At 70.4% G+C, this 169,345-nt stretch carries 148 protein-coding genes, 1 tRNA gene, 3 pseudogenes and 1 riboswitch; of the genes and pseudogenes, 65 read left to right on the plus strand and 87 right to left on the minus strand.

Going from position 1 to position 169,345, the window contains the following annotated elements; genetic code table 11:
- Positions 1-38: 38 nt before the first annotated feature.
- The 9 genes from gatB to IE198_RS17145 form a co-directional block, all read right to left on the minus strand.
- A complete protein-coding gene (gene gatB, locus IE198_RS17105) occupies positions 39-1,547 on the minus strand; it encodes an Asp-tRNA(Asn)/Glu-tRNA(Gln) amidotransferase subunit GatB (protein ID WP_189887365.1) in 1,509 nt (502 codons plus the stop codon).
- Between the two features lie 16 nt (positions 1,548-1,563).
- Positions 1,564-1,797, minus strand: a complete 234-nt coding sequence (locus IE198_RS17110; protein ID WP_189887620.1) for a hypothetical protein — start codon at positions 1,795-1,797, stop codon at positions 1,564-1,566.
- A 127-nt stretch (positions 1,798-1,924) separates the two neighbouring features.
- The gene (gene gatA / locus IE198_RS17115) at positions 1,925-3,421 is read right to left on the minus strand and encodes an Asp-tRNA(Asn)/Glu-tRNA(Gln) amidotransferase subunit GatA (protein WP_189887367.1); all 1,497 of its coding nucleotides are present in this window, start codon (positions 3,419-3,421) and stop codon (positions 1,925-1,927) included.
- A gap of 5 nt (positions 3,422-3,426) precedes the next feature.
- On the minus strand, positions 3,427-3,723 hold the full coding sequence (gene gatC / locus IE198_RS17120) for an Asp-tRNA(Asn)/Glu-tRNA(Gln) amidotransferase subunit GatC (RefSeq protein WP_100109300.1): 297 nt from the start codon (positions 3,721-3,723) through the stop codon (positions 3,427-3,429).
- 539 nt (positions 3,724-4,262) lie between these two features.
- Entirely contained in the window at positions 4,263-6,392 is a 2,130-nt protein-coding gene (locus IE198_RS17125) for a putative bifunctional diguanylate cyclase/phosphodiesterase (RefSeq protein WP_189887368.1), read from the minus strand.
- A gap of 313 nt (positions 6,393-6,705) precedes the next feature.
- Positions 6,706-8,886, minus strand: a complete 2,181-nt coding sequence (gene ligA, locus IE198_RS17130) for an NAD-dependent DNA ligase LigA (RefSeq protein WP_189887370.1) — start codon at positions 8,884-8,886, stop codon at positions 6,706-6,708.
- Positions 8,887-8,916: 30 nt separating this feature from the next.
- Entirely contained in the window at positions 8,917-9,930 is a 1,014-nt protein-coding gene (locus tag IE198_RS17135) for a methionine synthase (protein WP_189887372.1), read from the minus strand.
- Between the two features lie 221 nt (positions 9,931-10,151).
- The gene (locus IE198_RS17140) at positions 10,152-10,850 is read right to left on the minus strand and encodes an SDR family oxidoreductase (protein ID WP_189887374.1); all 699 of its coding nucleotides are present in this window, start codon (positions 10,848-10,850) and stop codon (positions 10,152-10,154) included.
- A 7-nt stretch (positions 10,851-10,857) separates the two neighbouring features.
- Positions 10,858-11,397, minus strand: coding sequence for an LOG family protein (locus IE198_RS17145; protein ID WP_189887376.1), 540 nt, complete (start codon positions 11,395-11,397; stop codon positions 10,858-10,860).
- A 78-nt stretch (positions 11,398-11,475) separates the two neighbouring features.
- Here IE198_RS17145 and IE198_RS17150 point away from each other — a divergent pair, with 78 nt between their 5' ends.
- Together IE198_RS17150 and IE198_RS17155 are read left to right on the plus strand one after the other, a co-directional pair.
- Positions 11,476-12,297 carry an alpha/beta fold hydrolase gene (locus IE198_RS17150; protein ID WP_308426817.1) on the plus strand — a complete coding sequence of 274 codons (822 nt, stop codon included), beginning with the start codon at positions 11,476-11,478 and terminating at the stop codon, positions 12,295-12,297.
- Between the two features lie 126 nt (positions 12,298-12,423).
- Positions 12,424-14,238: a hypothetical protein gene (locus IE198_RS17155; RefSeq protein ID WP_189887378.1), complete on the plus strand. Its 1,815-nt coding sequence runs from the start codon at positions 12,424-12,426 to the stop codon at positions 14,236-14,238.
- A 170-nt stretch (positions 14,239-14,408) separates the two neighbouring features.
- Here the strand turns inward: IE198_RS17155 and IE198_RS17160 are convergent, their stop codons facing one another.
- Positions 14,409-14,930 (minus strand): hypothetical protein, encoded by a 522-nt coding sequence (locus IE198_RS17160; RefSeq protein WP_229834029.1) that lies wholly within the window; start codon positions 14,928-14,930, stop codon positions 14,409-14,411.
- A 62-nt stretch (positions 14,931-14,992) separates the two neighbouring features.
- Positions 14,993-16,120 carry a tRNA 2-thiouridine(34) synthase MnmA gene (gene mnmA, locus IE198_RS17165; protein WP_189887382.1) on the minus strand — a complete coding sequence of 376 codons (1,128 nt, stop codon included), beginning with the start codon at positions 16,118-16,120 and terminating at the stop codon, positions 14,993-14,995.
- 61 nt (positions 16,121-16,181) lie between these two features.
- On the opposite strand from mnmA, the gene IE198_RS17170 reads away from it, so the two are divergent.
- Together IE198_RS17170 and IE198_RS17175 are read left to right on the plus strand one after the other, a co-directional pair.
- Entirely contained in the window at positions 16,182-16,877 is a 696-nt protein-coding gene (locus tag IE198_RS17170; protein WP_189887384.1) for an N-acetylmuramoyl-L-alanine amidase, read from the plus strand.
- 9 nt (positions 16,878-16,886) lie between these two features.
- Entirely contained in the window at positions 16,887-17,405 is a 519-nt protein-coding gene (locus IE198_RS17175) for a hypothetical protein (RefSeq protein WP_189887385.1), read from the plus strand.
- Between the two features lie 27 nt (positions 17,406-17,432).
- On the opposite strand, the gene IE198_RS17180 is transcribed toward IE198_RS17175, so the two are convergent.
- The 3 genes from IE198_RS17180 to IE198_RS17190 all read right to left on the minus strand — a co-directional run bounded on the left by IE198_RS17180 (position 17,433) and on the right by IE198_RS17190 (position 19,276).
- On the minus strand, positions 17,433-18,596 hold the full coding sequence (locus tag IE198_RS17180; RefSeq protein ID WP_189887388.1) for a cysteine desulfurase family protein: 1,164 nt from the start codon (positions 18,594-18,596) through the stop codon (positions 17,433-17,435).
- 110 nt (positions 18,597-18,706) lie between these two features.
- Positions 18,707-19,075 (minus strand): hypothetical protein, encoded by a 369-nt coding sequence (locus IE198_RS17185; protein ID WP_189887389.1) that lies wholly within the window; start codon positions 19,073-19,075, stop codon positions 18,707-18,709.
- A gap of 45 nt (positions 19,076-19,120) precedes the next feature.
- The gene (locus IE198_RS17190) at positions 19,121-19,276 is read right to left on the minus strand and encodes a hypothetical protein (RefSeq protein ID WP_100109288.1); all 156 of its coding nucleotides are present in this window, start codon (positions 19,274-19,276) and stop codon (positions 19,121-19,123) included.
- A gap of 106 nt (positions 19,277-19,382) precedes the next feature.
- Here IE198_RS17190 and IE198_RS17195 point away from each other — a divergent pair, with 106 nt between their 5' ends.
- The gene (locus tag IE198_RS17195) at positions 19,383-19,997 is read left to right on the plus strand and encodes a TetR family transcriptional regulator (protein ID WP_189887391.1); all 615 of its coding nucleotides are present in this window, start codon (positions 19,383-19,385) and stop codon (positions 19,995-19,997) included.
- Here IE198_RS17195 and IE198_RS17200 read toward each other — a convergent pair.
- The gene (locus IE198_RS17200) at positions 19,966-20,991 is read right to left on the minus strand and encodes a helix-turn-helix transcriptional regulator (protein WP_189887392.1); all 1,026 of its coding nucleotides are present in this window, start codon (positions 20,989-20,991) and stop codon (positions 19,966-19,968) included. The genes IE198_RS17195 and IE198_RS17200 overlap by 32 nt on opposite strands.
- An 86-nt stretch (positions 20,992-21,077) precedes the next feature.
- Between IE198_RS17200 and IE198_RS17205 the strand changes: the two genes are divergently transcribed.
- Positions 21,078-21,650 carry a TIGR03086 family metal-binding protein gene (locus IE198_RS17205; RefSeq protein WP_189887394.1) on the plus strand — a complete coding sequence of 191 codons (573 nt, stop codon included), beginning with the start codon at positions 21,078-21,080 and terminating at the stop codon, positions 21,648-21,650.
- A 30-nt stretch (positions 21,651-21,680) separates the two neighbouring features.
- Here IE198_RS17205 and IE198_RS17210 read toward each other — a convergent pair whose 3' ends face one another.
- From IE198_RS17210 to IE198_RS17255, 10 genes are all read right to left on the minus strand, one after another.
- Entirely contained in the window at positions 21,681-22,529 is an 849-nt protein-coding gene (locus IE198_RS17210) for a thioesterase family protein (protein WP_189887396.1), read from the minus strand.
- A 25-nt stretch (positions 22,530-22,554) separates the two neighbouring features.
- On the minus strand, positions 22,555-23,229 hold the full coding sequence (locus tag IE198_RS17215) for a trimeric intracellular cation channel family protein (protein ID WP_189887398.1): 675 nt from the start codon (positions 23,227-23,229) through the stop codon (positions 22,555-22,557).
- Positions 23,230-23,275: 46 nt separating this feature from the next.
- Positions 23,276-24,577 carry an ABC transporter ATP-binding protein gene (locus tag IE198_RS17220; RefSeq protein WP_189887400.1) on the minus strand — a complete coding sequence of 434 codons (1,302 nt, stop codon included), beginning with the start codon at positions 24,575-24,577 and terminating at the stop codon, positions 23,276-23,278.
- Entirely contained in the window at positions 24,574-25,572 is a 999-nt protein-coding gene (locus IE198_RS17225) for an ABC transporter ATP-binding protein (RefSeq protein WP_189887402.1), read from the minus strand. Before IE198_RS17225 ends, IE198_RS17220 begins: the two co-directional genes overlap by 4 nt.
- A gap of 6 nt (positions 25,573-25,578) precedes the next feature.
- Positions 25,579-26,532 (minus strand): ABC transporter permease, encoded by a 954-nt coding sequence (locus tag IE198_RS17230; RefSeq protein ID WP_189887624.1) that lies wholly within the window; start codon positions 26,530-26,532, stop codon positions 25,579-25,581.
- Positions 26,533-26,542: 10 nt separating this feature from the next.
- The gene (locus tag IE198_RS17235) at positions 26,543-27,547 is read right to left on the minus strand and encodes an ABC transporter permease (RefSeq protein ID WP_189887404.1); all 1,005 of its coding nucleotides are present in this window, start codon (positions 27,545-27,547) and stop codon (positions 26,543-26,545) included.
- 85 nt (positions 27,548-27,632) lie between these two features.
- Entirely contained in the window at positions 27,633-29,303 is a 1,671-nt protein-coding gene (locus tag IE198_RS17240; RefSeq protein WP_189887406.1) for an ABC transporter substrate-binding protein, read from the minus strand.
- Between the two features lie 211 nt (positions 29,304-29,514).
- Positions 29,515-30,306, minus strand: coding sequence for an enhanced serine sensitivity protein SseB C-terminal domain-containing protein (locus IE198_RS17245; RefSeq protein WP_189887408.1), 792 nt, complete (start codon positions 30,304-30,306; stop codon positions 29,515-29,517).
- A gap of 132 nt (positions 30,307-30,438) precedes the next feature.
- The gene (locus IE198_RS17250; RefSeq protein WP_189887410.1) at positions 30,439-31,188 is read right to left on the minus strand and encodes an enhanced serine sensitivity protein SseB; all 750 of its coding nucleotides are present in this window, start codon (positions 31,186-31,188) and stop codon (positions 30,439-30,441) included.
- 386 nt (positions 31,189-31,574) lie between these two features.
- Positions 31,575-32,252 (minus strand): AAA family ATPase, encoded by a 678-nt coding sequence (locus IE198_RS17255; RefSeq protein WP_189887412.1) that lies wholly within the window; start codon positions 32,250-32,252, stop codon positions 31,575-31,577.
- 146 nt (positions 32,253-32,398) lie between these two features.
- A riboswitch (glycine riboswitch) is annotated at positions 32,399-32,495 on the plus strand.
- A 147-nt stretch (positions 32,496-32,642) separates the two neighbouring features.
- Here IE198_RS17255 and gcvT point away from each other — a divergent pair.
- The 4 genes from gcvT (at position 32,643) to IE198_RS17275 (ending at position 37,001) form a co-directional block, all read left to right on the plus strand.
- The gene (gcvT, locus tag IE198_RS17260; protein ID WP_189887414.1) at positions 32,643-33,758 is read left to right on the plus strand and encodes a glycine cleavage system aminomethyltransferase GcvT; all 1,116 of its coding nucleotides are present in this window, start codon (positions 32,643-32,645) and stop codon (positions 33,756-33,758) included.
- Positions 33,759-33,816: 58 nt separating this feature from the next.
- Positions 33,817-34,191: a glycine cleavage system protein GcvH gene (gcvH, locus tag IE198_RS17265; RefSeq protein WP_189887416.1), complete on the plus strand. Its 375-nt coding sequence runs from the start codon at positions 33,817-33,819 to the stop codon at positions 34,189-34,191.
- Between the two features lie 22 nt (positions 34,192-34,213).
- Positions 34,214-35,473: a serine hydroxymethyltransferase gene (gene glyA, locus IE198_RS17270; RefSeq protein ID WP_189887418.1), complete on the plus strand. Its 1,260-nt coding sequence runs from the start codon at positions 34,214-34,216 to the stop codon at positions 35,471-35,473.
- 157 nt (positions 35,474-35,630) lie between these two features.
- Entirely contained in the window at positions 35,631-37,001 is a 1,371-nt protein-coding gene (locus tag IE198_RS17275; protein WP_189887420.1) for an L-serine ammonia-lyase, read from the plus strand.
- 36 nt (positions 37,002-37,037) lie between these two features.
- Here IE198_RS17275 and IE198_RS17280 read toward each other — a convergent pair whose 3' ends face one another.
- Complete coding sequence (locus tag IE198_RS17280; protein ID WP_189887422.1) at positions 37,038-37,709, minus strand: type III effector protein; 672 nt, start codon at positions 37,707-37,709, stop codon at positions 37,038-37,040.
- Positions 37,710-37,862: 153 nt separating this feature from the next.
- On the opposite strand from IE198_RS17280, the gene IE198_RS17285 reads away from it, so the two are divergent.
- From IE198_RS17285 to IE198_RS17300, 4 genes are all read left to right on the plus strand, one after another.
- Positions 37,863-38,297 carry an Hsp20/alpha crystallin family protein gene (locus IE198_RS17285; protein ID WP_189887424.1) on the plus strand — a complete coding sequence of 145 codons (435 nt, stop codon included), beginning with the start codon at positions 37,863-37,865 and terminating at the stop codon, positions 38,295-38,297.
- A 111-nt stretch (positions 38,298-38,408) separates the two neighbouring features.
- Positions 38,409-38,798, plus strand: a complete 390-nt coding sequence (locus IE198_RS17290; protein ID WP_100109242.1) for a DUF2267 domain-containing protein — start codon at positions 38,409-38,411, stop codon at positions 38,796-38,798.
- A 51-nt stretch (positions 38,799-38,849) separates the two neighbouring features.
- The gene (locus IE198_RS17295; protein ID WP_189887426.1) at positions 38,850-39,254 is read left to right on the plus strand and encodes a DUF2267 domain-containing protein; all 405 of its coding nucleotides are present in this window, start codon (positions 38,850-38,852) and stop codon (positions 39,252-39,254) included.
- Positions 39,251-39,670: an STAS domain-containing protein gene (locus IE198_RS17300; protein ID WP_189887428.1), complete on the plus strand. Its 420-nt coding sequence runs from the start codon at positions 39,251-39,253 to the stop codon at positions 39,668-39,670. The genes IE198_RS17295 and IE198_RS17300 overlap by 4 nt, the downstream gene beginning before the upstream one ends.
- Positions 39,671-39,719: 49 nt before the next feature.
- On the opposite strand, the gene IE198_RS17305 is transcribed toward IE198_RS17300, so the two are convergent.
- Positions 39,720-39,935, minus strand: a complete 216-nt coding sequence (locus IE198_RS17305) for an EF-hand domain-containing protein (RefSeq protein WP_189887430.1) — start codon at positions 39,933-39,935, stop codon at positions 39,720-39,722.
- Positions 39,936-40,037: 102 nt separating this feature from the next.
- Here IE198_RS17305 and IE198_RS17310 point away from each other — a divergent pair, with 102 nt between their 5' ends.
- On the plus strand, positions 40,038-40,676 hold the full coding sequence (locus tag IE198_RS17310; protein WP_189887432.1) for a GNAT family N-acetyltransferase: 639 nt from the start codon (positions 40,038-40,040) through the stop codon (positions 40,674-40,676).
- A 503-nt stretch (positions 40,677-41,179) separates the two neighbouring features.
- Here IE198_RS17310 and IE198_RS17315 read toward each other — a convergent pair.
- From IE198_RS17315 to IE198_RS17330, 4 genes are all read right to left on the minus strand, one after another.
- A complete protein-coding gene (locus tag IE198_RS17315) occupies positions 41,180-41,683 on the minus strand; it encodes an ATP-binding protein (protein ID WP_189887434.1) in 504 nt (167 codons plus the stop codon).
- A gap of 274 nt (positions 41,684-41,957) precedes the next feature.
- Positions 41,958-42,725 (minus strand): enoyl-CoA hydratase/isomerase family protein, encoded by a 768-nt coding sequence (locus IE198_RS17320; RefSeq protein ID WP_189887436.1) that lies wholly within the window; start codon positions 42,723-42,725, stop codon positions 41,958-41,960.
- Positions 42,726-42,801: 76 nt separating this feature from the next.
- Positions 42,802-44,049: a L,D-transpeptidase gene (locus IE198_RS17325; RefSeq protein WP_189887438.1), complete on the minus strand. Its 1,248-nt coding sequence runs from the start codon at positions 44,047-44,049 to the stop codon at positions 42,802-42,804.
- A 165-nt stretch (positions 44,050-44,214) separates the two neighbouring features.
- Positions 44,215-45,438 carry a L,D-transpeptidase gene (locus tag IE198_RS17330; protein WP_229834030.1) on the minus strand — a complete coding sequence of 408 codons (1,224 nt, stop codon included), beginning with the start codon at positions 45,436-45,438 and terminating at the stop codon, positions 44,215-44,217.
- A gap of 194 nt (positions 45,439-45,632) precedes the next feature.
- Here IE198_RS17330 and glgX point away from each other — a divergent pair, with 194 nt between their 5' ends.
- The 8 genes from glgX to IE198_RS17370 all read left to right on the plus strand — a co-directional run bounded on the left by glgX (position 45,633) and on the right by IE198_RS17370 (position 59,079).
- On the plus strand, positions 45,633-47,939 hold the full coding sequence (gene glgX, locus IE198_RS17335; RefSeq protein ID WP_189887440.1) for a glycogen debranching protein GlgX: 2,307 nt from the start codon (positions 45,633-45,635) through the stop codon (positions 47,937-47,939).
- 204 nt (positions 47,940-48,143) lie between these two features.
- The gene (locus tag IE198_RS17340) at positions 48,144-50,024 is read left to right on the plus strand and encodes an ABC transporter ATP-binding protein (RefSeq protein WP_189887442.1); all 1,881 of its coding nucleotides are present in this window, start codon (positions 48,144-48,146) and stop codon (positions 50,022-50,024) included.
- A gap of 119 nt (positions 50,025-50,143) precedes the next feature.
- On the plus strand, positions 50,144-51,979 hold the full coding sequence (locus tag IE198_RS17345; protein WP_189887628.1) for an ABC transporter ATP-binding protein: 1,836 nt from the start codon (positions 50,144-50,146) through the stop codon (positions 51,977-51,979).
- Between the two features lie 350 nt (positions 51,980-52,329).
- On the plus strand, positions 52,330-54,351 hold the full coding sequence (locus IE198_RS17350) for a M4 family metallopeptidase (protein ID WP_189887444.1): 2,022 nt from the start codon (positions 52,330-52,332) through the stop codon (positions 54,349-54,351).
- A 264-nt stretch (positions 54,352-54,615) separates the two neighbouring features.
- Positions 54,616-55,026 carry a hypothetical protein gene (locus IE198_RS17355; protein ID WP_229834031.1) on the plus strand — a complete coding sequence of 137 codons (411 nt, stop codon included), beginning with the start codon at positions 54,616-54,618 and terminating at the stop codon, positions 55,024-55,026.
- 128 nt (positions 55,027-55,154) lie between these two features.
- A complete protein-coding gene (locus tag IE198_RS17360) occupies positions 55,155-55,772 on the plus strand; it encodes an ABC transporter ATP-binding protein (RefSeq protein ID WP_229834034.1) in 618 nt (205 codons plus the stop codon).
- On the plus strand, positions 55,769-58,069 hold the full coding sequence (locus IE198_RS17365) for an ABC transporter permease (RefSeq protein WP_189887446.1): 2,301 nt from the start codon (positions 55,769-55,771) through the stop codon (positions 58,067-58,069). The genes IE198_RS17360 and IE198_RS17365 overlap by 4 nt, the downstream gene beginning before the upstream one ends.
- 272 nt (positions 58,070-58,341) lie before the next feature.
- Entirely contained in the window at positions 58,342-59,079 is a 738-nt protein-coding gene (locus tag IE198_RS17370) for a Clp protease N-terminal domain-containing protein (RefSeq protein WP_189887448.1), read from the plus strand.
- Between the two features lie 446 nt (positions 59,080-59,525).
- On the opposite strand, the gene IE198_RS17375 is transcribed toward IE198_RS17370, so the two are convergent.
- Complete coding sequence (locus IE198_RS17375; RefSeq protein WP_189887450.1) at positions 59,526-60,971, minus strand: NCS2 family permease; 1,446 nt, start codon at positions 60,969-60,971, stop codon at positions 59,526-59,528.
- A gap of 278 nt (positions 60,972-61,249) precedes the next feature.
- Here IE198_RS17375 and IE198_RS17380 point away from each other — a divergent pair, with 278 nt between their 5' ends.
- Positions 61,250-61,921 (plus strand): helix-turn-helix domain-containing protein, encoded by a 672-nt coding sequence (locus IE198_RS17380; RefSeq protein ID WP_189887452.1) that lies wholly within the window; start codon positions 61,250-61,252, stop codon positions 61,919-61,921.
- A 93-nt stretch (positions 61,922-62,014) separates the two neighbouring features.
- Here IE198_RS17380 and glgP read toward each other — a convergent pair whose 3' ends face one another.
- On the minus strand, positions 62,015-64,693 hold the full coding sequence (gene glgP / locus IE198_RS17385; protein ID WP_189887453.1) for an alpha-glucan family phosphorylase: 2,679 nt from the start codon (positions 64,691-64,693) through the stop codon (positions 62,015-62,017).
- 477 nt (positions 64,694-65,170) lie between these two features.
- Between glgP and IE198_RS17390 the strand changes: the two genes are divergently transcribed.
- The 4 genes from IE198_RS17390 (at position 65,171) to glgB (ending at position 73,867) form a co-directional block, all read left to right on the plus strand.
- Entirely contained in the window at positions 65,171-67,168 is a 1,998-nt protein-coding gene (locus tag IE198_RS17390; protein WP_229834035.1) for an alpha-1,4-glucan--maltose-1-phosphate maltosyltransferase, read from the plus strand.
- Positions 67,165-68,901 carry a maltose alpha-D-glucosyltransferase gene (gene treS, locus IE198_RS17395; RefSeq protein WP_189887455.1) on the plus strand — a complete coding sequence of 579 codons (1,737 nt, stop codon included), beginning with the start codon at positions 67,165-67,167 and terminating at the stop codon, positions 68,899-68,901. Before IE198_RS17390 ends, treS begins: the two co-directional genes overlap by 4 nt.
- Positions 68,902-69,078: 177 nt before the next feature.
- Complete coding sequence (locus tag IE198_RS17400) at positions 69,079-70,455, plus strand: maltokinase N-terminal cap-like domain-containing protein (RefSeq protein ID WP_189887457.1); 1,377 nt, start codon at positions 69,079-69,081, stop codon at positions 70,453-70,455.
- A gap of 307 nt (positions 70,456-70,762) precedes the next feature.
- The gene (gene glgB / locus IE198_RS17405; RefSeq protein ID WP_373299883.1) at positions 70,763-73,867 is read left to right on the plus strand and encodes a 1,4-alpha-glucan branching enzyme; all 3,105 of its coding nucleotides are present in this window, start codon (positions 70,763-70,765) and stop codon (positions 73,865-73,867) included.
- A 44-nt stretch (positions 73,868-73,911) separates the two neighbouring features.
- Here the strand turns inward: glgB and IE198_RS17410 are convergent, their stop codons facing one another.
- The gene (locus IE198_RS17410) at positions 73,912-76,140 is read right to left on the minus strand and encodes a HelD family protein (RefSeq protein WP_189887459.1); all 2,229 of its coding nucleotides are present in this window, start codon (positions 76,138-76,140) and stop codon (positions 73,912-73,914) included.
- A 263-nt stretch (positions 76,141-76,403) separates the two neighbouring features.
- Here IE198_RS17410 and IE198_RS36355 point away from each other — a divergent pair, with 263 nt between their 5' ends.
- Positions 76,404-77,438, plus strand: a complete 1,035-nt coding sequence (locus IE198_RS36355; RefSeq protein ID WP_189887461.1) for a DUF6817 domain-containing protein — start codon at positions 76,404-76,406, stop codon at positions 77,436-77,438.
- A gap of 95 nt (positions 77,439-77,533) precedes the next feature.
- The gene (locus IE198_RS17420) at positions 77,534-78,973 is read left to right on the plus strand and encodes a WGR domain-containing protein (RefSeq protein ID WP_189887463.1); all 1,440 of its coding nucleotides are present in this window, start codon (positions 77,534-77,536) and stop codon (positions 78,971-78,973) included.
- A gap of 24 nt (positions 78,974-78,997) precedes the next feature.
- On the opposite strand, the gene trxA is transcribed toward IE198_RS17420, so the two are convergent.
- Genes trxA through IE198_RS17435 form a run of 3 tightly spaced genes read right to left on the minus strand, consistent with a single transcriptional unit; the run spans position 78,998 to position 80,299 of the window.
- Entirely contained in the window at positions 78,998-79,333 is a 336-nt protein-coding gene (trxA, locus tag IE198_RS17425) for a thioredoxin (RefSeq protein WP_189887465.1), read from the minus strand.
- 3 nt (positions 79,334-79,336) lie between these two features.
- Positions 79,337-79,729 carry a MerR family transcriptional regulator gene (locus tag IE198_RS17430; RefSeq protein ID WP_189887466.1) on the minus strand — a complete coding sequence of 131 codons (393 nt, stop codon included), beginning with the start codon at positions 79,727-79,729 and terminating at the stop codon, positions 79,337-79,339.
- Positions 79,730-79,777: 48 nt separating this feature from the next.
- Positions 79,778-80,299, minus strand: coding sequence for an Lrp/AsnC family transcriptional regulator (locus tag IE198_RS17435; protein ID WP_189887468.1), 522 nt, complete (start codon positions 80,297-80,299; stop codon positions 79,778-79,780).
- Positions 80,300-80,388: 89 nt separating this feature from the next.
- Between IE198_RS17435 and IE198_RS17440 the strand changes: the two genes are divergently transcribed.
- Positions 80,389-81,300 carry an NAD-dependent epimerase/dehydratase family protein gene (locus IE198_RS17440; RefSeq protein ID WP_189887470.1) on the plus strand — a complete coding sequence of 304 codons (912 nt, stop codon included), beginning with the start codon at positions 80,389-80,391 and terminating at the stop codon, positions 81,298-81,300.
- The gene (locus tag IE198_RS17445; protein WP_189887472.1) at positions 81,297-82,175 is read left to right on the plus strand and encodes an aldo/keto reductase; all 879 of its coding nucleotides are present in this window, start codon (positions 81,297-81,299) and stop codon (positions 82,173-82,175) included. The genes IE198_RS17440 and IE198_RS17445 overlap by 4 nt, the downstream gene beginning before the upstream one ends.
- Positions 82,176-82,274: 99 nt before the next feature.
- Here IE198_RS17445 and IE198_RS17450 read toward each other — a convergent pair whose 3' ends face one another.
- Positions 82,275-83,648, minus strand: a complete 1,374-nt coding sequence (locus IE198_RS17450) for a cation:dicarboxylate symporter family transporter (protein ID WP_194661005.1) — start codon at positions 83,646-83,648, stop codon at positions 82,275-82,277.
- Positions 83,649-83,774: 126 nt separating this feature from the next.
- Here IE198_RS17450 and IE198_RS17455 point away from each other — a divergent pair, with 126 nt between their 5' ends.
- The 5 genes and pseudogenes from IE198_RS17455 (at position 83,775) to IE198_RS17475 (ending at position 87,590) form a co-directional block, all read left to right on the plus strand.
- Positions 83,775-85,400: a sensor histidine kinase gene (locus IE198_RS17455; protein WP_189887476.1), complete on the plus strand. Its 1,626-nt coding sequence runs from the start codon at positions 83,775-83,777 to the stop codon at positions 85,398-85,400.
- Positions 85,397-86,077, plus strand: coding sequence for a response regulator (locus IE198_RS17460; protein ID WP_189887478.1), 681 nt, complete (start codon positions 85,397-85,399; stop codon positions 86,075-86,077). The genes IE198_RS17455 and IE198_RS17460 overlap by 4 nt, the downstream gene beginning before the upstream one ends.
- Before the next feature lie 15 nt (positions 86,078-86,092).
- Positions 86,093-86,428, plus strand: coding sequence for a hypothetical protein (locus tag IE198_RS17465; protein WP_308426821.1), 336 nt, complete (start codon positions 86,093-86,095; stop codon positions 86,426-86,428).
- A 172-nt stretch (positions 86,429-86,600) separates the two neighbouring features.
- Positions 86,601-86,756 (plus strand): annotated as a pseudogene (locus IE198_RS17470) (carbohydrate ABC transporter permease); the annotation flags it as partial.
- 201 nt (positions 86,757-86,957) lie between these two features.
- Positions 86,958-87,590: a helix-turn-helix domain-containing protein gene (locus tag IE198_RS17475; RefSeq protein WP_229834052.1), complete on the plus strand. Its 633-nt coding sequence runs from the start codon at positions 86,958-86,960 to the stop codon at positions 87,588-87,590.
- Here IE198_RS17475 and IE198_RS17480 read toward each other — a convergent pair.
- Together IE198_RS17480 and IE198_RS17485 are read right to left on the minus strand one after the other, a co-directional pair.
- Complete coding sequence (locus tag IE198_RS17480; RefSeq protein ID WP_189887482.1) at positions 87,584-88,540, minus strand: RICIN domain-containing protein; 957 nt, start codon at positions 88,538-88,540, stop codon at positions 87,584-87,586. The two genes, IE198_RS17475 and IE198_RS17480, sit on opposite strands and share 7 nt — an antisense overlap.
- Before the next feature lie 227 nt (positions 88,541-88,767).
- Positions 88,768-89,793 (minus strand): ATP-dependent 6-phosphofructokinase, encoded by a 1,026-nt coding sequence (locus IE198_RS17485; RefSeq protein WP_100109207.1) that lies wholly within the window; start codon positions 89,791-89,793, stop codon positions 88,768-88,770.
- A 291-nt stretch (positions 89,794-90,084) separates the two neighbouring features.
- Between IE198_RS17485 and pta the strand changes: the two genes are divergently transcribed.
- The 3 genes from pta (at position 90,085) to pyk (ending at position 94,955) form a co-directional block, all read left to right on the plus strand.
- Positions 90,085-92,220 carry a phosphate acetyltransferase gene (gene pta / locus IE198_RS17490; protein WP_189887484.1) on the plus strand — a complete coding sequence of 712 codons (2,136 nt, stop codon included), beginning with the start codon at positions 90,085-90,087 and terminating at the stop codon, positions 92,218-92,220.
- A complete protein-coding gene (locus IE198_RS17495; protein WP_189887486.1) occupies positions 92,217-93,422 on the plus strand; it encodes an acetate kinase in 1,206 nt (401 codons plus the stop codon). Before pta ends, IE198_RS17495 begins: the two co-directional genes overlap by 4 nt.
- Before the next feature lie 102 nt (positions 93,423-93,524).
- On the plus strand, positions 93,525-94,955 hold the full coding sequence (gene pyk, locus IE198_RS17500) for a pyruvate kinase (protein ID WP_189887488.1): 1,431 nt from the start codon (positions 93,525-93,527) through the stop codon (positions 94,953-94,955).
- 203 nt (positions 94,956-95,158) lie between these two features.
- Here the strand turns inward: pyk and IE198_RS17505 are convergent, their stop codons facing one another.
- The 4 genes from IE198_RS17505 to IE198_RS17520 all read right to left on the minus strand — a co-directional run bounded on the left by IE198_RS17505 (position 95,159) and on the right by IE198_RS17520 (position 99,504).
- Positions 95,159-96,496: a hypothetical protein gene (locus IE198_RS17505; RefSeq protein ID WP_189887490.1), complete on the minus strand. Its 1,338-nt coding sequence runs from the start codon at positions 96,494-96,496 to the stop codon at positions 95,159-95,161.
- Entirely contained in the window at positions 96,486-97,052 is a 567-nt protein-coding gene (locus tag IE198_RS17510) for a DUF6114 domain-containing protein (protein ID WP_189887492.1), read from the minus strand. The genes IE198_RS17505 and IE198_RS17510 overlap by 11 nt, the downstream gene beginning before the upstream one ends.
- A gap of 97 nt (positions 97,053-97,149) precedes the next feature.
- Positions 97,150-97,803 (minus strand): DUF6230 family protein, encoded by a 654-nt coding sequence (locus IE198_RS17515; protein WP_189887494.1) that lies wholly within the window; start codon positions 97,801-97,803, stop codon positions 97,150-97,152.
- A gap of 732 nt (positions 97,804-98,535) precedes the next feature.
- The gene (locus IE198_RS17520; protein WP_189887496.1) at positions 98,536-99,504 is read right to left on the minus strand and encodes a tetratricopeptide repeat protein; all 969 of its coding nucleotides are present in this window, start codon (positions 99,502-99,504) and stop codon (positions 98,536-98,538) included.
- A gap of 193 nt (positions 99,505-99,697) precedes the next feature.
- Here IE198_RS17520 and IE198_RS17525 point away from each other — a divergent pair, with 193 nt between their 5' ends.
- A complete protein-coding gene (locus IE198_RS17525) occupies positions 99,698-100,345 on the plus strand; it encodes a TetR/AcrR family transcriptional regulator (RefSeq protein ID WP_189887498.1) in 648 nt (215 codons plus the stop codon).
- Positions 100,346-100,357: 12 nt separating this feature from the next.
- Here the strand turns inward: IE198_RS17525 and icmA are convergent, their stop codons facing one another.
- The 5 genes from icmA to IE198_RS17550 form a co-directional block, all read right to left on the minus strand.
- Complete coding sequence (icmA, locus tag IE198_RS17530) at positions 100,358-102,058, minus strand: coenzyme B12-dependent isobutyryl-CoA mutase large subunit (RefSeq protein WP_189887500.1); 1,701 nt, start codon at positions 102,056-102,058, stop codon at positions 100,358-100,360.
- A 76-nt stretch (positions 102,059-102,134) separates the two neighbouring features.
- The gene (locus IE198_RS17535; RefSeq protein WP_189887502.1) at positions 102,135-102,464 is read right to left on the minus strand and encodes a DUF3817 domain-containing protein; all 330 of its coding nucleotides are present in this window, start codon (positions 102,462-102,464) and stop codon (positions 102,135-102,137) included.
- 53 nt (positions 102,465-102,517) lie between these two features.
- Positions 102,518-103,027, minus strand: coding sequence for a MarR family winged helix-turn-helix transcriptional regulator (locus IE198_RS17540; RefSeq protein ID WP_189887504.1), 510 nt, complete (start codon positions 103,025-103,027; stop codon positions 102,518-102,520).
- Positions 103,028-103,201: 174 nt separating this feature from the next.
- Positions 103,202-103,495: an MTH1187 family thiamine-binding protein gene (locus IE198_RS17545; RefSeq protein ID WP_189887506.1), complete on the minus strand. Its 294-nt coding sequence runs from the start codon at positions 103,493-103,495 to the stop codon at positions 103,202-103,204.
- Positions 103,492-103,836, minus strand: a complete 345-nt coding sequence (locus IE198_RS17550; protein WP_189887508.1) for a DUF3817 domain-containing protein — start codon at positions 103,834-103,836, stop codon at positions 103,492-103,494. The genes IE198_RS17545 and IE198_RS17550 overlap by 4 nt, the downstream gene beginning before the upstream one ends.
- Before the next feature lie 156 nt (positions 103,837-103,992).
- On the opposite strand from IE198_RS17550, the gene IE198_RS17555 reads away from it, so the two are divergent.
- The 4 genes from IE198_RS17555 (at position 103,993) to IE198_RS17570 (ending at position 106,659) form a co-directional block, all read left to right on the plus strand.
- Positions 103,993-104,631: an AIM24 family protein gene (locus IE198_RS17555; protein WP_189887510.1), complete on the plus strand. Its 639-nt coding sequence runs from the start codon at positions 103,993-103,995 to the stop codon at positions 104,629-104,631.
- A complete protein-coding gene (locus tag IE198_RS17560) occupies positions 104,631-105,281 on the plus strand; it encodes an AIM24 family protein (protein WP_189887512.1) in 651 nt (216 codons plus the stop codon). The genes IE198_RS17555 and IE198_RS17560 overlap by 1 nt, the downstream gene beginning before the upstream one ends.
- Positions 105,278-106,060, plus strand: coding sequence for an AIM24 family protein (locus IE198_RS17565; protein WP_189887514.1), 783 nt, complete (start codon positions 105,278-105,280; stop codon positions 106,058-106,060). The genes IE198_RS17560 and IE198_RS17565 overlap by 4 nt, the downstream gene beginning before the upstream one ends.
- A 122-nt stretch (positions 106,061-106,182) precedes the next feature.
- The gene (locus IE198_RS17570) at positions 106,183-106,659 is read left to right on the plus strand and encodes a MarR family winged helix-turn-helix transcriptional regulator (RefSeq protein ID WP_189887516.1); all 477 of its coding nucleotides are present in this window, start codon (positions 106,183-106,185) and stop codon (positions 106,657-106,659) included.
- Between the two features lie 19 nt (positions 106,660-106,678).
- Here the strand turns inward: IE198_RS17570 and IE198_RS36610 are convergent, their stop codons facing one another.
- Positions 106,679-106,888, minus strand: a complete 210-nt coding sequence (locus tag IE198_RS36610; protein WP_189887518.1) for an ATP-binding protein — start codon at positions 106,886-106,888, stop codon at positions 106,679-106,681.
- A gap of 36 nt (positions 106,889-106,924) precedes the next feature.
- Between IE198_RS36610 and IE198_RS17580 the strand changes: the two genes are divergently transcribed.
- Positions 106,925-107,263 (plus strand): hypothetical protein, encoded by a 339-nt coding sequence (locus IE198_RS17580; protein WP_189887520.1) that lies wholly within the window; start codon positions 106,925-106,927, stop codon positions 107,261-107,263.
- 302 nt (positions 107,264-107,565) lie between these two features.
- On the opposite strand, the gene meaB is transcribed toward IE198_RS17580, so the two are convergent.
- Complete coding sequence (meaB, locus tag IE198_RS17585; RefSeq protein ID WP_189887522.1) at positions 107,566-108,522, minus strand: methylmalonyl Co-A mutase-associated GTPase MeaB; 957 nt, start codon at positions 108,520-108,522, stop codon at positions 107,566-107,568.
- A 26-nt stretch (positions 108,523-108,548) separates the two neighbouring features.
- Positions 108,549-109,751: an acetyl-CoA C-acetyltransferase gene (locus IE198_RS17590; protein WP_189887524.1), complete on the minus strand. Its 1,203-nt coding sequence runs from the start codon at positions 109,749-109,751 to the stop codon at positions 108,549-108,551.
- Between the two features lie 144 nt (positions 109,752-109,895).
- On the opposite strand from IE198_RS17590, the gene mce reads away from it, so the two are divergent.
- The 7 genes from mce (at position 109,896) to IE198_RS17625 (ending at position 119,682) form a co-directional block, all read left to right on the plus strand.
- Positions 109,896-110,324 carry a methylmalonyl-CoA epimerase gene (gene mce, locus IE198_RS17595; protein ID WP_100109188.1) on the plus strand — a complete coding sequence of 143 codons (429 nt, stop codon included), beginning with the start codon at positions 109,896-109,898 and terminating at the stop codon, positions 110,322-110,324.
- Positions 110,325-110,490: 166 nt separating this feature from the next.
- Entirely contained in the window at positions 110,491-114,561 is a 4,071-nt protein-coding gene (gene scy / locus IE198_RS17600; protein WP_189887526.1) for a polarized growth protein Scy, read from the plus strand.
- A gap of 114 nt (positions 114,562-114,675) precedes the next feature.
- Positions 114,676-115,614, plus strand: coding sequence for a coiled-coil domain-containing protein (locus tag IE198_RS17605; RefSeq protein WP_189887528.1), 939 nt, complete (start codon positions 114,676-114,678; stop codon positions 115,612-115,614).
- 143 nt (positions 115,615-115,757) lie between these two features.
- Positions 115,758-116,747 carry an ABC transporter ATP-binding protein gene (locus tag IE198_RS17610; protein ID WP_189887530.1) on the plus strand — a complete coding sequence of 330 codons (990 nt, stop codon included), beginning with the start codon at positions 115,758-115,760 and terminating at the stop codon, positions 116,745-116,747.
- A gap of 3 nt (positions 116,748-116,750) precedes the next feature.
- Positions 116,751-117,530: an ABC transporter permease gene (locus tag IE198_RS17615; protein WP_189887532.1), complete on the plus strand. Its 780-nt coding sequence runs from the start codon at positions 116,751-116,753 to the stop codon at positions 117,528-117,530.
- 146 nt (positions 117,531-117,676) lie between these two features.
- Positions 117,677-118,858, plus strand: a complete 1,182-nt coding sequence (locus IE198_RS17620) for an ABC transporter ATP-binding protein (RefSeq protein WP_189887534.1) — start codon at positions 117,677-117,679, stop codon at positions 118,856-118,858.
- Complete coding sequence (locus IE198_RS17625; protein ID WP_189887536.1) at positions 118,855-119,682, plus strand: ABC transporter permease; 828 nt, start codon at positions 118,855-118,857, stop codon at positions 119,680-119,682. The genes IE198_RS17620 and IE198_RS17625 overlap by 4 nt, the downstream gene beginning before the upstream one ends.
- Positions 119,683-119,692: 10 nt before the next feature.
- Here IE198_RS17625 and IE198_RS17630 read toward each other — a convergent pair whose 3' ends face one another.
- Positions 119,693-120,022, minus strand: a complete 330-nt coding sequence (locus tag IE198_RS17630; protein WP_189887538.1) for an Rv1322 family protein — start codon at positions 120,020-120,022, stop codon at positions 119,693-119,695.
- Positions 120,023-120,237: 215 nt separating this feature from the next.
- Between IE198_RS17630 and IE198_RS17635 the strand changes: the two genes are divergently transcribed.
- Positions 120,238-121,269: an LLM class flavin-dependent oxidoreductase gene (locus tag IE198_RS17635; protein WP_189887540.1), complete on the plus strand. Its 1,032-nt coding sequence runs from the start codon at positions 120,238-120,240 to the stop codon at positions 121,267-121,269.
- 81 nt (positions 121,270-121,350) lie between these two features.
- On the opposite strand, the gene IE198_RS17640 is transcribed toward IE198_RS17635, so the two are convergent.
- The gene (locus tag IE198_RS17640; RefSeq protein WP_100109179.1) at positions 121,351-121,743 is read right to left on the minus strand and encodes an SCO5389 family protein; all 393 of its coding nucleotides are present in this window, start codon (positions 121,741-121,743) and stop codon (positions 121,351-121,353) included.
- Positions 121,744-121,987: 244 nt separating this feature from the next.
- Here IE198_RS17640 and nucS point away from each other — a divergent pair, with 244 nt between their 5' ends.
- Complete coding sequence (gene nucS, locus IE198_RS17645) at positions 121,988-122,650, plus strand: endonuclease NucS (protein WP_189887542.1); 663 nt, start codon at positions 121,988-121,990, stop codon at positions 122,648-122,650.
- Positions 122,651-123,331: 681 nt separating this feature from the next.
- Here the strand turns inward: nucS and IE198_RS17650 are convergent.
- From IE198_RS17650 to IE198_RS17665, 4 genes are all read right to left on the minus strand, one after another.
- Positions 123,332-125,731, minus strand: coding sequence for a P-loop NTPase family protein (locus tag IE198_RS17650; RefSeq protein ID WP_189887544.1), 2,400 nt, complete (start codon positions 125,729-125,731; stop codon positions 123,332-123,334).
- Between the two features lie 392 nt (positions 125,732-126,123).
- Positions 126,124-126,447, minus strand: a complete 324-nt coding sequence (locus IE198_RS17655; RefSeq protein ID WP_189887546.1) for an STAS domain-containing protein — start codon at positions 126,445-126,447, stop codon at positions 126,124-126,126.
- Positions 126,448-126,643: 196 nt separating this feature from the next.
- The gene (locus IE198_RS17660) at positions 126,644-127,492 is read right to left on the minus strand and encodes a 3-hydroxyacyl-CoA dehydrogenase family protein (protein ID WP_189887548.1); all 849 of its coding nucleotides are present in this window, start codon (positions 127,490-127,492) and stop codon (positions 126,644-126,646) included.
- Between the two features lie 148 nt (positions 127,493-127,640).
- On the minus strand, positions 127,641-128,279 hold the full coding sequence (locus IE198_RS17665) for a TetR/AcrR family transcriptional regulator (RefSeq protein ID WP_189887550.1): 639 nt from the start codon (positions 128,277-128,279) through the stop codon (positions 127,641-127,643).
- Positions 128,280-128,358: 79 nt separating this feature from the next.
- Here IE198_RS17665 and IE198_RS17670 point away from each other — a divergent pair, with 79 nt between their 5' ends.
- From IE198_RS17670 to IE198_RS17680, 3 genes are read left to right on the plus strand one after another with little or no spacing between them, the layout of a single operon-like run.
- Positions 128,359-129,141 carry an ABC transporter ATP-binding protein gene (locus IE198_RS17670; protein WP_189887552.1) on the plus strand — a complete coding sequence of 261 codons (783 nt, stop codon included), beginning with the start codon at positions 128,359-128,361 and terminating at the stop codon, positions 129,139-129,141.
- Between the two features lie 19 nt (positions 129,142-129,160).
- Positions 129,161-129,916 carry an ABC transporter permease gene (locus IE198_RS17675; RefSeq protein ID WP_189887554.1) on the plus strand — a complete coding sequence of 252 codons (756 nt, stop codon included), beginning with the start codon at positions 129,161-129,163 and terminating at the stop codon, positions 129,914-129,916.
- A gap of 13 nt (positions 129,917-129,929) precedes the next feature.
- Positions 129,930-130,502 carry a cob(I)yrinic acid a,c-diamide adenosyltransferase gene (locus IE198_RS17680; protein WP_100109171.1) on the plus strand — a complete coding sequence of 191 codons (573 nt, stop codon included), beginning with the start codon at positions 129,930-129,932 and terminating at the stop codon, positions 130,500-130,502.
- Here the strand turns inward: IE198_RS17680 and IE198_RS17685 are convergent, their stop codons facing one another.
- Complete coding sequence (locus tag IE198_RS17685; protein WP_189887556.1) at positions 130,503-131,075, minus strand: hypothetical protein; 573 nt, start codon at positions 131,073-131,075, stop codon at positions 130,503-130,505.
- A 152-nt stretch (positions 131,076-131,227) separates the two neighbouring features.
- Here IE198_RS17685 and IE198_RS17690 point away from each other — a divergent pair, with 152 nt between their 5' ends.
- The 3 genes from IE198_RS17690 (at position 131,228) to IE198_RS17700 (ending at position 135,156) form a co-directional block, all read left to right on the plus strand.
- The gene (locus IE198_RS17690; RefSeq protein WP_229834036.1) at positions 131,228-132,433 is read left to right on the plus strand and encodes a sensor histidine kinase; all 1,206 of its coding nucleotides are present in this window, start codon (positions 131,228-131,230) and stop codon (positions 132,431-132,433) included.
- Positions 132,430-133,137: a response regulator gene (locus tag IE198_RS17695; protein ID WP_229834037.1), complete on the plus strand. Its 708-nt coding sequence runs from the start codon at positions 132,430-132,432 to the stop codon at positions 133,135-133,137. The genes IE198_RS17690 and IE198_RS17695 overlap by 4 nt, the downstream gene beginning before the upstream one ends.
- Positions 133,138-133,389: 252 nt before the next feature.
- Positions 133,390-135,156, plus strand: a complete 1,767-nt coding sequence (locus IE198_RS17700; RefSeq protein ID WP_229834054.1) for a glycoside hydrolase family 18 chitinase — start codon at positions 133,390-133,392, stop codon at positions 135,154-135,156.
- A 131-nt stretch (positions 135,157-135,287) separates the two neighbouring features.
- Here IE198_RS17700 and IE198_RS17705 read toward each other — a convergent pair whose 3' ends face one another.
- The 25 genes from IE198_RS17705 to IE198_RS17825 all read right to left on the minus strand — a co-directional run bounded on the left by IE198_RS17705 (position 135,288) and on the right by IE198_RS17825 (position 161,905).
- Positions 135,288-135,734 (minus strand): DUF2550 domain-containing protein, encoded by a 447-nt coding sequence (locus IE198_RS17705; protein ID WP_100109167.1) that lies wholly within the window; start codon positions 135,732-135,734, stop codon positions 135,288-135,290.
- Between the two features lie 131 nt (positions 135,735-135,865).
- Entirely contained in the window at positions 135,866-136,240 is a 375-nt protein-coding gene (locus IE198_RS17710) for a F0F1 ATP synthase subunit epsilon (protein WP_100109166.1), read from the minus strand.
- A gap of 195 nt (positions 136,241-136,435) precedes the next feature.
- Entirely contained in the window at positions 136,436-137,878 is a 1,443-nt protein-coding gene (atpD, locus tag IE198_RS17715; protein ID WP_189887562.1) for a F0F1 ATP synthase subunit beta, read from the minus strand.
- Positions 137,878-138,795: a F0F1 ATP synthase subunit gamma gene (locus tag IE198_RS17720; RefSeq protein ID WP_100109164.1), complete on the minus strand. Its 918-nt coding sequence runs from the start codon at positions 138,793-138,795 to the stop codon at positions 137,878-137,880. The genes atpD and IE198_RS17720 overlap by 1 nt, the downstream gene beginning before the upstream one ends.
- Positions 138,796-138,816: 21 nt before the next feature.
- The gene (gene atpA, locus IE198_RS17725) at positions 138,817-140,409 is read right to left on the minus strand and encodes a F0F1 ATP synthase subunit alpha (protein WP_189887564.1); all 1,593 of its coding nucleotides are present in this window, start codon (positions 140,407-140,409) and stop codon (positions 138,817-138,819) included.
- Between the two features lie 136 nt (positions 140,410-140,545).
- Positions 140,546-141,361, minus strand: a complete 816-nt coding sequence (locus IE198_RS17730) for a F0F1 ATP synthase subunit delta (RefSeq protein WP_189887566.1) — start codon at positions 141,359-141,361, stop codon at positions 140,546-140,548.
- Positions 141,358-141,903: a F0F1 ATP synthase subunit B gene (locus IE198_RS17735; protein WP_189887568.1), complete on the minus strand. Its 546-nt coding sequence runs from the start codon at positions 141,901-141,903 to the stop codon at positions 141,358-141,360. The genes IE198_RS17730 and IE198_RS17735 overlap by 4 nt, the downstream gene beginning before the upstream one ends.
- 39 nt (positions 141,904-141,942) lie before the next feature.
- Positions 141,943-142,167: an ATP synthase F0 subunit C gene (atpE, locus tag IE198_RS17740; RefSeq protein WP_030545783.1), complete on the minus strand. Its 225-nt coding sequence runs from the start codon at positions 142,165-142,167 to the stop codon at positions 141,943-141,945.
- A 68-nt stretch (positions 142,168-142,235) separates the two neighbouring features.
- Positions 142,236-143,057 (minus strand): F0F1 ATP synthase subunit A, encoded by an 822-nt coding sequence (gene atpB / locus IE198_RS17745; protein ID WP_189887570.1) that lies wholly within the window; start codon positions 143,055-143,057, stop codon positions 142,236-142,238.
- 225 nt (positions 143,058-143,282) lie between these two features.
- Positions 143,283-143,720 (minus strand): Cg1360 family ATP-synthase-associated protein, encoded by a 438-nt coding sequence (locus IE198_RS17750; protein WP_189887571.1) that lies wholly within the window; start codon positions 143,718-143,720, stop codon positions 143,283-143,285.
- Between the two features lie 393 nt (positions 143,721-144,113).
- Positions 144,114-145,472: an MraY family glycosyltransferase gene (locus IE198_RS17755; RefSeq protein WP_189887573.1), complete on the minus strand. Its 1,359-nt coding sequence runs from the start codon at positions 145,470-145,472 to the stop codon at positions 144,114-144,116.
- Positions 145,473-145,589: 117 nt separating this feature from the next.
- Complete coding sequence (gene glyA, locus IE198_RS17760) at positions 145,590-146,852, minus strand: serine hydroxymethyltransferase (RefSeq protein WP_189887576.1); 1,263 nt, start codon at positions 146,850-146,852, stop codon at positions 145,590-145,592.
- Between the two features lie 517 nt (positions 146,853-147,369).
- On the minus strand, positions 147,370-148,050 hold the full coding sequence (locus IE198_RS17765; protein WP_189887578.1) for an arsenate reductase/protein-tyrosine-phosphatase family protein: 681 nt from the start codon (positions 148,048-148,050) through the stop codon (positions 147,370-147,372).
- Complete coding sequence (locus IE198_RS17770; RefSeq protein ID WP_100109157.1) at positions 148,047-148,694, minus strand: L-threonylcarbamoyladenylate synthase; 648 nt, start codon at positions 148,692-148,694, stop codon at positions 148,047-148,049. The genes IE198_RS17765 and IE198_RS17770 overlap by 4 nt, the downstream gene beginning before the upstream one ends.
- 109 nt (positions 148,695-148,803) lie before the next feature.
- Entirely contained in the window at positions 148,804-149,649 is an 846-nt protein-coding gene (prmC, locus tag IE198_RS17775) for a peptide chain release factor N(5)-glutamine methyltransferase (RefSeq protein ID WP_189887580.1), read from the minus strand.
- Positions 149,650-149,701: 52 nt separating this feature from the next.
- Positions 149,702-150,781 (minus strand): peptide chain release factor 1, encoded by a 1,080-nt coding sequence (prfA, locus tag IE198_RS17780; protein ID WP_189887582.1) that lies wholly within the window; start codon positions 150,779-150,781, stop codon positions 149,702-149,704.
- Between the two features lie 125 nt (positions 150,782-150,906).
- The gene (gene rpmE / locus IE198_RS17785) at positions 150,907-151,128 is read right to left on the minus strand and encodes a 50S ribosomal protein L31 (RefSeq protein ID WP_189887584.1); all 222 of its coding nucleotides are present in this window, start codon (positions 151,126-151,128) and stop codon (positions 150,907-150,909) included.
- Positions 151,129-151,276: 148 nt separating this feature from the next.
- The gene (locus tag IE198_RS17790; protein ID WP_189887586.1) at positions 151,277-152,452 is read right to left on the minus strand and encodes an LCP family protein; all 1,176 of its coding nucleotides are present in this window, start codon (positions 152,450-152,452) and stop codon (positions 151,277-151,279) included.
- Between the two features lie 281 nt (positions 152,453-152,733).
- Positions 152,734-154,755, minus strand: coding sequence for a transcription termination factor Rho (gene rho / locus IE198_RS17795; RefSeq protein WP_189887587.1), 2,022 nt, complete (start codon positions 154,753-154,755; stop codon positions 152,734-152,736).
- Between the two features lie 400 nt (positions 154,756-155,155).
- The gene (gene thrB / locus IE198_RS17800) at positions 155,156-156,073 is read right to left on the minus strand and encodes a homoserine kinase (RefSeq protein WP_189887590.1); all 918 of its coding nucleotides are present in this window, start codon (positions 156,071-156,073) and stop codon (positions 155,156-155,158) included.
- Positions 156,074-156,353: 280 nt separating this feature from the next.
- A complete protein-coding gene (gene thrC / locus IE198_RS17805) occupies positions 156,354-157,424 on the minus strand; it encodes a threonine synthase (protein ID WP_189887592.1) in 1,071 nt (356 codons plus the stop codon).
- Positions 157,425-157,431: 7 nt separating this feature from the next.
- Positions 157,432-158,721 carry a homoserine dehydrogenase gene (locus IE198_RS17810; RefSeq protein WP_189887640.1) on the minus strand — a complete coding sequence of 430 codons (1,290 nt, stop codon included), beginning with the start codon at positions 158,719-158,721 and terminating at the stop codon, positions 157,432-157,434.
- A gap of 100 nt (positions 158,722-158,821) precedes the next feature.
- Complete coding sequence (lysA, locus tag IE198_RS17815; RefSeq protein ID WP_189887594.1) at positions 158,822-160,213, minus strand: diaminopimelate decarboxylase; 1,392 nt, start codon at positions 160,211-160,213, stop codon at positions 158,822-158,824.
- 21 nt (positions 160,214-160,234) lie between these two features.
- Positions 160,235-161,299, minus strand: a complete 1,065-nt coding sequence (gene nrtL, locus IE198_RS17820; protein WP_189887596.1) for an ArgS-related anticodon-binding protein NrtL — start codon at positions 161,297-161,299, stop codon at positions 160,235-160,237.
- Positions 161,300-161,461: 162 nt separating this feature from the next.
- Positions 161,462-161,905: a response regulator gene (locus IE198_RS17825; RefSeq protein WP_229834038.1), complete on the minus strand. Its 444-nt coding sequence runs from the start codon at positions 161,903-161,905 to the stop codon at positions 161,462-161,464.
- Positions 161,906-162,199: 294 nt separating this feature from the next.
- Between IE198_RS17825 and IE198_RS17830 the strand changes: the two genes are divergently transcribed.
- A tRNA-Arg gene (locus IE198_RS17830) sits at positions 162,200-162,271 on the plus strand.
- 614 nt (positions 162,272-162,885) lie between these two features.
- Entirely contained in the window at positions 162,886-163,419 is a 534-nt protein-coding gene (locus IE198_RS35250) for a hypothetical protein (protein WP_229834040.1), read from the plus strand.
- A 121-nt stretch (positions 163,420-163,540) separates the two neighbouring features.
- Here IE198_RS35250 and IE198_RS17840 read toward each other — a convergent pair.
- From IE198_RS17840 to IE198_RS17850, 3 genes and pseudogenes are all read right to left on the minus strand, one after another.
- Positions 163,541-163,945 (minus strand): annotated as a pseudogene (locus IE198_RS17840) (IS5 family transposase); the annotation flags it as partial.
- A gap of 753 nt (positions 163,946-164,698) precedes the next feature.
- A pseudogene (locus IE198_RS17845) lies at positions 164,699-165,974 on the minus strand (IS701 family transposase).
- 106 nt (positions 165,975-166,080) lie between these two features.
- Positions 166,081-166,827, minus strand: a complete 747-nt coding sequence (locus tag IE198_RS17850; RefSeq protein ID WP_189887604.1) for a transposase — start codon at positions 166,825-166,827, stop codon at positions 166,081-166,083.
- Between the two features lie 532 nt (positions 166,828-167,359).
- Between IE198_RS17850 and IE198_RS17855 the strand changes: the two genes are divergently transcribed.
- Complete coding sequence (locus IE198_RS17855; protein ID WP_189887606.1) at positions 167,360-168,226, plus strand: hypothetical protein; 867 nt, start codon at positions 167,360-167,362, stop codon at positions 168,224-168,226.
- Entirely contained in the window at positions 168,217-169,149 is a 933-nt protein-coding gene (locus tag IE198_RS17860) for a hypothetical protein (protein WP_189887608.1), read from the plus strand. Before IE198_RS17855 ends, IE198_RS17860 begins: the two co-directional genes overlap by 10 nt.
- Positions 169,150-169,345 lie beyond the last annotated feature (196 nt).

The following is a 169,345-nucleotide window of genomic DNA, read 5'->3' on the forward strand; positions in this document are numbered from 1 at the left end:
CCTGTGGTGCGCGCCGCCCCTCGCGGAACCTAAGGGCGTCAGCCCTCGACGCCCAGCTTCTGCAGGATCAGTTCCTTCACCCGAGCCGCGTCCGCCTGGCCGCGCGTGGTCTTCATGACCGCGCCCACCAGTGCGCCGACCGCCGCGACCTTGCCGCCGCGGATCTTGTCCGCGATCGCCGCGTTGCCGGCGATGGCCTCGTCGACGGCCGCGCCCAGCGCACCCTCGTCGGAGACGACCTTCAGGCCGCGCTTCTCGACGACGGTGTCCGGGTCGCCCTCGCCGGCGAGCACGCCCTCGAGACACAAGCGGGCCAGCTTGTCGTTGAGCGAGCCCTCCTTCACCAGTGCGGTCACCCGGGCGACCTGCGCCGGGGTGATCGCCAGCTCGTCCAGCGCCTTGCCCGACTCGTTGGCGCTGCGGGCCAGCTCGCCCATCCACCACTTACGGGCGGCGGCCGCCTCCGCGCCGGCCTCGATGGTGGCGACGATCAGGTCGACCGCGCCCGCGTTGAGGATGGACTGCATGTCGTGCTCGGAGACGCCCCAGTCCTCACGGAGCCGGTTGCGCCGCACCCGCGGCAACTCCGGCAGCGTGGCGCGCAGCTCCTCGACCCACTCGCGCGAGGGCGCGACCGGGACCAGGTCGGGCTCGGGGAAGTAGCGGTAGTCCTCCGCCTCCTCCTTGACCCGGCCGGAGGTGGTGGAGCCGTCGTCCTCGTGGAAGTGACGGGTCTCCTGCACGATCGTGCCGCCGGACGAGAGCACCGCGGCGTGCCGCTGGATCTCGTACCGGGCCGCCCGCTCGACGCTGCGCAGCGAGTTGACGTTCTTCGTCTCGGAGCGGGTGCCGAACTTCTCCGTGCCGTTCGGCCGCAGCGAGAGGTTCACGTCACAGCGCATCTGGCCCATCTCCATGCGGGCCTCGGAGACTCCGAGGGCACGGATGAGCTCGCGCAGCTCGGCGACGTACGCCTTGGCGACCTCGGGGGCGCGCTCACCGGCGCCGACGATCGGCTTGGTGACGATCTCGATCAGCGGGATGCCGGCGCGGTTGTAGTCGAGCAGGGAGTGCGAGGCGCCGTGGATGCGGCCGGTGGCACCGCCGACGTGGGTCGACTTGCCGGTGTCCTCCTCCATGTGGGCGCGTTCGATCTCCACGCGGAAGACCTCGCCGTCCTCGAGCTGGACGTCCAAGTAGCCGTTGAAGGCGATCGGCTCGTCGTACTGCGAGGTCTGGAAGTTCTTCGGCATGTCCGGATAGAAGTAGTTCTTCCGGGCGAAGCGGCACCACTCGGCGATCTCGCAGTGCAGCGCGAGGCCGATCTTGATGGCGGACTCGACGCCGACCGCGTTGACGACCGGGAGCGAGCCGGGCATGCCGAGACAGGTGGGGCAGGTCTGCGAGTTGGGCTCGGCGCCCAGCTCGGTGGAGCACCCGCAGAACATCTTGGTCTTGGTGCCGAGCTCGACATGGACCTCGAGGCCCATGACGGGGTCGTAGGACGCCAGGGCGTCCTCGTACGACACCAGTTCAGTGACGGTCACGATGAAACTTTCCCTCTCAGCCCAGCAGGACGTCGTCGTCGCCGAGCCGCTTCAGCTCGCGGTAGAGGATGGCCAGGCCGGTGACGATCGCGGCAGCGGACACCACGGCGTCGGCCAGCCGGAGCATGTCACCGTCGGCGCGGGCCAGCCTGGCCTGTTTGGCGACGCTGATCGCGCCGAACGCGGTGCTGCCGAGCGACACGTACAGCCCGGTCTTGGACTTCTTGAAGTTCTTGGCCTTCTTCGCCATGGCACTCACAGCATTTCTCCGTTCTCCCCCAGCGCTGGCGCCTGGGAGGGGCCCCCATGTCCGCCCGCGCGGCGCAGAGGTGCGGGCATCGTCGCCTTTTGCGGCCCGGCGGCCGCGCGTGCGTCGCTCACAGTGAAGGAGCCTCCTCGAGCAGCGGGTGTCCCCAGCGTTCCACGAAAGCGGCCTCGACGGCGGCACCGACCTTGTAGAGCCGGTCGTCCTTCATGGCCGGGGCGATGATCTGCAGGCCGACGGGCAGGCCGTCCTCCGGTGCGAGACCGCAGGGCAACGACATGGCCGCGTTGCCGGCCAGGTTGGTCGGGATGGTGCACAGGTCCGCGAGGTACATCGCCATCGGGTCGTCGGCTCGCTCGCCGATGGGGAAGGCGGTGGTCGGCGTCGTCGGGGAGACGATGACGTCGACGCTCTCGAAGGCCTTCTCGAAGTCCCGGGTGATGAGGGTGCGTACCTTCTGGGCGGAGCCGTAGTAGGCGTCGTAGTAGCCGGAGCTGAGCGCGTACGTGCCCAGCATGATGCGGCGCTTGACCTCGGGGCCGAAGCCGGCCTCGCGGGTCAGCGCGGTGACGTCCTCGGCGGACCTCGTGCCGTCGTCGCCGACGCGCAGGCCGTAACGCATGGCGTCGAAGCGGGCGAGGTTCGAGGAGCACTCGGACGGCGCGATCAGGTAGTACGCGGCGAGCGCCAGGTCGAACGACGGGCAGTCCAGCTCGACGATCTCGGCGCCGAGCTCCTTCAGCAGCTCGACGGACTCGTCGAAGCGCTGCACGACACCGGCCTGGTAGCCCTCGCCGCGGAACTGCTTGACGACGCCGACGCGCATGCCGGCCACGGAGCCGTTGCGGGCGGCCTCGACGACCGGCGGGACCGGGGCGTCGATGGACGTCGAGTCGAGTGGGTCGTGCCCGGCGATGACCTCGTGCAGCAAGGCCGCGTCCAGGACCGTACGGGCGCAGGGCCCACCCTGGTCGAGGCTGCTGCTGAACGCCACCATGCCGTAGCGGGACACCCCGCCGTAGGTGGGCTTGACGCCGACCGTGGCGGTGACGGCGGCGGGCTGGCGGATCGAGCCGCCGGTGTCCGTGCCGATCGCGAGCGGCGCCTGGTAGGAGGCGAGGGCGGCGGAGGACCCGCCGCCGGAGCCGCCGGGGATACGGGTCAGGTCCCACGGGTTGCCCGTCGGGCCGTAGGCGCTGTTCTCCGTGGAGGACCCCATGGCGAACTCGTCCATGTTGGTCTTGCCGAGGATGACGACGTCGGCGGCCTTGAGCCGCTTGGTGAGCGTCGCGTCGTACGGCGGGAGCCAGCCCTCGAGGATCTTCGAACCGACGGTGGTCGGGATGCCCTCGGTGGTGAAGATGTCCTTCAGCGCGAGCGGTACGCCGGCGAGGGGGCCGAGCTTCTCGCCCTTCGCCCGCTTCTCGTCGACGGCGCGGGCCTGCGCGAGAGCGCCCTCACGGTCGACGTGCAGAAACGCGTGGACCTTCTCGTCGACGGCCTCGATCCGGGCCAGGTGGGCCTCGGTGACCTCGACGGCGGTGAGTTCGCCGGCGGCGATCTTCGCGGCGATCTCGGCGGCGGTGAGCTTGATGATGCTGTCCGTCATGACTGTTAGTCCTCCCCCAGGATCTGCGGCACCTTGAAACGCTGCTGCTCCTGGGCAGGGGCGCCGTTGAGCGCCTGCTCGGGGGTGAGCGACGGACGGACCTCGTCGGCACGCATGACGTTCGTCAGCGGCAGCGGGTGGGAGGTCGGGGGTACGTCTTGGTCGGCGACCTCGGAGACGCGGGCGACCGCGCCGATGATGTCGTCGAGCTGTCCGGCGAAGTGCTCGAGCTCTTCGTCCTTCAGCTCCAGACGCGCCAGCCGGGCGAGGTGGGCGACCTCCTCGCGCGTGATGCCAGGCATGCAGCGATCCTCTGGGGTGAGTGTGATGGTTTTGGCCCAATCCTATGGGGCGGGCCCGGGTGCCCGTGAAACGGTTTGCCTTCCCCTCACCCCGGCCTCCCCGGAACCGGGTCCCGCCCCGGTCCCCACCGAGGTCTGCGGCCGTACACCCACCCGGCCGCTGCCACCGCCCCCGCCGCCCAGGAACCAGCCGCCCGGCCCGCCGAGCCGAAAGGGGCGCGCGGGTGTCGAAAGGGAGTGGGGCACCTCCCGCCGAAGGCAGGGGGAGCGCGGAGATCCCGACGAACGAGGGATCGAGCACGATCGACCGTCGACAACACGCACAAAGCGCCCCGGAGGCGAACCGAGCCCCAGTGGGCCCGCCCCACCGGCGCCGACGGCATGGCACCGACCGGAAGGCCGCACCGTCGCACCCACCCCGCACGGGCGGTGTGGGCAGGAGCCGCAGCCCGGCCGAGGGCCGGGCCGCACGACCACCGGCCCGGCAGCCTCCGGCGCACCATGCCCGGCTCCGCCCGCCCGAGGCGCCGCAGCAGGGGCTACGTCACCGCGCGGCCCGACGCGCGGTCGGCGCGCGGCTGGGGCGAGGGAAGCTCGCCCGCCGGGAGCGCCGGGCGGTGCCAGCCTCGTTCGCCGCGCGCCAGCAGCCACGCCGTCGTCTCCTGCGGCGGCATCGCCGCCGCGACCAGCCATCCCTGCACCGCGTCGCAGCGCAGATCCCTCAGCCGCTCCCAGGTCTCGTCGTCCTCGACGCCTTCTGCGACCACCAGCAGGCCCAGCGAGTGGGCCAGATCGACGGTGCAGCGGACGATCTCCGCGTCCTGCGCGTCGACCGCGAGCCGGGCCACGAAGGAACGGTCGATCTTCAGCTCGCTGACCGGCAGCCGCCGCAGATGCACCAGCGACGAGTACCCCGTGCCGAAGTCGTCGAGCGACATCTTCACGCCGTGGTCGGAGAGCCCGGCCAGCGTGTCCGCGGCGCGCTGCGGGTCCTCCAGCAGCACATGCTCCGTGATCTCCAACTGCAGTGCGCCCGCCGGGACCCCGTGCCGGGCCAGCCTCGCCGCGACGGCCCCGGCGAATCCGGGGGTGTGGACGTCGCGCGGCGAGACGTTGACGGCCACGGGGACCTCGAGACCCTGGGCCCGCCACTTCGCGACCTGCCCGAGCGCCGTCTCGAGGACGTACTCGGTCAGGTGCGGCATCAGCCCGGAGGACTCGGCGATCGCGATGAACTCGTCCGGGGGGACCCTCCCCCGCTCCGGGTGGACCCAGCGGACGAGGGCCTCGAGCCCCGCGACGTGCCCGTCGAAACGGACCTTGGGCTGGTAGTGGAGTTCGACCTCGCCGGCGTCGAGCGCCCGCCGCAGGTCGCCCAGGAGCCCGAGCCGGTCGGGGGTGTTGCTGTCGCGCTTGGACTCGTAGACCTCGACGCCCGTACGGTCGCGCTTTGCCTGGTACATCGCCACGTCCGCGCGGCGCAGCAGCCCCTCGGCGTCGAGCGCGTGGTCGGGGAAGACGGCGAGTCCCGCGCTGGCCTCCAGGACGAGGGTGAGCCCGTCGAGGTCGAGGGGCGAGGACAGTTCGGCGACGAGGTGCCTCGCGACGCGCTGCGCGGAGGTCGTGGAGTCCGCCGTCGGCAGCAGTACGGCGAACTCGTCGCCGCCGAGCCGGGCGGCCTCCGCGCCGCGCGGCAGGGCTTGCCGCAGCCGCTCGGCGATCTGCAGCAGGAGCCGGTCGCCCGCGAGATGCCCGAGGGTGTCGTTGACGGACCGGAAGCGGTCGAGGTCGATCAGTACGAGTGCGGCCCGCGCCCCGCTGCCTTCGGCGTCCTCGAGCGCGGACCAGGTGCGCTCCAGCAGCCAGTGGCGGTTGGGCAGCCCGGTGAGCGGGTCGCGCAACTGCTCCTCCGCCCTGGCCCTGGCGATCCACAGCGTCGAGTCCAGCGCGATGAGCGGTACGGCGAACAGGGGCAGCAGCAGCGGCATGACGACGGCGACGACGCAGATCAGGGGGGCGATGCCGACGAGCGCGACGGCGACGAGTCCCTGCCTGAGCAGGGCGGTGCGTGCGACGGTCGGCAGTCCGCCGGCCTGCGGGGCCAGTACGTACCAGAGCAGCAGCCGGGTGACGCCGAGATATGCCGTGGCGGCGAGGATGACTTCGGGCGCGGCCTCGAGCTCCCAGCCGAGCGGGTCCCAGGGCCGCTCGACGGTGGGCACGACGCCGAAGAGGGCGAGCGCGAGCGCGGCAGCGCCGATGCCGAGGACGTCGACCGCACCGTGAAGCAGGCCCTGTCGCCGGCGGTTGCGGCAGGCCGCGCCGACGAGCGCGACGACGGCGAGGCTGACCAGACCGGCCGGGACCCAGCCGTACAGCAGCAGCGTGGCGAGCGTGAGTGCGGCCCCTGAACCGGTGCCGCCCCACCAGCGGTCGCGACCGAGGGCGACGAGGTGGCCGACGATGATCCCGGTGAGCAGCGCGAGCGACCAGCCGTCTGCCTGGTCGGGGAAGAGCGCGTGGCCGTCGCGGACGGTCCGTACGACTCCGGTGGCGAGCACGAGCGCCGCACCCCCGACGACGGCCGCGGAAAGGCCGGGTGCCCTGCCCGCCAGGGCCGCCAGTCCACGCGGCCGTGAGACCGGGGCGGCGCTCTCGGTCGGTTTCATTCCCGTCCCTCTCACAGCCGGCGGTGCCTGCCTCGCGATGGATGCCGTTGTCATGCCACCACGACTGAAATCCCACCACGCAGCCGTGCACGACAGGCGCGCATCTCAACAGTAGGCCGCAGGAGGCTCGGACGGGCAGCGCTCTACAGCTCTTGCCCGAATGCGACCCGGCCACCCTTCTCCATCTGGTATGCGCTTGACGGTGACCTGTACTGGGCGTTCATCCGGCGCTCGGCCCGTCCGGATCCCGCCCCTCGTGCTGCGGTGGTGCGCCTCACGCGCCCCCTTCGAGCGCCCGTCCGAGCCCCATTTGTCATGCCTCCTGAGCCACAGCCGCCTCACGAGCCGCGTCGGGCCCCTGTTCGAGGAGAACCGCGAAGCCCGTCTCGTCCAACACCGGCACCTTCAACTGCACAGCCTTGTCGTACTTGGAACCGGGGTTGTCGCCGACCACGACGAAGCTCGTCTTCTTCGATACGGAACCGGCCACTTTCGCTCCGAGGCTCTGGAGCGCTTCTTTTGCGCCATCCCTGGTGTGGTTCTCCAGCGTCCCCGTGACGACGACCGTGAGTCCTTCGAGCGGCCGGGGCCCTTCGTCCTGACCGGCCTCCTCCTCCATCCGGACACCGGCCGCACGCCATTTGCGCAGGATCTCCTGGTGCCAGTCCTCCGCGAACCACTGCTTGAGCGCGGCGGCGATGATCGGGCCCACGCCGTCGGTGGCCGCCAGTTCCTCTTCCGTCGCTTGCTCGATCCGCTCGATGGAGCGGAACTCGCGGGCGAGCGCCTGGGCGGCGACAGGCCCGACATGACGGATGGACAGGCCGTTGATGATCCGGGCCAGCGGTGCCTGTTTGGCCGCCTCGATGCCGGCGAGCATCGCCAGCGCGTTCTTCTTCGGCTCACCCTTCTGGTTGGCGAAGACCGTGGCGACCTTCTCCTCGCCGGTCTTCGGGTCGTGCTTGGGCAGCCCGCTGTCCTGGTCGAGGACGTACGCCTTGATGGGCAGCAGCCGGTCGATGGTCAGGTCGAACAGGTCGCCCTCGTCCGTCAGCGGCGGCTCGGCCGGCTCCAGCGGCCGGGTCAGTGCGGCGGCGACCACCTCGCCGAAGTGGTCGATGTCCAGGCACTCCCGGCCGGCAAGATAGGAGACCCGCTCCCGCAGCTGCGCCGGGCACGAACGGGCGTTGGGGCACCGCAGATCGATGTCCCCCTCCTTCATGGCGCGCAGCGCCGTCCCGCACTCCGGGCACTCGGCGGGCATGACGAACTCCCGCTCGCTGCCGTCCCGCAGGTCGACCACCGGGCCGAGGATCTCCGGAATGACGTCGCCGGCCTTGCGCAGCACCACGGTGTCGCCGATGAGGACGCCCTTGGTCCTGACCACGTCCTGGTTGTGCAGGGTGGCGAACTCCACCTCGGAGCCGGCCACCGTCACCGGCTCGACCTGCGCGTACGGCGTGACGCGGCCGGTGCGGCCGACGCCGACGCGGATGTTGATCAACTTGGTGTTGACCTCCTCCGGCGCGTACTTCCAGGCGATCGCCCAGCGCGGGGCCCGCGCGGTGGATCCGAGGCGGCCCTGCAGCGGGATCTCGTCGAGCTTGACGACGACGCCGTCGATCTCGTGCTCGACGGAGTGGCGGTGCTCACCGAAGTAGGTGATGAACTCGCGCACCTCGTCCAGCGATCCGACCACCTTGTTGTGCTGCGCGGTCGGCAGGCCCCATTCACGCAGCAGCTCGTACGCCTGCGAGAGGCGGTCGATGGTCAGGCCCTGGCGGGCGCCGATGCCGTGCACGACCATGTGCAGCGGCAGCCTGGCGGTGACCTTGGGATCCTTCTGGCGCAGCGAACCGGAGGCGGAGTTCCGCGGGTTGGCGTACGGCTGATCGCCGGCCGCCACACGGCGGGCGTTGAGCTCCTGGAACTGCTCCATGGGGAAGTAGACCTCGCCGCGGATCTCCACGAGGTCGGGGATACGGTCGCCCGCCAGCCGGTCGGGGATGCCGGCGATGGTACGCACGTTCGGAGTGATGTCCTCGCCGACCCGGCCGTCGCCGCGGGTGGCGGCGCGGGTCAGCCTGCCCTTCTCGTACGTCAGGTTGACCGCGAGACCGTCGACCTTGAGCTCGCACAGGAAGTGATACCCGGAGGCGCCGACCTCGCGGGCGACGCGATCCGCCCAGGCGGCGAGCTCGGCGTCGTCGAACGCGTTGTCGAGGGAGAGCATCCGCTCGCGGTGCTCGACCTTGGACAGCTCCGTCTCGTAGTTCCCGGCGACCTTCTGGGTCGGGGAGTCGGGTGTCCGCAACTCCGGATGGCGCTCCTCGAGCCCTTCCAGCTCGCGCAGCAGCTTGTCGAACTCCGCGTCGGAGATGACGGGGCTGTCCTTCACGTAGTACCGGAAGCGGTGCTCCTCGATCTGCTCGGCGAGGAGCGCGTGCTGCTCCCGTGCCTCCGCGGGCAGGGTCGTCTGCTGTTCGCCGGCCACCGTTTCGTCCTCCCGTTGTCCGTGCGCCCGTTACTCAGGGTTGTCCGCGAGCGATTTCGCGGCACGGACGCAGTGGGCGAGGGCCGCGCGCGCGTACGCGGGCGAGGCGCCCGCGAGCCCGCACTTCGGAGTGATCACCAGCGACTCGGCAAGAGTCGCCGGATCCAGCCCCAGCCTGCGCCACAGTGTCCGTACACCCTTGACGATATCGGCGCCCACCGACAATCCGGCCGACGAGGCGTCGGTGGAGGGGACGACGCCCGCGAAGAGCTCGGTCCCTGCCTCCACCGCCTCACCGATCGACTCCTCGTCACGCTCGGTGAGCAGGTCGAAATCGAACGAGACTCCCTGCACGCCGGCCCGGCGCAACAGCGCGAACGGCACGTCGGGAGCGCAGGAGTGCACGACCACCGGGCCCTCGGTGACCGCCATGACGTCCCGCAGCGCGCTCTCGACGACCTGCCGGTCCACGGCGCGGTGGGTGCGGTACCCGCTGGCGGTCCTGACCTGCCCGCGCAGTACGGCGGTGAGGGACGGCTCGTCGAGCTGGAGCACGAGGCGGGCGCCCGGCACCCGGCGGCGTACCTCGGCGAGATGGTCGCGGAGCCCTTCGGCGAGGGAGGCGGCGAGGTCGCGGCAGGCTCCGGGGTCGCCGAGGGCCGCCTCGCCGCTCCGGCGTTCCAGTGCGGCGGCGAGCGTCCACGGGCCGACCGCCTGCACCTTCAGCGGGCCCTCGTAGCCCTGGGTGAACTCCTCCAGCGCGTCGAGGTCCTCGCCCATCCAGGAGCGGGCCCGGCGGGTGTCGCGCCCGGGCCGGTCACTGATGCGCCAACCGCTCGGCTCCACATGCGCGTACATCTCGACGAGCAGCCCGAGGCTCCGGCCGATCATGTCGGCGCCGGGCCCGCGGGCGGGCAGCTCGGCCAGGTGCACAAACTCCTCGAACGTCCCGGTGACCGCCTTCACGGCCTCGCGCGCGTCGCCGCCGGGCATGGACCCCACGCCGGTGGCGGGGCCCCAGGGGAACTCGTTCTTCTCACTCACCCGGGAAGCGTACGTGGGCCGGGCTTCCCCGGCGTGACCGGTCGGGGCGCGGCGCTCGCGGGCGCTGCCGTCGCGGCCCGGCGCGGGCGCGGGCCGGAGCCCGGTGCGGCAGCCGGCGACAGGGCCCGACACGGAGGCCGGCGCGGGGCCCCGCTGCGACAGCCCGGGGCCGGGCCGACCGCCGGGCCGCGGCGAGGCGAAGCCCGGCCGGCCCGTAGCGGTCAGCGCCCGGGCCGCACCGTCAGGTCGTTGATCTCGGCGTCGCGCGGCAGATCGATCGCCGTGATGACGGCCGTGGCGACCGACTCCGGGTCGATCCAGCGGGAGGCGTCGTACTCCTTGCCCTCCTGCGAGTGCACCTTCACCTGCATCGGGCCGGCCGTGCGCCCCGGGTAGACGGAGGTCACCCGCACCCCGTGCGCGTGCTCCTCGTGCCGCAGTGAGTCGGCGAGCGCCTTGAGGCCGTGCTTGGAGGCCGCGTACGCGCCCCAGTCGGCGTGCGCGTTGAGCCCGGCTCCCGAGTTGACGAAGACCACATGCCCCTGGGCCGCCCGCAGTTGCGGAAGGAACAGCCGGGTCAGCTCGGCCGGGGCGATCAGGTTCACGTTGAGCTGCTGGTGCCAGGTCTTGGGGCGCAGTTCGGCGACCGGTCCGAGATCGACGATCCCTGCGATGTGCAGCAGCGAGTCGACGGTCTCCGGCATCGACTGCTGCCCGAGGGCCCAGGAGATCCGGTCGGGGTCCGCCAGGTCGGCGACGAGGCTGCCGGCCCCCGGGTACCGCGCCTCCAATTCCTTGGCCCGGCCCGCGTCGCGTGCCACAACGACGAGATCGTCGCCCCGCTCGTGCAGACGGCGCGCGACGGCCGCGCCGATGCCGGATCCTGCACCGGTGATCAGATGGGTGGTCATGCCCGCCATGCTCGCACTACCGGATGCCGGCGGACTCCTCGAGGTAGGCCATCGCGCCCGCGCCGTCCTCGGCGAAGAAGACCAGCTCGGTGAGCGGCAGCGGCAGGAATCCCTCGTCCTCCATCCGCTGGAACTGCTGCTTCAGGCCGTCGTAGAAGCCCGCCGCGTTGAGCAGGACGACGGGCTTGGTGTGATGGCCGTGCTTCTTCAGTTCCAGGATCTCCGTCGCCTCGTCGAGCGTGCCCGTGCCACCGACCATGATCACGACCGCGTCGGACTTGGCGAGCAGCAGCGCCTTGCGCTCGGCGAGGTCCTTGGCGATCACCATCTCGTCCGCGTCCTCCCGCGCCTTCGCCCGCAGGAATTCCACCGACACCCCGACCAGCCGGCCGCCCGCCTCCTGCACGCCGTCCGCCACGACCTTCATGAGCCCGCTCTCGGAGCCGCCCCACACCAGTGTGTGCCCACCCTTGCCGATGAGCCCGGCGAATTCGCGTGCGGGGCGGGTGTAGCGCTCGTCGAGGTCGGCGGCCGAGAGGAAGACACAGATGTTCATGGCCCCACCGTACGGGCGCCCCCGGGCATCCCCCGAATTCCTTCTCGGCACGTTTTCCGCCGCGCGCGATGAGTTCTCGTGACCGATCCGGTCACCCCTGCCATGGACACCACGAGCACGGCCGTGAAGACGGCCGAATCCGCGGACGGTACCCGCATCGCGTACGAACAGCGAGGCGACGGCGCCCCGTTGGTCCTGGTGTGCGGCGCGCTGTGCACATCGGCGTCGGAAGCGCTGCTGGCCGAGCAACTGGCGCCGCACTTCACCGCCTTCACGTACGACCGCCGGGGGCGCGGCGGGAGCGGCGACACCACGCCGTACGCGGTGGAGCGCGAGGTCGAGGACCTCGCCGCCGTCATCGCGGCGGCGGGCGGCAGCGTTTCCGTCCACGGCACGTCCTCCGGCGCGGCTCTCGCGCTGCGCGCGGCGGCGGCCGGGTTGCCGATCACCCGGCTGTCCCTCTACGAGCCGCCGTTCGAGACCGACCCGGCGGCCCGGGACCGGAACGCCGAGTACGTCGGCCGGATGACGGCGCTGCTGGCCCGGGGCCGGCGGGGCGACGCACTGGCCGAGTTCCTGCGAGGGATCGGTATGCCGTCACAGGCGCTGTCCGGGCTTCGGATGCTGCCCATGTGGACGGAGATGGAAGGGCTCGCGCACACCTTGGCGTACGACCACGAGGTGATGGGCGACGGCATGGTCCCGACGGATCTTCTCGGCACGATCGCCGTCCCGGTGATGGTCGTCGACGGCGGCGCGAGCCCGGCCGGGTTGCGGGAGGCGGCGCGACTGGTCTCCCAGGCCCTCCCCCGCGGCCGCCACCGCACCCTGACCGGCCGGACCCACGAGGCCGCCCGGCAGGTCCTGGCACCCACGCTGGTGCGGTTCTTCACCGCGTGAACGACGACGCGGTAGCGCCGGCTGCGCGCACACGCCGGCGAAAACCCTTTGGCCGCATCCGGATCGAGCATGTGATGATCCCCGCATGACCTACGGAATCGAGTCCCGCCTCACCTGGTGAGCGCCATGGACGAGCGCGACGCGCTCACCCCCCGCCTTTCCCTGTACGAACAGGCCTTGCGCCTGGAGAGCACCGACCTCGACAGACCGCCCCGTACGACCGCCGAAGTTCCGGCCGGCGACCGCGGGAAACGGCCCAGGCGCACCTGGCAGGAGTCCAGGGCAGCCGCGCGGGAGGTACTCGAAGCCCTGCTGACCGAGCCGGACACCGCACGGGCCGCCGAAGAGACCGAGCGGCGTCTGCGCGAGCTGAGAGTGAGGATCGGTCACATCTCGGCAGCGGCCCGGGAGATGGACGTTCCCGACGAGGCAAGGGCCAGGGCACTCGGCCGGCATCTCACCCGCACGGGCAGCACCGCGTACGCCGTCGGGACCGGCATCGCCCTGCTCACACGCCTCGGGGAGACGGAGGACGTGCCCTGCCTCAAGACCCTGGGCCTGCTGCCCGCCTTCACCGATGCCGCGATCGCTGCGCTCGACGCGATCGACTCCCGGGCCGCGGCCCTGCTGTGGCTCGACCGCCGCACGCGAAATGACGAACTGCGCCCGTTGATCGACGCCCTCACCGGCGGTGACGACGAGGCGGCACGGGCCCGGCTGATCACGGTGCCCATGGATCGGCGCACCGTGGGCTCCACGATCGCCAGGCGGATCGCCCAGAGCATCCGCCTCCCGGACCTCCTGCGCGAGGAACCGGTCGTCTCTGGGATCGTGGCGCAGGGCGCACGCCTGCTGGCCCGGATGGGGAGCCTGCGGCACTACGAACCGGAGATCCTCAACTACCCCGAAGCCGCCGACGCCTTCGAGGCCGTGATCGCGCACGCCCACCGGCTCGCCCCGTCCCTCGACCACTACGCCACGCTGCTGTCGCTGGCGCTCGACCTGCACAGCGGTCCGGCTGTCCAGTTGGACTGGCGGGCCGGAGGGCGTGAGGAACTGCTCGGCGCCCTTGGCTCACTGCTCACCGCACCGGACTGGGCCGCCGTTCTGGCCGCCCCGGAGCCGGCTCACGCCACAGAGCGCCGCCGGCTCCGCTGGCTGCGCCGCAACGCACCAAGGCCGTTCACCGCCGTGCCGGGCTCGTCCCGGCTGCGTATCGAGGTGGTCGAACGGGATCCGGCAGAACCGGACGTCGTGGAGACCCGGTTCCTCGTCGACGGACGCCCGCTGGTGCCGAGGGCGTTCGGCCGGGGGCCGGGCCACTCTCCCGAGTACCTGCTCGACAACGGTTCGCTGCGCGCCACGGCGGACGCCCAGGAGGTCCAACTCGCCGAGGCGTACTGCACCGAGGGCTGCTGCGGCGCGCTGTACGTGACCGTCCGCCGCGAGGGCGACGAGGTGGTCTGGGGCGGCTGGCGCGGCGCGGCCGCCGGCGTCGCGCTCACCGAGTACCGCTTCGACGCCGCCGCCTACGACGCCGAGATCGCCCGGGCCGAGACCGACCACTCCTGGTCCTGGCCGGCACGCGACACGGCCCGGCTGATCGCGGAGGGCGTGCGCGAGCGACCGGACCTGCTCACCGGCTGGGACGCCGCGAAGGGGTGGATCGGCACCGACTTCGACGACCCCGACATCACCGTGCTGTCCTTCGTCTTCCGGCCGGGGCTCGCCGCCGGACGCAAGGACAAGGACGAGCCGTGGCTCCAGTTCGTCTGGCGCCTTCCGGACGACGGAACGCCTCCGGGGGAACGTGCCGCCGCCGCGCTGCGGCGTCTCGCCGCGGAGGACCCGAAGGGGTACGCGGAGCTCATCGGCGGCTCCCGCGAGTACGCGGAGGCGCTCGGCTTCGTCTGGCCGGAGCGGAAGCGCCGCCGCACCTGACCGAAGAGTGATCACGTCCCGGATCGCGTTGCGGGCTCATTCGCGGCAATGAGGCCCGCGCCCGGGACCGGTGCCCGCTCCGCCCGGGTTCCCCGGACCACCTCGGCCGCAGGATCTCCCGCCGAGAGCCTGGGCGACCACAGCGGTCCGTACCGGCCGAGGGCAGAAGGTCAGTCGTCGGCGGCGACGATCAGAGTGAGTGCGGCTGCGGTTCGGTCGATGAGGACGAGTTCGTGGTAGTCGACGTGGACGGGGCCGTAGTCGTGGACCGCGTCCTCGGGGAGTCGTCCCAGCACATATCGGCCGGTCGCCGTACGGATCGGGGTGTGGATCTCCTGCCGCAGGCGCGATCGCAGCGCATCCGGGACTGCGCCGTACTGCTCGGCCCACGTCCGGATGACGTCGAACGCGGCTGCGTCGTCGACCGGTCGGTAGGTGCCGGGGGTGATCCGGTCGAGCCACCATCCGCCGTGCCGGGGCCAGTCCTGGACGCCGGCTCCGTCATAGGTGTCCCGGAACTGCGGGTGCGCGATCAAGGCCGCCAACAGGTCCCGGTCGCCCGGCGGATCGGCCGGCAGCCGGAAGCGCTTGGTGTCGATCCAGCGGCACCCGTGGGCGCCCTTGGTGAAGTCGAAGTCCCGGAAGTTGATGAAGGAGCTGTCCAGGTGGACGAGGGCCGACGCCGGTTCCATGCCGATCATCGTAGAAGGCGCTGTCCCATCCGCGGGGCTTCGGACGGCGACGACTGCGCGGCCTACGCGACGGCGGCCGCCCGACGGGTCGTCGTCGCGATCGTCGCGGAGCCGACCACGCGGGTGCCGTCGTAGAGCACGATCGCCTGGCCCGGGGCAACGCCGCGCACCGGTTCGGTGAAGGCGACCCGCAGCTGAGAGCCGTCGACCAGCTCCGCCGTGACCTCCGTCTCGCCGCCGTGGGCGCGGAGCTGCGCGGTGTACGTGCCGGTGCCCGCCGGGGCGGTGCCGCACCAGCGCGGCTTGATCGCGGTCAGGGCAGTGACGTCCAGCGCCTCGGCCGGGCCGACGGTCACCGTGTTGTTCACCGGGGAGATGTCGAGGACGTAGCGCGGCTTGCCGTCGGGGGCGGGGTGGCCGATGCGCAGGCCCTTGCGCTGGCCGATGGTGAAGCCGTACGCGCCGTCGTGGGTGCCGAGCTTCGCACCTGCCTCGTCGACGATGTCGCCCTCCGCCCTTCCGAGGCGGTTCGCCAGGAAGCCCTGGGTGTCGCCGTCGGCGATGAAGCAGATGTCGTGGCTGTCGGGCTTCTTCGCGACCGCCAGACCCCGGCGCTCGGCCTCTGCCCGGATCTCGTCCTTGGTGGTGAGGGTGTCCCCGAGCGGGAACATGGCGTGCGCGAGCTGCTTCTCGTCGAGCACACCCAGCACGTACGACTGGTCCTTGGCCATGTCGCTGGCGCGGTGCAGCTCCCGGCTGCCGTCCTCGCGCACGACCACCGTGGCGTAGTGGCCGGTGCACACGGCGTCGAAGCCGAGCGCGAGCGCCTTGTCGAGCAGCGCCGCGAACTTGATCTTCTCGTTGCAGCGCAGGCACGGGTTGGGCGTGCGGCCCGCCTCGTACTCGGCGACGAAGTCCTCGACCACGTCCTCGCGGAAGCGTTCGGCCAGGTCCCACACGTAGAAGGGGATGCCGATGACGTCCGCGGCGCGGCGCGCGTCGCGCGAGTCCTCGAGGGTGCAGCAGCCGCGCGCACCGGTCCGGAACGACTGCGGATTCGCGGAGAGCGCCAGGTGCACACCGGTGACATCGTGCCCGGCCTCGGCGGCGCGGGCGGCGGCGACGGCGGAGTCGACCCCGCCCGACATGGCGGCGAGGACACGGAGGGGGCGCTGGGAGATCTCAGTCATAGCGATACCAGGGTACGGGCCCCGGGGAACCGAAGGCTCGCGAGTATGCGTTGTCACCGGCATGGGGAGCGACAAGAAGCACGGCAGAGGCGGCCGCGGCGTGAACCGGCGGGCTGTGCTGATCGGCACCGGCGCGGTGCTCGTGGGCGGAGGTCTGCTGGCGCAGGACGAGCTGAGGCATGCCTGGTGGAGGCTGCCCGGCATGACCAAGCCACGCAAGGAGGGCGAGCTCGACCACGCGGGCGCCGAGTGGACGGCGGCGTCCCGTGAGAACTGGCGCCTCGCCGACCGCCCCGACGACTACGGCATCGACCGCGTGATCATCCATGTCGTGCAGGGCAGCTACCCCTCGGCCCTGAAGGTCTTCAAGGACCCGGACCACGGCGCCGCGACGCATTACGTGGTGCGCAAGGACGGTCATGTGGCGCAGATGATCCGTGAGCTGGACGTCGCCTTCCACGCGGGCAACCGCTCGTACAACGAGCGCAGCATCGGGATCGAGCACGAGGGGTGGGTGCACCGCCCACAGGACTTCACGGACGCGATGTACCGGTCGTCGGCGAAACTGACGGCCGGTATCTGCGTCCGCTACGACATACCCGTCGACCGCGACCACATCATCGGCCACGTCGAGGTCCCCGGCACGGACCACACCGACCCGGGCCCGCACTGGGACTGGCCGACGTACATGAAGCTGGTCACGGCGGCGATGCCGGAGGCGCGCAAAGCGGTCGAGGCGGCGGAGAGGAAGGCCTAGGCTCGCGGAATGACCGGGACGGAGACGGGCGGCGACGTCCGGGAAGCCGGGCGCTGCCGCGAATTCGTCATCCCGCCCGCCGCGCCGGTCGTCGCACCCGACGGGCGGTACGTGGTGAGCGTCATCGACACCCGGGACGCCCCGGACGACGTCGTACGGGCACGGGCCGTGTATCTGAGCCGGACCGCGGGCGAGACTGCCGCGCCGCCGCTGACGCAGGCCGAGCTGGACGGAGACCGCTGTTACTACTTCGACGACAACGACGCGCCCTGCGTGATGGTGCGCCGCCTGGACGGGACGCTCGCGGGCTTCGGCCTCGTCGATGATCCCTTCTACTCCTGCGGCGACCCGCTGGACGTGCTCGGCGGGCCGGTCGACCTGGCCGACCCGGACAGCGTCGGCATCACCGCCGCCCTGCTGCGGGGATGCCTGGACGCCGTGCCGTCCTACGAGCTGGTGCTCGAGCTGAACGGCCACAACGGCGCGATGGTCCCGCTGGTCGAGTCGCTCGCCCGCCGGGTCGAGTGACGAACTGCCTGCCGGTTCGGGAACGGCCTAGCTCAGGCCCGCCGTGCGGGCCCGTTCGACCGCCGGGCCGATGGCCCGGGCGACTGCGTCCACGTCGGCCTGCGTCGAGGTGTGGCCGAGGCTGAAGCGCAGGGTGCCGCGGGCGAGGTCGGGGGCGGTGCCGGTGGCGAGGACGACGTGGCTGGGCTGGGCAACGCCGGCCGTGCAGGCGGAGCCGGTGGAGCACTCGATGCCCTGGGCGTCGAGAAGCAGGAGCAGGGAGTCGCCCTCGCAGCCGGGAAAGGTGAAGTGCGCGTTGGCGGGCAGCCGGTCCGTGGGGTCGCCGCCGAGGATGGCGTCGGGGACGGATGCCCGCACGGCGCGTACGAGATCGTCCCGCAGGCCGCCGATGTCGCGGGCGAAGTCCTCGCGGCGCTCCGCGGCCAGCCGGCCGGCCACCGCGAAGGAGGCGACGGCCGGGGCGTCGAGGGTGCCGGAGCGTACGTGGCGTTCCTGGCCGCCGCCGTGCAGCACGGGGACGGGGCTGTACTCCCGGCCGAGCAGCAGGGCGCCGATGCCGTACGGGCCGCCGATCTTGTGGCCGGACACGGTCATCGCGGCGAGCCCGGACGCGGCGAAGTCGACGTCGAGCTGGCCGAAGGCCTGTACGGCGTCGGCGTGCAGCGGTACGCCGAACTCCGCCGCGACCTCTGCCAGTTCACGGACCGGCATGACCGTGCCGATCTCGTTGTTGGCCCACATGACGGTGGCGAAGGCCACGTCGTCCGGGTTCCGTTCGACGGCCTCGCGCAGCGCCTCGGGGTGGACCCTGCCGTAGGGGTCAACGGGCAGGTACTCGATGGTCGCGCCCTCGTGCTCGCCGAGCCAGTCGACGGCGTCCAGGACGGCGTGGTGCTCGACGGGGGAGGCCAGTACGCGGGTCCGGGCCGGATCGGCGTCGCGGCGGGCCCAGTACAGGCCCTTGACGGCGAGGTTGTCGGCCTCGGTACCGCCCGAGGTGAAGACGACCTCACTGGGCCTGGCGCCGAGGGCTTCTGCGAGGGTTTCGCGGGCCTCCTCGACGGTACGGCGCGCCCGGCGCCCGGCGGCGTGGAGCGCGGAGGCGTTGCCGGTGACGGCGAGCTGGGCGGTCATCGCCTCGATCGCCTCCGGCAGCATCGGAGTGGTCGCGGCGTGGTCGAGGTAAGCCATGATGGCCCCGATTCTACGAGGCCCGGTGGGGGCACGGACGCGGCGCAGGGGCGCACGGCGATCCGGCGTGCGCGCCGGGAGCGGCTCGGTCCCGGCGGACTGGCGGGACGTCAGGCGCCGAAGCTCCAGGCGACCGTCCCGTTCGCGGTCACGAGCACGGCGAGCACCACGAGGTCGGCGACGCCGAGGGCGAGGCCGAGCAGGGCGCGGCCACGGCGCGCGGTGCCGCGCCGCAGGGCGAGGGCCGCGAACACGACGGCGGTCGGACCGAGCAGCATGTTCATCACGAGAAGTCCGACGAGGCCGAGCACGAACGCGGCGACGGCCATGTCGTCGGCGTCCTTGCGGCGCTCCTCGACGGTGCCGTTCGCGCCGACCGGTGCCTGGCCTGGGTTCTCGGCAGGGCTTTCGGCGCTCGGCCCGGTGTCGGGCCGGGCACCCCTGCGGTGCTGCGGACGTACGAGTTCGGCGAGTTGCATGACGTCTCTCCTTCCGGTGCGGGGTACGAGGAGTCTGCGGGCGGTTCAGTCGCGGCGAGCGCGACCGCGCTCCCTCACGGCGAAGACGAGCAGCCAGCAGCCGATCACTGAGGCGGCCACCACTGAGACGGACACGGGGAGTTGGACCACGGCGCCCAGCACGATTCCCAGCAGGAGGAGTGCTGCTACGAGGGCGATCATCGTCATCCTTTCGGCGACTACTTGGTGAACACTTGTAGGTACGACTGTTCACTGACTGGCGAGTCTACTCTTCCCTTGGCCGGAGAACGGTTGTTAACTGAACGTTATGAGCCACACCGTGGGCATCCGCCAGGCCCAGAAGCAGAAGACCCGCCAGGCACTCCTCGACGCGGCGCTCCAGCTGCTGGAGGAGCAGAGCCTGAGCAGCCTCGGGCTTCGCGAGGTCACCCGCGCGGTGGGCGTCGCCCCGACCGCGTTCTACCGGCACTTCCGCGACATGGCCGATCTCGGTGTGGCACTGGTCGAGGAAGCGCTCGGCAGCCTGCACCTCATGATCGGTGAGGCCCTGCACGAGCCGCGCGACGATGCCCGTATCGAACGGACCGTCGCGCTCGTGGCCGAACTCGTCCGCACCTCCCCCGCCCATGTCCGGTTCATCGCCCGCGAACGGCACGGCGGCGTGGCGGCCGTCCGGGCGGCGATAGGCGAGCAGCTCGACCGGTTCGGCGACGAGGTGGCGGCCGCGTTCGCCCGTGAGGCGGAGTCGGCCGGCTGGAGCGGGGAGGACCTGCGGATGCTCGCGGGCGTGTACGTCGACCACATGGTGATGACGGCCTCGTCCCTTCTTGAGGCCGGGCCCGGAGGCGAGGAGCGGGCCGGTGCACTGGCGCGCCGCCAGCTCCGGCTGATCAGTCTGGGCCGCCGCCACTGGCTGGACTGACCGCCGCCCGGCCGGGGTCGCCGGCAGACGGGTCCGCCGGGCGCCGGTACAGGTCCACGACGGCGGCGGCAGCGGCCGCGAGGGTCTCGCGCGCCTCTGCCGGTTCCAGCACCTCGACGCTCTCGCCGAACGCGAGCAGTGTGCGCACCGCCCCCGGCGCGGGCAGCACCAGCGGCACCCGCGACCACCCGTCACCGCGCGACTCCGGCGCGCCCGTCACCTGGGCCGCCTGGACACGCAGGAACAGGTCCAGACGGTCGTCCTTCACCAGGGCGGTGACCCGGGTCCCGGCCGGACGCTCCTCCACCTGGCGGCGCAGCACCTCCCACACGTCGGCCAGGTCCTGCCCCGGCCGGCGCCGCACCGGTTCGTCGGTCGTCTGCGCAAAGTGCACCCGGTCCACGCGGTACAGCCGCGGGGCGGCCCGGTGGTCCGCCACCAGGTACCAGACACCCGCCTTCACCACGAGGCCGTACGGGTCGACGGTGTACCTGCGGGGCCGGGTCGTACCGCTGTGGCGGTACCGCAGGTGCAGCCGGCGGTCGGCGAAGACGGCGGAACTGAGCGTGTCCAGTTCGACGGCAGCCTTGGGGGCGACCATCCAGCGGTCGGGGTCGACGAGGATGCGGCGGCTGGTCAACTCGGCGGCGGGCCTGTGCGGTTCGGGAAGCGCCGCCATCACCTTGCGCAGCGCCGACCCCAGCGCCTCGTCGAGTCCCAGGGCACGGTGGGCACCCTGTGCGGCGAGGACGAACAGCGCCCGCGACTCGTCGGCCGTGAGTCCGGTGACATCGGTGCGGTAGCCGGGCAGCAGCGCGATGCCGCCGTGCCGGCCGCGCTCGGCGTACACCGGGACCCCGGCGGCCGACAGTGCCTCGACGTCCCGGTAGACGGTGCGCACGGAGACCTCGAGCCGCTCGGCGAGCTCGGATGCGGGGACGAGGCCGCGGGTCTGCAGGAGCAGCAGGATCGACAGCAGCCGGCCGGACTTCACGGGCCCTCCGAAAACATGACGGGGGATGTCAGGTTATCCGGGGATCGTGCTGCCCGTCACCGTCGCACGGACCCGAGGAGTCGGACATGACCAACGACCCGCGCCCCCTTTACGCCCGCACGGCCGCCCAGTTCACCGGGCTGCTGAGGACCGTCACGCCCGAGCAGCTCGACCGCTCCACCCCCTGCACGGACTACGACGTACGCAGGCTGCTCTCCCATGTCGTGGGTGTCACCCGCCGGTTCGCGGTGATCGGGCAGGGCGGCGACGGCATGGCCGTGCCGACCCACACGGACGGCGTGGCGGACGACGGCTGGAGCGCCGCCTTCGAGCACGCCCTGCGGCAGGCGACCGCGGCCTGGGCGGACGACACGAAACTCGCCGGCGAGTACACGGTCCCTTGGGGCCGGGTGCCGGGCGCGGCAGCGGTGGGCGGGTACGTGATGGAGACCCTGACCCACACCTGGGACCTGTCGCGGGCGCTCGGACACCCGATGCCGCTGGACGAGGACCTGGCCCTCGCCGTTCTGCCGCTGGCCCGGCAGGCACTGCCCGCGGACCGCCGCGGCGAGGAGGTGCCGTTCGCCGCGGTGCACGAGGCCCCCGCGGACGCGGACGCCTACGGCCGGCTGGCGGCGTGGCTGGGGCGCGAGGTGTGACCGGTCCCCGCGCCCCGGGCGCGGGCCTCGTCAGAGCCGCGGGGCCCTGGCCAACTGGCGGGACTGGGCGACCAGACGGTCCGCGGAGTCCCAGACGTCCGCGTCCTCCTCCAGGAAGCCGCCCGCCAGGTTGCGCGTCGTGATCGAGACGCGGAGGGGACCCGGTGCCGGGCGGCAGCGGATATGGGTGGTCAGTTCGACCGTCGGGGTCCAGCCGGTGAGGCCCAGCTCGAACGAGGTCGGCGGCAGAGCGTCCACGGTCAGCAGCAGGGACAGCGCATCCGCGTCCCGTCCGTCCGCCAGGCCGAACCAGCCGCGCATCTCGCCCTTGCCCGACGGCGCGCCGATCGCCCAGCCGGCGGTCGCCGGGTCGAGCCTGATGTCCAGCCGCTCGGTGATCGCCGAGCTGCCCGGGATGGGGGCCGGACCGTCGGACGGGCCGAGGCAGTGCTCGATCGGCGGGATCGCCGGCGGCTTGGCGGAGGTGCGGACGTCGTCCGGGAGGGCATCCAGGTCGCCGTACGTCGCCAGCACCCGGATGCGCTCCACCTCGGTGCCGTCCTCCGCGTATTGGAAGAGGGACGCCTGACCGGTGGAGAGCGTACGCCCGGTGCGTACCGTCTCTGTGCGGATCACCGCGGGCCCGGGCTGGGACGCCGTCAGATAGTGCGCGGACACGGAGAACGGGTCGGGGTGCGGCAGCGCGTCACCGAGCGCCCGGCCCATGAGTGCCAGCAGATAACCGCCGTTGACGGCGTGGATGATCGTCCAGCCCGCCGAGAGCTCCGCGTCGTAGACGCCCGTCCCGCGCAGGGTGATCGCGGTGTCGCGGTCGAACTCGCTGTTGCCGACCGTCGCCTGAGCCACTGCTTCTGCCATGGCGGTACCGTACAACAAGTAACTACTAAGCGGTAGCTTTGTGCTCCTGCTCGCTCATCTCGGAACGCCGGTTCCACGCCCTCGGGGCCCGCCAGTGGTACCGCATCGCCAACAGCCGCAGCACGAATGCGGTCACCACGGCCAGTCCGCTCGTGAAGGGACTCAGGACCTCCAACCGGATGCAGAGCACGACCATCGTCGCGCCCACCATGGCGGGCACCGCGTACAGATCACGGTCCCAGCGCAGCAGCGACGGCACCTCGTTGGCGAGCACGTCGCGCAGCACACCGCCCCCGACGGCCGTGGCGAGACCCAGGGTCGCCGATGCGGTGAGCCCGAGGCCGTACTCGTACGCCTTGGTCGTGCCGGTCACACAGAAGAGGCCGAGACCGGCCGCGTCGAAGACGTTGACGGCCACCTGGATCCGCTCGACGTGCGGGTGCAGGAAGAACACCAGCCCCGTCGCCACCAGCGGTGTGACGAAGTAACCGAGGTCGGTGAAGGCCGCGGGCGGTACGGCCCCGATGATCAGGTCACGCAGCAGACCACCGCCGAGAGCCGTGACCTCGGCGAGGACCGCCATGCCGAACACGTCGAAGTTCTTGCGCACGGCAAGCAGCGCCCCGGAGATCGCGAAGACGAAGATCCCGACGAGCTCGAGCGCATGCTGGACGGAGGGCGTGAACAGTTCTTGGAGCACCGGACAGTTCTACATCGCCCGGTGCTCCAAGATGTGCGCGCGTCCGTCAGGCGGTCCTGCCCGCCTTCTTGGCGGAGGCGTCCGGCTCCGGAGCATCCGCGTCGGCGCCGGACTCCGAAGGGTCCCCGTCGGCGTCGGCGTCGGCGGACTCGGCCGCGGCCGCGTCCCCGTCCGTGGCAGGGGCGCCGTCCTCGTCGGCCGGGGCCTCATGCTCTGCGTCCTCGCCCTTCGGGGCAGGCGCCTGGGCCGGGACCTTCGAAGCCGGCTCAGGCGCCGCGTCCTCGACCTCGGCCTCCTGGGAGGCCACCGCTTCCGTGGAGACCACGGCCTCGATACCGGTCGGCCGGGTGAGCTCCAACTCGCCCGCCTCGATCTCGGCCGCGAAGTGACAGGCCACCTTGTGCCCGTCGCCGACGTCCGTCAGCACCGGCCGCTCGACCGCGCACTTGTCCTGGGCCCAGGGGCACCGGGTGTGGAAGCGGCAGCCCGCCGGCGGGTTCGCCGGGGAGGGCAGGTCGCCCTGGAGCAGGATCCGCTCGCGCCGGTCCTCGACCTCCGGGTCGGGCACCGGCACCGCGGACATGAGCGCCTTGGTGTAAGGGTGCTTGGGCCCCGCGTACAGTGCGTCGCTCGGCGCCTCCTCCACCAGCGAGCCGAGATACATGACCCCGATGACGTCGGAGATGTGCCGGACGACCGCGAGGTCGTGGGCGATGACGAGGTACGTCAGGCCCAGCGACTCCTGGAGCTCCTCCAGCAGGTTGATCACCTGCGCCTGAACCGACACGTCGAGCGCGGAGACCGGCTCGTCGCAGATGATCACGTCGGGCTCGAGGACCAGCGCACGCGCGATGCCGATGCGCTGACGCTGGCCGCCGGAGAACTCGTGCGGATAGCGGGAGAGCGCGTTGGTCGGCAGGCCGACCTTGGCGAGGATCTCCTTGATCTTCTCCCGGCGCTCGTCCTGGTCCTTGCCGATCCCGTGCGCGGCCATGCCCTCGCTGAGGATGGACTCGATGTTCTGCCGCGGGTTGAGGCTGCCGAGCGGGTCCTGGAAGACCATCTGCAGACGCCGGCGGTACCGGCGCATCTCCTCCTCCGGCAGCTTCGCCAGATCGGTCCCGTCGAAGACGACTTCGCCGTCGGTGATGTCCACCAGTCGCAGCACGCCGCGGCCGAGCGTGGTCTTGCCGCAGCCCGACTCGCCCACGAGCCCATAGGTCTGGCCGGCCTCGACCTTGAGCGACACGCCGTCGACCGCGTAGACGTGGCCGACCGTACGGTCGAAGAGGATGCCCTTCTTGACCGGGAAGTGGACCTTCACACCGTCGAGTTCGAGCAGGCTCATGCCGAGACCTCCGCCTTGGACTTGGGAAGGACCGGGTTGACGCACCGGACCTGGTGTCCGGCCGCGCGTGGTTCGGTCAGTTCGGGGGTGCCGGTCAGGCACTCCATCGTGTAGCGGTCGCAGCGGGGCGCGAAGGCGCAGCCGTCGGCCCAGGCGATCCGGTCGTTGATGGATCCGCGGATGGGGCTGAGCGGCTCGCCACGGGGCGCGTCGAGCCTGGGTATGGAGCCGAGCAGACCGTGCGCGTACGGGTGGGTGGGGTGCGCGAAGAGCTCGCGCCGGCCCGCGGACTCCACGGCCCGACCCGCGTACAGGACGTTGACCTGGTCGCAGATGCCGGCCACGACACCCAGATCGTGGGTGATCATCAGCAGGGCGGTGCCCTCCTGGTCGACCAGTTCCTTGAGGAGTTCCAGGATCTGCGCCTGGATGGTCACGTCCAGCGCGGTCGTCGGTTCGTCGGCGATGAGCAGCCGGGGCGCGCAGGCGACCGCCATGGCGATGAGCGCGCGCTGGCGCATACCGCCGGACAGCTGGTGCGGATACTCCTTGAGCCGCCGGCTCGGATCGGGGATGCCGACCCGGTCCAGCAGGTGGGCGGCCTCCTTGCGGGCGGCCTCCCCCTTGAGGCCGCGGTGGCGCTCGAGGATCTCGGTGACCTGGACGCCGATGGGGACGACCGGGTTCAGCGAGGACAGCGGGTCCTGGAAGATCATCGCGAGCTTGCTGCCGCGCATGTCCCGCAGCTTGCGCGGGCTCATGCTCAGCAGGTCCTGGCCGTCGAACACGGCACGTCCGCCGATCTTCACACCCTTGTTCGGGAGCAGACCCATCAGGGCGAGCGAGGTCACGGACTTGCCGCAGCCCGACTCGCCGACGAGACCCACGACCTGGCCCTGGTCGACGTCGAAGGAGACGCCGTCGACGGCCGTCGCGTCCTTGCGGCCCTTGGCGGTGAAGGTGACGCTGAGTTCTTCAACAGAGAGCAGTGCCATGGGACTTCAGCCTCGCAGCTTCGGGTCGAGGGCTTCGCGCATGGCCTCGCCGAGCAGGGTGAAGCCGAGGGCGGTGATGATGATGCCGATGGCGGGGTAGGCCGCCATCATGGGCTCGTTGTCGAAGAACCGTTCGGCCTGGGCGAGCATGACGCCCCACTCCGGTATCGCCGGGTCCGGGTTGCCGAGCCCCAGGTAGGACAGGGCAGCGGCCTCGATGATCGCGGTGGCGAGGCTGAGCGTCGCCTGGACGATCACCGGGCTGAGCGAGTTCGGAAGGATCTGGGTGAGGACGATCCGCTTCTTGCGGATGCCGAGCGCCTTGGCCGCGAGGACGTAGTCGGAGCTGCCCTGCACCAGCATCGAACCGCGCAGCAGCCGCGCGAAGATCGGGATCTGCACGACACCGACGGCGATCATCACGGTGGTCAGCGACTGCCCCATCACCGCGGCGATCGAGACCGCCAGCAGCAGCGACGGCAGCGAGAGCATGATGTCGGTGAAGCGCATGACCACCGTGTCGATGCGCTGCCCGGTCCTGCCGCCGAGGGTCGCGGCGGCACCGGAGAGCACACCGACGAGCGCACCGACGATCAGACCGATGAGCATCGACACCACGCCGACCATCAGAGTCTGCCGGGCGCCGACGAGGATCCGGGAGAACATGTCCCGGCCCAGGTGGTCGAGGCCGAACCAGTTTCCGCTGCGGGCACCGACGAACTCGCCCTTGTTGGCGAAGACTTCGCCACGCCACGTCTGGGCGGACGGGCTGAACGGCGCGATCCACGGTCCGACGATCGCGAGGACCACGAACAGAGCGATGATGACGGCGCCGATGATCGCCATCTTGCTGGCCCGCAGCCGTCGCATGGCTTCGCGCCACAGGCTGGCGCCGCTGGTGGACTCGGACGTCTGCATCAGCTCGGCGAGCCGATCGACCTTGTCGGCCTTCTTCGTCATGGTCGTCACGTCAGTGCACCCGCACTCTCGGGTCGATGATGCTGTACGCGAGGTCGACCAGCAGGTTGATGAGGACGTACACCATCGCGATGAAGAGGATGAACCCGACGAGCACCGGGTAGTCGCGGGCGTCGATCGAGGTGCGGATGAAGTTGCCGATGCCGTTGAAGGAGAAGACCGACTCGGTCAGCACCGCGCCCGACAGCAGGCTTCCGGTCAGCAGACCGACGGCGGTGACCACGGGCAGCAGCGCGTTGCGCAGCACGTGACGGCCGCGAACTGTCCGCTTCTCCAGGCCCTTGGACTCCGCGGTACGGACGTAGTCCTCGCCGAGCACCTCGAGCACGCTGGCCCGGGTCATACGGACGATGACGGCGAGCGGGATGGAGGAGAGCGCGATGGCGGGCAGGATCAGGTGGTGTACTGCGTCCAGACTGGCGTCGAACTCGCCGGTGAGCAGGCCGTCGAGAACGGCGAATCCGGTGACGTCGGTGGCGTCCATGCCGGTGGTGAGCCGTCCGTAGCTCGGGAACCAGTGCAGCTGGACGGCGAAGATGCCCTTGAGGATCAGGGCGAGGAAGAACACCGGGATGCAGATGCCGATCAGCGATCCGGAGACGGAGGCGACGTCGACCCAGCCACCACGGCGCTTGGCCGCCAGGTAGCCGAGCGGGATCCCGACAACGATGGCAATCAGGATCGCGACGATGCTGAGTTCCACCGTGGCGGGGAAACGCGTCGCGAACTCGTCCCACACCGGCTGGCCGGTCTGGGTGGACGTACCGAGGTCCAGTTCGAAGATGCGCTTGAGGAAGCGCCAGTACTGGATGTAAACGGGCTGGTCGAGCCCGAGGGCCCGGTTGATGCGCGCCACTTCGGCTTCGGTCGCCCGCTCGCCCAGGATCGCTGAGGCGGGTCCGCCGGGCAGCCGGTTCAGCCAGAGGAAGAGCAGAACCGACAGGCCGAGCAGGGTGGGTATGAGCTGTAGCAGTCTTCGTACGACGAGTCGCAGCACCCCGCATGCCCCTTTCTTACGTGCGTCGATGCGGCTCCGCCCGGCCACCGGGATTCCGTGGCCGGGCGGACCCGCAGGTGTGCGATTACTTGAAGGAGACCTCGGCGAAGTTCTCCTGCGTCAGCGGGGAGACCTTCGGCGGGTTGACGTTCTTGGCGAAGGCGATCGCCGGCGGGGAAGCCGAGATCGGGACACCAGGGACGTACTCCATGATCGTCTCGTTGGCCTTCTTGTAGGCCTCGACGCGACCTGCGGGGTCGGTGACCTTCGAGGCGGCGTTCACCGCGTCGAAGACCTTCTTGTCGTTGAAGCCCCACTGCTTGTCGGGGCCGGCGAACCAGGTGCCGATGAAGTTGTAGCCGTCGTTGAAGTCACCGGTCCAGCCGAGCATGTGCAGGGCGCAGGAGCCGGCCTCGGTGGCGTCCAGGTAGTCCGGCGCCCACTTCATGGCCTTCGGGGTGACCGTGATGCCGGCCTTTTCCAGGTCGGCCTTCATGCGCTCGAACATGTCCTGCGGGGCGGGCATGTAGGGGCGGGTGACCTCGGTCGGGTAGCAGAACTCGATCTTGAGCTTCTCCTCACCCGCCTTCTTGAGGAGCTCCTTGGCCTTGTTGGTGTCGAACGGGTAGGTCTTCACCTTGTCCGAGAAACCGGCGACCGTGTCGGGCATGAACTGGCTCGCGGCCTTGCCGCCCTCGGGCAGCTGCGTCTTGACGATGCCCTCGCGGTCGATGGCGTGCGAGATGGCCTGCCGGACCTCGAGCTTCTTCAGGGCCGGGTTCTTCGACTGCGTCATACCGACGTAGAAGATGTTGAAGACGTCACGGGTCGGGACCTCGTAGCCCTCACCCTCGAGCGTCTTCACATCGGCGGGCGCCACGAGGTCGTAGCCGTCGATGTCACCGGCCTGCAGCGCCTGGCGGCGGCCGGCCTCGGTGTCGATCGTACGGAAGACCAGGTTCTTCACCTTGGCCTTCTCGCCCCAGTAGTCGTCGAAGCGCTCAAGGGTGACTTCCTTGTTGCCCTTGTTCCACTTCGTGATCTTGTACGGGCCGGTGCCGGCGACCGTGCCGGCCTCCTGGCTGTACTTGGGGTACGTGATGGCGTCGCCCTTGGCGGTCGCGTCCTGCTTCGCGTACTCCTCGATGGCCTTCGGAGAGTGGATCGCCAGCGCCTGGAGGGAGAAGCCGCCGGGCAGGTTCGCCGAGGGCTCGTTGACCTCGATGACCGCCGTGTTGTCGTCCTTCGCCGTGCAGGACTTGTAGTTCGGCTTGGGAGCTTCCTTGTCCTCGTTCTTGGCGAAGCCGCCCATGATGGTCTGCCAGTAGTAGGAGACCGCGCTCGACTGGTAGGTGCCCTTCCAGTTGAACCAGTGGTCGTAGTTCGCGCAGACCGCGGCGGCGTTGAACGCCTCTCCGTCGTGGAACTTCACACCCTTGCGCAGGTTGAACGTCCAGACAGTGCCTTCGGGGTTGCTCGACCACTTCTCGGCGAGACCGCCGACGAGCTTGCTGCCGCCCGACTCGTGCTCGAGCAGGGCCTCGAAGGCCTGACGGGTGACCCGGAAGGTCTCACCGTCGCTCGCGAGCGCAGGGTCGAGAGAACCAGGGTCACCGGCGCCGGCGAACACGAAGGTGTCCTTGTCGCCCCCCTTGTCCCCGTCCTTGCCCCGCTCGCTGGCGCAGCCGGTGGCGATCAGGCCGACGGCCACCGCCGCCGTGATCGCCCGGACAGCTCCGGACTTGAATATTCGCATGGGTCCACCCCGAGGTTCCGCCGTGGGAGAGGTCTTGACGGCCGAACACTACAGACGGGAGACACCTGGGAGAACAGTCCGGATAGCGGTGATACCTACTCGAGACCCGGACACTCAACAAACCGGGTAGATCCGGGACATCCTTGCGGGGCCGGTTAACACCCTTGACATCTGGCGGTGTTCTTTTCGCCGTCCGCCGCGGCGTCGCAGCTCAGCGGGTGTGCGGCGGGGGGTAGCCGTAACTGCCGCCGGCGGCCGGGGCTCCGACGTGGGCGTCGCGGTCGTAGAAGGCGCGGGCATTGACCCGCATCCACATAGTGATCGGGTCGTATTCGTCGGACATGGCCACCGTCGACACCGGCAGGCCGTCCGGGACCGCGGCGACGGACTGCTGCATCATCGCGCGTACCGCGTCGACCGACTGCGGCGCGGTGTCGTAGAGGTCCAGTCCGATCGCCAGGTACGCGGGCCCGATCGAGGGCTGCACCCAGGCACGCCGCAGCGAGCGGACGGCGGGCGTGCGATGCGCGTTCTGCGTGAGCAGGGCGTAGAACTGCGGGATCTCGATCGCCGGCTCGGTCAGCCGCAACGGCCCCGCGGGCATCCGGTCGAGGCCCGTGGCGATACGTCGCAGATCCAGCCACGGGATGCCGACGCCGCCGCCGGGTGCGTGCGGGTTGAGCCAGATCCCCCAGCGGTCCGGATAGAGGGCGCGGGCGATGTCCCGGCCGCTCGTGACCTCGTGCGCGCGGTTCCAGCCGGAGACGGCGAGCTCCTGGGGGGAGGTGACGCACGGCGCGTAACAGACGCCGTCGACCTCCATGTTTCCGTACTGGGCGTCGGGCGAGCCCGGCTGCCCGTGCCACAGCAGCATCCAGATCCGGCCGCCCGAAGGGTCGGCGAGGGCATGCAGCAGCGCCTCGTACGCGTCGTAACGGCCCGGAGTCACCTGGCGCAGCATGTGCTCGACCTGCCCGGCCGCCGCGGTGCCTGACGCACTCACCCTTTTCCGCCCCTCTTCGGTCCCACCGTTTCGCCCACCGCTTCGTGCAGCGGCTCGCGCAGCGTTCAGCGCGACCCCTGTCAGCCTGGTCAGGCGCCAGCTTAATCCGCCGTTCCGGCGAAGACTTGACCCCTACGCGGGATGTCGCTCGTAGAACGGCCGTACGCGCTCCAGCATCCAGTCGCCCACCGGGTCCTGTGCGACATCGAGAAGCACCAGGTTGACGGGCCACGCGAGCGGCACCCGGCCCAGGGCCCGGCCCAGGGCGTCCATGGGCGCGTTGCGCTCGGCACCCTCCCACGAGGAGAGCTGGACTCCGATGAACAGGGTCGGCTCGTCGCCCTCGACGGAGGCGAGCGCCCGGCGGGCGGTCGTGACGACGCCGGTGCTCTCGAACTCGCCGGCGGCCGCGGCGAGGAAATCGACCGGCTCGTCATGCCAGTCCGGCTGGAAGAGCCGGACCCGGCCGCCGGAAGCGGGACCGTCGAGCGGGTTCCGCCCGGCGCGGCACAGCTCGGCGACAGCGGGAGGGGGCAGGGGCACGCCGACGGCACCGCCAGGATTGACGGCGATGCCGAGCTGCGGGGGCAGGCCTCGGGCGAAGTCCCTGGCAGGGGCGACCGTGAACGACATGTGCGCGCCGACGCACTGGAGGAACTGCTGTTCGGAGCTGAAGACGGGGACGAAGGCGGCGCCGTCGATCTCCATGGTGGGCAGGTCGAGGCTGGGGCTGTCCGGGCCGCCGCCGTTCGGGAGCGGTATCCATATCGGGCTGCGGCCCAGTACCTCGACGAGACGGCCGCCGGCCGCGGACATGCCGAGGGAGGCGGCGAGCACCTCTTCGAGCTCGTTGCCGGGCCAGGTGGGCGTGGGTGTCTCCATGCGGGTCGTCCTTCGTGCGGGGCGGGGCACCGGGCCCGACCTTAGCGCTGCGGGGTGGGGCGCGGCCGCTCCCCTCCCACCCCTTCCCTGAACCGGGCTCCGCCCGGACCGGTTACGGGGCTCCGCCCCGGGACCCCCATGTCTCGGTCTTCCCTACGGCCGGGCGGCCGTGGTCGACGCCCCAGCAAGGCTGGAGCGGCCGGTCCGCTCGGCCCGGACCCCGCGCCTCACACCCCCGGGCAGAGCCCAGGGCGAAGCCCGGCACGCCCGCGCAAGCTGTGGCACGGGGCCCCGGGGACCGGATTGGGGGTGGGGTAACGGCCACGCCGCCGGTCGTAGGGGATGGCGGGGTGAAGCACAGGCGCCGCCCAGCGGCGCCCCGCCCGTCACCCGAAGCCCAGCCGCCCCAGCGCCCCCGCCGCGTCCCGGTCCAGGAGGACCGCCGAGGTGCAGCCCCGCGGCAGGCGGCCCGCCTCCGCGTCGGCGACCAGTCGGGACACGGCCCGACGGTGCCGGGCGAAGGCGTAGCCCGAGACGCCGCGCCCTCGCTCGCGCTGGCCCGCGCGCGCGACCTGGGGGGTCACGTCGAGCAGCACCAGGTGCAGCGACGTCCCGCGCCGGCGCGTCTCGCGGGCGAGCCAGCGCCGGACCCAGGCCTGCGTGCCGCAGTCGTGGACGACGACACTCTCGCCGGAACGCAGGGCGTGCCGCAGCCCGGCGTAGTGGGCCAGCCGGACGAGCGGGCGGTAGACCGCGTACGGCAGGAAACGGGGGGCGCGGGCGTCCCACCGGTCGCGGGTGTTCTGCGAGTCGATGCCGAGGCCCTGCGCGGCGCGGCGCATCAGCGTGGACTTGCCGCTGCCGGGGAGGCCGGAGACGACCACCACGTCGCCGGCGGCGAAGACCAGGCTGCGCGGGCTGCGCCCGGCGCGCTCACGCAGGTCCCGCAGGACGGGGGGACACGGCGTCGCCGGCTCCGCCCGGGACGGGACGGCGGACATGCCCGGGGGCGCGGACACCCCCGCGCTCGTGGCGGCGTATGCACCGGTCGGCTGCAACGTCATCCGATCCCCCTTCGGGTCATCCACACACCCTTGCCCATGAAGTGTAAAGAATTGGTAATACGGCTCAAGTGATTTCAGGGCGGCCTGTCGCTCCACTCTTCCCCGTCGCATGCAATGATGTGCGCGCCAACTGCATACCGGCCGCTTGAATCCGCGCGGGAGAGTCCCTGCCACCTGTGTGGCGGGCGCCGAAGGAGCAAGTTCCTCCCTTGAATCTCTCAGGCCCCGTACCGCGTGCGATGAGGCAGATCTGAAAAGCGAGCCGCGTCGAACCGGCTCCACCCAAGGTGCAAGTCACGACTACCCGTACGCGTGGTCGGGGCGAACCTCTCAGGTTCCGATGACAGATGGGGAGGATCGTCCTCGTAGCCATGCCCTGGGAGCCCACCTATGAGCAACGCCCCCCGACTGACCGCACTCGACGCCCTGCACAGGTCGCTGGGCGCGACCATGACCGACTTCGCCGGCTGGGACATGCCCCTGCGGTACGGCAGTGAGCGCGACGAGCACAACGCCGTGCGTACCAAGGCCGGCCTCTTCGACCTCTCCCACATGGGCGAGATCACCGTCACCGGCCCGCAGGCCACGGACCTGCTGAACTACGCGCTGGTCGGCAACATCGGCACCATCGGCCCCGGCCGTGCCCGGTACACGATGATCTGCCGGGAGGACGGCGGCATCGTCGACGACCTGATCGTGTACCGGCTCCGGGAGCAGGAGTACATGGTCGTCGCCAACGCCGGCAACGCCCAGGTCGTGCTGGACGCGCTGACCGAGCGGGCCCAGGGCTTCGACGCCACCGTCCGCGACGACCGTGACGCGTACGCGCTGATCGCCGTCCAGGGCCCCAAGTCCCCCGGCATCCTGAAGTCCCTCACCGAGGCCGACCTGGACGGTCTGAAGTACTACGCGGGCCTGCCCGGCACCGTCGCCGGCGTCCCCGCGCTGATCGCCCGTACGGGCTACACCGGCGAGGACGGCTTCGAGCTGTTCGTGGAGCCGCAGCACGCCGAGAGGCTCTGGCGGGCACTGACCGAGGCGGGCGCGCCGGCCGGTCTGATCCCCTGCGGTCTGTCCTGCCGCGACACGCTGCGCCTGGAGGCCGGCATGCCGCTGTACGGGCACGAGCTGACCACCGCGCTCACCCCGTTCGACGCGGGCCTCGGCCGGGTCGTGAAGTTCGAGAAGGACGGCGACTTCGTCGGCCGCGAGGCGCTCGCGAAGGCCGCCGAGCGCGCGGAGACCGCCCCGCCGCGCAAGCTCGTCGGCCTGGTCGCCGAAGGCCGCCGGGTCCCCCGCGCCGGGATGCAGGTCGTCGCCGGCGGCCGGGCCGTCGGCGAGGTCACCTCGGGGGCGCCGAGCCCCACGCTGGGCAGGCCGATCGCCATGGCATACGTCGAGGCGGCCCACGCCGCGCCGGGTACCGAGGGCGTCGGCGTCGACATCCGCGGCACCCACGAGCCGTACGAGGTCGTGTCGCTCCCGTTCTACAAGCGCCAGAAGTGATCGTCCGCACCCTCTCCCCGTTCACCAGCACTCCCCCGCGTACAGGAGAATTCAGGTCATGAGCAACCCCCAGCAGCTTCGCTACAGCAAGGAGCACGAGTGGCTGTCGGCCGCCGAGGACGGCGTGTCGACGGTCGGCATCACGGAGCACGCGGCCAACGCGCTCGGCGACGTGGTGTACGTCCAGCTCCCCGAGGTCGGTGACACGGTGACCGCGGGCGAGACCTGCGGCGAGCTGGAGTCCACCAAGTCGGTCAGCGATCTGTACTCCCCGGTCAGCGGTGAGGTCATCGCGGCCAACGAGGACGTCGTCAATGACCCGTCGCTGGTGAACTCCGCCCCGTTCGAGGGCGGTTGGCTGTTCAAGGTGCGCGTCAGCGAGGAGCCGAAGGACCTGCTCTCCGCGGACGAGTACACCGATTTCGCCGGCTGACCAAGACTTTAGGGACCGAGTGATGTCGCTTCTCAACACCCCTCTCCATGAGCTGGACCCGGACGTCGCCGCCGCTGTCGACGCCGAACTCCACCGCCAGCAGTCCACCCTCGAGATGATCGCCTCGGAGAACTTCGCTCCGGTCGCGGTCATGGAGGCCCAGGGCTCCGTCCTCACCAACAAGTACGCCGAGGGCTACCCGGGACGCCGCTACTACGGCGGCTGCGAGCACGTCGACGTGGTCGAGCAGATCGCGATCGACCGCGTCAAGGCGCTGTTCGGCGCCGAGCACGCCAACGTGCAGCCCCACTCGGGCGCGCAGGCGAACGCGGCCGCGATGTTCGCGCTGCTGAAGCCGGGCGACACGATCATGGGCCTGAACCTCGCCCACGGCGGTCACCTGACCCACGGCATGAAGATCAACTTCTCCGGCAAGCTCTACAACGTGGTCGCCTACCACGTGGACGACGCCACCGGCCAGGTCGACATGGCCGAGGTCGAGCGGCTCGCCAAGGAGTCCAAGCCGAAGCTCATCGTGGCCGGCTGGTCCGCGTACCCCCGCCAGCTGGACTTCGCGGCGTTCCGCCGGATCGCCGACGAGGTCGGCGCGTACCTGATGGTCGACATGGCCCACTTCGCGGGCCTGGTCGCCGCGGGTCTGCACCCCAACCCGGTGCCGCACGCCCACGTCGTCACCACCACGACGCACAAGACCCTCGGCGGTCCGCGCGGCGGTGTGATCCTGTCCACGGCCGAGCTCGCCAAGAAGATCAACTCCGCGGTCTTCCCGGGTCAGCAGGGCGGCCCGCTGGAGCACGTCATCGCCGCCAAGGCCGTGTCCTTCAAGGTCGCCGCCTCCGAGGACTTCAAGGAGCGCCAGCAGCGCACGCTGGACGGCGCCCGCATCCTCGCCGAGCGCCTGGTCCAGGCCGACGTCACCGAGCACGGCGTCTCCGTCCTGTCCGGCGGCACGGACGTGCACCTGGTCCTGGTGGACCTGCGCAACTCCGAGCTGGACGGCCAGCAGGCCGAGGACCGTCTCCACGAGGTCGGCATCACGGTCAACCGCAACGCCATCCCGAACGACCCTCGGCCGCCGATGGTCACCTCGGGTCTGCGGATCGGCACCCCGGCACTCGCCACCCGCGGCTTCCAGGACGACGACTTCCGTGAGGTCGCGGACATCATCGCCGAGGCGCTGAAGCCGTCGTACGACGTGACGGCGCTGCGCACCCGGGTGACCGCCCTGGCCGCGAAGCACCCGCTCTACCCCGGACTGTGACGGATCTCCCGTAACAGCCCGGAGCACAACGAAAGGGGGCACCGCGCACACTGGACCGTGAGCGCGGTGCCCCGCACCACGTCGGCACCACGTTTCCACGCATTGCCTCTGCATCACCCGGCAGACAACGGCGTCTACCACCCACAAGGAGTTCTCCGTGGCCATTTCGGTCTTCGACCTGTTCTCGATCGGCATCGGCCCGTCCAGCTCCCACACGGTGGGCCCGATGCGAGCCGCCCGGATGTTCGCCCGGCGCCTGAAGAACGAGGGCCTGCTCGCCCACACCGTCTCGATACGCGCCGAGCTGTACGGCTCCCTGGGCGCGACCGGTCACGGCCACGGCACCCCGAAGGCCGTCCTGCTGGGCCTGGAGGGCAACTCCCCGCGGACGGTCGACGTCGAGACCGCCGACGAACAGGTCGAGCGGATCAAGGCGGACAGCCGGATCAACCTGCTCGGCGCGCACGAGATCGACTTCGACTTCGACAAGGACCTGGTCCTGCACCGCCGCAAGGCCCTGCCGTACCACGCCAACGGCATGACGGTGCTCGCCCGCGACGCCGAGGGCACCACGCTGCTGGAGAAGACCTACTACTCGGTGGGCGGCGGCTTCGTCGTCGACGAGGACGCGGTGACGGGCGAGAACCCGATCGTGCCGGACGACACGGTCCTCAAGCACCCCTTCCGCACCGGTGACGAGCTGCTGCGGCTCACCAGGGAGACCGGCCTGTCGATCTCCGCGCTGATGCTGGAGAACGAGAAGGCCTGGCGCACCGAGGACGAGATCCGCGAGGGACTGCTGGAGATCTGGCGGGCCATGCAGGCCTGCGTCTCGCGTGGCATGTCCCGCGAGGGCATCCTCCCCGGCGGCCTCAGGGTCCGCCGCCGTGCCGCGACCACGGCGCGCAAGCTGCGCTCCGAGGGCGGCCCGCAGGCGCTCGCCATGGAGTGGATCACGCTCTACGCGATGGCCGTCAACGAGGAGAACGCGGCCGGCGGGCGGGTCGTCACCGCCCCGACCAACGGCGCCGCGGGCATCATCCCGGCGGTCCTGCACTACTACATGAACTTCGTCCCCGGCGCCGACGAGGAGGGCATCGTCGACTTCCTGCTCGCCGCGGGCGCGATCGGCATGCTCTTCAAGGAGAACGCCTCCATCTCCGGCGCCGAGGTCGGCTGCCAGGGCGAGGTCGGCTCCGCCTGCTCGATGGCGGCGGGCGCCCTCGCCGAGGTGCTGGGCGGCTCCCCGGAGCAGGTCGAGAACGCCGCGGAGATCGGCATGGAGCACAACCTGGGCCTGACCTGCGACCCGGTCGGCGGTCTCGTCCAGATCCCGTGCATCGAGCGCAACGGCATGGCGGCGGTCAAGGCCGTCACCGCGGCCCGGATGGCCATGCGCGGCGACGGCAGCCACAAGGTGTCCCTGGACAAGGTCATCAAGACGATGAAGGACACCGGCGCGGACATGTCCGTGAAGTACAAGGAGACCGCCCGCGGCGGCCTCGCGGTGAACATCATCGAGTGCTGACGCAAGGGCCCGCACGGTGCGAGGTCCCGCCGTCCCTCACGAGGTGGTGCGGCGTTGCCCGCCGCTGTCCTGGCGCAGCCGATCGGTGTGCCGGGTGATGTCGTCGACGCGGTGGGCCAGTTCGGGGTGCCGGTCCTGGAGGTGGGGGCCGGCGGCGGCGAGGGGCGCGACGAGGTTGGCGGCGTCGTCGTCCCCGAGGGCGCGGCTGAGGTCGGTGACGAAGGTGCCGGCCTGGGTGGGCAGGTCGGTCAGGGCCGTGATCTGTCCCGCGAGCCTGCGCAGGTCGGCCGCATTGCTGCGGGCCCAGGCACTGACGGAGCGGTCTGCGGCGCGCCGGTCGCGGGTGGCCTGCACGCGTTGTTCACCGGTCGTTCCCTCCCCGCCGGGGCGCAGCCGCAGATAGCGGCGTTCGGCTGCCTGGCGGCTCGCCACGCCGAGCGGGTGGGCGAGGTCGGCCCAGCTGGCGCCGGCGTCGCGTGCCGCTTCGATGAGGCCCGTCTCCCAGCCGGCGAGCCGGCGGCGCACCTCGCGCAGCAGGAGCAGCGCGGCGAGGGCCTGGTCGGGAGCGGCCGGGCCGGGGGCGCCGACTTCTGCGCCGGCGTCGTCGGCGTGGGCGTCGCGCAGCGCCTCCTCGATGGCCTGCAAGGCGGCCGCGGCAGCGAAGAAGGTGGGGGCGTCCGACGCGGCTGACCTGTCGGTTTCGGTCACCGTACCTCCTCGGAGTTGTCATCTTCCGGACGACATTTGGATTGTCGCCCTTCCAATGACACTCGACTTGTCATCGTTTCGATGACATGTTACAACAGTGTCAGGTGAAGCGCATTGGCACTACTGCCCTGAACCATGTGGAGGTGTTTCGCGATGTTGATGCGCACCGACCCGTTCCGCGAACTCGACCGGCTCACCCAGCAGCTTCTGGGCACGTCCGGCACCTGGTCGAGGCCGTCACCGATGCCGATGGACGCCTACCGGGAGAACGACGAGTACGTGATCGCTCTCGACCTCCCCGGCGTATCGGCGGACGCGATCGACATCGACGTCGAGCGGAACATGCTGACCGTCAAGGCCGAGCGCCGCCCGGCCGCGAAGGCGGACGACGTGCAGGTGGAGCTCTCCGAGCGGCCGCTGGGCGTCTTCTCGCGCCAGGTCATGCTGGCCGACACCCTCGACACCGAGCACATCAAGGCCGACTACGAGGCCGGTGTCCTGACCCTGCGCATCCCGATCGCCGAGCGCGCCAAGCCCCGCAAGATCAGCATCAGCGCAGGCGGGGAGCACAAGCAGATCAGCGGCTGAGGCCCGCCGACCTCATCCGTACGCAGCAGCGGAGGACGGGACGGACCTGATCTCCCCCTCCCGGTCCCGCCCTCCGCACCACCCACGGCCAAGGGGGCAGCGGTGGCGCACATGAGATGGCAGGCGTTCCTCGACGCCGTACAGGAACGAGGCGAATACCGGTCGGCGCGGGAAGCCGAACGAGCGGCCCGTACCGTCCTCGCGCTGCTCGGCGCTCATCTGGTGGGGGAGGAAAGAGCGGAACTGGCCGCACGGCTGCCGGAAACCTTCGCCCTGATCCTCCTCAACCCGTTGCAGGCCGCCGAACCGCTCGACACGGAGCGTTTCGTGCGGGCGACGTCGGCCTGGATCGAGGGAGCGACGGAGGAGACCGCGAAGTGGGACGTGAGCGCCGTCCTCAGCGTGGTGGCCGACGCAGCCGGCGACGACCTGCTGCGCCGCGTCCTGCTCCAGCTGCCCCCGGGGTACGACCTGCTCTTCGGGCGACCGAACCCCGTCTGACCCTCTCCACCGCCGCCGGCCCGGCGGCCCGCAAGGAAGGAACCCACGATCGTGCAGTGGCAGCAACTCGTCCACGACATCCGCCTGTCCGGCCGGTACACGACCAGTGCCGAAGCCGAACGCGTCGTGCTCGCTGTGCTGACCGTTCTGGGCGGTCAGGTCAGCGGTGACGAACGCTGCGCACTGGCCCGCCTGCTGCCCCAGGAGGCGGCCGAGGTGTTCACCCGCCAGATCCCTCTCACCGAGCCCCTTTCCGCACCCGCCTTCGTCGACGCCGTCGCCGGCCACCTCACACATGTGAGCGCGGCCGAGGCCCGCTGGGCCACCGGTACCGTCCTCACCCTCCTCGCGCGGCACGCGGGCGACGAACTCACCCGCCGGATCCTGGCCCGACTCCCCCGCGGATACGCCCTGCTCTTCGGTCTGGCCGACCTCACCCCGGCCGCTGCCGCATGAGCAGCACCGTCCGGAGCCGGCGGTCGTCGTGCGCCTTCAACAGGGGTCCCCGGACCTACGGCGGCCCTGCGGAGGAGGCTCTGACGACGCAGACGGAGGACCTGGGCGTCGTCCTCACCCGAGCCGGCGGCCGCGTCACCGTCACCGTGTCGGGGGAGATCGACATCTGCACCGGGGCGCGGCTCGAGGAGGCGCTGGACGTGGCAACCGCGAACGGCGCCGAACGGATCGACGTCGACTTCTCCGGCGTCTCGTTCTGCGACTGTTCCGGTCTGAGCGTCCTGTTGCGGGCTCGGCGCCGGGCGCACGAGCAGGGCGTGGCGTTCCGCGTCACACACGTGACGTCGCGCGTCGTGCAGACCTTGTTGGCCAAGACCGGGACGGCCGGGATGCTGACAGGCGGCGACAGGGGCTGAGGCCCCCGGCGTGGGAGCCGGGGGCCTCGGTCCGGCATGTACCGCTCGGTCAGGCCTTGTTCAGGTGGGCCCAGAACTCGTCGAACGACAGCAGCTTGTCGTTGTCGGTGTCCTGTGCGGCGATCACGGCCTCGGCCACCGACTCGGTGACGTTCCAGTCACCCATCTGAGCCATGGCCGTCTTGTACTCGGCCGCAGTGATGAAGCCGTCGCCGTCCGCGTCGTAACGGTCGAACGCCTTGCGTGCTTCCTCGATGTCCGCCACCGGTCCACCCCTTCTTGGTGCATTACTGACGGGGGTCAGATTATCGGCCCACGTCAGCGATCATGGAGGCGAGGCCGGTACACGTGTACGGGGAGGCATGTGATGAGCGAAGAGCTGGCGAGGATCCTGGCCGATGCGGCTGCAGGGCGGTTCCCGGCGGCGGACGGCGGGGTGGCGGTGGTCGGCCCGCCAGACACCCGGGACGAGGGCGTGGTGGCGTTCACCGCCCACTCGGTCGTTTACACGGCCGAGGATCCCGAGTGGATACGGGCAAGACTGGCGGCCACCGACTCCGACCGGCTGGCCGCGACCATGAACCCGCAGTTCCTGGCCGCGCTGATGGCCCGCACCGGCCGCAGGATGGACACCATCGACCTGGTGACGGTCGCGGACGCGCTGCCCGGAGCCCCCGGGTTGGCGCTGCGGGAGATCCAGGATCGTGAACACCCACGGGTCGCCGCCGCGTTGAAGCGCCGTGAAGAGGTGCGGGTGTGGGCGGCGGACGGCGGGCTGCTGGTCCTCGGCCGAGGGCTGGCCGGCCGGTGGGAGGTGTCCATCGAGGTCGACGAAGAGGCTCGCGGCCGGGGCCTCGGGCCACGGCTCGCGGTGGCGGCCAGGCACCTGGTGCCGGGTCCGGTGCTGTGGTCCCAGCAGTCGCCGGGCAATGCCCGCAGCGTGCGGGCGTTCCAGCGGGCCGGTTACCGGCCGGTGGCCTCGGAGGCGGTCCTCACGGCCCGCTGAAACGCCGGACGGCAGGGATCGCAAGGCGGCCGCCGGGGCAGGTGGCCGGCCCGGTACAGCCGTCTGCAGCCGGTACGGCACGACGGCTTCCTGCGGGACCCGGGCGAATCACGAGAAGGCACAGCAGAACACCGAAGGCCTAAAAGTTTCTGCCCGCTTCGGCCCCTCGCGCGGGTCGCGTGACCACCCCGGGGCGAATCCGATCGGACGATCGAGGAATCGCTCAATCGAGGGGATGGATATGCATGGATTACGAGGCGAGGGGGTCAAGTGACCTATGATCTCTTCGCAGAATATCCCGTTGATCCCCAAAGGTCTGATTGGCGCATTTGGAGCTGAGGGGTCCGTCTGCCATAGTCGAGGCGACGACCCCTTTGACCCGGGCCAGGTCGACACAAGCGGCCGTGGACACACCCCCCAGTCCACGGCGTTCCCCACAGAAGCCCCCGCGGCGCCGTCACCCGGCACGAGGGGGCTTCTGTGCGTCCGGGGACCGCAGCGGCTCAGCGGTCGGCGACCCGCATCTCGAACCAGGTGGTCTTGCCGCGCGGCAACAGGTCCACTCCCCAGCGGTCGGCGAGCTTGTCGACAAGGAAGAGGCCGCGACCGCTGGTGTCCATCTCGGTGACGGGCATCAGACAGGGCAGACCCCGGGACGGGTCGCGCACCTCGATGCGGATCCAGCCCCGGCGGCGCAGCATTCGCAGGCCGAACACCCGGGCACCGGTGTGGCGCACGGCGTTGCCCACCAGTTCGGAGACGAGCAGTACCGCGTACTCGCCGGTCTGCAAGGGGAGCGACCACTGGCGCAGCACCACGCACTGGGTGAGCCGGCGTGCGGTGGCGGCGGATTCGGGTCGGGAGGGGAGGCTCACTTCTTCGTCCGCGGGATTGCCGTACAACTCCAGTGCCTTGAGCGCCTGTTCGTCGTCGGCGGCAGGTGCCCACCGTGCGGCGCTCGCGCCGATGCGCTGCCGCGGTTGTCCCACACCCTCAACACCCGCCATGTCACCATCATGGCGCGGGGCCGCCCGCCCATGTGGGCGTTCCGGGGGATCAGCGCCCCGGAACGCGGTATTCCCAGAGGTTGATCGGCATATGCCGCCGGCCCCATGTGGACGCTGTTACCCACGCCGAGCTGCGCCGATGTCATGCTGGCGGATGACACCGGCGCTCAGCGGGGCCACTGAGCCTTGAGGCTGCCCTAAGGTCGGACCCGCCGGCTCATGCGATTGACGCACTGCCGCGGACGGCCTCGCGCACAGCCGGACAGGCCCCCGTTCAGAGGAACTTGGCCTTGCCCGGCCCCTCCTCGACGAAGCTTCGCATGCCCCGCTCCCGGTCCTCCGTGGCGAACAGGCCCGCGAACCAGTTCCGTTCCACCGTGAGCCCGGTCTCGATGTCCGTCTCCAGACCGGCGTCGACCGACTCCTTCGCCGCCCGCAGCGCCAGCGCCGGGCCCTTGGCCAGCGCCGCGGCCCAGGCGTGCGCCTGCTCGTACACCTCCGCGGCGGGGACGATCCGGTCCACGAGGCCGAGAGCCAGCGCCTCTTCCGCCTTCACCATGCGGCCGGTGAAGATGAGGTCCTTGGCGCGGGAAGGGCCGATCAGCCGGGACAGCCGCTGGGTGCCACCCGCGCCGGGGATCAGACCGAGCAGGATCTCCGGCTGGCCGAGCTTGGCGTTGTCCGCAGCGATCCGGTAGTCGGCGCAGAGCGCCAGCTCGCAGCCGCCACCGAGGGCGTACCCGGTCACGGCGGCGACCACGGGCTTGGGGATACGGGCGACGGCGGTGAAGGACTCCTGCAGGGCACGGGAGCGCACGACCATCGCCGTGTGGTCCATGTTCTGCATCTCCTTGATGTCCGCGCCGGCCGCGAACACCTTCTCGCCGCCGTAGAGGATCACGGCCCGCACGTCGTCACGGCGGCCGGCCTCCTCCGCGAGCTCGCGCAGCCGGTCCTGGACGGCGATGTCGAGGGCGTTCATCGGGGGGCGGTCGAGCCTGATGGTGCCGACGCCTTCGGAGACTTCGAGTGAAACGGTCATGGGGCGAAGGTTAGTCCGCGTTAACGGGAGCGGGCCCGGTGCCGTTGCTCACAGCGCCGGGCCCGCTCGGGTGGTGTTACTTCGTCCACTCCGACCAGGGCAGGTTCCAGCCGTTGAGGCCGTTGTCCGGGGCGATCTGCTTGTCCTTGGAGTTCTTCACGATCACCACGTCGCCGATGAGCGAGTTGTTGTAGAACCAGGCGGAAGGCGTGTTGTTGTCGTACGCGCCGCGCACGTCGCGCAGCCCGACGCACCCGTGGCTGACGTTCGCGGAACCGAACGTCCCCGCCGGGGCCCAGTAGTTGCCGTGGACGAAGGTGCCCGAGGTGGACAGGCGCATTGCGTGCGGTACGTCCTTGATGTCGTACTCGCCGCCGAAGCCGACGGTGGCGCCGTTCATCCGGGTCACCTTGTACTTCTCGCTGATGACCATCTGCCCGTTGTAGGTGGTGGTCGACGGCGCGCCCGCGGTGATCGGGATGTTCCTGATCTCCTTGCCGTCGCGCACCACCTTCATGGTGTGCGCGCTCGCGTCGACGGTGGAGACCTGGCTGCGCCCGATGGTGAACGAGAAGCTCTTGAACTGCTCGCCGTACACGCCCGGGCGGCCCTCGACGCCGTCCAGGTCGAGCTTGACGGTCACCTTGGTGCCGGCGGCCCAGTACTTCTCGGGGCGGAAGTCGAGGCGGTCGTTGCCGAACCAGTGGCCCTCGATCGGCACCGACGGCTCGGCGGTGACGGTGATGGCGTTCTCGACGGCCTCCGGCTCGGTGATGCCGCGGGTGAAGTTGATGGACACCGGCATGCCGACGCCGACGGTCGAGCCGTTCTCCGGCGTGTAGTGGCCGATGAAGGTGTTCTCGGGCACGAGGGTGGTGAAGGTGGTGTCCTTGGCCGACGCACGGCCTTCCGCGTCCTCCGCGACCGCGTGCACCTTGTACTTGGTCGAACCGGCCAGATGGTGCACCGGCTCCCAGCTCGCGCCGTCCGCCGACAGCTTGCCCTCGATCTTCGTGCCCTTGTCGTCCTGCACGGTGACCGTGGTCAGCTTGCCCTTGGCCGCGGTGACCTTGAGCGCGCCGCTGGTCGCCACCGCGTCGGCACCGTCCTTGGGCATGATGGTCACCACAGCCTGCGAGGCCGCGTTCTCGACGTTCCCGCTGCCGTCCTTACGGCCGGGATCCGTGTCACCGCCCTTGTCGGAGCCCCCGCCTGCGCAGGCCGTCAGCATCAGCGTCGCACCCATCACCAGCGCGGACAGCACGACGCCCCCGCGCCCGCGTCCGGTTCTGGCCGATCTCCCCGATATCGGCTGGCCGTTCACAGTCGTGTTCTCCCCTCGCACGGCCTGGCAGCGCCACGGCCCGCACCCCCGCGCGCCTCACGCGCGCACGCCGATAGGTAATCACACGACAGGTCGTCAAATGTGCACCCGAATGTCACCGTTCGGTCCCGAACCCACTGGCGGCCATGCCCCCGAGGCGGCAGGTCAGCGCAGCGCGGAACCCTCCTTCCACCACTGCCAGTCCAGGTTCCAGCCGCCGAGGCCATTGTCCGGTTCAACGGTTTTGTCCTTCGAGCCGACGACTTCCACGACGTCACCGATCAGGGTCCGGTCGAAGAACCAGCCGGCCGGCGACTCGCTGCTGCCGCCCTTGTCGTCCCTCAGTCCCACGCAGCCGTGCGAGACGTTCTCCGAGCCGAAGGTCTCGGCGGGCTCCCAGTAGTTGCCGTGCAGGAAGGTGCCGGAGGTGGTCAGCCGGATGGCGTGCGGCACATCCTTGATGTCGTACTCGCTCTTGCCGTCCTTCCTGGTGAAGCCGACGGTCGCGCCGTTCATCCGGGTCACGTCGTACATCTCCGTGACCACCATCTTCCCGTTGTACGTGGTGGTCTTCGGGGCACCGGCGGTGATCGGGAGGGTGGCCAGCAGCCGGCCGTCGCGCACGACGCTCATGGTGTGCGCCGCCGCGTCGACACGCGACACCTGCGACCGGCCGACGGTGAAGGAGACCTTCTTCTGCTGGATGCCGAACACGTCGCGCGCCGCCTCCACGTCCCGCAGCCGCACGTCGACGGTGACCTCGGTGCCCGGCTCCCAGTACTTACGGGGCCGGAAGTCGAGCCGCTCCTTGCCGAACCAATGGCCGACGACCTCCACCGGCGGCTCGGAGGTGATGCGGATGGCCCGCTCCACGGCCGCCCGGTTCTCGATCTCCCGGTTGAACCCGAAGGAAACGATCATGCCGGTGCCGACGACCTGGCGGTTCTCCGGTTTGAAATAGCTGACGAACCGGCTCTCGGGCACCAGGGTCGTGAACGTCGTGTGGCGGGCCGCCCGGCGACCATGACTGTCCATCGCCACCACGTCCACGCTGTACTTGGCGGCGGGCTTCAGACGACTGCCGCCCTTGGGTCTCCAGCGCAGCCCGTCCTCGGAGATCTCGCCCTCGACCTCGGTCCTCGCGGCGTCCTCGATCCGCGTGAGCGTGACCCGCTCCAGCCGGCCGCTCGGCAGCCGCACCTCGACGGTGTCGTCGGGGCGCACCTCCTTGGCCCCGTCCTCGGGGGTGACTCCGATCGTGTGCTGCGCTCCCGGCTTGTCCCCGACCCCGAAGGTCCCGCCGGAGCAGCCGGCGAGGCCCGCGATCAGTCCTGCCCCTGCCAGGGCGACCGCGGCCCTGCGCCCTGCCCGCATCAGTACATGTCTCACGTAACGGTCAACGACGACCACCCCGCCCGGGCAACGTCGGCGGCGGGCGATGTTGGGACGGGGGCGGCGCGGGCAGAAATGGTGGGAGGACCACGCGTGGGGTGCTGCGGCGGGACGTCGCGAGCCAGCCCACCGGAGCCCCGGGGCCTGGCAGCACCCCCAGCAGGGCCCGACGAGCCGCGGGAGGCCGGCAGGTGTCGAGCGCAGCCGAGCAGGAGACGGTGCGGGAGGAGGTGCCGGGCGAGGTGCCCGGCACCCGTTCGGCGGTGGCCGGCGCGGTCGCGCGCCGCCTTGGGAAGGACGCCCCCCGACCGGACGCGGACCTCGGACGGCCACCGGTGTGGCCGGGGGCCCCGACGCCCCTGGGAGCGCGGTACCGGACGGGCCCCGACGGCGTCGCGGGGACCAACTTCGCGCTGTGGGCGGGCGGTGCGGAGGGGGTGGATCTCTGCCTCTTCGACGACGCGGGCGCAGAGACCCGCCTGCCGCTCACCGAACTCACCCATGAGATCTGGCACGGCTTCGTGCCCGGCGTCGGTCCCGGCCGGCGCTACGGCTACCGGGTGCACGGCCGCTGGGACCCGTGGACCGGAGCGCGCTGGAATCCCGCGAAGCTGCTGCTCGATCCCTACGCGCGCGCGGTCGACGGGGGCGGATCGGATGAGTACGGCGCACTGCCTCCCGAGGTGTACGGGCACGTCCGTGACTGGCCCGACCAGCATGTCGCCGACACCGTGCGCGACGACCGGGACTCCGCCCCGTACGTGCCCAAGGGGGTCGTCGTCCATGACGACGCCGACGGCGACGAGTGGATGGACGACCGCAGACCCAAGACACCGTGGGCCGACTCGGTCATCTACGAACTGCACGTACGCGGATTCACCAAACTGCACCCGGGCATCCCGGAGAACCTGCGCGGTACCTATGCGGGACTCGCCCATCCTGCGGCGATCGAGCACCTGGTGCGGCTCGGGGTGACGGCGGTGGAGCTGCTGCCGGTGCACCAGTTCGCGCACGAGGACCATCTGCTGCGGCGCGGGCTCGTCAACTACTGGGGCTACAACTCCATCGGCTACTTCGCCCCGCACGGGGCGTACGCGGCGTCGGGCACCGCCGGTCAGCAGGTCGGTGAGTTCAAGAAGATGGTGCGGGCGCTGCACGCCGCCGGGATCGAGGTCATCCTCGACGTGGTCTACAACCACACGGCGGAGGCGGGCGAACTGGGGCCGATGCTGTCCCTGCGCGGCATCGACAACCGCGGCTACTACCGCCTCCAGCAGGACGCCCGGCGATACAGGGACTACACCGGATGCGGCAACACGCTGCATGTGGTGCAGCCACATGTGCTGCGGCTCATCACCGATTCGCTGCGCTACTGGGTGACCGAAATGGGCGTCGACGGCTTCCGATTCGACCTGGCCGCGGCGCTGGCCCGCTCGATGCACGACGTCGACATGCTGTCCCCCTTTCTGGCCGTCATCGCACAGGACCCGGTGCTGCGGCGGGTGAAGCTGATCGCCGAACCGTGGGACGTGGGCAACGGCGGCTACCAGGTGGGGGCGTTCCCGCCGCTGTGGACGGAGTGGAACGACCGCTACCGGGACGCCGTACGGGACTTCTGGCGCGGCGCCCTGCCGGACGTACGCGACCTCGGCTACCGGCTGACCGGCTCCAGCGACCTGTACGCCTGGGGCGGCCGGCGGCCGTACGCGTCGATCAACTTCATCAGCGCTCACGACGGCTTCACCCTGCGCGACCTGGTCAGTTACGAGCGCAAGCACAACGAGGCCAATGGCGAGGGCAACCGCGACGGTACGAACGACAACCGGTCCTGGAACTGCGGCACCGAGGGCGAGACCGACGACCCGGACATCAACGCGCTGCGCCGCCGGCAGCTCCGCAATCTGCTGACGACCCTGCTGCTGTCGACCGGCGTCCCGATGCTGGTCGCCGGTGACGAGATGGGCCGCACCCAGCGCGGCAGCAACAACGCCTACTGCCAGGACAACGAGGTCAGCTGGCTGGACTGGTCTCTGCTGGACGAGCCGGGACCTGCGGAACTGCTGGAGCTCACCCGGCGGCTGCTCACGCTGCGCCACAGACATCCGGTGCTGCGCCGACGCGCCTTCTTCTCCGGCCGGCCACAGGCCGCGGACGGGCTGCGGGACCTGGCCTGGTTCACACCGCACGGCAGGGAGATGACCGAGGGCGACTGGTACGCACCGTCGTCCACACTCGCCCTCTACCTCTCCGGCCGGGACATCCCCGGCCGGGACGCACGCGGGGACCAGGTCACCGACGACAGCTTCCTGATGGTGCTGCACGCAGCGGCCGAGCCGGTGCCCTTCCGTCTGCCGGGGCCGCCATGGGCGGAGGCGTACGAACTGGTGGTCGACACCGCGCGGGAGGAGCAGGAGGCGGCGCCGGGCACCGTCCACGAGGGAGGTTCGGTGGTGCGGGTGCCTGCCCGGTCGGTGCTGCTGCTGCGGGTCCGGACCTAGGGCGTCGCCGACGAACGGTTCGCGGGCGGTCCCCCGGTGGAGGTGCCCTCGCGAACCGGCTACGGGTGCTCGAAGCGGCATCGGCCGATCGGTTGACACCCCCGGACCAGGGTCGCGGACGACCTGCGCCCTTGTCCGGAACATGCGCCACCTGGCGGAAAACCACATGAGCGGTGTCAGCGGTGACTCTTAGGCTCGCACCTGATGCCCACCACACATTCGGACACCGAGAACCGCTCCGCCGTGCGTTCGCTCCTGCGGCTGTGGCCGTATGTCCGCCCGGTCCGTACGCGCCTGTTCAGCGCGGCCCTCGTCGCCATAGTGGCCTCGTGCCTGAGCCTCGTCATCCCGCTGGTGCTGAAGTGGATCGTCGACGGCCCGGTCGCCGGTCGGGACCCGGGCGGGGTCTGGTCAGGCGCACTGCTCCTGCTGTTGCTGGGCGTCGCGGAGGCGGTGCTGTTCGGCTTCCGGCGATGGCTGGTGGCCCGGCCGCTCGCGGGCGTCGAAGCGGCCATGCGGGCCGACCTGTTCCGGCATCTGCAGCGCCTTCCGGTCGCCTTCCACGACCGGTGGCCCTCGGGCCAGCTGCTCTCCCGCGGCACCACGGACCTGATGCTGCTCCGGATGTTCCTGGCGTTCCCGCTGACCTTCCTGCTCGTCAACGGCACCACGATCCTCGTCGGATTCGTCATCCTGCTCGGGCAGGAGTGGACCCTGGGACTCGTCCTGCTGGCCCCCGTCGTGCCGCTCGTCGTCGTCTGCTCGCTCTTCGAGGCGCGGTACTCCCTGGTCGCCCGCAAGGCGCAGGACCAGGTGGGCGATCTGACGACTGTCGTCGAGGAGAGCGTCCTCGGCATCCGGATCATCAAGGGCTTCGGGCGGCACCGCAGCCAGGCAGAGGCGTTCCGCAGCCTGTCGGAGCGGCTGCGCGGCACGGAGCTCGGCAAGGCCCGGCTGCTGGGCAGCGTCTGGGCGCTGATCACGATCATTCCCGAACTGGCCATCGGGGCGGCGCTGGTGCTGGGCACGATCCAGGTCGCGGACGGGGGCCTCTCCGCGGGCACGCTGGTGGCCTTCCTGTCGACGGCGCTGGCGCTGCGCTGGCCGGTGGAATCGATCGGCTTCCTGCTGGCCATGGGCCAGGAGGCGGCGACCGCGGCGGACCGGTACTTCGAGGTCCTGGACGCGGAGGAGGAACGCGAGACGTACGGCGCCGATGCGCTCCCTGTCGGGACGACCCCGGGCGGACTGCGCTTCGAAGGCGTCGAGTTCCGTTACCCCGACGCACCCGCGGACTCCGCGCCCGTCCTCGACCGTATCGACCTGCATGTACGCGCCGGGGAGACGATGGCCCTGGTCGGCGGCACGGGCAGTGGCAAGACCACGCTGACCGCCCTCGTACCGCGGCTTTACGAGCCTACCGGGGGACGGATCACGCTCGACGGGCAGGACATCACCGCCATGCCGCGCGAGCGGCTGCGTGAACTGGTGTCGGTCGCCTTCGAGGAGCCGACGCTGTTCTCCGCGAGCGTCGGCGAGAACGTCCTGATGGGCGGCGTGGGAGACGCCAACGACACGCAACTGCGCCGCGCACTGGACATCGCGCAGGCCGGCTTCGTGGACGCGCTGCCGCACGGGGCGGCGACGCAGGTCGGTGAGCAGGGCCTGAGCCTGTCCGGCGGTCAGCGCCAGCGCCTCGCGCTGGCGCGTGCCGTCATCGGCAGGCCGCGCTTCCTGGTCCTCGACGACCCGCTCTCGGCGCTCGACGTCCACACGGAGGCGTTGGTCGAGGCGGCGCTGCGCCGGGTCCTGGCGGACACCACCGCGCTGGTGGTGGCCCACCGCCCGTCGACGGTGATGCTCGCGGACCGGGTCGCACTGCTGTCGCAGGGGCGCATCTCGGCGGTGGGCACCCACCACGAACTACTGCGTACGAACGCGGAGTACGCCTGGCTGATGTCCGGAGCGGACGGGCCGGACGGCCCCGTGGACCTGTTGGACCGGCCCGTCTCCGGCGCGCCGGAGACGGCGGCCGGGGGCCCGGACGCGGCGGAGCCCGCGCGAACGGAAAGGACGGCACGGTGACGACGGGGTCGACGACGGGCGCGACGAGCGGGTCGGATACAGACGACCCGACGGAACGGGCCGAGGACACGGTCGGCGCGTCCGAGCCGGACGGCCCCCCAACCCGGGCAGGCGGACCGCTGGACGGGCCCGATGCCGCAAGCCCGCCGGGCGATGCGGCCGACGACGCCTTCGACAAGGACGCGCTGCCCGCGCCCCCGGGCGCGACGGGGGCGCTGTTGCGGTCGCTGCTGGCGCCCCGCCGCGTCCGTGTCGTGCTCGCCGCCGTACTGCTGCTGCTCCAGCAGGCGGCGGTGCAGTCGGGTCCGCTGCTCGTCGCGTACGCGATCGATCGCGGCGTCCCGGCGTTCCGCGCGCACGACTACGGGCCACTGATCGCCGTCGGCTCGGGCTACGCCCTGTGCGCGGGGGCCGCGGGAGCGCTCCAGTACGCCTTCATCCGCGCCTCCGCCCGGGTCAACCAGGACGTGCTGCTCGATCTGCGCGGCCGGATCTTCCGCCACGCGCAGGCGCTCAGCGTCGACTTCCACGAGCGGTACACGTCCGGCCGGCTGATCTCCCGCTCGACGACCGACGTCGAGTCGCTGCGCGAGCTGCTGAGCGAGGGGCTTCAGGAGCTGATCGGCGTCGTGCTCGCCTTCGCGTACATCTCGGCCGTGCTGCTCTGGCTCGACCTGGGCATCGGCGGCATGGCCGTCCTGTCGTTCGTGCCGCTCTACCTCCTCGTACGCCTGTACCAGCGCCGCGTCAAGGCGGTCTTCATGGCCCGCTCCACAGCGATCGCAGCGGTCATCGTCAAGTTCGCCGAGACCATGAACGGCATCCGCCCGGTGCGGGCCTTCCGCCGGGAGCGGGCCAACGACGCCGACTTCCATGTGCTCAACCACCGCCACCAGCGCCGCAACGGTGACGCGCTGCTGGAGATGGCCCGCTATGTCGTCGGCTCGCGGCTGGTCGCCAACACGGCCGTCGCGGCGATGGTGCTCTGGGGCGCGTACCGCGTCGCGGAGGGCACGCTGGCGCTGGGTGTGCTCGCAGCGTCGGTGCTGTACCTGCGGCGGCTGTACGATCCGATCGACCGGCTCGGGATGTTCCTGAACTCCTACCAGTCGGCGGCCGCCTCGCTGGAGAAGATCGCGGGACTGCTGGCGCAGGTGCCGACGGTTCCCGAGTCGCGCGAGCCCCGTGAGCTGCCGGTGCGCGAGTCCGGCAGGCCGGGCCGCGAGGTCGTGTTCGAGCAGGTCCGGTTCGCCTACCGTACCGGCGGGGAGGTGCTGCCCCGCTTCGATCTGACGATCCCCGCCGGGCAGACCGTCGCGGTCGTAGGCTCGACCGGCGCCGGCAAGTCGACGCTCGCCAAGCTGCTGGCCCGCTTCTACGACCCGACCGAGGGCCGGGTACTGCTCGACGGCACCGACCTGCGCGACCTGGCCGTGCCCGAGCTGCGGCGCGGCGTGGTGATGGTGACCCAGGAGGCGTTCCTGTTCTCCGGGACGGTCGCGGAGAACATCGCGATCGGCCGGCCGGAGGCCTCCCGCGCGGACGTCGAACAGGCCGCGAAGGCGATCGGCGCGCACGACTTCATCGTGTCACTGCCGGAGGGCTACGACACCGACGTGCGCAAGCGCGGCGGTCGCATCTCGGCGGGTCAACGGCAGTTGGTGGCGTTCGCCAGGGCGCTGCTCGCCGACCCCGCAGTACTGATCCTCGACGAGGCGACGAGCTCGCTGGACATCCCCGGCGAGCGTGCGGTGCAGCGGGCGATGGACACGGTGCTGCAGGGCCGTACGGCGGTGGTGATCGCGCACCGGCTGTCGACGGTCGAGATCGCGGACCGGGTGCTGGTGATGGAGCACGGCCGGATCGTCGAGGACGGCCCGCCGGACGAACTCATCGGCGGCGGGGGCCGTTTCGCCGGTCTGCACCGGGCGTGGCGGGAGAGCGTGGTGGGCTGAGCCGGGTGCGGTTCCAAATGAGCCACACCCGGGGAGGCCGTCCGGGCCGGTACGTCCTCCCCGCCCAACCCCTCGTTCACAGATGCAGACCTCCGCGTGAACGGCTGCCGGCTTTTCTCGTCGGGCCCGGGCGAATCCCCGGCCCGGCCCGGGCAACGATCCGCGAAACGTCCGGTTAACGAACATGACCTATCGGGCAACGGACGAATTCCGGCCAACTTCTTGTCGCGCTCCTGACAGACCACGTTCATGGCTGCCACTCTTCCCCCGATCCACGCACCACCGCTCCGCATGCTCTGCCCGGTCGACCCACCCAGCCGACCGGTACCCCCCTCGCAGAAGGAGTCCGCGTGAGACCCACGCATCGCCGGCGCGCCACCGCGACCGGAGCTCTCGTTGCCGCTGCCGCCATGCTCGCCGTCGGCTTCCAGACCGGAACCTCCGCAGCCGCCCAGCCGGCGGCCCCCGCCGCGGCGAAGGCAGGCAAGGCCGACCCCGGCGCCCTGCCCAGGAGCCTGTCCCCCTCCCAGCGCGCGGAGCTGATACGCGAGGCGTCCGCCACGACGGCCGCCACCGCGAAGGAACTCGGCCTGACCGCCAAGGAGAAGCTCGTCGTCCGGGACGTCACCCAGGACCGCGACGGCACCACGCACACGCGCTACGAGCGCACCTACGACGGCCTGCCGGTCCTCGGCGGCGACCTCGTGGTCGCCGAAACCGCGACGGGTACGACCGAGGCGGTCACCAAGGCGTCCCGCGCCACGTTGAGATACGTCGACACCCGCGCCGACGTCGCGCCGGCCACGGCGGAGAAGCAGGCCCTCGGCGCCGCCAAGGCCGAGGGCTCGAAGGAGACGGAGGCCGAGCGGGCGCCCCGCAAGGTCGTCTGGATGGGCACGGGCACTCCCACTCTCGCCTACGAGACCGTGGTCGGCGGCCTCCAGCATGACGGCACGCCGAACGAGCTGCACGTCGTGACCGACGCCACCACCGGCGAGAAGCTCTACGAGTGGCAGGCGGTCCACAACGGCACGGGCAACACCCAGTACAGCGGCCAGGTCACGCTCGGCACGGCTCCGTCGTACACGCTCACGGACACCAACCGCGGCAACCACAAGACGTACAACCTCAACCGCGGCACGTCGGGCACCGGCACCCTCTTCTCCGGCCCGGACGACATCTGGGGCAACGGCTCACCGTCGAACCTGGAGACCGCGGGCGCCGACGCGCATTACGGTGCGGCCCTCACCTGGGACTACTACAAGAACGTGCACGGCCGCAGCGGCATCCGCGGCGACGGCGTCGGCGCGTACTCCCGGGTCCACTACGGCAACGCCTACGTCAACGCGTTCTGGCAGGACAGCTGCTTCTGCATGACGTACGGCGACGGCGCGAACAACAGCAAGCCGCTCACCTCCATCGACGTGGCCGCGCACGAGATGACGCACGGCGTCACCTCCAACACCGCCGGCCTGGTCTACAGCGGCGAGTCCGGCGGCCTCAACGAGGCGACCAGCGACATCTTCGCCGCGGCCGTCGAGTTCCACGCGAACAACGCCCAGGACGTGGGCGACTACCTCGTCGGTGAAAAGATCGACATCCGCGGCAACGGCACCCCGCTGCGTTACATGGACAAGCCCAGCAAGGACGGCTCGTCCAAGGACTACTGGTACTCGGGCATCGGCAACGTCGACGTGCACTACTCCTCGGGCCCGGCGAACCACTGGTTCTACCTGCTCTCCGAGGGCAGCGGCGCCAAGACCGTCAACGGCGTCAGCTACGACTCGCCGACCTCCGACGGCCTGCCGGTGACCGGCATCGGCCGCGAGAAGGCCGCGCTGATCTGGTACAAGGCGCTCACCACCAAGTTCAGCTCCCGCACCGACTACGCGGGCGCCCGCACCGGCACCCTCGCGGTCGCGACGGAGCTGTACGGAGCGAGCAGCGCCGAGGTCAAGGCCGTCACCGACGCCTGGGCGGGCGTAAGCGTCGGCTCCCGCCCCGGAGACGGCGGCGGTGGCGACGGCACGGTCTTCGAGAACACGGCCGACGTGGCCATCCCGGACGCGGGCGCCGCTGTGGCCTCGTCCGTCAACGTCACCGGCCGGACCGGCAACGCCCCGTCCGCCCTCCGGGTCGGCGTCGACATCGTCCACACCTGGCGCGGTGACCTGGTCATCGACCTGCTGGCTCCCGACGGTACCGCGTACCGCCTGAAGAACTCCAGCGGTTCCGACTCGGCGAACGACGTCAAGGAGACCTACACCGTCAACGCCTCCAGCGAGACCGCCAACGGCACCTGGAAGCTCCGCGTCCAGGACGTGGCCCGCTACGACACGGGCTACATCAACAGCTTCAAGCTCACGTTCTGACGCTCCGGAGGCTGATGCCTCCACCTCGATACGGGGCGCTGCCCGGGACGCCGAAGAGGCTCCCGGGCAGCGCCCTTCCACGTCGGCCGGATCAGGAGAACCTCAAGAGGAGGTCATGCACAGGCAAAGAACCGGGACCATAAACCTCCAGAACGGGCACGACGCCCAATGAGTTGATCATGCAGTTGCTACCTCCCGGTAACTTCACTGCCGCCCTGAAAGCAACACGACCACCAGGGCATGCACAACGAAACGGGAGAACCAATGCGCAAGTTGGCCATCGGCGTCCTCACCGCCGGCCTGTTCCTCGCCGGAGCGACCTCTGCGGTCGCCGCGTCGTGGAAGACGATTCCGAAGCTCTCGACCGGGGGCGCGGAGTTCAACAGCGGCCAGTACACCTTCCACCCGGCGGGCACGAAGCACGGCGCGTTCGAATGGAAGGGCAACCTCAAGGACACCGACCACGGCGACGGGCACAACGTCTACGTGCAGGTGAAGGTCGAGGGCTACGACTGGAGCCGCTACAACGGGACCCAGAAGAAGTCCGTCTTCCTGAACAAGCTCAACTGGGCCGCCCCGCAGCGCTACACCGACGACGCCTACATCCGCGTGTGCCGTGACAAGGGTTCGTTCAACCCCGACAACTGCTCACCGACCAAGCACTACAAGAAGTAGGCAGTACCACAGCACGACGCCGGGCCCAGGGGTGCACACCTGGGCCCGCTCGCTTCTAGGGGGAAGCCATCAGCACGTCAATACTTTCCGCCGAAGGGGTCGACCTCTCCTACGGCACCCACCCGGCCGTGCGCGGCGCCCGCCTCACCGTCGACCGCGGTGAGGTGGCCGTCATCACCGGCCAGAGCGGTTCCGGCAAGTCCTCACTGCTCTACTGCCTGGCGGGCGTGCTGCCCGCCGAACGCGGACAGGTGCGGTTCGAGGGCCGCCCCCTCGGCGACCTCGACGACGAGGAGATCAGCGCGCTGCGCCGTGAGCGCTTCGGATTCGTCTTCCAGTACGGCGAGTTGCTGCCCGAACTGACCGTGGAGGAGAACACCGCGCTGCCGCTGCGCCTGGCGGGGATGCGCAAGAAGCCCGCCCTCACGGCCGCGGGCGAGGTTCTCGAACGGCTCGGCCTCGGCGGACTGCGCGAGCGGCGCCCCTCCCAGGTGTCCGGCGGCCAGTGCCAGCGCGTGGCCGTCGCGCGCGCGCTGGTCCACCGCCCGGCGGTCGTGTTCGCCGACGAGCCGACCGGCTCCCTGGACAGCGCCAACGCCGACGCAGTCCTCAAGGAGTTCCTCGAACTGGCCAGGTCGCAGGGCACCGCGGTCGTCCTGGTGACCCACGACCCCGCCGTGGCGGCGCAGGCCGACACCCACTACACGATGTCCGACGGCCGCCTCAGTGCCGAGGGGGCACAGTGAGGGAGTTCCTGCTCGGCCTGCGGCTGCTGTTCAAGGCGGGTCGCGGCAACCGCATCCGTTTCCTTCTGATGGCGGCGGGCGGGTCCGTCGGCGTCTGCTGCCTCGCCCTGGTCCTCACCGTCCCCTCGATCCTCGACGCCCACGACGGCCGTGCCGCCGCCCGCGAGCCGCGGACGTCCTCCGCCGGGGCGTCGGCCGCGCCCCTCGTCCTCCAGCGCTCCGACCCGTACGGCGCGCAGCCCTTCACACGTGTGTTCGTCGCCCGGGGCACGGACAACGGCCGGCCCACGCCGCAGGCCCCGCCCGGAATGCGCGAACTCCCCCGCCCCGGGGAGGTGTTCGTCTCCCCGCGGGTACGCGACCTGCTGCGGGAGCAGCCCGGCATCAAGGGGCGGCTGCCGGGCCGGGTGGCGGGCACCATCGGTGCGGCCGGCCTCGCCCACCCCGACGAACTGTTCGCCTACGTCGGCACCACCCCGGACCGGATCGGTGACGAAGGAAGAGTGCTGGAGGGCTTCGGATACGACTACGCGCCCTTCCCGGCCGTCGAGCCCTCCACCGTCACCAACCTGCGGTTCGCGCTGGGCACTCTGGTCCTGCTGCCGCTCGTCATCTTCCTCTCGGTGTGCGCCAGGCTCTCGGCAGCGGGCCGGGCCCGTCGCCTCGCCTCACTGCGCCTGCTCGGACTGAGCGCCAAGGGCACCCGGCGGGTGAACGCGGCCGAAACGGTCACCGCGGCGCTCATCGGCGCGCTCCTCGGACTCGGCGAGTACTGGCTGCTCAACCAGGTCATGTCCCGGACCGGTCTGCCCAGCCTGCGGTGGTACCCGCAGGACGGTGCCCTGACCCTGACGACGACGGCCGTCTGTCTGATCGGCTGCCCGGCGCTGGCCTGGCTCACCGGACGGGCCGGCGGACGCGACGCCGCGGCCACCCCGTTGGCGGTACGGCGCACCGCGGTACCGAAACCCCCGTCGAAGTGGGGCGGACTGCTGCTGGTGACCGGCCTCGGCATCGTGTCCGGCTACTGCGCCACCGACCTCGCGGGCCGGCCCGCGTCGAACCTGGGCCTGAACGCGCCGCTGGTCCTGGCCGGGGTGGTCCTCACCGGGGTCGGCCTGGTCATGACGCTGCCGCTGATCTCGTACTCGGTCGCGCGCCGGGTCGCGCGGTCGACGAAGTCCCTCACGCTCGGTCTCGCGATGCGGCGCAACGAGGTGGAGCCCGGCAGCACCATGCGGGTCGTCACCGGTCTGGTCACACTTGTCTTCGCCGCGTCCTTGGCCCAGGGTGTTCTGATCCAACTGGAGCAGGTCACCCGCCCGTCGGGGCCGACCCAGGACTACGCGCTCCCCCTGTCCGGGATCAGCGAACGGCAGCGGCACGAAGTGGCCGATGTCCCAGGGGTGCGGGCCGCCGCGATGACCATGGAATCATGGGTGGACCTCGAATCGGACAGCGAAGCGATGGTGTCGCAGGCCACCGCGCTCGTCGCCACGTGCGATCAACTGGAGCGCCTGGTGCGGCGGTCGGAGGGCTGCGTGGACGGGAAGGTGCTGCGGCTCACGGACCCCAACTCCAGCCAGGATCCGGGTGTCGTGCCCGGCGCCACGTTCCCCTACCGGATGGAGGGTCCGGGTACGGCCACGGGCCGGCAACTGGACATCACCCTGCCGTCCGAGACGATCGTGTTCAGTGCCCACAACCCCTCCGCGGTCGGTTCGGCGGCCCTGCTCGTCCCGCCGTCCATGCTTCGCGACGGCGCACGCCCCGAGTCCGCCCGGCTCGTACTGACCAGCGGCTCCGACCCCGACGCCGTCCGCTCGGTCCTCGACGGCATCGGGGCCGTCGTCCCGACCGTGGAGATCGATCCGATCGGAATCAACATCCAGGGGCTCCGGCAGATCTCCGTGATCGAGACCCTGCTGGCGCTGGGCATGATCATGGGCCTTGCCATCGGGGCGGCGGCCTTCGTCGTCTCCGTCACGGACCGGGCGGTGGAGCGCCGCCCCCAGGTCACGGCGGTCACGCTCCTGGGGGCGCGGGCCCGGACCATGCGGACCGTCCAGTGCGTACAGGTGGTGGTGCCGCTCGGCATCGGCCTGGCCCTGGCCCTCGTGCTGGGCAAGCTGGCCGAGTCCTGCTACCTGATCACCGCGGGCGGCGACGTCCAGTGGGACCTGGCCGGCGTGCCGGTGCTCGGGGCGGCCGCGGCGGGCGTGGTGGCGGTGGCGGCGCTGGCGACCCTCCCCCTGGTGGGCCGTCGGATCAACCCGGAACTGATCCGCCGTGACTGACGGGATGTCCAGGCCGGCGGCATGATCGGGGCCGCCGGCACATCCCCCTGCCCGAGCTCGCGCCCGTACGCGTCCTGCCCGCCGGCAGCAAGACCGTAATGCGCCGGGGTGCGGGCGACGCTCTCCGCCGGCAAAGGAATCGAGGTCGTCGCGGAGGAGCTGCGGCGGGGCGGCGCCCCGTAGCCGGCGATCCTGGCGTGCGAGGCGGGACGTAAGGGACGAGCGACAACCGATGGTTGACGATTGCTGATTCGTCAACCTATGGTTGTCACATGGCAGATCCAGTCCGCATGACTCATCCCGTCCGGCTCGACGATCTGATCGAGGCCATCAAGAAGGCGCACACCGACGCGCTCGACCAGCTCTCCGACGCCGTCATCGCGGCCGACCACCTGGGCGACATCGCCGACCACCTCATCGGCCACTTCGTGGACCAGGCGCGGCGTTCCGGTGCTTCCTGGACCGACATCGGCCGGTCCATGGGCGTGTCCAAGCAGGCCGTCCAGAAGCGCTTCGTCACCAAGGAGTCCGACCAGCCGCTGGACCTCGACCCCAGCCAGGGCTTCGGGCGCTTCACTCCGCGCGCCAGGAACGTGGCCATGGCCGCACAGAACGAGGCCCGCTCCGCCGGCAACGCCCAGGTGGGCCCCGAGCATCTCGTGCTCGGCCTGCTCGCCGAGCCCGAGGGGCTCGCCGCCCGGGCCATCACCGCCCAGAACGTCTCCCTCGACATGGTCCGCGGCTCCGCCACCACGGCGCTGCCGGCTCCCTCGGAGGAGCTGCCCGAGGTCATCCCCTACGACGCGCGGGCACGCAAGGCACTCGAGCTCACCTTCCGCGAGGCCCTGCGCCTCGGCCACAACTACATCGGCACGGAACACGTCCTGCTGGCTCTCCTGGAGGCGGAGAACGGCGCCGGTCCACTCTCCGGCCTCGGCCTGACCAAGGAGACCACCGAGCGGCACATCGCCGAGATGCTCGCGCCCTACCTGGACGCACAGCAGCAGTGAGCGGGCCATGTCCCCACTTTCCGTCAGGGCCCTGACCAGGGGACCTTTTGGTAAAGCGGGGGCATACACACAGAACGGAGGCGGGACCGGCTCACGGACCTGGCCCTGTGGGCGGTCCCGGCCGGCCCGTACTGCCCAAGTCCGATCCGGCCGACAACAGGTCGTGGTGGTGGCTCGATGTCGGCGTCCCACTGGCCGGCGTCGCCGTACTGCTGTGCCGCGCCCGGCCGTTGCTCTCGCCGGTCATCGCGCTCGCCCTCAGCGGGTGCCAGAGCCTGGAGCTGTTCACGCCCTCCTGCGGCAGCGCTGTTGGCTTCGGCCCCATCACGGTCACCGTACGGCCACCGCCGGGTCGGCCCTGTTCACCTTCACCTGATGCCCCTTGTCGGCGAGGTGGCCTCGGCGGGGCAGGGCCGAGGCCACCGTGGTGGTGCGTCCGTACGGGACTACTTGATGCCGAGGAGCTGCTCCAGCGGATCGATGGCGAAGTAGACGAGGAAGAGCGCCGCGGTGGCCCAGAGCAGCCAGTGGACTTCGCGGGCCTTGCCCAGGCACGCCTTGATGACCACGTAGGCGATGAAGCCGGCGCCGATGCCGTTGGTGATGGAGTACGTGAACGGCATGACGACGATGGTCAGGAACGCGGGGACGGCGACGTCGTAGCGGTCCCAGTCGATGTGCTTGACCTGGGTCATCATCAGGAACCCGACCGCGACGAGCGCCGGCGACGCGGCCTGGAGGGGCACGATCGTCAGGAGCGGGGCGAGGAAGAGGGCGAGAGCGAACAGGCCACCGGTGATGAGGTTGGCGAAGCCGGTCCGAGCGCCTTCGCCGACACCGGCGGCGGATTCGATGTAGGTGGTGGCCGACGACGCGGAGGAAGCGCCGCCGGCTACGGCGGCGGCACCGTCGATGAGTAGAACGCGGCCCAGGTCCGGTACCTGGCCCCGCTCGTCGAGAAGCCCTGCTTCGGCGGTGACGCCTACGACGGTGCCCATGGTGTCGAAGAAGTCGGACAGGACGAGGGTGAAGACGAGCAGGACGACGGTCAGTACGCTGACCTGCCCGAACGAGCCGAAGAGGTCGAAGTTGCCCAGGAGCCCGAAGTCGGGGGCGGCAAGGGGCTTGTCGGGCAGAGAGGGCGAGGTCAGGCCCCAGGACTTGATGTCGGCGACCTCGTTGACGACGACGGCGACGACGGTCATCAGGACGATGCTGATGAGGATGGCGCCCTTGACCTTGCGGGCGAGGAGCACGATCGTCACGAGCACACCGAGGCAGAAGACGAGCATGGGCCACCCGGTGAGGGTGCCGGTGCCGAGCTGTACGGGCACGGTGGTGTTCGCGGCGTCCGGGATGCGGGTGACGAACCCGGCGTCCACGAAGCCGATGAAGGCGATGAACAGGCCGATGCCGACACTGATGGCTTGTTTGAGTGGCTGCGGGATGGCGTGCATGATGGCCTCACGCAGGCCTGTCACCACCAGTGCGCAGATCAGCAGGCCTTCGAGCACGATGAGGCCCATCGCGTCGTCCCAGCTCATCAGCGGGGCGACCTGGAAGGCCACGACGGCGTTGATGCCGAGGCCCGCGGCGAGGGCCAGCGGCAGGTTGCCGCCCACACCCATGATGACGGTCATCACCGCGGCCACCAGCGCCGTGGCGGTGACGAGTTGACCGGCGTCCAGCTGCTCGCCGAACTTGTCCTTGGCGCTGCTGAGGATGATCGGGTTGAGCACGAGGATGTACGCCATGGTGAAGAACGTGGCGAACCCGCCGCGTATCTCCCGGCCGTATGTCGAGCCACGTTCACTGATGCGGAAGAACCGGTCGAGCGAGCCGCTCGCTCCGGTGGGCGGCGCACCGGCCGGGCTTGTCGCGCTGGTCTGCATGACTGCGTCTCCTGGGGCCTACAACTTTGGGAGGGGAAAGCCTGCCGGTGCCGCCCGAAGCCCTCGAAAAGGCAGTTGTGCGAACACACATGCGGCGCCCTGGGAGCGGATCATACGTGTCGTGGCGTGGTTCACAACTGCCCCATCTTCAAGGCTGGTTGACTGCCCGAAACCACCCCTGTCGGTTCCTACGAAATCATCGGCGACCTATCCCTCAAAACGGGATGCAGACGACTACTGCCGTGGAGTAGCCAGGAGTAACCACTTACTCTCTGTCCGTGCATCCACCGCTGCCCTTCAACGCGCGCGCTGCCCGCACCCTGCGCGAGAAACTCGGGATGGCCCACGGCCACGTCGCCTACGGCATGCGCGCCTCCTACGGAATGACCCACATCACCCCCGACCACATCGCCGCATGGGAACGCGGCGTGGCCCTTCCCACCGCCGACGAACTCACCGCCCTGGCAGGCGCCCTGTGGTGCGCCCCCCGCGAACTCATGGGCCGCCCCCGCACCTTGCGCGAGCACCGGCTCGCCCGCGGGCTCCCCCTCGAGGACGTCGCCCGCGCCACCGGCCTCGGTATCGACGCCTACCACTACATGGAAGAGACCGGCCGATGGACCGGCGACAGCCGGCAGTCCGTCGCACTCGGCGGCGTCCTCCAACTGCCCCCGCGCGACTTCATCGCCATCACCGGGCTCCAGGAGGAACTGGCCCGCCTCCTCACCGAAGCCGTCTCCACCCGCTGGCAGGCCCACATCCGCGCCATCGCCGCGCTCGTCTCGATGGAACGCCGCGACTTGAAGGACCCCCTGCGCGCCATGCACCAGGAGTACCAGACCCTCATGGCCGCCACACTCAGCCGAGCCGGCGGCACCACGGCCTCCGGCGAGGACGGGCGGCGCTACCTCGACGAGATCGTCGACACCTTCTGGGAGCGACTCCCGTGACCTGACGCGCCCGGCCCGTGACCAGCGGGCCATGAAGAAGAGCGCCCTCTGCCCGGAAGTTTCCGGACAGAGGGCGCACGCCGGTCGGCGCCGTCACCGCAGCAGGACGCCGCCCGCCCCCTCGCCCGTCGCCTCCGACGGCACTGCCACCAGCCCCAGTTCCGCGCCCACCGGGACCAGCCGGTGCGAGGGCAGGATGCGGACCGTGTAGCCGAACGGCCCCGTGCGGTCCAGGGCCAAGGGCCCCTCGTACACCCAGCGTCCCTCGAGGTCCGGCCCGCCGGCCGGCTTCAGCGGGAAGGTACGGGCGTCTCGGATGGCGTCGTCGGAGTCGACGCGGCCCGCCACCACCTGCACCTCGACGTCGTCCGGCCGCAGTTCACCGAGCGCTGCCCGGACGCGCAGCGTGAGGGTGGAACCGAGACCGGCCGTGGCCGCCGCGCCGGCGGCCGCGTCCTGGTCGACGGCTTCCACATGGTCGACGGCCACCTGCCGCCACGCCGAGCGGACCCGGGACTTCCAGGCCGCGAGTTCCTGGGCGCTGGTAGCGTCCATGGACCGGTGCGCCTGTGCCGCCGGCGCGTAGAGCCGCTCCACGTACTCGCGCACCATGCGGCCCGCGAGCACCTTGGGGCCCAGCGTGGTGAGCGTTCGGCGGACCATCTCGATCCAGCGGTCCGGCAGGCCGCCGTTGCCCCGGTCGTAGAAGCGCGGGGCGACCCGCTCCTCGATCAGTGAGTACAGCGCCGCCGCCTCGAGTTCGTCGCGGCGGTCCTCGTCGGTGGACGCGCCGTCGGCGGTGGGGATCGCCCAGCCGAAGTCCGGCTCGTACCACTCGTCCCACCAGCCGTCGAGGACGGACAGGTTGAGGGAGCCGTTCAGCGCGGCCTTCATACCGCTGGTGCCGCACGCCTCCAGGGGGCGCAGGGGATTGTTCAGCCAGACGTCGCAGCCCGGGTAGAGCTTCTTCGCCATCGCCATGCCGTAGTCGGGCAGGAAGACGATGCGGTGGCGCACCCTGGGGTCGTCGGCGAACCGCACCAGCTCCCGCACCAGCCGCTTGCCGCCGTCGTCGGCCGGGTGGGCCTTGCCGGCGACGACGATCTGGATCGGCTGGGTGGGGTGCAACAGCAGCTCGGTCAGCCTCTCCCGGTCGCGCAGCATCAGCGTGAGCCGCTTGTACGAGGGCACCCGGCGGGCGAACCCGATGGTGAGCACGTCCGGGTCCAGTACGCCGTCGATCCAGCCGAGTTCGGCCGAGCCCGCCCCGCGCTGGCGCCAGGAGGCGCGCAGCCGGCTCCGCACTTCGTGGACCAGTTGCTCGCGCAGCGACCGGCGCAGCTCCCAGATGTCGGCGTCGGGGATGTCGCCGACGGAGTCCCAGCGTCCGGAGCCCCCCACGGTCAGCGCGTCCTCCGCACGGGCCGCGCCGATCTGCCGGGCGCCGAGACGGAACACCTCGGGCGCCACCCAGGTCGGGGCGTGCACGCCGTTGGTGACGGAGGTGATGGGCACCTCCGCGGCGTCGAATCCCGGCCAGAGTCCGGCGAACATGCTGCGGCTGACCGCGCCGTGCAGCTCGGAGACGCCGTTGGCGCGCTGCGCGAGCCGCAGGCCCATCACGGCCATGTTGAAGAGGCCGGGCTCGCCGCCCGGGTAGGTCTCCATGCCGAGCTGGAGCACCCTGTCGACGGGCACACCCGGCAGTTCGGCGCCTTCGGCGAAGTGGCGGGCGACGAGGTCGCGGTCGAAGCGGTCGATGCCGGCCGGCACGGGGGTGTGGGTGGTGAAGACGGTCCCGGCCCGTACGGCCTCGAGCGCGGCGTCGAAGCCGAGCCCGCTGCCTCCGTGCTCGGACGCCTCGCCCAGTTCGCGGATGCGTTCGAGACCGAGGAAGCCGGCGTGGCCCTCGTTGGTGTGGAACACCTCGGGCGCGGGGTGACCGGTGAGCCGGCAGTACGCGCGCACCGCCCGTACGCCGCCGATGCCGAGCAGCATCTCCTGCAGCAACCGGTGCTCGCTGCCGCCGCCGTACAGCCGGTCGGTGACGTCGCGGGCGCCGGGGCCGTTCTCCTCGATGTCGGAGTCGAGCATCAACAGCGGTACCCGGCCGACCTGGGCGACCCAGATGTGCGCGTGCAGCGAACGGCCGCCGGGCAGCGCGAGGGACACCCGGGCAGGGGCGCCGTCCGCCTCGCGCAACAGGCTCACCGGCAGCTCGTTCGGGTCGAGCACGGGGTAGTGCTCCTGCTGCCAGCCGTCGCGGGACAGCGACTGGCGGAAGTAGCCGTGGCGGTAGAGCAGGCCGACGCCGATGAGCGGTACGCCGAGGTCGCTGGCCGCCTTGAGGTGGTCGCCGGCGAGGATGCCGAGTCCGCCGGAGTACTGCGGCAGGGCGGCGGTGACGCCGAACTCGGGCGAGAAGTAGGCGATGGCGGCGGGAAACGCGGCGGCGTCGGAGCCGCCGTCACCACCGTGGGACTGGTACCACCTGCGGCCGTGCAGATAGTCGTCCAGGTCGTCGGCGGCAGCGGTGAGCCGGCGGAGGAACCGCCGGTCCTTGGCCAGTTCGGCCATACGGGTGGCGGAGACGTTCCCGAGGAGCCGCACGGGGTCGCCGCCGACGGCCTGCCACCCCTCGGGATCGACGCATCGGAAGAGCTCTCGGGTCTCGGTGTGCCAGGACCAGCGCAGATTGCGTGCGAGATCGCTGAGCGGCCCGAGCGGTTCGGGGAGGACGGGGCGGACGGTGAATCGACGAATGGCCTTCACAAGTTCCACCTTCGCAGGGGAGGTACGCATCCGAGGGGACGCACGACGGTGCGTCCTTTTCCGTCATTTCCGACGGTATCGGTCCGCGCCGACGGTAACCACGGCGCACGGACGTACACCGGGCGCGTTGGGGCACCCGGCGCGTAAACGGCCGTCAGAAAAGACCGGTTCCGGCCTCGTGTCGGACCGGTCTCTGCTCGTGTGTCTTGTGCGACCCCGTACGTCCTAGTAGTTAACACATCACCGGATTGCCCACCCGAAGGGTGTGGGAAGGCTCACCCGGTATGCAGGCACGAGACCCCTCGATCGGCCTCCCTACCGTCCACCCGAGTGAACGCGGACAGGAGCGGACATGCCCTCAGGCCGCCAGTCACCGACTCAGCAGATACAAATGAAACCCAGTCAAATGAGACCTGGCCCGCACAAACGAGACATTCCGCTCCATCCGACCTGCCCGCACAGCCCTCAGGTGATGTTGTGAACTCGCTCATCGGTCGCATCCCCGTCCTGGACGTACGCCCACTCGTCGACTGCGGCAGAAGGCCCGCCAAAGCCGTGGCGGGTGAGACCTTCCAGGTCACCGCCACGGTCTTTCGCGAGGGCCATGACGCCGTCGCCGCCAATGTCGTGCTGCACGACCCGAAGGGCCGCCCCGGACCCTTCATCCCCATGCGGGAACTCGCCCCCGGTTCCGACCGGTGGGGAGCGGACGTCACCCCCGCCGCAGAAGGCCGCTGGACCTACACCGTCGAGGCCTGGAGCGACCCCGTCGCCACCTGGCGCCACCACGCCGGCATCAAGATCCCTGCCGGGATCGACACCGAACTGGTGCTGGCCGAAGGCGCGGAGCTGTACGAGCGTGCCGCGGCCGGGGTCCCCAAGAAGGACGGCCGGGAGGCCGTGCTCGCCGCCGTCGACGCGCTGCGCGACACGGCACGGCCCGCCGAGGCGCGGCTCGCCGCGGCGCTCGCCGCCGACGCGCACGCCGCCCTTTCCCGCCATCCGCTGCGCGAGCTGCTCAGCGCCTCGAAGCCGCTGCCCCTCCAGGTCGAGCGGCGACGGGCGCTCTACGGCTCCTGGTACGAGTTGTTCCCCCGCTCGGAGGGCGCCGTCGTCAAGGAGGGCGAGCCGCCGGTCTCCGGCACCTTCCGCACCGCCGCGGAGCGACTGCCCGCCGTCGCCGCCATGGGCTTCGACGTGGTGTACCTGCCGCCGGTCCACCCCATCGGCACCACCCACCGCAAGGGGCCGGACAACACCCTCGCCGCCGGCCCCGACGACGTCGGCGTGCCCTGGGCGATCGGCTCCGCCTTCGGCGGGCACGACGCCGTACACCCCGATCTCGGGACGCTCGCCGACTTCGACCACTTCGTGACGGCCGCCCGTTCGCTGCGCATGGAGGTGGCGCTCGACTTCGCCCTGCAGTGCTCCCCCGACCATCCCTGGGTCAAGGAGCACCCCGAGTGGTTCCACCACCGGGCCGACGGCACCATCGCGTACGCGGAGAACCCGCCGAAGAAGTACCAGGACATCTATCCCATCGCCTTCGACAAGGACATGAAGGGCCTGGTCCGCGAAACCGTGCGGGTGCTGCGGTTCTGGATGGACCACGGCGTACGGATCTTCCGCGTCGACAACCCGCACACGAAACCGGTCGTCTTCTGGGAGAAGGTGATCGCGGAGATCAACGGCTCCGACCCCGACGTCATCTTCCTGGCGGAGGCGTTCACCAGGCCGGCGATGATGCACACCCTGGGTGCCATCGGCTTCCAGCAGTCGTACACCTACTTCACCTGGCGCAACACCAAGCACGAACTCACCGAGTACGTCACGGAGCTCTCCGGCGACGCCGCCTCCTACATGCGGCCCAACTTCTTCGTGAACACCCCCGACATCCTGCACGCCTACCTCCAGGAAGGCGGCCGGCCCGCCTACGAGGTCCGTGCGGTGCTCGCCGCGACCATGTCCCCCTCCTGGGGCCTCTACGCCGGCTACGAGCTCTGCGAGAACGTCCCGCTCAGGCCCGGCAGCGAGGAGTACCGGCACTCGGAGAAGTACCAACTGCGGCCGCGCGACTGGGAGGCGGCCGAGCGTGAGGGCCGTACCATCTCGCCGCTGATCACCACGCTCAACCGGATCAGGCGCCGGCACCCCGCCCTCCAGCAGCTGCGCGACATCCATTTCCACCACATCGACAACGACCGGATGATCGCCTACTCCAAACGCTCCGGGTCCGACATCGTCCTCGTCGTCGCCAACCTCGATCCCCACCACACCCAGGAGGCCACGGTCTCGTTGGACATGCCGCAACTCGGTCTCGAGGGGGACGAGACCGTACCGGTGCGCGACGAGCTCACCGGCGAGACCTATCACTGGGGCAGGGCCAACTATGTGCGCCTCGAGCCGGGCAGCGCGCCCGCGCACGTCCTCACCCTGCGACCGTCCCAGCAGACCGGAGGGTCACCCACATCATGATCGTGAATGAGCCCGTCCACGACACGTTCGAGGACACACCCGCGCGCGACCGCGACCCCGACTGGTTCAAGCGGGCCGTCTTCTACGAGGTCCTGGTCCGCTCCTTCCAGGACAGCAACGGCGACGGCGTCGGCGACCTGAAGGGCATCACCGCCAAACTGGACTATCTGCAGTGGCTGGGCGTGGACTGCCTGTGGCTGCCGCCGTTCTTCAAGTCACCCCTGCGGGACGGGGGTTACGACGTCGCCGACTACACCTCCGTACTGCCCGAGTTCGGCGACCTCGCCGACTTCGTGGAGTTCGTCGACGCCGCCCACCAGCGCGGCATGCGCGTCATCATCGACTTCGTCATGAACCACACCAGCGACCAGCACCCGTGGTTCCAGGAGTCCCGGACCGACCCGGACGGGCCCTACGGCGACTACTACGTCTGGGCGGACGACGACAAGCAGTACCAGGACGCGCGGATCATCTTCGTGGACACGGAAGCGTCGAACTGGACCTTCGACCCGGTGCGCAAGCAGTACTACTGGCACCGGTTCTTCTCCCACCAGCCGGACCTCAACTACGAGAACCCCGCGGTACAGGAAGAGATCATCTCCGCGCTGCGGTTCTGGCTGGACCTGGGCATCGACGGCTTCCGGCTGGACGCCGTGCCGTATCTGTACCAGGAGGAGGGCACCAACTGCGAGAACCTCCCGCGCACCCACGCCTTCCTCAAGCGGGTCCGCAAGGAGATCGACACGCACTACCCGGACACCGTGCTGCTGGCCGAGGCCAACCAGTGGCCGGAGGACGTCGTCGACTACTTCGGCGACTACCGGGCCGGCGGCGACGAGTGCCACATGGCCTTCCACTTCCCGGTGATGCCGCGGATCTTCATGGCGGTGCGGCGTGAGTCCCGCTACCCGGTCTCCGAAATCCTGGCCAAGACGCCGTCCATCCCGAAGAACTGCCAGTGGGGCATCTTCCTGCGCAACCACGACGAACTCACGCTCGAGATGGTCACCGACGAAGAGCGCGACTACATGTACGCGGAGTACGCCAAGGACCCGCGGATGCGCGCCAACATCGGCATCCGCCGCCGGCTCGCCCCGCTGCTGGACAACGACCGCAACCAGATCGAGTTGTTCACCGCGCTGCTGCTGTCGCTGCCCGGCTCCCCGATCCTCTATTACGGGGACGAGATCGGGATGGGCGACAACATCTGGCTCGGCGACCGGGACGCCGTGCGCACCCCGATGCAGTGGACCCCCGACCGCAACGCGGGCTTCTCCTCCTGCGACCCGGGGCGGCTCTACCTGCCGACCATCATGGACCCGGTCTACGGCTACCAGGTCACCAACGTCGAGGCGTCGATGTCGTCGCCGTCGTCACTGCTGCACTGGACCCGGCGGATGATCGAGATCCGTAAGCAGAATCCGGCCTTCGGGCTCGGGTCCTACACGGAACTCCCGTCGTCCAACCCGGCCGTGCTCGCCTTCCTGAGGGAGGCCCCCTCCAAGGAGGAAGGAGGAGACGACCTGGTGCTGTGCGTCCACAACTTCTCGCGCTTCGCGCAGCCGACGGAGCTCGATCTGCGGACGTTCGCCGGACGGCATCCGGTGGAACTCATCGGCGGCGTGCGGTTCCCGCCCATCGGTCAATGGCCGTATCTGCTGACCCTTGCGGGCCACGGTTTCTACTGGTTCCGTCTGCGCAAGGACGCGAAAGCCGTCGCGAACAAATCCTGACGTGTCCACGAGGGGGACCGAACCGGTCCGAAAGGCGCCCCCTACTCCGGCGGGGCGGTTTCCGCCGCCCCGCATCGGGCACTCCCCCCTCATCCCCGCGCGCCGCCGGACAGCCACAGCCGCAATCCGGGACACTTTGCGCATTCGTGGTGTACCCGGGGAAAGGACGCGATGCCCATGTCGGAGGCTGCATCCACCCGGACTCCGCTCGGTCTGCTTCCCTCGCTCGCCCCGCTGCTGCGCCAATGGCTCCCCGGACAGCGCTGGTTCGCGGGCAAGGGGTACGCGGTCACAGGCTTCTCGCTCGTCTCCGCGACGGAGCTGCTGCCCCTGAACGGGCCGGGTCCCGGACTGCTGCATCTTCTCGTACGCGTCGGTCAGCGGGACGCGTCCTCGCCGTCGTCCGACGACTGCTATCAGTTGCTCATCGGTGTCCGCGAGACCCTGCCGCCGGCCCTGGCCCCCACGCTGATCGGCCATCTCACCGAAGGGCCGCTCGACGGACGGACGGTGTACGAAGGCACCCACGACCCGCGGCTCGCGGCGCTCCTGCTGGAACGGCTGCGCACACCCGGCTCGCTCGGGCCGCTGCGCTTCGACCGGTTCGACGGCGCACCCGCAATCCCCGCGGGGCTGGCCGCCAGGCCGCTGGACGCCGAGCAGTCCAACTCCTCGCTGGTCTACGGCGACGCGTACATCCTCAAAATCTTCCGCCGTCTCCATCCCGGGCCCAACCCGGATCTGGAGCTGCCGCTCGCCCTCGCCCGCGCCGGGTGCGCACGGGTGCCGGTGCCGGTCGCCTGGTACGAGTCGACCGCGCCGGAACCTTTCACCCTCGGTGTGCTCCAGCCGTTCCTGCCGGGATCGCGCGACGGCTGGGTGCTCGCACTGGAGGCCCTGGCGGGCGACCGCCCCTTCCTCGGCGAGGCCCATGAGCTGGGCCGCGTCACCGCCGAGGTGCACACCGCCCTCGCCGACACCCTGCCGACGGTGAAACTCGGCGGCCCCCAGACCGAGGGGCTGGCGGCGGCCATGGTCCGGCGACTGGACGCGGCGGCGCAGGCGGTGCCCGCGCTGGTGCCGTACGCGCCGCGGCTGCGCGCCGCCTTCGACGCGCTCGCGGTGCTCGGGGCGCGCGGCCGCACCTGGGCGGCCCAGCGGGTGCACGGCGACCTGCATCTCGGCCAGATACTGCGAGGCCCCGGGAACGCCCCGTGGTCCGTCATCGACTTCGAGGGCGAGCCCGCCCGGCCGCTCACCGAACGGTGCCGGCCGCAGCCCGCCGTACGCGACGTCGCCGGCATGCTCCGGTCCTTCGACTACGCGGCCCGTACGCACCGCCCCTGGAACCCGGCCTGGGCCGAGCGGTGCCGCGACGCGTACTGCGACGGGTACGCCGAGGCCGGCGGCGACGATCCGCGCCAGGAGCCCGAGCTGCTGCGCGCCTACGAGACCGACAAGGCCGTCTACGAGGTCGTCTACGAGGCGAGACACCGGCCGGACTGGGTGCCGGTGCCGATGGCCGCGATCGAACGTCTCGCCGCGCTCCACTGACCGACCAGCTGACCGATCCGAGCTGCTCCCCCACCGCTGTTCGCCGCCTGAGGAGGCCGAATCCGTGACCGCCCGACCGTCGTCCCGCAAGTCCCCGGGACCGGAAGTCCCGCACCAGCCGACCGATACGCACACCGAAGACACCGGCCACGCCGTGCCGGCCGAGCCGGACCCGGTGCGCGAAGCGGGAACGCGCCCCGCCACCGCGGCGGTTGAGCCCGGCAGCGGCCCGGTCGCCGGATCGGACTCCGCGGGCGCGGAGGCGGCCGGGGCTGCAACGGGGGCCGAGGGTGAGGGCGCGCCCGTCATGGCGGGCACGGACCACCGGCGCTCCGGCCGGGCGCACGCCGCACCGGGCCCCGTGCCCGCGGAGGGTGCCGACCCGTCGGCCGACGCCCAGACGCCGCCCGCCGACCTCGGCAGCCGGAAGGCTCGGCCAAAGACGCCGGGAACCGGCGCGAGTGCCGTGGCGGGCGGGGGCGACGGTGGCGCCGAGCGGGCAGGGCGAGGAGGCGGAACGGGCCGTAGGAAGCGCGCGCGGTCGAGCTCGGCCGGCTCCGCGGTCGTCACCGCCGCCGCGGTCGCGACCGTGCCCGAGCCAGTCGGCTCGAGTGAGAACGGGACGGATACCGCTGAGCCCGCGCGCACGAGCCGCGCTGTCGCCGCCGGGGCGGAGTCGGCAGGCGCTGCGACCACAGAAGCCGGCCCGGCTTCAGCCGGGAAGGCCACCGCACGGGCGGGCGACGCGGGCGGGCCGGACGCGCCCACCACCCGGCTCGACCGCACAGCCGACGGCTCCACAGCCGCCCGGGCGGACGCCGCCGGCCGAAGGCCGGGCGGGAGCGGCAGGAGCGCACCCGCCCCAGCGGAGCGAGCCTCGGCCGGCAGGGCCCCAACCGGGTCGGCAAGGCCGCCCGCCGCCGGGGCAGCCGGACCGACGGCCGGGGCCGACGGGGCCGGGACTGCCAGGACCGGAGCGAACGCTGCCGCAGGCGACGGGTCCGCAGCCGCCGGCGCGGGCAGGGGCGGGGGCGGTGGGCCGACGTCCGACACCGCAGCCGTCGGGTCTGCGGGCCGCGCAGCGAGCAGGGCGGGAGCCGACGGGCCGGCAGGCGCAGCAGCAGGTGGGGCAGGTGGCCGTACGGCCGACACGGGCGCCGGGACGAACGGCACGGGGAAGGCCGGCCGGGGCAGGTCGGCGGGCGCGCCGCGGCCACGGGACGGGCGTGGGGTCCGCGCGGCGAAGCCGCTCGGCGGCGACGACCGGGGGCGGCTCCTCAGTGGCGGCCACCACGATCCGCACGCCCTGCTCGGCGCCCATTCGGTGCGCCAGGGCGTCCAGTTGCGGGTACTGCGGCCGCACGCCCTGTCCGTCACCGTGGTCGCCAAGGGCCTGCGCGCCGAGCTGAACGACGACGGCGACGGCTTCTTCTCCGGCGTGCTCCCCATGCGCACCGCCCCGGACTACCGTCTCCTCGTCACCTACGAAGGCCACGAGGACGGCTTCGAGGTGGAGGACCCGTACCGTTTCCTGCCCGCGCTCGGCGAACTCGACCTGCATCTGATCGGCGAGGGCCGGCACGAGGAGCTGTGGAAGGCGCTCGGCGCGCACCCGATGACGCACCAGGGCGTCACCGGCACGCGGTTCACCGTCTGGGCGCCGAACGCACGCGGCGTACGCGTGGTCGGCGACTTCAACTTCTGGGACGGCACCGGCTTCCCCATGCGCTCGCTCGGCGCGACCGGCGTGTGGGAACTGTTCCTGCCCGGCGTCGGCGACGGCGCGCTGTACAAGTTCGAGATCATGCGCCCGGACGGCTCGTACACCCAGCGGGCCGACCCGATGGCCCGGCGCACCGAGGTGCCGCCGGCCAACGCGTCGATCGTGACCGAGTCGCACCACGAATGGGGTGATCAGGAGTGGATGGCGCACCGCGCCGACCGGCCCCTCCACGAGGCTCCCCTGTCGGTCTACGAGGTGCATCTGCCCTCGTGGCGCCCGGGACTGACCTACCGCCAGCTCGCTGTGCAGCTCCCGAAGTACGTGAAGGACCTGGGCTTCACCCATGTCGAGTTCATGCCGGTCGCCGAGCATCCGTTCGGCGGCTCGTGGGGCTACCAGGTGACAGGTTTCTACGCGCCGACGTCCCGGATGGGCACCCCGGACGACTTCCGGCACTTGGTGGACAGCCTGCACCGTGCGGGCATCGGGGTGCTGGTGGACTGGGTGCCGGCGCACTTCCCCCGGGACGACTGGGCGCTGGCCCAGTTCGACGGCCGCCCGCTGTACGAGCACAGCGACCCGGCGCGCGCGGCACACCCGGACTGGGGCACGCTCGAGTTCGACTACGGGCGCAAGGAGGTCCGCAACTTCCTGGTGGCGAACGCCACGTACTGGTGCGAGGAGTTCCACATCGACGGGCTGCGGGTCGACGCGGTCGCCTCCATGCTCTACCTGGACTACTCCCGCGAGGACGGCCAGTGGTCGCCGAACGAGCACGGCGGCCGGGAGAACCTGGACGCAGTCGCCTTCCTGCAGGAGATGAACGCCACCGTCTACCGGCGCAACCCGGGTGTCGTCACCATCGCCGAGGAGTCCACGGCGTGGAACGGCGTGACCCGTCCGACGCACCACAACGGGCTCGGCTTCGGCCTGAAGTGGAACATGGGCTGGATGCACGACTCGCTGGTGTACGTCTCGAAGGAGCCGGTGCACCGCAAGTACCACCACAACGAGATGACGTTCTCGATGGTGTACGCCTACAGCGAGAACTATGTGCTGCCGATCTCGCACGACGAGGTGGTGCACGGCAAGCGGGCGCTGGTGAGCAAGATGCCCGGTGACTGGTGGCAGCAGCGTGCCAACCACCGCGCTTACCTGGGTTTCATGTGGTCCCACCCCGGCAAGCAACTTCTTTTCATGGGGCAGGAGTTCGCCCAGGGAGCGGAGTGGTCGGAGGGCCACGGCCCCGACTGGTGGCTGCTCGACCCGTCGTATGCGGCGGAGCCCGACCACCGCGGTGTGCGGGACCTGGTGCGCGCACTGAACGCGGTGTACGGCGCCGCCCCCGCGCTGTGGCAGCTGGACACCGTGCCCGAGGGCTTCGCGTGGGTGGACGGCGGCGCGTGGGAGGACAACGTCTTCGCCTTCCTGCGCTTCGACAAACAGGGCGCACCGCTGCTCGCGGTGAGCAACTTCTCGCCGGTCGTACGGCACGGCTACCGCCTCGGCGTCCCGGAGTCGGTCTCCGCCTGGGCCGAGGTCCTCAACACCGACGAGGAACGCTTCGGCGGCTCCGGCGTCCTCAACGCTGACCCGCTGAAGCCGGAGCAGGTCGAGTCGCACGGCCGCCGAACGTCGATCGCTCCGACGCTGCCGCCCCTGGCGACGATCTGGTTCCGGCCGGTGTGACGCACCTCGGGACGGTCACGGCTCCTGCCGTGACCGTCCCCGCCCTAGCGGGCGGTGCGCACCACGCCCAGGCGCTGGGTGGCCCGCGTGTACGCCACGTACAGGTCGTTCACCCCATGCGCAGAATCGGAGCGGATCAGCTCCGGCTCCGCCACGATCACGGTGTCGAACTCCAGGCCCTTGGCCGCGCGGGCGTCCAGCAGCACGACGGGCTGTGTCAGGTCCGGCTCGCCCGTGGCGGCCACGCCCGGGAGGGCTTTTGCGAGGGCGGCGTGCAGAGGGGCGGGAGCGATCACGGCGATCCGGCCCTCGCGCGGCGCATCGGCGACCCGGGCGGCGACGGTCGCGGCGAGTTCCTCCGGCTCCACGGTCACCTCCCACGGCTCGACTCCTGTGGAGCGCACCGAGCGCGGCGGCCGGAACGCCGGGTCCGCGCTGCGCCGCACCTCGGCCGCGAGCTCCATGATCTCTGCGGGCGTACGGTAGTTGACGCCGAGCCTGGTGTGCTCGAAGCGGTCGCCGACGTACGGCTCGAGGATGTCCTGCCACGAACCGCAGCCCGCCATGTCCCCGGTCTGCGCGGGGTCACCGACCAGGGTCATCGACCGGGTGGGGCAGCGCCGCATCAGCAGCCGCCACGCCATCCGCGACAGTTCCTGCGCCTCGTCGACGATGATGTGCCCGAAGGCCCAGGTCCGGTCGGCGGCGGCGCGCTCCGCGGCCGTGCGGTGGTCGGCCTCCTCCTGTCGTTCGGCCATTCGCTCGGCGTCGATGATGTCGTGCGCGGCGAGGACCTCCGACTCGTCGTCGTGCCTGTCCTCGAACTCGTACGTCCGCGAGGCGTAGGAGACGTCGAGTACGCCCTGCGCATAGGCGATCTGCCGTGCGCGCTCCGCCTCGGCGTGCGCGCGGGCGGCGGAGTCGTCCTCGCCGAGGAGTTCCGCCGCCTCGTCGAGAAGCGGCACGTCGGCGGGGGTCCAGGGACCCGTCGCGCGTCTGATCAGCGCGGCCTCCTCCTCCGGCAGATGCGTCGGCTCGGCCAGGAAGTCAGCGAGGAGCTCCTGAGGGGTGAGCGGCGGCCACAGCGTGGCGATCGCGGCGTGGACGTCGGCGCTGGCGGCGATGGCCTTGCCGAGCTGCGCGATGTCGTCGGGGCCGAGGAAGTTGGGGCCTCCGTACGGATCGGCGCCGATACGGTCGGCGAGCTGGGCGGTCAGGTCGTCGATGATCCGGAAGACGAAGTGCGGCCGGGCGAGGTTGTGCGGCAGCCCGGTCTCGCGCGCCTTGTGGCGTGCCTCGACGGCCATGCCCCAGTCGATGACGAGGTCGCCGTCGTCGTGCGGGACGACGAGCGGCGCGTCCTTCTCCGGCACCTGCTGCCGGTCCCGTACTGCCTCGGCCAGTACACCGGCCATGGCGGCACGGCCCTTGACCTCGGCGGCGGCGGGGCTGTCGGTGCCGGTGGCGTGCACACCGGGGAACAGTTCACCGACCGTCGACAGCAGTACGCCCGTCTCCCCGAGCGAGGGCAGCACCTCCCCGATGTAACCGAGGAAGGCAGGGTTGGGCCCGACGATCAGCACCGCGCGCTTGGCGAGATGCTCGCGGTGCGCGTACAGCAGGTACGCGGCCCGGTGCAGGGCCACGGCGGTCTTGCCCGTCCCGGGCCCGCCCTCCACTACCAGCACACCGCGCTGCGGGGCGCGGATGATCCGGTCCTGCTCGGCCTGGATGGTGGACACGATGTCGCCCATCCGCCCGGTACGGGCGCTGTTCAGCGCGGCAAGCAGCACCTCGTCCGCGTCGTGGGACTCGTACCCCGTGCGGGTGGTGTCGGCGAGATCCATGATCTCGTCGTGCAGCGCGGTGACCGTCCGCCCCTGGGTGGTGATGTGCCGGCGGCGGCGCAGGCCCATCGGCTGGTAACCGGTGGCGAGATAGAACGGTCGCGCGACCGGCGCCCGCCAGTCGATCAGCAACGGTGTTCTTTCCGGGTCGTCGCGGCGGATCCCGGTGCGCCCGATGTGATGCGTCACTCCGTCGCGCCGGTCGATGCGTCCGAAACAGAGCCCGGTGTCCGCAGCATTCAGCGCGGCGAGCGTCGCGGAGTGCTCCACGACCCCGATGTCCCGTTCCACCCGCGCCTGCCGACCGGTCCCGACCTGCGTGATCGTGGCGCTCAGGGCGGCTTGGGCCTCGTCACGGAGCTGGTCGAGCCGCTCGTGCACGCGGGAGACGAATTGCTGTTCCCGCTGCAATTCCTCGGTTGACAATTCAGCTCCTGACGCGATAGAATCCGTTTATTCAACTTCTCCGTGACGTCAATAATTCACGAACACGGAAATCCCTAATATACGCAGGCGAATACCCCGGCCGTCAATGCGGACCGGGTCTTTTTGTGTCCTGCCGGGCCCACCGGAGCGTCGGCAACGAGGTCTTGCCCCTTCCCCGCGACTTGCCCCTTCCCGGTCCGCATTGCCGGGTCCTCCCGTGCTCGTGCATGGTGTCAGGCAGGCACCGACACGACAGGGGGATCATGACCGGGGCGGACAGAGCGCTGGAGTTGTTGCGCGCCTGCGGCGCGGACGAGGTGGCGCATCCCGGCGGGACACTGCTCGCGCATCTCCAACGGGTGCGCGAACGGCTGGCCGGGTGGGGGGCGCGTCCGGCACTGCAGCTCGCCGCGCTGTGTCATGCGTTCTACGGAACGGATGGTTTCGCGGAGTCGCTGCTGCCCCTCGGGCGGCGCGGGGAGCTGGCCGCGGCGATCGGGGCGGAGGCCGAGGAACTGGTCCACTTCTATGCGAGCTGCGACCGCAAGGCGTCGTACCGGGCGCTGCCCCGGGAGGACGGCGTGTTCGTAGACCGCTTCACGGGCACCGCTTCCGTACCGACACTGCGGCAACGGAAGGACTTCGCCGAGCTGACCGCCGCCAACGAACTCGACCTGGCCCAGGTGAACGCCGGCATCCGGGCCGAGCACGGCGGGGCGCTGCTGCGGTTGTTCACCGCGTGGCGTCCGCTGCTGAGCGAGCCCGCCGGGGCCGATGCCCGGGAGCTGCTCACCCTGCGGGGAGAGGAACGCCGGGGGTTCCTAGAGGGACTCGAACGGGGCGATGTGGTGACCGGCGTGGTATCCGTCATCGCGAGCATCGGCGTCACTTTCGTCGAACTCGGCGGCGTGCAGGCGATGATGAACATCCCCGAGGTGTCGTGGAGCCGCGTCGACTCGCCGGCGGACGTCATCAGCGAGGGCCAGGAACTCGCCTTCACCGTCCTGGGCGTCGACACGCAGGACGCAGACGGCCGCGAGCGGGTGTCGCTGTCGCTCAAGGACCTGCACCCCGACCCGCTGAGGGAGCTGGCGCGCACCCGGCTCGGGGGTACCGTGCGCGGCACGGTGACCAAGGAGGTGCCGTTCGGCGTGTTCGTCCACGTGACCGACGGCGTCGAAGGGCTCCTGCACACCGAGGACCTCGGCACCGCCGAACTCGGCGTCGGCGACACGGTCGAGGTACGCATCATCGCCGTCAACCTCTCCAGGCGTCAGGTCCGGCTCGATCGGGCGTGACGGGACCGGCCGTTGTCAGTGGTGGCCCGTAGCGTTCTCAGCAGTGGGAACGGGCGGGGTACGGCCGCCTGTTCGGTCCTTGGGAGGGGTCTGTCGTGTCGCGGACGAAGACGTATCTGGAGCTGTCGCAGGACGACGGCACGGCGCACAAGTTCTACGAGGTCGTCGTGGAGGGGACGGTCGTCTCGGTGCGCTACGGCAGGATCGGGGCCACCGGCCAGGTGCAGACCTCTTCCTTCCCGAGTGTCGAGAAGGCGCAGGCCGCCGCGTCCAAGAAGATCGGGGAGAAGGTGCGCAAGGGATATGCGCCGGCCGTGCAGGGACAGCGCGCCCCCCGTCCGGTGACCCGCCGCCAGGTGACGTCGGCACCGTCCACGGCCCGCTCCACGGCGCCGGTCCTGTGGCGGTTCCGGACGGGCTCCGCCGCCTTCGGCATCCACATCGACGAGGACCGCTGCTGGGTGGGCAACCAGGCCGGCGACGTCTACACCCTCGGTCACGACGGCGAGGTGCTGGCCCGGTACTCCTTGCCGGACGGTGTCAAGTGCCTGGTGGCGGACGACTTCTGGATCTATGCGGGCTGCGACGACGGCAAGGTGTACGACCTCTCCTCGAAGCTGCCGTTCGCCGCGTACGACATCGCGGCGGACGTCGACATCTTCTGGCTCGACATCAGGGAGGGCGTCCTCAACGTCTCCGGCGCCGACGGCGGTCTCACCGTCATCGACCACGAGGACGAGCACCAGTGGGCCCGGAAGTCGGCCGGTGGGCAGGCCTGGATGGTGCGGGCGGACGAGCAGGCCGTCTACCACGGCCACCAGAAGGGTGTCACCGCATACTCCCCCGACGGCAGCGGCGAGTTGTGGCACACGCCCACCACCGGTGCGGTGCTCTTCGGCTGGCAGGAGGACACCGCGGTCTACGCCGGCACGGCCCGGAACGTGGTGCAGCGCCTGTCGAAGCGGACGGGCGCCGTCGAGGCGACGTTCCGTTGCGACACCGCGGTGTACTCGTGCGCCACCTCGCCGGACGGGCGGTATGTGTTCGCCGGCGACTCCTCGTCCTCGGTCTACTGCTTCGCCGCCGACGGCACCCGCCTCTGGAAGCTCCGTACCGGCGGAGGGTCCGCCCTGTCCATGCAGTACCGCGAGGAAAGGCTGTACATGGTCACCACCGACGGCTCCCTGGTGTGCATGGACGCCGGTGAGTCGGCGGTCGCCTCCGCCCAGCAGGGCACGGTCCCCGTCGCCAAGGACATCAAGTCCGCGGCCGCGCTGCCGACCTACACCCCGGCGGCCTCCCTCACGGCGATGGCCACGGTCTCGGCACCACCGGCCGGCGGCGTCGTGGTGGAGTGCGTCCAGGCGGGCGGGAAGTTGCGGGTGCACGTCGTTTCGGACGGTTTCGAGCCTTCCTGGAACGTGCAGTTCCCACGCGGGATACGCGAGGCAGGGGCACGTTACGTGGTGGACGCACTGCACCCCGCCCGGTCCGGCTTCTACCGCGTACGGGGCGAGATCCGCCGCCTGGTGTGAGCCGGCCCCGGGCCGGGCGCCGGGCTACCCGAGCACGCCCTCCAGTTCCTGGAGGAGCCGGCGCTTGGGGCGGGCGCCGACCATGGACGTGACCGGCTCGCCCCCGTCGAACACGATCAGGGTCGGCATCGAAAGCACGCCGTAGCGCGTGACGGTTTCCGGATTGGTGTCGGCGTCGATCTGGACGACCTTCAACCGCTGTGTCTCCTCCTTCGCGATCGCGCTCAGGACCGGGGCGAGTTGGCGGCAGGGGCCGCACCAGTCCGCGGTGAACTCGACGAGGACGGGGCGGTCCGCGCCCAGCACCTCGGCGTCGAAGTCCGTGTCCGTCACGGCGGCAACGCCTTCTGCGTGGATCATTCGTCAGCCTCCGAATTCGCACTGTGGATCAGGGCCCTGCGGCAGCTGCGCCTCGGCCCTCATGAGCTGCGCACCGACCTGGGCCCGCACCGACTGCAGCTGTCCGATCAGGGCGTCCAGTTCGGCGAGCTTGGTCCGGTAGACCGCGATCGAGGCCGGGCACGAGTCGCCCGCCGGATGTCCCGCGCGCAGGCACTCGACAAACGGCCGGGTCTCCTCCAGGTCGAACCCGAAGTCCTGCAGGGTCCTGATCTGCTGGAGCAGCCGCAGGTCGTCCTCGTCGTAGGTGCGGTAGCCGTTGACCGCACGCCGTGCGGGCAGCAGCCCGCGTGACTCGTAGTAGCGCAGAGTACGGGTGGTCGTCCCGGCCCGCTCCGCGAGCTCGCCGATTCGCATGTCCCCGACCGTAAGCCTTGACGCCGACGTCAAGGCAACGGCCGCCGCTCAGCCGCGGTGCGGCAGCAGCGGCTTCCGGGGCAGCGGCGAGGTCAGCACGATCGACGTCGTCGTACGGCCCAGCGCCGAGATGTGCTCCAGCACGTCCTCCAGGTGAACCGTGCCGGCCACCGCGACCTTGAGGATCCAGCAGTCCTCTCCGACGACGTGGTGCGCCTCGATCACCTCGGGCCGCTCCAGCAGCTCCAGCGTCCGCGGGTGCTTGAAGTTGTAGCCGGCGTGCGGATTCACCCGGACGAAGGCCTGGATGCCGTATCCGAGGCGGGCGGGGGCGACATGGGCACCGTAGCCGGTGATCGCGCCGCAGGTCTCGAGCCTGCGGACGCGTTCGGTGACCGCGGCGGGGCTGAGCCGCACCCGGCGGCCGAGCTCACTGAGCTTGATCCGGCCGTCGCTCTGCACGATCTCCAGGATGTGCCGGTCCACCGCGTCGAAGCCGACCGCCGGCGTTTCGACGGCGGTAGCCCTCAGCTGCCGTGGTTCTTTCGGCACGGACGCCGGATCTCCCATGGTTCCCCCTTCAGGACGCCGTCCGTCAACGTAACACTGGTACCGAAAGCCGTAACACCACGTGCCACAAGGGGAATCGGGGCGGGAAAGTGCGCAGCATTTGCGTCATCGGGGGAAGCCGCTATTTCGGGAAGCGGCTCATATCGCGGCTGCTGGCCGCCGGCGACCGTGTCACCGTCGTCAATCGGGGCTCGTCCGCGCCGCCCGACGGGGTGCTTCATCTCGTCGCCGACAGGAATGACGAGTCGTCGCTGCGTAACGCTCTCGGTGACCTGACTTTCGACGTCGTCGTCGACCAGGTCTGCTACACACCGCGCCAGGCGGACATCGCCCGGCGGGTGTTCGACGGCCGCACCGGCCGCTATGTCCTGACCTCCACGGTCGAGGTGTACGAGTACGAGGACTCCGACGCGCCCGTGCGGGAGGACGCGGTCGATCCGCACACGGTCGCGGTCGACCTCGACGCCCCCTGGGAAGACCCGGATCATCGGGAAGCCCACTACGGCGAGGGGAAGCGCCAGGCGGAGGCGGTTCTCGCGGGGGCCTCCGGCTTCCCTTGGGTGTCCGTACGGACCGCCCATGTCCTGGGCGGAGCGGACGACTTCACGGGGCGCGTCGAGCACTACGCCACCCGGATGCGGGAGGGCAGACCGATCCGCGTCCCGGTGGGAAACCGGCCCGCCACCTATATCCATGTCGAGGAGATCGCCGATTTCCTCTTCTGGACCGCCGGGCAGGAATTCACCGGACCGGTGAACGCGAACTCCCGCGGGCCGCTCGTCACCGCCGAAATATGCGAGGCCATCGGGCGCGTGTCCGGCGGCACGGCGGAATTCGCCGATGTGGCGGTGGGCGCCTACTCCCCGTTCTCGTTCGCCCGCTCCTACGGCATGGACAACGCCCGTGCCGCGCGGCTCGGCTTCTCCTTCTCCCATACCTCCGACTGGCTGGAGAGCGCGGTCGCCGAGACCCTCGGCGCACTCGAGGACGGAAAGCGATGAGACACCGCACCATCGGCGATCTTCGCGTCGGAGCGATCGGGTACGGCGCGATGCCGCTGTCCATCGAGGGGCACCCGGACGAGCGGCAGGCCGTCGCAACGATCCACGCCGCGCTCGACGCCGGCGTCACCTTGATCGACACCGCGGACTCGTACCACGTGCCCGGCGGCGAACCCGGCCCCGGTGAACTGCTCGTCGCGCGGGTCCTGTCCGCGTACGGCGGTGCCGCCGACGCCGTGCTGGTCGCCACCAAGGGCGGGCGCGGCCGGACCGCCGACGGCGGATGGAGCGTCAACGGCGACCCGAGGCATCTCAAGCGGGCCGCCGAAGCGTCGTCCGCACGCCTCGGCGGCGGCGCGATCGGGCTGTACCAGCTCCACAAGCCGGACCCGGCCGTCCCGTACGCCGAGTCGCTGGGCGCGCTGCAGGAGCTGCTGGCCGAGGGAACGATCCTGCGGGCCGGAATCTCGAACGTCGGCACGGAGCAGATCCTGCTGGCCCGGGAGATGCTGGGCGACCGGCTGGTGTCGGTGCAGAACCGGTACTCACCCGAGGTGCGCGACAGCGAACCGGAGTTGCGGCTGTGCGCAGAGCTGGGACTCGCGTTCCTGCCGTGGAGTCCGCTGGGCGGGATCTCGCGCAGCGCGCTGAACGGCATGTCCGCGCTGTCCGCAACCAGGCCGTACGAGGCGTTCCACACGGTGGCCCGTGAGCGGGGCGTCAGCCCGCAGCGGGTGGCGCTGGCCTGGCTGCTGGCGAAGTCGCCGGCGATGGTCCCGATCCCCGGCGCGAGCCGCCCCGCCACCGTCACCGACTCGGCCGCGGCAGCGGATCTCGAGCTGAGCGCCAACGAGTTGGCGTCACTGGACGGCTGACCGGCCTCCAGGCCGGCGCTCGACCGCGACAGCGGCGTGTGCCGGACCCAAGGGGGAAGAGGGTCCGGCACACGCCTGGAGACGAAGGTCCGCGGGGAATCAGACCTTCACGGGCTCCCGCTCGTCGTCCCGCGGCGCCGGGACGACCACCTCGTCGCCGCCGCCCTGCGGGGCGTGGTCGTCGACCAGGGTCTTCTCGTCGAACGGGACCTTGCCGGCCAGCACCTGTCCGGCCCGGTCCTTGTCGATCTCCTTCGTCCAGGTGCCGACCAGGACGGTGGCCACCGCATTGCCGGCGAAGTTCGTCAGGGCACGCGCCTCACTCATGAAGCGGTCGATGCCGACGATCAGGCCGACGCCGTCGACCAGCTCCGGCCGGTGCGACTGAAGACCGCCCGCCAGCGTCGCGAGGCCGGCTCCGGTGACCCCCGCCGCACCCTTCGAGGCGATGATCATGAAGACCAGCAGCGAGATCTGCTCGGAAGCGCTCAGCGGCGCGCCCGTCGCGTTGGCGATGAACAGCGAGGCCATCGTCAGGTAGATCGCCGTGCCGTCGAGGTTGAAGGAGTAGCCGGTCGGGACCGTGATGCCGACCACCGGCTTGCTCACGCCCATGTGCTCCATCTTCGCGATCAGCCGCGGCAGCGCGGACTCGGAGGAGGAGGTGGAGAGGATCAGCAGGAACTCACGGCCGAGGTACTTCAGCAGCGTGAAGATGTTCATCCCGGCGAACAGGCGCAGCAGCAGGCCCAGCACCACAAAGACGAACAGGGCGCAGGTGACGTAGAAGCCGATCATGATCACGGCCAGCGACTTCAGCGCGTCGAGACCGGTCTCGCCGACCACCGCGGCGATCGCGCCGAAGGCACCGACCGGCGCGGCCCACATGATCATGGCAAGGATGCGGAACACCAGGCGCTGGATGTGCCCGATGCCGCGCAGCACCGGCTCACCCGCGGAGCCCATGGCCTGCAGCGCGAAGCCGGCCAGCAGCGCGACCAGCAGTGTCTGCAGCACCTCGCCCTCGGTGAAGGCGGAGACCAGCGTCGTCGGAATGATCCCCAGCAGGAAGTCCGCGGTGCTCTCGCCGCCGCCGGACGCCTGCTCGGCGCCGGCCGCACGGGCCGCCTCGGTCAGGTGGAGTCCGGAGCCCGGCTCCAGCACGTTGCCGACGACCAGGCCGATGGCGAGGGCGACCGTCGACATGACCATGAAGTAGCCGAGGGCCAGTCCACCGACGGCCCCGACCTTGGCAGCCTTCCGTACGGAGCCGATGCCGAGCACGATCGTGCAGAAGATCACCGGCGAGATCATCATCTTGATGAGGTTCACGAAGCCCTTGCCGATGGGCTTGAGCTCGACGGCCACCCCCGGGGCAGCGAAACCGACGATGATGCCGAGCACCACCGCGCCGATGACTGCCAGATACAGATAATGGGTACGGTCCCGCTTGCCTGCGGCTGTAGTGGCCACGGGGTGCCTCCTCGTTGAATGTGCGTCCATGTCCCGATGGATCTCAGCGACTATCCATCAGGCTGTGACCCCGGTCACCCTTGCGTTCGTTTCGTTCACACAAACCCGGCCAGGCAGACTTGGCCCATGCGCATCCCCCGCCCTCGCAGCCTCGCGGCCCAGTTGTTCGCGATGCAGGTCGTGCTGGTCGCGGCGATCTTGGCGGGCTTCGCGCTCTTCACGTACCTCACCGACCGCTCGCAGGCCGAGGAGAGCGCTCGCCTGCAGTCCAGGGCCACCGCGGCGGCCGCCGCCCGCTCGCCGTCGGTCGTCGACGCCGTGCGGTCCGCCGAGCCGTCGGCGGTGCTCCAGCCGTACGCGGAGGCGCTGCGCAAGGACGCCGCCATGGACTTCGTCGTGATCATGGACCCGGAGGGGCGGCGCTGGACGCACCCGCTGCCCGACCGGATCGGCCGGACCTATCTCGGCCACATAGAACCGGCGCTGGCCGGGCGGATCTTCAGCGAACAGTACGTGGGGACGCTCGGACTGTCCGTGCGCACAGTGGCGCCGGTGTACGACGGCGGGAAGGTCGTCGCGATCGTCAGCGCCGGCATCACGGTCGAGGAGATCACCGAGCAGGTTCGCGACCAGGTCACCGCGCTGCTCGCCATGGCGGGAGCGGCCCTCGCGCTCGGTGGGATCGGCACGTACGTCATCAACGCCCGGCTGCGGCGCCACACCCATGGCATGAACGCGGCCGAGCTCGGCCGTATGCACGACTACCACGAGGCCGCGCTGCACGCCGTACGCGAAGGTCTCATGATGCTCGACGGCAACCGGCGGATCGCGCTCGCCAACGACGGCGCACGGGAGTTGCTCGGGCTCGGCGACGACGCCGTGGGCCGCCCTGTCGCCGACCTCGGCCTGCCGCCGCCGCTGACCGGTGCACTGCTGGCCTCCGAGCCCAGGGTCGACGAGGTCCACCTCTCCGCGGACCGGGTCGTGGTCGTCAACACCCAGCCGGTGGTGGGCGGCGAGCAGCGCGGCACGGTGGTCACGCTGCGAGACCACACGGAGCTCCAGGCGCTCTCCGGCGAGCTGGACTCCGAGCGTGGCTTCACGCAGGCCCTGCGGTCCCAGGCCCACGAGGCCGCGAACCGGCTCCACACGGTCGTCTCGCTGATCGAACTCGGCCGGGCGGACGAGGCGGTCGTCTTCGCCACGGCGGAGCTCGAGCTGGCCCAGGCCCTGACCGACCGCGTGGTCGACGCGGTCGGCGAACCGGTGCTGGCGGCGCTGCTGCTGGGCAAGGCGGCGCAGGCGAACGAGCGCGGCGTGGAACTGGTCCTCACGGAGGACAGCCGCATCGACGACGGCGTCATCCCGCGTACCCTCCCATCTCGCGACCTGGTGACGATCCTGGGCAACCTGATCGACAACGCGGTCGACGCGGCGTCCGAGGCGGTGGCCGGCATCGACGGGGTGCCGGCCCGTGGCGAACGCGCACGGGTGACCGTCGCCGCGCGGGTCGAGGGTGGGGAGTTGCTGATGCGGGTCGGTGACACGGGAGCCGGGGTCGACTCCGGCGACGCCGCGCAGGTGTTCCGGCGCGGCTGGTCCACGCACGGCGCGGGCCGCGGGCTGGGGCTGGCGCTCGTGCAGCAGGCCGTGCACCGCGGCCGTGGCACCGTCGACCTGGCCCGAAGCCCGGACGGCGGTGCGGAGTTCACCGTGCGGCTGCCGCTGCGCCCCGCGGAGGTGACCGGGTGACGATCAGAGTCCTGGTCGTCGAGGACGACCCCGTCGCCGCCGACGCGCACGCCATGTACGTGGGCCGGGTCACCGGGTTCGCGGTCGCCGGGATCGCGCACTCACGCGCCGAGGCCGTACGCCTCCTGGAGCGTGCGGACGTGGATCTGCTGCTGCTCGACCTCTATCTGCCGGACGGTCACGGCCTCGCGCTGGTACGTTCCCTGCGCGCGGCGGGCCACTCGGCGGACGTCATCGCCGTCACCTCCGCACGCGATCTGGCGATCGTCCGTGAGGGCGTGTCCCTCGGCGTCGTGCAGTACGTCCTCAAACCGTTCACGTTCGCCACCCTGCGCGACCGGCTCACCCGTTACGCCGAGTTCCGCGCGTCCGCCGGTGAGGCCAGTGGACAGGACGAGGTCGACCGGGCGCTCGCCACCCTGCGCACGCCGCGTACCACCACCTCGCTCCCCAAGGGCCTCAGTGGCCCCACCCTGGAGGCGGTCACGCGGACCTTGCGCGAGTCCGCACAGGGGCTCACCGCCACGGAGGCCGCGGCGGCCGTCGGCATCTCGCGGATCACCGCCCGCCGGTATCTGGAGCATCTCGTCACCGCCGGGCGGGCGGCCCGCGCGCCCCAGTACGGCCAGATCGGCCGCCCCGAACTCCAGTACCGCTGGATCAGCACGGTCCGCTGAACCCGGCCGACACCCGTGCTCTGCACGGGGATTGCTTTTGTCAACCGACCGGCCATACGGTCACCGGGCAGTAGCCCGACGCGCCCGGAGGCGACCCCTCACACCGTCGAGGTCGTCCACAACCGGTCCACGGACAACAAGATCCGCTTCAAGGACGCCTGCCTCGAGGCGGCGAAGAAACAGTTCGAGAAGGAACACGCCGGCAAAGAGGTCAAGCTGGTCCCGGTACAGGCCCCGGACAACGACTACGCCGCCAAGGCCCAGCAGACGATGCGTTCCCTCACGACCGCACCCGACCTGGTCTACGAGGACACGGTCCGTATCAACTTCGACATGGGGCCGGGTACTTGAAGCCGCTCGACGACCACACCGCGAAGTGGGACCGTACGACGAACAGCTGAGAACCATCACCGACGGCGCCGTCGTCGTCGCGAAGTGAAGCGACCGGTGAGCGCCTCCCGAACGGGACGGTGGCGGTGGGTACCGCTCGCCCCCGCCACCGTCCTGCTGCTGTTCCTGGCCGGCGCTCCTCCTGGCCACCAAACAACTGCGCTTCGCGGTCCGGCTGATGAAGAACCTCATGGGCGGTGTCCCGGTGGTGCTGGGGGAGGCCGCGTGGACGGACGGTGCATCGAATCTGCAGACCCTCGCACGTGTGGTGCTGCCGCTGATGGGCCCCGAGGGATGACGGTGCGACCGGCCGGTAACCGCCATGGACACATCGGCCGCCCGATCAAGTCGGACGTTTCCACGAACCGCGGCCTTGGTTGTACGCACCGTAGCCACCCCTGCCGGACGCCCCTAGGTTGGGTGCGTGCAGCACAGCCCCTCCCCTTGCCTCAACGCCCCCGCCGCGCGCCGTCTGCGCGAGGCGCTGGGGATGGCGCCCGGCCATGTGGCGTACGGGCTGCGGGCCCAGTACGGCATGCATGTCACCCCGGAGACGGTCACGGCCTGGGAGCGGGGGCTCGCCGTGCCGGACGCCCGGGAGCTGACCGCGCTCGCCGGGGTGCTGTGGTGCTCGCCGGGTGAGCTGCTGGCCGCCGCGACGACGTTGCGCGAGCATCGGATCGCTCGCGGCCTCCCGCCGGACGAGCTGGCCCGGCTGGTGGGCATGGACACCCCCGCGTATCTGCGGATGGAGGAGTCCGGCAGATGGCGGGGGAACGAGCGGCAGACCGCCGCCCTCTCCGGCGTGCTCGGTCTGACGCCCCGCGAACTGCTCTCCGCCACGGGACGCGACGAGGACTTGGCCGAGCTGCTGCGGGGCGCGGTGACCTCGCGCTGGCAGGCGTACCTCCGCCCGGTGGGCAGGATGCTCCCGCTGGACCGCGACCATCTCCGGGACCTGCTCCAGCAGTTGCACGCCGACTACCAGTCCCGGATGGTGGCCACGCTCAGCTGGGGCTCCGCGTCGCAGGACACGGGCGAGGTGGGGAGGGAGTTCCTGGCTCGGATCGTGGACCACTTCTGGGACCTGGCGCACGGACAGGGCTCCCCGAGGGGCTACTGACCGGCACCCCCGGCGGACCGCCGGTCGAAGGAGAACAGCTGGCCTCCTGCGTCGTCGGTGCAGGCCAACTGCCGTATGTCTTCGCCCTCCCGCTCGGTGGCCTTCTCCACCCCAGCGCACAGGTCACTGTGGAGCGGACGGAGGCGGAAGCCGCGTAGCGGTGTGCCGACCGGTTCGAGCCGGAAGGCCTCCGCCGTCCCGCGTTTGCCGCACTCCTGGTCCTCCACCGGGGCGCCGATCTCGGTGGACTTCTCCTGGACGCCGGTGCAGCCCCAGCCGAAGGTGGCGTGGAGCGTCTCCAGCCGCCAGTCGGCGCCGAGCCGCTTCAGGGAGAACTCCGGGTTGGACCGCTCCGAGCAGGGCTGCTGGTACAGCTGGCCGCTCCGCCCGCCCTGCTCGGCGAGGCAGAGACCGGAGTGCACGAGCCGTATCTGCACCGGGCCGGGAGCGGGGCCGGTCACCGCGCGGGGCTGCGCGCCGTCGTCCGCGTCTCCCTTGGCGAGCACGACTGCTGCCGCGGCCGCGACGCCGACGACCAGGACCGCGACAGCCGCCGCGACGAGCCGGCGGCGTGGTCCTCTCGGTGACGGCTCCGGCTCCGCGCGCTCCTGCGGCTCCGACCGGGAGGCCCCCTCGACGCCATCGGCCGGTTCCGGCCGCTCGCGCCGCGTCAGCTCCTTCCGGACCCGCAGCCAGGCCTCGGTCTCGCCCGGTCCCACGCCGCAGGCCCGTACGAACGCGGCCACCAACTCCTCGCGCGGCAGCGTGGTCCGGGCGAGCATGTTGGCGACCGTCGAACGCGGCAGAACGTCGCCGACCGTCTCGGCACGCGACGTCAACTCCCGGTAGGTCAGGCCCGACCAGTCCTTGAGGTCCTGCATCGCGGCGACGAAGGAGGCCGAATCACGCGCCCGTTCCGGATCCGGAGCCCCGCTCCCGGCGAGTTCCATCTGCTGTTCCCCGTTCCGACGTCTCTGCCGACCTGGCCGACCCGCCCGCTGACCCGCCCGCTGACCTGCTGGGACAAGGTGGGACACGTCCCGGACGGAGAACAGCCTTGCGACAGGTGCCCAGGAACTCAAGAGTGGTCTGCGCCAACCACCGGCGGAGAAAGGACGAGTGGCCTTGATCGCCACGGGGGGACGATCAAGGCCACTCGACGACCGGAGGAGACCGCTCAGAACACGGACTCCGCCTCGAACATCCGGTTCTCGGGAACGGTCTTGAGCCGGGTGACCGCCTCGGCCAGCGGCACCATCACCACGCTCGTACCGCGCAGGGCGGTCATCATGCCGAACTCGCCCCGGTGCGCCGCCTCCACCGCGTGCCACCCGAAGCGCGTCGCCAGCACCCTGTCGTACGCGGTCGGCGTGCCACCGCGCTGCACATGGCCGAGGATGACCGGCTTGGCCTCCTTGCCGAGCCGGCGCTCCAGCTCGGTGGCGAGCCGGTTGCCGATGCCCTGGAAGCGCTCGTGGCCGAACTGATCGATCTCGCCCTTGGCGTACTCCATCGAGCCCTCGGCGGGGTGGGCGCCCTCCGCGACGCAGATGACCGCGAACTTCTTGCCGCGGGCGAAGCGCTCCTCGACCATCTTGACCAGGTCGCTCACCTCGAAGGGCCGCTCGGGCAGACAGATGCCGTGCGCGCCGCCCGCCATGCCCGACTCGAGGGCGATCCAGCCGGCGTGCCGTCCCATGACCTCGACGACCATGACGCGCTGGTGCGACTCCGCGGTGGTCTTGAGGCGGTCGATGGCCTCGGTCGCGACCATGACGGCGGTGTCGAAGCCGAAGGTGCGGTCGGTGGAGGAGATGTCGTTGTCGATCGTCTTGGGGACGCCGACGACCGGCATCCCCGCGTCGGCCAGCATCCGGGACGCGGTGAGCGTGCCCTCGCCGCCGATCGGGATGAGCGCGTCGAGGCTGTACTGCCTGGCCAACTCCGTGGCGTTCTCGGCCGCTTCGCGCAGCCGGCCGCGCTCCAGTCGGGCCGAGCCGAGGATGGTGCCGCCGCGGGCGAGGATGCCGCTGACGGCGTTGAGGTCGAGCGGACGGTAGTGGCCGTCGAGGAGACCCTTGAATCCGTCCTCGAAGCCGATGACTTCGTCGCCGTGACCCGTCATGGCGCGGTGCACGACAGACCGGATCACTGCGTTCAGACCTGGGCAGTCGCCGCCTGCGGTGAGAACTCCGATGCGCATCGTGCTGTGTCTCCTGCTCGTCGGTCGTCCTTGTGAGCCACTTCCGATTGTCCCACGGGCCCGGCAGCGCCTGCGCTCCTTGCTGCTGCACGCCCTCCAAACCCTGCCCGCTCGTCCGACGGGCGTCCTAGCCAGCCCCGGAGGTATTGTCAAGAGGGCAATGCCGCCCCGAGCGGTTTTCCGGCACGCCCGCGTTCGCCGTCGCGCACGGCGGAGCCAGGGGCCCGCCGGAGCACTCGGCGCGGTGGCACGCCCAGCACGGACCTCATGGACATGGACGGGAGAGCACGCGTGACGCGCAGCGTGTACGTGACCGGGATCGACCGCAGCGACGGACGGCAGGTGGTCGAACTGGGGGTCATGGAGCTGCTGACCCGCCAGGTGGACCGTGTGGGCGTCTTCCGCCCCCTCGTCCACGACGGTCCCGACCGCCTCTTCGAGCTGCTGCGGGCGCGCTACCGGCTCTCCCAGGACTCCGCCTCCGTCTACGGCATGGACTACCAGGAGGCGGCCGCGCTCCAGGCGGAGAAGGGCACGGACGAGCTGGTCTCGCAGCTGGTCGAGCGCTTCCTGACGGTGGCCAGGGAGTACGAGGTGGTCCTGGTCCTGGGCACGGACTACGCCGCCACCCAGCTCCCCGACGAACTGGCGCTCAACGCGCGGCTCGCCAACGAGTTCGGTGCCTCGGTGATCGCCGTGGTCGGCGGCAAGGGCCAGACGCCCCATTCCGTACGGGCCGAGACGCGCAACGCCTTCCGTGCCTACGAGGCCCTCGGCTGCAACGTGCTCGCCATGGTGGCCAACCGGGTCGCCCCCGACGAGCGCGCGGGCATAGCCGAGCGGCTTGCGGCCCGCCTACCGGTCCCCTGCTACGCGATCCCCGACGAGCCCGCGCTCGCGGCGCCCACGGTCGCCCAGATCACCCATGCCCTCGGCGGCACGGTGCTGCTCGGCGACGACTCCGGCCTCGCGCGCGACGCCCTGGACTTCGTCTTCGGCGGCGCGATGCTGCCGAGCTTCCTGCCGGCCCTGACCCCCGGCTGCCTGGTCGTGACGCCGGGCGACCGCGCCGACCTGGTCGTGGGCTCGCTCGCCGCGCACTCCGCGGGCACGCCGCCCATCGCGGGTCTCCTGCTGACGCTGAACGAGCGCCCGAGTGAGGAGGTCCTCACCCTCGCGGCCCGCCTCGCACCGGGCACCCCGGTCATCTCCGTGGCGGGCAACAGCTTCCCGACCGCGGGTGAACTGTTCGCGATGGAAGGCAAATTGAGCGCCACCACGCCGCGCAAGGCGGAGACCGCGCTGGGTCTCTTCGAGCGCCATGTGGACACCGGTGACCTGCTGGCCCGTCTCGCGGTGGCCCGCAGCGGGCGGGTCACGCCGATGATGTTCGAGCACGAGCTGCTGGAACAGGCGCGCGCCGACCGCCGCCGGGTGGTGCTGCCGGAGGGTACGGAGGAGCGGGTGCTGCGCGCGGCGGAGGTCCTGATCCGCCGGGACGTGTGCGACCTGACCCTGCTCGGCGATGTCGAGATCATCCGCAAGAAGGCCGCCGACCTCGGCATCGACCTGTCGGTCGCCCAGCTGATCGATCCCCACACCTCCGAGCTGCGCCAGTCCTTCGCCGAGCGGTACGCCGGACTGCGCGCCCACAGGGGCGTGACGGTCGAGCTGGCGTACGACGTGGTGGCGGACGTGAACTACTTCGGCACCCTGATGGTCGAGGAGGGCCTGGCCGACGGCATGGTGTCGGGCTCGGTGCACTCCACGGCGGCGACCATCCGCCCCGCTTTCGAGATCATCAAGACCAAGCCGGAAGCCTCGATCGTCTCGTCCGTGTTCTTCATGTGCCTGGCGGACGAGGTCCTGGTCTACGGCGACTGCGCGGTCAACCCGGACCCGGACGCCGAGCAGCTCGCCGACATCGCCGTCCAGTCGGCCGCGACGGCGGCCCGCTTCGGCGTGGAGCCGCGGATCGCGATGCTGTCGTACTCGACGGGCACCTCGGGGTCGGGTGCCGACGTGGACAAGGTGCGCGAGGCGACCAAGCTGGTGCGCGGGTCCCGTCCGGACCTGAGTGTCGAGGGTCCGATCCAGTACGACGCGGCCGTCGAGCCGGCCGTCGCCGCGACCAAGCTGCCGGACTCCGAGGTGGCCGGCCGGGCGACGGTCCTGATCTTCCCGGACCTGAACACCGGCAACAACACGTACAAGGCCGTACAGCGCTCGGCGGGCGCCGTCGCGGTCGGCCCGGTGCTCCAGGGCCTGCGCAAGCCGGTCAACGACCTGTCGCGCGGCGCGCTGGTCAGCGACATCGTCAACACGGTCGCGATCACCGCGATCCAGTCCCAGGTCCCGTCGCAGTCCCCCGGCCCGTCGCAGTCCCAGTCCCGGATCCCGTCGAAGGCCCAGGAGCCCTCCGCATGACCGCCACCCGCGTCCTCGTCCTCAACTCCGGCTCGTCGTCGGTGAAGTACCAGCTGCTCGACATGCGCGACTCCTCCCGGCTGGCGGTCGGGCTGGTCGAGCGGATCGGCGAGGCGACCTCGCGTCTCGTGCACACCCCGCTTACGGGCGGCGGGGGCGAGCGCCGGGAACGCTCCGGCCCGATCGCCGACCACGACGCGGCGCTCAAGGCGGTGGCGGACGAGCTGGCGCACGACGGCCTGGGCCTGGACTCCCCCGAACTCGCCGCGATCGGCCACCGCGTCGTGCACGGCGGCCTGAGGTTCAGCGCCCCCACGGTGATCACGGACGAGGTGCTCGCGGAGGTCGAGCGGCTCGTCCCTGTCGCGCCGCTGCACAACCCGGCGAACATCACCGGTATCCGCACGGCCCGGGCACTTCGCCCGGACCTGCCGCAGGTCGCGGTCTTCGACACGGCCTTCCACACGACGATGCCGGAGGCGGCCGCCCGGTACGCGATCGACGTCGAGACCGCGGACGCGCACCGTATCCGCCGCTACGGCTTCCACGGCACCTCCCACGCGTACGTCTCACGGGCCACGGCCCGGCTGCTCGGCAAGGACCCGTCGGAGGTGAACGTCATCGTGCTGCACCTCGGCAACGGCGCGTCCGCCTCCGCCGTCGCCGGCGGCAGGTGTGTGGAGACCTCGATGGGACTGACGCCCTTGGAGGGCCTCGTGATGGGTACGCGCTCCGGTGACATCGACCCGGCGGTGACGTTCCACCTCAAGCGGGTCGCCGGAATGAGCACGGACGAGATCGACGCACTGCTCAACAAGAAGAGCGGCCTGGTGGGCCTGTGCGGAGACAACGACATGAGGGAGATCCGCCGGAGGATGGAGGAGGGCGACGAGCGCGCACGGCTGGCGTTCGACATTTACGTCCACCGGCTGAAGAAGTACATCGGCGCGTATTACGCGGTTCTCGGGCGGGTGGACGCGCTGGCGTTCACCGCCGGGGTGGGTGAGAACTCGGCCCCGGTGCGGGAGGCCGCGATCGCCGGTCTGGAGGGCCTCGGCCTTGCGGTGGACCCGGAACCGAACGCCGCGCGGTCGGGCGAGGCGCGGCTGATCTCGCCGGCGGGCGCGCCGGTGGCGGTCGCCGTCGTGCCGACGGACGAGGAGCTCGAAATCGCGCGACAGACCTTCGAGCTGGTGAAGTGAGTGGTGGAGTGAATTGATGAACGCCTGAGCGGGCTGGCGCCCATTTGTACATTCCACCAGACGGAATATTCCGCAGGGAAACAAACCGATAGGATCCGCCTTATGCGCCGTTCCAAAATCGTCTGCACACTGGGCCCCGCCGTCGACTCGTATGAGCAGCTGAAAGCGCTCATCGAGGCTGGTATGAACGTGGCCCGCTTCAACTTCAGCCACGGGACCCACGCCGACCATGAGGAGCGGTACCACCGCGTCCGCCAGGCGTCCGAGGACACCGGCCGCGCCGTGGGCGTGCTCGCCGACCTCCAGGGCCCCAAGATCCGCCTGGAGACCTTCGCCGAGGGACCGGTCGAACTGGTCCGCGGCGACGAGTTCACCATCACCACCGATGACGTCCCCGGCGACAAGTCGATCTGCGGGACCACGTACAAGGGTCTGCCCGGGGACGTCTCCAAGGGCGACCAGATCCTGATCAACGACGGAAACGTCGAGCTGCGCGTCGTCGAGGTCGAGGGCCCGCGGGTCAAGTCGATCGTCGTCGAGGGCGGCGTCATCTCCGACCACAAGGGCATCAACCTGCCGGGCGCGGCCGTCAACGTGCCGGCGCTGTCCGAGAAGGACGTCGAGGACCTCCGCTTCGCGCTGCGCATGGGCTGCGACATGGTCGCCCTCTCCTTCGTCCGGGATGCCGCCGACGTCAAGGACGTCCACAAGGTGATGGACGAGGAGGGCCGCCGGGTCCCCGTCATCGCCAAGGTGGAGAAGCCGCAGGCGGTCGACAACATGCAGGACGTCGTCATGGCCTTCGACGGCGTGATGGTGGCGCGCGGCGACCTCGCCGTCGAGTACCCCCTCGAGCGTGTCCCCATGGTGCAGAAGCGCCTCATCGAGCTGTGCCGTCGCAACGCCAAGCCGGTGATCGTGGCGACCCAGATGATGGAGTCGATGATCACCAACTCCCGCCCCACCCGCGCGGAGGCGTCCGACGTCGCCAACGCGATCCTGGACGGAGCCGACGCGGTCATGCTCTCCGCGGAGTCCTCCGTCGGGGCGTACCCGATCGAGACGGTCAAGACGATGTCGAAGATCGTCGCCGCGGCGGAGGAAGAACTCCTCGCCAAGGGCCTCCAGCCCCTGGTCCCCGGCAAGAAGCCCCGCACCCAGGGCGGTTCGGTCGCCCGCGCGGCCGCCGAGATCGCGGACTTCCTCGGCGGCAAGGCGCTGATCGCTTTCACCAAGTCCGGCGACACGGCCCGCCGCCTCTCCCGTTACCGTGCCGAACAGCCCATCCTCGCCTTCACGACGGACCAGGACACCCGCAACCAGCTCACGCTGAGCTGGGGCGTGGAGTCCTTCCTGGCCCCGTTCGTCGAGACGACGGACGCGATGGTCGACCTGGTGGACGCGGAGCTGCTGAAGCTCCAGCGCTACAACGCGGGCGACATCATGGTGATCACAGCCGGCTCACCCCCGGGCGTCCCGGGCACGACGAACATGGTGCGGGTGCACCACCTGGGCGGGGAGTCGCACGGCTGACGCCCTGTCCCCCCGCTGCACGGACGGCCTTCCGGCCCCTTCGGGGGGTCGGGAGGCCGTCCGTTTTCGGCCGCCCCTGTGCCCACTGTGGCGCCGGATGCCGACCTGACCGATCTGACCGCCCGCACCGCGAACGACTGTGGGCCGCACCCCCTGAACGGGTGCGACCCACAGCCTTTTCGCGGCTCCCGGTGGTCTTGGGCTCAGGCGTTGCCGCCGGTGAAGTAGTTGTGCAGCCCCGGGACCGTCAGCGTCCCGCCGAACTGGCCGGCCTGGGTGACCTTCACATCGGTGAACATCGCGAAGGGGACGTTCAGCGGCGGCGGGGTCTGCGGACTGAAGGTGATCGGGATGATGCCGAAGAGGTTGCCCTTCAGCTCCTCGGTGTACATCGTCACCGTGCCGTTGCGGATCGTCGAGGTCGAGCCCTTGCGCGCCTCGACGTGCACCGTCGTGCCGTTCGGGCCGACCACGAGCTGGTGCAGGTCCTTGATGTCCACGCCCGACGCGGTGAATTTCAGGACCTTCTTGATCTTGCCGCTGCCGGTCTTCACCTCGACGATGCCGTGGTAGTCCAGGCCCGTCAGGGTGAGCATCGAGCTCTCGAGGATCCAGGGGTCGTCCGGGAGCAGCGGGAGACCCGGCTCGACCTCGGCGGCCGCGAGAGCCTCGGGGTCCGCGGTCGGGCACGGGAAGCGCGGCTTTGCGCCCTCCGGGATGTCCTCGTCCTTCTTGGGGTCGAGTCCCTTGACGTCCTCGTCCAGCTCTTCGACCTCGGCACCGGCCTCGTCGGCCGCCTCCTTGATCGCTTCCTTGGTCTTGTCGACGGTGTCGCCCACCGCGTCGGTGGCCTTCTCCGCCGGCTCCTCCGCGGGTTCGTCGGCAGGCACTGCCGCAGGCTTCTCCGCCGCAGGCTCCTCGACCGCAGGCTCCTCGGCCGGCTCCGTCGCGGTGCCGGTGGGAGACGGCGTCGGGGTCGGCTCCGGCTCGCCCCGCAGCGCGTCGCCGACGCCGTCGAAGAAGTCCTCGACCTTGTCGCCCACACCCAGCGGGTCCAGCGGGTTCTCGGTCTCGCTCGCCGAGGGCTCGGGCGCGGGTGCCTTCTGCTCCGCTCCGGCCGCGGGGGCGGACGGGCTCTCGGCGGGGTTCGGCTCCTGCGCCGCGTCGTCCGCTCCCCCTCCTGACGTCGCGCTCGGCGTCGGCTCCGGCTCGGCCGTGTCCGTGGGGGCCGGCGACTCGGACGGCTTGGCCGACTCCGAGGCGGACGGCGAGGCCGACTCCGACGGCTCGTCCGAGCGGGTCACGCACGGGCCCGGCGCGAACGGGATCTCCTTGTCGTCGGCCAGGGCGAGTTTGGGGGTGAGGCCCATTCCGACGAAGACGGCGGTGGGCATCGCGGCCAGGGCTATCGCCTTGCTCGCGGGCAGGTGGAACTTGGTGAGCAGCGACTTCCTGGGGGCGGCGTGCCGCGGCCCTTTTCTCTCCCGCGAGCCGTCGCCGCCCGCGGCCGCGGTCAGCGGTGGTGTTGCGTCACCCGGCACTGTTCCTCCCGCCGTTGCCTTCGGTGTATGTCTCGTACGTGTCCGTGCCGTGGCCGTCCCACTGCTCCGGAACGGCCTGGGTGTCCACCTCGCTCGCCGGATCCGGCTGCTTCGCCTTCCCGGCCGTCACGGCCGCGGGCTCGTAGGTCTTCTTCTCAGGGATCCACGACAGTGCCAGCGCGCCGCCGATGAGCGAGAGCAGGAAGCCGATGACGAAGCCGCCCAGGTTGGCGATGGGAATGGAGACCAGTGCCAGAAGAATGGCGGCGATGCCCGCGAACACCCTGGCGACCGCCTGGAACCACATCGTGAGGCCGAGCGTGACCAGCAATACACCGATGATCAGAGAGCCGGCACCCGCCGTCGTCGCCATGGACAACGTCATGTGGCCGAGCTTCAACGACGCGTACGGGAAGTAGGCGATGGGGATTCCGCCCAGCAGGGTGAACAGGCCTGCCCAGAAGGGCCGCTGTCCCCGCCAACTGCGGAAGTTCCGCCGGAGGACGCGAATGTAGTGCTCGTCCCGGCCGTGGGACACTGCGGTCTCGGCGCTCATGGAAAACAGCTCCCTGGTACTGGCGTTGCTGTGTGAAGAGAGAGGCGGGCGGGCGAAGCTGCCAGAGTTTCACCCGCCCGCCCGGACGGGATGAGCGTCAGTAACACTCGACGTCGGGACCGTCGCCCTTGTGCAGTGCCATCTTCAGACCGCCCAGCGTGAAGGTGCCGGCGGTGGTCGCCCACGCCTTCTGCTTGGCGCCCGTGAGGACTGCCTTGTCCGCCTGCTGGGCGAAGCTGTTCGGCAGGATCCTGTCCTTGACCTCCGGGCCCTTGCCCCCGCGCCTGACGTCGGTGTCCTTGGCCGCGACGCCGATGTCGATGTTCGTGAACGTCGCGTCGGCCTCGAGGTTGGAGATGTCAAGGTAAAGGTTCTTTGCCTTGACCTCCGAAGCGCCCTCGCCGGCCGTCAGCTTCATCGTGACCTTGCCGAACAGCGGCACATCGGTGACGACCGACTGGCACATGTCGTTGATCGTGGCAGTCTCGAAGGTCGAGATCGCCACAGGGCGCTTGACCTTCTTGTCGCTGGTGGTGCTCTCGTACCCCTCGTTGAGGCCGCCGTACTGGGCGAAGCCGTACCCCTCAAGGTGTCCGGCCTCGACCTTGAACTCCTGGCCCGACACCGCGAAGGACGCGGCGAGCGCCCCCTGTGCCAGGCCGACGCCTATCGCAGCCGTCGCGGCCACGCTCGGCACCATGACCAGGGCGAACCGCTTCCATCTGGTTCCACCGCGAGCCATAGACTCCATGACTTTCCTCCTTCTCGGACGTACATCTCCGGTCCGGGCCCTCGGGCCCGTCCTGGGATGGGAGAAGTGCTACGTCCTCGGGAAGGAGAGCGCCCGCTCTTTCAGGCGCGACGTGCGTCCGAAAAACACCGGCGATCACCCCCGAGCGACAACCACTGGTCGCGCCTGACTCGTCACGCACAACCTGTCGGACAGGCCCTGCCGTTCTGCGGCAGGAACCCCCCTGTCCGCGACCGGTGTCCACTGCCACCGACCGGCCCGGTGGGGACCCAATGGGCCGCGGCACGGCTGGAGGCCGGGCTGGTGCGGTATTGGACCGAGCGTCGCCGATCGTTGTCCATTCCCGGCCAGGGCACAAGGGGGTTCGTTACTGGGCAGTAACGGCCTGACAACCACGCCACGACCGCACGATGTCGCGCGAGCACGCTCGGTACCTTCCACGACATGCCCAGAGGGGGTTATAAACGGCGATAACCGGACAGAAAAAGGAGGTTGTTGTACTCCGAGTAACACGGCGCGGCGTTTACCAAGTTTTGGCAAAGCCAGGCGGTATTTTGTCGCCGAGTCGCCAAAACGGCGGTGACGCCGTGTCAGCGCCACCGCCGCAAAATCCGCCAGAACGGTATCCTCAGGACACCCTTGTCATAACGGCTGTCAATGAAGGGTCAACAAAACACCCTTGAGCCGCCGGTGAAACATCAGGGACCCCAGAGGAGATCCCTGAAGGGCGCCTCAGAAGAGCACCCGCGCCAGCGCCTGCCGCGCCGCGGTCACTCGAGGGTCCTCCGGACCGACCACCTCGAAGAGCTCCAGCAGCCGCACCCGCGCCGCGTCGCGCTCCTCGCCCGCCGTACGCCGCACGGTCTCCACCAGCCGGCCGAAGGCGTCCTCCACATGACCGCCGACCAGGTCCAGGTCGGCCGCGGCGATCTGCGCCGTGGCGTCGGCCGGATTGTCCGCCGCCTCCTGGCGGACCTTCTGCGGGTCCATGTCCTTGACGCGTCCCAGCAGTTCCGCCTGTGCGAGGCCGAGCTTCGCCTCCGTGTTGCCCGGGTCGTCCGAGAGCACGTTCCGGTACGCCTGGACCGCGCCGCCGAAGTCGCCGGCGTCCAGGGCCTGCACGGCTGCTTCCAGCAGTGCGTCGTAAGGGCCGGCCGGTACGGGGGCCTGGGCGGCCTCGCCCGAGGCGTCCGGCTCGACCACGATGCCGGTCAGACCGAAGCGCTCCTCGGCCACCTGCACCAGCTGGTCCAGCGTCTGGCGGATCTGCGCCTCGGGGGCCGCGCCCTGGAAGAGGGGCAGCGCCTGGCCGGCCACCACCGCGAACACCGCGGGGATGCCCTGGATCCCGAACTGCTGCATCAGCATCTGGTTGGCGTCGACGTCGACCTTGGCGAGGACGAAACGTCCGTTGTACTCCGTGGCGAGGCGCTCCAGCAACGGGCCGAGCTGCTTGCACGGCTCGCACCACTCGGCCCAGAAGTCGATGACGACCGGGACCTCGGTGGAGCGCTGCAGAACGTCGCGCTCGAAGCTCGCCTCATCGGTGTCGATCACCAGGGCGGCGGGGGACACGGCGCCGCCGCCCCCGTGACGGGCGGCCTCGGCCCTCGCCTGCTCCGCCTTGGCCTTGGCCTCGTTGGCCGCTTTCACCGCGGCGAGGTCGACGACGCCGCTCATGGACATGTTCCTAGGCTGCATGCGTACATCCTCCCCCTTCCGCGCGCCCATGTGAAAAAGTCGGCGCCAGGTCCCCACCTTGGCGCCATGTGGCTGTCGCGACGAGCCGGTCATGGCTTTCGCTACGAGCCGTAGCGTAACTGCGTCGAGTCCGCCGGTGTGAGGGGTTTCCCGGTGAGCTGCCTCACAGCCGACTATTTCCCTACTGGCGGGTATGGTCGCGGGCATGTCCAGCAGCACCTACCCCAAAGCCCCCCGTGCGGGCCGTACGGGACGGCCCCGCAGCGCCGAGGCCGATGCCGCGATCCTGGAGGCGACCCGCGCCTCCCTCGTCGAGCTGGGCTGGTCGAAGCTGACCATGGGGGACGTGGCCACGCGTGCCGGGGTGGCCAAGACCACCCTGTACCGCCGCTGGGCCAACAAGAACGAACTGGTGGTCGACGCCGTCGCCGTCCTCTTCGACGAGCTCGAGCTCCCCGACCGCGGCAGCCTCGCCGCTGATGTCGAGGGCGTCGTCCTGCAGTTCGCCGATCTGCTCGGGCAGCCGGAGACCAAGACCGCCCTGATGGGCGTCGTCGCCGAGTCGACGACCGACGAGGCCCTGCGCGGACGCATCCGCTCGGCGATCGTGGAGCGGCAGAAACGTCTCGTGGTCGAGGGCCGCAGACGCGCTCAGGCCCGCGGCGAGCTGCCGTACGAGGACGATCCCCGGGCGGCGGCCCGCAACACGGACCTGATCTTCGATGTGGTCGCCGGCGCCGTCGTCCACCGGACGCTGGTGAGCGCGGAGCCGGTGGACGCGGAGTGGGCGCGCCGCTTCACTGCTCTGCTGGTGTCAGGGCTGAGCTCCCTGACCGCATGAGCGGAGGGGTCGTCAGAAGCCGGGCGGCTCCGTGTAGACGCCCCACTCGTCGCGCAGCGCATCACAGATCTCGCCGAGCGTCGCCTCCGCCCGTACGGCGTCGAGCATCGGGGCGATCATGTTGGAGCCGTCACGGGCCGCAGCCAGCATCTTCTCCAGCGACGAGCGCACGAGCGCGTCGTCCCGGCCGCCCTTGCGGTCGGCCAGCACCCGCACCTGCTCGCGCTCGACCTCGTGGCTGACCCGCAGGATCTCCAGGTCGCCGGTGACCGAGCCGGTGGCGGTGTTGACGCCGACGACCTTCTTTTCGCCCTTCTCCAGCGACTGCTGGTAGCGGAAGGCCGATTCGGCGATCTCGCCCGTGAACCAGCCGTCCTCGATGCCGCGCAGGATGCCTGAGGTGATCGGGCCGATCGGGTGCTGACCGTCGGGGTGTGCCCGGCGGCCGCGCTCCTTGATCCGATCGAAGATCTTCTCCGCGTCGGCCTCGATGCGGTCGGTGAGCTGCTCGACGTACCACGAACCGCCCAGCGGGTCGGCGACGTTGGCGACGCCGGTCTCCTCCATCAGCACCTGCTGGGTGCGCAGCGCGATCTCGGCGGCCTGCTCGCTGGGGAGGGCGAGCGTCTCGTCGAGGGCGTTGGTGTGCAGGGAGTTGGTGCCGCCGAGGACCGCGGAGAGCGCCTCGACCGCGGTGCGCACGACGTTGTTGTACGGCTGCTGCGCGGTGAGGGAGACACCGGCGGTCTGGGTGTGGAAGCGCAGCCACTGCGCCTTGTCGCTCCTCGCGCCGTACACCTCCTTCATCCAGCGGGCCCAGATCCGGCGCGCGGCGCGGAACTTGGCGATCTCCTCGAAGAAGTCGAGGTGCGCATCGAAGAAGAAGGACAGCCCGGGTGCGAAGGTGTCGACGTCCAGGCCGCGGGACAGGCCCAGCTCGACGTAGCCGAAGCCGTCGGCGAGGGTGTAGGCGAGCTCCTGCGCGGCCGTCGCACCGGCCTCGCGGATGTGGTAGCCGGAGACCGACAGGGGCTTGTACGCGGGGATGCCCTGCGCGCAGTGCTCCATCAGGTCGCCGATCAGACGCAGATGGGGCTCGGGCTGGAAGAGCCACTCCTTCTGCGCGATGTACTCCTTGAAGATGTCCGTCTGCAGCGTGCCGTTGAGCACGGCCGGGTCGACGCCCTGGCGCTCGGCCGCGACCAGGTACATGCAGAAGACGGGGACGGCCGGGCCGGAGATCGTCATCGACGTCGTCACGTGGCCGAGCGGGATGTCCTTGAAGAGGACCTCCATGTCGGCGGCGGAGTCGATGGCGACACCGCAGTGGCCGACCTCGCCCAGCGAGCGCGGGTCGTCCGAGTCGCGGCCCATGAGGGTGGGCATGTCGAAGGCGACGGAGAGACCGCCGCCGCCGGCGGCCAGGATCATCTTGTAGCGCTCGTTCGTCTGCTCGGCGTTGCCGAACCCGGCGAACTGGCGGATGGTCCAGGTCCGGCCGCGGTAGCCGGTGGGGTGCAGTCCGCGGGTGAAGGGGTACTCGCCGGGCCAGCCGATGCGCTCGAAGCCCTCGTAGGTGTCCCCGGGGCGGGGACCGTAGACCGGCTCGACCTCGTCCCCGGAGAGCGTGGTGAAGTCCGCGTCCCGCTTGCGGGCCTTGTCGTAACGGGCCTGCCAGCGTCGGCGGCCTTCCTCGATCGCGTCAGCGTCCATACCTCGAATTTACTAGGACGTCCTAGTAAATGTCGATGGCAAAGCGCCGCGAGCCCTCTCGCGGCGCTTGGCGGTGCTACGCCTCGGCGGCCTGCACGGCCGGCTCGCCGGCGATCAGCGCCCGCGCCTCCCGCGTCACCTTCGGCTCGACGAAGAACGAGGCGAACGGGATGCAGCCCGCGGCCAGCACCCACAGCAGCTTGCCGAACGGCCACTTCGCCTTGGAGCCGAGGTCGAAGGCGAAGATCACGTAGATGATGAACAGCACACCGTGGATCTGCGAGATCAGCATGGTGTCGCCGGTGTCGAACCCGTACTTCAGGACGATGGCGCCGGTGAACACGAGCAGCCACACGGCGGTGATATAGGCCATCACCCGGTAGCGGGTCAGCACATTCGCTTTCATGGCATCGAGCGTAACCGGGCGCAAGGGGCGATCTTCCCCCGGGCCGCCCGGGGCTATTTCTCCTCGAAGTCCGCCGCGGCGACCCGCAGCGGGCGCAGCATCGCGAAGATCTCCGCGCACTCCTCCGCGTCGTACGTGCCCAGGCCGAAATCCATGGCCATCAGGTCGCGGGTGGCCGACTCGACGACCTCGCGGCCCTTGTCCGTGATGGAGGCGAGCGTGCCGCGGCCGTCGTTCGGATTGGGCCGCTTGTCGACCAGGCCGGACCTCACGAGCCGGTCGACCGTGTTCGTCACCGAGGTGGGGTGCACCATCAGCCGCTCGCCGATCTTGGACATCGGCAGCTCGCCCGCTTTGGAGAAGGTGAGCAGCACCAGCGCCTCGTAACGGGCGAAGGTCAGACCGTACGGCTTGACCACGGCGTCGACCTCGGCGAGCAGGATCTGGTGCGCGCGCATGATGGAGGTGATCGCCGCCATCGAGGGCACGGGCCCCCATCGCTGCCGCCACAGCTCGTCGGCGCGGGCGATGGGATCGAAGGGAAGGCTGAGCGGCTTCGGCACGGCACCGACCTTACCGACTGGTCAGATGGTGGTCAGCCCTGTCTCGTCCTTCGGTCGTCCGACCGTCTGGTCCGCCTGACCGCTTCCACCGGGGCGGCGGACCACACCCGGATCCGGCGCCCCGGCAAGCGCGCCCTCGGGGGCAACGGCTCCGGGGCTCGCGGTCGCCCTGCGTCAGGCGGACAGGTGGCGTTCGACGGTGTCGACCTTCGAGGTGAGACCGTCGGTGACGCCAGGCCGAATGTCGGCCTTGAGGACGAGGGAGACCCGCGGGGCCCGTTCCTCGACCGCGGCGACCGCGCGCTTGACCACGTCCATCACCTCGTCCCAGTCCCCCTCCACGGAGGTGAACATCGCGTCCGTACGGTTGGGCAGACCCGACTCCCGTACGACGCGGACCGCCTCGGCGACGTACTCGCCGACGTCCTCACCCACGCCGAGGGGCGTGACGGAGAAGGCGACGATCATGCGTCCACCACGTCCTTGCGGCGGGCGCGGGAGGCGATGACGGCGTCCTCGGCAGCGCGCTTGAGCTTGCGCTCGGCGAAGAAGCCGCCGAAGGGCAGGACCGAGAGCACGAAGTAGATCGCCGCGGTCTTCAGGTCCCACTTGGTGCGGTTCCAGGCGTCCAGCCAGAAGAGCACGTACAGGATGAAGAGCACGCCGTGGATCGCGCCCATCACCGGAACCGCGTTGAAGTCCGTCGTGCGCTTGAGCACCGAGCAGACGAGCAGCAGGAGGAAAGAGACGGCCTCCGGTGCGGAGACGAGGCGCAGGCGGTGGAGGGAGGCGGCGGTCTTGATGTCCACGGTTCACCTTCGTTGGCGAGATGGGCGGGGGGATCTTGTGAATGCATGCACAAGCTTCGGGACCATTGTGGCAGGCCACTTTGCGAACCCTTTGTCAGGGTCCGATCCTCCCCGAGGGCGCTGTTCGCGTGCGGTATCACCGGATAACGTCGGCGCGTGGCAACGTTCCGGCTCCAGGGGAGCAAGGTGCTCGCGGTCGACATGACCGGCGACGCCGTCAAGGCGAAGAACGGGTCGATGGTCGCGTACGACGGCCAGATGGCCTTCAAGAAGATGACCGGCGGCGGGGAGGGCATCCGCGGCATGGTCACCCGCCGGCTCACCGGTGAGCAGATGACCATGATGGAGGTGAAGGGGCAAGGCACCTGCTACTTCGCCGACCGGGCGAGCGAGATCAGCCTGGTGCAGCTGCACGGCGACAAGCTCTACGTCGAGTCGAGCAATCTGCTGTGCGCCGACGGCGGACTTCGCACCGGCACCACCTTCACCGGCCTGCGCGGGGGCGCGTCGGGAAACGGCCTGTTCACGACGACCGTCGAGGGCACCGGCCAGGCGGCGATCATGTCCGACGGCACGGCCGTGGTGCTGCGGGTGACACCGCAGTACCCGCTCTCCGTCGACCCCGGCGCGTACATCGCCCACCAGGGCAATCTGCGGCAGGACTTGCAGTCCGGCGTGACGTTCCGCACCTTCCTCGGCGAGGGCGGCGGTGAGGCGTTCCAGATCCGCTTCGAGGGCGACGGCGTGGTCTATGTGCAGCCGAGCGAGCGCAACACTGTCGGAGGGGACGTCTGATGCCGTTCCGCGAAATCAACTCCAGGATGGTCGAGGCGACCATTGCACCCGGCCAGAAGATGTTCAGCCAGCGCGGCGCGATGCTCGCCTACAAGGGCGACGTCGGCTTCACGCCGAACATGGCGGGCGGCCAGGGCGGACTGGCGTCGATGATCGGACGCCGGGTGGCGAACGAGGCGACGCCGCTCATGACCGTGGAAGGCAACGGCACGGTGATGTTCGGCCACGGCGGCCACCACATCCAGGTCATCCAGCTCACCGGCGACACCCTCTACGTGGAGGCCGACCGGCTGCTCGCCTTCGACGGCACCCTGCAGCAGGGCACCATGTTCATGGGCTCGCAGGGCGGGGTGATGGGCATGGTCCGCGGACAGGTGACGGGCCAGGGCCTGTTCACCACGACGCTCAAGGGGCACGGCGCGGTCGCGGTGATGGCCCACGGCGGTGTGCTCGAGCTGCCGATCACACCCGCGCGGCCGGTCCATGTGGACCCGCAGGCCTACGTCGCCCACCACGGCGACGTACGGAACAAGCTCTCCACGGCGCTCGGCTGGCGCGACATGGTGGGGCGCGGCTCGGGCGAGGCGTTCCAGCTCGAGCTGAGCGGCAGTGGTGCGGTGTACGTCCAGGCGTCGGAGGAGAAGCTGTGAGTACGGCCGTCATTCATGATCCGGCGACGCTGCCGAGCGACGACAACGTCAACGCGTACACCTTCTGTGTGGAGCTCAAGGGTTCCCAGTGGTTCCTGCAGAAGGGCAAGATGATCGCCTACTACGGGCGGATCGACTTCAACGGAATCGGCCACGGCCGTCTCGACCGGCTGATGCGGACGTCGTTCCACTCGCCGCTGCACGCGAGCGACTGGGTGGTGGCGGAGGGCAGCGGCAAGATGCTGCTGGCGGACCGCGCGTTCGATGTGAACTCCTTCGACCTCGATGACGGAAATCTGACGATCCGGTCCGGCAATCTGCTCGCGTACCAGCCGTCGCTGGCGCTGAAGCAGTCGATCGTGCCGGGCTTTCTGACGCTGATCGGCACGGGCAAGTTCGTGGCGGCCTCGAACGGGCCGGTGGTCTTCATGGAGCCGCCGATCCGGGTGGACCCGCAGGCCCTGGTGGGCTGGGCGGACTGCCCGTCCCCCTGCCACCACTACGACCACGGCTATATGACCGGGGTCATGGGCGGGGTGCGGGCACTGACCGGTTTCGGCGGGGCGTCGGGCGAGGAGCACCAGTTCGAGTTCGCCGGTGCAGGTACGGTGCTGCTGCAGTCGAGCGAGGCGCTGATGCCGGAGCAGCCCACCGGGGCGGTAGGTGCGGAGCCGGGCGTTCCGGGCAGCCATGGGTCGGCCGTGCCCGCCGGCGGGCACGGTTCCGCACCGCGCCTTCCCGGCCAGCTGGGGGACCTCCAGCGTCGCTTCGGGCTGTGAGCGGTAGTCTGCGGAGTGTGACGTCGAACGTCTGCGCCCCCGTACACCCGTTGGTGGACGAGTGCCAGACGTCACACCCCCCGACTTCGTCCGCTTTTCAACTTCTTAGGTAGAATCCATATATGGAGACCGAGACGGCCACTCGCTGGCTGACCGATGACGAGCAGCGCACCTGGCGCACGCATCTGGAAGTCAACAAGCTGCTGATGCACCAGCTCGAGAAGGACCTCCAGCCGTTCGGCCTGACCATCAACGACTACGAGATCCTGGTCAACCTGTCCGAGTCCGCGGACCGGCGGATGCGGATGAGCGATCTCGCCGCAGCCACCCTCCAGTCCAAGAGCCGCCTCTCGCACCAGGTCACCCGTATGGAGAGCGCAGGGCTCGTCCGGCGCGCGAACTGCGAGTCGGACCGGCGCGGTCTGTACGCCGTGCTCACCGACGAGGGCGTCGCCACCATGCAGAAAGTCGCCCCGCACCATGTGGCATCGGTGCGCAAGCACTTCATCGACCTGCTGTCGCCAGAGGCACTGGCCGACCTGCGGGACTCGCTGACGCCGGTCGCCGACCACCTGCGCGGACGGCGCGGCAAGCTCTGAGACCTCGTCCCTTCCCGGATCAGCCACCGCCGGTCGCGTCCGGCAGGGCAGCTCGAAGAGCGCCCCGCCGGACGCCGAACGGCCGACCGTGAGCGTCCCTGGTGTGGGCGTCGCCGAGCCGTATGAACCGTTCGAAGATCCGCTCCCGCTCCTGCTCCGGCACACCCGGCCCGTCGTCCGCGACGGCCGGCACGATCCGGCCGTCCTTCTCGCGTACGGAGACGGTCACCGGAGGGCCGTGTGACGCTGGGCGTTGTCGAGCAGATTGCCGACGACACGCGCCGGCCGGCTGCGCGAACCGGCCACCTGGCGCCCCTCGGCCGCTGTCACCTCGACCGGTAGCAGACGGTCACCGCCCCGGCGGGCCACCACTTCGTCAGCAGCTGCGCGGGATCCGGCAGCGTCGGCCCCGGCCAGGACGACGACCGGGAACGACGACGGCCGTGCCGTACTGCGCGCCGCGCCGGTGGACGCCCGCGAAGCGGCGGAGGCAGCGCTGAAGGCGCACCCCGGCGTGAGGGTGACGCCGGTCGACTTCGACGACGACCATGCCACCGCGGCTCACTGGGAGGTCGAGTTCCGTGACGGCGACCGCGAGAGGTGACGGTCGACGCGACGACGGCGGCGGTGACATGACGGACGAGCCCGCGAAAGACTGATGCGGGGCTTTCCCCACCCCGCCCCGTCCCGAGCCGGGGGCGCTGCCCCCGGCCGCGCCTCCAACGCCGACGCGGCTGGAATGTGCGCCCGTGAGCGGGACGGTTTTTCCGAAGTGAACATTCCTGCCGCCCGGTACCTCCCACGGCTGTCAGACCGTGGGGAAGCCGGAGGCCACCGCACGAAGCGCGCAGCGGGGGCCGGGCGAAGCCCCGGTTCCGGAGGGCGGGGAGGGACAAAGACCCCCGCCTACGACTGCGTCAGGCCCGCGACCAGTTCGTCCGCCGCCCGGTACGGGTCCAGTTCGCCCGCGACGATGCGCTCCGCCAGCGCATCCAGGCGACGGTCACCGTGCAGGTCGCCGATGCGTTCACGCAGCGCCGTGACCGCGATCGTCTCGACCTCCGTGGCCGCCCGCCGGGCCCGGCGCTCCCCGAGGATGCCGTGCTCCTCCATCCAGGCCCGGTGCTTCTCCAGTGCCTCGACGACCTCGTCGATGCCCTCGCCCCGCGCGGCGACCGTCTTCACGATCGGCGGGCGCCAGTCGCCGGGCCCGCGGGCCTCGCCGAGGCCCAGCATGTGGTTGAGCTCGCGGGCCGTGGCGTCTGCGCCGTCCCGGTCGGCCTTGTTCACGACGTACACGTCGCCGATCTCGAGGATCCCCGCCTTCGCGGCCTGGATGCCGTCGCCCATGCCGGGCGCGAGCAGCACCACGGAGGTGTCGGCCTGGGAGGCGATCTCCACCTCCGACTGGCCGACGCCCACCGTCTCGACGAGGATCACGTCGCAGCCGGCCGCGTCGAGAACGCGGATGGCCTGTGGTGCCGACCACGCCAGACCGCCCAGGTGGCCGCGGGTGGCCATGGAGCGGATGTAGACGCCCGGGTCGGAGGCGTGCTCCGACATACGGACGCGGTCACCGAGCAGCGCCCCACCGGAGAACGGCGAGGACGGGTCGACGGCGAGGACGCCGACCCGCTTGCCGGCCTTCCGGTAGGCGGTCACAAGGGCGGAGGTGGACGTGGACTTGCCGACGCCGGGCGAGCCCGTCAGCCCCACCACGTACGCGCCGCCGGTCAACGGCGCGAGCGCCGCCATGACCTCACGGAGCTGTGGCGACGCCCCTTCCACGAGTGAGATCAGCCGGGCCACGGCCCTCGGCCGGCCTTCCCTCGCCTGGGCGACCAGCTCGGGGACGTCCACCATCGTGCTGCTCCGATCCTCGTCGACTACTACTTGCCCGGGACGCGGACGATCAACGCGTCGCCCTGACCGCCGCCGCCGCACAGCGCCGCCGCGCCGACGCCGCCGCCGCGGCGCTTGAGCTCCAGCGCCAGGTGGAGCACCACGCGCGCGCCCGACATGCCGATGGGGTGGCCGAGCGCGATCGCGCCACCGTTCACGTTCACCTTTTCCGGTGTGACGCCGAGGTCCTTCATTGACTGGTGGGCGACGGCCGCGAACGCCTCGTTGATCTCGATCAGGTCCAGATCGGAGACGTCAAGACCCTCCTTCTTCAGCGCGTGCCGGATGGCGTTGGAGGGCTGCGACTGGAGCGAGTTGTCCGGTCCGGCCACATTGCCGTGGGCGCCGATCTCGGCGATCCACTGGAGGCCGAGCTCCTCGGCCTTGGCCTTGCTCATGACGACGACCGCGGCGGCGCCGTCGGAGATCTGCGAGGACGTGCCGGCGGTGATGGTGCCGTCCTTGGCGAACGCGGGGCGCAGCTTGCCGAGCGACTCGGCGGTCGTCTCCGCGCGGATGCCCTCGTCCTTGGAGAACAGGATCGGGTCGCCCTTGCGCTGCGGGATCTCGACGGGCGTGATCTCCGCCTCGAAGATGCCGTTCTTCTGGGCGGCGGCAGCGCGCTGGTGGGAGAGCGCGGCGATCTCGTCCTGGACGTCGCGCGGGATGCCGAGCCGGGTGTTGTGCTTCTCCGTCGACTCGCCCATCGCGACGTTCTCGAAGGAATCGGTCAGGCCGTCGTGGGCCATCGCGTCGAGCATCTCGATCGCACCGTACTTGTAGCCCTCGCGGGACTTCGGCAGCAGGTGCGGCGCGTTGGTCATGGACTCCTGGCCGCCGGCGACGACGATGTCGAATTCGCCGGCGCGGATCAGCTGGTCGGCGAGGGCGATGGCGTCCAGGCCGGACAGACACACCTTGTTGATCGTGAGCGCCGGGACGTTCATCGGAATGCCCGCCTTGACGGCCGCCTGGCGTGCCGGGATCTGCCCCGCGCCGGCCTGGAGCACCTGGCCCATGATCACGTACTGCACCTGATCGCCGCCGATGCCGGCCCGGTCGAGCGCGGCCTTGATGGCGAAGCCGCCGAGGTCGGCGCCGGAGAAGGACTTGAGCGAGCCGAGCAGGCGGCCCATGGGCGTACGGGCTCCCGCGACGATCACGGAGGTGTTACCGGGCGTTCCTGACATGAGGACGATCCCCTTTCAGCCGCGGCTGAGGAGTGAACGAGGGTTTACTCAAATGTACTGAGCGGTACTGCTCCGGGTCACCGGGCGAATGGTGTGATCGCGCGCACGTTGCGTAACCACCCCTGGTAGCGCTGCACTGGTCGAATGCTGACGCGAATCGACCACATCGGGATCGCCTGCTTCGACCTCGACAAGACTGTCGAGTTCTACCGGGCCACGTACGGCTTCGAGGTGTTCCACTCCGAGGTCAACGAGGAGCAGGGCGTACGGGAAGCCATGCTCAAGATCAATGAGACGTCCGACGGCGGCGCCTCCTACCTCCAGCTCCTGGAACCCACCCGCGAGGACTCCGCGGTGGGGAAGTGGCTGGCCAAGAACGGGGAGGGCGTCCACCACATCGCCTTCGGCACCGCAGACGTGGACGCGGACGCGCAGGACATCCGCGACAAGGGCGTACGGGTGCTGTACGACGAACCGCGTATCGGTTCCATGGGCTCGCGGATCACCTTCCTCCACCCCAAGGACTGCCACGGCGTACTCACCGAACTCGTCACGTCTGCAACGGAGCACTGACCTGAGGATTCCCGGCCCGGTAGAGTGGGCTGTTCCGGGCCGGGGCCGGGTCGGGGCCGTGCCGCGTCTCCGTCGTTGATCTGTCACCATTCCCCGGGGGGCCGTTCGCCGGCGAACGGTGCTCGTTTGGAGACAGTTGCGACCAGGGGACGGATGGGACCGCGCAGTGCGGGGCTACGAACGCCAGGAGAGCCACCGAGCTGACGACGACCACCTCTCGCGGTTCGAGGCCGAGATGGACCGGCTGAAGACCGAGCGGGAGAAGGCCGTCCAGCATGCCGAGGACCTCGGCTACCAGGTCGAGGTATTGCGTGCCAAGCTCCACGAGGCACGGCGGAGTCTCGCCTCCCGTCCGGCCTACGACAGCGCCGACATCGGCTACCAGGCCGAGCAGTTGCTGCGGAACGCGCAGATCCAGGCCGACCAGCTCCGCCAGGACGCGGAGCGCGAGCTGCGCGAGGTGCGGGCTCAGACCCAGCGCATCCTTCAGGAGCACGCCGAGCATCAGGCGAGGCTCCAGGCCGAACTGCACGCGGAAGCCGTGCAGCGCAGACAGCGTCTCGACCAGGAGCTGGCCGAGCGCCGCCAGACCGTCGAGTCGCACGTCAACGAGAACGTCGCATGGGCCGAGCAGTTGCGCGCCCGCAGCGAGTCGCAGGCCCACCGGCTGCTGGAGGAGTCCCGCGCCGAGGCCGAGCAGGCGCTCGCGGCCGCGCGCGCCGAGGCCGCCCGTATCGCCGAGGAGGCCCGCAGGCGGCTCGGCAGCGAGGCGGAGACCGCCCGCGCGGAGGCCGAGGCGATCCTGCTGCGCGCCCGCAAGGACGCCGAGCGGCTGCTGAACGCCGCGTCCAACCAGGCGCAGGAGGCCGCCACCCACGCCGAGCAGCTGCGTTCCTCCACCACCGCAGAGTCCGGCCAGGCCCGCCAGCAGGCCGCGGAGCTCAGCCGTGCGGCCGAGCAGCGGATGCAGGAGGCCGAGGAGAAGCTGCGCGAGGCGCGCGCCGAGTCGGAGAAGCTCCTCTCGGAGGCCAAGGAGTCGGCGGCCAAGCAGCTTTCGTCGGCCGAGTCCGTCAACGAGCAGCGCACCCGTACGGCCAAGGCGCAGATCGCGCGGCTCGTCGAAGAGGCGACCAAGGAGTCGGAGACCCTCAAGGCGGAGGCGGAGCAGGCGCTCGCCGACGCCCGCGCCGAGGCGGAGAAGTTGGTCGCCGCCGCGACCGAGAAGGCCAGGGCCGCCGTCGCCGAGGACTCCGCCGCGGCACTCGCGAAGGCCGCCCGCACCGCGGAGGAAGTACTGACCAAGGCGTCGGAGGACGCCAAGGCCACCACCCGCGCGGCGAGCGAGGAGGCCGAGCGGATCAAGCGCGAGGCCGAGGCCGAGGCGGACCGGCTGCGCGGCGAGGCCGCGGAGCAGGCGGACCAGCTCAAGGGCGCGGCCAAGGACGACACCAAGGAGTACCGCGCCAAGACGGTCGAGCTCCAGGAGGAGGCCCGTCGGCTGCGCGGGGAGGCCGAGCAGCTGCGCGCGGAGGCGGTCGCCGAGGGCGAGCGGATCCGCGGCGAGGCCCGCCGTGAGGCCGTCCAGCAGATCGAGGAGGCGGCGAGCACCGCTGAGGAGCTGCTGAACAAGGCACGCACCGACGCCGACGAACTGCGGTCGAAGGCGACCGGCGACAGCGAGAAGGTTCGTACGGAGGCGATCGAGCGCGCCACGACCCTGCGCAAGCAGGCCGAGGAGACGCTGGAGCGCACCCGCGCGGAGGCCGAACGGCTGCGCGCGGAGGCGGAGGAGCAGGCCGACGGAGTACGGCAGGCCGCGGAGGCGGCCGCGGCCGAACTGCGCGAGGGCACCGAGCGTGGCATAGCGGCCCGTCAGGCGGATGCGGCCGAGGAGCTGACCCGGCTGCACACCGAGGCTCAGGCACGGCTCACCGCCGCGGAGGAGCGGCTGGCCGAGGCACGCGCCGAGGGCGAGCAGATCCGTCGCGAAGCGGCGGAGGAGACCGAGCGGCTACGGGCGGAGGCCGGTGAGCGGCTGCGGGCGCTCCAGGAACAGGCCGAGCAGGAGGCGCAGCGGCTGCGCACCGAGGCCGCCGCGGACGCGTCCGCGGCCCGCGCGGAGGCCGAGGCCGTCGCCGTACGGCTGCACAGCGACGCCGCCACGGAGGCCGAGCGGCTGCGCACCGAGGCCCAGGAGACCGCCGACCGGGTACGGGCGGAGGCGGCAGCCGCCGCAGAACGGGTGGGAACGGAGGCCGCGGAGGCGCTGGCAGCCGCCCAGGAGGAAGCGGTCCGCCGCCGCCGGGAGGCCGAGGAGACCCTCGACTCGGCGCGCGCGGAGGCCGGTCAGGAGCGCGAGCGGGCCCGCGAGCAGAGCGAGGAGTTGCTGGCGTCCGCCCGCAAGCGGGTCGAGGAGGCGCAGACCGAGGCGCAACGGCTGGTCGAGGAGGCCGACCGGCGTGCCACCGAGATGGTGGTCTCCGCCGAGCAGACGGCGCAGCAGGTACGGGACTCCGTGAACGGGCTGCAGGAGCAGGCCGAGCAGGAGATCGCCGGGCTGCGCAGCGCCGCCGAGCACTCGGCCGAGCGCACCAGGACCGAGGCGCAGGAGGAGGCCGACCGGGTCCGCGCCGACGCGTACGCGGAGCGGGAGCGGGCCGCGGAGGACGCGGGCCGGCTCCGGGCCAGGGCCCAGGAGGAGACGGACGCCGCGCAAGCGCTCGCCGAGCGGACCGTCACGGAGGCGATCACCGAGGCGGACCGGCTGCGGGTGGACACCGCCGAGTACGTCCAGCGGATGCGCACGGATGCGGCGGACGCCCTCGCGTCCGCCGAGCAGGACGCGGCACGGACCCGCGCGGAGGCCCGCGCGGACGCCAACCGGATCCGTTCGGAGGCGGCCGAGCAGGCGGACCTGCTGATCAGCGAGGCCACGAGCGAGAGCGAGCGGCTGCGCACCGAGGCGGCGGCGCTGCGTGCCTCTGCCGACGCGGACGCGACGCGGCTGCTCACCGAGGCCGAGCAGATCAAGGTGGACGGCGAGGCCGAGATCGAGCAGATGCGGGCGGCCGTGCGGGCCGACCGCGAGCAGGTGCTCGACGAGGCACGGCAGGCGGCGGACAAGCGGCGTGCCGACGCGGCGGAGCAGGCCGACCAGCTGATCGGCGAGGCACGGGCCGAGGCCGAGCGGATCACGACGGAGACCGCGGCGGAGACCGAGCGGCTGCGGGCGGACGCCACGAGCGACGCCGAGCGGCTGCGGGCCGAGGCGAACAGCGACGCGGAGCGGCTGCGTGCGGAAGCCTCGGAGACGGTCGGTTCCGCGCAGCAGGCGGCGGAACGAATCCGGGCCGAGGTCGAGCGGTACCGCGCAGAGACGGAGGCGGCGGCGGAGCAACTGCGCGCCGATGCCCGCGCGGAGGCCGACCGGCTGCTCGACGAGGCGCGCGAGGCGGCTGCCAAGCGCCGCGCGGACGCCGCCCAGCAGGCCGACCAGCTCATCGCCAAGGCCCAGGAGGAGGCGCTGCGCGCGGCCACCCAGGCCGAGGAGCAGGCCGACACGATGGTCGGCGCGGCCCGTAAGGAGGCCGAGCGGCTGGTCTCCGAGGCCACCGTGGAGGGCAACTCGCTGGTGGAGAAGGCGCGTGCGGACGCCGATGAGCTGCTCGTGGGGGCACGGCGCGACGCGACGGCCATAAGGGAGCGCGGCGAGGAGCTGCGGGCCCGGGTGGAGAGCGAGATCGAGGAGCTGCACGAGCGTGCTCGCCGGGAGACGGCGGAGCAGATGAAGACGGCCGGCGAACGCGTCGACAATCTGGTCAAGGCGGCCGAGGAGCAGCGGGCAGAGGCCGAGGCCAAGGCCAAGGAACTGCTGTCCGAGGCCAATTCGGAGGCGAGCAAGGTCAGGATCGCCGCCGTGAGGAAGGCGGAGGGCCTCCTGAAGGAGGCGGAGCAGAAGAAGGCCGAGCTGATCCGCGAGGGGGAGCGCGCGAAGGCGGAGGCCGACCGGGAGGCCGGACGCACCGTGGACGAGGGCAAGCGGGAGCTGGACGTACTGGTGCGCAGGCGCGAGGACATCCAGGCGGAGATCTCCCGCGTCCAGGACGTCCTCGAGGCGTTGGAGTCGTTCGAGGCGCCGTCGGGCGGCAAGACGGCGGGAGGCGGCTCCGGCGGAGGTGTCAAGGCCGGTGCGTCGGCAGGGGGCACACGTTCGAGTGGCAAGTCGTCCGACGGCTAGCCACTCAAAAGACTGCACATTCTCCAGATCAAACCGGCATCCGCTCGATGACACGCCGCTTCGGCCCCTAGGATTCCCTCTAACACCTCAGCCGGTCTCATTGACAGGAACCCCATGAGCGACACTTCCTCCCCCTTCGGCTTCGAGCTCGTGCGGCGTGGTTACGACCGCGGTCAGGTGGACGACCGCATTACCAAACTCGTCGCCGACCGTGATAGTGCTCTGGCCCGAATCACCTCTCTGGAAAAGCGCATCGAGGAGCTCCACCTCGAGACGCAGAACGCCCAGACCCAGGTCAACGACGCCGAGCCGTCGTACGCCGGTCTCGGTGCGCGCGTCGAGAAGATCCTCCGCCTCGCCGAGGAGGAGGCGAAGGACCTGCGCGAGGAGGCCCGTCGCGCCGCCGAGCAGCACCGCGAGCTCGCCGAGTCCGCCGCCCAGCAGGTGCGCAACGACGCCGAGTCGTTCGCCGCCGAGCGCAAGGCCAAGGCGGAGGACGAGGGCGTCCGTATCGTCGAGAAGGCGAAGGGCGAGGCCCAGACGCTGCGCAGCGAGGCACAGAAGGACGCACAGTCCAAGCGCGAGGAGGCGGACGCGCTCTTCGAGGAGACCCGCGCCAAGGCCGCCCAGGCAGCCGCGGACTTCGAGACCAACCTCGCCAAGCGCCGCGACCAGTCCGAGCGGGACCTGGCGTCGCGTCAGGCGAAGGCGGAGAAGCGGCTGGCGGAGATCGAGCACCGCGCCGAGCAGCTGCGCCTGGAGGCCGAGAAGCTGCGCACGGACGCGGAGCGCCGGGCCCGTCAGACGGTGGAGACGGCGCAGCGCCAGGCCGAGGACATCGTCGCCGACGCGAACGCGAAGGCCGACCGCATCCGCAGCGAATCGGAGCGCGAGCTGGCTGCGCTCACCAACCGCCGCGACTCGATCAACGCCCAGCTGACCAACGTCCGCGAGATGCTGGCGACGCTGACGGGTGCCGCGGTGGCCGCGGCGGGCACGCCCGCCGACGACGAGCCGATCTCCCGCGGGGTCCCGGCGCAGCAGTCCCGCTGACGCCTCCGGGTCGGTCGTTCCTCACGATGCCCGGTGCCTTGTGGCACCGGGCATCCGTGCGTCGTCGCCCGGGATGAGGAAGGGCCCCTTCGGCGTTGGGAGAACAGGTGGCGAGCCTTCGACGGCGCCCGTAGCGTGAGCGCATGATCGAGCTCGAGGGTCTCACCAAACGCTTCGGAACGAAGGTCGCCGTCGACCATCTCTCCTTCACGGTGCGCCCGGGCGTGGTGACCGGTTTCCTCGGCCCGAACGGGGCGGGCAAGTCCACGACGATGCGCATGATGCTCGACCTCGACAACCCCACCAGCGGGACGGTCCGGATCGACGGCAGGCACTACCGGGACCTCGACGAGCCGCTGAAGTACATCGGCGCCCTGCTCGACGCCAAGGCGATGCACGGCGGCCGCAGCGCGTACAACAACCTGCTCTGCCTGGCCCAGTCCAACCGGATTGCGGAGCGCCGCGTCGGCGAGGTGCTCGAGCTGGTCGGGCTGACGCCGGTGGCTCGGAAGAAGTCCAAAAGCTTCTCGATGGGTATGGGCCAGCGGCTGGGAATCGCATCCGCGCTGCTGGGCGACCCGGAGATCCTGATGTTCGACGAACCGGTCAACGGTCTGGACCCGGAGGGAATTCACTGGATCCGCAATCTGATGAAAACCCTCGCCCAGGAAGGCCGGACGATCTTCGTCTCCTCGCACCTCATGAGTGAAATGGCGCTGACAGCCGATCACTTGATCGTGATCGGACAGGGCAAGTTGCTCGCCGACACGTCCATGGCCGATTTCATTCACAAGAACTCCCGCAGCTATGTACGGCTGCGTTCCCCCCAACAGGAACAGCTGCGCGACGTCCTTCACGCGGCAGGTATGACGGCCGTCGAAACGGCGGGCGGCACGCTGGAGGTCGACGGCGCGAGCACGGAGCGACTGGGCGAACTCGCCGCCGAGCACCGGATCGTGCTGCACGAACTCAGCGCGCAGCGGGCCTCGCTCGAGGAGGCGTTCATGCAGATGACCGCAGGCGCCGTGGAGTACCACGCGCACTTGGCCCCCGGCGCGCCGCCGCCGGACGCCGCCGCCCCGCCCGCCGGCCACGGCGCCCCCCAGTGGGCCGCGCGCGACAAGGGAGCCTGACCCATGGCCTCGACACCCGCCGTCCTGCAGTCCGAATGGACCAAGATCCGTACGGTCTCGTCGACGCGCTGGACGCTGATCAGCGCCCTTGCCGTGACGGTCGCGCTGAGCGCGGCCCTGTGCGCCCTGATGAACGCGACGTTCGACGATCTGCCCGCCACCGAGCGGCTGACGTTCGACCCGACGCTCATCAGCTTCTCCGGGATGGTGCTCGGGCAGCTGGCGATGGTCGTCTTCGGCGTCCTCGTCGTCGGCACCGAGTACAGCTCCGGCATGATCCGCACCTCGCTGGCCGCCGTACCGCAACGCGCGACCTTCATCTTCAGCAAGATCACGGTGGCCGGGCTGCTGGCGCTCGTGGTCGGGATGGCGACCAGCTTCCTGACCTTCTTCCTCGGCCAGGCGCTGCTCGGCGAGCACCGTACGACGATCGGCGAGGAGAACGTGCTGCGGGCCGTCGTCGGCGGCGGCCTCTACATGGGGCTGATGGCGATCTTCTCGATGGGTGTCGCCACGATGCTGCGCAGCTCGATGCTGTCGCTGGGCATCCTGATGCCGTTCTTCTTCCTGGTCTCGCAGATCCTCTCCGCGGTCCCGGGCGCCAAGGACGTAGCGCGCTACTTCCCCGACCAGGCCGGCGCGAAGATCATGCAGGTGGTTCCGAACGCCATGAACAGCGGGGACTCGCCGTACGGTCCATGGACGGGCCTCGGCATCATGCTCCTGTGGGTCGTCGCGGCGCTGGTGGGCGGCTTCCTCGTACTGAAGAAGCGGGACGCGTAGCGCCGAAGAAGCCCGCAGGCCGAGCGACGCCGCATCGTTACGCCTTGGCCGGAACCACCGTGCCCCGGTTATCCTCCTACCACTTACGGGGGCGTACGGCTGCATTGCCTGTGCCCCGACGACCCGAAAGTCGATGGGGCTGGAGAATGATCGAGGCAGTCGGCCTGACAAAGCGCTACGGCGCCAAGACGGCCGTGTACAACCTTTCCTTCCAGGTGCGGCCAGGGGCCGTGACCGGTTTCCTCGGCCCCAACGGCGCCGGTAAGTCCACCACCATGCGCATGATCCTCGGCCTGGACCGGCCGACGTCGGGTCAGGTCACGATCGGCGGCCGCCCCTTCCGGCAGCTGCCGAACGCGCCCCGGCAGGTCGGCGCCCTGCTCGACGCCAAGGCCGTGCACGGCGGCCGCAGCGCCCGCAACCATCTGCTGTCGCTGGCGCAGCTCTCCGGCATCCCCGCGCGCCGGGTCGACGAGGTGCTCGGTGTCGTGGGCCTGCACGACGTCGCCAAGAAGCGGTCCAAGGGCTTCTCGCTCGGCATGGGCCAGCGGCTCGGCATCGCCGCGGCGCTGCTCGGCGACCCTCAGGTGCTGCTCTTCGACGAGCCGGTCAACGGGCTCGACCCCGAGGGCATCCTGTGGGTGCGCAACCTGATGAAGCAGCTGGCCGCAGAGGGCCGGACGGTCTTCGTCTCCTCGCACCTGATGAGCGAGATGGCACTGACCGCCGACCATCTGATCGTGATCGGGCGCGGCCAGCTCATGGCCGACATGAGCGTGAAGGACTTCATCTCGCACAACTCGGCGGACTTCGCCCGGGTTCGCACGCCCCACACGGAGCCGCAGCAGCGCGAGAAGCTCCTCGCCGCGCTGACCGAGGCGGGCGGCCAGGTGCTGTCCGAGCCCGACGGCGCGCTGCGGGTCACCGGCCTGCCGCTGCCGCGCATCAGCGACGTGGCGCACGAGGCGGACGTACGGCTGTGGGAGCTGTCGCCGCACCAGGCCTCCCTCGAGGAGGCGTACATGCGGATGACGCAGGGCGCGGTGGACTACCGCTCCACCGCGGACGAGAAGTCGGGTCTGATGCAGCAGCCGCCGGTGGGGTACGTCCCGCCGCAGCCGCACATCCCGGAGGTGCCGCAGCAGGGGTTCTACGCCCCGCCGCCGCCCCAGTCGGGCCACAACCCGTACGCGGCGTCCGTGCCGCCGGCCGGGCCCACCGCGCCGGCCGCCCCTGCCGCGCCGGCCGCCCCTGCCGCTCCGGCTCCGCCCGCCGGTCCCCCGGCCGCCGCCCCCGCCGACCTGACCAAGCCCGAGGACGCACGATGAGCACCCCCTACCAGCAGCCCGGTTCGTACGCTTCCCCGATCCCGGTGCGCGGGGCCCACCTCGGTGACGCGCTCGCCTCCGAGTGGACGAAGATCCGTTCCGTGCGCTCCACGATCTGGACGCTGAGCGTCATGATCGTGCTCGTCCTCGGTATCGGCCTGGCGGTCGCCGCACTCGTCTCCGCCGCCGGCGAATCGGCGGAACTGGGCGACGAGTCCGTGCTCGCCATGGGCTTCTTCGGCATCCTGCCCGGCTCCATCTGCGTGATGACCCTGGGCGTGCTCACCATCTCCTCCGAGTACGGCACCGGAATGATCCGCACGACGCTGACGGCCTGCCCGAGCCGCGGCCGGGTGCTGACCGCCAAGGCGGCCGTGTTCTTCCTGCTGGTCTTCGCCATCACGACCGTGACGGCCGGTCTCGTGGCCGTGATGCAGAACGCGATGGTGGAGGCCGGCGAGCCCACCGGTGACGAATGGCTGCGCGCCACCGTCGGTGTGGGGCTCTACGTAGCCTCGCTGGGGCTGCTCTCACTGGCCGTGGGCGGCATGCTGCGGCACTCGGCGGGTGCGATCACCACCATGATCGGCCTGATGCTGCTGCCGCTGGTCGCAGCGATGTTCATGTTCTCGGAGTCGCTGCAGGACGTGCAGGAGTTCCTGCTGGAGTGGGCGATCCCGAGCCAGCTCATCGGCATCTACGGCGAGGCGGCGGCCGGCGGGGGCTCCGGTCCGATCGGCTGGGAGCCCGTGGGGATCATGCTCGGCCTCTCGCTCGTCGCCCTCGGCGGGGCGTACGCGACGATGAGCAGCCGCGACGTGTGAGGACGCGCGGCTAATACCGCGGCGCGTTCCTGGACCGCTGCACCTTGGAGGTGCGGCGGTCCTTCGCGTTCCAGCACGCCTTGTGCCAGTGGCGGCGGTCGTCCACGCCGCCGTGCTCGGGCCAGGCCACCACGTGCGGCATGCCGGAGGCGATCTCCTGGTCGCACCCCGGGCAGCGGTACGTCTTGCCGGCGGCACTTGCCCCCGCGACATGACGCACCGACCACTCCTCGCCCTGCCAGGACTCGCTACGCCCGAAGCCGCCGTACCGGCCGGCGGCGTCGCCGGCTCGCTGGGTCGGCTTCTCGCCGCCTCGGGGGCGGTTACGGCGCGGGGACACGGGACACCTCACGGGGCAGGACCGGACGGATTGCCCCTCCAGCGTAAGGGCCCGGGTACCCGCGCCCGGCCCGCAGCGCAGCGGAAGCACCTGCTGCATCAGAGGCAGTTACCGGAAAATCGCAACAACTTCACTCTCGGCCGTGCCTTTGGCACGTGTCAGGCGTTATTGCCTGTAGGGGGAGTGACGCGTCGGCCGCAAGGAGGCAGAAGGCGATGCGCGTTGGAACTTTCGTACTGGCAGCACAGTTCCCGGGTCAGGGGCAGGGGGAGGCACTGCACCGGGCGGTGCGGTCCGCCGAGGTGGCGGAGGAAGCGGGCCTCGACGCCGTGTGGCTGGCCGAGCACCACTTCGTGCCGTACGGCGTGTGCCCGTCCGCCACGACCCTCGCGGCGCTGCTGCTCGGCCGCACCCGCCGGATCCAGGTGGGCACCGCGGTGAGCGTCCTGCCGAGCACGCATCCTGTGGCACTCGGCGAGCAGGCGGCGCTGCTCCACCTCACCTCCGGCGGACGGTTCGTGCTCGGCGTGGGGCGCGGCGGGCCCTGGGTCGACCTGGAGGTCTTCGGCGCCGGCCTGGCGGCCTACGAGGAGGGCTTCCCGGAATCCCTGGATCTGCTGCTTCGCTGGCTCCGCGAGCCCCGGGTGGGCGCCGTCGGCGAGCGGTTCGCCTTCCGGGAGGTCGCGGTCGTCCCCCGCTGCGAGGAACTGATCGACGGACCGCCGGGCGGCCCGGAGGTCGTCGTCGCGTGCACGTCCCCGAAGAGCGTCAGGCTGGCCGCGGAGCGCGGTCTGCCGATGCTCCTCGGCATGCACTGCGGCGACGAGGAGAAGGCCGACATGATCGCCCTGTGGCGTGAACACGCGCTGGCGGCGGGCCACTGTGCCGACCGGATCACCGGAGCCGGACACGTCTCGGCGGGTGTCGTCCAGATCGCCGACCGCACCGACGAGGCCGTCGAGACCCTCGTCAAGGCGATGCCGGGCTGGCTGAAGCAGGGGCTGGACGCGCATGTGACCGTCGACGGCCGGCACCGCGCGATGCGCGACCCCGTCGCGTACACGGAACTGCTCTGCTCCCTGCACCCGGTGGGGCCGCCGCGCCTCGCCGCGGACCGCCTCGCGGCGACCGCGGAGCGCACCGGCATCACCCGCTTCGCGCTGCTGGCCGAGGGCTCGGGCGACCTCGCCGCCACCGAGGAGAACGTACGGCGGGTGGGCGCGGAGGTGCTGCCGCTGCTCGGCTGAATCCCTCGACATGGCGACGTCAAGTGCCGCCGCTCCGACACCGGTCGAACCTCCCGCGGTGCGGAGCGGCAGCAGAAGACTTCAGCAGTCGCGCAGTTCGGGCGACTGATTGAGCAACTGTCCCCGGATCGAGGTGAAGCGGGCGAGCCGCTCGTCGACCGAGGAGTCCAGCGGGAACACCGCGACGCGGTGGCAGTTCTGGAATGCCAGACGCACTCCGAAGTGCCGCTGGAGCGCTCCACGAATCGCGTCACTCGCGAGCGCTCGCAGCAGCTGACCACGTGCCTGCTCGTCCGGCGGAGGCGTCTGGTTGTCGGCGAACTCGCCGCCGTCCACCTTCAGCTGAGCCACCAGAGAACTGATCATCTCCCATGCGTAGGGCAGGGAGGTCCGGACGCAGTCGACGAAAGCTGCTTCGTCGACCTCGCCTCGCTCGGCCTGTTCCAACAGCGCCGGTGAGACGTCGAGCGACATGGGTTCTCCTCTCGCGGCCCCGCGAAACGGGGCCTTACGGGCAGGGAGGGAGGAAGCGAACCATACGACGGCATACCAAAGCTGTACGGCGACGCAGAGTGCACGGCCGACAACCTCCCGTCTTCCACGGTAAGTGCGCCGACTTGAGCGCACCAGGAGATTGGGAGCACAACCGGCCAAATAACGAGGGCCGCATCCGGGGCGAATCGCGCGGTGTGGCGTGAGTCGAGTAGCGTTGCCGACCATGCGTCTCGTCATCGCCCGCTGCTCCGTGGACTACGCCGGCCGGCTCACCGCCCACCTGCCCTCCGCCCCTCGTTTGATCCTGGTCAAGGCGGACGGCAGTGTCTCCATCCACGCCGACGACAGGGCGTACAAACCGCTGAACTGGATGTCGCCTCCCTGCACGTTGAAGGAGGGTGACGACAGCGTCTGGACCGTGGTGAACAAAGCGGGCGAGAAACTGATCATCACGATGGAAGAAATCCTCCACGACTCGTCCCACGAGCTCGGCGTCGACCCGGGCCTCATCAAGGACGGCGTGGAAGCACACCTTCAGGAACTTCTCGCCGACCGGATCGAGACACTTGGCGACGGATACAGCCTCATCCGCCGCGAGTACCCCACCGCAATCGGCCCGGTCGACATCCTCTGCCGGGACGCCGACGGCGCGACGGTGGCGGTCGAGATCAAGCGGCGCGGCGAGATCGACGGCGTCGAGCAGCTCACCCGCTACCTCGATCTGCTCAACCGCGACCCCCACCTCGCCCCGGTCAAGGGGGTCTTCGCGGCCCAGGAGATCAAGCCCCAGGCCCGCGTCCTGGCAACCGACCGCGGCATCGGCTGTGTCGTTCTCGACTACGACGCCCTCCGCGGCATCGAGGACGACAAGCTCCGCCTGTTCTGACGCCCGGCCCGGGGCCACCCGGCCGGCCCCGCTGCCCGGGGCACCGCAACCGCCGCTACGGGGAACGGCGGCACGGCCCCCGGCGCGTCTGCGCCACGGCCGGCGCTGAGGGCGGGGCGCAGGCCCCGGCCCGGCCCGGCCATGCGGAGTTCCTGAGCCGGCACGCCCCGTCCTGTGGGGACCGTCGTCCCCCCAGGACCGCGCGGCGGCGGGTCCGGTGGATTCCCCACCCCCGCCTCTTCCGGAAGCGCTGGTGGGAATTCGGGCTGCGCCCCGGCCCCGCTGCGGCAGCTTCGCGCCGTCCGAGCACCCGCGCTCGAGGACGACGGCCATGCGGCCATGGTCCCTGCGGCACCGGCAGGCCGCGCAACCGCCCATGCCCACGGCACCACCCATCCGGCGGCGTACGTCTTACCCTGCCCGCCGCGGAGAGCGCGCAGCCCCCGGGTCCCGGCCGGGCAACCGCCCCGCCGGTACGGCGAAAGGCTGGGCCGCAGCGGAACCCGTCACCGCGGCGACCCGCTCCCACGCGGGGCGCGGCTTCGCCGAGCGGGCGGCACAGAGCCCCGACCGCGGCGCGGACCTGGCGCCGCGGGGGCGGGGGCGCAGCCCCCGAGTCCCGTCAGGGTTCAGTGGAAGCGGCGGGCTGGTGAACCACCGCGCGCACCGAGCCGATGCGTGTCAGATGACGGTCGGCGACGAGGAGCTCGGCGCGCTGCTCGTGAGGGCCGCGTCGCCGGACTCGCTGGCGGAGGCACTGTCCCCCGGGTCACCGGTCGCGGTGTCGGAAGGAGACGGGCTCGGCGACCCGGTCGGGGTCGGATCCGGGGTCTGCGACGGCGATGTCGGTGGCTTCGTATTCGTCTTCGTCGGCGTCGGCCTGGGGCCCGGCCTCGACGACGACTCCGAGTCCGAAGGACTCCCCGGCCGGGACGAGCTCGGCGACGGGTTCTCCCCCGGCGCCCGCGCCCCGCCCGTCGACGCGGGTTTGGTGCCCGGTGTCGCCGACTCCGTCGGCTGCTCGGCGTCGTCCTTGTCCTTGGCCGGGTCGTCGGACTCGTCCGTCGCCGGGTCGTCGACGGTCCAGTCGTCGTCGAGGTCGTCCTCGTTCGCGGGTTGGCCGTTGCGCATGTTGTCGCTGGGCGGCTCCTCCTGGTCGGAGGTCATGCCGAGTGTGACCACGGTGCCGAGGACCGCCGCGAGCAGCGTGCCCGCTCCCGCGGCGACGAGGTTGCGGCGGGCGCTGCCGAGGAGGAGGGCCACGCGCCGGCCCGCCGGGCGGTCGGCGGGGGCGTCCGGCCGGGACGCCGCGACCGCGACCGTCGTGTCGTCGGCGGCCCCGGTCCGCGACAGCCGCTTCGTCAGCAGGAGGCCCGGTACTCCCCGCGGGGGAGACACGGGGCCCGCCGCGGCGGGCTCCGCGGGAGCCGGCCCGGACTCGCGGTCGGCGACGAGCGCCAGGGCCCGGCGCCCCGCGACCGTGCCGCTCCTGTCGGCGAGCGCGCCGCGCATGCCGATCGACGCCTCGAGCTCCGCCCGCGCCCGGTCCGGGTTGCCGGTGCAGAGCGCGAGGACGCCCAGCTCGTGGTGGAAGTACGCCTCTTCCGCAACCTCTCCGGCGATCCGGGCGGCCTCGGAGCCCACGCGCAGGACCCGCTCCCAGCCTGCCCAGTGCCGTCCGGCCGCGAAGACGGGCGCGACGCCGCGGGCGAGGAGCACGGCGGTACTGGGGTGGCCGGCCTCGCGGCCGGGCACCAGCGCGCTCAGCGCGGCCAGGATGCCGTCGGCCTCTGCCACGGCACGCTCGGGTGTGACGGAGGGGTGCCCTGCCCACCAGGTGTAGTGCTGGGCGGCGGTGTGGGCGTGGGCGACGGCGTCCTCGTCGTATCCCTTCTCACGGAGCTGGGCCATCACGCCGGCCGCCAGCCGGTAGCGCGGGCCGGCCGGGGAGAGCAGTCCACAGCTCATCAGCTCACCGAGCGCGGCGTCCGCGTGGGTGTCGCCGACGAGGGCCGGCAGGTGCGCCTGGTGGGGTACCTCGCCGCCGAGTGCGACCGCGAAGCGCAGCGTTTGGCGGGCACTGTCGCTGAGCCTGGAGGCGAGCAGCGAGGCCGGCGCGGCTCCCTCGCCGAGCGTCGGCAGGGGTACGTCCTTGCCGCCGGCCGCCGCGAAGGGCGCGAACTCCTCGAATGCCTCCGGGTCCGCCCGCAGTTGGTCGCACTGGCGCAGCAGCGCGCCCGCCTGGACGAACCGCAGCGGCAGTCCTTCGGACTCGAACCAGAGGTCGCCCGCCCAGTTGGACTCCTCCTCCGTCAGCGGGCGGTTCACACCCTGCCGCAGCAGGTCGAGCGCGGCGGCACGGCCGAGGCCGCTGAGAAAGACCTCTTCGAGGTGGGAGTCGGTGGTGGGTGCGGGCACGTCGGGCGTGGCTGCGACGAGGAAGGCGCATTCCGGAGCGGCGTCGAGCAGTTCGTCGAGGGCAGCGCCGCCGAGCTCGAGGTCGTCGAGGACGACGACGGCGCCGATGTCGCGTACGAAACCGGCGAGCGCGTTCCGGTCGGGACGGTGCCCGGGCGCGTCGTAGACGACCGTGAACAGTTCCTGGAGGAGTTCGGCGGGCGTGCGGCGGAAGCCGTTGAGCCGTACGACCCCGTCGGGCGCGAAGTCGCCGCACTCCGCGGCGACGGCGTCGAGCAGCGCGGTGCGGCCGGAGCCGGAGGGTCCGGTGAGCCGGACGGAACGGCCGCGGCCGAGGAGCCGTACGAGCCGCTCCCGCACCTCGTCGCGTTCGAGCAGCGGCGGCCGGGGCGCGGCCGGACCCGCCGGGACGGGCGGCTGCGCGGCGCGGTGCAGCTCCGCGCGCTCGGTGGTGCTGCGGCGCGAGGGGGGGCCGGGCTGCTTGCCGGGCGGGCACGGTTCGATCTCGCTGCCGTCGACGGGGTTGACCGTGAGCAGGAAGTCCCCGGAGACGAGTTGGACCGTGCGACGGGGCGCGGGCGTGGACTGTCCGAAGTCGGGCGTGATGGCGTCGCGCGGCGGCCGTACCGGTCCGGTGCCCTCGCCGAAGCTGTCGTTGTCCATGCTCAAAGCTCCCAGATAAGGTTCGCTCGGCCTGCCGCCGCCAAGATCGCTGCGCTCTTGGTGCCGAAGCCGTGTGCGGTGCCCTCCCGGCCTTCCTGCACGCATTGCCGCCTCGGTCCGGAGCCCGCCTCAGGCGTCTGTCGAAAGGGCAGGCGATCGAACCCTAGACGGTCCCCACGCATCGCGAAACCTGCGGGGTAGTGCCCGGTCCCTGACGTCATGGTCTCGGGAGGATTGCACCGCTCGCCCGGTTGGTGCCCCGTCGTACCCGAGGGCCGATTCATCCGCCGCGCCCCCAGCACCCTCGCCGTCGCCGCCCCGTCGTACCGGAGGGCCGATTCATCCGCCGCGCCCCCGGCACCCTCGCCGCCGCGGGCGGGAGGCGACCGGCGTCACACGCGCGGAAGCGATTCCGCTGCGAGGCCGCCCTCGATGGCGAGGATGCGGTGCAGCCGGGTGGCCACGAGCAGCCGCTGCATCTGCGGCGGCACACCGCGCAGCACCAACCGGCGGCCGCACCGGCCCGCCCGCCGGTGCGCACCCATGATGACCCCGAGCCCGGTGGCGTCCCAGGAGTCGAGGTCGGTCAGGTCGAGCACCAGGTCGCCGTCTCCGTCGTCGACGGCCGAGTGCAGGACCGTACGGGCGTCCGCCGCGCTGCGGACGTCGAGGCGGCCCCCGACGACCAGCTCGGCGTGGTCGCCCCTGATGTGCATATGCGCTCCCCGAGTGATTCCAGTGCCCCGTGTTGGCCCCGTGTCGACTGTGCGGCTGACTGTTCTTCCGGTGTTCTTCTCTGTCTTGCAACAACTGACTGCCGCGCAGGCGGAGGAGTTGCTACTTGTAAGCGAACCGATACCGAATTCACCCCGGCGGGTGATGCCGAACCGGTCGATAACGCCAGGGGCGATGTCAGTGCTTGTAGAAGCCTTGCCCGCTCTTGCGCCCGATGTCACCGGCGTCCACCATCCGGCGCATCAGCTCCGGCGGGGCGAACTTCTCGTCCTGGGACTCGGTGTAGATGTTGCTCGTGGCGTGCAGCAGGATGTCGATGCCCGTCAGGTCGGCGGTGGCGAGCGGCCCCATGGCGTGCCCGAAGCCGAGCTTGCAGGCGATGTCGATGTCCTCGGCGGTCGCGACACCCGATTCGTACAGCTTCGCGGCCTCGACGACGAGCGCCGAGATGAGGCGGGTGGTGACGAAACCGGCGACGTCGCGGTTGACGACGATGCAGGTCTTGCCGACCGACTCGGCGAATTCCCGGGTAGTGGCGAGGGCTTCGTCGCTCGTCTTGTAGCCGCGCACCAACTCGCACAGCTGCATCATCGGGACGGGCGAGAAGAAGTGGGCGCCGACGACCCGCTCCGGACGCTCCGTCACGGCCGCGATCTTCGTGATCGGGATGGCGGAGGTGTTGGAGGCGAGGACGGCGTCGTCCCGTACGAGCTTGTCGAGCGCACGGAAGATCTCGTGCTTGATCTCGAGCTTCTCGAAGACCGCCTCGACGACGATGTCCACGTCGGCGACGGCGTCCAGGTCCGTGGTGGTGGTGATGCGTGCCAACGCCGCCTCGGCGTCGGCGGCTTCGAGCTTCCCCTTGGAGACGAACTTGTCGTAGGACGCCTTGATGCCGTCCTTGCCGCGGGTCAGAGCCTCGTCGGTCACATCACGCAGTACGACGTCCCAGCCCGCCTGGGCGGAGACCTGCGCGATTCCGGAACCCATGAGTCCGGCACCGATGACGGCGAGCTTCCTGGCCACTGCGGCACTCCTTAAACGGCCTCGACGGCCTTAACGACTGTTTACATGTGCGCTCTCTGCCGGAGATTAGCGCCCGTGAGGCACCCCTGTGACCGCTAAGAGATGCGCGTCACGTCCCACATGGCGGACATCACACCGGGACTGGCCGTCAGGCGTCGCGGACGGCGTACGTGAGCACCTTCTCGCTGAGCAGCTCCTCCATCTCGTCGATGAGATCGAGGGCCTGACGAGAAACTTCGGCTGGTTTGCGGCGCTTGACCATTTCCGTACCGATCCAGCCCATGACGGTGCCGTGCATCCAGGCGAGTTGCCCGGCGACCAGGTCGGGCAGCACGTCCCCCTCCCCCGCCCCGGTCTCTGCGCGCATCGTGGCGACGAGGTCGAGCAGGCTCTCCTGCTGGAGGGCCCACAGGCGGGAGCGCAGGGTGTCCGCCTCGGTGATGACCTTCATGAAGTCGGCGTAGCCCTCGAAGAGGCCGACGGTCGGCGAGCAGCCTTCGACCGCCTCGCGCAGTTCACGCAGTACGGCACCGGCGGCCGACTCCCCCGCAGGCCGCCCCCGCACCCACCGGGAGAGTCGGTCGACGACACCCTTGCTGCGGTCGAGGAAGAGGTCCTCCTTGGCCGGGAAGTAGTTGTAGACGGTGTTGACCGAGACGTCCGCCGCCTCCGCGACCTCGGCGATCGTGACCGTGACGAAGCCGCGCTCCACGAAGAGTCGGGTGGCCACGTCCGAGATGTGCTGCCTGGTCTGCCGCTTCTTGCGTTCCCTCAGTCCCTCCGCCATGCCTCCCATCCTAGCTTTTTGCACCCCCTCAAAACTTGAGGTCATTGCAAAAATTAAGCGACTCTGTTTTTGTGGGGCCATGGCAATCATCAGCACCGCCGGGCTCGCCCGGACCTTCCAGACCAACAGCGGCCCGGTGGAGGCCGTGCGCGGTGTCGACCTGACCGTGCAGCCCGGCGAGATCCTGGGTTTCCTCGGGCCCAACGGGGCGGGCAAGACGACGACCCTCCGCATGCTCACGACCCTGCTGCCGCCCACCGGCGGCGCGGCCACGGTGGCCGGCTGCGACCTCGTCCGCGACCCGGCGGGCGTGCGGTGCAGGGCCGGTTACGTCGCCCAGTCCGGCGGCATCGACCCGACCGTCAGCGTGCGGGAGGAACTGGTCACCCAAGGCCGGCTCTACCGGCTCACCAAGGCGGAAGCAGCCGCACGCACCGAGGAATTGGCCAAGGACCTCGATCTGACCGACCTCCTCGACCGCAAGGCGGGAGCCCTCTCCGGCGGACAGCGCCGCCGGCTCGACATCGCCATGGGACTCATGCACCGCCCCGAGGTCCTCTTCCTCGACGAGCCGACCACCGGACTCGACCCGGGCAGCCGGGCCGACCTGTGGGACCTGGTGCGCCGGCTGCGAGACGAGCACGGCACCACCGTTTTCCTCACCACCCACTACCTCGACGAGGCCGACGAGCTCTCCGACCGGCTCGTGATCGTCGACAAGGGCGTGGTGGTCGCGGAGGGAACCCCCGCCGCGCTCAAGGAGCGGTACGCGGGCTCTGCCGACGCGACCCTCCAGGACGCCTTCCTCGCCATCACCGGGCGCGGCCCGGCACCCGTCGACACCACCCCTGTAGCCGTCTAGATCCCGAGGACCTGTTCTGATGTCCCCATTCCTGTCCGACACCGCCCTGATCTTCGGGCGGTACGCCCGGCAGACGCTCCGTTCCAGATTCCAGATCTTCTTCGGCACCCTGATGCCGCTGCTGCACCTGCTCTTCTTCGGTCCGCTCCTCACCGACATGCCGCTGTCCTCGCAGGGCGACTCCTGGCAGGTTCTCGTGCCGGGGCTGCTGCTTCAACTGGGGCTGTTCGGTGCCTCGTTCGCCGGTTTCGCCGTCATCATCGAGAAGAACCACGGCGTCGTGGAGCGGATGCGCGTCACACCCGTCAGCCGGCTCGCGCTGCTGCTCGGCCGGGTGCTGCGCGATGCCGCGCTCTTCGTCTTCCAGGCCGTGCTCCTGGTGCTGGCCGCGCTGGTGATGGGCCTGCGGGCACCGCTCGGCGGTGTGCTGATCGGATTCGCCTTCGTGGCGCTGCTGTCCGTCTCGCTCGCGTCGCTCTCGTACGCCCTGGCGCTGAAGGTCCGCACACCTCAGGAGTTCGGTCCGGCGATCAACGCGCTCGCGATGCCGTCGATGCTGCTGTCCGGACTGATGCTGCCGATGACACTCGCGCCCGGCTGGCTGGACGTCCTCTCGCATCTCATGCCGTTCCGCTATCAGGTGGACGCGGTACGGGACGCGTACACCGGCGAGTACGCCACCACGACGATGCTCCACGGCGTCCTGGTCGCCGTGGGGCTCGCGGCGCTGTCCGTGACGGTCGGCACAGGTGTCTTCCGCCGGGCCGGTGCGTAACTAGGCTGGTCGCATGGTCAATCTGACGCGCATCTATACCCGTACCGGCGACCAGGGCACCACGGCCCTCGGCGACATGAGCCGCACCGCCAAGACCGATCTGCGGATCTCGGCGTACGCCGACGCCAACGAGGCCAATGCCGTCATCGGCACGGCCATCGCGCTGGGGCAGCTCGGCGAAGAGGTCGTGAAGGTCCTCGTCCGTGTGCAGAACGACCTGTTCGACGTGGGCGCGGACCTGTCCACCCCGGTCGTGGAGAACCCGAAGTACCCGCCGCTGCGGGTGGAGCAGTCGTACATCGACAAGCTGGAGGCCGACTGCGACCGGTTCCTGGAAGAGCTGGAGAAGCTGCGCAGCTTCATCCTTCCGGGCGGCACGCCTGGCGCTGCGCTGCTGCACCAGGCCTGCACGGTCGTACGGCGGGCGGAGCGCTCGACGTGGGCGGCGATGGAAGTGCACGGCGAGACGATGAACGCGCTGACGGCGACGTATCTCAACCGCCTCTCCGACCTCCTGTTCATTCTCGCCAGGGTGGCGAACAAGGAGGTCGGAGACGTGCTCTGGGTGCCGGGTGGTGAGCGCTAGCTACCGCTCGGCGCGGACCGGTTCGCGTTCCTGCTCCTTCACCGGGCCCTTCTTCGGCCAGATCGCGTACGAGAGCGCGATCAGGCCGTGGATGCCGGCCGCGCGCCATGCCGCGTACATCCAGCTCCGCAGCGAACCGGTCCGGCCGGCGTCGCCGACGTACCAGATCGCGATCTGGAGCAGCGCGGTCGCGACGATCGCGCCCACCGCCGTGCCCAGCCAGACCCTGCCCTCGTACCTGGCGCGGGCCATGCCGTGGCGCGGTGGCTTCCGCGGGGGCGGGCCGCCGGCGAGGCGGTGGGCGGCGTGGCCGTCGAGCCACTTGACGGTGCGGTGGCCGTGGCCGACGGTGTAGCCGATGTACAGGGCGGCCAGCCCGTGCTTCCAGTCCGGCTCGGCGCCGTTCTTGAGGTCGATCGCCGTGACCACCAGCAGCAGGACCTCCAGCAGTGGTTCGCACAGCAGCAGCGCGGCGCCGGTGCGTGGCATCTTCAGCAGGTAGCGGACGGCGAGTCCGGCGGCCAGCAGCACCCAGAAGCCGACTTCGCAGATCACGATCAGCGTGACGATCACGGCAGCTCTCCCTTCGTATGGTTCGAGCGTGTCGGCCGCCGGGCGCCGACGCGTCGTCGGCGGTGACGAACCGGGACTGCATCCTTCGATGTACGGCGGGCTCACCCGTCACGCGGAGGCACAGGGGCCGCGGCGCCGTGTTTGATGGACGAGTGACCATCCCCCGCCCCCCTCGCGACGACGCGCTCATCGCGATTGCAGGCCTGCTCGGCGGCCTGTTGCTGTGGTCGCTCGGAGTGCACACCAACGGGCCGACGGCTCCGCTGCCGTCCTGGGTGACGCTGGTGCCCCTGGTCGTGATGTCCGGGCTGGAGCTGCTGCGCCGGACCATGCCGCGCACGGCCCTCCTCGCGGGCACCGCAGCGGTCCTGGTCGACCCGTTCACCCCTGGCAGCATCGCGACGCTCCTGATGTTCGCCGACCTGGCGTACGCGGCCGTGGTCTACGGCACCCCCGCCTCCGCCCGGCGTATCCCGGTCACCACCGGGCTGATCACGATCGCGGTGACGATCGGTTTCCTGGCCTGGCTGCGGGAGCCCGTCGCGCTGCTGATCGGCGTCGTCACCGGGCTCGTCTCGTTCGGCCCCGCCGCCACCGGCGCCATCGTGCGCAACCACCGGGACGCGGCGGACGCGGCCCGTCTGCGCGCCGAGCAGACCGCGCTGCTCGCTGAGATGGACCGTACCCAGGCCATCGCGGCCGAGCGGGCCCGCATGGCCCGCGAACTCCACGACATGGTCGCCAACCATCTCTCCGCCATCGCGATCCACTCGACCGCCGCTCTCTCCATCGACGACGAGGTGACCACGAAGCAGGCCCTGACGGTGATCCGGGAGAACAGCGTGGAGGGCCTGGCCGAGATGCGCCGGCTGATCGGGCTGCTCCGGGACAGCAGCGGCGACGCGGCACCGGCCGCGGCACCGACGCTGGAGGGACTCGACGCCCTGGTGGAGCAGGCCCGGACGAACGGCGCCGCGAGCGGACTGACGTTCCTGCTGGACGACGACCGGGACTCGGGCGGGCGGCTGGCCGCGCCGGTGGAGCTGGCGGCCTACCGCATCGTCCAGGAGTCGCTCACCAACGCGATCAAGCACGCAAAGTCCGGCAAGGTGCTCGTCGAGGTGTCCGGTACGGCCGACGGGGCGCTGACCGTGGCGGTGAGCAGTCCCCTCGGATCGCGGTCCGGCCCCCGGGCGCCCGGCTCCGGTGCGGGCCTGGTGGGGATGCAGGAGCGGGTGGCACTGCTGGACGGGACGTTCGAGGCGGGACCGGCCCCCTGCCCGACGGGTGGGCCGGAGAAGATCTGGCGCGTACGGGCGGTGCTGCCCGTGGTGGACGACGAGGAGCCCTCGGCATGACAGACGAATCGGACGCCGCACACGGTGCCGCGCATGGTGCCGCACAGGACACGCCCCTGATCCGGGTGCTGGTCGCGGAGGACCAGAGCGCCGTACGGGCGGGACTGGTCCTGATCCTGCGCAGCGCGCCGGACATCGAGGTGGCCGGGGAGGCCGCGGACGGCGAGGAGGCGGTGCGTCTCGCCCGGGAGTTGCGCCCCGACCTGGTGCTGATGGACGTGCAGATGCCCCGTCTGGACGGGGTGTCCGCGACCCGGCAGGTGGTCGCGGAGGGGCTGGCCGATGTGCTGGTGCTGACCACCTTCGACCTGGACGAGTACGTCTTCGGGGCGCTGCGCGCCGGGGCGGCCGGTTTTCTGCTGAAGAACACCGACGCCGCCGGCCTATTGCTGGCGGTGCGGACGGTGGCTGCCGGGGAGGGGCTGATCGCGCCGGCCGTCACTCGGCGGCTGATCGCGGAGTTCGCCGCGCCCAGGGCCGTACGGCCTGCGGACGCTTTGGATCCCGCGGTGCTCGACGTGCTGACGAGGCGGGAGCGCGAGGTGCTGTCGTGCCTCGGGGAGGGGCTGTCGAACGCGGAGGTCGCCGAGCGGCTGTCGATGGCCGAGGCCACGGTGAAGACCCATGTCAGCAGGCTGCTGGGAAAACTGGAGCTGCGCAGCAGGGTGCAAGCGGCGGTCCTGGCGCAGGAGTTGGGGGTCTGACACCGGAGGACAGCAGGGGAACACCTTTGGTCTGGACCTATTGACGATTGGTCCAGACCACCCTAATCTCCACCGAGCACACTGCGACGAGCCACGCGGTGTGCGCCAGTGCACGGACCACCCCTGACATGTCCGCACTCAACTCGAGGAGCATCCTTGAGCACACAAGCGCCACCAACCCCCCGCGCCAGAACGAGATTCAGAGGCAGAGCAACCGCCGGCCTGACCGCGTTGCTGCTCCCCCTCGCCGCCATGGTGGGCCTCGCCTCCCCGGCGGAAGCGGCCACCTCCGCGACCGCGACCTACACCAAGACCTCCGACTGGGGCTCCGGCTTCGGCGGCAGCTGGACGGTGAAGAACACCGGCACCACGACCATCAACTCCTGGACCGTCGAGTGGGACTTCCCCTCCGGCACGAAGGTCACCTCCGCCTGGGACGCCACCGTCACCAACTCCGGCGACCACTGGACCGCCAAGAACGTCGGCTGGAACGGCACGCTCGCCCCCGGTGCCTCCGTCTCGTTCGGCTTCAACGGCAGCGGCTCCGGCTCGCCGTCGGGCTGCAGGCTCAACGGCGCCTCCTGCGACGGCGGCAGCGTCCCCGGTGACAACCCGCCGTCCGCTCCCGGCACCCCGACCGCCTCCGGCATCACCGACACCTCGGTGAGACTGAGCTGGAACGCTGCCACCGACGACAAGGGCATCAAGAACTACGACGTCCTGCGCGACGGCGCCAAGGTCGCCACCGTCACCGGCACCACGTACACCAACACGGGCCTGACCTCCGGCACCGACTACTCGTACACGATCCAGGCGCGCGACACCGCCGATCAGACCGGACCGGTCAGCGGCGCGGCCCGTGTCCGCACCACCGGCGCCGACCCGGGCCCCGGCCCCGGCCCGGGCGAGAAGGTCAAGCTCGGCTACTTCACCAACTGGGGCGTGTACGGACGCAACTACCACGTGAAGAACCTGGTGACCTCCGGCTCCGCGCAGAAGATCACGCACATCAACTACGCCTTCGGCAACGTCAGCGGCGGCAAGTGCACCATCGGTGACGCCTATGCCGACTACGACAAGGCGTACACCGCCGACCAGAGCGTCGACGGCGTCGCCGACACCTGGGACCAGCCGCTGCGCGGCAACTTCAACCAGCTGCGCAAGCTGAAGGCCAAGTACCCGCACATCAAGGTGCTGTGGTCGTTCGGCGGCTGGACCTGGTCAGGCGGCTTCGGCCAGGCCGTGCAGAACCCGGCCGCCTTCGCGCAGTCCTGCTACGACCTGGTCGAGGACCCGCGCTGGGCCGATGTCTTCGACGGCATCGACCTCGACTGGGAGTACCCGAACGCCTGCGGTCTGTCCTGCGACACCTCCGGCCCCGCGGCCTTCAAGAACATGATGCAGGCCATGCGGGCCAAGTTCGGCGCGAACAACCTGGTCACCGCGGCCGTCACGGCGGACGCCTCCTCCGGCGGCAAGATCGATGCGGCCGACTACGGCGGCGCCGCGCAGTACATCGACTGGTACAACGTGATGACGTACGACTTCTTCGGCGCCTGGGCCAAGAACGGTCCCACCGCCCCGCACTCCCCGCTCACCTCGTACCCCGGCATCCCCCAGGCCGGCTTCAACTCGGCCGAGGCGATCGCGAAGTTCAAGGCGAAGGGCGTGCCGGCCACGAAGCTGCTGCTGGGCATCGGCTTCTACGGGCGCGGCTGGACCGGTGTGACCCAGTCCGCGCCGGGCGGCACGGCGACCGGACCGGCGACCGGTACGTACGAACAGGGCATCGAGGACTACAAGGTCCTCAAGAGCAGCTGCCCGGCCACCGGGACCGTCGCGGGCACGGCGTACGCGCACTGCGGCACCAACTGGTGGAGCTACGACACCCCGGCGACCGTGAGCTCCAAGATGGGCTGGGCGAACAACCAGGGCCTGGGCGGCGCGTTCTTCTGGGAGTTCAGCGGTGACACGGCGAACGGAGAACTGGTCAGCGCGATCAACAGCGGCCTCGGATAACCCCCGGACCGCACTCGAGTGACAGCGAAGCCCGGGAGCGAATCTCTCCCGGGCTTCGTCATGCCCTCTCAGGCACGCTCGTGCGACATCGGCTCTCCCCCGGACTCCGTCCGGGGGAGGGCCGAGCCCCTTCACGCCACATTGACTCGCTGGCCGGGCGGTGCCGCCTCCAGCCAGGCGAGGAAGCCGGTCAGCGCGTCCTCACTCATCGCCAGTTCCAGACGGGTCCCGCGGTGCAGACAGGCGAGGACGACCGCGTCGGACAGCAGCGCCAGCTCCTCCTCGCCCTCGGGCGTGCGGCGCGCCAGCACCTCGATCGCCGAGCGCTCCAGGACCCGGCGGGGGCGGGGAGCGTACGAGAAGATCCGGAACCACTCGACCCGGTCACCGCTGTAACGGGCCACCCCGTACACCCAGCCCTTGCCGGAGGCGTCCTGGCCCTCCCTGATGTTCCAGCGGAGGCTGCAGTCGAAGGTGCCGCCGGACCGCTGGATCAGTCTCCTGCGCAGCCCGAAGACGAACAGTCCGACCACCACCAGTGCGACCACGCAGCCGCTCACAAGCAGAGCGAGGAACATCTCCACCGACCTCCTCGCATCGTCCCGTAACCGATATCACGTGCACCTGCATCGCCTCAGCCGCGGCACGGCCCGGAGGAGATCCGGGCCGGCCGCGGCTGAGGGACAAACCTATCCGCGCAACGGCGCGACTAGCGCACCGCCACCGCACGCAGACGGACGTCGGCGCGCCGCTCGGCGGCGGCGTCGGTGTCCGACTTCGCGCGCTCCAGCGCACGCTCGGCGCGCTGGACGTCGATCTCGTCCGCCAGCTCGGCGATCTCCGCCAGCAGCGACAGCTTGTTGTCCGCGAAGGAGATGAATCCACCGTGCACCGCGGCGATGACGGTCCCACCCTCGCTCGTACGAATGGTCACCGGGCCCGACTCCAGCACACCGAGCAGCGGCTGGTGACCGGGCATGACGCCGATGTCGCCGGACGTGGTGCGCGCGACGACCAGGGTGGCCTCGCCGGACCAGACACTGCGGTCCGCGGCGACCAGCTCGACGTGCAGCTCAGCAGCCAAGGTTGGCTCCTCGGGTCACCACCCGGCAGTGATGCCGGGTGTTGGGTCATAAGTCTAGTAGGGCCCGGAACGCCGAAGCGTCCCGGCCCGCCCCGGTACGTGACCGGGAGTCCGGGGTGACCCCCCGGGGGGATGCAGCACAAGGCGTGGAGAAGGGGGCGGGACGCACCCGCCCCCTTCAGCGAGTCAGCAGACTCAGGAGACGCCGAGCTCCTTGGCGTTGGCCTTGAGGTCCTCGATGCCACCGCACATGAAGAACGCCTGCTCGGGGAAGTGGTCGTACTCACCGTCGCAGATCGCGTTGAACGCGGCGATCGACTCGTCGAGCGGCACGTCCGAGCCGTCCACGCCGGTGAACTGCTTGGCGACGTGGGTGTTCTGGGACAGGAAGCGCTCCACGCGACGGGCACGGTGGACAACCAGCTTGTCCTCCTCGCCCAGCTCGTCGATACCGAGAATCGCGATGATGTCCTGGAGGTCCTTGTACTTCTGCAGGATCCCCTTGACGCGCGTGGCGGCGTCGTAGTGCTCCTGCGTGATGTAGCGCGGGTCCAGGATCCGGGACGTGGAGTCCAGCGGGTCCACGGCCGGGTAGATGCCCTTCTCGGAGATCGGACGGGAGAGAACCGTCGTCGCGTCGAGGTGGGCGAAGGTGGTGGCCGGGGCCGGGTCGGTCAGGTCGTCCGCGGGGACGTAGATCGCCTGCATCGAGGTGATCGAGTGACCACGCGTCGAGGTGATGCGCTCCTGCAGCAGACCCATCTCGTCGGCCAGGTTCGGCTGGTAACCCACCGCGGACGGCATACGGCCGAGCAGGGTGGACACCTCGGAGCCGGCCTGGGTGTACCGGAAGATGTTGTCGATGAAGAAGAGCACGTCCTGCTTCTGCACATCGCGGAAGTACTCCGCCATGGTCAGACCGGCCAGGGCGACGCGCAGACGGGTGCCCGGGGGCTCGTCCATCTGACCGAAGACCAGCGCGGTCTTGTCGATGACGCCGGACTCGGACATCTCCTCGATGAGGTCGTTGCCCTCACGGGTACGCTCACCGACGCCCGCGAACACCGACACACCGTCGTGGTTGTTGGCGACGCGGTAGATCATCTCCTGGATCAGAACGGTCTTGCCGACACCGGCACCACCGAACAGACCGATCTTTCCACCCTTGACGTACGGGGTGAGAAGGTCGATGACCTTGACGCCGGTCTCGAACATCTCGGTCTTGGACTCGAGCTGGTCGAAGTTCGGGGCCTTGCGGTGGATGGGCCACCGCTCACCGATGTTGGCGTTCTCCTCGGGGACGTTCAGCACCTCACCGAGGGTGTTGAACACCTTGCCCTTGGTGAAGTCGCCGACGGGGACGGTGATGCCGTTGCCCGTGTCGGTCACCGGGGCCTGGCGGACCAGACCGTCGGTGGGCTGCATGGAGATCGCGCGGACCAGGCCGTCACCCAGGTGCTGGGCGACCTCGAGGGTCAGCGTCTTGAGCGCACCCTCCAGGGCCGGGTCGGCGACCTGGACGGTCAGCGCGTTGTAGATCTCCGGCATCGCGTCGACGGGGAACTCCACGTCGACGACCGGGCCGATGACCCGGGCGACGCGGCCCGTGGCAGCGGCCGTCTCAACTGTCGTCGTCATTACTTGTCACTCCCCGCGGTCGCGTCGGCCAGGGCGCTGGCGCCACCGACGATCTCGCTGATTTCCTGGGTGATTTCGGCCTGGCGGGCCGCGTTGGCAAGCCGGGAGAGGCTCTTGATGAGCTCCCCGGCGTTGTCGGTCGCCGACTTCATCGCGCGGCGGGTGGCGGCGTGCTTGGAGGCAGCCGCCTGGAGCAGCGCGTTGTAGATCCGGCTCTCGACGTAGCGCGGCAGCAGGGCGTCGAGGACGTCCTCGGCCGACGGCTCGAAGTCGAACAGCGGAAGGATCTCGCCCTTCGTCGCCGTCTCCTCCTTCGCCTTCTCGAGGCTGAGGGGCAGCAGCCGCTTCTGTACCGGCGTCTGCGTCAGCATCGAGATGAACTCGGTGAAGACGATGTGGAGCTCGTCCACACCACCCTCGGCCGTGTCCTTCTCGATCGCCGCGATCAGCGGGGCCGCGACCATCTTGGCGTCCGCGTACGTCGGGTTGTCGGTGAAGCCCGTCCACGACTCCGTGACCTTGCGCTCACGGAAGCCGTAGTACGACACACCCTTGCGGCCGACGATGTAGGCGTCGACCTCCTTGCCCTCGCCGCGGAGCCGCTCGGTGAGCTGCTCCGCCGCCTTGAGGGCGTTGGCGGAGTAGCCGCCGGCCAGACCACGGTCGCTCGTGATGAGCAGGATCGCGGCGCGGGTCGGCGTCTCCACCTCGGTGGTCAGGGCGTGGTTCGTCGTCGACCCCGTCGCCACCGCGGTCACCGCGCGGGTGAGCTCGGTCGCGTACGGCGTGGAGGCCGCCACCTGGCGCTGCGCCTTGACGATGCGCGAGGCGGCGATCATCTCCATCGCCTTGGTGATCTTCTTGGTCGCGGTGACGGATTTGATGCGACGCTTGTAGACCCGGAGCTGGGCTCCCATGAGTCAGGTCCCTTCCGTCGTCTACTTGGCGGTGCTGACCGGCGCGTCTTCGCCCAGAAGCCTGCCGTCCGAAGTCTCGAACTGCTGCTTGAACGCGGAGATGGCGTCAGCGACGGACTGGAGGGTGTCGTCCGACATCTTGCCGCCCTCGGCGATGCTGGTCAGGAGCTCCTTGCGCTCACGGCGCAGGTGCTCCAGCAGCTCGGCCTCGAAGCGACGGATGTCCGCGACCGGGACGTCGTCCATCTTGCCGGTGGTACCGGCCCAGACGGAGACGACCTGCTCCTCGACGGGCATCGGCTGGTACTGGCCCTGCTTCAGCAGCTCGACCATGCGCTTGCCGCGCTCCATCTGAGCCTTGGAGGCCGCGTCCAGGTCGGAACCGAAGGCGGCGAACGCCTCCAGCTCGCGGTACTGGGCGAGGTCCACGCGCAGTCGGCCGGAGACCTGCTTCATGGCCTTGTGCTGGGCGGAACCACCCACACGGGAGACCGAGATACCGACGTTCAGGGCCGGACGCTGACCGGCGTTGAACAGGTCGGACTCCAGGAAGCACTGGCCGTCGGTGATGGAGATGACGTTGGTCGGGATGAACGCCGACACGTCGTTCGCCTTGGTCTCGACGATCGGCAGACCCGTCATCGAACCGGCGCCCATGTCGTCGGAGAGCTTGGCGCAGCGCTCCAGCAGACGCGAGTGCAGGTAGAAGACGTCACCCGGGTAGGCCTCACGGCCCGGCGGGCGGCGCAGCAGCAGGGACACGGCGCGGTAGGCGTCGGCCTGCTTCGAGAGGTCGTCGAAGATGATGAGGACGTGCTTGCCGTCGTACATCCAGTGCTGGCCGATGGCCGAGCCGGTGTACGGGGCGAGGTACTTGAAGCCGGCCGGGTCGGACGCCGGGGCGGCGACGATCGTCGTGTACTCGAGCGCGCCGGCCTCTTCCAGGGCGCCGCGCACGGACGCGATGGTCGAGCCCTTCTGGCCGATGGCGACGTAGATGCAGCGGACCTGCTTCTTCGGGTCGCCGGAACGCCAGTTGTCGCGCTGGTTGATGATCGTGTCGACGGCCAGGGCGGTCTTGCCGGTCTGGCGGTCACCGATGATCAGCTGACGCTGGCCACGGCCGATCGGCACCATGGCGTCGACGGCCTTGTAGCCGGTCTGCATCGGCTCGTGCACCGACTTACGGGCCATGACGCCCGGGGCCTGCAGTTCAAGGGCACGGCGGCCCTCGGTCGCGATCTCGCCGAGGCCGTCGATCGGGGTGCCGAGCGGGTCGACGACGCGACCCAGGTAGCCCTCGCCGACGCCGACCGAGAGGACCTCACCGGTGCGGGTGACCGGCTGACCCTCCTCGATGCCGTTGAACTCGCCGAGGACGATCGCACCGATCTCGCGCTCCTCGAGGTTGAGGGCGAGACCGAGGGTGCCGTCCTCGAACTTCAGCAGCTCGTTCGCCATGGCCGAGGGAAGACCCTCGACCTTCGCGATACCGTCGCCGGCCAGGCTGACCGTGCCGACCTCCTCGCGCGAGGCCGCGTCCGGCTGGTACGACTGGACAAAGTTCTCCAGCGCATCCCGGATCTCCTCCGGCCGGATCGTGAGCTCCGCCATCTGGGTTCCCTGCTCTCCTTGTTGGGCCCGAAGTTTCTTTGGGGGTCTGGGGGCCGACCCCCAGGAATCTTCTGCAATCTCTGCACGGCCCAACCGGGCCGCTGGTCTTGCTGTTCTGTTGCTGCGCTGTGCGCCGTCAGCCGGCCATGCGGCGGGTCGCCTCTTCGAGACGCTCCGCGACGGTGCCGTTGATGATCTCGTCACCGACCCGCACCGAGATCCCGCCGAGGACCGCGGGGTCCACTTCGAGATTGAGGTGCATCTCACGGCCGTACACCCGTGCCAGCCCCGCTCCGAGACGCTGCTTCTGCGCCTCGGTCAGCGGCACCGCCGAGGTGACGACGGCGACCATCCGGTCCCTGCGCGCCGCGGCGAGCTTGGACAGGGACTCGAGTCCCGCCTCCAGGCTACGTCCCCGCGGATGCGTGACGAGACGGACGACCAGACGCTCGGTGACCGCATCGGCCTTGCCGCCGAGCAGGCTGCCCAGCAGCTCGCCCTTGGCGGACGCCGTGGCCGACCGGTCAGTCAGCGCCGACCGCAGTTCGGTGCTGGACGAAAGGATCCGGCCGAACCGGAACACCTCGTCCTCGACGTTGTCGAGCACACCGGTCTTCTGCGCCGCGGTGAGGTCTGCGGTGTTCGCCAGCTCCTCGAGCGAGTCGACCAGGTCACGCGACTGCGACCAGCGGGAGCGGACCATGCCCTTCAGCAGGTCAACGGTCTCGCCGCCGACCTGACCGCCGAAGACGCGTCCGGCCAGCTCGGCCTTGGCGTCGGCGGCCTGCGCCGGGTCGGTGAGGACCCGACGCAGCGACACCTCACGGTCGAGCAGCGCGGTGACGGCAGCCAGCTCGCCGGCGAGCTTCGCCGCGTCGACCGACGTGTTGTCGGTCAGCGCGTCGAGGGACTCGTGCGCGGCGGCCAGCGCCTCGCGGCTGGCTCCGTTCATCGCGAAACCTCGGCCTTCGCCTCGAGCTCGTCGAGGAAGCGGTCGATGGTGCGGCTCTGGCGGGCGTGGTCCTCGAGGGACTCGCCGACCAGCTTGCCGGCCAGGTCGGTGGCGAGCTTGCCCACGTCCTGACGCAGTGCCGCGGCCGCGGCCTTGCGGTCGGCCTCGATCTGGGCGTGGCCGGCCGCGATGATCTCCTCACGCTGCCGCTGGCCTTCCGCCTTCATCTCCTGGATGATCGCGGTGCCCTGCTCGGTCGCCTCCTGGCGCAGCCGAGCGGCCTCGTGACGGGCCTCGGCGAGCTGCGCCTTGTACTGCTCAAGGACGCTCTCGGCCTCGGTCTTGGCGGCGTCGGCCTTCTCGATACCGCCTTCGATGGCCTCGCGGCGCTCTTCCAGAACCTTGTTGATGTTCGGGAGGAGCTTCTTGGCGAGGAAGCCGAAGACGATGACAAAGGCGATCAGACCGATGACAAGCTCGGGAATCGGCGGGATGAGCGGGTTTTCCGCACCTTCCTGCGCGAGCTGAACCAGGGGGTTCACATCAGTGCCTTTCGTCGGTTCGACTGGTCGCAGTTCGTCTTAGTAGACGAACGGCATGACCAGACCGATGAGGGCGAGGGCCTCACAGAAGGCGAAGCCGAGGATCTGGTTGGCGCGGATCAGACCGGCAGCCTCGGGCTGGCGGGCAAGAGCCTGGGTGCCGTTACCGAAGATGATGCCGACGCCGACGCCGGGGCCGATGGCCGCAAGGCCGTAGCCGACCGAGCTCAGGGAACCTTCGACAGCAGCAAGGGTCTGGGACATGCCAGTTCTTCCTTCTCTTTACGGACCGGCGGGGGTTGGCCACCGGACGATTTGGACAGCGAGGGGGCTCAGTGGTGCTCGGCGAGCGCGCCCTGGATGTAGGTGCAGGTCAGGAGCACGAAGACATAGGCCTGAACTGCCTGGATGAAGAGCTCGAAAGCCGTCATCACGATGACCATGACGAACGAGACACCCGCGTAGGCAATACCGATCCCGTTCAGCAGGTACCAGCTGGCGATCGTGAACAGCAGCAGCAGGGTGTGCCCCGCGAACATGTTCGCGAAGAGTCGCACGGCGTGCGTGAAGGGACGCACCAGGAGGTTCGAGAAGAGCTCGATGAAGGCGGCGAGGTAGGCCACCGGGCCGAGCGACTTGTCGAAGCCCGTGACGTTCTTCCAGAAGCCGACGAATCCATGACGCTTGAAGGTCAGGGAGACCCAGGTGAAGTAGACGAGCAGAGCCAGCACCAGGGGGTACGAGATGATCGACGTCACCGGGAACTGGGCGAGCGGGATGATCGACCAGAGGTTCATCATCCAGACGAAGAAGAACAGCGCGACCACGAACGGGACGTACTTCTCGCCCTCGCGCTTGCCGATCGTCTCGTAGACGACGCCGCGGCGGATGAAGTCGTAGCCGGACTCGGCGACCATCTGCAACTTGCCCGGGACGACCTTCGGGTTGCGGAAAGCAGCCCAGAAGAACCCGACGATGATGATGGAGCCGAGAAGCGCCAGAAGCATCGTCTTGTTGAAGTACAGATTGCTGTCCCCGTTGCCCCAGAGCGGCTCGAACAGGAACGAGTGCAGGCCCGGTGCCGGAAAGCCACAACCGTCGAAGATGTGGCAGTCGGTCTCGAAGGCGAGCACCTGCGTCGGGTCAGCACTCACCGCGGGCTCCTTCAGCGTGGCGCATAGGTACGGCAACCTCGTTGTGTCGGCGCGGCACGCAGCCGCGGGTCGGCACTGGACTGGTGTTTCGAATGGTGGGGCGGCTGTGGGGCATCAAGCCTCGCGAATAAGCAGGCGTCAGCTCAGATGCCCGCGCCCGCGATGCCGCAGTTGGCACCGGACGATAGCAGGATCCCGAACGCGCACTTATACCGGCCCTACCCCTCACGACGACTGCCCCTCGTTTCCGGGCTTGTTGCCGGTAGAGGAGTCGGGTTCGACGTAAAGGATCTTGGCCTTCATATGGGCGCGGGTCTGCGCACCGATCCAGACGAGGGTCAGTGCGACCAGCGTGATGGCGAAGGCCTTGGGGTTGAACAACGTGGTGTTCTTGAACATCGCAACAAAGATGAACAGCAACAGCAACTGCGCCGTATAGAGCATCAGACCCATGGCCTGGAACAGCTGCGGCAGCGACTTCGCCACGCGCTGCAGGACGTACAGCCCGATGCCCATGAAGAGGATCACCACCAGCGTGGCCACGATCGCCCCGATCGCGCCCTTGCCGCCCGCGACCACGGCACTGACGACGGCGGCAATCGCGCCGGCGGCTGCGGTGGGTACGGCGGCATGGATAAGGGTGCGTGCGTCGGTGGACGGCATGGCGGCATCTCCGCTTACTGGTGGGGGCAGGTGTCGTCATGGACGAGCGTAGGCCCGGTCCCGAGATGGGCCTCGGGGGCCAACGAACCGTCGCACTACGGTCCTTCGGCGCTGTCTCCGGGTCTCGTGAACGGTATCACAAACTATTTGATGAGGTCTTTACCCAGTGGTGTGCCAACTCTCACACATGAGAGTGAACGCGCCCGTGTGTGCACGACAACGGTCCGCTATGCGTGGTAATGACCTGTTTATGCTCGGCCACCGAGTCCACTCGGCCGGGCGCCCTCGGTCATTCCACCCGCAAGCGCACCCGTCAGCGGCTGCCGTTGACGGCTCACACAGAGGCGCAGAGCGCGAGGCCCTTCGGCCGGGCGCCCTCAGCTGGGCGGTGCTTCACCCGCGTGTGCCGGCCTTCCGCCGGTCCGGGAAGCGTGAACGGGCGCCGATGGCGGTCGCTCCGTTGACGCCGTTGACGCCCACACGGACGGGCACCCGCTCCGCGTCCTGCTCGTCCATGGTCTGCGGCTGGGAGGCAGCCCCTTGCGCCAGGGCCGGGACCGCCTGCGTCCTGCGCCGACGGCGGCGGTAGCGGGGCGGGACGAAGCTCTCGGCCCAGCCCGGGGCGCGCGGGGTGAAGCGCGGGAGGAGCAGCAGGACCAGGCCGACCGCGCTGAGGCCGACGACCGCCAGCACGATCCAGATCACCGAATGCACCGAGTAGGCCACGACGCCGAAGGCGATCAGCGCCGACCAGAAGTACATGATCAGCACGGCCCGGCTGTGGGAGTGGCCGATCTCGAGAAGCCGGTGGTGGAGGTGGCCGCGGTCCGCGGCGAACGGTGACTGGCCCTTCCAGGTGCGGCGGACGATCGCCAGCAGCAGGTCCGCGATCGGGATGGCGATGATCGTGAGCGGCAACAGGAGCGGGATGAAGACCGGCAGCGCCGCGTGCGTGGCCTCCCGGGCGCCGCCCTCGTAGATCCGCAGGGCGTCCATGTCGACCTGTCCCGTCACCGAGATCGCGGCCGCGGCGAGGACCAGCCCGATGAGCATGGAGCCGGAGTCGCCCATGAAGATCCGCGCGGGGTGCATGTTGTGGGGCAGGAAGCCCAGGCACATGCCCATCAGGATCGCCGTGAACAGGCTGGCGGGCGCAGCCGCCTCGATGCCGTAACTGACCCAGATCCGGTACGCGTAGATGAAGAACGCCGCCGCGGCGATGCACACCATGCCGGCGGCGAGGCCGTCCAGGCCGTCGACGAAGTTGACCGCATTGATGGTGATGACGACCAGGGCGACCGTGAGCAGGGTCCCCTGCCAGCTCGTCAGCGAGACGGTGCCCACTCCGGGCACCGGGATCCACAGGATCGTGAGTCCCTGAACGACCATGACGCCCGCGGCGATCATCTGGCCGCCCAGCTTGATCAGGGCGTCGATCTCGAACTTGTCGTCCAGGACACCGATGATCCAGATCAGGGCGGCGCCGGAGAGCAGCGCCCTCGGTTCGTTGGACAGCTCGAAGACGCTGTTCAGGTTCTCCAGATGGTCGGCCACCAGCAGTCCGGCGCACAGACCGAAGAACATCGCGATACCGCCCAGCCTGGGCGTCGGTTCGCGGTGCACGTCGCGGGCGCGGATCTCCGGCATCGCACCGCTCGCGATGGCGAACTTCCTCACCGGACCGGTGAGGAGATACGTCACCGCGGCCGTGACACATAGCGTCAGCAGGTAATCACGCACGGGCTGCCCCACAGGAATCGCTGGCCATCTCAGCCCCACACCTTAGCTGTGGTGGCCACATGCTTGAGGACATACCTGGGCCCGCGATGGTTGCACGGCGACCGTGGACGTGACAGCACAGCAATGCGGCTACCCCGGAAACGGCGGATGGCCCCCCACGAGTTCCTGCACCTTCTCGCGGAGGTCGCGCGCCGACGCCTCGTCCCGCAGGGCCGCCGTGAACAGGGCCGCGATCCGGCCCATCTCCGGCCTGCCCATGCCCTGGGTGGTGACCGCGGCCGTCCCGAGCCGGATGCCGCGGCCGTCCCCGTACGGGAGCGCACAGGTGTCCAGCACGATGCCCGCCGCGGCGAGCCGGCCGCGGGCCACCCTGCCCTCGACACCCAGCCGTGCCGGGTCCGCGCCGATGATGTGTGTGTCCGTGCCGTCCGTCAGCACGGCGAAGCCCTCCGCGGCGAGCGCCGCCGCGAGCTCCTTCGCATTGGCGACCACCTGGTGCGCGTACGCCGTGAACGCGGGCGTCGCCGCCTCGCCGAACGCCACCGCCTTCGCGGCGATGGTGTGCATCTGCGCGCCGCCCTGCGTGAACGGGAAGACCGCCCGATCGATCCGCTCCGCCAGCTCCGAACCGCACAGGATCATCCCGCCGCGCGGCCCCCTCAGCACCTTGTGCGTGGTGGCACACACCACGTCCGCGTACGGGACCGGGTTCGGCGCCGCGCCGCCGGCGACGAGGCCGATGGGGTGCGCGGCGTCGGCGATCAGATAGGCGCCGACCTCGTCCGCGATGTCGCGGAACTGCTCGTAGTCGAGGTGCCGGGGGTAGGAGATCGATCCGCAGACGATCGCCTTCGGCCGGTGCTGGCGGGCCAGGTGACGCACCTGGTGGTAGTCGATCAGCCCGGACTCCGCGTCCACCCCGTAGCCGACGAAGTCGAACCAGCGGCCGGAGAAGTTTGCGGGAGAGCCGTGGGTGAGGTGTCCGCCGTACGGGAGGCCCATGGCGAGCACGGTGTCGCCGGGGCGCAGCAGGGCGGCGTACGCCGCGAGGACGGCGGAGGAGCCGGAGTGGGGCTGCACGTTCGCGTGCTCGGCGCCGAAGAGCGCGGTGGCGCGCTCGATCGCGATGCGCTCGGCGGCGTCGACCAGTTCGCAGCCGCCGTGGTGGCGGGCGCCGGGGTAGCCCTCGGCGTACTTGTTGGCGAGCGGCGAGCCGAGGGCGGCGAGGACCGCGGGCGAGGTGAAGTTCTCGGCGGCGATGAGCTGCAGCGTGGTGGCCTGGCGCTGCGTCTCGCCGATGAGGATGTCCGCGATCCGGGGGTCCTGACGGCGCAGTGCGTCGAGGCCGGGGGCGGCAGTGCGTTGGGCGGGCGCTTCACGGGTGACGGACATGTCGGCTCCGGTGCTCGGGCCTGTGCGGCCACTCCAATGTAGAACCGGGGCGGGCGGGGCGCGCGGTGTGTGCGGGGACCGGGTCACGGGGCTCGCGGGCCGCTGCACGGGGGCCGTTTGCCCCCCACGCCGTCCCCCTACGCCTGACGGCGCGGCGGTATCCCCAACCCGAACAGGGCTCCGCCCGGACCCGTTTCGGGGGCTCCTCCCCCAACTGGCGGCCTGGCGACCCCCACCCGGACGCCCGCCCCCCAAACGCCGGCGAAGCTGGATTCGCCCGGCGGGCCGTCCGCCGCGGGGCGGCAACTCCAGCGCGTCCGGGGTACCTCGACGCCTGCCAGGTCGTAGGAGGAGAGGGGAGGACGCCGCGCGGAGCGCGGTGTCGGAGGCCCGGGGCGGAGCCCCGTCCCTGGGTGGGGTGCCACCCAGGGACCTGGCGTCAGGAGGAGGGGTGGGAACAAGCGCGCCGCCCGGGGCTCGGGGCTCCCCCGGCAGTGGGGACGGCCCGCCGCAGGCGTCAGCGGGACGGGACGCCCGTGAGAGCGGTGACCACCGGGTCCAGCGCCTGGTGGATCTCGTCGCCGATCGAGCGGAAGAACGTGATCGGCGCCCCGTACGGGTCGAAGACCTCGTCCGCGTCCGGGCTCGGCGCCAGCAGCCACCCGCGTAGCGCGGCCGCCGCACGCACCAGCGCGCGCGCACGTTCGACCACGCCCTCCTCACGGGGGTCGGGCAGGGTCGCCGGGTCTATGGCGCGCACGAGGCGGGTGAACTCCTTGAGCGTGAAGGTCCGCAGGCCGGCCGAGTGGCCCATGGAGATGACCTGCGCCCGGTGGTCACGCGTGGCCGTCAGCACCAGGTCCGCGCGGATGACGTGCTCGTCGAGCAGTTCGCGTCCCACGAAACCGGTCGCGTCCGCGCCGAAGTCCGCGAGGACGATCTCGGCGTTGGCCTCCATCGGGGCGCCCTCATGGCCCCAGGTGCCGGCGCTCTCCACGATCAGGCCGCCGATGGGGGTCCCCCCGGCGTAGCCAGGGGGAGGACCACCGAGGCGGTCGCTCAGGGCATGGCGGGTCAGCCGCTCGGTGATGGGCGAGCGGCAGACGTTGCCGGTGCTGACGTGGAGGATGCGGAAGGTCGAGGCCGTGCTGCCCGTACTGCTGGTCTCCGCTATGCCACGCCCCAGTGGGGCCGTCAATTGGCCACCTCGAGGTCTGGTACCACCTTGCGGAGCTCGTCGGCGGAGAGCGCGCCCTCGCGCAGCAGCACCGGGACCTTGCCCGTGACGTCGACGATCGAGGACGGCACGATGCCCGGCGTCGGACCGCCGTCGAGGTAGACGGAGACGGAGTCGCCGAGCATCTCCTGCGCGGCGTCGCAGTCCTCGGGCGAGGGGTGTCCCGTCAGGTTGGCGCTGGAGACGGCCATCGGGCCGACCTCGGTGAGCAGCTCGATCGCGACGGGGTGCAGCGGCATCCGGATCGCGACGGTGCCGCGGGTGTCGCCGAGGTCCCACTGCAGCGACGGCTGGTGCTTGGTGACCAGCGTCAGCGCGCCGGGCCAGAAGGCGTCGACGAGCTCCCATGCCTGCTCGGAGAAGTCGGTGACGAGCCCGTGCAGGGTGTTCGGGGAGCCGATGAGGACGGGGGTGGGCATGTTGCGGCCGCGCCCCTTGGCGTCGAGCAGGTCCGCGACGGCCTCGGAGGTGAAGGCGTCGGCACCGATCCCGTACACCGTGTCGGTGGGCAGCACGACGAGCTCGCCGCGGCGGACGGCCGATGCGGCCTCGCGCAGGCCGGTGGCGCGATCGGTCGCGTCGTTGCAGTCGTATCGCCGAGCCATCAGCGGGCCTCCTTCGTCCTGAGCACTCGGTCCGTCTCCGAGGCCCTCTCGCATGCGTCGGCACCCGCGCGCCTCTTCGGCTCACTCGTGCCGGTCGGTCGTGACGCCGTCATGGCATCGCCTTGCGGGCGGTGGCGAACCGCGGCCGCTTGTTCAGGTCGGGGTGGTCGGCGGCGTCGGCCCAGCCGGATTCCTCGTTGAAGATCCACGGCACCTGGCCGCCCTGGGTGTCGGCGTGCTCGACGACGACGAGGCCGCCGGGGCGCAGCAGCCGGTGCGCGGTGCGCTCGATGCCGCGGATGGTGTCCAGTCCGTCCTCGCCGGAGAACAGGGCCATCTGCGGGTCGTGGTCGCGCGCCTCGGGCGCGACGTACTCCCATTCGGTGAGCGGGATGTACGGCGGGTTGGAGATGACCAGGTCGACCTGCCCGTCGAGCTCGGGCAGTGCGGTCAGCGCGTCGCCGTGGTGGACGGCGACCCTGGACCCCTCGGCGTTCTTCCGGGTCCACTTCAGGGCGTCCTCGGACAGCTCCACCGCGTGCACCCGCGAGCGCGGGACCTCCTGGGCCATGGCGAGGGCGATGGCGCCGGAACCCGAGCAGAGGTCGACGATGAGCGGCTCGACGACGTCCATGGCGCGTACGGCCTCTATCGCCCAGCCCACCACCGACTCGGTCTCCGGGCGCGGTACGAAGACTCCCGGGCCGACCTGCAGTTCCAGATAGCGGAAGAACGCGCGGCCGGTGATGTGCTGGAGCGGTTCGCGGGCCTCGCGGCGGGCGACGGCCTCCCAGTAGCGGGCGTCGAAGTCCGCGTCCTTGACGTTGTGGAGCTCTCCCCGCTTCACGCCGTGCACGAACGCGGCGAGCTCCTCCGCGTCGAACCGCGGTGACGGCACGCCGGCGTCGGCCAGCCGCTGGGTGGCCTGGGCCACCTCGGCAAGCAGCAGGTTCACGCGCCTACCCTTCCTCTGACGCTCGTGCGGACCGTTGGCAAACCCGTCGCGGTTACTGCGCGGCCGCGAGCTTGGCGGCGGAGTCCGCGTCGACGCACGCCTGGATCACTGCGTCCAGGTCTCCGTCGAGCACCTGGTCCAAGTTGTACGCCTTGAAACCGACCCGGTGGTCCGAGATCCGGTTTTCCGGGAAGTTGTACGTACGGATCTTCTCGGACCGGTCGACCGTTCGTACCTGGCTGCGGCGGGCGTCCGCGGCCTTGCTCTCGGCCTCCTCCTGGGCCGCGGCGAGCAGCCTGGAGCGCAGGATACGCATGGCCTGCTCCTTGTTCTGGAGCTGGCTCTTCTCGTTCTGGCAGGAGGCGACGATGCCGGTCGGCAAGTGCGTGATGCGCACCGCGGAGTCGGTCGTGTTGACGGACTGGCCACCGGGACCGGACGAGCGGTACACGTCGACGCGCAGGTCGTTGGCGTGGATCTCGACGTCGATCTCCTCGGCCTCCGGCGTGACGAGCACACCGGCCGCGGAGGTGTGGATACGGCCCTGGGACTCGGTCGCGGGCACGCGCTGGACGCGGTGCACCCCGCCCTCGTACTTCAGCCGCGCCCAGACGCCCTGCCCGGGCTCCGTGGCGCCCTGGCCGCCCTTGGTCTTGACCGCGACCTGGACGTCCTTGTAGCCGCCGAGCTCGGACTCGGTCGCGTCGATGATCTCGGTCTTCCAGCCGACGCGCTCCGCGTAGCGCAGATACATCCGCAGCAGGTCTCCGGCGAACAGGGCGGACTCGTCGCCGCCCGCGCCGGCCTTGACCTCGAGGATGACGTCCTTGTCGTCGCTGGGGTCACGCGGGACGAGCAGCAGCCGCAGCTTCTCGGTGAGTTCCTCGCGCTGCTTCTCCAGGTCCTTCACCTCCGCGACGAAGTCCGGGTCGTCGGCGGCGAGTTCCCGCGCCGTGACGACGTCGTCACCGGTCTGCTTCCAGGAGCGGTACGTGCCGACGATCGGGGTGAGCTCGGCGTAGCGCTTGTTCAGTTTGCGCGCGTTCGCCTGGTCGGCGTGGACCGAAGGGTCGGCGAGCTTCTTCTCGAGATCGGCGTGTTCGCCGATCAGTTCCTCGACCGCCTCGAACATCGGGGGCTCCTGGTTTCGTACGCGAAGGGTGGCTGCGGTGGCTGCTCGGAGTGCCTGCCAGAACGGACAAAGCGCCGGTCTCGGCCACCCGGGAGGGGGCGGCCGAAGACCGGCGCAGTGGCTCGCTACTTCTTGGCGGAGCCAGCCTTGCCGAAGCGGGCCTCGAAGCGGGCCACACGGCCACCGGTGTCGAGGATCTTCTGCTTGCCCGTGTAGAACGGGTGGCACTCGGAGCAGACCTCGGCACGGACGTTGCCGCTCTGGATCGTGCTACGGGTGGTGAACGACGCACCGCAGGTGCAGCTGACCTGGGTCTCGACGTACTCGGGGTGGATGTCGCGCTTCAAGGTGTCTCCTAGTTTCGGGAGGGCACCGGGTCGCACGGGCGGGATGCTCGATGCGTGAACCGGGGCCGACGTACCAGTCTGCCAGGACCGGCCGTATCTCCCAAAACGGGGGTGGGTGCGGAAGTATTCCTGGCGGCCGGAGCGGGTACTACGGCCTCTCCGCGGCGCCCTGGCCCGTGCCCTGCCCGGAGGCCTGCACGACGGCCGCGGCGTCGCCCTTGTCGCCCGCCGAGTCCGCGGTCGCGGAGGCCGGGATCGGCCTGTCCTGCTTGAGCGCGCTCCACACCTGGAGGGCGCCGGTCTCGACGGGGACGACCCGGTTGGGGTCGTCCGGGTCGTACCGCACCGGCATGGTGATCATGTGGACGTCCGAGGCGCCGAGGGCGCTGAGCCCGCGGGCGAAGCCCATCAGCTCGTTCACCGAGTCCAGCTCCGAGTCGGGCGTGATCGCCTTCGTGGCCGCGTCGGCGAGGTCGAGGAGCTTCTTGGGGTTGCTGAAGACGCCGACGTCCTTGACCTGCTCGATGAACGCCTTCATGAAGGCCTGCTGGAGCTGGATGCGCCCGAGGTCGCTGCCGTCGCCGATGCTCTTGCGGGTGCGTACGAGACCGAGCGCCTGCTCGCCGTCCAGGTTGTGGGTGCCGGGCGGAAGGTCGAGATGGCTCTTGGTGTCGTTGATCGGCCGGGTCGTGGTGATGTCGACGCCGCCGAGTTCGTCGATGAGTTTCTTGAAGCCGGCGAAGTCGACCTCGATGTAGTGGTCCATGCGGATGCCGGACATCGCCTCGACCGTCTTCACGGCGCAGGCGGGTCCGCCGACCTCGTACGCGGTGTTGAACATCGCCCGCTGCTGACCGGGGACGGCGGTGCCCTCACGGTCCGTGCAGGCGGGCCGCTCGACGAGAGTGTCGCGTGGCACCGAGACGACGCTGGCCTTCTTGTGACCCTGGTGGACGTGGACGACCATCGCGGTGTCCGAGCGGGCGGCGCCCTCGTCGGAGCCGTACTCGGAGTTCACGCCGGCACGGGAGTCGGAGCCGAGGACCAGGATGTCCATGGAACCGTTGTCGATGTTCTTCGGGCGGTCCTCGCCGAGGGCCGCCCTGATGTCGACGCCCTGCAGGTTCCCGTTGAGCTTGAACCAGAGCAGCCCGAGCCCGGAGCCGCCGACCACCACCAGGGCCGCCGCGACCCAGGCCACGACCGTCCATGTCCGGCGCGCCTTCGCGGGCGGCTTACGGCGCTTTCCGCGGCTTGGGGGTCCCCCCACGCCCCCTGGGCGTAGGGGGAGTATTCGGCCGCCGCCGCTGCTCTGCTCGCTCATGCTCTCCTCGGCTCTCGATGCTCCCGCCACCCCCTGCCGTGGTGTTCAGGCGCGGTTCGGTCGGTGGTTGTTCAGACGTCGAAGCAGCGAGAAGCGTTGCACGGCCAGGTGAGAACTCCTTGAGAACGCATGGGGCCCACCGCGCGGTGCACGGTGGGCCCCACGGACCGCTCCTCTTGCCGGGATTCCCCTTCTCACCAGCGGTTTCTGCGGGTGGGAGGGGAGGATCCGGGATCCCGCGCCGGGCCTTTCACAGGCCCGGCGGCTGTGGCGAAGCTCTCTCAGTCGTTGCCGTTGCCGGCGGACGGAGTGGTCTTCTGGATCTGCAGCAGGAACTCGCCGTTCGACTTCGTCTGCTTCATCTTGTCGAGCAGCAGCTCGATCGCCTGCTGCTGGTCCAGTGCGTGCAGCACACGGCGCAGCTTCCAGGTGACCGCGAGCTCGTCGCTGCCGAGCAGGATCTCCTCCTTGCGGGTGCCGGACGCGTCGACGTCCACCGCCGGGAAGATGCGCTTGTCGGCGAGCTTCCGGTCGAGCTTGAGCTCCGCGTTGCCGGTGCCCTTGAACTCCTCGAAGATCACCTCGTCCATGCGCGAGCCGGTGTCGACCAGCGCGGTGGCCAGGATGGTCAGCGAGCCGCCGTCCTCGATGTTGCGCGCGGCACCGAAGAAGCGCTTCGGCGGGTAGAGCGCGGTCGAGTCGACACCACCGGACAGGATGCGCCCGGAGGCCGGGGCCGCGAGGTTGTACGCACGGCCGAGGCGGGTGATCGAGTCCAGCAGGACGACCACGTCATGACCCAGCTCGACGAGGCGCTTGGCACGCTCGATGGCCAGCTCGGCGACCGTGGTGTGGTCCTCGGCGGGGCGGTCGAAGGTCGAGGAGATGACCTCGCCCTTCACCGACCGCTGCATGTCGGTGACCTCTTCCGGACGCTCGTCGACGAGGACGACCATCAGGTGGCACTCGGGGTTGTTGTGGGTGATCGCGTTGGCGATCGCCTGCATGATCATGGTCTTGCCGGTCTTCGGCGGGGCCACGATCAGGCCTCGCTGGCCCTTGCCGATCGGCGCCACGAGGTCGATGATCCGGGTCGTCAGCACGCCCGGGTCGGTCTCGAGGCGCAGCCGGTCCTGCGGGTACAGCGGGGTCAGCTTGTTGAACTCGGGGCGGCCGCGGCCCGATTCGGGCGCCATGCCGTTGACCGAGTCGAGGCGGACCAGCGCGTTGAACTTCTCGCGGCGCTCGCCTTCCTTGGGCTGGCGCACGGCGCCGGTGACGTGGTCGCCCTTGCGCAGGCCGTTCTTGCGGACCTGGGCCAGGGAGACGTACACGTCGTTCGGGCCGGGCAGGTAGCCGGAGGTCCGGATGAACGCGTAGTTGTCGAGGATGTCGAGAATGCCCGCGACGGGGATCAGGACGTCGTCCTCGGAGACCTGCGGCTCGCCGCTCGCGAAGTCGTCGCGGCCACGGCGGCCACGGCGGTCGCGGTAGCGGCCGCGGCGTCCGCGCCGGGCGCCGCCGTCCTCGTCGAAGTCGTCCTGCGGACCGGTGTTCTGCTGGCCGCCCTGGCGCTGCTGGCGCTGGCCGCCGCCCTGCTGCTGGTCGTCGCCCTTGCCACGACGGTCACGGTCACGCTGACGCTCGCGGCGCTCGCCCCGCTCGCCGCGCTCGCCGCGGTCCCCACGCTGACCGCGCTCACGGCGGCCTTCGGCGCTGTCCACGGCCGTGTCGGCCTTGGACTCGGGCTGCGCCTCGGTCCTGACGTCCGTCTTCACGTCGACCGCCGTGTCACCGTGGGTCTCGGTGCGCGCCTCCGGGCTGCCTGCCTGGGCGGTGGCACGACGACGGCGGCGCTCACCGGCCGGCTGGTCGTCGCTCGCCGGCTGTCCCGGGATGTCGATCTGCTGCTGCGCGACGGCCTTCTCGGCCTTGTCGGCGGTCTCCGCCTTCTCGGCGGCCGGGGCAGCGGCGTCGTCACCCGTACGGGCCTTGGAGGTGGAGCGGCGCTTCGGCTTTGCCGGGGCCTCGGCGGCGCCCGCCTCGGCGCTCTTCGCCGGGGAGCCCCCCGCGGCCTGCGCCTCCTTGATGACCTCGATCAGCTGGCTCTTGCGCATACGCGCCGTGCCCCTGATGCCGAGGCCGGACGCGACCTGCTGCAGCTCGGCCAGGACCATGCCCTCGAGGCCGGTGCCGGAGCGGCGGCGCCGTGAGGTGGTGCCGGAGGCAGCACCTGCGGCGGGCGCGGCGTTGTCGACGTTGTTGTCGGCACTCACGCCCATCAGATCGGTGGTGTCGCTCACGAAGGGTCCTTCCCTGGAGCGGACGTCGGCCTTCTGGCTCGGCGACCGGTTGTGCTGTCCGGCTGTGGTCCTGGATGTGGACCGTGCCGGGGCGGTGGTCCCGCCGGAAAATTGACGGCGGAGAGATACATGCAGACGTGCAAGGCCCGGCCCGAGGTCCCCCTGCTCGGCCTACTCCTGGAAAAGCGAGAGGTGTCGTGCCGGTTCCGGAGCGTGCTCGAAACTGCTCAGGCAGGCTGCTCAGGCAGTTTGGGAGGCTCCCGGAAGAATGGTGGTCCCGATAGGGGACACAAAGCACCGCGTCGTGTAGACGACGGCTGCTGACTTGAGGTTAACACTACCGGCTCCAACAAACATTCCCCCTCTCTCTCACCGGCAATCGTGTGGCGATCGTGTGGCCCTAGGGTGCAAGCGGCAGAACACTCGCACCGGCGGCGTCGAAGGCGAGCCGGTTGGCCGCCCAGCCCTCGCCCGCCAGCTGTGCGACCTTGTCGGCCGCACTGTCCTCGGCCAGCGCGAGCACCGTGGGGCCCGCGCCGGAGATGACTGCGGGAACGCCGTCGGCGCGCAGTCGGTTCACCAGGTCGACGCTCTGCGGCATCGCCGGGGCCCGGTACTCCTGGTGGAGACGGTCCTCCGTGGCGGGCAGCAGCAGCTCGGGACGCCTGGTCAGGGCCTCGACCAGAAGGGCGGCCCGGCCGGCGTTGGCGGCGGCGTCGACATGCGGGACGGTGCGCGGCAGCAGGCCGCGGGCCGTCTCGGTGAGCACCGGCTTGCTGGGTACGAAAACCACCGGAACGACGGAATCGGCGGGATCCATCCTGATCGCGCGCGCCGCTCCCGATTCGGTCCAGGCAAGGGTGAAACCGCCGAGAAGACACGCCGCGACGTTGTCGGGGTGGCCCTCGATCTCGGTGGCGAGCTCGAGCAGCGCCGCGTCGTCGAGCTTCGCGTCGCCCCCTATCGTCACGGCGCGCGCGGCGACGATGCCGGCGCAGATGGCGGCGGACGACGAGCCGAGCCCACGGCCGTGCGGGATGCGGTTGGCACAGACGACCTCGAGGCCGCGCGGCTGACCTCCGAGCAGGTCGAAGGCCGTGCGGAGGGCCCGTACGAGCAGGTGGTTCTCGTCGCGGGGCAGGGTCGACGCGCCCTCACCGGCGATATCGATGTGCAGACCGGAGTCCGCGACCCGGACGACCACGTCGTCGTACAGACCGAGCGACAGCCCGAGGGCATCGAAGCCCGGACCGAGGTTGGCGCTGGTTGCGGGGACGCGCACCCGGACGGCGGCGGCGCGGAACGCTGGACCGGCCATCGCTCGACGACTCTCCTTGGTTCTGAACTGCGGGATGTACAAGATTGGTTCGAGAGGCAGGAACAACCCGTGGGCCTCGGCGGCGGAAACACCACGACGGCAACGACACCGCGCATATGCGGCCGGGCCGGGTTCGGGTACAGCCTATCGAAGGAAAGTTCACCTGCGACATAGGGCGCACAGGAGGCGCACGATGCGTGTCGCGGGCCTCCTGTGCCCCTACGTGGGGCGTTGTCCGGGTTGCCATACTTTCCAGTAGCAGGCCGGACGGGGACGACCGTTACGCCAGGCCGAGGCGCTCCGCCGACGCCGCCGCGTCGACCGGGACGGTGACCGGCTGGGGCGCTCCGGCGACCGCCCAGTCGGGGTCCTTGAGGCCGTTGCCGGTGACCGTGCACACGATCTTCTGGCCCGGGTCGACCTTGCCCTGCTCGGCGGCCTTCAGCAGACCGGCGACGGACGCGGCCGACGCCGGCTCGACGAAGACACCCTCCTGGGACGCCAACAGACGGTAGGCGCGCAGGATCTCACGGTCCGTCACCTCGTCGATGAAGCCGCCGGACTCCTCACGCGCGGCCAGCGCCTGCGTCCAGGAGGCCGGGTTGCCGATCCGGATCGCGGTGGCGATCGTCGACGGGTCCTTGACGACCTCGCCCCGCACGATCGGCGCCGAACCGGACGCCTGGAAACCCCACATCCGGGGAGTGCGGGAGGACATGCCGTCCGCCGCGTACTCCTTGTACCCCTTCCAGTACGCCGTGATGTTGCCGGCGTTGCCGACGGGCAGCACATGGATGTCGGGGGCGTCGCCGAGTGCGTCGACGATCTCGAAGGACGCGGTCTTCTGGCCCTCGATACGGTACGGGTTGACCGAATTGACCAGCGCCACCGGGTAGTTCTCGGACAGATTGCGGGCCAGGTTGAGGCAGTCGTCGAAGTTGCCGTCGACCTGAAGGATCTTCGAGCCGTAGACCAGCGCCTGGCCCATCTTGCCGAGCGCGATCTTGCCCTGCGGCACGAGGACCGCACAGACCATGCCGGCGCGCACCGCGTACGCGGCGGCGGAGGCGGACGTGTTGCCGGTGGAGGCGCAGATGACGGCCTGCGCGCCCTCCTCCTTCGCCCGCGTGATGGCCATCGTCATTCCGCGGTCCTTGAAGGACCCTGTGGGGTTGGCTCCCTCGACCTTGAGGTGCACTTCGCAGCCCGTGCGCTCGGAGAGGACCTGCGCCGGGACGAGCGGCGTACCACCCTCGCGGAGCGTGACGACCGGCGTCGTGTCCGTGACCGGAAGACGGTCCCGGTACTCCTCGATGATGCCGCGCCACTGGTGGGTGCCGTTGGTGGTCATGGGTCCCTTACTCCCCTTCAACACGCATGATGCTGGCGACACCGCGCACGGTGTCGAGCTTGCGCAGCGCCTCGACGGTCCCGGAGAGGGCGGCGTCGGGCGCGCGGTGGGTGACGACGACGAGAGACGCCTCGCCGTCCTTGCCCTGCTGGCGGACGGTGTCGATCGACACCCCGTGCTCGGCGAAGACCGTCGCGACCTGGGCGAGGACGCCCGGCTTGTCGGCCACGTCGAGACTGATGTGGTACCGCGTCACCACGTCGCCCATGGGGCTCACGGGCAGCTGGGTGTACGCGGACTCTCCGGGCCCGGTGGCCTCGGCGAGCTTGTTGCGGCACACGGCGACGAGGTCGCCGAGCACGGCCGAAGCGGTCGGCGAGCCGCCGGCGCCGGGGCCGTAGAACATCAGCTGGCCGGCGGCCTCGGCCTCGACGAAGACCGCGTTGTACGCCTCTCGGACGGAGGCGAGCGGGTGGCTGAGCGGGATCATCGCGGGGTGCACGCGGGCGGTCACCGACTGGCCGTCCGCCGCCCGCTCGCAGATGGCGAGAAGCTTGACGGTGCAACCCATGCGCTGGGCCGAGGCCATGTCGGCGGCGGTGACCTCGGTCAGGCCCTCGCGGTAGACGTCGTCGAGCCGTACGCGGGTGTGGAAGGCGATCCCGGCGAGGATGGCGGCCTTGGCGGCGGCGTCGAAGCCCTCGACGTCGGCGGTCGGGTCGGCCTCCGCGTATCCGAGGGCGGTGGCCTCGTCAAGGGCCTCCGAGTAGCCGGCGCCGGTCCGCTCCATCTTGTCGAGGATGAAGTTGGTCGTGCCGTTGACAATGCCGAGCACGCGGTTGACCTTGTCGCCGGCGAGGGACTCGCGCAGCGGCCTGATCAGCGGGATCGCACCGGCGACGGCGGCCTCGAAGTACAGGTCGCGGCCGTGCTGCTCGGCCGCGGCGTACAGGGTCGCCCCGTCCTCGGCGAGCAGCGCCTTGTTGGCGGAGACGACGGACGCGCCGTGCTCGAAAGCGGTGGTGATGAGGGCCCGGGCCGGCTCGATACCGCCGATGACCTCGATGACGACGTCGATGTCGCCGCGTTTGACGAGCGCGGTGGCGTCCGTGGTGATCAGCGCCGGGTCGATGCCCTCGCGGACCCTGGAGGGGCGGCGCACGGCGACCCCGGCGAGCTCCACCGGGGCGCCGATCCGTGCTGCGAGGTCGGCAGCGTGCGTCGTCATGATGCGCGCCACCTCTGAGCCGACCACTCCACAGCCCAGCAGCGCCACCTTCAGCGGACGCGTACGCATCATCCGACCTCGCTTCTCATTACTTCTACGGTGTGGACCAGTCTCACTTACCGGACGCAAGTTTCTATACCTCGTCCGCCATACGAGACGTCTATCTCAATTATCCGACGTCGAGACGCAGGAGATCTTCCTCCGTCTCACGCCGGACGATCACCCGCGCCGCACCGTCCGCGACGGCGACGACAGGCGGGCGAAGTGCGTGGTTGTAGTTGCTGGCCATGGAACGGCAGTACGCGCCGGTGGCCGGCACGGCGATCAGATCGCCGGGCGCGACGTCGGCCGGCAGGAACGCGTCCTTGACCACGATGTCGCCACTCTCACAGTGCTTGCCGACGACACGGCTCAGCATCGGGGCGGCTTCACTGGTGCGGGACACCAGGGCGACGCTGTACTCGGCGTCGTACAGCGCGGTGCGAATGTTGTCCGACATGCCGCCGTCGACACTCACATACGTCCGCAGCCCCTCGAGCGGCTTGACGGTACCGACCTCGTAGAGGGTGAAGGCGGTGGGTCCGACGATGGCACGGCCCGGCTCGACGGAGATACGGGGCGTGCGCAGGTTCGCCGACTCGCACTCGCGGGTGACGATCTCGGTCAGCGCCTTGGCGATCTCGTGCGGCTCGCGCGGATCGTCCTCGGAGGTGTACGCGATGCCGAGGCCGCCGCCGAGGTCGATCTCGGGAAGCTCGACGCCGTGCTCGTCCCTGACTTCGGCCAGCAGCTGCACCACACGGCGGGCGGAGACCTCGAAACCGGCCATGTCGAAGATCTGCGAGCCGATGTGGGAGTGGATCCCGATGAGCTCCAGGCCCTCGAGGCGCAGCGCGCGGCGTACGGCCTCCGCCGCCTGGCCGCCGGCCAGCGCAATCCCGAACTTCTGGTCCTCGTGGGCGGTGGCGATGAACTCGTGGGTGTGCGCCTCGACGCCGACGGTCACGCGGATCTGGACCTTCTGGCGCTTGCCCAGCTCCTGCGCGATGTGCGCGACGCGCACGATCTCCTGGAACGAGTCGAGCACGATCCGTCCCACGCCGGCCTCGATCGCGCGGCGGATCTCCCGCTCCGACTTGTTGTTGCCGTGGAAGGCGATGCGCTCGGCGGGCATCCCGGCGTCGAGGGCGGTGGCGAGCTCGCCGCCGGAGCACACGTCGAGGTTGAGCCCCTCCTCCTTCAGCCACCGGACGATCGCCCGGGAGAGGAACGCCTTGCCCGCGTAGAACACGTCCGCGTCCTTGCCGAAGGCGTCCGCCCAGGCGCGGCAGCGGGCGCGGAAGTCGGTCTCGTCGAGGAAGTACGCCGGGGTGCCGAACTCCTCCGCCAGCCTGGTCACTTCGATCCCGCCGACCGTCACGACACCGTCGCTGTTCCGGGTGACGGTGGCGGCCCACACCTTGCCGTCGAGGGCGTTGAGGTCGGTGGGCGGGGCGGTGTAGTGGCCCTCGGGGAGGACATCGGCGTGGCGGGGACCGGCGGGGTGTGCGGATCGGCTCATCGGACTCTGTTCTCTCTCACATCACAGGTGTTCGGGTGCGCTGATACCGAGCAGGGACAGGCCACCGGCGAGCACCGTCCCGGCGGCTTCGGCAAGGGCGAGCCGGGAACGGTGGGCGGCCGAGGGTTTCTCGTCCCCGACGGGCAGCACGGAGTGCTGAAAGGAGAGGAGAGCGTCGGCGGTGACTTCCAGGTGCCGGACCAGCCTGTCGGGCGCGCGCAGGCGCGCGGCGTCGGCAAGGACGGCGGGGTGATCGCCGATGGCGGCGGTGAGCGCGGGGGCGTGGACCTGCCGGTCGGGGGCGGCGGTGAAGCCGAGCAGTGCGGCGTTGCGGGTGAGGGCGTGGGCGCGGGAGTGGGCGTAGCGCACGCGGAAGAGCGGGTTGCGCTCGTGCTGCACGAGCAGGAGCCGCCCGTCGCTCCCGTCCGTCCTCGGCCTGTCGTGCGCGGCGGCGGCGAGGAGCCCCCACCGGGCGGCGTCGGCACCGAGGCGGTGCAACAGCGCTGCCCCGTCCTCCTCGGCGGGAACCGGCATGACGTCCGTCCGCAGCCGGCCCCGCGCTTCCTCGGCCTCGATCCGCACCCCGAGGTCGGCCCAGACCGGGTCGGCGGTGCCTTCGCAGGAGGTACGGCAGAGGGTGCCCTGCGACAGCAGGATCCGGCGCAGGGTGTCGGCCGTGACGGCCGCGCGTACGTCGGCCCGGTAGGTCGGCTGCGCGACCTGCCCGGTCAGCTCGGTCCACCCGTACTTCCCGCCCTGCTCCAGGACCTCCCGTACGAGCTGCTGCTGGTTGTCCGGGGCCAACGTGATGTTGAGGAACCCGGGCCCGGTGATGTCGACCGCTTCGATCCCCGGTGCCGCGGCGATCCGCCGCCCGAGCTCCGCAGCCACATCAGCGGCGGGCCGTCCGGCCTGCCGCGCCAGCCGCAGCGCGATCCCGGTGGCGTAGTCCCCGCGCCCACCGGGCCGGGGCCGCTCGATCTTCACGCTGTCGATGCTCTCGGGCGCCTCGACGAGCAGCGCACCGTCCTCCACGGCACGGCACACGGCGTGCCGCACGGTACGGGAGAGCTCTGCGGGGGTCACGGGACAAGCGTATGGGAGGAAGGGGGGCACTTTGCGAACCGGTTTCGCCATGCGGGCAGCCGGGCGGGCGGCGGGGGACGCGGTAGGAGACGCGACGGGGGCGTGGCGGGCGCGGTGGTCGACACGCGCGGCGGCGCGGGTCGGGGGTCGAGGGCTGTGCGGTCAGCCCGTCGCACTCCCCGCCCGCCCGGCTCCATGCCTGCCGTCCACCGACGGCGGACCCTCCCCGGCCTCCCGGTACATCAACTGCCGCACTACCCGCACCAGCTCGGCCGGCTCGAAGGGCTTGGCCAGAAAGGCATCCACCCCGGCTGCCACACCGCTGTCCACCTCGTACTGCGTACACGCGCTGATGATCGCGAGGGGGATGCGGCTCGTCCTCGGGTCGTCCCTCAGCAGCACGGCGGTCCGCAGACCGTCCAGCCGGGGCATGACGACATCGAGCGTGACGACATCGGGCCGCACCTGATGCACGACATCCAGACACTCGGCACCATCGGCCGCGGTCACGACCTCGAAGCCCTCCAGCTCGAGATTGACCCTGATCAGCTGCCGAATCACCCGGTTGTCATCGACGACGAGCACTCGGCCGGACGCGCCGGACACAACTCGAGAGTAGGTCCGCGGCCCCGGCTGCGTCCGGGTTTTCGCCACTTCCGACCCGCGCGGGCGAAGCGGGGGCACGCTGAGGCACCACGGGGCGCAGGGCCGGTGATCACGTACGCGACTCCCGGCGCCGCCGGTGCCGCGTACGGGCCCGCGGTCCACGCGCCACGAGCCGCGGTTCACGCCCCTCGAAGCGAACCGCGGGCCCCGCCCCTTGGCCCGAAATACCTGTTCACGGAGACCCTTCGGGAGCTGGTAGGGTTCTACCCGTCGCCACGCAGCAGCGCGGCGCACGCCCCCGTAGCTCAGGGGATAGAGCAACGGCCTCCGGAGCCGTGTGCGCAGGTTCGAATCCTGCCGGGGGCACCCTGTATGAGGTGCCCAAAGACCCCGTCACCAGCGGAAACGCTGAGGCCGGGGTCTTCTTGCATGTGCAGCCGTATGCCGCTCAGAGCGGGCGTATGTCGGGGTCCGTGGACCATCTGCGATACAGGCGATAGATGTCCAGCGCGACGTGCGCCCCGTTCCTCATGCAGCCTCTGCACTGTTAGAAGTGGCAGATTCCCCCAGGCCGTCTCTTCTGGATCTTGCCGGGCCCGCGATGCCCGACATCGCTGAATGGTGACAGCGGGGGCAGTGGATACTGTGGTGTTGCAGGTGAAGTTCATTGACGGCCGGGGGACTTGAGCGCAATGGCAGCACAGGGTCAGACGGGGGCAACGCCTCCTCCACCACCTCCATATCCTCCGTCACACTCGCCATCGACGCCTGGCTCAGTGCCTCCCCGATGGGCATGGTGGGTCGGGGGGATCGCGATTCCGCTGCTGGGCATCGTGGTCAGTGTGATCGTGAGCGGCGGCCGTGACGCCGCAGCCCCCGCACCCATATCCGCCCCCGGTTCGCAGACGGCCGTCGCCACACCGCCCCGTACGGACCCAGCGCCTCCCGCTCCGAGCCCGACTGTGCCTGCCAGCCCAGCTGTGACTGACAGGCCGAGCGGGATCACCACACCGTCGGCCGACACTGACCTCACGCCCCCGGACGGACACGGCCCGGCGCGCAAGGCGACATGGGGTCTGGCACCTGCCCCGTGCACGCAACACGAGCAGCAGCTGGTGGACCTCGACACCGGCGAGAGCCGCGTCGAGCAGGAAGACAACGGGGCAGTGGCGAACCCTGGCGGCGCCGAACTGCTGTACTGGCCGGACACCTGCACGGGGATCGGGGACTACGTGCTACGGGCTCTGCCGAATACCCGGGTGGGCCTCCTGCGGGCAGATGCTCCCCGCACCGCCGAGGCCTGCAAGGCGGCCGCGGGCACCGGCTTCGCCGCGCTGCCCCTGTTCGATCGGCGGGACACCAAGGAGCGAGGCTTCACCGTCGGTGCCGCCGTGTGCGCAGTGACCGCCGACGGCGCGGTCGCCATGGCGCTGATCGACCACATGAGCGGAGGAGCAACGACGGACGTGTCGGTCAGCGGCAATTTGTACGTGTGGCCACAGGCCTCGAACTAGGGCGACTTTCGGGCCACATTGCTGCCTGGTGTCAGCCGGCTCGCCGGCCGGGGTCCCTTTGACGGGCCCGGCGGCGCGCTGAACGGCCTGGCGGGACTCGGCTAGGCCGCTCCCTTCGGATCACCTGGGTGGTCAGTCCGCCGCGGGACCGTCCGAGGGCATGGTCGGTCGGCTCGCCGGCCGGGGCCCCTTTTGGCGGGCCCCGGCGGCGTGCTGGTGAACGCGGACGATCGTGGAGTTGACCGCGACGACCCAGTCGAGGTCGCCTTCGGCGTCGGCCTGGGCTAGGAGAGCGGTGTAGACCTTCTCCCAGGTGCCGTCGGCTGACCACTTCCGCAGCCGGTTGTGGGCGCCCTTCCACGACCCGAAATGCTCGGGCAGGTCCATCCAGGGCTTGCCGGTGCGGTACTTGAACGCGATCGAGTCGATGGACCTGCCGGTGATCACGCCACCGCCCGCCCCGCCGAGGCGTCCGATCCGGCAGCAACGGCTCAATACGGGCCCACTGGGCGTCAGTCAACGACATACATCAACCAACGATCCGATGACCTGAAGGAAAGGACCTAGCCCGCCGGCAGCTCCGACACCCCGACGAGTCCCCCTGCCCAGAGCACACAAGATCGATCCCCTGTCAGGTCCAAAGCAGGTAATGTTCTTCTTGTCGGTAGGGGGTGCCCAGGTGCAAACTCTGTGGCAGAACCAGCGACAACGAAGGGCCCAGCTTCTGTCAAAGCCAGGCCCTCCGCGCAGTTCCATGAGCCCGGTCGCCTTGTCTGAGACCGGGCTCACTGCGTGTGTGCCTTCGGCCGCGACCGTCTCATGCGTGGAGCCCTAGTGAGCGAACTGTCCCACGGTGGCAATGACCGCTACGAGCACTCCAACCGCAGCCAGCCCCACCGACCACCTTTCCGGGCCGGTCCACCGCCTGCGTGGCTTACCCAGATCAGACCTCACCACAGCTTCCTCCTTCTCTTCCCGGCACCCTGACTTTCAGGGCGTCCGCCGCACCCCGCGCAGAGTTCGACGGAGCCGAGGGGGAAGAGCCGGTGAAGCGAGACAAGCATCCTCACTGACGGCCCGCCAGGTCAAGCCGAGTTGAAGCACTAAGGCGACTTCTCCGACGAGGGTCTTCACAAGTTCAACACACTGCCAGTACTCCACTGCTCTGGTCGCTGTTTTGCTCTAATAGGACTCCGTTAGGTCTTTCTGGATCTTGATGTTCTGCATACCCCACTGGGCAGGGGCTGTTGGCAGGTGGTGCAGATGCCGGTCCCGCACCTCAGGATGCCCTGGAGGGCGTCGAGGGTCCGGTAGAGAGTGAGCCCGGTGTGGGTGCTTTTGGGCCCAGACGTTGTTCGGTGAGGAAGGCATGGGCGGCAGTCATGAGGGCGATGTGGTGGTGCCAGCCGGGCCAGGACCGGCCTTCGAAGTGGTCCAGGCCCAGGCCGTGCTTGAGTTCGCGGTAGTCGTGCTCGATGCGCCAGCGGACTTTGGCCAGACGGACCAGGTCGGTGATCGGGATGTCGGCCGGCAGGCTGGACAGCCAGTATTCGGTGGGAGCCTCGGCGTCTTCGGGCCACTCGATCAGCAGCCAGCAGTCGGGCAGGATGCCGTCCCACCAGCCCTGTTCGGCCGAGGAGGCAGCCCGGATCGGGCGCTCGACGGCCGGCCGGGCGGACTCGCACGGCGGCGAAGCGGGAACGTAACTGGCCGCGTAAGCCCTGCCGCCAGGTGAGGGAGGTGAACGCTTCCTGCCCGAGATCGGCGGCCAGGGCTGCCACCGAGGGGGCCCGGTGACGGTAGCGGGGCTGGAGCCAGCAACCAACGGGGCCCTTGCGGTCCGGAGCCACGGGGTGGACGTTGAACGGGTGGGCACTCGCGTCCGCGCGGACGGCCAGCATGTAGTCGATTCCCCGCTCTGCCAGGCCGGCCAGCAGGTGGGCGTTGGTGCCGTAGGCGGCGTCGGCCACGACGGCAGGCAGGCGCATGCCCCAGTCGGCCAGCGTGTCGAGCATGTCCAGAGCCAGACGCCACTTCTCGCGGTGAGTGATCTCGGGCGGGGTGCGGGTGACGGTGCGGCGGTCGGTGTCCGCGTCCCACTCCTTGGGCAGGAACAGCCGCCACTGCAGTGGGCAGGAAGCGGTGTCACTGGCGGCGTGGACGCTGACCGCGACCTGGCAGTTGGCGCGTTTACCCAGGGCCCCGCAGTACTGCGGGGCCACGGCGACCGACATTCTTCCGTCCTTGGGCAGCGACACGTCGTCGATCACCCAGGCCATCGGGGTGATCAGCGGCAGCATGCGTTCGCAGATTCGTCGCTGTACCGGCACCGGGTCCCAGGTGGACTGGTTCACGAACTGCTGCGGGTTCTGTTCGTTACCGTCGGGCAGCCGCGAGGCCATGGCCTGGATCGACTTGCGGCGGCCCTCCAACATCAGTCCCCGCAGGTAGCAGTCGCCTTTGGCCCGCTGGTCCTTGCGCGGCACCGAGGCGAACACATCAGCCACGTACAACGCCAACTTCGCCCGGACACGGTTCACTTCATGTGCGTCCATCCACCAACATGCCCAGAAACAGGCCGAACCCGAAGACCTAACGGAGTCCTACTGGGCTGTCCCGTAAATGATCTACGACGTGTTCGTTGATCTGCCTGCTTCTTCGTCACCCGGCGAGGGTGAGGTTGTGCAGGCGGGCGATGCCGAGCATGGCGTGGCGGACGCCGTCGCCTTTGAGCCGGCAGTCGCGGAGGATCTTCCAGGTCTTCATCCGGGCGAAGGCGTGCTCGACGCGGGCGCGGACCCTTCGGTGCGAGGCGTTGTGTTCCTCTTTCCAGTCCGCGAGTTCGCTCTGACCAGGTTCGCGACGGTGCCGGATGACCAGGCCGGTGCCCCGGTGGCCCCCGTCCGCGATGACCGTGGCCCTGCCGATGGCGGCCTTGGCGCCGGACAGTTCCCATGCCTTGCAGTCGTTGCGGTTGCCCGGCAAAGGGCGGCCGACCGCGACGACCAGCCGGGTGTCGGCGTCGATGACGACCTGGTGATTGGTGGAGTACCGGTAATTCTTCGACTGCTCGGCGATGGTGCGGTCGCGGGTGGGGACCAGGGTGCCGTCCACGATCAGCACGGTGTCCTTGCGGAACCGCTTCCGGGGCTGGAGCGCGAGCGATGGCCCGAGGTGGTCGATGATGCGGTCCGCTGCCGACTTCGAGACCCCGAACAGCGGGGCCAGTTGGCGCAAAGTCAGGTTCGTCCGCCAGTAGGCGGCGACCAAGAGCACGCGGTCCTCCAGCGGCAGGCTCCACGGCCGGCCCTTGCGCACCGGATCTGCACCCGCGCCCAGCTTGCCGAACTGACGCGGACTCAGCCCGCTGAACGGGGCTATCCAGGAGGCCTCCGACGCCGTGATCACACACTCCCGAAGCAACCCTTGTCACAACCCGGCTCCTGGTCGGTGTAGATCGGCAGGAGCGTGGCCTTCGCGGGAACGTCGAGTTGCGGGGGGTGGGGGTGCACCCGCACGCTGGAATTGCGGAGGGCCGTACCCTGTCGGCCTTGCCCAAGAGCTGCAGCTACTCGGTGAAACCAGCGAGAGGGGTAGCGCTATGGGTCCCCATACCACGGAAGTCGGTATTGATCCGTTGGAGACAGCGGCGCCTGCGGAGAAAGCAGCGCCTGGCGGCTCTGCTCTGGTGACGGGAGCTCTCGGCCCGGCCACTCGTGTGACGCAGGTAATGAATAACGTGGCCTGTTCATCCCAGTCCGGCGGACAGCCTATCGCTACAGGTTCCGTGAACGTGCAGGGTGGGAAGGTTTTCGCGTTCTTCAGCGCTTCCGGTTGGAACGGATCAGGTTCTACGGGACTATCGGCAGACCTTACGATCGGCGAAAGCTCAACGTCTATCGCTCGCGTTTTCGCCAATCCACCCAATACTCACCTGACCATGACCAGGCAGCGGGTACTCCTTGGTAACCTCCCGCCGAACCCGTCCGCCGAGGCGAAGATCACCGCCGGGTCCGCGACGGTCACCGACGGGAACGACCGTGCCTCCCTGACCGTCCTCGAACTCGGGTCACCGGCCGTCTGGCGGATGGTCGCCGCTAAAGCCGACAAACCCGATTCCGCCAGCCAGTACACGAGCATCTCCTTCAGCTCGCGCGGCGGGTACCTGCTCGTGTGTGCCTCCGCCACCGGCTGCAGCATCAGTCCGCAGGCGATGACCGGGATGAACTTGAGCATCGACGGCACGCGTTACGGAACTATCGAGATCTTCGCCAACAACAACGGCTGGCATCTGGCGTTTGTACCGGCCGACTTCCTGATCGACCGCATCCCACCCGGGCAACACACCCTCGTCGCCACGCCTGCCGCCGGCACCACCATCGACAACAACGACGCTTATGCCATCTCCATCTTCGAGGTCATGGCGCCGCCCACTGTGCTCAACGTGACCGGGGCCCTGGCCAATGCCACCGCCACTGGGCAGTCTGGCGGCAGTGTGGTAGCGAGTGGCAGTTTCAGCAGCTACGGCGGGACCCTCATCATTACCGCGGCCGCCTCGGCGTACTCCAGCATTGGCGCGGCGATGCTCGGCATGACCGTCCAGGTCGACGGTCGATCGGTCGGCACGATGCAGGCGATCGCGAATCCCGCAGCGGTCCATCTGGGCCTGACCGGGAACGATCTCGTGGCCACCGGCATCAACGCGGGTAATCACACGGTCTCGTTGGTGGCGAAGGATGGGACCGTCACAGACTTCAATGACCGCTGTTCGGTCACGATCATCGAGGTGGCGACGACATGGCCATAACCCGCCTGCGGATCACGTTCGATATGTTCAGCGGCCGCCCTGACCCGGTCGTCGAGCTAGCGGGCCCTGAGGCCGAGGAACTGCTCGCCCGGCTGGCGCCGGGCGACCAGATCGACGCTGCCGAGCAGACCACCCCGGGCCCGCATCTTGGCTACCGCGGGCTCATCGTCGAACGGGCCGGCGAGCAGGTCCCGTTCCTGCCGGAGGTCTTCCGCCTGGTGGCCGGGCGGCTGCTTGGTCCGGAGCTGCGGCGATGGGCAGCCGATCCGGAGGTGGAGGACTACATCTGCTCCGAACGGGGACCGGCCGGGCAGGTGCTGAGCAGCCCGGCGGAACTGGACTTCCTCCGGGACGGCCTGGCCGCCGCACGAACGGTGGAGTGGTGGCGGCCGCCGCCGGACGGTCAGGATTCACTCGCGGTAGCAGCCTGCCCGTCAGCACCGGCCGCAGCCCTGGACAAGTGGAATGACGCAGAGGCTCGTTCCATCATCCCTCAGCGGGGGATTCCCAACTGGTCCAGGCAGTGCAACAACAATTGCTATAACTACGGCACCGATGTGCGCACCGACACGTTTGCCCAGCCCGGCCGGGGTAGCGGCCGGGGCTTCACTGTCTCCTCCCTCGCCTGCGATCTGATCAGCCGCTACGCGTTCTACGACGGCCTGGTATACACCCCGGCTGCCAACAACGTCTGCCCTTTGGAAGGCATACTGGTCGCCCTCGTGATGGCCCCCGGAGTTGACTACCACTGGTACCGCCTGGGCAGCGACGGTTTCTGGGCGCACAAAATTGGAGAGACACCGGCCACCGATCTCGACAACGGGGGGCAGAAGATCACTGATCCGCGCACTTGCTCACGCGGCAGTTACTCGGTGTTCTGTAGCTTCATGAACGTTCCTGACGGCAGCGCCCGTATCAGCTGAGGGTTGTCCCGTAACGGCTGATCTTGGTGTCATGATCTTGCCGTGTCTAATGTGATCACGGTGTCGGAGCCGTCCTAGTGTCCTGCGCCAGTAGTTGATCGTTAGTTTTTGTGTGACTTCTGCTGCTGCTGCGTCAGTTCCACGTCGGGGCCCGAAACTGGAGCCGTTGCTGCTCTCTGATGAGGAGCGGGCGGTG

The organism is Streptomyces xantholiticus (genome assembly GCF_014651015.1).
In the GTDB taxonomy this organism is placed as follows: Bacteria; Actinomycetota; Actinomycetes; order Streptomycetales; family Streptomycetaceae; genus Streptomyces; species Streptomyces xantholiticus.

What these genes read in the sequence shown, in the direction of transcription:
- meaB (WP_189887522.1), bottom strand. Translation starts at nt 108,522, where the DNA reads ATGGTGGACGTCCCCGAGCTGGTCGCCCAGGCGAGGGAAGGCCGGCCG.
- IE198_RS17195 (WP_189887391.1), top strand. Translation starts at nt 19,383, where the DNA reads ATGAGCCACACCGTGGGCATCCGCCAGGCCCAGAAGCAGAAGACCCGC.
- IE198_RS17430 (WP_189887466.1), bottom strand. Translation starts at nt 79,729, where the DNA reads ATGCGAATCGGCGAGCTCGCGGAGCGGGCCGGGACGACCACCCGTACT.
- nucS (WP_189887542.1), top strand. Translation starts at nt 121,988, where the DNA reads ATGCGTCTCGTCATCGCCCGCTGCTCCGTGGACTACGCCGGCCGGCTC.
- IE198_RS17190 (WP_100109288.1), bottom strand. Translation starts at nt 19,276, where the DNA reads ATGATCGCCCTCGTAGCAGCACTCCTCCTGCTGGGAATCGTGCTGGGC.
- IE198_RS17590 (WP_189887524.1), bottom strand. Translation starts at nt 109,751, where the DNA reads ATGTCAGGAACGCCCGGTAACACCTCCGTGATCGTCGCGGGAGCCCGT.
- IE198_RS17695 (WP_229834037.1), top strand. Translation starts at nt 132,430, where the DNA reads ATGACAGACGAATCGGACGCCGCACACGGTGCCGCGCATGGTGCCGCA.
- IE198_RS17375 (WP_189887450.1), bottom strand. Translation starts at nt 60,971, where the DNA reads ATGCAGACCAGCGCGACAAGCCCGGCCGGTGCGCCGCCCACCGGAGCG.
- IE198_RS17515 (WP_189887494.1), bottom strand. Translation starts at nt 97,803, where the DNA reads ATGGAGTCTATGGCTCGCGGTGGAACCAGATGGAAGCGGTTCGCCCTG.
- IE198_RS17145 (WP_189887376.1), bottom strand. Translation starts at nt 11,397, where the DNA reads ATGAACATCTGTGTCTTCCTCTCGGCCGCCGACCTCGACGAGCGCTAC.
- IE198_RS17635 (WP_189887540.1), top strand. Translation starts at nt 120,238, where the DNA reads ATGCGCGTTGGAACTTTCGTACTGGCAGCACAGTTCCCGGGTCAGGGG.
- IE198_RS17170 (WP_189887384.1), top strand. Translation starts at nt 16,182, where the DNA reads ATGGGGAGCGACAAGAAGCACGGCAGAGGCGGCCGCGGCGTGAACCGG.
- pyk (WP_189887488.1), top strand. Translation starts at nt 93,525, where the DNA reads ATGCGCCGTTCCAAAATCGTCTGCACACTGGGCCCCGCCGTCGACTCG.
- IE198_RS17315 (WP_189887434.1), bottom strand. Translation starts at nt 41,683, where the DNA reads ATGGCGGGTGTTGAGGGTGTGGGACAACCGCGGCAGCGCATCGGCGCG.
- gatC (WP_100109300.1), bottom strand. Translation starts at nt 3,723, where the DNA reads ATGCCTGGCATCACGCGCGAGGAGGTCGCCCACCTCGCCCGGCTGGCG.
- glyA (WP_189887576.1), bottom strand. Translation starts at nt 146,852, where the DNA reads ATGTCCGTCACCCGTGAAGCGCCCGCCCAACGCACTGCCGCCCCCGGC.
- IE198_RS17855 (WP_189887606.1), top strand. Translation starts at nt 167,360, where the DNA reads ATGACCAGGCAGCGGGTACTCCTTGGTAACCTCCCGCCGAACCCGTCC.
- IE198_RS17720 (WP_100109164.1), bottom strand. Translation starts at nt 138,795, where the DNA reads ATGGGAGCCCAGCTCCGGGTCTACAAGCGTCGCATCAAATCCGTCACC.
- IE198_RS17185 (WP_189887389.1), bottom strand. Translation starts at nt 19,075, where the DNA reads ATGCAACTCGCCGAACTCGTACGTCCGCAGCACCGCAGGGGTGCCCGG.
- trxA (WP_189887465.1), bottom strand. Translation starts at nt 79,333, where the DNA reads ATGATCCACGCAGAAGGCGTTGCCGCCGTGACGGACACGGACTTCGAC.
- prfA (WP_189887582.1), bottom strand. Translation starts at nt 150,781, where the DNA reads ATGTTCGAGGCGGTCGAGGAACTGATCGGCGAACACGCCGATCTCGAG.
- IE198_RS17155 (WP_189887378.1), top strand. Translation starts at nt 12,424, where the DNA reads ATGGACGAGCGCGACGCGCTCACCCCCCGCCTTTCCCTGTACGAACAG.
- IE198_RS17485 (WP_100109207.1), bottom strand. Translation starts at nt 89,793, where the DNA reads ATGCGCATCGGAGTTCTCACCGCAGGCGGCGACTGCCCAGGTCTGAAC.
- IE198_RS17750 (WP_189887571.1), bottom strand. Translation starts at nt 143,720, where the DNA reads ATGCCGTCCACCGACGCACGCACCCTTATCCATGCCGCCGTACCCACC.
- IE198_RS17180 (WP_189887388.1), bottom strand. Translation starts at nt 18,596, where the DNA reads ATGGCTTACCTCGACCACGCCGCGACCACTCCGATGCTGCCGGAGGCG.
- atpD (WP_189887562.1), bottom strand. Translation starts at nt 137,878, where the DNA reads ATGACGACGACAGTTGAGACGGCCGCTGCCACGGGCCGCGTCGCCCGG.
- IE198_RS17655 (WP_189887546.1), bottom strand. Translation starts at nt 126,447, where the DNA reads ATGCACATCAGGGGCGACCACGCCGAGCTGGTCGTCGGGGGCCGCCTC.
- IE198_RS17675 (WP_189887554.1), top strand. Translation starts at nt 129,161, where the DNA reads ATGTCCCCATTCCTGTCCGACACCGCCCTGATCTTCGGGCGGTACGCC.
- atpA (WP_189887564.1), bottom strand. Translation starts at nt 140,409, where the DNA reads ATGGCGGAGCTCACGATCCGGCCGGAGGAGATCCGGGATGCGCTGGAG.
- glyA (WP_189887418.1), top strand. Translation starts at nt 34,214, where the DNA reads ATGTCGCTTCTCAACACCCCTCTCCATGAGCTGGACCCGGACGTCGCC.
- IE198_RS17370 (WP_189887448.1), top strand. Translation starts at nt 58,342, where the DNA reads ATGGCAGATCCAGTCCGCATGACTCATCCCGTCCGGCTCGACGATCTG.
- IE198_RS17445 (WP_189887472.1), top strand. Translation starts at nt 81,297, where the DNA reads ATGAGACACCGCACCATCGGCGATCTTCGCGTCGGAGCGATCGGGTAC.
- IE198_RS17730 (WP_189887566.1), bottom strand. Translation starts at nt 141,361, where the DNA reads ATGAACGGAGCCAGCCGCGAGGCGCTGGCCGCCGCGCACGAGTCCCTC.
- IE198_RS17475 (WP_229834052.1), top strand. Translation starts at nt 86,958, where the DNA reads ATGGCGCCCGGCCATGTGGCGTACGGGCTGCGGGCCCAGTACGGCATG.
- IE198_RS17610 (WP_189887530.1), top strand. Translation starts at nt 115,758, where the DNA reads ATGATCGAGCTCGAGGGTCTCACCAAACGCTTCGGAACGAAGGTCGCC.
- IE198_RS17700 (WP_229834054.1), top strand. Translation starts at nt 133,390, where the DNA reads ATGGTGGGCCTCGCCTCCCCGGCGGAAGCGGCCACCTCCGCGACCGCG.
- IE198_RS17455 (WP_189887476.1), top strand. Translation starts at nt 83,775, where the DNA reads ATGCGCATCCCCCGCCCTCGCAGCCTCGCGGCCCAGTTGTTCGCGATG.
- IE198_RS17665 (WP_189887550.1), bottom strand. Translation starts at nt 128,279, where the DNA reads ATGGCGGAGGGACTGAGGGAACGCAAGAAGCGGCAGACCAGGCAGCAC.
- IE198_RS17615 (WP_189887532.1), top strand. Translation starts at nt 116,751, where the DNA reads ATGGCCTCGACACCCGCCGTCCTGCAGTCCGAATGGACCAAGATCCGT.
- IE198_RS17175 (WP_189887385.1), top strand. Translation starts at nt 16,887, where the DNA reads ATGACCGGGACGGAGACGGGCGGCGACGTCCGGGAAGCCGGGCGCTGC.
- IE198_RS17400 (WP_189887457.1), top strand. Translation starts at nt 69,079, where the DNA reads ATGTCGGAGGCTGCATCCACCCGGACTCCGCTCGGTCTGCTTCCCTCG.
- IE198_RS17705 (WP_100109167.1), bottom strand. Translation starts at nt 135,734, where the DNA reads ATGTTCCTCGCTCTGCTTGTGAGCGGCTGCGTGGTCGCACTGGTGGTG.
- IE198_RS17320 (WP_189887436.1), bottom strand. Translation starts at nt 42,725, where the DNA reads ATGACCGTTTCACTCGAAGTCTCCGAAGGCGTCGGCACCATCAGGCTC.
- IE198_RS17285 (WP_189887424.1), top strand. Translation starts at nt 37,863, where the DNA reads ATGTTGATGCGCACCGACCCGTTCCGCGAACTCGACCGGCTCACCCAG.
- IE198_RS17435 (WP_189887468.1), bottom strand. Translation starts at nt 80,299, where the DNA reads ATGGGAGATCCGGCGTCCGTGCCGAAAGAACCACGGCAGCTGAGGGCT.
- gcvT (WP_189887414.1), top strand. Translation starts at nt 32,643, where the DNA reads ATGAGCAACGCCCCCCGACTGACCGCACTCGACGCCCTGCACAGGTCG.
- IE198_RS17560 (WP_189887512.1), top strand. Translation starts at nt 104,631, where the DNA reads ATGCCGTTCCGCGAAATCAACTCCAGGATGGTCGAGGCGACCATTGCA.
- IE198_RS17160 (WP_229834029.1), bottom strand. Translation starts at nt 14,930, where the DNA reads ATGGAACCGGCGTCGGCCCTCGTCCACCTGGACAGCTCCTTCATCAAC.
- IE198_RS17125 (WP_189887368.1), bottom strand. Translation starts at nt 6,392, where the DNA reads ATGAAACCGACCGAGAGCGCCGCCCCGGTCTCACGGCCGCGTGGACTG.
- treS (WP_189887455.1), top strand. Translation starts at nt 67,165, where the DNA reads ATGATCGTGAATGAGCCCGTCCACGACACGTTCGAGGACACACCCGCG.
- IE198_RS17205 (WP_189887394.1), top strand. Translation starts at nt 21,078, where the DNA reads ATGACCAACGACCCGCGCCCCCTTTACGCCCGCACGGCCGCCCAGTTC.
- IE198_RS36355 (WP_189887461.1), top strand. Translation starts at nt 76,404, where the DNA reads ATGACCGGGGCGGACAGAGCGCTGGAGTTGTTGCGCGCCTGCGGCGCG.
- gatA (WP_189887367.1), bottom strand. Translation starts at nt 3,421, where the DNA reads ATGACGGACAGCATCATCAAGCTCACCGCCGCCGAGATCGCCGCGAAG.
- IE198_RS17240 (WP_189887406.1), bottom strand. Translation starts at nt 29,303, where the DNA reads ATGCGAATATTCAAGTCCGGAGCTGTCCGGGCGATCACGGCGGCGGTG.
- icmA (WP_189887500.1), bottom strand. Translation starts at nt 102,058, where the DNA reads ATGGACGCTGACGCGATCGAGGAAGGCCGCCGACGCTGGCAGGCCCGT.
- IE198_RS17545 (WP_189887506.1), bottom strand. Translation starts at nt 103,495, where the DNA reads ATGATCGTCGCCTTCTCCGTCACGCCCCTCGGCGTGGGTGAGGACGTC.
- IE198_RS17810 (WP_189887640.1), bottom strand. Translation starts at nt 158,721, where the DNA reads ATGCGTACGCGTCCGCTGAAGGTGGCGCTGCTGGGCTGTGGAGTGGTC.
- mnmA (WP_189887382.1), bottom strand. Translation starts at nt 16,120, where the DNA reads ATGACTGAGATCTCCCAGCGCCCCCTCCGTGTCCTCGCCGCCATGTCG.
- IE198_RS17310 (WP_189887432.1), top strand. Translation starts at nt 40,038, where the DNA reads ATGAGCGAAGAGCTGGCGAGGATCCTGGCCGATGCGGCTGCAGGGCGG.
- IE198_RS17250 (WP_189887410.1), bottom strand. Translation starts at nt 31,188, where the DNA reads ATGGAGACACCCACGCCCACCTGGCCCGGCAACGAGCTCGAAGAGGTG.
- atpE (WP_030545783.1), bottom strand. Translation starts at nt 142,167, where the DNA reads ATGTCCCAGACCCTTGCTGCTGTCGAAGGTTCCCTGAGCTCGGTCGGC.
- IE198_RS17340 (WP_189887442.1), top strand. Translation starts at nt 48,144, where the DNA reads ATGCCCACCACACATTCGGACACCGAGAACCGCTCCGCCGTGCGTTCG.
- IE198_RS17650 (WP_189887544.1), bottom strand. Translation starts at nt 125,731, where the DNA reads ATGGACAACGACAGCTTCGGCGAGGGCACCGGACCGGTACGGCCGCCG.
- IE198_RS17625 (WP_189887536.1), top strand. Translation starts at nt 118,855, where the DNA reads ATGAGCACCCCCTACCAGCAGCCCGGTTCGTACGCTTCCCCGATCCCG.
- glgB (WP_373299883.1), top strand. Translation starts at nt 70,763, where the DNA reads ATGGCGGGCACGGACCACCGGCGCTCCGGCCGGGCGCACGCCGCACCG.
- IE198_RS17510 (WP_189887492.1), bottom strand. Translation starts at nt 97,052, where the DNA reads ATGAGCGCCGAGACCGCAGTGTCCCACGGCCGGGACGAGCACTACATT.
- IE198_RS17535 (WP_189887502.1), bottom strand. Translation starts at nt 102,464, where the DNA reads ATGAAAGCGAATGTGCTGACCCGCTACCGGGTGATGGCCTATATCACC.
- IE198_RS17110 (WP_189887620.1), bottom strand. Translation starts at nt 1,797, where the DNA reads ATGGCGAAGAAGGCCAAGAACTTCAAGAAGTCCAAGACCGGGCTGTAC.
- IE198_RS17220 (WP_189887400.1), bottom strand. Translation starts at nt 24,577, where the DNA reads ATGAGCCTGCTCGAACTCGACGGTGTGAAGGTCCACTTCCCGGTCAAG.
- IE198_RS17355 (WP_229834031.1), top strand. Translation starts at nt 54,616, where the DNA reads ATGCGCAAGTTGGCCATCGGCGTCCTCACCGCCGGCCTGTTCCTCGCC.
- gcvH (WP_189887416.1), top strand. Translation starts at nt 33,817, where the DNA reads ATGAGCAACCCCCAGCAGCTTCGCTACAGCAAGGAGCACGAGTGGCTG.
- IE198_RS17525 (WP_189887498.1), top strand. Translation starts at nt 99,698, where the DNA reads ATGGTCGCGGGCATGTCCAGCAGCACCTACCCCAAAGCCCCCCGTGCG.
- mce (WP_100109188.1), top strand. Translation starts at nt 109,896, where the DNA reads ATGCTGACGCGAATCGACCACATCGGGATCGCCTGCTTCGACCTCGAC.
- lysA (WP_189887594.1), bottom strand. Translation starts at nt 160,213, where the DNA reads ATGAGCCGATCCGCACACCCCGCCGGTCCCCGCCACGCCGATGTCCTC.
- IE198_RS17640 (WP_100109179.1), bottom strand. Translation starts at nt 121,743, where the DNA reads ATGTCGCTCGACGTCTCACCGGCGCTGTTGGAACAGGCCGAGCGAGGC.
- IE198_RS17770 (WP_100109157.1), bottom strand. Translation starts at nt 148,694, where the DNA reads ATGGCTCGGCGATACGACTGCAACGACGCGACCGATCGCGCCACCGGC.
- IE198_RS17255 (WP_189887412.1), bottom strand. Translation starts at nt 32,252, where the DNA reads ATGACGTTGCAGCCGACCGGTGCATACGCCGCCACGAGCGCGGGGGTG.
- thrC (WP_189887592.1), bottom strand. Translation starts at nt 157,424, where the DNA reads ATGACCACCAACGGCACCCACCAGTGGCGCGGCATCATCGAGGAGTAC.
- IE198_RS17210 (WP_189887396.1), bottom strand. Translation starts at nt 22,529, where the DNA reads ATGGCAGAAGCAGTGGCTCAGGCGACGGTCGGCAACAGCGAGTTCGAC.
- IE198_RS17790 (WP_189887586.1), bottom strand. Translation starts at nt 152,452, where the DNA reads ATGAGCGAGCAGAGCAGCGGCGGCGGCCGAATACTCCCCCTACGCCCA.
- IE198_RS17605 (WP_189887528.1), top strand. Translation starts at nt 114,676, where the DNA reads ATGAGCGACACTTCCTCCCCCTTCGGCTTCGAGCTCGTGCGGCGTGGT.
- IE198_RS17300 (WP_189887428.1), top strand. Translation starts at nt 39,251, where the DNA reads ATGAGCAGCACCGTCCGGAGCCGGCGGTCGTCGTGCGCCTTCAACAGG.
- IE198_RS17225 (WP_189887402.1), bottom strand. Translation starts at nt 25,572, where the DNA reads ATGGCACTGCTCTCTGTTGAAGAACTCAGCGTCACCTTCACCGCCAAG.
- thrB (WP_189887590.1), bottom strand. Translation starts at nt 156,073, where the DNA reads ATGGCCGGTCCAGCGTTCCGCGCCGCCGCCGTCCGGGTGCGCGTCCCC.
- IE198_RS17860 (WP_189887608.1), top strand. Translation starts at nt 168,217, where the DNA reads ATGGCCATAACCCGCCTGCGGATCACGTTCGATATGTTCAGCGGCCGC.
- IE198_RS17230 (WP_189887624.1), bottom strand. Translation starts at nt 26,532, where the DNA reads ATGACGAAGAAGGCCGACAAGGTCGATCGGCTCGCCGAGCTGATGCAG.
- IE198_RS17520 (WP_189887496.1), bottom strand. Translation starts at nt 99,504, where the DNA reads ATGCAGCCTAGGAACATGTCCATGAGCGGCGTCGTCGACCTCGCCGCG.
- IE198_RS17290 (WP_100109242.1), top strand. Translation starts at nt 38,409, where the DNA reads ATGAGATGGCAGGCGTTCCTCGACGCCGTACAGGAACGAGGCGAATAC.
- IE198_RS17680 (WP_100109171.1), top strand. Translation starts at nt 129,930, where the DNA reads ATGGTCAATCTGACGCGCATCTATACCCGTACCGGCGACCAGGGCACC.
- IE198_RS17570 (WP_189887516.1), top strand. Translation starts at nt 106,183, where the DNA reads ATGGAGACCGAGACGGCCACTCGCTGGCTGACCGATGACGAGCAGCGC.
- IE198_RS17495 (WP_189887486.1), top strand. Translation starts at nt 92,217, where the DNA reads ATGACCGCCACCCGCGTCCTCGTCCTCAACTCCGGCTCGTCGTCGGTG.
- IE198_RS17670 (WP_189887552.1), top strand. Translation starts at nt 128,359, where the DNA reads ATGGCAATCATCAGCACCGCCGGGCTCGCCCGGACCTTCCAGACCAAC.
- IE198_RS17480 (WP_189887482.1), bottom strand. Translation starts at nt 88,540, where the DNA reads ATGGAACTCGCCGGGAGCGGGGCTCCGGATCCGGAACGGGCGCGTGAT.
- IE198_RS17140 (WP_189887374.1), bottom strand. Translation starts at nt 10,850, where the DNA reads ATGGCGGGCATGACCACCCATCTGATCACCGGTGCAGGATCCGGCATC.
- IE198_RS17620 (WP_189887534.1), top strand. Translation starts at nt 117,677, where the DNA reads ATGATCGAGGCAGTCGGCCTGACAAAGCGCTACGGCGCCAAGACGGCC.